The sequence below is a fragment of the Leeuwenhoekiella aequorea genome (genome assembly GCF_004104375.1).
Lineage (GTDB): Bacteria > Bacteroidota > Bacteroidia > Flavobacteriales > Flavobacteriaceae > Leeuwenhoekiella > Leeuwenhoekiella aequorea.
Map to the genome: position 1 here is coordinate 230,687 of NZ_QOVM01000003.1, position 230,686 is coordinate 461,372.

The window sequence follows — 230,686 nt, forward strand, 5'->3', positions numbered from 1 at the left end:
TTGAATTGGCTTTAGGGGTATTCTATATGAATTGAGACAGTCCCTTTGAACCTGTTTGGTTAATACCAGCGTAGGGAAAAGTAACCGATTATCTTCTCAGTTGAGCAGTTTTCTAAGGCCGTAACTTTATACATTACCTTATGAAAGAGAAGCTCTGGAATCATATTACTACCGTAAGAAAGCAATCGCCACTTGTGCATAATATCACAAATTATGTGGTTATGAATAACACAGCAAATGCGCTGTTAGCTATAGGTGCCTCCCCTATTATGTCGCACGCCCACGAGGAAATGGTGGCGATGCAGCAGATTTGTAATTCACTGGTAATAAATATTGGTACGCTCGATACATATTGGGTGAAATCGATGCATCTCGCTATTGAGGCTGCTAATAAAAATAAGAATCCTTGGGTACTTGATCCTGTAGGTGCCGGAGCAACACCTTTTAGAGACGAGGTGCTGAGCGAACTTCTCAATCTTAAACCTATTGCAATTCGTGGAAACGCATCAGAAATATTAGCTCTTGCTAAACACAATAAAACCCAAACAAAAGGTGTTGATAGTACCGCTTCAAGCTTAGATGCAATTGATGCTGCCAGATTTTTAAATAAACAATATAATGCTGTAGTGATAATCTCTGGAGAAACAGATGTGATTGTAAGCGACGAACTAGAAGTTAAACTGAATAATGGTAATTTATTAATGACAAAAATTACCGGTATGGGATGTTCTGCTTCGGCAATATTAGCCGCTTTTCTTGCCGTAATTCCAGAAAGTGCTGAAGCCGCAGTTGCAGCTACAGCATTAATAAGTATTGCTGGAGAAATTAGTGCCAAATCCTGTGATGGTCCCGGAAGCTTACAAGTTTCTATTTTAGACAAACTTCACAGCATCACAGAAAATGAGTTCTTAAAACACCTAAAAATAGAAAACTAAGATGACCCACAATTCGTTTCCTTATCGCCTGTACCTCGTAATTTCTGAGGAAGCTTGTGCTGGTAAAAAATTTTTAACCGTAGCTGAAGAGGCAATAAAAGGCGGCGTAGATATAATTCAATTACGAGAAAAAAATGATTCCAATGAAGAGTTTTTAGATAAGGCATTGCGGTTAAAAGAAGTGATATCCAGATATAATGTACCCCTTATTATAAATGATAATTTATTAGTGGCTAAGCAAGTAGAAGCGTTCGGAATTCATGTAGGCAATAATGATGTGAATCCTACGGAAATTAGAAAAAACTGGACGGCCTGCAAAAGCTTAGGATACTCTATAGAATATTTAGAACAACTTTATAATGAGCAAACCTATACCGCAGATTATCTAGGAATTAGTCCGGTTTTTAAAACAGATACAAAAACAGACACTGTTACAGCCTGGGGTTTAGATGGGATTAGACAAATAAGAAGCATTACTCAGAAACCTCTAGTGGCTATAGGCAATGTGTCTTCAATAAACACGCGTAATATTATAGAAGCAGGTGCTGACTGTGTAGCGGTAGTATCTGCAATATGTGCTGCTGAAAATCCGCAGAAAGCTGCACTTGTTCTTCGTAAAGAGATTGAGAAAGCCTCTGTAAGAGCTTCTTCTCACCATTAACAAAATTGTGTATGAAAAAAATGACCTATCCTTCAGTATTAAGTATTGCCGGTTTTGATGGAAGTGGTGGCGCAGGAATACAAGCAGATTTAAAAACAATTTCTGCTCTAGGCTGTTATGCTACAACAGTTTTAACCGCTTTACCTGTGCAAAATACTACAGGCGTAAAATCTATTTTTTCTATTCCTGTAACTGTTGTAGAAGAGCAACTCAAATCAATTTTTGATGACATTTTACCTTCAGCAATAAAAATAGGAATGGTGCATACCCCGCAACTTGTAGAAACCATTGCCAAATCATTAACTGAAAATCCTAACATACCTGTTGTTTTTGATCCTGTAATGGTAGCAACTAGTGGTCATAAACTTATTGAAGATCCCACCATAAAAAGTATTGTTACCCATCTTTTCCCATTGGCATCTGTTATTACACCTAATATGGATGAAGCCTCACTATTGGCCAAAATGGAAGTTAAATCTCTCGATGATATGCACACCGCAGGTAGAAAAATAATGCAACTGGGTTGTAAATCTGTTTTATTAAAAGGTGGTCACTTACAAACAGATATTCTTACCTCTTTATATTTTAAAGAAGATGGTAGTGTTATAGAATATGAGTACAAACGGTATGAAACTAATAATATGCACGGCTCCGGCTGCACATTGTCGTCAGCAATTAGTTCTTACATCGCTCAGGGAGAATCTTTAGAGAACTCAGTAAAAATGGGTCAGGATTATGTACATCAGGCAATATTTCATGCTAAAGATGTTGTCATAGGTAAAGGCAACGGACCACTTAATCATTTTTTCAATCCGCAGAAACTTATAAAATATGAAATGGAGTAACACGAGCTGGAATAATATTCAGTCTATTTACGATAAGATAATTGAAATGCCATTTATAAATCAACTAGCAAATGGTACGCTTCCACTCGATCAATTTCAATTTTACATTCAGCAAGACTCGATTTATCTGGAGAACTTTGGTAGAGCGCTTGCTCTCATCGCTGCGAGAGCTCACGAAGTAGATGATGTTCTAACTTATACCCGCTTTGCCGAAGGAGCAATTGTGGTTGAAAATGCCTTACATGAATCTTTTTTTAAGGAATTCAAAATTTCAAAAACACACGATGTAAATCCAGTTTGCCATCATTATATTCATTATTTAAAAAGTACAGCTGCGCTAGATCAGGTAGAAGTTGCAATGGCGGCTGTACTTCCTTGTTTTTGGATTTATAAAAAAGTAGGTGATTATATTTATGAGAACCAATCAGTGAAAAACAATCCGTATCAACAATGGATAGAAACATATGCCGGAGAAGAATTTGGTTTACTAGTGGACCAAGCGATAAACTGTTGTGATAGAGTAGCTGAAACCTGCTCAGACAACCAGAAAGAACTAATGCATAAAGCGTTTTATACAGCAAGCCAACTCGAATACAATTTTTGGGATAGTGCATCAAAATTAAAGCGATGGGAAATTGAATAAATTGTTAAATAATCAAAAATTGAATATTTTTTTGTCACATTGTGAATTGCCAAACGTCTTTTAGGTAATTAAGGTTGACAAACTGTTTTCTTTTATTTACTTGGATTAGCCGCCTATAATACAGAAATCAATTCGCGTTAATTATATATTTATAGATCCCTTAGCAATTGCTAAGGGATTTTTTTTGCGAAAAACTTTTAAATACAACAAATGGAGGAACCATTGTGACTATCAATCACAAAATATAGGGAGCCGGTAACTCTAATGATTAATTTTACAGATGTCGCTGATGTTGCTCAAGGTGAAATATGATTTTAGGAACACTTCGACGCAAAGAAGAAACATTGCTCCTTTCACAGATAACATATTAACAACTGGTGTTTCTATTAACTTATAAATAATTAAATACCATTTTAATATTAAACCTGCGCAAAAGACTTTTAATTAGGAGTTTATTTTGCTTTAAAAAAAGTTTTGGAAGAAATTAAATAGGAGAAGAAGCCAACCTATGGCTAATAACAGACCACCTAAGGGTGTAACAGGTCCTAAAAAACGCATCTTACTTCCCGAGGCACTACTTAAAACCAATCCGTAAATTGAAAACGAGAATAATAGTGTACCAACAATAAAACAGGTTAACAAAATGGTTTCCAGTCTCGAATTAAAATTTAAATTAAAGCTGATAACTAGTAGCACTATAGCGTGATACATTTGATATTTAACACCGGTTTCAAAACTGTGCAGCTGCTCTTCGGTTAATTTATTTTTAAGCGCGTGCGCTCCAAATGCTCCAAAAACTATGGCTAAAAAACCAAATAAAGCACCAAAAAATTGACTGAGTAAAATTTCCATAACTACAAGGTTGAATAAAAATTAAAGATAAATTTTGAGATTTATTTAATGATCAATTTGCTCCGAAAATTATATCTTCAAAAAATGAATTTGACAGATTATATAAAAGATATTCCAGACTTTCCAAAAGCAGGAATTGTATTTAAAGACATTAGTCCATTGCTTGCAAATGCCGCTGCAACAGATAAAGCAATAGAACTTTTAGCAATGGGTTTGCATAACTTTCAAGCTACTAAAGTAGTAGGGATTGAGAGTCGAGGTTTTTTACTTGGAATTCTACTTGCGCAACATTTAAAACTGGGATTTGTACCCGTTAGAAAACCCGGCAAATTACCTGGTGAGATAATTAGTCAAAATTATCAGTTAGAATATGGAGAAGACGCTTTAGAAATTCAAGCAAATAGTATTCAGCCCGGGGATTTAGTAATTATTCACGATGATGTACTTGCAACAGGTGGAACAGCAGAAGCTGCTTGCAAGCTTGTAGAAAAATGTGGAGGTGTTGTTGTACAATGTAATTTTTTAATGGAATTGGATTTCCTAGAAGGTAGGACTAAAATAGAAAAGTACCAGCTACATAGTTTAATTCACTATTAGTCTAAAGCATTTTTTGTTACCCACAATTTATATCCAAAAATAGCAAGTTGGAATTTTGTAGCCTTTGTTAAGTCAAGATTCTTTTTAGTATAACTGGGCAATATTTTCTTATTGATATTTGCCAGAGTTTTAAATATCTGTTTTTTCATAAACTCTATATTTTATAAGATCAAAATTCTAATTATATCAAATTTAGATTTTTATAAACAATCTGCGCGCGCTTTCAGAAAGTGTTAAGAGTTTAAAATGAACTACCCAAAGATAGTTTCGATTACTGTAAGAATAAGTGTGACCATAATTGTGATTTTTGATTAATAAAATAATTTATATTACAAATTATGCAAGTAAAAATCAGTCTCACAAGTATTTAGCCATTTATTAATGTAAGTGAATGCAGTATTGTAAGTAAAAAAATATTAATCACTCAAAACTGAAAGCGACTTATCTTAAGCTACCTTACATTTGACAATAAAATATTGGTTTAAAACCTTTAGGTGTAATTATCGTAGAGCATAAATTCATAGAATTTTATTTCTCAAGGTAAATTTATTCGATAAAGCAGGCAATTCTATCAATATCATTATTTGTAACTGCAATTTCACTGTTCTATGAAGTTAAGAAATCACTTATCCTTTTTAAGACTAATAAGGATTACTCCAGACTTACCTTTCAATTGATCTTTGTACGGTTTTATATTTTCTTCTCCTTTTAAAACATTTATAGACTCTATCGTATTTGGATCTATACTATTTAAATCTAAATCTTTTACCACTTTTCCATCAACCACTATTAAAGCCTTTTGAGAAATTGAAGATGGATTTTGTGACGGTTGAGAAGCATTTATTCTCTCAATTTTTACGTTCTCAAATACACTGTCTGCTTTTGTTCGCATTTGAATTCTACGAGTGCGTAGATCTTCTCTGCGGGCTGCCATATCTGCACGACGTGAATTCATATCTTTATTCATCGACTCAGACGCTTCATTTTTATCTTTATTAGATCGCTGTACTACTTTATTAGATCCCGATACAACCCCAAAGCTACCGTCTTCAGTTCTGTATATCACAATATCACCCACAGGTTTTGAGCTATCATAGGATGTCGTGGATTGACTCCCAGATTCACCATCCTTAACCTCAAGCTTTATAGAAATAATTAATCCTTCGCTATTGTAATTCAAATTTGAGTAGTTTAATGTAACGTTATACTCCGTTTTCAATTCATCAACAAGAGCATCTAACTCTTCTTTAGAAGCAGATTTTGATATAATTTTTTTGAAAGCTTTTGGATCTTGGTAAGAGTCTTTCTGATCAATTATTTGTTCCCCGGTATCAGTACTCATAGTAGTTTCTGTATTAAGTTGATTCTCCCTATTTTTTATAGAATGAGCTTTATCATTTTCGATAGCCGATAATTTAGAGGAATTTTTTTCAGTTTCCGAAGCATAACTCACCACCTCTTTAACATTAAAACTCCATACAAAAACAGCAATTACTGGTAGAATTATAAAAAGCTTTGCTCTTCGCTTGCTGTTAGATTCTTGTTTGTTTAACATAACTATTCGTTTTTTAATGAATGATTGGTAAAATGAATGTGTAAGATTTAGCATCGCCTTGCGTGGGGCGATAGATACTTGTATTAAAGTAAGCTGATACTTTTTCTGATCTGTTAATTGGTGAGCTGTTGTCGCGTCTGCCAGAAATTCAAGATTTTGGTCAATTGCCTTTTTATAGAACCACGCCAACGGATTAAACCAGTGTATAATTAATAAAACTTCTGCTATTAGCATATCAATACTATGCCTCTGATTGGCATGTGCTTGCTCGTGAAGTAGTACCATAGCCAACTCTTCATCACTATGGTTTTTCTTATCTATTATTATGTAATTAAAAAACGAAAAAGGAGACTTTAAACCATCAACTTGAATATAATGATATCCACATTCTGAGTACGTAGATTCTTGTTTAACATATCGGATTATTGCATAAAGCTTAATACTGAACAAAATAACCATTATACCCACTCCTATTGCATAAATCAGGCAAGCTAATTCCCAGCCGGTATAGCTAAACCAAGCGTCGTTAAAATCGTTATTTTGAAAGTTGTCATTTTGAGGGATTTCAAAATTGAGAAGTGGAGATTGTTTATAGATTATACGTGTAAAAGTAAGTGCAGGAGCTAGTGCTGATATTAAAATACCCATCAACAGAAAATATCTGTTTTCTTTAAAGAATGTCTCTCTTTCTAATAGTATCCTGTATGTAAAATAAAAAATACTTAAGACAGCAGCACTTTTCAGTAGATAGATAATCAGCTCCATATTCCTATTTTTTTTCTATTATTTCAAGAATCTCACGCAATTCTTTTGCTGAAATTTTTTCCTCCTTAGCAAAAAAAGAGACCATATTTTTATAAGAACTGTCAAAGAATTTTCGAGTGGCCTCATTCCAAAATTTACGTCCATATGTTTCTCTACTTATCACAGGATAATATTGATGTGTTTTGCCGTATGCTTTATAACCCACATATCCTTTATCTACCAGATTTCTAACTATGGTAGATACCGTATTATAATGAAGATTTTCATCTTCCAAACCCGCTTGAACTTCTTTTACAAATGCCTTTTCTAACTGCCATAAGACATGCATAATCTCTTCTTCCTTGTTTGTTAGTTTTTCCATTAATGATTTTTAGTAGGCTAATTAAGGGGTTAAAAAAATAATATTGAAAAATTCTCTAAGAGTTAATACATAACTCATTTGCAATCAATATTTAACCAAATCTATAACTAATTTTTTAATTATAAAACTACTTAACTAGTTTTATAACTATAAATTTAGTATTTATTTCAGTCGTTAAACGGTTTAAGCCAGCGTAGAATTTTTGCCTATTTTTACAAAAACCCAATGAGCCTTTGGATATTCTTGAGAATTTTAGAATACTCGATCTTGTCGACATTCTATTAGTTGCAACCCTACTCTATTACCTTTACAAATTAGTAAAAGGTACTGTTGCTATAAATATATTTTTAGGTATTTGTATTGTATGGGTAATCTGGAAGATTACGCAACTCTTACAAATGGAGATGCTAAGTACAATTTTAGGTCAGTTTATTGGAGCTGGGATGTTTGCCTTAATTGTAGTCTTTCAGCAAGAAATTAGAAAATTTCTATTAATGATAGGCTCTACTAATATAGGTCGTAAGAGTGGCTTTTTAAAGCATATCAAATTTTTACAGGATGAAGCTAAAGATTCTTCAAACACTAAAGTCGAAGAGATCATAGAAGCTTGTGAGAAAATGGGCAGCGACAATACAGGTGCGCTAATCGTTATTCAACGCACGACAAACTTAGATTTTGTAAAAAATACCGGGGATAGAATGAGTCTCGAAGTAAACAAGCCTATTCTACAAAGTATCTTTTTCAAAAATTCAACTTTACACGATGGTGCTGTAATTATAGAAGAGAATAAAATAACTGCCACACGAGCTATACTACCGGTTTCTAATGAGCGTAATATTCCTTTACGATTCGGGTTACGTCACCGAGCTGCAGTAGGAATAACAGAAAAAACAGATGCAGTTGCTCTTGTTGTAAGTGAGGAAACAGGCGCAATTAGCTATTTAAAAGACGGCGAGTTCGTTTTATTTAAAAGCACACAAGAGCTTATAGAAATTCTTAGAAAAGACCTCTCTTAAAAAAGTTAATTAGACCATCTCCTGGTTTGCAGCAAATTGCACTTCGTACAGATTGCGGTAATAACCACCCTCTTTTTGAAGCAGTTCTTTGTGGCTTCCTATTTCTACTATGAGACCTTTATCCATTACAATAATTTTGTCTGCTTTTTTAATTGTCGCTAAACGATGCGCAATTACTATTGAAGTACGACCTTTTGTAATTTTATTTATAGCTTTTTGAATAAGCTGCTCGCTATTAGAATCTACCGAAGAAGTAGCTTCATCTAGCACGAGAATACCCGGATTGCTTACATAGGCGCGCAAGAATGCAATAAGCTGTCGCTGTCCGCTAGATAGCATTGCACCACGTTCTTTTACATTATAGTGATACCCATTGGGTAAACTACTTATAAAAGAATCTACTCCTATCGCCTTTGCTGCTTCAATCACATCTGCTTCTGTAATAGAAGGATTGTTTAGGGTGATATTGTTTAAAATAGAATCTGCAAACAAAAATACATCTTGTAAAACAACAGCAATTTCTGAACGCAGCGAGTCTAATTTCACATCGGTTATATCTATACCGTCAATTTTAATTTTACCGCTATCAATCTCATAAAATCTACCTAAGAGATTTATGATAGTAGATTTTCCTGCTCCAGTAGAACCTACAATTGCAACCGTTTCGCCAGCATTGACTTCTAGATCTATTCCTTTTAAAACTTCCTCATCAGGAACATAACTAAACCGTACTTTTTCAAACGTAAGATTGCCTTGGATATTTTTGAGCGTATGTGTACCTGTATCAGCAATTCTAGAATCTGTATCAAGAATAGCAAATACCCTGTTTGCCGCAACCATTCCCATTTGTAATGTATTAAACTTATCTGCTATTTGCCTAAGTGGTGTAAATAACATTTGAGAAAACTGAATAAAAGCCGTTACGAGACCTATTGTAATTACATCACTTTGAGCAGCACGTAAACCACCGTACCAAACCAAAAGTCCGATAGTAATCGAGGTCACCATTTCAGCAACCGGGAAGAATATAGAGTTGTACCACACAGTCTTATTCCAGGCACGCATATGTTTTTTGTTGATCTCGTCAAACTTCTTTTGCTCAACCTTTTCGCGGGAGAATATTTGTACGATTTTCATACCCGTAACGCGCTCTTGAACAAAAGAATTTAGGTTCGCCACCTGCGTACGCACTTCTTCAAAAGCCACTTTCATTTTTTTCTGAAAAACGCGTGTAGCATATAAAATGAATGGTAAGATCACAAAAATTATCAGCGATAACTGCCAACTTTTATAAAGCATAACCCCAGCGATAACAGCCATTTTTAGTAGATCACTTATTATCATAAATAAACCTTCACTAAAAATACTAGCAATGGTTTCTATATCATTAACAGCACGTGTTACTAATCTACCTACAGCAGATTTATCGTAATACTGCATTTTAAAGCGAATCATATGCCCAAACAACTTCACCCGAATATCCCTTACCACTTGCTGCCCCAGCCAGTTAGCAAAATAAATAAACAGTAGTTGAAACAGCGACTCTCCAAGCAGTACAACCAGCGTAAGTTGTATATAGTAAATTAAGCTGTCTATATCTTTAGGCTGCATACCCTCATCGATAGCTAACTCTAGATAAATAGGTCGCAAAACAGCAAATACAGAAATTAGGATTGCCGCAAAGGCAACAAAATAAAGACGTACGCGGTAAGGCTTAGTATAACTAAGTAAACGCTTAAAAAGTCCAAAGTCAAACGCATTTCCTTTATTATCTTCTGCCATCTAAATTGAATATTTTTTGAGGATATTTAACTGCAGTTAAGTAAAGACCGTGAGCGGGTGCCGATGCTCCTGCTTCTGAACGGGATCTACTTGCAATTATTTCTTTTAAGTGCGCGGGAGCTATATTATGCATTCCTACGTCTAATAAAGTCCCTACTACTGCCCGAACCATATTACGTAAAAATCGATCTGCAGTAATGGTAAATAACAGCTCGGTATTATTGTGTTCCCAGCGCGCTTCAGTAATTTCGCAAAGGTAAGTTTTCACGTCTGTATTTGATCTGCTAAAACACTTAAAATCTTGCTTACCTAAGAGGTATTGAGAAGCCGCATTCATGCGTTCTACATCTAATTCTTTTTCAAAGAAATAAGAATGTTGGTTTAAAAACGGATTCTTAGCTTGGTGTATTTTATATTCATAACTACGGACCATTGCATCAAAACGTGCATGTGCCTCACTAGTAACCGGCACTATACGATTTACTGCAATGCTTGGAGGCATAAACCTATTTAAGCGGTGTTGTAAATTCTTTAAATCTTTTTCCGTAAATAGGTTTGAAAAATCAAAGTGCGCATATAATTGCTTAGCGTGCACACCGGCATCTGTACGTCCCGCACCAGTCACTACAATTACCACTCTTAATAAAGTAGATAATGCCTCCTCTAGCACCTCTTGTACACTTATACTTTGTGGTTGTCGCTGCCAGCCGTGGTATGGCTGCCCATCATATGCTATTTCAATAAAATACCGCAAACTGTAGGTTTGTAATTAAGCCTGCAAAGATACATCTTTGCAAATAGTCTGAATTCTCCTTAAATACTTTTGGTAAAACGTTTTTCAATGAAAAAAATACTCCTACTTAGTGATACGCATAGTTATATAGATAATCGTATACTCGCATACGCCGAAAAAGCAGATGAAGTATGGCATGCAGGAGATATAGGAAGCTTGCAGGTAACCGATGCCTTAAAAGAACTGAAACCTTTAAGAGCCGTATTTGGAAATATTGATGATCACGAAATACGAAAAGAATTCCCCTTAAATAATAGGTTTGTTTGCGAAGGTGTAGATGTATTAATCACACATATAGGAGGATATCCGGGAAAATATTCTCCGGCAATACGGGAAGAACTTAATAGTAACCCTCCAAAATTGTTTATCTGTGGCCATTCTCATATATTAAAGGTTATGCCAGATAAAAAACTTAATTTATTGCATATGAATCCTGGTGCGATAGGCATACATGGTTTTCATAAAGTACGTACGATGTTGCGATTTACAGTAGATCAGGGTAAAATTGATAATCTTGAAGTTATAGAAATTGAAAGAAAATAATTAACTATAAAAGAAAAACCCTGCAAGTTGGCATACTTACAGGGTTTTTGCACTAATTAACTAAGATAGTAGGTCTATCGCAACCGGTCAACAGATTTTACAAGATCCTCATCCCGCTTAATTGCTTTGTTGGCCAAAGCTATAAAAACGATAGAAATGATGGGGATTAGCATCCCAATACCCTTCTCAGGAGCCGCCGCTCCTCCAGATAAGATTTGCGACTGGTAAACCAATACACCTAGCAAAATAAAGTTCAATATTATATTAAGTCGCCCCAGTACAAACTGAAGCTTTCTGTTTTTAAAGAAAAAAATAGTAATCAAAGATAATAAAGCGCTCCCAAAGAACAAACCTACTAACTCTAATTTATCTACTGCATATACTAAATTTCCTTCAGCTGTAGTATAGACAGGAATAGCAAAAAGCAGCCCTGCTGAAACTAATGCTGCAAGAAACAGATAAATGCTTTGTATGCGCTGAATCATATATTTTATAAAGCTATTAAGGATGACAAAAATATAAACTTCTTTGAGACTAAGATCATTTAAATAAAAAATATTATCGTATAATTGCATTAGAAAGCCTAACCACTTCTATGTTGGTTACTTACTTGCCGAAAAATTTCTTAGACCTTCTTCAAATTTTTTGTTGGTTTTCAAATTCAATTACGATACAGAAATTCATACTTATATTTAATGTTTAATATTTCAGAATTAAAAGCTAAAAAACTTCCAGAACTTCAGGAGATAGCTAAAGGCCTAGATATCCCAAAATACAGGACCTTAAAAAAACTAGACTTAGTTTATAAAGTACTCGATCAGCAAGCTGCAGATCCTAAAGCAGTTGCCGAGGTATTAGAAGTATCTTCTACAGATAAATCTAAGGACAATAATGAAAAGTCAAATGCGCCAGACGTTAAAAAGACTCCTAAACCACGCACGCAAAATACAAATAGCAAGAATACGCGTCCAGAAAGAGATTCTTCTAAAAATAATTCTGAGTCTACATCAAAAAATACCGATGCTAAGCCAGAAAAAACGGAAGCAAGAGAAGAAAGACCGCGCAAACAAAGACCAGCTAAGCCAGATTCTGAAACTTCTAAACAAAACGACAACAAGCCACAAAAGGCAAGAACTCGTAATGAGAATTCGTCAAGTTCGAATAACCGTTCAAATACCAGAGACCGGGACACTAATGGCAACACTAATAATTCGAACAATAACAATTCTAATAATAGAAATAACAATCGCAATTCTAATTCTGGAAACAATGGTAATAAAGATACCAGAAACCGTTACAGAGAGCCAGATTATGAGTTTGAAGGTCTTATAGAAAGCGAAGGGGTATTAGATATCATGCAGGACGGTTATGGTTTTCTACGCTCATCAGACTATAACTATTTATCATCTCCAGATGATATTTATGTTTCACAATCGCAAATACGTTTATTCGGTCTAAAAACCGGAGATACCGTTCTTGGCGTAATTCGCCCTCCAAAAGAAGGAGAAAAATATTTTCCACTTATCAAGGTTTCTAAGATTAATGGATTAGATCCTAGTGTGGTTCGCGATCGCGTTTCTTTTGAGCATTTAACACCATTGTTCCCGAAAGAGAAATTTAATATCGCAGATCGTGAGAGTACTATTTCTACGCGCGTGATGGATTTGTTTGCACCTATAGGTAAAGGGCAACGTGGTATGATTGTATCACAACCTAAGACGGGTAAAACAATGCTTCTTAAGGATGTTGCAAATGCAATTGCTGCAAATCACCCTGAAGTTTATCAAATGATTTTACTTATTGACGAGCGCCCGGAAGAAGTAACAGATATGCAACGTAATGTAAAAGGTGAGGTTGTCGCTTCTACTTTTGATAAAGAAGCTCATGAACACGTGCGCGTTGCGAACATAGTATTAGAAAAAGCAAAACGTCTTGTAGAATGTGGTCACGATGTTGTGATTCTTTTAGATTCTATTACACGTCTAGCGAGAGCATACAATACAGTACAACCTGCGTCTGGTAAGATATTAAGTGGTGGTGTAGATGCAAATGCTTTACACAAACCAAAGCGTTTCTTTGGAGCTGCTAGAAATATAGAAAATGGTGGTTCATTAACTATCATTGCTACTGCCCTTACTGAAACAGGCTCTAAAATGGACGAAGTTATATTTGAAGAATTTAAAGGAACTGGTAATATGGAACTTCAGTTAGATCGTAAGATTGCAAACCGAAGAATATTCCCTGCCATCGACCTTACTTCTTCTAGCACAAGACGAGACGACTTATTATTAAGCGATAACGCAATACAAAGAATGTGGGTAATGCGTAAGTATCTTGCAGATATGAATCCTGTAGAAGCTATGGAATTTGTTAGTGAGCGCATCAAACAAACAAGAAATAATGAAGAATTTCTTATTTCTATGAATGGTTAATATTTGAAACCTTATGTATATCAAAAAGCCGATATCATTTGATATCGGCTTTTTTTTATTTCAAATATCCTATGACTCAATGAGACAATTTAAGAGTACTCAGCAGCTTAAATAGGCGCACAAACAAAACAATATATAAACTAAAAGACACACCTTAGACGTCTTCTATAAATAGGAATTCTAACAGAAATCCAAAAAGAGCTCTAGCAGTTCCCAGCAAACCGATTGTATAATTAACTAAACACTGCGCATAAAAAAACGCCTACAATTTCTTGTAGGCGTTTTCAATATTTTTAAAAACAAGTTACTATAAAGCGTTAACGTGCTTAGCAAGTTGAGACTTTAAGTTAGAAGCTTTGTTATCATGAATGATATTGTTCTTAGCTAACTTGTCGATCATAGAAATCACAGAAGGAAACAAAGTTGTTGCTTGCTCTTTGTCAGCTTCGCGCAATCTCTTCATTGCATTACGAGTAGTTCTACTCTGGTAACGGTTTCTTAAACGCTTTACTTCGCTATTTCTAATTCTCTTTAGAGATGACTTGTGATTTGCCATTATCTTGTTCTGTTTTTAAATTGTAGCCCGTAGGGGAATCGAACCCCTCTTACCAGGATGAAAACCTGGCGTCCTAACCGATAGACGAACGGGCCATTATGTCAAATATTTATGCTTAAGGTGCATAACCAACCTTACTGTAGTCCGTAGGGGACTCGAACCCCTGTTACCAGGATGAAAACCTGGCGTCCTAACCCCTAGACGAACGGACCAATCTTTCGCTTAATTGCGGATGCAAAAATACACATATATTTAGATCGTGCAATAGCAAAAGGAACTTTTTTTAAAAAAAATTCAATTAATATGCTTTAGCGAAAAGAACACGCATAGTTGCAGGCTTACCACTGTAAACACAAATACCATCTTCCTCCTTGACATCCAGCGGAATACAACGAATAGTCGCTTTGGTTTCTGACTTTATGCGTTCTTCACTTTCTTTTGTACCATCCCAAAATGCACTTACAAATCCTGTTTTATTTTCTAAAACATCTTTAAATTCATCGTAAGTTTCTACTTCGGTGATGTGACTATCTCTAAAGTTTTTCGCTTTATTGAAAAGTGCTTTCTGCATTTCGCTAAGCAACTCTTGTACGCGATCAACAATTAAATCTTTTGAGACCGTTTCTTTTGTTAGTGTATCTCTTCTTGCTAACTCAACTGTGCGTTTCTCAAGATCCCTAGGACCTATTGCAATACGCAATGGTACACCTTTAAGCTCATACTCGTTAAACTTCCAGCCTGGCTTGTGCGTATCTCTATCATCATATTTTACCGAAACACCTAGGAGTTTAAGCTCGCGTTGTAATTCTCTCGCCACTTGTGAGATCGAATCTAACTGATCTTCACCTTTATAAATAGGAACTATTACAACTTGTATAGGAGCAAGATTAGGCGGCAATACCAGACCATTATCATCACTATGCGTCATCACTAGAGCTCCCATAAGTCGAGTTGATACTCCCCAAGAAGTTGCCCATACATATTCTTGACCTCCTTCTTTAGTTGCAAACTTCACGTCAAAAGCCTTAGCAAAATTTTGACCTAGAAAATGGCTAGTCCCGGCTTGTAACGCCTTCCCATCTTGCATCAAAGCTTCAATACAATAGGTTTCTAATGCACCTGCAAAACGCTCACTCTCTGTTTTAGTTCCCTTAATAACTGGCATAGCCATAAAGTTCTCAGCAAAATCTGCATAAACACGCATCATTTGTTGCGCTTCAGCTATTGCTTCATTTTGTTTTGCGTGAGCTGTGTGACCTTCTTGCCACAGAAATTCTGCAGTACGTAAAAATAAACGCGTACGCATTTCCCAGCGTACTACGTTTGCCCATTGATTAACAAGTATAGGCAAATCACGATAAGACTGTATCCACTTTCGGTACGTATCCCAGATAATTGTTTCTGAAGTTGGTCGCACAATAAGCTCCTCTTCAAGTTTAGCTTCCGGATCAACAATGATGCTTCCATCTTCATCATTTTTTAATCTGTAATGCGTTACAACAGCACATTCTTTTGCAAAACCATCTACGTGAGATGCTTCTTTACTAAAGTAAGACTTCGGAATAAATAGCGGAAAATAAGCATTCTCGTGGCCGGTATCTTTAAACATTCTATCCAGCTCTGCCTGCATCTTTTCCCAGATTGCATAACCATATGGCTTTATCACCATACACCCTCTAACACCCGAATTTTCAGCTAAATCAGCCTTGACAACTAGCTCATTATACCATTTTGAATAATCCTCTGCCCTCGTAGTTAAATTCTTTCCCATAAATATTTATTTGGCACAAATATTGTGACTTAATCTGTAATTGAAAGTTTTGCAACATGTTTGTTAAATGCACAAAATTGACCGCAAAACTAACTAAATTTACAATGTACAACAATAAAATACGGATGATATGCGAGGCGTGAACTTAACTCTTAGAACTTTAATAAAACCAGCTATAGCTGCGGTTTTTTCTTTTATTGGATTAGTTTCCTGTGGTCCATCGCAATATGCAATGAATGATGGTATTTATGGAAGTAGTACGCGTGTTTATGATACGAATTCTCAAGAAGAGATTGCCAGCGACAATTCTGGTATTTACGCAAACTATTTTAACCAGGGTGCTTCAGAATTGCAAGATGCACAAGAAGCTGGAACAATTTTCACAGATGTTGACTCATATAGCTCTAACTCCCAATATAATGATGACGAAGCGATGCTTCAGGGGGATCTAGCTTATAATGCAAATGCTGGTTGGGGAGACACTTATGACGAGGTTGTAATTAATATCTATCCATCTCTTTATAATCAAATAGGTTTTGCCAGACCATTCTGGGGTGGTGGATTTGGATACGGTTATGGTAGATTTGGATATGGTGGCTTTGGCTATGGCGCATTTGGATTTAATGATCCTTTCTACTCTGGCTATGCGTGGGGCGGTTACCCTGCATTTGGTTACGGGTATGGTTATGGTTACGGATGGGGATCACCTTTCTATTATGGATATAACCCATACTTTGGGTACAACTATAGAGGATACCCCTATTATAGGAACAGGTATTACTCTAATTATAATAATGGAAATATAGCGTATTCTAATTCTCGTCGCTCAAACAATAATTACACCACAAGTAGAACCTTAAATTCTACAACTACAGCAACTTCAAGATCAAGAAGCTCCTCTAATGTCAATTATGCCCGTACTAGCAGAACTTACAGTCGTAATAATGTAGGCGTAAATCCTTCATCAAGAAGTAACAATTCAAGATCAGTAAATACAGCGTCAAGATCAAATTCTATATATAATACAACCGCTAGAAGAAGCAGCAACACGGTTAGTAGAAGTTCAGGAAATACTACGATAAATAGATCTACTTCTACTCCATCGAGAACGAGCACGTATTCTAGAAGTAATACTACTTCTAGAACTGTAACTCCATCTCGTACTGTGACACCTACAAGAACCTCGACTCCTACAAGAACTTCTGCGCCATCTCGATCTAGTAGCTCTAGTTCAAGAAGTAGCAGTTCAGGAAGTAGTCGAAGAGGCGGAGGACGCTAGTCTATAATTTTTAAATTTCTTTAAATGAAAAATATTGTCATACTCCTAATAGCAGGCCTAAGTATGCAGAGTTTTTATGCTCAAAATATTGCAGACGCAGTTAGATATAGCTCACAAGATATAACCGGCACAGCTCGTTATCGCGGTGCCAGTGGTGCATTTGGAGCTCTAGGCGGAGATGTTTCAGCTATTAATAATAACCCTGCGGGTTCTGCTATTTTCAATAGGAGTTTTATTTCTTTATCACTCTCGTCTGGAAATTACGATAATCAAACCTATTACAATGATGGTATAACAGTGTCTGATGAAACAGACATTGATTTAAACCAATTTGGTGGAGTGTTTGTTTCCCACAGAGGAGGAGCATTAAGAAAATTTGCCTTTAGCTTTAATTATGATCGCTCTACTGATTTTGACAATGGCTACGTTGCGGTAGGAAATAGCGGTAATTCTATTGGAGAATACTTTTCGGGTTACGCACAAGGAGTACCTTTAAATCTTCTTGAATTAAGAGATGATGAGAGTGTCTCTAGCCTTTATCAATTTTTAGGCGAAAATGAAAGCTTCGGAGCACAGCAAGCACTATTAGGTTATCAAGGTTATTTTATAAATCCAGATTCTGACGATTTAAATAATACCAGCTATACAAATGCTCAAAATGGTAATTCTTTTGACCAAGAATATCAGTATTTAAGTTCGGGAAATAATAGCAGATTTACGTTTAACGCAGCCGCCCAGGTTTCTAAAAATTTATATTTAGGAATAAACTTAAATGCCCATAGTTTCAAATTTAGGAAAGAGACTATCTTTTTTGAAAATGCGCAAAGCGCTGCAAATGCAGTTTCAAGTTCTCGTTTTAATAATGAATTACGATCGTATGGTACTGGAGCCTCCCTTCAATTAGGAGGTATTTATCACATGTCGCCCAATTTAAGACTCGGAGCAACTTATGATACTCCTACTTATTACACAATTTCTGAGGAAACAGAACAATATCTTTCTACAGAAGGAGCAAATGGAAATGTAGTTCTAGCTCCCAATATAACTAATATATATGAAGATTATGATCTGCAAACTCCCGGAAAAGCGACAGGAAGCATTGCTTATATATTTGGCTCAAACGGATTTATAAGTTTTGACTATTCTTATGAAGATTATACTACAATGAAATACAGACCTGATAATGATGTATATTTTCAGCAAGTGAACTCAGATATTGATAACACGTTAAAAGCAACCTCGACCTATAAAGTAGGTGGAGAATTTTTATCGGGTAACTGGAGTTTTAGAGGAGGATACAATTTTAAAGAAAGTCCTTATCAAGATGACTCTATCTTAAGTGATCGCAGCGGCTATACACTTGGTCTTGGATATGCATTAGGTAGCGCTCGCATAGATATTGCCTATGACTGGGCAAAACAAACAAGCAATCCACGTTTATTTGATGGCGCATTTACAAACACTGCATATGTCGATTCTATAAATACAAATATTATAGCAACCCTCTCTTTTCAGCTATAAACAGATATTAAAGTTATTTAAAACCCTCAAGAATTCTTGAGGGTTTTTAGTAATTATCAAGATTAGATTACCATAAAACAGGCTACCTGTTAGCAGCTTTAAATTGTTAAATTAACTATCTTTGCAAGCCTTTAGCCTAAGCAGCGACTAATAGCTTTATGAATATGAATTTTGAAAACGAAGAATTAAAAGCGATTGATGAAGCAGGTGATGATCACCATAGTGCTTCTGCAACTACACCTCTTAGAGAAGACGCTTTTGAAATGAGTGATGCAGAAAAAATTGCATTAATTAAAGAAGATGTAAGTCACATCATGCATACATTAGGTTTAGACTTAACAGACGATAGTCTAAAAGGCACACCTAATCGTGTGGCTAAAATGTTTGTAAATGAGCTATTTGCAGGCTTACACCCTCAGCGAAAACCAAAAGCCTCAACTTTTGAGAATAACTATAAGTATGGTGAAATGCTTGTGGAAAAAAACATCACTGTTTATTCTACTTGTGAGCACCATTTACTACCCATTATAGGGAGAGCTCACGTTGCCTATATCTCAAATGGTACGGTGGTAGGTCTTTCTAAAATGAACCGCATAGTTGATTATTACGCAAAAAGACCACAAGTACAAGAAAGGTTGACTATGCAGATTGTAGAAGAACTACAAATTGCCTTAGGGACTCAAGATGTTGCTTGTGTAATTGATGCAAAACATCTTTGTGTTAATAGTAGAGGAATTCGCGATATCGAAAGCAGCACAGTTACCAGTGAATTTGGAGGAAAATTTAAAGAAGAATCTGTACGCAGAGAATTTCTGGATTATATAAAACTTGATACTACTTTTTAAGTTTCTTGTAATCATTTACATATACAACTATACTTTATGACGTCATTGTATTCTAATCAATCCGTTACCCTTTATAATTCACTATCTGGTGAGAAAGAATTATTCAAACCTATTTTAGAGGGAAATGTGGGAATGTATGTATGTGGTCCTACAGTGTATAGCAATGTACATCTGGGAAATGTACGCACATTTATGTCTTTTGACATGATTTTTAGATACTTAAAGCATTTAGGTTATAAGGTACGATATGTTAGAAATATCACAGATGCCGGTCATTTAACCGATGATGCAGACGAAGGTGAAGACAAAATTTCTAAAAAAGCACGTCTTGAACAAATAGAGCCTATGGAAGTTGTACAGCAGTACACCATAGACTTTCATAATATACTTCAAAAATTTAATTGTCTCCCTCCCAGCATCGAGCCTACTGCTACTGGTCATATTATTGAGCAGATTGAAATTATCAAGGAAATTATTGACAATGGATATGCCTATTCAGAAAATGGATCGGTTTACTTTGATGTACTAAAATTTAATGAAAATCATAATTATGGTAAGCTTAGTGGCAGATTACTAGAAGATATGATTACCAATACGCGTGAACTCACTGCTCAAAGTGAGAAAAAAAATCCACAAGATTTTGCTCTTTGGAAAAAAGCCGAGCAGCAGCACATTATGCGCTGGCCGTCTCCTTGGGGCGATGGTTTCCCGGGATGGCATTTAGAGTGTACTGCAATGAGTACAAAATATCTTGGCGAAAAATTTGATATTCACGGTGGAGGAATGGATTTAAAGTTTCCGCATCACGAATGTGAGATTGCACAATCTGAAGCTTCTAACGGCCAAGATCCTGTGAATTATTGGCTACACGCAAATATGTTGACGCTTAATGGCAAAAAAATGTCTAAAAGCACCGGTAATAATATTTTTCCGGCTGAAATATTTAGTGGTGAGAGTCCGTTTTTAACTAAAGGATATTCCCCAAGTGTAGCACGCTTTTTTATTATGCAAGCGCATTACAGGAGTGTTCTTGACTTTAGCAACGACGCATTATTAGCAAGTGAAAAAGGTTTCAATCGCCTTATGGAAGCTATTAATTTACTCAGTGCTCTTCCTACTTCAGAAAAAAGTTCGATTGATATCAATTCTTGGATTCAATCGTGCTACGATGCTATGAATGACGATTTTAATTCGCCTATATTAATTGCTCAACTTTTTGAAGCGGCGAAATATATTTATCAAATAAAGGATGGCAAAGCCAGTATTACTCAAACGGATTTAGAGAAGTTTCAATCTTCGATACACGCTTTTGTTTTTGATATTCTGGGTTTAGAAGATTTAAATATTGCTGCAGAGTCTAATTCAGATAAACTTAATGGTGCAATAGAATTACTTATACAATTGCGCAAGGAAGCTAGATCAAATAAAGATTTTGCTACAAGTGATCAAATACGTGATCAACTTCTTGAACTTGGAATACAACTTAAGGACGGTAAAGAAGGAACAACATTTACTTTTTCTTAGATCTACTTACGGTGAGAAATTTTGCTAAAAACATATTAATTTTTCCCATAAGAGTTTATCAAAAATTTTTATCTCCTTTATTACCACCGGCCTGCAGATATTCTCCTACTTGTTCCCACTATAGTGTCACGGCTATTGAAAAACACGGAGTTTTTAAAGGGAGCTGGCTGGCAATTAAACGTATTGCAAGTTGCAATCCCTGGGGAGGCTCTGGATATGATCCCGTCCCAGAACCAAAAAAAGCTAACTCACATAATTAATACAAAAATTACTTAGAAGCTTCTTGGCTTTTATATATTTACGCACAAAATTTTTATATATGCTTCCTCTAAAAATGACTTGGAATCCCTCTACCGGCCTTGACTTAGGATTTTTGACAATTCACTATTACAGTTTAATGTTTGTCCTTGCTTTTTCATTGGGCTGGTATTTGATGAAGCGAGTGTACAAATATGAGGGAGTTGAAGAAGAAAAACTTGATCCGTTATTTATATACTCGGTTCTGGCAATTTTATTAGGAGCACGCTTAGGACACGTATTTTTCTATCAAACTGAATTACTTTGGGAAGATCCCCTTTCTGTGTTGCTTCCTTTTAGATTTGTACCTGAAATTGAATATACCGGTTTTCAGGGATTAGCTAGTCACGGAGCCGCTATAGGGATGATCTTTGCAATGTATTTATATAACAAGAAAATTCTTAAGAAAAGTGTTCTTTGGCTTTTAGACAGAGTAATACTTCCTGTTTCTTTGGGAGCTATATTTGTACGTATAGGTAACTTTTTTAATTCTGAAATGGTAGGTAAAATTACCGATTCAAATTTGGGAATAAAATTTGTTCAAGATCAATACAACAAATATGAGGTTCAGCGAATTACCGGAATAGCTGAAGAGCATAAAGCTTTTAGAGCCTTAACAGATGATCCACAGTTTGCAAATTATATTGCAGAAATTCCATTCCGTTTTCCAGGTCAACTTATGGAAGCAACAGGATATATTTTTGTATTCTTAATTCTAATGTTTGTTTACTGGAAAACTAATCTACGCAAAAAGGAAGGACTTATATTTGGTCTATTTCTAGTACTACTATGGACTGTTCGTTTTATAGTAGAATTCTTCAAAAGGGCTCAAGTAGAAGGTAGAGAAAATTGGGTATTTGGATTAAATACGGGTCAAATATTAAGCGTTCCATTTATACTAATTGGTATTTTCTTAATAGTACGCGGTCTAAATCAAAAGCAAAACCCTCAATATTAAGATTATGAAAGTCTATAAATTCTTATATATTTTATCTTTTCTATGCATCTTTTATTCGTGCAAAGAAGAAAGTAACTCAGAAGGAGAATCGCTAGATCAGGCTCCTATTACTTTCACTAAAGAAGGGGAGTTAAAAATAATTAAGAATGATAGTACTATTATAGATCTCGATATAGAATTTGCTGAGACAGAATATGAGACATCGACAGGTTTGATGTACAGAGAATCTATGGAAGGCAACCAAGCAATGCTTTTTATATTTGATGATGAGCGCCCTCATAATTTTTATATGAAGAATACGTACATACCTCTAGACTTATTCTTTATCACAAAAGAGAAATCTATTGCAACAATTATAGAAAATGCGATGCCTCTTGATGAATCTAACTTACCTTCTCAAGTCCCTGTGACTTATGTTCTGGAAACAAACGCAGGATTTGCAAAATTGTATAATATTAAAGAGGGAGATTCAATAAGCTGGACTCGTAACTAAATGGATTATCAAAAAGTTCTAGATGAAATAAGTGCTGAAATAGGATTAATTGAAGGCTCTGGAAAAGTCGCCACCTATATTCCTGAACTCGGAAATGTACAACCTGATAAGTTTGGAATTTATCTTCAGTGTACAGATGGTCAGGGTTACTCTGTGGGTGATGCATTAGAGGCATTTTCTATACAAAGTATATCAAAGGTACTTAGCCTTTCATTGGCTCTAAAGTTAATCGGAAATCATATGTGGACACGCATAGGTGTTGAACCTTCAGGAGATCCTTTTAATTCACTCGTACAGCTCGAATATGAAAAGGGAATTCCTCGCAATCCATTTATAAATGCCGGAGCGCTTGTTGTTGCAGATATTTTGATTTCTGAACTTAAAAATCCGAAAGTAGATTTTTTGCAATACGTTAGAGACCTTGCAGAAGATCAAACTATTCAATACAATACCAAAGTTGCCGAATCTGAGATGGAACATAAATTCCGCAATGCGTCTTTGACACATTTAATGAAAGATTTTGGCAATATAAAGAATGATGTAAATGAGGTTCTTGATTTCTATTTTCATCAATGCTCAATTGCTATGAATTGCAAGCAACTAGCGCAAACCTTCACCATATTTCTAAACTACGGGAAATATGATCTCAGTGCAGAAGCAGCTATTCTAGATCCTACTTTAGCAAAACGTATTAATGCTCTTATGCTCACTTGTGGGTTTTATGATGAGTCTGGCGAATTTGCATTTAGCGTAGGTTTACCGGGTAAAAGTGGCGTAGGCGGAGGCATTGTAGCCTTACACCCTAAATACTACAGCATCGCAGTCTGGAGTCCGCCATTAAATTCAAAAGGGAATTCAGAATTAGGTCTTAAAGCTCTTGAGCTTCTCACTACAAAAACGGAACAATCTGTATTTTAACTTTCCTCCAATTGTGAATTAAAGTTAGAATCAAAAAAAAAAGAGCCGATAGTTTTAAAACTATCGACTCTTTTTTTGATTAAGTTTAGGAGTTAAGCCACCGGCTCTTCCTCAACTTCCACTTCTTGCTTTAATGCTTTCTTCTGAATAGTATCATACATAACTGGAGTAGCAATAAAAATCGACGAATAAGTACCTACAACCACACCTACAATCAATGCAAACATGAAGCCCATAATACTAGCTCCTCCAAATATGAAGATCGCAAGTAATACGATTAATGTAGTCATCGAGGTATTTAACGTACGGCTTATAGTACTGTTGATTGCCTGATTTATTATAAGATCCATTTTACGTGTAGGACCATATTCCTTCATAAACTCTCTAATACGGTCAAATACTACCACCGTATCATTCAGCGAGTATCCAATTACCGTAAGAATCGCTGCGATAAATGACTGATCAACTTCCATGTTAAATGGCATAAACTTATAAGTTAAAGAGAATATACCAAGTACAATTAATACATCATGGAATACTGCAGCAACAGCTCCCAATGAGAACTGCCATCTTCTAAAACGTAGAAGAATATATAAGAATACAACTACTAAAGAACCTAAAACTGCCCAGAATGAATCTTTTTTAATATCATCTGCAATGGTAGGACCAACTTTGTTGTATTCAAGAATACCTATTTTAGCCTCACTAGACCCACCTTTTACAAATTGTGAATAAGTAAGATCTGATGGTAAATAACTACCTAATGCAGTAAATAATTTCTGCTGAATATCATCATCAACTTCTGATGCTTCTTCATTAATTCTATACTTAGTAGTAATTTTTAATTGGTTTGATTCACCGTAGGTTTTAGCTTGTGCGCTTTCTAATTCGGCTACTAATTTACTTTCTACTTCACTCGCATTTACTGGTTGCTCAAATCGCACCGTATAATTGCGACCACCTACAAAATCTACACCTTGATCTAAACCATTTGTAAATAAAGAAATTAAACTAACAATAATAAGAATACCACTTATCACGTAAGCAATTTTTCGCTTTGCTAGGAAATCCTTATTAAAGTTTGTAAATAAGTTACGTGTTGCAGCAGTAGAAAACATTAGTGATTTTCCATTTTTACCGTAACCATCTATGAACAGGCGTGTAACAAAAATCGCTGTAAATAAAGATGTAGCAATACCTATCATTAAGGTAGTTGCAAAACCTTGAATAGGTCCTGTACCAAATAAGAATAAAATTAATGCAGTAAGGAATGTTGTGATGTTTGCATCAAGAATAGAAGATAGTGCATTACTAAAACCATCCTTAATAGCATCTTTCTGAGATTTACCTTTAGCAAGCTCTTCTTTAATACGCTCAAAAATAAGCACGTTTGCATCTACAGACATACCTATAGTAAGTACAATACCTGCAATTCCAGGTAATGTAAGAACAGCACCTAAACCAGCTAATATTCCGAAGATAAATAGAATGTTAACTGCCAGTGCAATATCTGCAAATAGACCTGCTTTACCATAATAGAATACCATCCATAGAAGAACAAGTACTAATGCCAATACAAATGATATTAAACCGCTATTAATCGCTTCCTGACCTAGTGAAGGACCAACAACATCATAAGATATAATTTTTGCTGAAGCAGGTAATTTACCGGCCTTAAGTACGTTTGCTAAATCCTGAGCTTGAGTTACTGTAAAACTACCTGAAATCTCTGTAGCACCACCTGTAATTTCTGCTTTAGCAGTTGCCGCAGAATAAACAACGTCATCTAGGACAATCGCAATTGCACTACCTTCATTAGCAACTTCTCCTGTTAACTTTGCCCATTTACCAGGACCTTGACCTTCAAAATCAATCCCTACAGATGGCAATCCTGATTGTGTGTATTGTTGACGTGAATCCTGAACAACATCACCATCCATTGCCGGAGTTCCACTTCTATCTGACTGTAAAGCATATAAACCTACAACGCTCGATTCTTCTTCTGCAGTACCCCATCTAAATTTTGCATAACGCAAATCTTGTGGACGCAGTCTTACGATCTCGGGCTTTGATAGGTAGCTGTTAATGGTAGCTGTATCTTTTGCTTGCGCATAACCAATTACAGCAGCCTGACCATATTGCTGAATAGCAGGATTAAAACTAAACAGTTCAAATAATGGATTATTTTGACTTCCAGTGCTTACTGAATCATCTTCACTTGCCAATAATTCTTCAATTGAATCATCTTTAGTTTCCGTAGAATCTGCTGTAGTTTCCTCAACCTCTTCCGAAGTTGCAGGAGCTACAAGATCTTTAAGAACCGTGTTTACTTCAAATAAGTAAGGTGCAACATTTGCTGCATAATGTGTTTTATAAAACTCTAATTGTGCAGTACTTTCTAATTGAAACTTTACGCGCTCAATATCTGTAGCACCAGGTAATTCTATAAGTATTCTTGATTGATTATCTAAACGCTGAATATTAGGTTGAGTAACACCAAATTTATCAATACGATTACGCAGTACTTCAAAAGCTGACTTGATCGACTCATCAACCTCTTTCTTTATTACCGGCTCAACATCTGCATTACTCATATTGAAGTTTACCTTCTCACCTAGAGTAGTATTTGCAAATATATCTGGAGATGCTAATTTGTTATCTCCCGGCAACGCTTCAAAAGCATCAAAAAAGTCTTCTAAAAAGCTATTTTGACTATCCTTTTGTGCTTCTGCCGCTTGATCTAATGCTTGATTAAAAGCAGGATCAGTGCTATTATTACTTAAACCTCTTAAGATATCTGCTACAGAAATCTCAAGAATAGCATTCATACCTCCTTTAAGATCCAAACCTTTGTTTAGTTCTTTTGCTTTTGCATCGTTATAGGTAATACCTAATGCGATAGGATTGTTTCCTACAGAATCTAAATAACGGCGCTCAACTTCCCCCCGTCTATCTACATAATCTTCTACAGTATTAGATACTTGACGCTCTGCGTAAGCCGAAGCTTCATCTTCTGCCTTATTTGTAAAATACGTAAATGAAAGCTGGTACAAACTTACCAACCCAAATAAAATCGCAAATACTCGTATGAGTCCTTTATTCTGCATTATCCTATAAATATTTATTAATTCTACCCGAACTTTTTTCGGGCAATTTTTTAAAACGTGCAAATATAGGGTTTCAATGCAGAAATGCCAATAAATATATTTTAGATTCCTTTAACTTTTAGTTATTAAAATATAAAGAATAACGAATAATCAATCACCTGATTTTTAGAATTTTAAACAAATAATTATCGTTATGAAATTATGCGGCACATTTCATTACACGTAATGTACGCTCTCAAACTCTACTTTTTAGCTCTCAAAAAGATTTTCAAACTCCTGAGCCTAACACCTTAATTTATAGAATAAATGATTCAGTTTTTAAATTTAAATACTACTGCTCCTGTTTAGCTATAAACAAAAAAAGCCACCTGGTTAGGTGGCTTTCTATTTAAACTTTAAAGCTGTTTAAAATTCTAATAATCCATTAGTCTTACGTACAGCATCTGCACTCTCCTGGAGTTTTGCTTTTTCAGCATCACTCAATTCTATAGTCACAATTTTCTCAATACCATTTTTCCCTAAAAGTACAGGAACACCTATACATATATCTTCAAGACCATATTCACCATCCAACATTACAGAACAAGGGAACATTTTCTTTTGATCACAAGCGATAGCCTGTACCATTCCCGATACTGCTGCTCCTGGAGCATACCAAGCTGATGTACCTAATAATTTTGTAAGTGTAGCGCCTCCTACCTTTGTATCTTCAAGCACTTGATCTAAACGTTCTTCAGCTAAAAATTCTGAAGCTAAAACACTGTTACGAGTTGCTAATCGTGTAAGTGGAATCATACCAGTATCACTATGTCCACCTATTACCATACCATCTACATCAGAAATAGGACACTCTAATGCTTCAGCAAGACGGTATTTAAAACGTGCGCTATCAAGAGCACCACCCATTCCTATAATTTGATTTTTAGGAAGTCCTGTTGCTTTATGAACTAAATAGGCCATAGTATCCATAGGGTTACTAACTACTATAATTATAACATTTGGAGAATGCTTAATTAAATTAGTCGCAACATCTTTTACAATACCTGCATTTATTCCTATTAATTCTTCTCTTGTCATACCTGGTTTACGAGGTATTCCACTAGTAATTACCGCAACATCACTATTTGCAGTTTTAGAATAATCGCCAGTGGTACCTGTTATGCGGGTATCAAAAGCATTTAATGAAGCAGTTTGCATTAAATCCATTGCTTTTCCTTCAGCAAATCCTTCTTTAATATCTAAAAGAACTACATCTGAGGCAAAATTTTTCATTGCAATATATTCGGCACAACTTGCACCTACTGCTCCTGCTCCTACTACGGTAACTTTCATTCTATTTTATTTAAGTGAATAATTATTGATCGAACACAACCCTTAAAATTACACGTTAACGATTGCGCATTTCAAAAATACAATTTCTCAAAGAGTATAATAGCAACTAAGGTTTTAAAATTGACCCAAATAACAATGACTTTCATCTCTGAAAGTCATTGTTATAATTAATGATTCTTTTTTTACCTAAAACTAAATGCGATACCCGCAGTTATATTGCTATATTCTTGAACGGTATAATCTGCAAAGATCTTAAAAAATGCCAGATTCAAACGAGCACCCAATGAAGCTCTTACACTAGATGGGGTGTAAGATAGATTGATAGGATCAACGATTGTCGCATTATTAGTTGCACTACCATTAGTTGCATATTCATACGTACCTAAGACATTTAATTCAGACTTACCACCAGTAAATCCTAGACCTCCATAAACCGTTACAATAGGAAAATCTAAAGATGCTATACCCTGAACTGTATAGGAGTTTAATTTAAATTCTGCAGCTTGATTAGAACCATCTATACTTGATTCAGACTGAATATCATAATCTACATTCATAGTAGTAAATGCTCCTAACACTGAGATATTTAAAGGCAACCTATCTAAAGGGCCAAAATATTGCATAATATTATGTTTAAACCCAGCACCAAATAGCTTACCCTTAACGTGATCACTACCAACTTCAGGTACAAATCGCACCATAAGATCTGTGCTTTTAAACACACCTAAACTTGCTTGAATTGCCGGAGCCGGTACTGCATTTATAGGTAAATCGTCTTTCACCCCTTCCGGCATTGTAAAAGTGACATTTCCTTCGCTTGTATTAAATGTAATTTCAGACGGCGTTCCGTTACCTGCTACCGTAGGTGTAACATCTGAACTAGCTGTATAATTATTTTGAAAGTCAAGTTGACTCAACAATAAGATCTCTTTTTCTGAAGGTACAATTGCACCATTAAAACCTATTGTAATATCAAAACCTAATTGTTTATGTGTTTTTGCAGTATGATACCATCCACCAGACATACTATATACAAGTCCCTCCATCGCTGGTGCAATATATGCTCCCATAAGGGTGTTAGAGTCTGCGGCCCCTGCTTTTACAATTGATTCAAATCCGTCATCCTGGCTATACCCCGTAAAAGCGCAAAATGCGATTGAAAAAGTTAGTATTATTTTTTTCATTTTTTGATTGATTTGGTTCTTCTCAAAAATAGTAAAACGACTGTTAATCAAAACTTAATACATAAAAAAAAGCCTGCTTTAGTAAAAGCAGGCAAAATTATAATTTTAAGAGTAGAATGATTTACACATCAATATTTGCATAAATCGCATTTTTCTCAATAAATTCTCTCCTTGGCGGAACCTCATCTCCCATTAACATAGAAAATATACGATCTGCTTCTGTACCGTTATCAATTGTAACTTGGCGCAAAGTTCTAAATTCTGGATTCATAGTAGTATCCCACAATTGCTCTGCATTCATCTCTCCAAGACCCTTGTAACGCTGTATGCCTGCACTACCACCCATTGCATCATTGTACTCATCACGCTCCTTCTCAGACCATGCGTAACGCATTTTTTTACCTTTTTTCACAAGATATAACGGCGGAGTAGCAATATAAACGTGCCCACCCTCAACCAGTTCTCTCATATATCTAAAGAAAAAAGTAAGAATCAAAGTTGCAATATGGCTACCATCGACATCGGCATCACACATAATAACAATTTTATGATAACGCAGTTTTGACAAATTTAAAGCCTTGCTATCTTCTTCTGTACCTATCGTTACACCTAGCGCTGTAAAAATATTTTTGATCTCTTCATTCTCAAAAACCTTATGTTGCATCGCTTTCTCAACATTCAATATTTTACCACGCAGGGGTAAAATTGCTTGAAAATTACGATCACGCCCCATTTTTGCAGTACCACCTGCCGAATCTCCCTCGACAAGAAACACTTCACAAGCAGCAGGATCAGTTTCTGAACAGTCAGCTAATTTTCCAGGTAGACCACCTATACTCATAACAGTTTTACGCTGTACCATTTCACGCGCTTTCTTAGCGGCGTGACGAGCCTGAGCTGCAAGAATTACCTTCTGAACAATAGTTTTTGCATCGTCTGGATGCTCTTCAAGATAGATTTCAAGCATTTCTGAAACTGCTTGAGATACCGCTGAAGTCACTTCTCGGTTACCTAATTTTGTCTTTGTCTGACCCTCAAATTGTGGCTCTGCAACTTTTACAGAAATAATTGCTGTAAGACCTTCTCTAAAATCGTCTCCGGCAATATCAAACTTCAATTTGTCTAGCAATCCAGAAGCATCTGCATATTTCTTTAAAGAAGTAGTTAATCCTCGTCTAAAACCAGCTAAATGTGTACCACCCTCGTGAGTATTGATATTATTTACATATGAATGCAAATTTTCTGCATAGCTATCGTTATAAATCATAGCTACCTCAACAGGAATATCATTTTTCTCACCTTCCATTGAGATCACATGACCGATTATAGGCTGACGATTACCATCCATAAAACGCACAAACTCTTTCAAACCTTCTTCAGAATGAAAAGTTTCTACATCATATTCACCTTTGTCATTTTTACGACGCTTATCGATTAGCGTAATGGTAATCCCCTTATTTAAATAAGAAAGTTCACGCATACGACTAGCCAGCGTATCGTAATTAAATTCTATTGTTTGCTGAAATATCGTTGGATCTGGAAGAAATGTTACAGCTGTACCTCTATCTGTTGTATCTCCTATAGCTTTGACAGGGTACATCGCTTTCCCCTTCTCATATTCCTGTTCCCAGATTTTCCCATCTCGATAAACAGTCGCACGCAAATGATCTGAAAGAGCATTAACACAACTTACACCTACTCCGTGAAGACCTCCTGAAACTTTATAAGAATCCTTATCAAATTTACCTCCGGCACCTATTTTAGTCATTACAACCTGTAAGGCAGAGACTCCCTCTTTCTTATGGAGGTCAACAGGTATCCCCCGCCCATTATCTTTAACAGATATTGAGTTATTTTCATTTATAACAACATCTATGGCGTCACAGTGACCTGCCATAGCTTCATCTATCGAGTTGTCAACAACCTCATAAACCAAGTGGTGCAAACCACGCACTCCTACATCTCCAATATACATTGAGGGACGCATACGCACGTGCTCCATTCCCTCTAGCGCCTGAATGCTGTCTGCCGAATATTGCTTCTTATTGGCTTCTTCGCTCATATAAATTTATTTAATTAAGTGTTCTGTTTATTCTTAAAGCGGAAACTATGTGCTTTATAATTTTATTGCTCAAAATCAAAAAATAACCCGTAATAAGTCGTGTTTTTTGATAGCTAACAAATATAAAAAATCGCATCCCTATATATAGACAAAAGCCACGCCAAAGACGTTAAGTTATCAACAAAATGTGAAAAAAAGCCCAATAATAAGTTATTCCTAGATCTCAACTTAATTAAGAAAAAAAAAGCCGCTTTCTCATCGAGAAAGCGGCACAAAAAGTAAAACCTCAACTGTTAAGCCAGTTGTTTTTTAATATAAGCATCAGAATGAACATTAGCAACTGCACGTCCCGATGGGTCATTCATATTTTTAAATGCTTCATCCCACTCCAAAGCAATCTTGGTACTGCAGGCAACCGAAGCTTCCTGAGGAACTGACCAAGCTGCTGCGTCACTTGGGAAGTGATCTGTAAAAATACTTCTGTAATAGTATTCCTCTTTGTTTGTAGGTGTTTGAATAGGAAATTTATATTTCGCATTTGCAAGTTGCTCGTCAGACACCTTCTCATTAACCACCTCTTTAAGTGTATCTATCCAGCTGTAACCCACCCCGTCAGAAAATTGCTCTTTTTGTCTCCATGCAACGCTCTCTGGTAAATAAGATTCAAAAGCTTTACGAAGCACCCATTTTTCCATACGCTCACCATTAATCATTTTGTCTTGTGGGTTAATTCGCATAGCTACATCCATAAATTCTTTATCTAAGAATGGAACACGACCTTCAATTCCCCAAGCTGCTAGTGATTTATTCGCTCTTAGGCAGTCATACATATGCAGCTTACCTAATTTTCGCACAGTCTCTTCGTGAAATTCCTGAGCATTAGGCGCCTTATGAAAATATAAATATCCTCCAAAAACCTCATCTGCACCTTCGCCCGAAAGCACCATCTTAACACCCATTGATTTTATTACACGGGCCATAAGATACATCGGCGTAGATGCTCTAATCGTCGTAATATCATAAGTCTCTAAATTATAGATTACATCTTTTATTGCATCAAGACCTTCCTGTATAGTAAATTTTATTTCGTGATGTACAGTACCTATATGATCTGCAACTTTCTGAGCTGCTGCTAGATCTGGCGAACCTTCCAAACCTACAGAGAAGGAATGTAGTCTGGGCCACCAAGCACCGTCTGTATCACCAGATTCGATACGTTTTTCTGCATATTTTTTAGCGACAGCAGAGGTGATCGAAGAATCTAATCCTCCCGAAAGTAAAACTCCATAAGGCACGTCAGACATAAGTTGACGATGCACAGCTGCTTCAAGAGCATCTCTTAATTTTTCTATGCTTGTTTCATTCTCTTTTACTGCTTCATACTCCATCCAATCGCGCTTATACCACTGTCGCAATTCGCCATCAGCACTATACAAATAATGACCCGGAGGAAACAATTTAATTTTAGTACAAGTACCTTCTAATGCTTTAAGTTCTGAAGCTACGTAAAAAGTACCGTGCTCATCCCAACCCATATATAGTGGAATAATACCCATATGATCACGAGCTATAAAATACTCGTCCTTCTCTACATCGTATAATGAAAATGCAAAAATACCATTCAGCTCATCTAGAAAATCAGGTCCTTTTTCTTGATATAATGCAAGTATTACCTCACAATCTGATTCGGTTTGAAAGTTATAACTCCCCTCAAACTGCTTACGCAATTTCTGATGATTATAAATTTCGCCATTCGCTGCTAGTACAAGTTTACCATCGGGACTCAATAGCGGCTGCTTACCAGAAGCAGGATCAACTATAGATAAACGCTCATGAGCTAATATTGCATTTTCGTCTGCATAAACTCCATTCCAATCTGGACCACGATGACGTATTTTTTTTGACATCTCTAGCAACTGAGGTCTTAAGACTTCAGATGATTGCTTTAATTCATAGGCACATACTATCCCGCACATAATCGTATTGTTTTAATTTGATAGCTCAAAGATGCCTATTCAATTCTAATTCACAAACACAAAACTATATTATGCTTACATACATTAACTTTAATAGTTGATAAACTATTAATATGTAATTGTATTTTACTGAAAATTGCATTTAAAGTTAAAAATAGAAGTCTCACTTCTTTTAATAAACCATTAACAAACCTAATCTTATACCCATTGTACATTTGTGAGAATATATAAATCCAACATAAATAAAATTTTTAATGAAATCTCTTATAATTAGCAGCTTCCTGCTTACCTTTTTAGTAATGGGCAATTCACTTAATGCTCAAAAATTTAGTGAGTTAGATAAAAGTCCGTTAGACATCGCAATGTTTAGAGGGCAAGATAAAGCACCGCGTGTACGGGTTATTTATAGCAGACCGCAACGTAAAGGTCGTGATGTTTTTGCTGCTAAAGACGGAATACAGAAGTACGGAGAAATATGGCGAACCGGTGCTAATGAATCAACAGAAATAAAATTTTATAAAGATATGATGCTTGGAGATAAAAAAGTAACTGCAGGCACCTATACGTTGTTTACAATACCAGGAGAAAAAGAATGGACAGTAATATTAAATAAGGATCTTGACACTTGGGGAGCCTATGGCTACAAACCAGAACGCGATTTATTACGTATTACTACACCAGCCCGCAAAACTGCGGCGCCTATCGAGTCTTTTTCAATCTCATTTCAACCTACTGAAGCAGGATCTGATATGTTTTTAGGATGGGATGACTCTTATATACAAGTACCCGTAGAAGAAGTGGAATAATAGTATATATATACAGATTACAAAAGGCTTTCATAAACTGAAAGCCTTTTGTAATTAGGGTATATTTAAATATTTATGAGTCTGCAGACTTATTTTCCATTTAGGATTAGCCATTACATAATCAACAATGAGCGGTGTCATTTTATCTCTTACACTCCATTCTGACTGCAAGTATAATTCGCAGTCTTCGTTAATCATTGCTGCATGTTCTTCAGCAAAGGCAAAATCAGATTTATTAAAAATAATCACTTTAAGTTCGTGCGCTTCTTTATATATACGTGGTTTCGGAAGCATTCGCTTTTTTGGAGACAAACAGATCCAATCCCATTCTCCACTCAGCTCATAAGCTCCAGACGTTTCAATATGAACTTTTAAACCTTCAGCTTTAAGCAAACTGGTAAGATGTCGCATATCCCACATAAGTGGCTCTCCACCTGTTATTACAATCGTTTTACTATATTTTACAGCATTTGCAACAATCGCAGTTGCTTCTGTAGGTGGATGAATTGCAGCATCCCAGCTTTCTTTTACATCACACCAGTGACATCCTACATCACAACCACCTACACGTATAAAATATGCAGGCGTCCCAGTATGCGCTCCTTCACCTTGAATCGTATAAAATTCTTCCATCAGCGGAAGTAATTCTCCCAGCTTTACCCGGTTTGCTGTTGCTTCTTTTGTCATAAGCTGCAAAGATACGCCTCAATAAAATCGTTGCCAAAGCTTGACTGTCTTATTTTAATGTGCAAACAACTCAAAAATTAGAAGCTATTTTTATACATCTACACATCTCCTATTTCTTGTATTAATCCTTATTTTTAGCCAAATTTCAATTTATGGATACTGAAGCTTTTAGAGAGCATATCGTCACAGGCAATACGTTTAAAGGCGAATACATCACTGTAGGAGGCGCAATGCTTAATGGTCAAACCATTACAGATGCACATATTAAAATTCCTTTGCGTACTTTAAATCGACATGGCCTTATTGCAGGAGCAACTGGTACCGGTAAGACAAAGACCTTGCAGATTCTTGCAGAAAATCTTTCAGAAAAAGGTATTCCGGTTCTATTGATGGATATGAAAGGTGATTTAAGCGGGATTGCCAAAGCAGGTTCTAATCATCCTAAAATTAATGAACGACATCAAAAAATAGGCTTACCCTATACACCTAAAGATTTTCCAGTAGAATTACTTACGATTTCTGAGCAGAATGGCGTTCGGTTAAGAGCTACTGTAAGTGAGTTTGGACCTGTACTTTTTTCACGTATAATTGATGCATCTAATGCGCAATCAGGGATAATTGCAATTCTATTTAAATATTGTGACGACAAAAGTTTACCTCTATTAGACCTGAAAGATTTTAAAAAGGTTCTTCAATATGCTACAGATGAAGGCAAAGAAGAAATTCAAGATTTATACGGTAGAATTTCTACTGCTTCGGCAGGTGCCATATTGCGTAAGATTGTTCAACTAGAACAGCAAGGAGGAGACATCTTTTTTGGAGAGAAATCTTTTGAAGTTGATGATTTGCTGAAACTCGATGAGACCGGAAGAGGAAAAATTAATGTTATACGGCTTACAGATATTCAAGATCGTCCCCAACTTTTCTCAACTTTTATGTTGAGTTTACTTGCAGAGATTTATAGCACTTTTCCTGAGCGAGGAGATAGTGAACGTCCTGAACTTGTAATTTTTATTGATGAAGCTCATTTGATTTTTAGAGAAGCTTCTAAAGCGCTACATAGCCAAATTGAAAGTATTGTAAAACTAATACGCAGTAAAGGAGTTGGTCTTTATTTTGTTACTCAAAACCCCACCGATGTTCCAGAAGGTGTTTTAAGTCAGTTAGGCTTAAAAATACAACATGCGCTTCGGGCATTTACGGCTAAAGATCGTAAAGCTATTAAGCTTACTGCAGAGAACTATCCCGATTCTGAATATTACGATACTAAAGAAGTTTTAACTTCATTGGGAACCGGTGAAGCATTAGTTTCTGCTCTTGACGAGAAGGGGCGACCTACTCCACTCGCCGCAACAATGATGCGTGCACCTATGTCCCGGATGGATATTTTGACAAATCAAGAACTAGACGATCTCTACAAAAAATCTGTTTTGGCTCCAAAATATAATAACTCAATAGATCGAGAAAGTGCGTACGAAATGTTAACAGCAAAAATAAAAAAAGCTGAAAGTGAGGAGGTAAAAGAAAAAGCTAAAGAAGAGCGTGCAACAGTTAAAAGAAGCACACGTACTTCATCAAAAAGTAGCGCAACTGAAAAAGCAATCCTAAAGGTTCTTACTAGTGCCACTGTTATACGTGGTGTATTAGGTATCTTGGGAAAAATGATTAAATAACAACCTAACATTTAAATAATATATGAAACGTTTATTACTCTTAACTCTTATCGCAAATCTTGTTCTGGTATCGTGTGATTCAGACAAACCTTATGAAGTAACCCCAGATAGCGTGGGACCACTTACAAAGAATACAACTCTAGATGAACTCAAAACAATTTTTGAAAATGACAGTGTTGTAGATCAAAACTCAGGATTAAGCGAAGAGCTGAATGTAAATGCTATTGAAATTTATGAAAAAGGAGGTGCTCAATTATTAAGCTTGATGCCGGTAAAAGACAGCCAACCAAAAACTATAAGAACTGTACAAATATTTGATGAACGGTATACAACGCAAGAAGGCATTAATTTAAACAGTACGTTTAAAGATATATCTGATGCTTATGAGATATCGCGTATAGAAACTTTGATAAGCAGTGTAGTGGTATTTGTAGATGAGATAAATGCTTACTTTACCATCGACAGAAAAGAACTTGCCGGTGAATTACGCTTTGATATGGATGCCAAAGTATCTCAAGCAGAAATTCCCGATTCTGCAAAAATTAAATATTTTATGATTGGCTGGTAATAACCAATTAAAATAGACAAATGAAAAAAGAGCGTTATCTGGTACAAAAAAATCCTTTTGTAGTACCTACCACAGATGGTAAATATATAGGTGAGCATTTTGGTAATGCCAGCGATGGTAATACGGAAATAAGCATTGCTCATATGATTGCACCAGCAAATTGGAGCGAACCTTTTCAAACTCCAGAATTTGATGAGTACACCTTTATAATTTCAGGCAAGAAGATGTTTAAAATAGATGATGAAAGCATACTACTTGAGGCAGGTCAATCTATTAAAATAATTGCCGGTACACGCGTGCAATACAGTAATCCGTTTTCAGAACCTTGCACCTATCTATCAATCTGTAAACCAGCTTTTCACTTTAAAAAGGTTCACAGAGAAGAAGCATAGCTTTTTTATTAATATTTACTAATTCTTAGCTAAAGGAGCGTTAATCATTTATAGATCTAGTAATCATTCTATTAATTTTGATTCATAACTTAGATTATTTATTATGATTAAGATTTTAGCATTAGTAATGGTGATAGGAGGAGCAATTGCACTTGTGGTAGGAGTTCTAGGTATATTTGGAAGTTTAAGCACGGGTTTAAGTCCCTGGGCAATGGCTATATTAGGAGGAGTTTTCTTTTTATCTGGTATATCGTTACTAAAATATAGAAAAGACACCGATGTGATTGATACCGAAAACAAACGTTAGAAATCTCATAACCCGTATATTTGACCCTCTATTAAAGAGGGTTTTTTTATGAATAAATATTTAGTAAAAATGCTTCCTAAAATATTAGGAAACTACGTTAATACATTAGCAATTATTAGTCCTCAAGCTGCTGCTAAAAAGGCTTTTAAAATATTTAGTAAACCTAGACGCGGCAAAATAGGACCTCATCATGAAGGTTTTTTAAAACCTAATCTCGAGCCTGCAATAGAAATAAATAATCTAAAAATACAACCTTATAAATGGGAAGGCGGGGAGAAAACTATTTTACTTGTGCATGGTTGGGAAAGTCATTCGCATCGTTGGAAAGAAATGATAGGCAGACTTAAGGGTGAGAATTATACCATAATAGCTTTTGACGCTCCTGCCCACGGTTACAGCACGGGTAAATACTTATATGTTCCTATTTATCACGAAGTATTAAGTGAAGTTCTAGTGCGCTATCAACCCGATTATATGATAGGACACTCAATAGGCGCTATGACCGTTTTATTCAATCAGTCACAAACAGACACCTATAAACCTGAAAAGCTTGTTGTTCTAGGTGCTCCAGATCGATTAGATAGTATTCTTATTGATTATCAGCGAATTTTAAAACTGAATGACCGCGTTATGCAAGCGCTGGAAAATTACTTTCAAAAACGCTTTAACTTTAAGACTGCAGATTTTTCATCTTCGGTGTTCGCGAAAAATATTAAAACTCCGGCATTAATAATTCACGATAAGGATGATACTATCACTCCATTTTCAGGATCAAAATCTATTCACGCGACCTATAAAAATTCAGAATTTATAGAAACTAAAGGACTTAATCACTCACTTTATGACCCTAAAGTTAATGATCAAATTGTTGACTTTTTAAAACGCTAATCTTCATCGCAAACGCTTTACATTTACAATTATGGAAGAACCTATTAAAACAAGAATAAACAAATACCTCAGTGAGGTAGGTTTTTGTTCAAGACGTGAAGCAGATAAACTTATAGATGCCGGCCGTATAACGGTAAATGGTAGTGTTCCTGAGATGGGTACAAAAGTGAGTGCCGCTGATGAGATACGTGTAAATGGTAAACTGGTAGGTGAGAAACAAGATGCTCCTGTATATTTGATTTTTAATAAACCGGTAGGCATTGTTTGCACAACAGATACTCGCGTAGAAAAAGACAATATAATTGATTATATAAACTACCCTACACGTATTTTCCCTATAGGCAGATTAGATAAAGCTAGTGAAGGTCTTATATTCTTAACTAACGATGGGGATATCGTAAATAAAATTTTACGTGCACGTAATAATCACGATAAAGAATATATTGTTGAAGTAGATAAACCTGTTACCGCTTCATTTGTAAATAGTATGGCCGGCGGAGTTCCTATCCTTGATACCATTACGCGTAAGTGTGAAGTTACACAACTGGGAAAAAATAGATTCAAAATTATACTGACTCAAGGATTAAACAGACAGATTCGTCGTATGTGTGAGCACCTTGGTTATAATGTAACTCGGTTAAAAAGAGTGCGTATTATGAACATACATCTTGATGTAGGTGTAGGTAAGTATAGAGAATTTACTAAAACAGAACTCAGTGATTTAAATGAGCTACTCATTAATAGCTCTAAAGAATACATCGCAGGAGATGGCACTACTCCCAAGCCTAGTGGTCCCAGACGACGCATACAGTAAACCGCTGCTGCTAAAAATTAAACCTGTGTTAAGTATGCCTGCCAAATGAGATTTTCGACCTAATTTTAAATGAATCTTCAAAAACTCAAATTATGGCAGAAAAAATTCCATCTGTTAAAAATGAAAAACAGTACGAAGCATTACGAGATCAAGGTTACAGTAAAGAAAAATCTGCTCGCATAGCAAATACATCAAATTCTGGCGAGAAAGGTGGCAAATCTGAAAAATATGAAGAGCGTACCAAGAAAGATCTTTATGAGCAAGCTAAGAAAGTAGGCATTGATGGCAGATCTAAAATGAATAAGAAAGAACTCATCGAAGCGCTTCGAAATAACTAACCTTAAATACGACCCATAATGCCTTCTCCATTTCACTTAGCAATCCCTGTAGATGATGTACAAAAAGCCCGCTTATTTTATCGAGATGTTCTCGAACTTTCAGAAGGACGTAGTACTGATGAATGGGTTGATTTTGACTTCTTTGGACATCAATTAGTAATTCATTACAAACCTAAAGAACAGACAGGTGCTTCACACCATAACGAAGTTGATGGCAAGCATGTTCCAGTTCCTCATTTTGGAGTAGTATTAGACTGGAAGGTATTTGAAAAATTTGCTGACCAACTCAAAAACAAAAATATTTCATTTGCTATTGAACCTTATATACGCTTTGAAGGTCAAGTAGGTGAGCAAGCCACTATGTTTTTTTATGATCCATGTGGTAATGCTCTAGAATTTAAAAGCTTTAAAGATATGTCTCAACTTTTTGCAAAATGAATAAACTAAAACCAGAACTGGTAAGGCAGCTTTTTTTAATTCTGCTTATTCTATTTTTATTTGTGCTTATAATTGAGGAGATGACTCCTTATTTATCTGGTGTACTAGGAGCAATTACCCTTTACGTTTTAATGCGTAAACCGGTAAAAAAACTAATTAAACGTGGCTGGAAAAAGGGGCTTGCGGCCGGTCTTGCTATGCTAGCATCATTTATAATTATCCTTGTTCCCATAGGTCTAACTGTTTTAATGCTTACTAACAAAATAGGTAAAGCAGTAAAAAATTCTGAACGTGTAATTCAAGCCGTTAAAGATCAAGTAGGAGTTTGGGAAGATGATTTAGGTTATAAAGCAAGTGATTCTATTGACACGAACTCAATCACAACCTGGGTTTCGACTAATCTTCAAAATTTTGCCGGCGGGACATTCAATGTTTTTATAGCAATAGGTATTATGTATTTTATGCTATACTATATGCTTATTAACCGGAAAGAACTTAGGCACTCTTTATATGCATTTATACCGCTTGCTAAGCCTAATATAGAACGTATAGGAGAAGAATGCGTAGCTATGGTAAAAAGCAATGCTTTAGGAATTCCACTTGTTGCTCTGGCACAGGGAATTGTCGCTTTAATAGGCTTTTTAATTTTTGGTGTACCCGATCCTTTTTTCTGGTTTGTTATTACTGCGATAGGTAGTATGATTCCTTTTGTAGGGACGTTATTAGGGATTGTTCCTGTTGTTATACTTATGATTGCGAGTGGAGATAATCTTCAAGCTGTGGGCATCGCTATTTATGGTATTGTGGTGGTAGGTTCTACAGATAATATTATTCGATTATATGTTTTAGAGCGATTAGCAAATGTTCACCCACTTGTAACACTTATTGGTGTTATTGTAGGTGTACCGTTATTTGGTTTTATAGGATTAATTTTTGGTCCGCTTCTTATAAGTTTGTTCCTGCTAATTGTTAAAATTTACAAACAGGAATATGGAGATTCTGAAAGCGATATTGATGATGATGAGCTGATTATACAATCTTCGGAAGTTTAAAATTAATTAAACTGAGTTTCACTTTTCAATACTGAAGCTTAAAGTATATTTTATCCAAGTTATAAAGCAAAGTCAACTATCAATAAAATATAGTTGACTTTGCTTTATAATTTAATGTCATTCTACCTCGGTATATTCTTACTAGCATCAAAATTACTAGATGTGAAAAATTCTAACCGCAAATATATTTTCTGTATTCTCTTACTTCTTTTTATGCTTTTTCAATAAATTGCCTCTTCAAATTGCAAACAGCTTAAAAAGCATATAGCTTTTTAAACGATTTTATAATTAAGCATACAAATACATATGGAAATTCTGGGAGTTGATGTTGGAGGATCTGGGATAAAAGGTGTCCCTGTAGATCTCGAACAAGAAAAATACTTAGGCGATAGATTTAGACTAGATACTCCCTTCCCTCGTGAACCTATAGCGATGGTAAATACAATCGCTGAGGTTGTAAAATACTGGGACTGGAAAGGTGTGGTAGGTGTAGGGTTTCCTACGGTAATTCATAAAGGGAAAGCACTAGAACACGGAAATCTTGATAAGTCGTGGCTAGGTTTACAAGTTGATGATATGATCTCGCAGAAAATAGGATTACCTGTGAATGTCATCAATGATGCAGATGCAGCCGGTCTTGCAGAAATGGAGTTTGGAGTTGGGAAAGGTGTTAAAGGTCTTGTTATAACAGTAACTATAGGAACTGGAATAGGAAGTGGAGTTTTCTTCAATGGCGAACTTATTCCTAATTTTGAATTGGGTCAAATGCAGTATAAAAAGAATACCACAATTGAAAAGTTTTCGTCTCGTCGGGTACGCTTAGACAACGGAATGAGCTTCAAAAAATGGGGCAAACGTTTCAATAAATTTATTCAGTTAGTAAGTCAGATAAGTCAGCCCGAACTTATTATCATTGGTGGTGGAGCCAGTAAAAATCTTGATGAGTATATAAAATATCTTAAAACAGATATTCCTATAATGGCAGCCCATACGAGAAATCACGCCGGTATTATAGGTGCTGCTCTTGGCGCCAGACATTTATTAAAGTAGAAAATATTTAAGCATAAAAAAGAGGTCAAAATTGACCTCTTTTTTATGCTTAAAACTTCAGAACCTTAAGATTGAAGTTCTTTGTGTCTTGCTCTTGCAAGTAATGTATTTTTTAATAACATCGCAATAGTCATAGGTCCTACTCCACCAGGCACAGGAGTAATAAACTTTGCTTTTTTACTTACCGCTTCAAAATCTACGTCACCTGTAAGACGATAACCACGCTCTCTTGAAGCATCATCAACTCTTGTAATTCCCACATCTATCACGGTAACACCCTCTTTTACCATATCTGCTTTTAGAAATTCAGGAACTCCTAATGCCGTAATTATAATATCTGCCTGTAGTGTTATTTCTTTTAAATTTTGTGTGCGACTATGCGCTAAAGTCACGGTACTGTTTCCTGGATTCCCTTTTTGAGACATTAAAATACTCATAGGTCGTCCCACAATATGGCTACGTCCTATAACTACAGTATGTTTACCTTCGGTAGGAACATTGTACCGCTTTAATAATTCCATTATTCCAAAAGGAGTAGCAGGGATAAAAACCGGCATATCTTGAGCCATTTTCCCAAAATTTGTAGGATGAAAACCATCTACATCCTTATCGGGGTCTACAGCTAGTAAGACTTTTTGCTCATCAATATGTTTAGGTAATGGCAGCTGAACAATATAACCATCAATTTCAGGATTATTATTTAATGCCTCAATTTGATTTAATAACTCATCTTCGGTAGTTTCTTCCGGTAGTTTGATTAGAGTAGATTCAAAACCAATACGCTCACAAGAACGTACTTTGCTACCTACATAAGTGAGACTAGCTCCATCAGTACCTACTAAAACAGCGGCGAGGTGAGGAACTTTCTCTCCTCTTGCTTTCATAGCTTTAACATCAGCAGCAATTTCATTTTTTAAATCGTCGCTGGTTTTCTTTCCGTCTAAGATTGTCATGGTATAATTAAAATTTGGCATTTGAGCTAGTTACATTTTCACCCTATTGTAAGTAGAGCTGTAAACATTCTTAGCGCATATTATTCATCATTTGCATCATTTTGGCTCCGCCTCCACCTTGCATCATTTTCATCATTTTACTCATCTGAGTAAACTGTTTCAATAATTGATTTACTTCCTGTACAGATGTTCCAGAACCTTTACTTATACGTTTTTTACGACTACTATTAATTATTGAAGGTTGCGTACGTTCTTCTTGAGTCATACTATGAATGATCGCTTCTATTCCTTTAAAGGCGTCATCATCAATATCAAGACCTTTTAAAGCTTTACCAGCCCCGGGAATCATCCCAATAAGATCTTTCATATTACCCATTTTCTTAATCTGCTGTATTTGTTTTAAGAAATCGTCAAACCCAAATTGATTTTTAGCGATTTTCTTTTGAAGTTTACGCGCCTCGTCTTCATCAAACTGCTCTTGTGCACGTTCTACCAGAGAGATAACATCTCCCATTCCCAAAATACGATCTGCCATACGTGAAGGATAGAACACATCTATCGCTTCCATTTTTTCACCCGTACCTATAAATTTAATAGGCTTATCTACAACCGTTTTTATTGATAAGGCTGCACCACCTCTGGTATCACCATCTAATTTTGTTAGGATAACCCCATCAAAATTTAGAATATCATTAAATGCCTTAGCAGTATTCACAGCATCTTGCCCTGTCATAGAATCAACTACAAAAAGCGTCTCTTGCGGTTGTATGGCTTTATGAACGGCCTCAATCTCATTCATCATAGCTTGATCAACTGCCAGTCGACCTGCCGTATCTATAATCACCACATTAAAACCATTAGCCTTTGCGTGAGCAATACCAGCTTGCGAAATTTTAACAGGGTCTTTCTCTTCTCTATTAGAATAAACCTCAACGCCTATTTGATCACCTACTACGTGAAGCTGATCAATTGCCGCAGGACGATACACATCACAAGCAACTAGTAACGGTTTTTTAGTTTTTTTGGTTTTTAGATAATTCGCTAATTTCCCAGAAAATGTTGTCTTACCACTACCCTGCAAACCAGACATTAAAATAACAGATGGATTTCCAGAAAGATTAATTCCTTCAGCATCACCTCCCATTAACTGAGTTAACTCATCTTTTACCAACTTGGTCATTAATTGACCTGGCTTAAGAGCAGTCAAAACATCTTGACCTAATGCTTTCTCTTTTACGGTACTGGTAAAATCTTTGGCAATCTTATAGTTAACATCGGCATCTACGAGCGCACGACGAATTTCTTTTAGGGTTTCGGCTACGTTTACTTCCGTAATCTGACCGTGCCCCTTAAGCACGTGCATCGCCTTATCTAACTTATCACTTAAATTATCAAACATAGGTATTCAATTAAGACTGCAAATTTAATGATTTTACTCCTCAGAATAAAGGTTTATTTAGATCTGTGTCGACGATAACCTATCATTACTTTAAAAACAAAAAAAAGGCCGTATTCCCTTAATTAAATACGGCCAATTCACTGCTAAAATTATAAATTAAATCTTAGAAAATACCAGTTTGAAAGAGCTGTCTGTAGTACTTTGCAACTCTACTTTACTTGAAGTTTGATTTACTACTTCAAATGTGCCGTTAAGTGCAGAAAATTCAGAATTACTTTCAAAATCAAGTATTAAATAAACACTTGATTGTGATTGCGCGTCAAATTCTCCTTCTACATTTTCCAAAAAATTAGTTAGTCTATTACGTATTTCTAACTGTCCGTCGTTAGCAAACATAAATGTATAGTTGGCAAAATCTGTTGTGAAATCTGCTCCTGCTTTTACACCAGATTCCAATTTAAATGAAGTGTCAGTTAAAATAGTTTCAAGCTCTTTTTTTAATGTACTTGCTTCTGCTGCAGCTTCTTCATCCATATCATCACTCGCCTCACAAGACTGTAACTCAGTAGCTAACTCTGCATCAGAGTTTATTGTAATTGAGCCTGAATTTTCAGAAGTTAGTGTAATAGGATATTGCACACTAAAAAATTGATTATCTTCTAAACCATTTATAAATGCATAAGTATCTTTCTCACTAGTAAGCACCACGCTACCAGTTTGTTGTGCATTTGCATCAAATGTAAACATACTTACAGGAAAGTTTATATCTAGACATGTAATAGCATCATCTCTAGTTTCATCTGCATTATCGCAAGCTTCTTTTAAAGCATCTAATTCTTGCTGGTTTGCAATTGTTACTTGAGAATAATTGTTTAATTGTACTTGTATAGGGAATTGAAATGTAACAGTATCTGCATCATTCGTAAATTCTGCAAATAGTTCTGCAACTAGACTTAAGCTCGACTCATTAACTAATGTAACTTCCTGACCATTAATTTCTGCCACTACCGGAAATATCACAGAAGCACAGCTTATACCATCTAGCATATCGTCATCTGAACCATCTGCAGCCGTATTGCGCACTAGTAAGTCTGCGGTTTCAGAGTTTGCACTGTTGGTGTTTCCATTTTCATCTATTAGCACATCTTCTTCAGATTGACATGAAGTAAACATTGCTGCAGCAAGTGCTGCGGTACTCAAGATTGTTTTTAGATTTTTCATAATTGTAAAATTTTTATTTGCGTTTTATTTTTGTTCGCTTTCGGTAGTAAGACAATTATGAATCTATTTACCCTACCTTAAATTTACATAAGTTTACTTTTAATTTTCCTCAACCTTTTTAAAACGCATAAGATACCTACATTTTGAAAAGTTCAGATTTAAAAGATTTATGCAAAGAACCTGTATTTAAAGGTTTTTATGACAGCTTTTTACAAGGTGCCAAAAACTTTGCTTTATATAAATGTGGTGACGAGGCGCAGGCGCTAGATCTCACACAAGAAGCTTTTATTAAAATCTGGGAAAATTGCAGCTGTGTAGATTTTGCAAAAGCAAAAACCTATTTATTTACCACGATAAATAATATGTTTTTAAATACAGTAAAACATAACAAGGTGGTGCTTAATTATGAAAAAAACTCAAATACTGATGACAAGTCTTTTCAAGATCCAGTATATATTTTAGAAGAAAAAGAGTTTAAATTAAAACTGCAACAGGCTATTGCCAATCTAAATGAAGGTCAGCGAGAAGTTTTTTTAATGAATCGTATAGACGGAAAAAAATATAGAGAGATTGCAGAACTTCTGGACATCTCAGTAAAGGCAGTCGAAAAACGAATGAGCCTTGCTCTAAAATCATTACGAGAAGAAATACCTAATATTTAGTCTCTAAAAAGTAGGGTAAACTACTCTTTAATTGTCTTATGTATAGAACCCGGTATTAATGGAAGAAGAAAAAAACATATTAAAATGGCTCAATGGTGATATGAGCGACAGAGAGCTTGCTGCTTTTAAGCAAACTTCTGCGTATAAAAAATATGCGCAAATTGCTCAATACGCTAGTGATCTAAAACCTAACCAACTCAATACCGCTCAAGCTTACGCAGCATTTAAAAATAAAGCCGAAGCTAAAAATACCAAACCCAAGGTTATAAAACCCAACTTTAACTGGATAAGTGCAGCTGCAGCAGCTGTGGTTGCAGTATTGATAACTACCTATTTTATTTTTAGTAATCCTGCCACTACTACCGAAGCAAAACTTGCCCAACTTACACAAACACAACTTCCAGATCAATCTGAGGTACTGTTAAATTCGGGAAGTTTGTTAACTTATGTAAAGAATGATTGGGATAAAAATAAACGCGAAGTAAAATTAAAGGGAGAGGCTTATTTTAAGGTAACCAAAGGCAGTAATTTTATAGTAGAAACCAGTGCAGGAAAGGTACAAGTACTAGGAACGCAATTTAATGTTAAAGAGCGTAAAGATTATTTTGAAGTACATTGTTATGAAGGTCGAGTACGTGTAGATCACGGAGGTAAAAAATTGGTATTGACTCCCGGAGAACGCTACAGATTTATAAACGGTACAGGAAAAAAAATGACAGGACTTCCTGCTACTCAACCCAGCTGGACCTTAGATGAAAGCTCATTTGATGCAATACCGTTAAAGTATGTACTTAATGAACTGGAACGCAAATTTGACATCACTATTACCACCCAATCTATAGATGTAGACCAATTGTTTGCCGGAAGTTTTGGCAACAAAAATCTTGATAAAGCATTGCGTGCAGTAACTGTGCCGTTGGGTATAGAGTACGACGATACAAACCCAAAAAATATACGCTTATATGCAAATAACCAGTAGTAAGCTTTTATTTACAATTTTGTTTCTAATAGGTTTTACAAGTGTTGGTCAGGATACGTCAAACAATCTTGCACTAAGCGAGTTCTTAATAAATATAGAAGATAAATTTGATGTAAAATTTTCCTACAGTGTAAGTGCCGTAGCTCCTTATGACATTGAACAAAATGAAAATCTATCTACAATAACTGAAGTTATTGAGTATATAAATTTAAACACCCTTTTTATTGCTGAAGCTATCGATACACGTTATATCACTCTGGTACTCACCAATAAAAAACTGAGCGTTTGTGGTATCTTAAAAGATGCTATAACTCAAGAAGCTTTAGCAGATGCCAGTATTACAATCTCTACTACTAAAGGAACCATTAGCGCTGCAAATGGTAATTTTTCTTTTACCAACATTAATCCTACAGACAACATAACCATTTCTTATTTAGGATATCAAACTCGTAGTTTTCCGGCATCACTATTAATTAAAAAAGATGCTTCCTGTAAAACGATAACATTAGAAAAAGAAGATTTCGCTTTAAGCGAAATTGTAATCACTCAATTTTTAACCAGCGGATTACAGAAAACCATTGATGATAATTTAATTATAAATAGCGACCGTTTTGGGATACTTCCTGGCTTAACAGAACCAGATGTATTACAAACCATACAAGTATTACCAGGTGTGGAGAGTATAGATGAAAGCATTAATAATATTAATGTGCGTGGTGGTACTCAAGATGAAAATCTCATGTTATGGGATGATATTGTGATGTACCATTCCGGGCATTTTTTTGGACTTATTTCGGCCTATAATCCTAATCTTACTAAGCGTATAGAAGTGACAAAAAATGGCACCTCATCAGAATATGGAGGTGGTGTAAGCAGTACTATTATAATGTCTACAGATAATGAAGTTACAAACGAGCTAAAAGGAGGTGTAGGTTTAAACGGATTAAGTGCAGATGCCTTTTTACAAATTCCGCTTAGCAAAAATATTTCGGTACAATTATCTGGACGCAGGTCTATCTCAGATCAGTTACAAACCCCTACCTACCAATCCTATTTTAAACGAAGTTTTCAAGATTCAGAAATTAACAGCGCCGGTGAAAGTACTAACACATCGCTAGAGACTTCTTCAGATTTTAAGTTTTATGATTACTCTGCAAAATTACTTTATGATATTTCTAGCAGACATAAATTTCGCGTAAGCTTTATTAATATCAATAATGACCTGGCTTATCAAGAATTTAATAAGGATAGCGATCTGGCAATCAAAGAAAGTAAGCTAAAACAAAAAAACAGCGCAGTTGGTGCTAATTTAACTTCGGTGTGGAGCAATATTTATTCCACCTATATTAATACCTACTATACAAAGTACAATATTGATTCTGAAGAAGAAGAAGTATCGTCAGAGCAACAATTAAAACAGGAAAATGAGGTATTAGAAACCGGTATAAAATTTAAAGGAATTTTTAAATTAAATCCAGAAATCAATTGGGTACACGGCTATCAATTTACCGAAACCGGCATACACAATGCGACCAATGTAAACCAGCCTCTGTTTACGCAACGTAAAAAAGATGTATTGCGCAGCCACAGCTTGTTTAATGATTTTACTTATAAAAAAGGTTTTACGTTTATAAGAGCAGGCGCGCGTATCTCGTACTTTGAAAAGTTCAAAAAAACACGTGTAGAACCTCGTATAAATGCACGACAAAAGTTTGCCGATAAGTTTGCTTTTAAACTTCAAGGAGAATTAAAGTACCAGACTGCCACACAAATAATTGATTTTGAAGACGATTTTCTAGGCGTAGAAAACCGCAGATGGATTCTCGCAAATGATGCAGACATCCCGCTTATACGCAGTAAACAATTCTCTGGCGGGATTGACTATAAAAGTAATGGTTGGCTGATAGATTTAACAGGATTTAGTAAAACCGTAACGGGTATCACAGCTTCCAATCAGGGATTTCAAAATCAGTTTCAGTTTATTAAAACCTCTGGAAGATATACCACAAAGGGACTAGAAATTTTAATAAATAAAAGCACAAATAAGCTGAGCACCTGGCTTACTTATACCTTTTCTGAAAATAATTACACCTTCGATGAGTTAAGTCCAGATACCTTCCCAAATAATACAGACTTGAGACACTCGCTTACTTTTGCCAGTAACTATTCTATTTTAAACAACTTAAAAATTGCTGCCGGCGCTACTTACCACAGCGGAAGACCCTATACAAAACCTGTAGAAAATGCCGAAACCGTGTCTAGCGGATCTACAACGCGCATTGTAAATTATGGATTGCCTAACGGCGAAAATCTAGATGATTTTTTTAGGCTTGATGCTTCATTAGTTTATGATTTTGACTGGAATACAATTAGTTCAAAACTAAGCATTGGAGTTCTTAATGTTCTCAATACAACTAATACGATTCAACAATATTACCAGGTAAACCCTGAAGATAATTCTCAAGCAATTGCTATTAAGAATAAGTCGCTTGGTTTTACTCCTAATGCTTCATTGCGGATTAATTTTTAATTTACATACGCTCGGGAACTTCAATCCCAAGTAATCCAAAAGCAGCTGCAATTACATCACTCACCTTCTTAGAAAGTGCAACTCTAAAACTCTTTTCACTATCAGAGTCTGCTCCTAATATCGAAACTTGCTGGTAAAATGAATTAAATTCTTTTACTAAATCATAGGTATAGTTGGCTATAAGCGCCGGACTTTGATTTTCTGCAGCCAGTTGTATAGTTTCAGGATATAAAGCTATTTGCTTAATAAGTTCCTTTTCTTTTATATGTAGTTCTTTATGATCTACATCTACCGGAACTCCTGTATCTATAGCTTTTCGTAAAATAGATTGAATACGCGCATAGGTATATTGAATAAAAGGACCTGTATTCCCTTGAAAATCTACAGATTCTTCCGGGTTAAAAAGTATGCGTTTTTTAGGATCCACTTTCAAAATATAATATTTGAGTGCACCTAATCCTATCATTTTATAAAGCTCCTGCTTTTCATCATCACTATACCCATCTAACTTACCTAGCTCTTCTGCGATATTTCCAGCAGTGCTGGCCATTTCTTCAATTAAATCATCTGCATCAACAACGGTCCCTTCCCTGCTTTTCATTTTTCCGCTAGGTAAATCCACCATGCCATAGCTTAAATGGTATAGGTTTTCAGCCCATTCGTAACCTAGTTTTTTCAAAATTAAGAACAATACTTTAAAATGATAATCCTGTTCATTACCCACGGTATAAATCATACCACCTACATCGGGATGATCTTTTACACGTTGTATGGCAGTACCTATATCTTGAGTCATATAAACAGAAGTCCCGTCACTACGTAGTACGATTTTCTCATCAAGACCATCTTCAGTAAGATCACACCAAACTGAGCCATCTTCTTTTCTATAAAAAACACCTTTTTTTAGGCCTTCTTCAATATTGTCTTTTCCTAATAAATAGGTATTACTCTCAAAATAATAACTATCAAAATCAACCCCTAGATTTTTGTAGGTTTGCTCAAAACCTTCGTATACCCAGCCGTTCATCATTTTCCACAGTGAAACCACTTCGTCATCACCTGCCTCCCATTTACGGAGCATATCTTGAGCTTCTAAAAGTAACGGAGCTTGTTTCTCTGCTTCTTCTTGAGTTTTTCCTTGCGCTACTAGATACGACTGCTCTTCTTTATAAGCCTTATCAAATTTTACGTAGTAATTTCCTACAAGCTTATCTCCTTTTAGACCGCTGCTTTCTGGAGTTTCATTTGCTCCAAATTTTTTCCAGGCTAACATACTCTTACAAATATGAATTCCGCGATCATTAATAATTTGGGTTTTATAAACTTTCTTTCCTGAAGCTTTAATTATCTCAGCTACCGAATAACCTAGAAGATTATTACGTACGTGCCCTAAATGAAGTGGCTTATTTGTATTAGGAGATGAATACTCCACCATAACCGCATTGCCTGTAGCTGGTTTATGCCCATAGTTTTCTATAGATTTTATTCTATTGAAAAACTCAAGATAATAATCATCGGAAATAACCAGATTTAAAAAACCTTTAACCACATTAAAATCAGAAATTTCTGAAATATTTTCTTTCAAAAACTCTCCTATTTGCTCACCAATAATAACAGGATTGCCTTTTGCTACTCTTAAGATCGGAAATACAACTACCGTTAAATCGCCTTCAAAATCTTTACGAGTAGGCTGCAATTCTACCTCTAGTAATTCTGCGTTATATATATTCTTAACAGCATCTTTAACTGCCTGACTAATTTTTTGTGATAAATTCATGAGCTTTATTTCTGAACCCGCAAAGATAAGCAAATACAGCCTTTACCAAAGTAAAATGCTAATGTGGTGTTGTCTGGTTTCCGAAAAAAGCAATCCTAATAATTAGAGTAAATAATTCTTCACAAACCTGTATCTTTAAAAGAAAAGATGTTGCTCAATGTTTCTTATAACAATCCAGAAGTAAAAAGAAAAATCATTAATGAAGTAGGTCCGCCATTTACAATTCGTGAACGCTTAAGAATGCGTGGCATAGGTTCTTCAAAATTATTTATTACAAGCACAAGCATAGAAATTCATAACCTATTAATATTAGATAGTTACCTAAATACTTGTAATATAGAAATGCGACCAAAAGGTATAATCGTAGGTTTTCGATCGTTATTAGAATCCTATGCTCTAATCATACCGTATTATAAATTGCATTTATATAAGGGCAAAGCTGAAGAGTACAGCATTTATAGAGATAACTATTTTATAAAAATTAGGGCTCTCGCAACGGATAAAGCCACGCATAACTTTATTAAAAAAATACTTGATTATAAAGCAGAAAACCTTCCTCAACTTCCAGAAGGAATGTAATATCTTAGAATTATTCATATTAAAACATACCTATGAAAATCTTACTTACGGGCGCTAACGGCTATATAGGTATGCGTCTCTTACCGTTACTTTTAGAACAAGGTCACGAGATTGTCTGTGCTGTGAGAGACAAAAATAGACTTTCTGTAAATGCGCGTATTTTAAAGCGCATTACTATAATTGAAATCGATTTTTTACAAGAACCCGAGGTTTCAAAATTACCAAAAGATATTGATGCCGCCTATTATCTCATCCATTCTATGACATCTTCGACATCAGATTTTGATGAAAAAGAAGAACTTTCAGCACGTAATTTCAATACCTATTTAAAAAATACCAATTGTAAGCAGGTTATTTATTTAAGCGGTATTGTTAACGAAAAAAACTTAAGCAAGCATTTAAGGTCGAGAAAACAAGTTGAAGATATGCTCTATAATGGTAATTTTAAACTCACCGTACTTAGAGCTGCCATTATTGTGGGTTCTGGAAGCTCCTCTTTTGAGATTATACGTGATTTATGTGAGAAGTTACCCATTATGATAACACCAAAATGGGTGACTACACGCTGCCAGCCTATTGCTATTCGTAATGTCTTACAGTATCTGTCAGGTGTGCTGGGTAATGAAGCTTGTTACAATGAATCCTTTGATATTGGAGGTCCAGATATTCTTTCATATAAAGAAATGATGTTGCGCTACGCAGAAATAAGATCCCTATCTCTCACAATTTTAGATGTCCCGGTTATGAGTCCCAAGATCTCCTCGTACTGGCTTTATTTTGTCACATCTACAAGCTACAAACTCGCTTTAAATCTTGTAGACAGTATGCGTATAGAGGTTATCACAAGAGATACGCGTTTGCAGGAATTACTACAAATAACACCACTCACCTATATCGAAGCCATCAAACTAGCATTTGAAAAAATCGAGCAAAATCAAGTAGTCTCTAGTTGGAAAGATTCAATGATTAGCGGAAGGTTTAGAAAAGATGTAAGTGAGTATATAAAAGTGCCAGAATTTGGATGTCTCAAAGACCGACAGACTATTAAACTTGATAACCCAGAACAAGCTCTAGAAAACATATGGTCTATAGGCGGTAATCGCGGCTGGTATTACGCTAACAAACTCTGGAAAATACGCGGATTTGCAGATAAAATTTTTGGCGGCGTAGGTTTGCGTAGAGGACGTACACATACAAACCAACTTTATGAAGGGGACTCTCTGGATTTCTGGAGAGTGTTACTCGCAGACAAAAAAGAGAAGCGTTTACTCTTGTTTGCAGAAATGAAAGTTCCCGGAGAAGCATGGTTAGATTGGGAAATTGATGATGATAATATTTTACATCAAACAGCCACCTTTAGACCACGTGGTTTATGGGGAAGACTTTACTGGTTTAGTATGCTACCCTTTCATTATTTTATTTTTGAAGGTATGATTAGAAATATTGCTACATATAACCCAAATAATAATTTACCCTAAAAACTTTGCATAAAATTAAAGACAATTTACTCCTGTTTTCATCTATTGCTATTTTATTAATAGTATGCTTTTTCTTTTATAGATATACCACAGAAAGTTATAATTTAATTGAAAGCACCGCATTAAAAGTACGTGATATCTTCGGTCAATTTTATTTAGTGCTGGGTCTTGTAAGTGTATTTCTACTGCTTGGTATAGCACTTTCAAAGTGGGGAAACTACAAACTTGGAAAACCGACTGAGAAGCCAGCATTTTCTAGAATAGCCTGGATTTCTATGTTATACAGTGCCGGAATGGGAGCTGGAATTTTGTTGCGAGCTGTACAGGAACCTGTATATATGTTTGAAAATTCACCAATAAATACCGGCCAATCTAAGGAAGTTATAGCTCTAGAGTTTACATTTTATCAATGGGGATTTACTGCCTGGGCCTTTTATACACTATTTGCTTTAGCTATAGGTACAGCCGTATTTAAATTTAATAGACCCACGTTAACCAGTAGTACTGTTTTTCACTCAGAACAATTAATAAGCAAATCGTATATAAATGGAAAGTTCTTAATAGATCTCTTAACCATATTAACTACTGTTTTTGGCCTTGTAGCAGCTGTAGGACTGGGAGCTAGTCAAATTAAAGGAGGATTGGATCATCTTCTAGGAGACGTTTTGAACTACAATTTCATCATTTTACTCATAATTATAATTGGTATATTTTCATTACTATCTGCTTTGAGCGGTGTGGATAAGGGTATCAAGAGGCTATCATCGGCAAATATTTATCTTACTCTTGCTCTTCTGTTATTTGTCTTCGTTCAAGGAGATATATTCGAAATTGTAAAACAATTTGGTATAGCTTTTTACCAGTATATAATTGATTTTATTCCTTTAAGTCTTGCAGTAGGAATTTATAATCCAGGGAAACAATTCTTAACAGACTGGACTTATTATTACTGGGCATTCTGGATAGCCTGGGCTCCATTTACAGGGATTTTCATAGCTAGGATCAGTAAAGGAAGAACTATACGTGAGATTATAATTGGGGCTTTACTTATTCCCTCAATAGGAACTTTTTTCTGGTTTTCTGTGTTTGGAACTTCAGCTTTTAAACTTATTGAAGATTGGGGAAGTTATTCAGATGAGTTTGGGAATGTGTTCACCTCATTATTTATTTTTCTTTCTAACTATCCCTTGCAAACTATCGTAAATAGCTTAATCATTATACTACTTATAGGATTTCTAGTAACCTCCTTAGATTCTGCCATTTACGTGCTTAGCACCTTTACATCTAAAACAGAGAATCCTTCACGTAAACATCGCATTTTATGGAGCGTAATATTAACTATGAGCGCTATAGGACTCGTGATATTGGGTTTTGCCCGAGAAGGAAGTGATGTACTTGTAGCCGCCCAGATGCTGCTTATAATTACATCACTCCCTTTGAGCTTATTTATGGTATGGATGATCATCAAATGGATACTGAATCTCTACCGGTGGAAAATGTAGTATTAAGCCTTAGGAAGAAAAATTTCAGCCATCATACAACGTGCGCTTCCTCCTCCGCAAGTCTCTATAGTTTCTAGATCACTGCTTACAATTTCGCAATACTTAGTAATACTTTTTATTTGCCCATCATTTAAAGATAAATGAGCACTTTTACTCATTACAAGGATGTTAACCCCTTTATCATTAACCACCTGTAACATATTGCCTGCAAATTGATGCATTTGTTTTTCTGAAATAGCAATAATTTCCTTTCCGGATTCCTTTAACTGATTAATTACAAATTTTCGTTCCTTTTTGTCATCAATACTATCTAAACAAATAACGCAAAATTCTTCTGCCACACACATCATAACATTAGTGTGATATATAGGAAGTCGCTTTCCGTCTACAGTTTGATAGGCATTAAAGATTACAGGTAAATATTCAAAATCTTCACAAAATTCTATAAATAGATCCTCATCTGCTCTAGCTGAAAGCGCACAATAAGCTTTCTCATTAACTCGATCTAGAATTATACTACCGGTTCCTTCAAGAAAAATACTTTCCTCTTCGGCCTCTGTGTAATCAACGATATTATTAATTTGAAAACCTGAATCTTCTAAAACATTAAAAAATTCTTCTCTACGCTCTCGCCTTCTATTTTCGGCATACATAGGGTATAAAGCGACATTCCCATTTTTGTGAGTACTTACCCAATTATTTGGAAATATTGAATCTGGAGTGTCAAGCTCTTTATCATCATCTAGAACAAGCACATTCACACCAACAGACTTTAATTTTGAAACAAACTGATCAAATTCTTGCTGAGCCTTTTTATTTATTTCTTCATTTTTAAGAGCTAGATCTTCTTGAAAGTAGTTATTAATAGCAGTCTGTTCATTCATTCTAAATGCTACAGGACGTACCATCAATACCGTATTAGTAACTTGCTTCATTATAATTTTTTGCGCAAATGTAGAGTTTCACTTTTCAATTTTCATAGCCTTTTGCCAGTATTTTGTATTAGAATATTTTTATTCTCGTACTAGTGGAAGTGTACTGCATCGCAATAAACCTTCTTGCTTTGAAATTTCTGCATAGGGCACTTCTTCAACTGTGATTCCCTTGCTTCTTAACCATGTATTAAGTCGCGTAAAATTCTTTTCTGAAATAACGATGTCCGGAGCTATTGAAAAAATATTAGAGTTCATATTAAACATTTCTTCAGAATCTATTTCAAAAATATTTTCCTTTCCATAATGATTGACCAGCCATATATACTCCTCTTCATTTAAAAATCCGTTCTTATGAATTATTGCAAATTTATCACCTACTGGCTGAAAACAACAATCTAGATGTAGTGCATTTTCATACGGATTAGAATTAGATTTTCGAAGATTAAAAGACACTACCGTCTTATCGGGAAATGATTTTTGCAAGTGATTTACCGCCTCCATATTAGTACGTGCAATTATATAGTCTGGATAGTCTACCTCACGATAAACACCCACAAATATATAATCGCCCACTGGCATCACATCTCCTCCTTCGATGTGAGCTTCTTCAGGAAATCGTATAATTTTGCTTTGATCCATCTGAGCTAGTACGTGCTCAATCGCTTCAATTTCCTCTTCACGATCGGGGAGAATATTCGCTTTGATAAAAATATCATTAATAACAAAACCAATGTCTCTAGTAAATATTTGATTACAATTTTCAATCAATTTTGGCCTAAACACTTGTACGCCATATTTATTAAAGACTTCTTCAACTGCTTCAATTTCTCTAAGCATATCTTCCTCTTTCGGATAGGTATTGGCCTTTATATACAGCATAGATTTAGGATCGTATGCTTCCTTTAAAGTGGGAACAGGACCATTGCTTTTAGCAGTTCCGAGTATTACAGACCTAAGACGAGAGGTCTCATCGTTTACATTCAGTTTTATCATAAAATCTAATTGTCGTAATTATATAAATATAAAGCGGGTTCTTGAAGAGAATCAAAAACCCGCTTTTTATAATACAGAACCCGCAGATTCTAACGTTCTTCCATAGGTTTAAATGATCTCAACGTCTCACCTATGTACACTTGGCGAGGGCGTCCTATTGGCTCTTTGCGCAATCGCATTTCTCTCCATTGTGCAATCCATCCCGGTACACGCCCCATTGCAAACATAACCGTGAACATTTCTACAGGAATCCCAAGTGCCCGATAGATTATACCTGAATAAAAATCTACATTAGGATATAATTTACGCTTTACGAAATAGTCATCTTCAAGCGCTTCTTTTTCAAGACCTTTTGCAATCGCTAACACTTCATCATCAACACCTAATTTCTCAAGGACATCATCTGCTGCTTTCTTGATAATTTTAGCCCGAGGATCAAAATTCTTGTAAACTCTATGACCAAAGCCCATAAGACGAAACGGATCATCTTTGTCTTTAGCTTTTTGCATATATTTTTTAGTATCTCCACCATCTGCTTTAATGGCCTCAAGCATTTCAATAACTGCTTGATTTGCCCCACCATGCAATGGTCCCCATAATGCAGATATACCTGCAGAAATAGAAGCAAATAATCCCGCATGTGAAGATCCTACTATTCGTACAGTAGAAGTAGAGCAGTTTTGCTCGTGATCTGCATGAAGAATTAATAATTTATCTATGGCCTCAATAATAGAAGAATCTACCTTATACTCACTATTAGGTTTAGAGAACATCATTTTATGTAAATTCTCAACATAACCTAAACTATCATCCCCGTAATCAAGAGGTTTGCTCATTTTAGTACGCATAGTCCACGCTACTAAAACCGGGAATTTACCTAGTAATTTAACGATAGCTTTATACATATCCTCTTCAGAATCAACATTAACTGCCCCTGGGTTAAAAGCAGTAAGTGCCGAAGTTAAAGAAGCTAAAACGCCCATGGGATGAGCAGACTTAGGAAAACCGTTAAGAATTTTCTTTATATCTTCATCTACATGATTTTCTTCCTTGATATCTTTATGGAATTTATCTAATTGATTTTGGGTAGGTAATTCACCAAAAATCAGTAAATAAACAACTTCAAGAAATGATGCTTTTTCAGCTAATTCTTCAATTGAATATCCTCTATATCTTAAAATACCTTCTTCTCCATTCAGAAATGTTATTGCACTCTCACAACTTCCGGTATTTTTATATCCGGGATCTATAGTTGTATATCCTCCGGTAACTGCTCTTAAGCTAGCTATATCGATTGCATTCTCATTTTCAGTACCTGTAATTACAGGAAATTCATAGGATTTATCCCCAATTGTCAACGTAGCATTATCTGCCATTATATTATAAGTTTTAGCTGATTATCAAAAAATTCAAGTGTTGCTAAAATACAAAATTAAGAGAGATTATTAAAGAAAATAGCTGGCTTGCGTGGTTAAAAAAAACCAAATAATTTAATCCATAAATTTTAATGCTTCTATCAAAATTAAATTGGTGAATCATCATCCCTATCAAAGTAAAATTTTTGAAAAAAAAGAAAAAAAAAGCATCCAAAATGGATGCTTTTTATAATCACAGTATTGTGAAATTTATTTTATTTTAAATGCTTGCATTTTAGGGAAATATGCAACAGATCCTAACTCTTCTTCTATACGAAGTAGTTGATTGTACTTAGCCATACGATCACTACGCGAAGCTGAACCTGTTTTGATTTGTCCTGTATTTAATGCAACTGCAAGATCAGAGATTGTAGTATCTTCTGTTTCTCCAGAACGATGCGACATTACACTGGTATATCCTGCATTATGTGCCATATTTACGGCAGCAATAGTTTCTGTTAACGTACCTATTTGATTTACTTTAATAAGTATAGAATTTGCAATACCATTTTCAATACCTCTTGATAGGCGCTCAACATTTGTAACAAATAAATCATCACCTACAAGCTGAACTTTGTCACCTATTTTTTCAGTTAAAGATTTCCATCCTTCCCAGTCATTTTCATCCATTCCATCTTCGATAGAAATTATAGGATATTTAGCAGCTAATTCAGCAAGGTAAGTCGCTTGTTCCTCACTAGAGCGAATAACACCCTTATCTCCTTCAAATTTTGTATAATCGTACTTTCCATTAACGTAGAACTCAGCTGCAGCACAATCTAAAGCAATCATAACTTCATCACCAAATTTGTACCCGGCATTTTCAACAGCCTTTTGAATACTTTCAATCGCATCTTCAGTACCTTCTAATGTAGGTGCAAAACCACCTTCATCACCCACAGCAGTACTTAAACCTCTGTCGTGAAGTACTTTCTTTAAGTTATGAAAAATCTCAGTACCCATTTTCATAGCATGCGTAAAGCTTTCTGCTTTAACCGGCATAACCATAAATTCCTGAAATGCAATTGGCGCATCACTATGAGAACCACCATTTATAATATTCATCATAGGTACTGGAAGTGTCTTTGCACTAACACCACCTACATAACGATATAATGGCATATTAAGCTCATTTGCTGCAGCTTTTGCTACTGCCAAAGAAACTCCAAGAATTGCATTTGCTCCTAATTTTGATTTGTTAGGTGTCCCATCTAATTCGATCATTGTCTGATCTATTAAGTTTTGTTCAAAAACAGAAACTCCAAGTAATTCTTGTGCAATTATCGTATTAACATTATCAATTGCTTTTAAAACACCTTTCCCCATATAATCTTTACCCCCGTCACGTAACTCTACAGCTTCGTGTTCACCTGTAGAAGCACCTGAAGGTACAGCAGCTCTTCCTAGCACACCATTTTCAGTTAAAACATCTACCTCTACTGTAGGATTACCACGAGAATCTAAAATCTGACGTGCGTGGATATTGATAATTATACTCATATTATTTTAAAATTGATTAGTTATTTAAGCATTAGCAATATACTGAAAAAGCCAGTATTTATATGCGCTAATGGTTTCTTTAGAATTAATTTAATGATAATTTAAAACTTCGACTCACCTAATGAAATTAATGATGATCGTAGATTAAAAAACCGCATTTTTTAAAAATTAATGTATTCAAACAAAATATTTGAATACTATTTTAAGCAGTTTTCTTTTTCATAGAGCCTATAAACTCATCAAAAAGATAAGTAGCGTCATTAGGACCAGGTCCTGCTTCAGGATGATATTGTACGGAAAAGCAAGCCTTATCTTTCATTTTTAGACCCATTACCGTATTATCATTTAGATGCTGATGAGTAACTACGAGATTGGTGTTTGATATAGCCTCATCATAATTTACCGAAAATCCGTGGTTTTGAGATGTTATCTCACCCTTTCCTGAAGTATGATTCATTACAGGATGATTAATTCCTCTATGCCCGTGATGCATTTTAAAGGTACTTATACCATTTGCCAATGCAATGATTTGATGACCTAAACATATCCCGAAGAGCGGCTTATCTGCAGCCAGTATGTCTTGAGTTGTTTGAATAACTTGCTTCAAAGGATCTGGATCTCCAGGTCCGTTAGATAGAAAATAACCATCAGGATTCCAAGCATTCATCTCTTCAAAGGTAGTATCGTATGGAAACACTTTTACATAAATATCTCGGGAGGCCATGTTTCGCAATATATTCTTCTTGATTCCGAGATCAAGAGCTGCTACTTTATAAGACGCATTTTCATCACCAAAGTAATAAGCCTCTTTAGTAGAAACTTTAGAAGCAAGTTCAAGACCATTCATATCAGGCACTTCCGCTAATTGCTTCTTTAATCCATCTATATTCTCAACATCTGAAGAAATTACTGCATTCATCGCTCCATTATCTCTAATGTAAGCAACTAAAGCTCGAGTATCTACATCTGAAATCGCGAACAAATTATTTTTATCTAAAAATGATTGTAAAGATTCGTCAACTCGTGTGCGCGAATAGTTATAACTAAAATTTCTACAGATTAAACCTGAAATTTTTACTGTACCAGATTCTGTTTCTTCATTATTGCCTCCATAGTTCCCTATATGAGCATTGGTCGTCACCATCAATTGACCATAATAAGAAGGATCTGTGAAAATCTCTTGATATCCAGTCATTCCCGTGTTGAAACATACTTCTCCAAAGGCCGTACCCTCTTTATCCCCCACAGCCTTACCATAGAAAATGGTTCCGTCAGCGAGTAGTATTATTGCTTTACGATTGGTTTGATACTTCATGTTGTTAATTTAAATACGATTTGAATTATGGTAAAAATAATTATAAAAAAAAGGATAAACCTAAACGGCTTATCCTTTTTCAATTTATTCGATACAAATGAAAAGTCTATTCTTCTTCATCAGAACCTTTAGTCTCTTTTTTAGGAGCAGCTTCTTTCTTTGCAGCAGGAGCAACTACTTCTGACGTTGCAGCTTTCTTACCAGCTCTACGAGTAGATTTTTTCTTAGTCTTACCTAAGTTATAAATCTCGTTGTAGTCTACTAGTTCGATCATTGCCATATCAGCATTATCACCTAAACGATTACCTAATTTAATAATACGAGTGTATCCACCTGGACGATCTCCTACTTTTACAGCAACATCTCTAAATAATTCTGCAACTGCATCTTTTTGACGCAATTTACTCATTACGATACGACGATTATGAGTAGTATCTACTTTAGATTTTGTAACAATAGGTTCTACAAATTGCTTAAGCGCTTTAGCTTTAGCAACAGTAGTATTGATACGTTTGTGCTCTATAAGGGAACAAGCCATGTTTGCAAGCATAGATTTTCTATGTGCAGTTTGGCGTCCTAAATGGTTTATTTTTTTTCCGTGTCTCATGACATTTATTTTATGCAAACATCTTGCTCAACCCTTTTTGAGGAGCAAACTATGTTGCGTTACTAGTCTTTATCTAATTTGTACTTTGAAAGATCCATACCAAAGTTCAAACCTTTTACATTCACAAGCTCTTCTAGCTCTGTAAGAGATTTTTTACCAAAGTTACGGAACTTCATAAGGTCATTCTTATTGTAAGAAACTAAGTCTCCAAGAGTTTCTACTTCAGCAGCCTTTAAACAGTTCAAAGCGCGTACAGATAAATCCATATCCACTAGTTTTGTTTTAAGCAATTGACGCATATGCAGTGATTCCTCATCATATGTTTCAGTCTGCGCGATCTCATCTGCCTCAAGGGTGATACGCTCGTCAGAGAATAACATAAAATGGTGAATCAATGTTTTTGCAGCTTCAGTTAATGCATCTTTAGGATGTATAGAACCATCAGTAATGATTTCAAAAACTAATTTTTCATAATCAGTTTTTTGCTCTACACGATAATTTTCAATGCTATATTTAACATTCTTTATAGGAGTGTAAATAGAATCAGTAAATATTGTGCCTATAGGTGCATTCTGCTTTTTATTTTCTTCAGCAGGAACATAACCACGACCTTTTTCAACCGTGATTTCCATATTGATATTAACTTTCTTTTCCATATTGGCAATAACCAAATCTGGATTAAGAATTTGAAAACCAGAAATAAATTTCTGGAAATCTCCTGCAGTTAATTGTTCTTTATCAGATACAGAAATTGTTACAGTTTCATTGTCTATCTCATCGATCTGTCTTTTAAAACGTACTTGTTTTAAATTAAGAATGATTTCGGTAAAATCTTCTACAACTCCAGCTATAGTTGAAAACTCATGATCTACACCCTCTACGCGCACAGAAGTAATTGCAAAACCCTCTAAAGAAGAAAGTAATACTCTACGTAACGCGTTACCAACAGTCAAACCGTAACCTGGCTCTAAAGGTCTGAATTCGAACTTACCTTCAAAGTCGGTAGAGTCTATCATTATGACTTTATCGGGCTTCTGGAAATTTAGTAATGCCATATTATGTTTTCTAAGAGTTGTTATTATTATTTAGAGTACAATTCAACGATAAACTGTTCGTTGATATTTTCTGGAATCTGAATACGCTCAGGAACTGCTACGAAAGTACCTTGCTTTGTATCATTATTCCAAGTGATCCACTCATAAACGTGGCTTGCATTTGAAAGTGAATCCTGAATTGCTGTCAAGGATTTAGACTTTTCACGTACTGCAATATTGTCTCCTGGTTTTACTTGGTAAGAAGGAATGTTTACTAATTCACCATTTACTGTAATATGTCTGTGAGATACAAACTGACGTGCAGATCTTCTTGAAGGTGCAATACCCATTCTGTAAACGACGTTATCTAAACGAGACTCACACAATTGAAGTAATACAACCCCTGTAATACCAGTTGAACGTGTTGCTTTCTCAAACATATTACGAAATTGATTTTCTAAAATTCCGTAAGTGTATTTTGCTTTTTGCTTTTCTTGAAGCTGTATAGCATATTCAGACTTTTTACCACGGCGTCTGTTGTTTCCGTGTTGACCTGGAGGATAATTTCTTTTTTCAAAAGATTTGTCATCTCCAAAAATTGCTTCGCCAAATTTACGAGCGATCTTAGTTTTAGGACCGGTATATCTTGCCATTCTAATTGATAATTTGTGGGGTGATTAAGGAATTAAGGTCTAGTCCTTCGCAAAATCGTTGATCCCCGGTTGATATAAAAATAAATAATTAATTAAACTCTTCTACGCTTAGGAGGGCGACATCCATTATGTGGTAATGGAGTAACGTCTACGATTTCTGTAACCTCGATACCACTGTTGTGGATAGAACGAATTGCAGATTCACGACCATTACCTGGTCCTTTTACATAAACTTTTACTTTGCGTAAACCAGCTTCGTGAGCTACTTTACTTGCATCCTCTGCAGCTAATTGTGCAGCATAAGGAGTATTTTTCTTAGAACCTCTAAAGCCCATTTTACCAGCTGAAGACCAAGAAACTACATCACCTTTTTTATTTGTCAAAGAAATTAGGATGTTATTGAAAGATGCTGAAATATGAGCCTCACCTATCGATTCAACAATTACCTTGCGCTTTTTTGTACCTTTAGTAGCTTTTGCGCCTTTCCCTCCACCTTTAGTGTTTTGCTTTGCCATTGTTACTTATTATTTAGTTGCCTTTTTCTTGTTAGCAACCGTTTTACGCTTACCTTTTCTGGTTCTTGAGTTATTCTTAGTACGTTGACCACGTAATGGTAATCCAGAACGATGTCTAATACCTCTGTAACAACCAATGTCCATCAGACGCTTAATACTCATTGAAACTTCACTTCTAAGTTCACCTTCAATTTTATAAGAACCTACAGCATCACGAATGCGACCAATTTGATCATCATCCCACTCGTTTACTTTTAAATTCTCATCAACACCAGCCTCTGCTAATATTTTCTGAGCTCTACTATTTCCGATTCCAAAGATGTACGTCAAAGCGATTACACCTCTCTTTTGTTTTGGGATATCTACCCCTGCAATTCTAGCCATAATCCTTAACCTTGTCTTTGTTTGAACTTAGGGTTCTTTTTATTAATAACGTATAATCTTCCTTTGCGACGTACAATCTTGCAGTCTGCACTTCTTTTCTTTACTGATGCTCTTACTTTCATCTTGTCTAGTATCTATAAGTTATACGAGCCTTTGATAAATCGTATGGGCTCATTTCTAGTTTTACTTTATCTCCAGGTAATAGTTTAATATAATGCATACGCATCTTACCTGAGATATGCGCAGTCACAATGTGACCATTTTCTAATTCAACTCTAAACATTGCGTTTGACAATGCCTCAATAATTGAACCATCTTGTTCTATTGCTTGTTGTTTTGCCATTATGCTACTGCTTTTCTGTTTTTACCTGATTTCATAAGACCGTCATAGTGTCTATTAAGTAAATAAGAATTCACTTGTTGCATTGTATCAATTGCTACACCTACTAAAATAAGTAGAGAAGTACCACCATAAAAAAGTGCCCATCCTTGTTGCATACCCAACACACTTACAGCAACTGCTGGAAAAACAGCAATCAATGCTAAAAATATAGATCCTGGTAACGTAATTTGAGACATAATTCTATCTAAATATTCTGATGTCTCAGTACCTGGTCTAATACCTGCTATAAAACCACCACTTCTCTTCAAATCGTCTGCCATCTTGTTAGTAGGCACCGTTATCGCAGTATAGAAATAAGTGAAAATTATAATTAATAAAGCAAATACAAGGTTATACCAGAATCCAAAGATATTAGTAAATTCGGCTGCTATTGATTGGGCTGTCGTAGATTCAGACAAGCCAATTACAGCACCTGGTATAAACATAATTGCTTGTGCAAATATGATAGGCATAACTCCAGAAGCGTTAAGCTTTAAAGGAATATATTGTCTACTTCCAAATACATTACGCTCGTAGCTACCGCTAGCAGTACGACGCGCATATTGTACTGGTATTTGACGCACAGCCATAACAAGTAATACAGATAGTAGTATTATGACAAACCAAATTACTAATTCAATTAAAATCATAATTAATCCACCATTCGATTCAGATACCCTAGAAATCCATTCTTGAATAAATGATTGCGGTAATCTTGCTATAATACCCACCATAATTAATAGTGAAATACCATTCCCTATACCTTTATCTGTAATTTTCTCACCTAACCACATTGCAAATACACAACCAGTTGTAAGAATAATAACAGAAGAAACAATGAATGTTATATTGCTACCCATTACAAAAGCTTCAGGAGGTAGGATATTAAATAGGTTTGTTATATAACCCGGACCCTGTATAAGCGTAATAGCAATAGTTAACCAACGTGTAATTTGGTTAATTTTGCGACGACCACTTTCCCCTTCTTTCTGTAATTTTTGTAAATATGGTACTGCTATACCCATAAGCTGCACTACAATAGATGCAGAGATATAGGGCATAATACCCAATGCAAATACAGAGGCATTCGAAAATGCCCCACCTGTAAATGCGTTTAATAACCCAAGTAAACCTCCGTCTGTCTGAGCAGACAAGTTGGCTAATTGAGATGCATCAATACCTGGAAGTACTATCTGAGCTCCAAAACGGTATACTAAAAGCAAACCTAATGTTAAAAGAATGCGATTCTTTAGCTCTTCAATTTTCCAAATATTCTTAATCGTTTCTATAGCCTTCATACTAATAATGTTATAAAGTTACTGCTTCTCCGCCTGCTGCTTCTATAGCTTTTTGTGCTGAGGCTGTAAATTTATGAACACTAATTTTCAGTTTAGCTTTTAGCTCACCACGACCTAAAATCTTAACTAAGTCATTTTTACCTACTAATCTGTTTTGAACCAAAACATCAATAGTAACTTCATCCTGGATTCTTCCAGCATCAACGTATTCTTGTAAAGTATCAAGATTTACTCCTGAAAATTCCTTACGGTTTACATTTGTAAAACCAAATTTAGGAACACGTCTTTGAAGAGGCATTTGACCTCCTTCAAAACCTACTTTCTTAGAATAACCTGATCGTGACTTCGCACCTTTGTGCCCACGGCCTGCGGTTCCACCATTTCCTGTAGCTTCACCACGACCTCGCCTGCTGTCGTTCTTTTTTACCGAGCCTGCTGCCGGTTTTAGATTATTTAAACCCATTTTATTGTTTTGTTTAAGCTTCTTCAACAGAAACTAAATGACTCACTTTATTTATCATTCCCAAGATGTTTGAAGTATTTTCATGCTCCACAACCTGGTTCATCTTTGTAAGACCTAAAGCCTCAAGAGTTCTCTTCTGGTTTTGAGTACGATTAATCGCACTCTTAACCTTAGTTACTTTAATTTTTGCCATTGTCTTAAAATTATCCTTTAAAAACTTTATCAAGAGAAATTCCTCTTTGCTTAGCAACAGTCTCTGCACTTCTCAATTGTAAAAGTGCATCAAAGGTAGCCTTTACCACGTTATGTGGATTAGAAGATCCTTGATTTTTTGAAAGTACATCGTGAATACCTACAGCCTCTAATACAGAACGGATTGCACCACCTGCTATTACACCCGTACCAGGAGCAGCTGGCATAAGCAATACTCGCGCACCGCCATATTTACCTTTTTGCTCGTGAGGTATCGTACTTTTACTAAGCGGTATACGCACTAAGTTTTTCTTAGCATCCTCTACAGCTTTTGCAATAGCACTTGCAACATCCTTAGATTTACCAAGACCTTGACCTACAACACCACTCTCGTCACCTACAACAACAATTGCAGAAAAACCAAAAGCTCTACCACCCTTTGTTACTTTAGTAACACGTTGAACACCTACTAAACGGTCTTTAAGATCTAATCCGCTTGGTTTTACTAACTCTACGTTTTTATATTTTTGATACATAACTTCTTAGAATTTTAATCCGCCTTCTCGGGCTCCTTCTGCTAATTGTTTTACTCTCCCGTGATACAAGTAACCACCACGATCGAATGCAACCGCGTCAATTCCTGCTTCTTTAGCCTTCTCAGCTATCGCTTTTCCTACTCGCTTAGCAATATCAGCTTTATTTTCTTCAGATGAAGAAAAATCTTTATCGCGTGATGATGCAGCGGTTATCGTTTTACCCGTAGTATCGTCAATGATCTGCGCGTAAATTTCTTTATTACTTCTATATACAGAAAGTCTTGGACGTTCTGCAGTACCCACAAGAGCCTTACGGATTCTGAGACGTATTTTATTTCTTCTAGTGTATTTTGAAAATGCCATAACGCTATTTTATTATGCAGACTTACCTGCTTTTCTTCTTAATTGCTCACCTACAAACTTGATACCTTTTCCTTTGTAAGGCTCAGGCTTGCGGAAACCTCTAATTTTTGCTGCCACTTGACCTACTAACTGCTTGTCAAATGAAGTAAGTTTTACGATAGGGTTTTTACCTTTATCACTTACTGTTTCAACAGTAACTTCTGGCGCAACTTCCAAAACGATATTGTGTGAATAACCTAATGCCAAATCTAATTTTTGACCTTGGTTACTAGCTCTATAACCTACACCTACAAGCTCTAATGATTTAGTATAACCATTTGCTACACCTTCAATCATATTAGCTATTAAAGCACGGTAAAGACCGTGTTTTGCTTTATCTTCTTTTTTATCAGAAGAACGCTCTAAGGTAATTACACCTTCTTCAATTTTAATATCTATGTTAGAGTACTCTTGTTTAAGCTCTCCTAACTTTCCTTTTACAGTTATCATACCATCTGCTACATCAACAGTAACACCGGCTGGTATTGTAATTGGGTTTTTTCCTATTCTTGACATTGCTCTGTTCTTTTAACTGATTAATATACGTAGCAAAGTACTTCTCCTCCTACATTCTTTTGTTGAGCCTGCTTTCCTGTCATTACTCCTTTTGAAGTAGAAACAATAGAGATCCCTAAACCATTAAGAATACGAGGCACATCTTTAGAAGATGAATATTTACGTAAACCAGGCTTACTTATTCTTTGGATGTCCTTGATAACAGAGTCTTTTGTCTCTTTATCATATTTCAAAGCAATCTTAATTGAACCTTGAGCAGTTTTGTCTTCAAATTTGTAACTTAAAATATAACCTTGATCAAATAAGATCTTGGTTATTTCTTTTTTTAAGTTAGAAGCAGGGATCTCCACAACTCGGTGGTTTGCTGCTGCTGCGTTTCTAATCCTAGTTAGAAAATCTGCAATAGTATCTGTATACATTTATATTAAATTGCGGTCTTGGTTTTCTATTTTAACTATTTAAAATAAAACCTAAAACCAGTTTATTCTTAATTTACCAGCTTGCTTTTTTAACACCTGGTATAAGACCTTGGTTAGCCATTTCACGGAAAGTTACACGTGACAAACCAAAAGTTCTCATATATCCCTTAGGACGTCCTGTTATTTTACAACGGTTATGTTGACGTACAGGAGATGCATTCTTAGGCAGCTTTTGTAATGCCTCATAATCTCCAGCTTCTTTTAAAGCCTTTCTTTTATCAGCATATTTGGCTGCAAGTTTCTCGCGTTTTCTCTCACGAGCTTTCATTGATTCCTTTGCCATAATTACTTCTTTTTAAAGGGCATTCCCAATTGAGTTAATAATGCTTTCGCTTCTTTATCTGTTTCAGCAGATGTTTCAAAGGTAACATTCATACCTTCAATTTTACGAACTTTATCGATATCAATTTCAGGAAATATTATTTGTTCAGTAATACCTAGGCTATAGTTACCACGACCATCAAATCCTGTTGCATTAATACCATTAAAATCTCTTACACGAGGTAATGCTGATGTAATTAAACGATCAAGGAATTCATACATACGCTCACCACGTAATGTAACTTTTGCACCAATTGGCATTCCTTTACGTAATTTAAAAGCAGCGACATCTTTTTTAGACATAGTTGCAATAGCTCTTTGACCAGCAATTGTAGTTAATTCTTCTACAGAATAATCAATCAATTTTTTGTCTGCTACAGCCGCACCTACTCCTCTTGAGATAACGATCTTTTTTAATTTAGGAACCTGCATAACATTTGCATACCCAAATTCTTCCTTCAGAGCTGCGATTATGCGCTCATTATATTCGGTCTTTAGTCTTGAAATGTAAGCCATAACTAAATTACTTCATTTGATTTTTTAGAAAAACGCACTTTCTTATCCCCTTCCATACGGTATCCTACACGTGTAGCATCACCGTTACCATCTACTAGAGATAGATTAGAAATATGAAGAGCTGCCTCTTTCTTCGCAATACCACCTTGAGGATTAGAAGCACTAGGCTTCTCATGTTTAGATACTAAATTAACCCCTTCAACGATTGCTTTGTTCTTATCTTTAATAACACGCTGCACTTTACCTTCTTGACCTTTATGATCACCAGCAGTTACACGCACGGTATCTCCAACTTTTATTTTAAGCTTTGTCATCTTACTTCTGTATTAAAGCACCTCTGGTGCTAATGATACAATCTTCATGAATTGCTTATCACGAAGCTCTCTCGCTACAGGACCAAATACACGAGTACCGCGCATTTCTCCCTGAGCATTTAATAACACACAAGCATTATCATCAAAACGAATGTAAGATCCATCTTGACGACGTACTTCTTTACGTGTACGTACAACAACTGCAGTAGAAACAGCACCTTTCTTTACTTGGCCATTTGGAGTTGCATCTTTAACCGAAACAACTATTTTATCACCTACAGAAGCATATCTTCTTTTTGTACCACCTAACACTCTAATAGTCAAAACTTCTTTTGCACCAGTGTTATCAGCTACTCTTAATCTTGATTCTTGTTGTAACATAATTACTTAGCTCTTTCAATGATTTCTACAAGTCTCCAACTTTTAGATTTACTTAAAGGTCTTGTTTCCATGATCTTTACTGTATCTCCAATGTTGCAGTCGTTTTGCTCGTCGTGCGCTACGTACTTTTTCGTTTTTAAAACGAATTTACCATACATAGGGTGTTTTACCTTTTTTACTTCAGCAACCACAATTGATTTCTGCATTTTATTGCTGGTAACGACACCTATACGTTCTTTTCTTAAATTTCTTTTTTCCATCTTAAGCAGCATTATTGTAATTCGCGTTTTGTAAGCTCTGTAGCAATACGAGCTACTGATCTTCTTAGACCTCTAAGCTGAATGGGATTTTCCAAAGGAGAAATAGCGTGTGCCATTTTTAAATCGGTATAAGCTCTTTTCGCTTTTACTAACTCTTCCTGTAATTCTGCTACAGATAGTTCTTTTACTTCTGATTGTTTCATTTTTCTAGAATTTAGTCAGCTTGATAATCCCTAGCTACTACATATTTTGTTTTAACCGGAAGCTTCTGTGCTGCTAATCGCAATGCCTCACGAGCCACCGGCTCAGAAACACCACCTACTTCAAACAACATTCTACCTGGCTTAACTACAGCTGCCCAATACTCAACGGCACCTTTACCCTTACCCATACGTACTTCCAAAGGCTTCTTTGTAATTGGCTTATCTGGAAATATTCTGATCCATAAAGATCCTTCACGTTTCATAAAACGCGTTGCAGCAATACGTGCAGCTTCTATTTGTCTTGACGTAAGAAAGTTAGAGTCCAATGATTTGATACCAAATGTACCATTAGAAAGTAAATGCCCTCTTCCGGCATTACCCTTCATTCTTCCCTTCTGTTGCTTACGAAACTTTGTCTTTTTAGGCTGTAACATCTCTTTTTACTTTAAAAAATTACTTTCTACGACGTGGCTTTGGTGATCCAGCTCCACGACCGGCCTTTCCTCCTTGCTTCTTAGCAAGACCTACTAAAGGAGATAATTCTCTCTTTCCATAAACCTCACCTTTCATGATCCATACTTTGATGCCCAATCTACCATAAGTAGTATGTGCTTCAACTAAAGCATAGTCAATATCAGCTCTGAATGTTGATAATGGAATACGACCTTCTTTATAAGATTCTGAACGAGCCATTTCTGCACCATTTAAACGGCCAGAAATTTGTATTTTAATACCTTCTGCATTCATACGCATTGCAGCCGCAATAGCCATCTTCGTTGCACGACGGTAAGAAATACGATTCTCAATTTGACGGGCTACTGAGGAAGCAACCAAAAAAGCGTCAAGTTCAGGACGTTTAATCTCAAAAATATTGATCTGAACTTCCTTATCAGTAATTTGTTTAAGTTCTTCTTTCAACTTGTCTACCTCTTGACCACCTTTCCCAATAATTATACCAGGTCTTGCAGTAGTGATAGTAACGGTTACAAGCTTAAGCGTACGCTCAATAATTACTCTAGACACACTAGCTTTAGATAAACGAGCATGAATGTACTTTCTAATCTTATCGTCTTCGGCAAGTTTATCGCCGTAGTCGTTACCACCATACCAGTTAGATTCCCATCCTCTGATAATACCTAGGCGATTTCCGATTGGATTTGTCTTCTGTCCCATTATTATTTGCTTTGTGTGTTATCTTTAGCAGCTAAAACCACAGTAACGTGGTTGCTACGTTTTCTAATTCTGTGTGCGCGACCTTGTGGTGCTGGACGAAGTCTTTTTAGCATACTACCGCCATCCACTCGAATCTCTTTAACAATTAAATCTGCGTCCTCAAGACTTGCATCTTCGTTTTTCTCTTGCCAGTTTGCAATGGCAGAAAGAACTAACTTTTCTACACGACGAGAAGCTTCTTTGTTACTGAATTTCAATATTTGAAGCGCTTTCTCTACTTTCTGACCTCTCACTAAATCCACAACTAAGCGCATTTTTCGAGGTGAAGTAGGGCAGTTGTTCAGTTTTGCAAAGGCTACGTTCTTCTTAGCCTCTTTTATCTGCTCTGCTCTTTCTTTTTTACGAACTCCCATAGCTTCAATTATTTTTTACCTTTATTTTTTGACCCCGTATGACCTCTAAAAGATCTCGTAGGTGAAAATTCTCCTAACTTGTGACCAACCATATTCTCTGTTACATAAACAGGAACAAATTGACGACCGTTGTGAACTGCAATAGTTTGACCAACAAAATCTGGAGTAATCATCGAAGCTCTTGACCAAGTTTTGATTACTGTTTTCTTATTAGCTTCTACATTAGCAGCTACTTTCTGCTCTAATTTATAGTGAACGTAAGGTCCTTTTTTTAATGAACGTGCCATATCTTATTATTTCTTTCTACGTTCTACAATATATTTATTACTCGCTTTAGTCTTAGTACGCGTTCTGTAACCTTTAGCAGGTATACCATTTCTAGAACGAGGGTGACCACCAGAAGATTTACCTTCACCACCACCCATTGGGTGATCGACAGGGTTCATCACTACTGGTCTTGTACGTGGACGTCTACCTAACCAACGCTTTCTACCAGCTTTACCAGAAACGATAAGCTGATGATCACTGTTAGATACAGCACCTATTGTAGCCATACAATTAACAAGAATTAATCTAGTTTCACCAGATGGCAACTTAACTGTAGCAAACTTCCCATCACGAGCCATAAGCTGAGCAAATGCTCCAGCACTACGAGCCATAATAGCTCCTTGTCCCGGACGAAGTTCAATACAAGAAATAATTGTACCCAATGGAATATCAGATAATGGTAATGCATTTCCTATTTCAGGAGCAGAACCAGATCCAGATACAACATTTTGATCTACCTGAAGACCATTAGGAGCAACGATATAACGCTTCTCCCCATCTTGATAGTTCAATAAAGCTATAAAAGCAGTACGATTAGGATCATACTCAATTGTAGCTACGGTTGCAGGAACACCTACTTTATTTCTTTTAAAATCTATTACGCGATAGCGTCTTTTATGACCACCACCAGTATAGCGCATGGTCATTTTACCTTGACTGTTTCTCCCCCCAGATCTTTTCATCGGAGCCAATAGGCTTTTTTCCGGCTTATCAGTAGTGATGGCGTCAAACCCATTTACTACTCTAAATCGCTGTCCTGGGGTGATTGGTTTTAATTTTCTTACTGACATTTTTCTGTCTTAAATGTTATTATAAAAATCAATCACATCACCTTCCGCCACCTGTACAATAGCTTTCTTAAAGCCTTTTGTTTTACCAGTGATCATACCAGACTTTGTAAATTTGGTATTACGATCAGGGCGAACGTTCATTGTTCTAACTTTAATTACCGAAACTCCATAAGCTGCCTCAACGGCATTTTTCACTTGGATCTTATTAGCACCGGGATTTACTTCAAATGTATAACGGCTATTTAGCTCGCTATCCATTGTAGCTTTTTCGGTAATCACGGGTTTTATTAAAATACTCATGTTGTTTACTTACTTAAAGTTTGCTCAATTTCTTCTAGAGAACCTTCTAAAAACACTACATTATGAGCATTCATAATTTTGTAAGTGCTTAATTCTGAACTCGTTATAACCTCAGAGGTCTTCAAATTGCGTGACGACAAATATACATTATTATTTGACTCACCCAACACAAACAAAGACTTTTTATTATCTAGACCTAAAGCCTTTACAACATCAATAAAATCTTTTGTTTTTGGAGTTTCAAATTTAAAATCCTCAACGATTATGATAGCTTTATCATTTGCTTTAAGAGTTAAAGCTGAACGACGCGCTAAACGTTTAAGACCTTTGTTTAATTTGAATGAATAATTACGAGGTCTAGGTCCGAACATACGCCCACCACCTTTAAATACACCAGACTTGATACTACCAGCACGTGCCGTACCTGTACCTTTTTGTTTTTTAATCTTACGTGTACTACCTGCAATTTCTGCACGCTCCTTAGATTTATGCGTACCTTGTCTTTTATTAGCAAGGTGTTGCTTTACATCTAAGTAAATAGCGTGATCATTAGGCTCTATACCAAAAATAGCATCAGAAAGGTTTGCCTCTCTCCCTATTTCTTTTCCTTTAATATCAACTACTGCTACTTTCATTACCTTTCAATAATTACATAAGCGTTTTTGTGACCAGGCACACAACCTTTAACCACAAGTAGATTCTTTTCAGCAACTACTTTTAAAACTCTTAAATTTTGAACTTTAACTCGCTCATTTCCCATTTGACCAGCCATGCGCATACCTTTAAATACACGAGCAGGATAAGAAGCAGCACCAATAGAACCAGGAGCTCTTAATCGGTTATGCTGACCGTGAGTAGATTGACCTACACCACCAAAACCATGACGTTTTACAACCCCTTGGAATCCCTTACCTTTAGATGTACCTACTACATCTATAAACTGACCTTCTTTAAAGACATCTACAGTTACTGTATCGCCTAAATTGTACTCACCATCAAAACCTTGAAATTCAACGATTTTACGCTTAGCAACTGTACCAGCCTTTTTAGCGTGCCCTTGAGCAGCTTTGGTTGCAGTCTTTGCGTCATCGAAACCTAATTGAAGAGCACTATACCCATCAACTTCTTCAGTTCTGACTTGGGTAACAACGCAGGGACCTGCTTCTATAACAGTACAAGGAATATTTTTCCCGTTCTCGTCAAAGATGCTGGTCATACCCACTTTTTTTCCAATTAACCCAGACATATTAATTATTATTGATTATTACTATTTTACTTATTTTTTTGGCCTTAGCCTAAATAAAAACAGGGTCAAAATACTTTCAACCCTGAATGTATTTTTACCGTTTTTCCCTCGCACGCAGCTTAGGACATTTAAATAAATCGGGCTTTAAATTAAAAAGCCCGAAATAATTAGACTTTTATCTCTACTTCAACTCCACTAGGTAATTCTAACTTCATTAACGCATCTATCGTTTTTGAAGAAGAACTGTAGATATCAAGTAAACGTTTGTAAGAGCTAAGCTCAAACTGCTCACGAGATTTTTTATTAACGTGAGGTGAACGTAACACTGTAAAGATTTTTTTATGAGTAGGAAGTGGGATTGGCCCAGTCACTACAGCACCGGTACTTTTTACCGTTTTTACGATTTTTTCAGCAGACTTATCTACTAAGTTATGATCGTAAGATTTAAGTTTTATTCTGATTTTCTGACTCATTTCTTAGTAATTAAGCGTTAGCAATTCCTTTTGCCGCTGCAATAACTTCCTGCGATACGTTCGCTGGAGTTTCTGCATAGTGTGAAAATTCCATAGTAGAAGTTGCACGACCTGAAGATAAAGTACGTAATGTAGTTACATAACCAAACATCTCTGATAATGGCACTGTTGCTTTCACAACTTTTGCACCAGCACGGTCACCCATACTTGTCATTTGACCACGACGTCTGTTAAGATCTCCTACAATATCACCCATATTCTCTTCTGGAGTAATAACTTCAACCTTCATGATTGGCTCAAGAACTACAGCTCCAGCAGCTTTAGCAGAAGATTTAAATCCTAATTTAGCTGCAAGTTCAAAAGATAATGCATCTGAATCCACTGGATGGAAAGAACCATCCTTAAGTGTAACCTTCATCGCATCAACCTCAAATCCTGCTAAAGGACCATTAACCATAGCGGCTTTAAATCCTTTTTCTACTGAAGGAATATATTCTTTAGGAACGTTACCACCTTTAACAGCGTTAACAAACTCTAAACCAACTTTACCTTCTTCAGCAGGTTCCAATGTAAATACAATGTCAGCAAATTTACCACGACCACCAGATTGCTTTTTGTAAACCTCTCTATGATCAGCAGATCTTGTAATAGCCTCCTTATATTCAACTTGTGGTTGACCTTGATTAACCTCCACTTTAAATTCACGTCTAAGACGATCAACAATAATATCCAAGTGAAGCTCACCCATACCAGATATAATTGTTTGACCAGAAGCCTCATCAGTACGCACCTGGAAAGTTGGATCCTCTTCAGCAAGCTTAGATAAAGCCATACCTAATTTATCAACGTCTGCTTTAGTTTTAGGCTCCACAGCAATACCAATAACCGGATCTGGGAAGTCCATACTTTCTAAAACAATAGGATGCTTTTCTGATGTTAATGTATCACCAGTTTTAATATCCTTAAAACCAACAGCTGCACCTATATCTCCCGCTTCGATAAAATCAATTGCATTTTGCTTATTAGCATGCATTTGATAAATACGAGAAATACGCTCTTTATTTCCAGAACGATTATTCAACACATAAGAACCCGCGTCTAAGCGACCAGAATATGCACGGAAAAAAGCTAAACGCCCAACGAATGGATCTGTTGCAATTTTAAATGCTAATGCTGCAAACGGCTCAGTAACATCTGGCTTACGCCATTCTTCTTTTTCTGTATCTGGGTTTGTACCCTTAATACCTTCTTTATCAACTGGAGAAGGTAAATAACGACATACAGCATCTAATAAGAACTGAACACCTTTATTTTTAAAAGCAGAACCACAAATCATTGGAATGATAGACATATCCATTACAGCAGCACGAAGCGCAGCATGCACTTCATCTTCAGTAATAGAATCCTCATCCTCCATATATTTCTCAAGTAAGTTCTCATCATAAGCAGCAACCTCTTCGATTAGCATACCACGATACATTCTTACTTCTTCTTTCATTTCTTCAGGAATAGGCACAACATCAAATGTCGCTCCTTGAGTTTCATCATGCCATACTACAGCACGATTTTTAACAAGGTCTATAATCCCTCTAAAATCAGCTTCATCACCAATAGGTAAAACGATAGGCACAGCATTTGAACCTAACATTTCTTTTACTTGCTTACAAACTTCAAGAAAATTAGAACCTTGACGGTCCATTTTATTCACAAAGCCCATACGAGGCACCTTATAATTATCAGCAAGTCTCCAGTTAGTCTCAGATTGAGGCTCAACACCATCAACCGCGCTAAACAAGAATACTAGACCATCAAGAACACGCAATGAACGGTTAACCTCTACCGTAAAATCTACGTGGCCAGGAGTGTCAATAATATTAAAGTGATAATCTTTTGAATCTGGTAACGGCTGAGCGTTTTCCATTGGGAACTTCCAAGAACAAGTCGTTGCAGCAGATGTGATAGTAATACCACGCTCCTGCTCCTGCTCCATCCAGTCCATAGTCGCAGCACCATCATGCACCTCGCCTATTTTATGGCTAACACCAGTATAATAAAGTATACGCTCAGTTGTTGTAGTTTTACCCGCATCAATATGAGCCGCAATACCTATGTTTCTTGTATATTTTAAATCTCTTTGTGCCATTTTATTTTAGAATCTAAAGTGAGAGAATGCTTTATTTGCTTCCGCCATCTTATGAGTATCTGTACGCTTTTTAACAGCAGCACCTTCTTCTTTAGCAGCAGCTAATACTTCTGCAGCTAATTTAGAAGCCATCGATTTTTCGTTACGCTTACGCGAATAACTAATCAACCACTTCATCGCAGTAGATATCTTGCGATCTGGTCTAATTTGCATTGGTATTTGAAATGTAGCTCCACCTACTCTACGACTACGTACTTCTACGTGAGGCATAACGTTAGATAATGCATCTTTCCAAACTTCCAAAGCAGTTTTCTCTTCGTTGTTTTTCTTTTCTTCTACGATATCCATTGCATCGTAAAAGATTTTAAAAGCTACCGATTTCTTACCATCCCACATCATCATGTTTACAAAACGCGTAACAAGTTGATCGTTAAATCTTGGATCTGGTAAAAGAGGTCTCTTTTTGGCCTGTCTTTTTCTCATTTCTTCTCTTTAAAAGTGTTGATAATTACTTCTTCGGGCGTTTTGCACCATATTTAGAACGACGTTGTAGTCTACCCTGAACACCTGCTGTGTCCAATGCACCACGTACAATGTGATATCTAACTCCTGGCAAATCTTTCACCCTTCCACCTCTAACCAATACTATCGAGTGCTCTTGTAAATTGTGACCCTCACCACCAATGTATGCATTCACCTCTTTACCGTTAGTTAATCTAACACGCGCTACTTTACGCATTGCTGAGTTAGGTTTTTTAGGTGTAGTGGTATACACACGGGTACAAACCCCGCGGCGTTGTGGGCACGAATCTAAAGCAGCCGATTTACTCTTCTTAGTTATTTTGGCTCTTCCTTTTCGTACTAATTGTGAAATTGTTGGCATAATTTCCTTTACCTAATTATAGTTAATCTAATTGCCCCTCTTCTAAGGGCTTGCAAAGGTATAAAATAAATTGAGTAATTCAAGCTATAATTCATTAATTTTCAAAGGTATTTAGCTAATACACCAAAATCACTATTAAACAAACTATAGATTTTAATCTTAATCTAGATTCTTACTAATTGAATACTCAAAAAATACTCTTTAACTTTCTATTAATCATTTATTTGATTATCCCATCTCATAGCTTTAGTCAAAAGATAGTAGTTACTGTAGAAACATTGAATACAAACCAAGACAGCATTGCATCCATATATTTTCCACAGCGAATATTTGAATCGTTAGCTCAACTTGATATCGCCATTAGCAACACCACCACCAAAATGGAGGAATCCGGGTATTTCAGTCACATCATTAAATTAGATAAAGATTATTCAGCTTTCAGCAAAAGAAATTTAAATTTCAATAGCGGTCCACAATCAAAACAAATTACCATACATATTAATGACAGTATCGCAAAAGAGTTTCTACATCAAAAAAAAATTCCTATTAACAATGACCAGCTAATAATAAATACGGAAGATGCAAGAAAATTGCTTACAGATTTAAGCGAGCACGAAGCAAGACATGCTAGACCTACAACCGTATTTCAGTTGAGAAATCTAAAAATAGTAAACGATGAACTCTCAGCCATTTTAACTGTAATTCGCAATAGCAGGCCTAAAGCAACAAAAGTGAAAATTGTTGGCTATCCAAAATTTCCTATTTCCTACACTACTCACTACTTAAAAATTAATCAACGAGCAGACAAGAAATACCTGAACGACATATCTAAAAATTTTCAACAATTACCTTTTGTGGCAAAAACTAAAGATTCTGATATATTAATAACCGAAGAATCAAAAATACTCTATTTATATGGTCAAAAAGCCAAGTCTAATTCTTTTGAAGGATACTTAGGTTTTGGTAATATTAATAACAGTAGTAAATTCGGGATTAATGGAAATTTAGATTTACAATTATTAAATAACTTTAATTATGGGGAATCTCTAAACCTTCTTTACAGAGGAGATGGAAATGACCAGCAGAACCTAAACCTCTCCACACACTTACCTTATGTATTTAAATCCCCTATCACAATTGAAGCCTCGCTAAACTTATTTAGAAAAGATTCTACCTTTTCAACTTCAAGCCAGACGATCGCCTTGCAATATGGACTTAATAGCAAAACACAAATTAATATAACCGCCGGATTTGAAGAATCAACGCTTTTAAAGTTAACTGCAAACGATCTACTTTCTAACTACAATAAAAAGAAGATTGGATTTGGGATTAACTATAAAACCATCAGCGATTCAGAAAGCGTTTTTAAATCATCATTCAAATTAAGCGCCTTACAACGTAATTCTAGTGAACTAAACACAAAAGTTAATCAAATTAAATTTGCAATAGACGCATCAGTCGTCACCTCTAATCTGAAAACCCATCAATTCTATTTAAATGGTATAATAAGAGCATTAGAATCTCAAAATTATTTTGAAAATGAATTGTTCCGATTTGGAGGCAATAAAAGCATTAGAGGTTTTAAGGAAAATCAGCTATTTGCTTCAAGCTATTTTTTAATGCGTACAGAATACAGATTTAAGCCTGCACAAAACCTTTTTCTAAATACGATAACTGATGCAGCATATACCTTTTCTCCAAATCTAGAAAATCCGCTGTTTTTATATAGTTTCGGACTAGGCAGTGGCATACAGACCAAGTCAGGCTTATTATTAATTAATATAGCCAACGGTATTTCTAAAAATACCACCATTCAATTTTCTAACACTATAATTCATATAGGTATTTCAACAGAATTTTGAAAAAATACCCTCTCCTTCAAAATAAACTACATCGCTTAAAAAAATCTTAAAAATCTTAATTTTACAATCCCTAACATACAAACCACAATTAACAATATTGATAATTATGAATATTACTTAACATTAAATTTAAGGCATAATGTTTTTTAACAAATATTTCTCAGTAATATCACACAAAGGCTACACATATTTGATTTAACACCCAATTAATATTTATTAACTAAATTTTTTAATTTTTTTAACACAATAATTGTTTTCTATGTTTTTTTTGATGACATTTAGCTTGGCTAATTCAAATAAATATTAAATATGAAAACAAAATTACAAGGTTTTTTGACACTGCTAATTGTGTTAACGATGCAAATAACATTTGCACAATCCAAAACTGTTACAGGTACAGTTACTGACGATTCGGGAATACCCCTACCCGGTGTGAATGTGATAGTTAAAGGCACTACACAAGGAACACAGACAGATTTTGATGGTAAATACACTATCGCAGCTACAGATGGGAGTACAATTGTCTTTTCCTATGTAGGGTTTGCTAATAAATCTCAAATTGTTGGAAGTTCTAATATCGTTAATGTCACGTTAGAACAAGGAGAACAGTTAGACGAGATAATTCTTACAGCCTTGGGCTTAGAAAAAAAGAAAGATGAAGATTTAAGTTCTTCGACAACTATTAGTACCGAAGAAATATCAAAATCTGGAGAAACAGGCTTAATTCAAGGACTTTCAGGGAAAACATCTGGTGTTAATATTACGAGAAGCTCAGGTGATCCCGGAGCCGGCGCATATATACAAATTAGAGGTCAAAATACAGTTTTAGGTAGCGCCTCACCACTTATTGTATTGGATGGTGTGATTATTTCTAATACAAGCGTGGGGAGTGGAACAGATGGTGTTGTTCAACAATCAAGATTAAATGATATTAATCCTGAGGATATTGCAAATGTTACCGTCTTAAAAGGCGCTGCAGCAGCATCTATTTATGGTACAGGAGCAGCTAACGGAGTAATAATAATCAAAACTAAAAAAGGTAAAGGATCTGGAGGCAAGGATGTTTCTGTAAACTTTAGATCATCAGTTTCATTTGACAAGGTTAATGTTGAATTTGAAAAACAAGGACTTTATGGGCAAGGAAATAACGGTGTTTTTGCAAGAAATACGGGTAACTCATGGGGGGATAAAATAGCAGATCGAGTAGGCGGACCAGACTTAGTTGACACATCGGGGCGGTATTTTGAAGCAGACTCCGGTAATCTTTACTACCCAATTACAGAAAAAAGATCTCAGGAAGTTTTTAATAGCGCAAACAGAGATCAGATATTTGGAACAGGTGTAACTATTGATAATTCCTTAAGCTTAGGTTATGCTACAGACAACACAAATACACTTATTAGTGTATCTGACTTAGATCAAGAAGGTATCATCAAAGGTGGTTCATCTTATAACAGACAAACATTAAGATTTAATCATGAAGCACGTGTTTCTGATAAATTTATGGCAAGAATAAACTCTTCATACTCCAAAGTATCTTCAGAAAGAATTCAACAAGGATCTAATTTAAATGGTCTTTATCTTGGATATTTAAGAACGTCGCCAGATTTTGACAATACAGATTATAAAGGAACTTATTTTAATGATGCAGGTGTAAGTTTTTTAAATGCTCATAGAGGATATAGAAATGATTTAGGTTCTGCTGCTCCGGTTTATAACAATCCAGGCTGGACTATAAATGAACAAGAGAACCCTAATGAAGTAGAACGTTTTATCATTAATCCAGAAATTAACTGGAAAATACTTGATAATTTAAGTTTAACTGGGCGTTACGGTTTGGATTATTATACAGATACTAGAGAAACATTTTTTCCTGTTAACTCTGCAGCAGGATTGGCAACAGGGGCGTTTTTTAGAAATCAAATCCAAGAGAAACAACAAACCTATAACATCTTTTTAAACGGAAGCAATGTAATTACATCAGATATTAATCTTAGCTGGATTCTTGGTGCTCAGTTTGAAGAAAATGATTATCAAAATCTAGGCGGATCCTCAACAATTTTTACAAATCCCTTTGTGGACGACCTTAGGATATTCGGTAATGCAGAGGCAGCAAATGAATCTCCATCTTTGTTCAAATCTCTAACAAGAAAATCGGGAGGTTATGGTGTTTTAAATTTTGATTTGTTTAATCAAATTTTCTTAGAAGCAACAGGTAGAATAGAAAGAGCTTCATCTCTTAATGAAACTATCTTTTACCCGAGTTTTTCTGCGGGATGGGCATTTTCTGAAAATATAGAAGATAAATCAATACTTTCATTCGGTAAATTAAGAGCATCCTACGGAGAAGTAGGTATAGAGCCTATTGCATACGCAAGTTTAACTACTTTCGGCCCTGGTGGAATCGCATCTTCTTGGGGTGATGCTTTATCAGCATCTGTTTATGGAAACCCATTTACTAGAAGTACGACAAAAGGTAATCCAGACTTAACTGTCGAGCGAATAAAAGAATTTGAAATTGGTACCGATTTGAGATTTGCTAATAATAGAATCTCTTTAGGCGCAACCTACTACAATAGAACTACCGAGGATGCTTTATTACCAATTGATCTTCCATCATCTACAGGATTTTCGAGTGTTTTGCAGAATGCTGCAGAAATCTCAAACAAGGGTATAGAATTAGACTTAGGTCTCAATATAATTCGTAGTGAAAATATAAAATGGGATATAAATATTAACTACTCTAAAAATGACAATATCGTTGAAAGTCTTAGTGGCGTACAATCCTATTTCTTAAATGGCTTTACAGGAACCTCATCTCGAGTTGTTGAAGGAGAACCTTTTGGAGCTCTTTGGGGAGTATCTTTTGCTCGAGATGAAGCTGGCGATTTAATTCTTGACGCCAATGGCTTTCCTACACAAGCTAGTCAAGAAGGAGTAATTGGTGATCCTAACCCAGATTGGAGAGGTGGTATAAGCACTTCATTATCATTTAAAGGATTTACCGTAAGTGCACTAGTAGAAACTTCTCAAGGAGGTGATATTTGGGGAGGTTCGAATGGGGTACTTAATACGTTTGGTATATCTCCTATAACTGCAAACGAAAGCACTTCAACTGAGGCTCTAGTTAATTATAGCGGAGTTACAATTCCTGCTAATACTGCTTTTAGAGGTAATATTCAAGATTTCGGTGGCGGCCCAGTTGCTCTTGACCAAGCTTGGTACGGTAGCCTTGGTGGTGGTTTTGGAGCTGTTGGTGAGCAATTTATTGAAGATGGATCATGGACACGACTTAGAGAGCTATCTCTATTTTACGCTATCCCATCTACTTATGTTGAGAGAATAGGACTTCAAGCAATAGAATTTGGAGTGACAGGAAGAAACCTAATATTATGGACAGATATTGAAGGCTTTGATCCAGAAACGAATTTAACTGGAGCTTCTAAAGGTAGAGGTTTAGAATACTTTAATAACCCTGGAACAAAATCCTATTTATTTACCCTTAAAATTTCTTACTAATTAACTTTAGATAAATCAGACATGAAAAATATATTCAAAATATTTACTATCGGACTTTTAATCTCCACTGTTTCTTGTGAAGATTATTCTGAGGATCTAAATACAGATCCAAACAATTTTACAGATGCACCAGGATCTTTAGTGATTGGTCAAGCAGAATTAGAAGTAATAAAACTTTCAGAAAGTCAAGCCTCACGGTATGCTGGGCTCTTTACCGATCAATTTTCAGGATGTGACAGACAATATATTCCATATGAAACGTACGCTGTTACGACTGGAGATTTTGATGATACTTGGGATGATCTATATGCAGCAGGTGTAGCTCAATCTCAGTATGTACAGGATAAGGCCACAATAGATGGAGATAATGTTCTGCTAGGAGTAGCTCAAATAATGGAAGCTTTATTATTTGGAGAAGCAGCAGCACTATTTGGAGATGTTCCTTTTAGTGAGGCTGGTGACCCTTTATTATTTCCTAATCCTCAATATGACAAACAATCTGATGTTCTAGCAGGAGTACAGGAAATATTAAATGAGGCATTAACCAATGTTGGAAACACAAAAGTAAGTAATGCCTTTGGAGGAACAATATTTGTTCAAAATGATGCCACTTGGTCACAAATTGCTCATTCGCTTAAAGCACGATATTTCCTTATATCGAAAAATTATACTGGAGCGTATACAGAATCGCGACTTGGAATCACTTCTGCGAGCGGAGATCTTTTAGCGAGACATGGTGTAAATACAGGAGAAAAGAATCTTTATTTTCAATTCACTCAAGAGCAGAGAGGTGGTTATTTAGGATTATGTAATTCCCCATATCTATTAAGATTATTAGATGGTACTACTCCTAGATTATTAGCTACCCCTGGTGATAGTAATAGACTAGATGTTTATTTTGACACTGCTAATTCAGAAGTGAATACAAATGATGGAGGCTACTTTGCTATTGATGCGAGCTTTCCAATTATTAGTTTTGTTGAAACTAAACTAATCGAAGCTGAAGCTGCAGCACGAACTAATCAAGACGGAAACACTCCATTTAATACTGTAAGAAACTATTTAGCTTCAGAATATGGTGGGACTTTTCCTCCTAGTACCGCCACTGGAGACGTATTAATAAATCAAATTTTAGAAGAAAAATATATTTCATTAATTGGCTCATTACAAGTTTTTCATGATACAAGAAGAACAAACAATGCATTAAATATTCCAATTAAAGGAAGTACCAATTCGTCAGTCCCTCAACGCTTTTTATACCCACAAATTGAGATAAACGCAAATACTAGTTTTCCTGGACTTATAGAAATTTTTACTAAAACTGAGGTTAATAATTAAATTTTGAATTAGCCTGAATAGCCATTTTAGTGTAAAGCTAGAATGGCTATTTTTTTTAAATAATTTGGTCAAGCGTCGGAAGCGCTAAAAGTTTAATATTTCCAAAAGTTAAATTTTTATTAATTAAAATTATAACAAACTAAACATCAACAAGATATAGTTCCCATAAAAATAATTATGATATCAATAAAATTAAATACTTTAACACTTAAATAATAAGATATTCACAAGATAAATTTGATTTTATTGAAATTAATTGATGGTTATCGCAAGATTTAAGAGATAAAAATTGTTTTTTGAATATTATTTATACAAATTCGCTGCTGGCTAATTCAAATAAATAATAAACATGAAAACTAAATTTAGTGGATTGCTAACACTTTTACTGGTGTTAGTGGTGCAAATCTCGTTTGCACAAACAAAGGAAGTAACCGGAACGGTTACTGATGGAAGTGGGGTTCCCCTTCCAGGAGTAAACATCGTAATCCAGGGCACAACAACTGGTACTCAAACAGATTTTGATGGTAATTACACTATTGGGACTGAGCAAGGTGCAACTTTAGTATTCTCTTACATTGGTTTTGGGGAAGTTCAAAAAGTAGTTGGATCTTCAGCAACAATTAATGTTACCCTGCAAGCTGGAGAGGCATTGGAAGAAGTTGTTGTTACAGCTTTAGGTATTACGAGAGAGAAAAAATCTCTTGGTTATGCTACGCAAGAAGTTTCAAGCGAAGAATTGACTGAAACAAGAAATAGCAATGCATTAAATGCACTTTCAGGTAAAGTTGCTGGTGTTCAAATTTCTAATGCTAGTGGTAATTTAGGAGGTTCTTCTCGTATTGTTATACGTGGTATTGGATCTATTACTCAAGAAAACAGACCTCTTATTGTTGTAGATGGTATTCCATTAGACAACAGTAACTACAACTCTAGCTCAACCCAAACTGGTGGCGGTGGTCGTGATTTTGGTGATACAGGATTCGACATCAACCCTGATGATATTGCATCTATGAACGTACTAAAAGGTGGTGCAGCTGCAGCACTTTATGGTTCTCGTGCAAGTAATGGTGTTATTCAAATTACTACTAAATCTGGTAAAAAAGGTAAAGGTGAAGTAACCGTAAATTCAGGTATTACCTTTGAAGAGGTAAATATTTTACCTCAAACTCAAAAGTTATATGGTGGAGGTAGTGGAAATTTCACTATTGGTGAGCAAGGTGGCTTTAATCAAGGAACTATTAATGGTGTTACCTATGATGTAGTTGATTATGGAACTGATGAATCTTGGGGGCCACGTTACAGAGGACAACAAGTTCTTCACTGGGATGCATTTGACCCAGAATTCCCTGGTGATTACTTACAAACAAGACCTTGGTTAGCTCCAGAAAATGATGGAAGTACTTTATTTAAAACAGGTTATTCATATAATAATGGAGTAGCATTTTCTCAAGGTGGTGAAAATTCAAACATGCGTTTATCTATAAACAATACGCAAACTGAAGGTATTTTACCAAACACAAATCTTAAAAAGACTAGTATTAACTTTAATGGCTCTTCACAAATAGGAGACAAATTAAAAGTTGATGCTTCTGTAAACTTTACAGTAACAGATGGTTTTAATAGACCTGCTTCTGGTTACACTGGCGCTGGGGTAATACAGCAGTTATATCAATTTGGACAAACATCTTTAGATTACGAGCGCTTAAAAGCATATCAAACACCAGATGGTCGTCAAAGAACTTGGAATAGAACAGCATTTGACGATGCAACTCCAAGATATACAGATAACCCATATTGGATTTTAAATGAGAATACAGCTAGTGATAAGAGAACACGCTGGTATGGTTCTGTTGGAGCAACATATAACTTTACTGATGACTTTTATGCAGTAGCTAAAGTTTATGGTGATACTTATGATTTTAGAGTTAATGAAAGAACAGCCGTAGGCTCTCAAGCTCAAGCATATTACTCTGAAATAGATAGAGATTTTCAAGAGATTAACTATGAAGCAAGATTACATTATGATAAAAAAGTATTTGATGATAAGTTAAGTATCAATACATTCTTTGGAGGTAATCGTCGTGTTAATGAATATCATTCTTTAAGTAGTAATACTAATGGTGGTTTAGTTGTTCCAGGATTCTATAACTTAAGTAACTCTGCAGATAATGTATCTGTAGGTGAGTTTGATTCTCAACGTCAAATCAATAGTTTATTTGGTTCTGTATCTTTAGGATATGACAACTTCGCTTATTTAACTGTTACTGGTCGTAATGATTTTTCATCAACATTACCAGGTGATAACAATTCATACTTCTATCCTTCATTAAGTGGAAGTTTTATAGCATCTAAATTTATTCAAGCAGATTGGTTATCATTCTTAAAATTAAGAGCTGGTTATGCTGAAGTAGGTAGTGATACCGATCCTTATGCATTAATAAATGTTTACTCAGGGAGCAATCCGTTTCTAGGTTCAGTACCGTTTACATTAGGTAGTAGTAATAAGAATGCATTTCTTCTTCCAGAGGAAAAACGTACTTATGAATTTGGTATTGAAGCTTCATTTTTTAATAGTCGCTTAGGATTCGATGTAACTTACTACAACGAAACAACCAAAGATTTAATTACTCCAGTACAAGTTGATCCAGCAACAGGATTTACATCTACCGTACTTAACGCAGGTGAATTAGAAAACAAGGGTATTGAAGTTTTGTTTAATGCAACTCCAATAATGACAGATGATTTTACTTGGGATCTTACCTTCAACTTCTCTAAAAACGAGAACACTTTGTTAAGTCTTCCTCAAGGATTAGAGACGCTACAATTAGCATCATTCCCTTTTAATGGTGTTTCTTTAAATGCTGTTGTAGGTGAGCGTTATGGCCAGATTAGAGGTACTAACTACGTTTACGACGATGCAGGTAATAAAGTTGTGAATTCTGATGGTAGTTACGCAGAAACTCAGGATGTTGAGAATCTAGGTTCAATATTACCTGATTATAATGCAGGATTAAGAAACACATTTACATATAAAGGAATAAGCCTTGGTGTTCTTATTGACAGACAAAAAGGTGGTAAGTACCGTTCTCTTACAAATATATGGGGTAACTACTCAGGTATTTTAGAGCAAACTGCTGCTAATAATATTCGTGAAGAAGGTATTGTTTTACCTGGTGTTACTGGTGATATCGCTTACAACGATGACGGTTCTTATACGGTTTCAAATACTGCAACAAACACGCAAGTAATTTCTGCTCAACAGTACGGTACAGATTTCTACTTTGGTAATGATAATCAAAACGTTTTCGACGCGTCTTACTGGAAAGTTCGTGAAATTACATTAGGTTATAGTTTACCTAAAGATTGGTTAGGAAATGCATTTAGCGATGTTAGATTAACTGCTTTTGGTAGAAACTTATTTGTATGGGGATTAGATAACGACAACTTTGACCCTGAAGTAGCTACTTCTGGTAGTGGAAATATTCAAGGTTCAGAAGGTGGTTCACTTCCTTCTACTCGTTCATATGGATTGAATGTTCAATTAAAATTCTAAGAAAAAATGAAAAATAAATTTATAATCTTATTAATGCTCATCATCTCTGCAGGATTTAGTTCTTGTGAGGAGGGCTTAGAAGAAGTTAATATTAACCCAAACGATCCTGAGGTCGTTCCAACGGCTAACATATTTACTTCTGCGACAAAACAATTCACAGATTTTAGCCGTGATGCTTTTAACTCTGGTAGATTAACTCAAGTTTGGGTTCAGTATTGGGGTCAAACTGCTTACGCAGATGAAGATCGTTATTTGTATCGCGAAACTTCAGCACAAAGTATCTATCAAAATACATACTTAGTTGCAACAGATTTAAAATCAATCATTGATTTAAACTCAAATGAAGAGACTAGAGATGCTGCTGCAAGCTCTGGTAATAACAACAATCAGATAGCTGCTTCTAGAATTATGCTATCTTATATGTTCTATGAGTTGACAAATTTCTTCGGGGATGTACCTTACTATTCTTATGGTAATGATGATCCAGATTTTCAAGCCTTAAGCGTTGATACTAACTTAAGTCCGGTATTTGCTCCACAAGAGAAAATATACGCTGATATCTTAAATGAATTAAGAGAATCTGCTGATATGATTAATACTAATGAGCAAGTTTTTACAAGTGGTGATAATATCTTTAACGGTGATGCTACAAAATGGAAAAAATTTGCAAATTCTCTTATTTTAAGAGTAGCAAATAACTTGAGAAATGTGGATGCTGCGACTGCAAACGCTGCAATTACAACTGCTATTCAATCTGGAGTTATGACTTCAAATGCAGACAATGCTGTACAGAGTTATGAAACTACAGATTTAAATGCCTCTCCTATGTGGGTTGCTTTTATAGGTAGAACTGACTTTGCAGTAGCTGCACCATTCATTAATTTATTAAAAGGTGAAACAGGTAATTTTGGTTTAGACCCTAGACTTTTTGAAATGGCTGCTCCAATTAGTGCAAGCATTCAAGAAGTTAAAGATGGTACGTATACTAGAAGCGAAGATCCTGATGATTATTTTGGTGCACCTTATGCATTTAGAAATATGACTTCTCTTCCCTTTACTGCATACTCATTTATGAGTAGTAATGTTCTTAAGCCAGACTTCGGAGAAGTTCTTATGGAATATTCTGAAGTAGCTTTTATATTATCTGAGCAAAACGGATTTGATCAAGTTAATTACGAAAATGGTGTACGTGCTTCTATGCAAAAATGGGGCGTTGAAGAGGCTGATATCAATGCATATATAGCAACTTTACCAGCTGCTTCACAAGCAAATGTTTTGAATCAAAAATACATAGCGCTTTACATGCAGCCTAATACTGCCTACGCAACATATAGAAAGACTGGATTTCCAAATACGTTATTACTTCCAGGTGATACTGTAAGACTTCCTGAAAATCAAATTCAAGCGCAAGCACCAGCAAATCGTATTGAGACTTATACATTTGAATCTGGAGTAAATGGTGTAACAGATTTACCATTCCGTTTGAGATATCCTCAAATTCTACAAACCCTAAACAGAGAAAACCGTTCTGCAGCTGCTGCAGGCCTAGAAAATGGCGATACTGTTTTAAGCAAATTATTCTGGGACGTTAACTAAGTTAAAGTTCATATTATAATCTTTAAAACCACCCGTGCAAACGGGTGGTTTTTTTATTTCGCAAAACTTAAAACAAACCTATCTTTGCAGTATGTCAAAAAACAACCATATCTACGGTACAAGAGCGATTATTGAAGCGATAAACGCAGGTAAAGAAATAGGGAAAATCTATCTTCAAAAGGGACTAAATAATCCCTTGTCTAAACAATTAGAAGGATTAGTAAGAGAACATGGAATATCTGTTTCATATGTTCCACAAGAAAAGCTTTACAAATTATCAGATCAAAATCATCAGGGAGCTATTGCTACCATCTCCCCTATTCAATTTGCAGATTTTGAAGCTACAGCAGAAGCCGTATTGTCTTTAGAAAAACCGGCCTTGTTTCTTTTACTTGATCAACTTACCGATGTACGTAATTTTGGTGCTATTATTCGTACTGCTGTTTGTACAGGTGTTGATGCGATTATTGTACCTAAATCTGGTGGCGCTCCGGTTACTGATGATACAGTAAAAACTTCTGCAGGTGCTATTTTTAATATTCCTATTTGCAAAGTAGATCACATTAAGGATGCTTTATTTTACCTACAAGGTTCTGGCGTAAAAGTAGTAGCCGCGACTGAAAAAACAGAAGATTCTGTTTATGACATAGACTATAAACCATCTTTGGCTTTAGTAATGGGAAGTGAAGGTAAAGGGGTTACCCCCGGAGTTTTAAAACTAGTTGATCACAAAGCAAAGTTACCAATGGCGGGTACTATAAGTTCACTTAATGTTTCTGTAGCTTGTGGTGCTTTTTTATACGAGATCGTTAGGCAGAGAAGCTAATCTTCTTTAAAATTTTCTTCTTCAGTATCAGGTGCTGGAGGATCAATAAAATTTCCATTTTCGTCAAATTGTTGCAAAAAAGGATCATTATCAGAATTGTAAGACTCGGTCTCCCATATATATTTTGGAGCTTTTGCAATCTTATTCCGAAGCAAAAAAGCTAAAATTGCTCCTGTTAAAAAACCAGACAAATGACCTTCCCAACTCATACCATCTTGTAGGGGCAGAGTTCCCCAAATTAAACTTCCGTAAAGAAAAACGACGATTAATGAAAATGCTGTTAAACGGAAATTTTTAGACCATAAACCTTTAAAGAAAAGAAAAGAGGCTAGCCCATAGACAATACCACTTGCTCCTATATGATAAGCTTCTCGGCCTACAATCCAGGTTCCTAAGCCACTAAATATAATTAGAAATAAAAACACTTTTAGCGCTACAGGTCGATAAAAATAAATCAAACCGGCTAGAAGTATCAATGTAGGGATACTGTTATGCCAAAGATGACTGAGGTTTGAATGAATGAATGGCGAAAATAGTATTCCACGTAGTCCTGATAGTTCTCTAGGCAACACACCGTATTTTGTAAAATTAAAACTAAACCTTAATTCAAACCAAAATACAAGCCACATCAACAGAACAAATAATAGAGGATAAATAATAACCCGATTATTAAATTGAAAGGAATGATGATGTGTTTCTTTACCCATACTACAGCCTACTAGCAATTGTTTATCCAAAATCATAAATTAGGAAATACTGGCAGTTAATTTCAAGTAATTAAATAATTTTGAATTATGAATGCACCACTAGCAGAACGTTTGCGCCCTAAGAATCTTGATGATTATTTAAGTCAGGAACATCTTGTAGGTGATAAAGGAACACTTACTTCTTCTATAAAATCTGGTTTAATACCTTCACTAATTTTATGGGGACCTCCAGGAGTAGGTAAAACTACGCTAGCCACCATTATAGCAGAAGAATCAAAACGCCCTTTTTACACGTTGAGCGCAATAAATAGCGGGGTAAAAGATGTAAGAGAAGTAATAGATAAGGCAAAAACTGCCGGAGGTTTATTTACTCAAAAGAACCCTATACTTTTTATAGATGAAATCCATCGCTTTAGTAAATCTCAACAAGATTCATTGTTGGCAGCAGTCGAGAAAGGTTGGGTTACATTAATAGGTGCTACAACAGAAAATCCAAGTTTTGAAGTGATACCAGCTTTATTGTCGCGTTGTCAGGTATATGTTTTGAATCCTTTTTCAGCTGACGATCTTAGAGCGCTTCTAAAGCGTGCAATGACCCAAGACACTATATTATCTAAGAAAAGAATTATTCTTGAAGAAACGGAAGCCTTGTTGCGCATAAGCGGTGGTGATGCCCGTAAACTCTTAAATATTTTTGAATTACTCGTCACGACTGATACGGCAGATGAAGTCATAATTACCAATGCGATGGTGAAGAGTAAGGTTCAACAAAATACCGTTTTATATGACAAAACTGGCGAGCAGCACTATGATATAATATCTGCCTTTATAAAATCTATACGAGGCAGCGACCCCAATGCGGCAGTATATTATTTAGCCCGAATGATAGAAGGGGGTGAAGATTTAAAGTTTATAGCAAGAAGACTTATTATTCTAGCTTCAGAAGATATAGGCAATGCAAATCCAACCGCTCTCATTATGGCGACAAATTCATTTACTGCTGTAAATACCATAGGATATCCTGAAGCTCGTATTATTTTAAGTCAGTGTGTCACCTATCTCGCAACATCTCCCAAGAGCAATGCTTCCTACATGGCCATCAACAAAGCTCAGCAGCTGGTAAAACAGACCGGAGATTTACCTGTACCTATGGCATTACGTAATGCTCCAACAAAATTAATGAAGGAATTAGGTTACGGTGATGACTATAAATATTCACACAACGGTACGGGAAATTTTATAGCACAAGAATTTCTACCTGAACAAATAAGAAATCAAAAGTTATATGATCCCGGAGATAATGCTCGCGAAGACGGAATAAGAAAATTTCTTAAAAATCGCTGGGGCAATAAATATGATTACTAATTTATTTTTCAGTAAATATCATTTTTACTAATCCCGAAACACCTTTAATTTCACGTTCTATAGTAAATTGATTATTATCATAAAAACCAACCCCTGTGAACTCTGATGTACTTACCAAGTAAGAACCCGCAGATGTCTTTGTAGCTGTACCTATCTTAGTCGAACCTTCATAAACATCAAACCCACTTACTGAAGATTTTAAAGTAAAAGAGCCATCTCCACTTACAAGAACAAGCTCGGCATTACTTTGAGAAGATGGGTTTTGATTTGAAATAGACTTAGAATCTTTAACATCATTCGTTGTAAGCTCCTTTTCTTCCTGGACAGTTTCTTGTTTTGTATTAATCACACTAGAAACACGAACTTCTTTCTTTGCAACTTCTTCTTTCTTTGCCTGCATTTTACGTATCTCAGGAACTAAATTCTCAGCATTTTCCCCTTCAGTTATGGTTGCTTTGGTAACAATTTCATCAGAATAAGAATATCCCATATCTTCTAATTTTGCAAAAGCCTTTCTAAAAGCATCCTGATGCCCTTCTTTGAAAGATTTTATTTTGCTTTTACCTTCAGGTAATGCAAACACTTCTTTACCTCTACAATTTACAAGTGTTATTGATGCGTTTGTACTTAAGAATCCACTTACATCTGCGCGAGCATATAATGTGTTGCAACCAGATTCATTTAAGTCTGCAGGAAGCGCTTCATTTTCTAAGTAAGCATTGAAACCATACTTGATAAATAAGAATCGTGTTAACCCATTTAGCTCATATTCACCTTCTTCATCTTGAAATTCAAACTTCTGAGGTACAATAATATATTTATAATCTGCAAGTTCTTGAGCCATTAGTCCAGAAACACAGGTTATCATCAAAAAGAAAAAAACAATTTTAATTTTCATACTAAATATCTTTTAATCAAAATCGGAATGGAATTCCGCACGCTTTATAAATTTATCAACTTAAACTAGCAAATTAAGATTTAATTGAAGTACAATCTAATGCTATTACAAAAAGATTTTTACCGAATCTATTCGATCTATGACCAGCTGCTCGTTATGCGCTATTTCTTTATGGTAATTAAAAAAAATCGTGCGCATACCTACTCGTTGCGCTCCTAAAATATCGGCCTCATACGTATCTCCAATCATTACACTCTCAGCGACTCCTGCCCCAGCAGTACTTAAGGCGTGATGAAATATACGCATATCTGGTTTTTTTACACCTACAGATTCGCTACTGGTTACTGTCTTAAAGAAATGATCAATCTTTGACTTTTTTAATTTTAAAGTCTGCACTTCTTCAAACCCATTTGTAATTATATGCAGTTTATAATTTTTATATAACTCTTCTAATAATTCTAATGTTCCGTCAAACAAATTATTATGATCTGGCAAATGTGTGATATAGTCATCAGACAATTTGTTTATCAAATAATCATCAATATTCACTTTTAAACCTTCAAAACTCTTCTTCAGACGACCGTAACGCAACTGTTCTTTAGTGATTTTTGACTCTCTAAAATATTTCCAATATCTAAAGTTTATCGGACTGTAAACTGCTAGAAATTCCTCAACTGGCACCGCTATTTTATTCTTCTCAAAAATTGTCTCAAAAGCAAGTTTAGAATTTTTATCAAAATCCCAAAGTGTATGATCAAGGTCAAAAAATATATGATTTACTCCAGATAATTTACTCATGTACTAATTCTCTAAAAAATTGCTTCCACTGGCCTTCATCCTGCCCTTTACCCGTTACTGATTTATTTTTGAAGCTAAATATAAAAGTTCCGTTTACACGCTCAACTTCCGCTTTCATTTTAAAAAACACATCCAATACTTCATTTAAATCTTTTGCATCTAGTACTTCTGCTTCAAAAGTTTGCGCCTGAGAACATATGGGATGTAGAACTAACGGAGTAATACTCTCATAATCTAAATCATAAAAGAAAAACGGGGTGCAAGTGCCCGCTCTAAATCCTAAGGTATCGGGATAACCCATAGAATAATCATTGTTGACTTCCTGATTAATCATCTCTCTATAATGCACGGGAAGACTCACCATCTCACTACCACAGCGTATAGCGTTTAAAGGCTTATTCGTAATTCCTTCAATACGAATTTTCTCAAGCTTCATATTTTTTTGATAATCCAATGCTTCTTTTGAAAGCAAAAGACCTATCTCACTATAGTCACCAACCATTTTAATAAGCTCTCTGAAGGACTGTTTATTGTACCGAATATTACGCGTATAGGTCGACAAATCTCCCACCTGAAAGAAAAACAAGAACTTAAATTTAGATTTTTTCTGAACATTGATCAACCAGCTAAAGGTATCATAAGGATCTTTCCGCAAGCCTAGATTAATCTGAAGCCGCAGCCAAAGTCGAGAAAATTGTAGCCGCAATAAATCGCTTACAAAACTGGTAATTTCCCGTATAAACCCAATATCGTACATTTCATAAGCTTGCTCTACATCTACTAAAGCCTGAAATGCAAACTTTTTAGTTGAAAAATCATAGTCTGGATATTTCTCTTTAAGCAAATCTTTAAAGTGATATGCCCAGATATCGACCACCGGTTCTGTTAGAAAATCTTCCTGAAAGCCTAAACTTTCTGATGCCGGAAAACGCCCTTCAGCATCTTTAACGTGTGGTAAAAATTCTTCATATCTGCTTAATAAAATAAATGCTGCTGCAAATATGTCATAAGGCAGCGCACTTTTTGTTCCGGTTACAAAAAAACACTTGGTATCAAGCCAGGGTTGTACATTAATTTCCATATCAGAAATGCCCTGTTCAAAAAGCACATCCTGACTTTTTATATGTATTTCTTTCCCTAAAGGTTTGCTTGTGTAAGAAAGCTTAAGACTATCGTGTACAATAAATTCATCTACAGCGGTCGTAAATTTTACAGGGATTCCTAAAATCGCAGTACATATATGTTTGAATGTATAGCGTAGGCGTGGAGTTATTTTATGAGTATATACTAGAAGCATAAAATTTTTCTTGAAGGCAAGTTCTGTATTTTTCTTAAAAGGGCGAAAGAATTACAACAAACCTTCGTCAGCGAAGCTAAAATAGGCTTTTTCGGTAATGATTAAATGATCAAGAACCTTAATATCTAGAGATTTTGCAGCTTGCTGGAGTTTCTCTGTAATATTTTTATCGGCTTGACTTGGTTTAAGGGTGCCAGAAGGATGATTATGGGCTACTATTAATGCTACAGCACCAGTTTCTAAAGCTTTTTTTAAAACAAGTCTTACATCTACAAGTGTCCCGGTCATACCTCCTTTACTAAGTTGGTGCATTGTTAGAACCTTGTTTGCATTATTTAAATACAAGATCCAAAATTCTTCATGTGGAAGTTCGCCTAGTAGAGGCTGAAAAATTTCAAACACAATATTACTTCCCGTTATTTTATGAACTTCTGCGACATCCTCAATTCTTCTACGGCGCCCTAATTCTAAGGCAGCAGCAATAGAAACGGCTTTGGCCTCACCTATTCCCTTAAATTTTAATAATTGATTTATACTCAGTTTACCTATTGCGTTTAAGTTATTGTCTACCGAACTTAAAATACGTTTACTTAAAGCTACTGCACTTTCATCCCTATTTCCAGATCCTATAAGTATTGCAACTAATTCTGCGTTTGTCAATACATCTTTTCCTTTATTCAATAATTTCTCTCTGGGACGATCATCTAAAGACCATCTTTTAATTGAAAAAGAATCTGATTTTTTCACCATAGTATACATTTGAGTAAAATTTATTCAACTATAAATTACTAATTGCTAGATAATTAAATGATCTCTAAATATATAGAATGTATTTCAAGAAATTAAAAATTAAGACATTTTTAAACAATTGGATTGCATAGAACCGCAAAAATCGTATTCAGTAAACTTTTTCAAATACGCTTTAAAGTAACTTTACCTTTGAAAAATTGAAAATTATAAAATGGCTTATCCACCTTCGCATCATCAAGAATCAGAGTTTATAAATATCGTTGAGACTATAAAGACATTTCCTTTAGCATTGATTGTTACGGCTAAAGATGACAAACTATTATTAACTCATCTCCCCCTATTGTATAAGCCCGATGCAGATAGTGGATCACTGCTGGGACATATAGATAATGCTAATCCTCAGTTAAGTCATTTGCAGGAAGGCTCTAAAGTAACTCTAGTTTTTAATGGCCCGGATAGTTACATATCACCTAGCATATACACCACTCCACAACTTCCTACCTGGAATTATATTAAAATACATCTTGAGGGGATCCTTATAAAACTTCATTCTTCTGAAGAACTAAAGGAAACTATGGTAGAACTAACTCAGTATCTTGAAGGGGAGAATCAAAAATTTCAATTAGATAGTAATGATTCAAGAATGGAAGCTTTTGTAAAATATGTTACAGGATTTGAAATTAAAATAACATCCTGGGAAGGAAAGTTCAAACTATCTCAAGATAAAAATGAGAATGATATACAAAGCGCTAAAGGGGCACTAACCGAAAATTACTCATCTATTATGAATAACTATATAGAGGCCATTTATAAAAATCACAAATCCAAAAATAAATAATAAGCTTATATCAACGAGCTATAATAAATCCTGAATTTTACTGAAATCTAATCCGCCGTAATTTCCACTACTCATAAGTAAAAGTACTGTATCATTAAATGTAGTATTTTCGAGATAACTTTTAAATTCGGTGGGATCTGTATAAATAATTAAATCTTCTCTATCAAAGGCTGAAGCAATTTGCTCTTTAGTAATCGTTTCTAATTGTTTTATAGCTACCGCTTCTGGTGAATAAAAGACTACTGCATCTTCTGCCGCATCTAGCGCTCCTTTATAACCTTTTATAAATTCGGCATTTAAACTACTATAGGTGTGAAGTTCTAAACAAGCAACCAAGCGTTTGTTAGGATATTGATTTTTAACTGCATCTGTTGTTGCCTTTACTTTTGAAGGTGAATGCGCGAAATCTTTATAAGCAATATTTATCGCCGTTTCACCTATTTTTTCAAGACGTTTAGCAGCTCCCTCAAATCCTGCAATGGCCTCATAAAAATCATCTTCATCAATACTCATATGTTGGCAAATCCATTTTGCTCCTGCTAAATTGCTTAAATTATGTTCTCCAAATACGGATATTGGCATTGGTCCGTCTGGAGTATTTAGCAAAGTCTCCCCATTTTCTATACTATATTCAGGTAAAGTATAAGAGTGCTTTCTGGTTGGGGCCTGAGCCGCTTCAGCAATTCGTTTTACCTCAGCATCATCCTCGTTATAAACAAGAATTCCTCCTCTGGAAATTGATTCTGCGAAAGTTTCAAATTGCTCAACATAATTCTCATAAGTAGGAAAAACATTTACGTGATCCCAGGCTATACCGCTTATAAGTGCAATATTAGGCTGATATAAATGAAATTTAGGTCTTCTATCTATTGGAGATGATAAGTACTCATCACCTTCTAGTAAAATAAAGTCATTCTCATCGGTAAGGTGTACCATAGTCTCTAAGCCCGGAAGTTGTGCGCCTATCATATAATCTACTGTTCTACTGTGATAATGCAAAACGTGTAGGATCATAGAGGTTATTGTAGTTTTTCCATGAGATCCTCCTATAACTACACGTGTTTTCTCTTTAGATTGTTCATAGAGAAACTCTGGGTAACTATAAATTTTTAGTCCGATTTCTTGAGCTTTAACCAATTCCGGATTGTCTATTTTAGCATGCATACCTAAAATAACAGCATCAAGATCTGAGGTAATTTTATCTGGAAACCAACCCATTTCTACAGGAAGTAACTCATAATTTTGAAGTCGGGATTTTGACGGCTCAAAGATAGCGTCATCACTACCACTAACAGCAAAACCTTTATGATGAAGTGCCAATGCTAAGTTATGCATTGCGCTCCCACCTATAGCTATAAAATGTACTCTCATAATCGCTTGTAAATTGTCTAGGCAAGTTACAAAAAATCATATCACGTCAATTTTTAAAATATCGTGATTTAATAAATTACATAGCTATTATCTGCTTTTTCTCATCAAGGGCATCACTAAAATCTGGCAAGTCTGCCAAGCATAAATTTATATAATGAAGCGCTTTGGTTTTGTCTCCTTGGTTTTTATAGATCTGTGCCATTCTATACTGCGCCCACCCTACAGGAACCCCATCTTTGTAAGAGTAATTTGCAATGTACTGTTTGAGACTAGCTAAGCCTAGAATTGGCTCTAAATTAAATTCAGCAGCAATCTTACCTATTTGGTAATTAATTTGGTTGCGCTTATGTATTTTGAAACTTGTAGTTGCTGCGTCTAATGCTTTTTGAGGCTCATTATCCTTCTCATACAATGCGATAAGTTTTGCGTACGTTGTAGGTGATCCACCCACACGAATAGCATTTTTATAAAGGCCTTCAGCTTCTTTTAAATTATTTTGGTATTCTGCCACATAACCTCTGGCAAGATATCCATCCACTGGAGAAATCTTTTGCAATTCTAATGCGTAATCCTGGGCTTTGCTAGTACTGCCACCAATGATACCGGGCAGTTGTAAGTAAAGTTCGATAAGAGCCCATCTAACCTCAATATGTTTAGGATCTAATTTTGCTGCTTTATGAAAGTGCTCTTTTATGTCATCAATATAGGTAAGAGCTCGAATGCGGCTTATACTTAAAGCTTTCATACCTAAAGCCCCGCCATATTTAAAATGATAGTTAGCACTTGAGGATTGTTCTTCTACGAGATCTTTATAATACGATAAGGCAGAATCCCAATTTTTTGAGTAGGAAGCTATATCCCCTAAATATTCTCGAGTTAATTTATCTGAAGGATGTTTTTTTAAATAGGAAAGCAATAGAGGCTTCGCTTTATCAAATTTTTCAGCATTATAATAATTTTCTGCCATCACAAATTCAGACTGCTGTGAATAGCTGGGAAAAGCGAATAAGAAAATGAAAATTAATGATACAAACCGAAAAGACATATATAATTATTTTGCTCAAAGCTAAACAAAAAGCAGACCAGAAATATAACGTTCAATAAATTTAGTAAGCCGCTCTTTATTTCTCGGGAGGAAAATTCCTAAAAATTTTCTCACTCACTTTAGTATAGTAAGAAACTCGGTCTTGAGGATTTGTATTTAATGCAATATTACTATCGCTTACGGCTTGCCATACAAGAATATCTTCACTGCTATCTACAAGGTCTATAGTAATTGTTTGATGGTCTTTACTGCCTCCTAAAGGGATTCCGGCACCTATACTCACTCCTCCACCATAACCGCCACTACCTACTCCTACACCTACAGAATTCTGAGACGATTCTCTGTACTGATCAGACATTATATTAATTAGCAAATCAGGATTTTCAGATTTTGTAAAACCTTTTTCATCCATTACTAAATCGATCGCACTTATGAGCCTATTAGCATCTAACTGACTTAAACCAGTCTGCATATCAGGCAGGTAGTTATAAGTTTTATATTTAGAAAAACTTATTTGCTCATCGTAATCATAATTTACCTGTGTAGAACCACAAGAAATTAAAACAAAGGCAACCAGTATAATTGAAAAATACTTCATTATTATGCTTTTTTCTAAAAATAGGCATAATGATGAAGTATGTAAGTCAATAAAATCCTAAAAAATATTTGGATTAATCGTTAGATTCTGGCTTATTCAACATAGCCCAAAGCTTATCCTTTAATTCTACTAGCCCCTGTTGTGCTACAGAGGATATAAATAAATAGGGCACTTCAAGTGATTTATCTAATTCCTTTTTGAGCTCTGCTTTGAGCTCTGCATCAAGCATATCACATTTTGTAATGGCTATTAACTTGTCTTTATCCAACAGCTCAGGATTGTATTTCTCAAGTTCATTAAATAAAACGTGATACTGCTCTGCCACATCTGGAGCATCAGCAGGTATCATAAAGAGTAATGTTGAGTTGCGCTCAATGTGTCTTAAAAAACGGTGACCCAGACCTTTTCCTTCTGCTGCACCTTCTATGATTCCGGGGATATCAGCAATGACAAAAGTTTGAAAATCTCTGTATTGTACTATCCCAAGATTAGGTTTTAAAGTTGTAAATTCATAATTAGCAATTTTTGGTTTAGCTGCAGTAATTACCGATAATAAGGTAGACTTACCCGCATTAGGAAACCCTACTAATCCTACATCAGCAAGTACCTTAAGCTCTAGAGTAACATTAACCTCAACACCATCCATTCCGGGTTGTGCATAACGGGGAGTCTGGTTTGTTGCAGTTTTAAAATGAGCATTACCTAAACCGCCCATACCACCTTTGGCAATTATAAACTCTTCGTCTAGCTCGGTGAGCTCGCGTATAACCTCCTGCGTTTCTGTATCTCGTATAACTGTACCTAATGGCACATCAACATAAATATCTTCTCCATCTGCACCAGTACTCGTTTGCTTACTTCCGTTAGAACCGTGCCCCGCTCTAATATGCCTCTTAAATTTAAGATGAAGCAGCGTCCACAAATTTGGGTTTGTACGCACGATAATATGACCGCCACGACCACCGTCACCACCGTCAGGCCCACCTTTTGTCACAAACTTTTCACGGCGCAAGTGAGCAGAACCTCCCCCACCTTTACCAGATGAAACGTGCATCTTCACATAATCAACAAAATTACCTTCGGTCATAAAAATCTATAAATTAAAAATATAAGTACTTAATAGCACTTATACACTAGTTAAAGTGTGTCAATTGTTTTACTCAAACGGGCTGTAATCTCAGTAACCTCTCCTACTCCATCAACACCAAAATATTTATCTTGTTTTTGATAGTATCCTTTTAAAATAGCCGTCTCATCATAGTAAACTTTAATACGCTTACGTATAACAGTCTCATCTGCATCATCTTTTCTGCCACTTGTTTTACCACGCTCCAGAAGTCGTTGAACTAAAATCTCATCATCAACTTCTAATGCGATCATTGCAGATACTTGGGTGTTTTTATCACTCAAAAGCGTATCAAGTGCTTCAGCTTGGGCTATAGTTCTTGGAAAACCATCAAATATAAAACCATTTGCATCTGCATTCTTATCTACTTCAGCGCTCAACATATCTATGGTTACGGTGTCTGGAACTAGCTGTCCCTTATCCATATATGATTTAGCCAGCATACCTAGCTCGGTAGCATTCTTTATATTGTATCTAAAAACATCTCCGGTAGAAATGTGAATCAGATTGTATTTTTCTTTCAAAAAAGAGGCTTGTGTTCCCTTCCCGGCACCTGGAGGGCCAAACAATACCAAATTTGTCATTTTTGTGTTTTTAAGTTTATAAATAGCATTGAGGTTACGCCCCAAACCGTTATAATCAAGGCCATAGCCTACTATAAAATCGTTAGGTATTTCTAACCCAACGTAATGAATCTTATATTCCTTTGAATAGGCCTCAGGCTTAAAAAATAAACTAGCAAAGCGATAATTTTTCACTCCACCACTCACCATCATTTGGGTCAACTTCTCAACAGTGTTGCCACTATCAACAATATCTTCAATTATAATAACTTCACGATCCTCCAGATCTGCATCTATGGGAATATGCGTCATTACCTCACCGGTACTTGAAGTACCGTCATACGAGCTAAGCTTTAAAAATTCAATCTCACAATCGCCGTTAAATCGGCTTAATAACTCTGTTGCAAATTTAAATGCACCATTAAGAACGACCAGAAAAAGCGGCTCTTTACCATCATAATCTGCGTTAATTTTATTTGCTACTTCTTCTATTGCCTGTTTGAGCTTGTCTTCTGAGATAAACTCATCAAAATGGAGACCGTGTAGTTTAATCATGGTTAGTCTGGAAGTGGTTTAAACTAAACAGCAAAGATACATATTGTTAGTTAATATAAACCTTTAGAAATTTCAATATGAACTCGAGTCCTAAAAATGAAATAGAGCACTTCATCTTACAAAGGTTTTAAGATCATACACGCACAATTCTAGTGCTAAAATCTTACTTTTGCATTCGTAAATTTTTGATGCTAACAGACCTTATTTTAATGAATTCTTATTTCTCTTCAGATTTTAAACTTGCAATTTTAGGCGGTGGTCAACTCGGTAAAATGCTACTTTACGAGACTCGTAAGTTTGATATACAGACACTGGTATTAGACCCAAGCCCAGAAGCTCCATCAAAAATAGCTGCAAATCATTTTGTACAGGGAGATCTTATGGATTTTGAAACGGTTTATAACTTCGGAAAACAAGCTGATGTAGTTACTTTTGAAATTGAAGCTGTAAATATTGAGGCTTTAGAAAAATTACAAGCCGAGGGAATTACGGTTTATCCCAGTCCGCAAACTTTACGGAAAATTCAAGATAAGGGTGTGCAGAAAGATTTTTATACAGAACAAAATATTCCCACCGCAGCATATAAAAGATTCCCAAACTTAGAAGCTCTAAGACTAGACTTAACAGCAAATCAAATGAGCTTTCCTTTTGTATGGAAAAGTACTCAAGGTGGTTATGATGGCAAAGGTGTACAAGTCGTACGTAATGCAGAAGATCTAAATAAAATTATAGATGTTCCTTGTATTGCAGAAAGTATGATTCCCTTTAAAAATGAACTTGCGGTAATTGTGGTTCGCAATCCTAAAGGAGAGGTTAAAAGCTATCCCGTAGTAGAAATGGAATTTCATCCCGAAGCGAATCAAGTTGAATATGTGATTTGCCCGGCTCGTATAGATGAGCAAGTAGCACAAAAAGCACGTGAGGTTGCCACTAAAGTTTCCGAAGCATTTGGACACGTAGGACTTCTAGCTGTAGAATTGTTTCAAACGGAAGATGATGACATCATTGTAAATGAAGTAGCTCCCAGACCTCACAATAGTGGGCACTACACTATAGAAGGTAGTTACACAAATCAATTTGAACAACATTTACGAGCAATTTTAGATTTACCTCTAGGAGAAACTGAAAGTAAAACGGGTGCTGTTATGGTGAATCTAGTTGGAGAAGAAGGTTATACAGGAGATGTATTTTATGAGAAGATTGAGCATATTCTAGCCCTAAAAGGCGTTATTCCTCATATATATGGCAAACGGGAAACCAGACCATTCCGGAAAATGGGACACGTCACTATAATAAATAGTGATCTTAGTGAAGCTCGTAAAATTGCAGAGGAAGTAAAAAACACTATAAAAGTTATCACAAAGTAATTAGGTTAAAAACACATCATATGGTAGGAATTATTATGGGAAGTACCAGCGACATGCCAATCATGCAGGCTGCGATAGATATATTAAAACAATTTGAAATCGAAACAGAAATAGATATAGTTTCTGCACATCGTACTCCCGATAAATTATTCGATTATGGTAAAAATGCACACACGCGAGGTATAAAAGTTATTATAGCTGGTGCCGGTGGCGCTGCTCATTTACCGGGAATGATTGCATCATTATCACCTTTACCTGTTATTGGCGTTCCGGTTAAATCGCGTAACTCAATAGATGGTTGGGATTCTGTATTATCCATATTACAAATGCCGGGTGGTGTTCCTGTTGCTACAGTAGCACTTGACGGAGCTCAAAATGCCGGAATTCTTGCTGCTCAAATTTTAGGTGCCTCCGATATCGCTATCAGAGATAAAATAGTTGATTATAAAGATAGCCTCAAGACTAAAGTCATAGAAGGCGCCAAAACTATTAAAAAATAAAAAGAGCCGTCAAAGACGGCTCTCTATAGAAATGCTAGGCAATTAAATTTTATTTATTAACCATTCTAAATATTATTAATCAAACCTGTCTACAAATCTATTCCAGTAACTTATGGGGGTTTAACAAAATTAAACAATTTAACAAGATATCCCGTTAAAAATTATACAATACTAGATTAACGACATATTCTTAATAAAATACATTCAAATTGAAAAATTCTGAAAATATATTGCTCAATACTTTTGATATATCACCATTTGATAAAATTGATGATGTAGATTATAAACCTGCAATTGAAGCCGCTATAAAAGAAGCTCGTTTAGAAATTGATGCAATTTCTAATTCTATTGAAGAGCCTACATTTAAAAATACAATTGCTGCATTAGATTTTGCCGGTTATAAATTAGATCGGGTGACCAGCGTATTTTTTAATATCAATAGTGCAGAGACAAACGATAAAATTCAAAAGACTGCTCAGGAAATATCTCCCTTATTATCTGAATTTTCAAATGACATAACTTTAAATGAGTCCTTGTTTAAACGTGTTAAAGCAGTTTATGAATCACGACACCAATTAGATCTCACTAGAGAAGAATTTGTTTTACTCGAGAAAAAATATAAAGGTTTTGCTCGTAACGGTGCGAACCTCTCTGAAGATAAAAAAAGTCGTTTACGAAAAATTGATACTGAACTCTCTAAACTTGCTTTAACTTTTGGAGAAAATATATTAGCCGAGACTAATAAATACGAATTACATATTACAAATGAATCTGATTTAGCAGGTTTACCAGAAAGCGCTAAAGAAGCTGCTGCTCAAACTGCCGAGGAAAAAGGAAAAGATGGCTGGATTTTCACACTAGAATATCCAAGTTATATTCCTTTTATGAAGTATGCTGAAAACAGAGAACTTCGTAAAGAAATGGCTCTTGCTTTTGGCGCAAAAGGTTTTCACAATGACGAACTCGACAATCAAAAAAATGTTCTCGATATTGTAAATCTACGTCACGAGCGCGCAAATCTTTTAGGCTATAAAACTCATGCGCATTTTGTTTTAGAAGAGCGTATGGCCAAGACACCTGAGAATGTTACTCGTTTCCTAGAGGATCTGCTGGAAAAAGCTAAACCAGCGGCTGAACTTGAATTTAAACAACTAGAACGTTTTGCGAAAGAGCGTGACGATATAGACCAACTCCAAAAGTGGGATAGTGCTTTTTATTCAGAAAAACTAAAACAAGAACTTTTTGAACTAGATGACGAACTCCTAAAACCTTACTTTAAATTAGAAAATGTAATAGAGGGTGTATTTACGATTGCAACTAAACTGTATAATCTGAGATTTGTTGAGGTTTTTGGCATTCCTAAATATCATAGAGATGTCAAAACCTATCAAGTTTTTGACGAAAAAGATAATTTTATAGCACTCTTTTACGCAGATTTTCATCCGCGTGCAGGAAAACGCGGAGGTGCCTGGATGACGCAATTTAAGGGTCAGTTTATAAAAGATGGTATTAATGAACGTCCTCACGTTTCGAACGTTTGTAATTTCACTAAGCCTACAGCTTCAAAACCGTCTCTTCTAACCTTCAACGAGGTTACTACCTTATTTCACGAGTTTGGTCACGGTTTACATGGAATGCTGGCAAATACCACATATCCTAGTTTATCAGGACCTTCTGTGTTTTGGGATTTTGTAGAATTACCAAGTCAGATTTTAGAGAATTGGTGCTATGAACCAGAAGCTTTAGCGCTTTTTGCTAAGCATTATGAAACTGGAGAAACGATCCCTATGGTACTAATTGATAAAATTAAAAAAGCAGCTAATTTTCAAGAGGGTATGCAAACATTGCGTCAATTAAGCTTTGGTATTTTAGATATGTCTTGGCACGCAGCAGATCCTAGCGGAATAACTAATGTTAAAGCTCATGAGGAGGCTGCATTTGAAAATACGAAGCTATATCCTGAAGTCCCAGAAAACTGCATGAGCGTATCTTTCTCACACATCTTCCAAGGAGGTTACTCTAGCGGTTACTACTCTTATAAATGGGCAGAAGTGTTAGATGCTGATGCTTTTTCTTATTTTCAAGAAAATGGTATCTTTAATAAAGAAGTGGCAACAAAATTTAAAGATTCCATCTTATCACAAGGTGGTACTGAAGACCCAATGGTTTTGTACAAACGCTTCCGCGGAAAAGAACCTAATCCTGAAGCTTTATTAAAGAGAGCAGGTTTAATAAAGTAAAATTCATATGGCCAATTGCCCTAATTGCAATTCTAAATTAGCTACTCAGAAAATTGTAAAAAGTTTTCTGAGTTTAAAATCCTATCCTCCTATTGTGTGCAAGAGCTGTAAGATGATTTTATCTCACAAAATTAATAATAGATTATATGGTGGGCTGGCTGCTATCCTTGGAATAAGCGTGGGGTTGTTATATATTAATTTGAATAATCTAAATGTAGAAAATATACTTATCGGAATTATTTTAGCAGGTATTTCACTTGTTTTAAGTTCGATTTTTATAACTAATTTTCTTCATTTTGAGAAACAATAATGAGATCCTCAAGAGTTATGCTTTTGAGGATTTTATTTATTTTTTTCCGCTATCCATTTGCTCATAAATTTTGAAGCCTGTAACGATTGGTGCCAGAGCATAGATCCTGTAAAATTTGACTTTCGGTGTGATATTAAATTCTGTTTCAATGCGCTAAGTCTCGTTGCAAATTCAGGTTGCCCTTTACTGGCTAGAAAACGCTCATTTATAACCTCTATACCATTAGCTCTTGCTTGAAGCCAATTATCTTCATTGGTATACAGTTCAATTGCTGCTTGAGCAAATAGAGCCGAATCGTCAGTCACGATCCCGTTAAATGGTAATTCTCCGTGCATACCTTCAGCTCCAACAGTACTGGTAACTGCTGGAGTTCCACATTGCATTGCTTCCAATAATTTTCCTTTTAAACCCGCACCAGTAAGAAGCGGCGCCACTAGTACACGCGCATCTTCAATAACTTCAAAAGCACTTTCGGCTCTGCCTAAAACATAAAATTTCTCGTTAGCATTATGTAGTTGCGTATGCTTTTCAGCAGGATATGACCCATAAATTCGCATTTCCGCTTGAGGCAATTCTTTCCGAATTAAAGGCCAAATTCCTTTTTTTAATTGAAGTACAGATTGCCAATTAGGTTCATGTCTAAAATTGCCTATTGTAACAAAGTGAGCACGTTCTTCAAACCTTTTCCAATTAGAACTGGTAGAAGACGTCACTTCATCGACCATAAAAGGCAGGTAAAAAATTTGCTGTTTAGGAACTCTAAAGTATTTCTCTAAAAGTTGCATTTCAGCTTCAGAAATTACGAGGGTCAAATCACACCGATAGATACTTGCTATTTCTCGCTTAGCAAAATCATTATCTAAAAAATCTTCTGTAAAGGGAACACCTGCTTTTAATGCCGCTTCCCTACCCTTTCGTAGTCCGTGGAGATCTATAGTCTCCAGAATGCGTATTGCATCTGGACATTGTTCTTTTACACGCCACCCAAACTGCTCTTCGATAACAAATTTGTCAAAAAGAACTAAATCTGGATTAAGCGTTGCGATATACTGATCAAAGGATACGTCATTCAATTTTATTTCTTGAGTTGTTATATCAAGGTTTTCCAGATCTTCTGCATAATTTGTTTTCCCGGCTGCACATGCAAAATGTATTTTATATCCCAAATTTTGCATAGCTCTTAGCAATTGAAGTATGCGAGCTCCTGCTGCAGAAGAAACCGGCTCAGGCCAGACGTTACCTATAATTAATGCTTTCATCCTGCAAATATACTTCTCCCTAACTAATAAATAAGTTTCACTTATTACTGAAACTTTCAAATATTTAGTATATTTAGATATGGAATTTACTGAAGCAAAAGCACAATTTTTACAGACTTGGGGAGCTCTGGGCTCTCAATGGGGAATTAATAAAACGATGGCTCAGATTCACGCGCTTTTAATGATCTCACCAGAATCACTTTCTATGGAAGAGGTTATGGAAGAACTTAAAATTTCACGAGGAAATGCCAGTATGAATTTACGTGGACTTATCGATTGGGGGATTGTTTATAAAGAATATAAACCCGGGGAGCGTCGCGAATATTTTGTTGCAGATCAAGATGTAGATTCTTTAGCGCGTAAGATAGCGATTGAACGCAGCAAACGTGAGGTTAAACCAGCTTTACGCGTTCTTGAAGGGGTTAAAAACTTTGATGATGATTCGAGTAAAGAAGCACAAAAGTTTAAGAAAAAGACACAAGAGTTACACGACTTCGTAGAAAAAGCAGATACCATGCTTGAAAAAATCATTAATCAGAAAGAAAACTGGATTACAAAAACCATAATGAAGTTAATGACCTAAAAAGGGTTTAAGATTTGTTATCTCAACTACTTATGCTGAATTTAAATAAGATATAAAATAACAAAACCACCTGTTGATCAGGTGGTTTTGTTATTTAGGAAATATTAAATGGCTATTAAGCTTCTTCCATATATTCCTCAATTGGAGCGCAAGTACAAATTAAATTACGATCTCCGTAAGCATCATCTACACGACGCACAGTAGGCCAGAATTTATTATCTACAACATATTCCAACGGATAGGCTGCTTGCTCTCTGGTATATGGTAAATCCCATGTATCTGCGGTAAGCATATGCAAAGTGTGAGGAGCATTTTTGAGAACATTATTTTCATCTGTTATAGTAGCAGCATCAATCTCTTTTCTAATTGACTTCATTGCATCACAGAAACGATCTAGTTCTGCCTTACTTTCACTTTCAGTAGGCTCTATCATCATTGTTCCTGCTACAGGAAATGATACTGTAGGAGCATGAAAACCATAGTCTATAAGACGTTTAGCAATATCTACTACTTCTATACCATTATCTTTAAATGGGCGACAATCTATGATCATCTCGTGAGCCGCACGACCCATTTCTCCAGAATATAAAACCTCAAAAGATCCTTTAAGTCGCTCCTTTATATAATTTGCATTTAAAATTGCTGCCTCAGTAGATTCTTTGAGTCCGTCTGCGCCAAGCATTTTTATATAAGCATAACTAATTAAGCAAACAAGTGATGATCCCCAAGGCGCAGCAGATATTGCTGAAATCGCTTGAGATCCGCCTGTTTTAATTACCGGGTTTGTAGGTAAAAATGGTACGAGTTGTTCGGCAACACATATAGGCCCTACACCAGGTCCACCACCTCCATGAGGGATTGCAAATGTTTTATGTAAATTAAGGTGACATACGTCTGCACCTATTCTTCCAGGATTTGTTAATCCTACCTGTGCATTCATATTAGCGCCATCCATATAAACCTGACCACCATTCTCATGAATAATGCCGGTAATTTCCTGGATTGCACTTTCATAAACTCCGTGCGTAGAAGGGTAAGTAACCATTATGGCAGATAAATTATCTTTATACTTTTCTGCTTTCTGGCGTAAATCTTCAACATCAATATTTCCAGATTCAGTAGCCTTTGTAACAACTACCTTCATCCCCGCCATTACTGCACTTGCAGGATTCGTTCCGTGTGCAGATGATGGAATTAAACAGATATTACGGTGACTTTCACCTCTACTTTCATGGTACGCTCTAATTACCATTAAACCGGCATATTCTCCTTGTGCGCCAGAATTAGGTTGCAATGAAGTGCCTGCAAAACCAGTGATTTCATTTAACTGACTCTCTAGCTTAGTTAGAACTTCTTGATAACCTTGAGCTTGCTCTACCGGCACAAATGGATGAATTCCTCCCCATCGCGGATCACTTAACGGAAGCATTTCTGAAGCCGCATTTAATTTCATAGTACAAGAACCTAAAGAGATCATACTATGATTTAGAGACAAATCTTTACGCTCTAACCTTTTAATATAACGCATCAACTCTGTTTCAGAATGATAGCTATTAAATACAGGGTTAGTCATAAATTCAGTCTTGCGACGTAAATTATCAGGTAACGCATCAAGCTCTGGAAGTTCTTCTAAAGCAACAAATTTTTTATCTAAAGCCTGAGCAAAAACTGAAATTATAGTGTTTAAATCAGCTAAACTTGTAGTCTCATTTATAGAAACCGAAACTGTATTTTCATCTGGATAATAGAAGTTAATCTCATTAGCCTCTGCGATATTCTTAAGTTTAGACCCGTCAATTTTGACGCGAATAGTATCAAAATATCCTGTATTAAGTTGGTACAAACCTAATTTTTCTAAACTATCTGCTAATGCAGTTGTGGTACGATGAATTTTTGTAGCGATATATTTCAACCCTTGAGGGCCGTGATATACTGTATACATACCAGCCATAACAGCTAATAAAACTTGTGCTGTACAAATATTTGAAGTGGCTTTATCTCGTTTAATATGCTGTTCACGAGTTTGCAACGCCATACGCAAAGCACGGTTACCATTACGGTCTTTTGTAACACCAATTATACGTCCGGGAATATTACGTTTATATTCTTCGCGTGTTGCAAAATACGCTGCGTGAGGTCCGCCATATCCTAAAGGAATTCCGAACCGTTGAGTAGTACCCACTACAACATCTGCACCTAGATGACCCGGAGATTCTAACAAAACAAGACTCATAATATCTGCAGCAACTGCAACTTTTATATCAGCTTCTTTAGCTTTAGAAATAAAGCCTGCATAATCGTGGATTTCTCCACTTGCGGCAGGGTATTGTAATAATGCTCCAAAATAATCTGAACCAAATTCAAATTCTTGAGCATTTCCTATAACTAACTCTACACCTACAGGAATAGCTCGCGTTTGCAGTACAGAAAGTGTCTGTGGTAAAATTTCTTTATCAACAAAGAACTTAACTACGTCATTCTTTTTTTGATCACGACTACGTACAGCTGCAAGCAAGGTCATAGCCTCTGCTGCGGCCGTTGACTCGTCCAGTAAAGATGCATTTGCAAGCTCCATACCGGTAAGGTCTGCAATCATCGTTTGAAAATTAAGCAAAGCCTCTAGTCGACCTTGAGCAATTTCTGCCTGATAAGGAGTATAAGCAGTATACCAACCCGGATTTTCTAAAATATTGCGTTGTATAACTGCAGGAATTTTTGCCTCGTGGTACCCTAAACCTATATAGGTTTTAAACAATTTATTTTTACTTGCAAGCGAATTTATATGAGTTGCGTACTCATATTCACTTAACGCAGGTTCTAAGTTTAAGGGCTTCTTTAATTTTATACCATCAGGCAAAGTCTCAAAAATAAGCTGATCTATAGTATCTGCTCCTATCGCTTTCAACATCTCCTCTTTCTCTTCCGGTCTTGATCCAATATGCCTTAAAGCAAAAACATCTGTTCTCATATGCAATTTGTGTATTTTTAGATGCGGCAAAATTACGATTTCAGTTATGAATAAAACTGTATGAAACAATGACTTTTTCAACCACTTAATACACTTATTAACAGTTAAAGTATATTTACGAAATGAAGCTAGTAAGAGGTCTATTTGATTTTTATATCAATAGCAGTATGCACGTTGCATTTGCTGTACTTTGCTTGTCACTGGTAACTCAAAACCAATTGCATCTGGAGGTAGGTTTTTTATTTAATTGGTTTTTATTCTTCGGAACAATAACGGGCTATAATTTTGTGAAGTATGCTAGTCTGGCCGGGCTTCATCATAGAAATCTCACCGATAAATTAAAAATTATTCAGGCGTTTTCATTTCTATGCTTCCTAATACTATTGATAATTCTATTCCAATTTGAATTTCAGTTTTATATCTATTGCATTCCCTTAGTCCTATTGACGTTATTCTACGCATTACCAGTTATGCCGCAGAAAAGAAATCTGAGACACATACCTACTTTAAAAATTTTTATAATTGCAGCTGTCTGGTCTGGAGTGACCACCTATTTACCTGTAGTTTATAAGGAAGCTGTTTGGGATTGGGATGTTACTCTAATTTTAGTACAAAGATTTTTATTTGTACTCGCTTTAATCATTCCGTTTGAGATACGAGATGTAAAATATGATAGTGAGCTTTTAGGCACATTACCTCAACTATTGGGCATAAAAAAAACCAAACTTTTTGGCTTGGCTCTACTTGCAATCTGCGTGACTTTGGAGTTTTTTAAAGTATCGATAACTCCTTATTTAAGTGTAGTACACAATTTAATAATTGGACTTACGGGACTGGCAATATTACGAGCTTTAAAAAATCAATCTACGTACTACGCATCCTTTTTTATAGAGGGAATACCCATTCTCTGGTATTTATTTGTTTTGATCTTTAGCCAATTCCCGATCTAATTCCTGCTGAATACGCTTCTTACAATCTTCGGGCATCTTTTTGCACTTAGGATCGTTTATAAGCTTGGTCAACCGCAAATTGCGTTCTGAATAATCAGAGCAATGCTTACAAACCATATTGTGGACAACCACACTAAGTTTCTCAAATAAAGAAGCATCTTTATATTGAACCTTATCACAAAGGTGACCTGCCTTTTTACAATCTACAAATAGTTTCATCTCTTATAACCAGTTTTCTTCTAAGCAACTCGCCAGTGCTGTGCGAGCCCTGTGAATGATTACCCATAAATTAGACGGTGTAATATCAAATTCTTTACAAATAGTTTCAGTATCCTGACCTTCTATGGTTTTTTTTCTAAATATAGCAGCCTGTTTCTCTGGTAACTTATCTATACACGCATAGATCGCAACACCTAGTTCTGTATTTTCTAAATCATCTTCTGCAGTACGGTCAAAGGGATCTGCAACTCGCTCTTCTAGCCAGTCTCCGGCTTCTTCATCGCTAGCATAGTTCATACGAACTTCAGCCTTCCCCTTATTAGAATTTATTTTACGATAATGATCTATAATTTTACGCTTGAGAATAGATATTAACCAAGTACGTTCACTAGCTTCCCCTTTGAAATTCTTCATCGACTTTAACCCGGCAAGAAAAGTCTCAGAAATAATATCTTCAGCGATCTCTTTATCACTAACTTTTACAATCGTGTAATTATAAAGGTAATCTGAGTATTTATCAACCCATTTTTGGGGATTGAGCTGGTGGTCTGCCATAATTGTTAAATCTGTCGTATCAACATGATGCAAATCTACACAAATTATAGGTTGTAAGCTTCGTAGAATTTTGCATATGCACACGCCTTTTTATTATCCTTACAAATCTCTTTAACTAAATGCGAGCAATCACTTACTTTTACATTCGTTTTTAAAATAAATAAATCCGAAAATTCAAATATCCACGCTGTGGAAAACTATCAAAGCTGTGTACGAAAAAACTTTTCCCAATAAACGATATGCTATAACAGCACGGTTTCTCCAAGAAGTATTGCCCGAGGGTAGTTCTATTCTAGATTTAGGCGTAGAAAATCCGTTTTCTAAAATTATGAAAACCCAGGGTTACCACGTTCAAAATACAACGGGTGAAGATCTGGATGTTGACACAATAGTCGCTCAAAACACAACTGCAGACGCAGTAACTGCATTTGAAATATTTGAACATTTACTAGCCCCTTTTAATATTTTAAAGGATATAAAATCAGACAAACTTGTCGCAAGTATTCCTCTAAAACTTTGGTTTTCTCCCGCATATCAAAATAAAAATGATAAATGGGATAGGCACTATCACGAATTTGAGGATTGGCAATTTGATTGGTTATTAGAAAAATCAGGCTGGGTTATTAAGAAACGAGAAAAATTTACACATCCAGTCAAAAAAATTGGCTTTAGACCTTTATTACGCTTGTTTACACCCAGATATTATTTGATTTACGCAGAGCGAAAATGAAAATTGTAATAATTATACCTGCATATAACGAAGCATCATTAATCAGTTTGACACTAGATTCTTTACTGAATCAAACTTATGCAGCACATAAAATTGTAGTAGTTGATGACGGCAGCTCTGATGATACTGCTGCAGTTGTAAAGAGCTATGCAGCAATTCATTATACCATTCAGCTTATTCAAAAAAAATCTGAAGCACTTCATCTACCCGGCAGCAAAGTAGTACAAGCCTTTAATTATGGTTTAGCACACTTAACTACAGACTATGATCTGCTTTGTAAATTTGATGCAGACTTAATTTTTCCGGATAATTATTTAGAAGTATTGGTTTCAAATTTTCGAGCGAATCCCAAGTTGGGAATGTTTGGAGGGTTTTGCTATATCGAACAAAACGGCACTTGGCAGTTAGAAAACTTAACAAATAAAGATCACATACGTGGTGCGTTAAAATGCTATCGTAAAGCTTGTTTCGAATCAATTAATGGCTTGAAAACAGCGATGGGATGGGATACTATAGATGAATTACTTGCGCAATATCATCAATGGGAAGTAGCGACAGATCAAAATTTAAAAGTCAAGCATTTAAAACCTACGGGGCACACCTATACTTCTAAAGCAAGATATAAACAAGGTGAGGCTTTCTATGGTATGCGCTACGGCTTATTTCTCACAACAGTTGCTTCCGGAAAACTTGCCTTCAGGAAAAAGAGCGCTAAATTGTTTATAGATTATTTAAAAGGTTTTTTTCTGGCACAAAAAAAACACCTACCCTATTTAGTTACTAAACAGGAAGGTGCTTTTATACGTAATCTTCGCTGGAAGAAGATCAAACAGAAATTATTCTAGAGCTTCAGAAATTACGGTTCCAGATATCCCATTAGGAAATTCTATCCCAAGTAACACTGAAATCGTTGCGGCTATATCCGGAATTTCAGTTTTATTGGCTGTTTTGCCATTTTTAATTCCATTTCCATAAAATAATAAAGGAACGTGTGTATCATAACTAAATGCAGAACCGTGTGAAGAGCCCGTTCCGCCACCACTTAAATAACCGGGATCAAGCACGATAAATACGTCTCCGCTTCGTTTTTGATTAAATCCTTTCTGAATGAGAGAAGCTACACCAGTATTATAAGATCCTTGTTCCATCTGTGCACGAGTATATACCATAGCAACTGCCTCATATTGTAAAGCAAAGTGCTTAATATCCTTTTGTAATTCTTCAGCATTGATGCCCTCATCGGCAAGCACGTTGTAGCTAAAGAAAACCTGGTAATTTGAAATATCTTCTATAAGATCGTTTCGCCCATACTTTTTAGTCACAAAATCCTCTAATTCTTTATTAAATTGAGATCCTTTAAAATAACCAGAAGGAATTTTTAAACTCGTTAGGTAAGAGGGCACATCTACAGCCCCGTGATCTGCAGTAAGAAATAATGTGTAATTTCCTTCTCCTACTTGCTCATCAAGTGCTTTAAACAAACGTGCTATATCTTTATCTAGGCGCACATACGTGTCTTGAACTTCTTTAGAATTTACTCCAAAGTTATGCCCCACATAATCTGTAGAACTATAACTTACGGCTAAAAAGTCTGTATCCTTGTCTAATCCTAATTGCTCACCTTCTAACGCTGCAATAGCAAAATCTGTTGTTAATGAGTTTCCGTAGGGTGTGTTTTTTATGATATCAAAGTTTCCGTTCTGCGACCCTAATTTCTTAAGATCATAAGGGAATGATGCTGTTTCTTTTCCTCTAAACCCGCCTTCAAAATTATTTTCATCACTTCCACTTTCTATATATTCAGCTATAGGCTTGTAGGTATCCCAAACCTTCATATAAGATTGTGCCTTTTTCTTATTATTAAAATCTACTACCCATTTTGGAAGGGTTTCCATATAATACGTACTGGTAACAAAAATGCCTTCATCAGCACCGTGAAACCAGTATGCTCCGTTTGCCGTATGCCCAGCAGGAAGAATAGAGCCTCGATCTTTAATTGCAACTCCTATAGTTTTACCTCGCATCTGGGTATGCATTCTATTTTCATCTGTAACGGTACTTGTTTTCATTCTACGAGGAGACATTTGTCCTACCCCTACATGTGTCGTACCTACAGATTCAACGGTAGTATCTTCAACACAATACACCTCATTTTTTTCAAATTTATTGTACCAGTTATTTGAAATTATACCGTGGTTCTGGGGCGTAGTCCCTGTATAAACCGATGCGTGTCCAGGGCCTGTATAAGTAGGAGCGTAGTTAAAATGATTATTTTGACAATCAAAACCATCACGTTGTAAACGTTTAAAACCATCATTGCCATAATGATTGGCAAAACGAGTTAAATAATCATACCGCATTTGATCAACCACAACACCTACTACAAGTTTGGGTTTTTCATTGTTAGCTTGACTAAAACCATGTAAACCCGCTGCCATTAAAATACCCAGCGAGAAAGACTTTAAAAGAGTAAAATTCATTGTTTATTTAATTTGTTACACAAAACTAATCCTTTGGTTTAATAATAAGATTAAGTTAATCTTAAATAGGGGGCACACCAATTTTTGCTATTTTTAAGCCTGAAAATAGCAATATGGGATACCTTAAAGAGATTGGTCTTTATTTTATGATGTTAAAGGGTGTTTTTATTAAACCTACCAAAACCTCTGTACTACGTAATCTTGTTCTTAAAGAGATTGATGATTTAATAATAGGATCATTAGGTATTGTATGTTTTATATCCTTTTTCGTAGGTGGCGTTGTAGCAATACAGACAGCCCTAAATATGGATAACCCAATATTACCCAAGTCATTAATAGGGTTTGCATCCAGACAATCTATAATATTAGAATTTGCTCCTACATTCATCTCTATTATTATGGCAGGTAAAGTGGGTTCATTTATTACCTCTAGTATAGGAACAATGCGTGTAACAGAACAGATAGATGCATTAGAAGTTATGGGTATAAATTCCCTAAACTATTTAGTTTTTCCCAAAATAATTGCAATGTTATTTTATCCTTTCGTAATTGCTATCGCAATGTTTCTTGGGATACTTGGGGGCTATACTGCTGCTGTTTTTGGTGGTTTTGCAACAGGAGATCAATTTATAGTTGGATTACAGGATAATTTTATACCATTTCAATTGGTATATGCATTTTTAAAGACATTTGTATTTGCATTATTATTAGCTACAATTCCATCATTCTTCGGTTACTATATGAAAGGTGGAGCTCTTGAAGTTGGTAAAGCAAGTACTACATCGTTTGTATGGACTAGTGTGTTTATTATTTTAGCAAACTATGTATTAACTCAATTACTTTTAAGCTAATGATCGAAGTTAAGGATTTAAAGAAAGGATTTGGCGGAGATGAATTAGTCTTAAAAGGAATCTCTACAACCTTTGAAAAAGGAAAAACTAACCTGATTATAGGTCAAAGTGGATCTGGGAAAACGGTATTCTTAAAATGCCTTTTAGGTTTATTTAGACCTACGGAAGGAAGAATATTATATGATGGTGAGGCGTATTCTGAATTATCTCCAGAAAACCAAAGGACATTACGCGAGCAAATGGGAATGGTATTTCAAGGAAGCGCTCTATTTGATTCTATGACGGTGGAAGAAAATATCATGTTCCCTTTAAAAATGTTCACTAAACAACGTAAAGCTGAACGATTAGAGCGTGCAAATGAAGTAATTAAACGTGTTAATTTAATCGATGCTAATAAAAAGCTACCTTCTGAAATTTCTGGTGGTATGCAAAAAAGGGTAGCAATAGCTAGGGCTATTGTGAACAATCCAAAATATTTATTTTGCGACGAACCAAACTCAGGATTAGATCCACGTACTGCGACACTTATAGATAACCTTATTCAGGAGATTACCCACGAGTATGATATTACTACTATCATAAATACGCATGATATGAACTCTGTAATGGAGATAGGTGAGAAAATTGTATTCTTACAAAAGGGGCATTTAGCGTGGGAAGGATCTAAAGACACAATCTTTAGTACAGAAAATCAAGATGTAACTGATTTTGTTTATTCCTCAGATTTATTTAAAAAAGTAAGAGAGGCTGTTATAAAAGATCATCAATAACATACCCCTCTTTAAAATAATTCTTGATTGCTTAATTCTGTACTAGCGGATATCTGGCAACACTTAGTGTATCTAAATTGTATTTTAGTTTAATCCAATTTTTCAGTTTAGCTTCTTCTTTTCTTTTTGAACTTTCATTCAATTTTGAATTCCATTGAACAAAGAAAACGGGGATTGTATCTGCTTTTTTAAAGTCGGTATTAATAGTATTTGAAAATCCAAAACGCTCTATATTCTCATAATTTACGTGCACTTCTTCACTTAACCCTACAAAAGGAATTCCTGAGGATCGTAAGCGTGTAAGCTGCTCTTCTAATAAAAGTATCTGACTATTCTTATCTGTTAAAGCCTGTTGATTATTTACATACAGATCTTCTAAAATACCAGATTTTACTGCGCTTGATAATTGAGCAGCCATTTCAGAAGATTGATCAGATCCCTGATGAATTTTCAGATTCACATCTTTTAAATTTTCTTCCTCCCGAATACCTTTATACCACTCCGCAATTTTTTGTTTTGGGACCAATGCTCCGATTAAATAGACGTCAATATTTTTAGTCTTATAATCTTGAGAAAGCTTCACCACTTCGGCACCTTCATACTTTATTATTTCTTTTACATACTCCTCGGTAGCGCTATTAAATACTTGGGTTTTGTAAAGATTATAGAATAGGAACATACTGGGTATCATAACAACCAGCGCAACTAAAGATGCCATTTGAGCTACAAATCTTCTACGTTTACTATTAGCATATTTTACCATAGGAAAACCTAAAAGCTTTGACACTAGAAATGTCGAGAGCGCTATAAACACAGCATTGATTGAAAATAAGTAAAAAGCTCCTGTATAGTAGGAAGGCTCTCCCATAGCTATACCATATCCTACTGTACAGAGTGGCGGCATCAAGGCAGTGGCAATTGCTACACCAAATATTACACTTGCCATAGTACCTTTCTTTGTCTTTCCTACAATAAGCGCCAAACCACCAAAAATCGCTACCAATACATCTAAAATCGTTGGATAAGTACGTGCCTCAAGTTCTGGAGTAAGTTCGGTTATAGGAGATATTAAAAAGTAAATAGTAGCTGTAAGTACACTTAAAATGATCATTACAGCAAGATTAATTAAGGAGCGACGAAGCATCTCAATATCATTAATTGCTAATGAAAGCCCTATACCTACAATAGGTCCCATTAATGGAGAAATTAACATCGCCCCAATAACAACAGCAGTACTACTTACATTTAAACCAATAGAAGCAACAAAGATTGAGAAAATAAGAATCCATGCATTGTGGCCTTTAAAAGAAATATCTTTTTTTACAGCTTCAATTGTAGAATCCCTATCTGTATCTTCCCTTATGTCGAGTAATTCAGACATAAAGCTTCGCACATTTTTAAGTAGACTCTTCGCATCTTTCTTAACAGCTTCGTTTGAAACAACGTGCTCTTCTTTTGGTTTATTTTCTTCCTTCATAAAATATTAGACTAGATCTGCCCCAAATTTCTCTTTAACCTCATTACGCATAATTTTGACATCTTGCTCTTTTGCTTTAGGCATTATTACTAAAACATCAGAACTATCTACTACAATGAAATCATTTAAACCATCAATAATAACAACTTTACCTGCCCGAGTACGTATTAAGTTACCGGTAGCTTCTTTTGTAACTACTTTTGCATTAACAATAACGTTATCATCTTTATCCTTATCTAATTTGTCGTATAAAGAACCCCAAGCGCCCAAGTCACTCCAGTCAAATGTCGCTGGAATAACTCCGACATTTTTACTTTTTTCAAGTATTCCGTAATCAATGCTTATATCTTCTGCTTTGGCATAGTTATCTTCAATAAATTGAGCCTCATCGTCCGTATTTAACACATCGTATCCATCATTAAATAGTGAGAACATTTCTGGTAGATATTTCTCAAAAGCTTCTATTATAGCACGAGCACTCCATATAAAAATACCTGCATTCCAAGAATAATTACCTTCTGCCAAAAATTCTTTAGCTGTATTGTAGTCTGGTTTTTCTTTAAACGCTTTAACCGTTTTAACTTCTGTTGTATTATCTAAATATTGGATATAACCATATCCTGTGTGAGGAAATGTGGGTTCGATACCCAAAGTCACTAATAATTTTTCTTCAGAATTATCAGTTGCGCAAGCTTCAAAAGCTGTATTTAAATTTTTAAGAAATGAAGCTTCATCTTCTATCCAATGATCGCTAGGCGCAACAATCATTACTGCGTCTGGATTAGATTTATAGATCTTAAGTGCAGCTAGCAAAATACAAGGCGCTGTATTACGCATAGCTGGCTCTAGGATAATATTCTCATCCTTTACTTTTGGTAATTGTTCATTAACAAACGCTTTGTATCGCTCATTTGTTAAAACCAATACATTATCTGCAGGAACAGTCTGAGATAAACGACCAAATGTTCGTTCAATTAAAGTTTCACCAGCTCCAAGTATATCGTGAAATTGTTTTGGATAATTTGCTTTACTTAAAGGCCAAAAACGAGATCCTACTCCTCCAGCCATTATAACTGCATAATAATTTTTACTATCGATCATTATTTATTTTATTAATTCTACTTCAGCATTAGGCTGAAATAAATAGATTCTACCCGAAGCAGTTTCAATACATTCATATCTCTTTACCCGCCTAGCTCCTTTTTTAAAAATTTTGCCGTTGTAAATCTTGAAATAACTACCTTCTGGAATTTCAAATATATAGTTTTTATCATTGGAAGGATCAAATTCCTTAAGAGCTAACATTAACTTAGCATCAGTATCACTGCTCGCTTTAGGGTTCTTAAAATGATTTGCGATTACGGGCAATATCTGCTTCGGAAAAATTTCTGGTCTAATAAAAGGAAGCATTAAATTTTGAAATGTATATTTCCATTCCTTTCCGTGGGGTTTGATTCGTGCTCCATATTTTTGAAATGCCACTAAATGTGCAATTTCATGGATCAGGGTAATTAAGAAGCGGTAGGTATTTAGATTTGTATTTACTGTGATTTGATGACCTCCATCTGCTAATCTTCTGTAGTCTCCGTGCCTTGTAACCCGCTCATCAACAATTTTTAAGTGAACTCCTAAGGCTTTAATAAGTTCAAACACTGGCTCTACAGCCTGATCAGGTATGTATTTACCTAAAATTTCTTTCATTACTTAGGGAGTTGTTGCAGCTACTTGCAACACTTTACCATTATAAAATTTATTTCCTGTAAGCGAAAAGTTTGCAATATAGCTCGCCATTTCAGCGGCAGAGAGTGGCACCTCATATCCTGGAAACGCCTCTTCTAGCATTTCGGTTTGCACGGCTCCAAGAGCCAAAACATTAAAGGCAATTCCCTTATCTTTATATTCTTCTGCGAGTAATTCGCTTAAGGTTATTACTGCACCCTTACTTGAACTATAGGCAGCCAGCCCCGGAAACTTAGAACTTCCTTGAACTCCTCCCATACTGCTCACGGTAACTACGTGAGATCCAGATTTCATAAAAGGCAATACAGTTTGAGTTAATTCTGCCACTCCAAAAACATTGACTTCATATATGCTACGGAAAGATTGTCTACTAATCTCCTCAAAAGGACTATTTAATAAAGCTCCGGCATTATGAATAAGAATATCTACAGATTCCCAATTTTCAGTAATAAAAGATGCAACTCGCGTGAAGTCTGAAGCGTTAGTGATATCAAATGAGAAAGTATGTATTCCTTGGATATTTTTCTCACTTAACGGCTTTTCGTTGCGTGATAACGCTAATACTTGATGTCCTTGTGAGGCTAAGAGTTGCGCCATTTCAAACCCAATTCCCCTACTCGTTCCTGTAAGAACAATATTTTTACTCTTACTCATTCCAAATAATTTCGTGAGAATTACTATTAGTCATTCCTTCTACTCCGGGAATTAACTGATTAACAACATTCGCAATATGATTAAAATCCATTACAGTCGCCTCGTCATCTACATGATGATAAAAGTCAAAATTAGTAAAATCGAAGGTTGAAACAGTTTGCGCTGGTATTTTAAACTCTTCATAAAAGGCATAATTATCACTCCTCTTAAATAAGTTATACTGTTTAGCTTGTGGTAAAAACCCCATTACCTTAGAACCACTATAGCCATTAAATTTTTCTGCCATATTACTATTTTCAAAACCGGTCAGATAAACCGTATAATCCTTATCTGTCATAGGAACTCCTATCATTTCAATGTTAAACATAACATACGGATTAATAGAAGTAGTTTTTAAACGTTTAGCTAAATGAGCAGAACCCAATAAACCCATTTCTTCAGCTGCAAAAAGAGCGAATATAATACTACGCTTATTTGTTTTAGTTTTAGCAAAATATTTAGCCAATTCAATAACTGCCGATGTTCCTGAGGCATTGTCATTAGCTCCATTTGCGATAGAATCTCCATTAACTATTTTGGCACTACCTATATGATCATAATGAGCTCCAATAACAACATATTCATTTTTTAAATCAGGATCTGTACCTTCAACCATTCCTACTACATTAAAACCTGACACTCCTTTTGCATCAAATTTATCTCGGTAAGAACTAAAATAAGGCTTTACCCCAGCATCTTGAAATTGCTTTATGATATAAGTAGCAGCTTCATCAATACCAGCACTACCCGTATTTCGGCCCTTTAATAAATCTGAAGCTAAATATTCTACGTGCATTTTAATTGCATCAGGACTTACAAGCTCTTTAGCAGTAGTTAAAGAATTTGATGACGTATTAATATTAGCACTTATCGTGGTATTTTGATTATATCCTTTAGATGTATCAGCCGCTGCGGCTGCATCTACTTCGCGCACATTAGAATGACTTCCACAGGCCATCACCGTACACGCACTTAAAACAACTAAATATTTTCTCATAGGTTCAAGATAAAAAAATCCCGTCAAGTTCTGACGGGATTTTAAAATATAAATTATAAATGAGTATTAACCATTAGGTCAACATCAAAATAGGATTTTCAATATACATTTTTAATGTCTGTAAAAACTGTGCTCCGGTTGCCCCATCAACAGTGCGATGATCACAAGCCATAGACAACGTCATGGTATTGCCTACTACAATTTGACCATCTTTTACAACAGGCTTTTCTATAATTGCACCTACCGAAAGAATAGCTGAATTAGGCTGATTTATAATCGAAGTAAAGTTTGTAATACCAAACATTCCTAAGTTAGAAATCGTAAATGTGCTGCCTTGCATCTCTTCAGGCTTCAACTTTTTGTTACGAGCTTTCCCTGCTAGTTCTTTAACCTCTGCATTTATCTGCTGTAATGACTTTTCATTTGCAAATTCTACAACAGGAACAACTAGACCATCTGGCACAGCAACAGCAACACCTATATGAACATGATTGTTTAAACGCATTTTATCGTCAAACCACTGCGAGTTAACTTGAGGATGCTGTTTCAACGCAATTGCAACCGCTTTAATGATCATATCATTATAAGACACTTTTGTATCTGGTAACTGGTTAAATTGACTGCGGAATGCAATCATATTCTCCATATTAAACTCTACATTCAAGTAGTAATGCGGTGCAGTAAACTTTGATTTCCCAAGTGATTTTGCAATCGCTTTACGCATTTGAGAATTGTTTACATCCTCATAGCTTTCTTCACCAGTGGCAACAAATTGCCGAACATTTCTACCTGAAGAAGCAGGAGTATAATTCTCAACATCTTTACGTACTACTCTACCATTCTCTCCACTACCGGAAATCTTAGAAATATCAACCCCTTTATCTTCAGCTAGCTTCTTTGCTAATGGAGATGCAAATATGCGACCGTCTGCAGATGAACTAGATTCAGATTTAGTTTTTTCCTGTTTTCCAGAATCTTTTTTAGGCGCCTCTTTTTTAGGCTCCTCTTTTTTTGATTCCTCTTTCTTTGGAGTTTCTTTTTTAGGTTCTTCTTTTTTAGAAGTTTCCTTTTTAGAAGAGCTTGCTTGTTTTCCGTTTACAATACCAGAAACATCTGTACCTTCATCACCTATAATAGCAAGTAAGGCATCTACTTTCGCAGTTTCACCTTCTTGAATTCCTATATGAAGTAGAGTACCTTTATAAAAAGACTCAAACTCCATAGTAGCTTTGTCTGTCTCAATCTCAGCTAAGATATCTCCCTCTTCAACTTTATCACCTACTTTTTTTAACCAAGAGGCAACTGTACCTTCCTCCATGGTATCGCTCAAACGTGGCATTGAGATTACCTCAACTCCTTCAGGCACTTCACTAGTTTCAGATTCTTCATTAGATTCTTCATCTGAAGAAGTTGTGTCTTCAGTAGACTCTTCTTCCTTATCTTGATCATCGTCAGAACCTTCAGATTCTTCAGACTTTTCAGCCTTAGATTCAGAATCTGAAGATGATTCTGCACCTCCATCAAGTAATCCAGAAATATCTTCTCCTTCTTCACCTAAAATAGCTAGCAATGAATCTACATTGGCAGTTTCTCCTTCTTCGATACCAATATGAAGTAATGTCCCCTCGTAAAAGGATTCAAATTCCATAGTGGCTTTATCTGTCTCAATTTCGGCAAGGATATCACCTTCTTCTACTTTATCACCTACTTTTTTCAGCCAAGATGCAACGGTTCCTTCTTCCATTGTATCACTAAGGCGAGGCATTTTTATTACTTCTGCCATACTATTATACTGGTTTATGTGCTAAAAATGGATAATCTTCCTGCTCGTAAACAACGTCATACATAATTGATTTGTCTGGGAATTCACTTTCTTCAGCAAATTTCTCACACTCAGCAACTCGTTTCTTTACGCGCTTATCTATCTCTTTCAATTCTTCTTCAGTTGAATATTGCTTTTCTAACAAAATATCCTTTATCTGAGTAATAGGATCTATCTTTTGATATTCTGCAACCTCATCTTTAGTTCTATATTTCTGAGCATCACTCATTGAGTGACCTCTATAACGGTAAGTTTTCAGTTCTAAGAAGGTAGGACCATCTCCACGACGCGCTCTAGAAATAGCCTCGTCAAATGCTTCTGCAACCGCAACCGGGTTCATCGCATCTACGGGACCACAAGGCATCTCATAACCTAAACCTAACTTCCAAATATCTTCGTGATTGGCTGTTCGTTTTACCGAAGTACCCATTGCATACCCGTTGTTTTCAACACAGAATACAACTGGAAGCTTCCAATTCATCGCCATATTAAAAGTTTCGTGTAAAGAACCTTGACGTGCAGCTCCATCCCCAAAAAAGGTAAGAGTTACAGCATCTCTCTTAAAATACTTATCTCCAAAAGCAAGACCAGCACCCAAAGGAATCTGACCTCCTACGATACCGTGACCACCGTAAAAACGGTGTTCTTTAGAAAAAATGTGCATAGAGCCACCTAATCCCATTGAGGTTCCGGTTTTTTTACCATAAAGCTCTGCCATTACACGCTTAGGATCTTCTCCCATACCTATAGGCTGCACGTGATTACGATAAGCAGTAATCATTTTATCTTTAGTAAGGTCCATTGCATGTAAAGCACCTGCAAGGATTGCTTCTTGACCATTATATAAATGCAAGAACCCTCTTACTTTTTGTTGAATATAGACTTGAGCTAATTTATCTTCAAACTTGCGCCAGAAGGACATCTCTTCATACCAATTAAGGTATACTTCTTTTGTGATTTCTTTCATTAAATATGGGTTTATCTATACACCAGCTCGTCATAAATTGACGAATAACAAAAATAGTATATTCATAAGGAAGAGAGAAAGTCTTTCAATAAAAAAAACTATTCATCTTCAAGATTGAAAACCGGCATAGCTTTAATCAATTTCTAAGTTATACTAGGCTCGTTATAAATATTCTTGAGTAAACAATAAGGGGAGCAAATTCTGAAGAGAATCGCTTTTAATTACGCTTCCACGCTCTCCCATAAAGTATATAGCAATAGGTTGCTTTTGCTTTACTTCATATTCGGCAATTGCCTGTCTACACGATCCACAAGGAGGAATAGGAGTAAGTGTTTCTTTATTTTTAGCTCTAGCAGATATGGCCATCATTATAATTTTTGCATCAGGAAAGTTGGCTCCGGCGTAATAAATTGCCGTACGTTCTGCACATAACCCAGAAGGATAAGCAGCATTTTCTTGATTGCTTCCTTTTATAATCTCACCATTATCTAACAATATTGCAGCTCCCACATGGAAATGAGAATACGGAGCATAGGCATTATCCCTAGCGACAAAAGCTGCCTGCATTAGATTTTGTATATCCTGAGGTAACTCTGATAGCTCATCATAAACCTCAAGCTCAGATTGAATCTGTATTTTTTTCATCTGTAATTTTAAGATGCGGGATTAGGTTCTTCAATAGTTTTAATATTCTCTATAAGAATCTCCAAAACTAAATGTAAGCCCAAACCGCAATGTATTTTCTAATGGATTACGTACTTGTGTTGTAGAAAATAAATAAGAGACATCAATATCTACTGCAGAATACTGAAAACCTAATCCTAAAGTAGCAAATTTACGAGCTCCTTTTAAATCACTTTCATTAAAATATCCTGCCCTAAAGGCAAATACATTGTCATAATTATATTCTGCTCCCAGAGACCAAGTAACCTCTTTGACCTCTTCACTAATTCCATTAGGAGCATCCCCGAAAGATTGAAATACACCTTCCAAAAATCCGATGTTTTGATACTCTAAATTATCTGACCCATCAATGACTCCATCTCCATTAAAATCCTGAGGTGATGGCACCAGCAGTTTATTAAATTCTAAACCAATACCTATAGTATTATACGCATCTAAAATAAAATCAAAACCACCACCTAGCCTAAGATTTGTAGGTATAAAATTCTCTTGTCCCGCATCATCATATTTAATTTTAGGACCTATGTTTGAGATATTAAAACCACCTCTCCATCTCCCATCAAAATCGTTATACGCTATTTGTTCTGATTGATAGAATCCTGCAATATCTACTCCTAGGGAACTAGCAGCACTTGCGTCTTCATCCTGTACCTGAAGCTTTAAATTACTTCTTAAATAACGCCCTGCTACAGCCATCGAAAAACGATCACCCAGACGTAATGCGTATGATAGATCAAGTGTAAATTCGTTCGGACTTAATATAAGTGGGTTTTCAATTTGACTTTCGTTATCTACAGCTTCAATTTCACCAAGACTAAAATACCGCATACTCCCTGCAAAAGCACTACGCTCATTTATTCTATTATAGTAGGTTACCTGCCCTAAAAAAATGTCATTTACCAACTGACTCAAATACGGGGTGTAATTGAAACCAACTCCCTGTTGTCTTTCTATAAAAGCATATTTTGCAGGATTCCATTGTTGCGAGTAGGCATCAGGACTTGTAGCGACCCCTTGATCACCCATTCCGGCAGAACGCGCATCGGCAGCAATTGCTAAAAATGGAACACCTGTAGAAATAGGTCGTCCCTCTACTTCCTGCCCTACAGCAGGAAAAACACTTACAATAACAAGTAGAACGGGTAGTAATTTATTCATTTAAAGTAGCGCTTTTTGACAAATATATATTTAAATGCTTACAGGATGACTAATTTCTCAATTTTTTCAACCTTCTTATTCGTTAACGTAGATTTAACAGTAATCTTATACACATACACACCTTTTCCTATTTTTTGTCCAAAATCATCGAGTCCGTTCCATGTTATTTCTCTTGATAAAAACCCGGTTGTATTCACTAATTGATTTATAGTTTTTACCACTTTACCAGAAATTGTGAAAATTTGCACTTGCACTTCTAACGGTTCAAAAGGGCGGTTATGATTAAACCAAAACTCGGTATAATTTACAAATGGATTGGGATAATTTAAAACCCGATCTAGCTTCAGTTCATCATCTCCAGCAACGATAAACTGCAAATCGGCTGTGGAAGAGTTATTATAAGTATCCCATGCTGTAACAGTAACCACGTGCATTCCTGGCTCAAGATCTCTAAGTTTTCTTAATGCCTTCCCTATATTAAAATTATCAATATCGCTTTCGTAGAAATCATTTAGAATTATCGGGTTTTCCTCATCACCATCTACGATCGCAATAAGATCATGACCTATCCCACTGGCGGTATTTATACCATTTTCATCTTCTAACTTTACCAATAATGTAGGTGAGGTGTTTGTAATTCCTCCATTAACAAAACCCTCATCATTCATATACAAATTAATCAAAGGCCCTTCGTTGTCTTCTGGTGCATCTTCGTTTAGTCCACCTACTAGAATACGCTGATCCTCTCCAGCTTGATCTTCAAAAATACCGGTTCGCTTACTATAGAGGTTTACCCTTCCATTGCCTATGGGAATTGAAGCATCTTTAGGAACCACAAATTCAAAGTTAAAAACTCCATTTTGCACACTAGCTTGTCCTCTATACAAAACCGCACCCAAGGATTTGAAGTTGAGAATTAATAATTCTCCTGCTGCATTTCGGGTTCCATCGTTACCTAAAGTTTGTCGATTAACATATTTATCATATACAGTAGCAGATAGATCACCAGAGTATGAACTTAGTCGATTACCAGTGGCATCTACAATCTCACCGGCCATTCGCACACGACTTAAGGCTTTTAAAGTGTCTATTTTTTGAGTTAATGGAGTATCGTTAATTGATGTAAGTCTAATATCTGGTTTTGCAAAACCCAACTTCATAGCGGGATCTCCAATAAAGAAAATTACTCTGCGATTATCATCATTGATTTGATTTTTTGTTTCCCTAAGATTTTCAGCAACACTTTTAATCTCGTTTGTACCAAAAGAGAAAAGCTCTGAGGTTAACTGCTGATTAAAACTCACCCCTAATCGTACCGAAATTTCACGTGTGGTAGCGACTAAACCCACGGCTCCACCCTGAGGATTCCAGAATAATTCTTCTCCTGCTGCCGTACGGTTGGGATTATCAAATCGAGTAAACTCACAAGTTACTGTTACAATCAACGGAAGCCTATCTGGGTTATTTAATGCTTTTGCATTGTCTCTGGTAAATATGAATTCTGAAGCTAATGTATTTTCGCCACCGTGACCTAAATAAGCCATTACCAGCACACCTGCCTCAAGTTCGTTTACAATGCCTTCATTTACCTCAGGGTATCTATTACCGCCCGCAGATGCCTGCTGAACATAACTATCGCTATGAATCTTTTTTACATTTATAAAAGGCTTTTCTATTTGAATTTGATCCCCTAATGCATCAATTGTAGATTCTAGCTCCTCAAATTCCCAGGGTAAATCAACATCATCAGATACGAGTAAAAAGTTATTACGCCATCTCCCCAATGCAGTTTGCGAATCATAACTTATGATTTTATCGACTACACTATTTGCTAATTGCGGGGTATCTGCGAGTATTCTCCCTACTGCTACATCTAAACGATCTGCACCTCCATTACCTACCGGACTTCCATTCTCAATAATGCCCTCATCTGGATCTAATGATCCAAAATAATCATCAGTCATATAGGATTGTGACTGAGAAAAGCTAAAATAGGTATTGAATGTGGGAACAATATTATTGTTATTTGAAATTCTATCTTTATAATCAAACGAAGTATCACCAAACAAACAAACATACTTTAAGCGCTCTTCAGGAGATGATGCGCTTTCATAAACATAGCGTATTAAATTACGAATAGCTCCAATATCGGGATTGCCAGAACTAAATTCGTTATAGATTCCCTCTAGTGAAACTACTTTTACATTTAATCCTCTAAAATTTCTGTTGTGATTTGCCAATCGTTCTGCTTGTGGTCGCAGCAAATCTGAAGTAATCATTAAGTAATCTATAGCACCACGCTCTGCGAGAACAGAACCTTTAATATTTTGATTCTGAACTAATGCATTTTGACTTACCTGCTGCGGCACGTAGAAATCATTAGCATCTAGAGCCACAAATTTACGTGAGACGCCTAACCTTGACTTAAAACTGAAGATGGTCAAACTTTCTTTATTAGAAACCGAAGTTACTGCAGCTTTATTGGTCACTTCCCAAACTTCTGAAATTGTAGCAGCGTTCGCTATTTCATATTTGCCCACACCCGCCGCATTAATTCCACTATTATTTGAAAAGTTAAACTGCTCCCCAGTTCCTTCAAGTTTCCGTTCTGCGCCAATAGCAATAAAATCCAGAAAACCCGTACTGGAAGGATTTCCGTTATTTAAGTAATTTATTTGCACATTAAGCTGATCGCCATTTGCCCGAATTCTAGGATTAGTATCTGGAAATCTATAACTATCATATACAGCCCCGCGAGCAAGAATTGACTCATTGATAGTTAGTAGAGGAAGGCTTGCAAATTGATTTCCGTTAACCGATGCAGTAAAACCAGTAGGCGATTCTGAAATAGCTGCGACGTATAATCGAATATCAATGGGTTCAGAAACTACCCGATTAGGGAAATTAAATTCAAAATTCTGTTCATTTATAACATCAAAGCGTTCACCAAACCAGCGCCTGCCTAAGTTCAGCAAATTACGCTCATCAACTTCATAAAACTGATAGTCGTCAAAAGTATTTATAACAGTAGCTTCAGCTTCAATCGGTTGTTGCTGCTCTTGTACACGCAATCCAGCACCACCTGATGCGGTAATAAAATAATAGGACTTATCTGTATATGCATTAACATGGGTTAAACTTTCAGCATTAAACCCCAGCGAACCTTCGGCGTAAAATAAAATATAATCTTCATCATCAAAACGACCATCAGACTCTCCTACAACACGTATCGCATTCTCTTGAGGATCAAAAATTTGATTATCCTTATTCCGTAAGGGAAGCATTGCGCCACCATTTCCATAAATTTTTAAATTTTGTGGTTTAATGCTTCTCACATTCATTCCAAGCGATTCTAAAAATCGTTTATCTAACTTGAAAATCCCGGTCCTATCTACAGAAAATTTATAAATATCTCCGGAAGACAGTACAGAATTATCGGCAGCTTGAATTGTAGATATAAAATTACTTGAAGATCGCCCATCAATATATTCTATTCTAAATCGCTCAATTTTATATACCTGATTGTTTGCATAGTAAACAGGTGAAAAACTGAATTCAAAATTAGATTTTCCACGAGAGACAGAGACTCTAGAATCAAATTGAGGAGATGTAGGTAAAGCATCTAATGGTAGATCTTTTAAGTCTTGTATAGAAATAGTATTTGTAACGATCGGCGTAAATTTGACATTACTAGGTGACATTCCCAATTTTACTTCCCACCTATTAGAATATTTAATACCGTATACCGGAGAAAAGCTAAAATATTGATTATTAAAACCAGGCACATAATAAGTCTTATCTGAGGTAGAAACATTTACAGATTCTTCCCAATTAATACTAAACTCTTTTTGTTGTGCAAAAAAAACTGATGTTATAAATAAAAGAAAAGTAGTAAATATATAAGTCCTCATTTATTAAGTAAGAATAGCATGCAAAGTAAGTAAGAAATACTATAAAAATGTGAAAGATAATTAGATATACTAAAGCGTGGTATTTTTCGTTTAAAATAAGCTAACTCACTGTATTAATAGACTTAGTAATTTGCATAACTTATTATTTTATTGCAATTTGACTGCTTTATATTATATTGCAGTCCCAAATTTTGCTTAAAGAATTTACACCTATGAATAGGAATCTTGTGCTTAAATCGCTAAGCTTCAGCCTCATCGCAATGTTACTAACAAGTTGTGGAGGTAAAGGCAGAGACTACAAAAACAGCTCCAGAGCTACCGGCTGGAGTATTAATGACAGAGATGGAGGTTTCCAAGCTAATACAGACTACAAAGAGCAGGAAGCTGCACCGGGCTTAGTTTTTATAGAAGGCGGAACTTTTACAATGGGTCAGGTTCAGGATGATGTTATGCACGACTGGAATAATACTCCAAATCAGCAGCACGTTCAATCATTCTACATGGATGAAACTGAGGTTACTAACTTAATGTACTTAGAGTATCTCGATTATTTAAAAAAGGTTTTCCCTCCAGAAGAAGCTAATTACCGCAACATCTATTATGGTGCACTACCAGATACTTTGGTATGGCGTAACCGTCTTGGATTTAACGAGACAATGACTGAAAATTATTTACGTCATCCTGCATATGCCAGATACCCTGTAGTGGGTGTGAGCTGGATTCAGGCTGTTGAGTTTGGTAACTGGAGAACAAATAGATACAATGAATTTGTACTAGAAGAAGAAGGTTATACTCAAAAGGGAGCTAAATATAATGTAGATGCAGAATCTACTTTTGACACCTACACGTATTTGCAATCACCTAGCCTTACTTATGGTGGTCAAGATGATGTAATACGCGGAGGAAGAGCTTCTGCACAACGAGAAAAAGCAAACACTCCAAAATCTAATCCTAACAATCCGGGAGGTAGTGTTGAGGCTAAAGATATTTATGTACAAATGAAGGATGGTATTATTTCTACAACAAAATACCGCCTACCTACAGAAGCGGAGTGGGAATATGCTGCTTTAGGCCTTGTAGGAATAAGAGAATATAACGCTTATCGCGGAAGAAAAAAATACCCTTGGGATGGTGCATATACCAGATCTGGTAATCGTAAAACTCGAGGTGATCAGTTAGCAAACTTTAAGCAAGGTGATGGTGACTATGGTGGTATCGCAGGATGGTCTGATGACAATGCAGATATAACTGCAGAGATCAAATCGTATGAGCCTAATGATTACGGTCTTTATGATATGGCTGGTAATGTTTCTGAGTGGGTTGCTGATGTTTACAGACCTATAGTAGATGACGAGTATAACGACTTTAACTACTACCGTGGTAACGTTTATACTAAAAACGCTATAAATGAAGATGGAACCGTAAAAGTTCTTACAACTGCAGATATTGTTTTTGACACACTTGACAATGGTAAAATTGTTGCTCGTAACTTACCAGGAGAAATTCTTCAAGTTCCGGTAACAGAAGACGATACCTATCTTAGAACTCAGTTTTCTGATAGTGACAACCGTAATTTTAGAGATGGTGACAAACAATCATCTAGATATTATCAAAGTTTTTCTGATGCTTCTGCAAATGACAGAATGTATGATTCACCAATCAATAAAATTTCTGCCGGAGAAAACGGTATGAATAAAGAATATGACAAAGCAAATAATCGTACAACATTGATTGATGATGAAGTACGTGTTTATAAAGGTGGATCTTGGAGAGATAGAGAATACTGGTTAGATCCTGCACAACGCAGATATTTACCACAATCTATGGCTACAGATGATATAGGTTTTAGAAATGCAATGTCCCGCGTAGGTTCTAAAGCAACTAAAAATAAAACTCCTAGAAACTAATTAGTATCTACAGATATAAATCTTAATTTTAATGCCCATTGCGATTCGCTTTGGGCATTTTTTTTACCTGATAATTATGAGTACAACAGATCTATATACTTTATTCCTGGAAAGCACAGGAGTTACTACAGACACCCGTAAAATCGAAAAAGGTAAACTATTCTTTGCTTTAAAAGGAGAAAATTTTAATGGGAATAGTTTTGCACAAGAAGCCTTAAACTCAGGTGCTTCATATGCAGTAATTGATGAAGAAGAATTTCATACAAATGATGAACACATTATTCTTGTGAAGGACGTTCTTAAATCTCTACAGGATCTTGCACATACACATAGAAAGCATTTAGACATACCTATTTTAGCATTAACGGGAAGTAATGGTAAAACCACTACCAAAGAGTTAATTCATTCTGTATTATCAAAAAAATTCAAGACTGTTGCAACTGTAGGAAATTTAAATAATCATATAGGTGTACCACTCACCCTATTATCTATGACTGCCTCTACAGAATTTGGTATTATAGAAATGGGCGCTAATCACATTGGAGAGATTGAATTACTTACAGAAATTGTAGCTCCAGATTTTGGTTATATAACAAATTTTGGAAAAGCGCATCTTGAAGGCTTCGGAAGCATAGAAGGTGTGGTTAAAGGTAAAAGCGAACTCTACACCTATCTCATAGGTCATAAGGGCACCTTATTTTTAAATTTAGACGATCCTATTCAGAAAAGTAAAGTTGACGAGACCCACACATATTCCTTTAGTCAACATGCAGAAGCATCAATTCAATTTAACTACGGACCTGCTAATCCCTATGCAAATTTAATACTTGACGGTGAACAGCTACAGAGTAATCTAATTGGTCAATACAACACCGTAAATATTGCTGCGGCAGCGGCTATTGGTAAATACTTTAAAATTGAAACAAAAGATATTATTGACGCAATAGAATCTTACGTACCCGCTAACAACAGATCTCAAATAATTAACAGAGAAGAACAGACAATTATTCTCGATGCTTATAACGCAAACCCTTCAAGTATGGAAGCCGCTCTATATAATTTGGCAGGATTAGAAGCTACTCCAAAAGTTGCATTTTTAGGAGATATGTTTGAATTGGGAGAGCGAGCTGCAATAGAACATCAGACTATTATTGACTTAGCTAAAAACTTAGATTTAGCTCATATTATTTTTATAGGAGAAAATTTTCACAAAACGGAAACCACCTATTATAAATATAAAAATCTAAAAGACCTGAAACAAAAAGGAATTCCAGAACCTATAAATTACTTACTACCTAAAGCAACCATTTTAATCAAAGGTTCCCGAGGAATGCGCTTAGAAGGAATTTTAGATCTCCTAGCCCATTGATGAAAACATATAATATATAAATAAGGGCAATCTTTATCAAAAATAAAATCGCCCTTATTTGTGGGATATATTGGATTCGAACCAATGACTTCCACGTTGTCGACGTGACACTCTGAACCAACTGAGTTAATATCCCATTACAAACAAATGTATTTTAATCTGTGTTTATAATTGAGCTAATCTACATAAACTAAGTGTAAGTATGAATAAAATACTATTTCAAAGCTATGCTCATTATAAAAACTTAATTTTAAAATATAAATAAAACTATACCTATGAAAATACAGGCTTTTCAACTTAATTTAAAACTGGCAAGTATAGCACTTGTGTCGTTACTCTTATTTTCTTGCGGAGATCAAAAGAAAAAAGATTCTTTGACGGAAAATGAAAATATTCAAGACTCAACCGAAATAAATCAGTTTGGCGGTCTTGCTTTATATACACTACGCGATGCAATGACCGAAAATACAGAAAACACATTGCAAACAGTTGCTAGTGATGGCTATGCGTATATCGAAGCAGCAGGATATGAAAATGGTAAATTTTACAACCTAGCACCTCAAGATTTTAAATCACTTTGTGAAGATATTAATTTGAAACCTGTAAGTACGCATCAAGGATCTGTTACCTTAGAAAATGCAGCACAAATGATTGCTGATGTAAAAGCCGCCGGCTTTGAATATTTTGTAATCCCGGTACCTCCTATAGGTATGTTTACATTTGATCAAGAGACAATGACTATGGGAATGAATGGAACTGTAGAAGAACTGGCTACTATTCTAAACACGCTTGGAGAACAATGTACTGCTGCAGGACTGACCTTGTTATATCACAATCACGACTTTGAATTTAAAAAAAATGAGAACGGAATAGTGCCTATAGACTACTTGCTTGAAAACACCGACACTAAAAATGTTAACTTTCAAATGGATCTATATTGGGTAACTAAAGCTGGTGCAGATCCTGTCGCCTATTTTGAAAAGTATCCGGGTAGGTTTAAATTATGGCATGTAAAGGATATGGATGACGAAGGCAAATTTGCTCCTGTAGGTGCAGGAACAATTGATTTTAAGCGAATACTTGCCGAAAAAGAAAAATCTGGAATGCAGTATTATTTTGTAGAGCAAGATCAGACGTTTGATACTACTCCATTAGAAGCAATTAAAATAAGCCACAAAGGCTTAGAAGCTATTGGCTTTAATTAAAACTGAATAGTATTTCAACTTTAGAAAGGCTATCTATTTAGATAGCCTTTTCATTTTGCACTTTTAACCGACTGTTATTTTAAAGCATAGCATTTTTCAATGTATGAGGTCTTTAAAGTGAATATTATTTAAAAATTAACTAAGAATCTATAGAACATAAAGGCTTTGCAGCTGCAACCGTCATAAAATTAAATTCTGATTCTAATACAGTTCCAGTTAATCTTTGATTGATTTAAAGCCTTTAAAAATTATAAGATGAATAACTTTTATGCTGTATTAAATATGGTCATAAAAATTTGGAGATGATTTTCTATAATTTGTAAGAAACCTTCAAAATAAGCGTTCTGGGCTGAATGTAAGTACGTTGATCTGTAATTAGAAACTGACTGAAGGAATTGCTCGCTCGATAGCGAATGTCAAAAATATTCTGCCCTTCTATTTCAAAACCCCAGGCGCTTCCCTCCTTTTGGTAAAACAAACTCGCTCCCGCTTCCTGAAAGCGATTGATCTGACTTTGAGTTTGATTCTCGTAATATGTAAACTCATAACTCGCTTTTAAAATAAAGTCTTTTAAAAAGTCATAATCAAGGTAGGCAAAAGGCGTTATCCGCTGAAAATTACTATCAAAAGTATCTGAGCTAAAATCACTAAAACTGTGACGGACTCCGGCTTCTAAGTTAGGCCAATCGTTAAAAGAAGTTTCAGTTTTGAAATTGTAACTATAATTCACAGAATTATAAGCGAGAGTCTCATTATTCACGATTCTTAAGTAATCAGAAAGGTTTAAATTTCCACCCACAGTAAAGCGATAATCGCTTATTTTTTTGGAAAACGACGCATTTGCACTGTAGCTATTTTCAGGAAGATCTGTATAAATCAGGGTATTAATCTGGTCTATTCCTTCGATTTGAGTGGTGTTTCGTATCGCGTTTTCTGTATGTCGATAACTCAACCCAGCATTCATAAAAATGCCACGGTATAAACTAAATTTAGAATAGAACAGCGAGGCGCTGTGTGAGCTCATTTTCCAGATTTACATTCCCTGAAAACAAGCCATTAAAGCTACTTAAACGTAAGCGATTTGCCAACTGGGAGGCATTGCCAAACTGAGATTGTCTGTTGTATTTCAATCTTAGTTTTTCTCCGCTCTTCATTTCCCATTCTACAAGTAATTCTGGTCAAGACCATTATAAATTATAGCAAGGTTATTATATACAGCATATACATCTTTAATTTTATGGTCTGGCAAAAATTTAAGGGCATTAAAAGACGAGTTCTCACTTCCTATGTAATCTCTAGCCTTCTCTTGAGAAATAGCCATATTAAGCATCATTTTTCCTGAATGATAATCATCATCAATTGATCTAAAATTTTGGTAAGCCTTATAATAAGACGCGTAAGCACTGTCCAAATATGAATAGTTACTATAAAAGTATGCTAAGTCCCAATATGCATTTGCTAATATTTTACTATCACCCAATTGATCTGAAAGTGCAATAGTCTTGTAATTTGTATACCGAAAAACAGTTGAGTCTGCATACAGGAATTTAAGGGAAAGTTTAGATAGAAGAGAAAGTCTTAAACTATCATCCACTATTTTATTATCAAGATTCTCAACTTCTTCAATGCTTTCTTTAAAAGAGTCGAGCTCATACTTTGTTGTCGAGAAATTAGTATTTGATTTTTTTGAACAACCTAACAAAAAACAGACGCTATAAAAAAGTGCTAGCTTCCCTACGTTACGAGAAGAGAATATATTAATCATAGAGATTGTTTGAGTATATATAAGACTGACGAAAATTTAAACTTATAATAGTCTATAGCGTAATATAAAAATAAAATCCCTGAAATTCCATTTCAGGGATTTTATTACTAGAGCTAATAATCAATCTTCAGGCTCTCTCGGTTTCTCTTGATTATTTTCATTACCAGAATCACTAATGACATTGATGTCATTAGTGATTCTGTCCGGTTCACAACTTACATTTACTACGATTGTAGCTAATAAAAAAAGTAAAAGGGATAAATTTTTTAATTTCATATTGAAGTTTTTAAATAGTAATCTGAAACTTCAATTGGATCCAATCTCCCGTTTATCGGGGCTTCATTGTTGTTAACACTGTAATATTACTTGAATCCCGTATCTTATTATAGTTATTATGAAACTAGATTGTATCTCTCCCTTAACGGATGGTAAACTGCTTATTTTTAAGGGTAATTAACTGGATAAGGAGATGTCACCTTTACCTAAGATATCTTTTAAATCATCTACGCTATTTTTATAAGTTCGCGAGAAGGGTACTGAAAATGAATTCACCCCATCCTCAAAAAATAGTAAAGATTTATTATAGTTTATACGGCGGACAGCAGTCGCATTAATAATATAACTGTTATGAATTCGAAAAAAACATTTAGGTAGTTTCCTTTCAAAATACCCTAAAGACTTAAAGGCAGTTACCTCTTTTTCTTTTTTAAGAAAAATATCGGTAGTATTATTATCTGCCTTAAGAAATAATATCTCATTAATCTTTAAAAAGCGATAATCGGAATAAGACTTCAAGCAAATTATATTGCTTCTAGTTTTTTCATTTTTGATAATTCTCTCAAATCTTAAAAGACATTTTCTTATTTCTAGTTCTTTCATTGGAAAAAGTAAATAGTCCGTAAACCCTGCTTTTAAAGCATAATAGGCATAGGTTTTTTACTCTTGATCATCTAATCATAACTGGAGAGACTTCTAAGCAGGAGATAGCTTCTAGTAAAAATCCCCATCCAACCTGCAAAAGCATAGGATGATCAAAATCGACAATTAAAATTGATGGTGGGTGTTTTAATATACTATTTAGGGCTGAATCAAAATCAAACGAATAAAAATTAAATACAAAATCTGTTTCTTCAAAAGATTGAAAAAACCGTATTGTATCTATATTCTTTGTTATGATTGAACAATTCAATTGAGTAACAATATATAATATTAGTCACTTGAAAGTATTCAATAGTTTTGAGTAATTAAGTCCAAAATTCCTTACTTGAGGTAAGCACATGGCATAAATCATTAACCATCTGGTTATACTATCTGATTTTAGTTTAAAAAAAGAGCCAATTCAAAACTTCTTATTAAGCGAATAGTATCAAAACAAAAAAAGGCTTCACATTTCTGTGAAGCCTTGTCTTTGCTAGTAGCGGGAACTGGACTCGAACCAGTGACCTTCGGGTTATGAGTTTTTGATACTATACTATCAATTTAATATAAAAACACTATAAATCAATGATTTACATACTATTTAATATAGTTTGACAATATATAATATCAAACAAAACCAACAAATGTTGTACCTATGTTGTACCTAAAATGACTACCTTTATAATCCAAAAGTAATTATTATGGCAACAGTAAGAGTAGTTTTAAGAAAAAAGAAAAATAAAGCCGGACGGTTTCCTATTTCTATTCGCATAACTAAAGACCGTAAAAGTTCTTACTTAAATACAGGTCAATATATAGATATAAAATTTTGGGACGAGAAAAACCGCAATGTTAGGAAGTCGCACCCTAATTCAAAGGTGCTGAATAATTTTATTATAACTAAGGTAGCAGAAGCTAACGATAAGGTATTAAAATCTGAAATGAAAACTGAATATCAGACAGTTTCAGAAATCAAAAACAAAATTGTAGTTACTAAAGGACTTGACTTTTTCGCCGTAGCCGAAATGCATCTTCAAAATCTAAAAAATAGAAACAAACATCATCAATACGATACTGAACTTGGGCGACTAAAAAAATTCAAAGAATTTCTTTGCAAAGATTCACTTCCTTTCAATAGACTGAATGTCACAGTTCTAAAGAAATTTGAAACTCACTTACTGCATACTAAAAACCTTTCGCCGAGGACAGTTGTAAACTATTTAATTCTCATCCGTACAATCTTTAATTTGGCAATTTCTGAATCAATAACAGATAGAGGCCTCTATCCATTTGGCAAAGGAAAGATGACTATACGAATTCCCGAAGCTCAAAAAATTGGCTTTACGGCAGATGAAATTCAAATATTAGAAAATGCACAAGGGATAACTGAAGCTCAACAAAAGGCAATTCATATTTGGCTCGTCAGTTTTTACTTTGCAGGTATTCGAATTGGGGATGTATTACAACTAAAATGGTCAGATTTTAACGATGGACGCCTACTCTATCGGATGAACAAAAACAGTAAGCTTGTTTCTCTTAAAATTCCTGAAAAAGCTATAGAAATATTTGATTTTTACAAAGACAATTCATCTTACAATGAGCTTGTCTTTCCTCAATTAAAAGGCACCAACCTCAATGATACTGAAGAAATATCGAAAAGAACACAATCAATAACTCGAAATTTGAATAGAAGATTAAAGATTGCCACTAAGCAACTGGGGATAAAGAAAAATATAAGTATGCACATTGCCAGGCATAGTTTTGGTAATATTTCTGGGGATAAAATTCCTATTCAAATGCTGCAAAAATTGTATCGTCACTCATCTGTAACAACGACTATACGTTATCAAGCAAATTTCATCCATAAGGATGCTGATGATGCTTTGGATAGTGTAGTCAATTTTTGAACCATTCCAATTTTGCAACACAGTTGCACAAAAATTCTGTTATCTTTGTAACGTGGAATTTATTGTAATCATACTTTCGTTTTATTTCTTGGCACTTAATGCTGTGCCTTGCAATGATATGAATTATAGCGAAGATGATTCCCAAGTTGTTACGGTAATCGATGCTGATGGTGACCACAGTCAAGATTGCGAGTTATGCTCGCCTTTTTGCCAATGTCATTGTTGCCACGTTCACACCATAAATTTCGGGCTTGCTGTATTCGAGCCATTACAACCTGCAATTCTACACGAATTTTTCGCCAATTTTGATAACCTCGGCAAAGATATCCCACATTCCATTTTACTGCCAACGGTTATAATTCAGTTTCCTAGAAGAGGTTTTTTTGATTTTTAATAAACATACTCAAGGATTGTCAAAATTACTTTGCACAACCTGTGCATCGATTAATTCGTATATTTGTAAAACTTTATGAAAATATTCGTTTCCATATCGATGTCGTTTCTATTCTTTTTTCAAGGAATAGCGGCCAATATGGAAGTTTGTGAGCAGATAGAAGAAATATCCCATTTTATCGCGCATTATCAAGACCATAGAGAAAATGATGGACTTTCTTTTTTTGAATATGTTTATGAAGATTACATAAATGATGATGGAAAAGTGGATAACCACCATCCAGATTCAGACCACGACAATGAGCCTGTGCATATGAGCCACCAATGTTGTCAACATTTTGTATTCTTCGCACCTTTTCAACCTACGTTAATAAGTAAGGTTTCCCCCGAGGCTAAAAATCAGTATAATCATTACACATTCCAATTAAATTCCAGATATCTGGAATCGCTTTTCCAACCCCCTAAAGTATAATTCAGTTTTTTTTTAGGATAGCTATATCCTACCGTGATGCTTTTCAAAGTAAGTATCGCATCATAAACGTATTGCATCTCTTTGCATTGCGATGTTTAAACTGAATTAATACTTTTTCTATGATTAACAAAATCATTTCATTTTCCATTAATAACAAGTTTATTATTGGGCTCTTTATAGTGGCACTTGTAGGTACGGGCATTTGGTCTATGGCCACTATAAATCTGGGTTCTGTACCCGATATTACCAACAACCAAGTACAGGTTATTACAGTGGCCCCAAATTTAGGTACTGAAGATATTGAGCAATTTGTTACCTATCCGGTAGAATTGGCAATGGCAAATCTTCCTGACGTTATCGAGCTGCGTTCAGTATCCCGTTTTGGGCTGTCCGTGGTTACCATTGTATTTAAGGACGAGGCAGGCACTTATCTTCCCCGGCAATTGGTACAAGAGAAATTAACCGAAGTTGCTGGAGAAATCCCCGAAGGCTTCGGCACGCCATTTATGGCACCAATAACTACAGGTCTGGGCGAAATCTACCAATACACCTTAAAATTAAAAGAGGGCTACGAAGATAAATACGATGCAATGGAGCTTCGTACCATCCAAGATTGGATTGTAAAACGTCAAATGGCATTAGTCCCCGGAGTGGTCGAGGTCAATGCTTTTGGAGGTTATGTAAAACAGTATGAAGTTGCAATAAATCCTAATAAGCTGAAAAGTTTCGGTATTACAATGAATCAGGTCTTTGAAGCCTTGAAAGTCAACAATGCCAATACTGGTGGTGCTTACATTGAAAAAAACCACCAAGCAAATTTCATTCGTGGAGAAGGTTTGGCACGTAGCATTGAAGATTTGGAAAATACAGTTGTAACCACACAAAACGGAAGTCCTGTTTTAATCCGGGATGTCGCCGAAAAAGTAGGCTTTGGTAATCAGGTACGTTATGGTGCGTTTACCCAAGATGGACACGAAACTGTTGGTGGACAAATTTTAATGCTGAAAGGCGAAAGCCCAGGCAACGTAGTCGAAAATGTGGAGAAGCGCATTGTAGAAATACAAAAATCCCTACCCGAAGGCGTTTACATAGATACATTTTTAAGCCGAAGTGAACTCATTGGAAGAACCACAAGCACCGTTGAAAAAAACCTTATTGAAGGTTCATTGATTGTGATTTTTGTGCTTGTCTTGCTTTTGGGAAGTTTCCGTGGCGGCTTGATTACCGCTTCGGTAATTCCTTTGTCATTATTGTTCGCATTTATTTTGATGAAACAATTTGGAGTATGGGCAAACTTAATGTCCTTGGGTGCAATCGATTTTGGAATCATCGTGGATGGTGCTGTAATCATTGTGGAAGGAATGGTATTCCACATTCATCAACGGATGAAAAAAACCACAACCGCCATAGACCAGTCTGAAATGGATGAAATAGCCTATGAATCGGCAAGTACGATGATGAATTCGGCATTTTTCGGACAATTGATTATCCTTATTGTATTTACCCCCATTTTGTTCTTAACAGGTGTTGAAGGAAAAATGTTCCGTCCAATGGCATTTACCTTCGGATTTGCAGTTTTAGGAGCGATTATCCTTTGTCTTACTTATGTTCCAATGATTTCTGCAATGTTCCTAAAACCTGCTAAAAATCAGAATAGTTGGTTTGCCAAATTTGAAAACAAGATTGATAGGTTCAGTGATAAAATAATGTCCGGTTTAAACAGAGGGTATGTACCATTGCTCAATTTTGCACTTCGCTTTAGGGCTGGAGTCGTTATGGGCGCTGTTGCCCTGCTATTGATTGCGGGATTTATTTTCAGCAATATGGGTGGCGAATTTATTCCAAAATTTGATGAGGGCGATATTGCGTTTCAAGCGTTGATAAAACCGGGGAGCAGTCTAACAGAGTCCATTGAAGCTTCAAAAAAACTTCAAAATCTAATTAATGAATTTCCAGAAGTAAAAACGGTAGTTTCAAGGATTGGTGTGGCCGAAATACCAACAGACCCAATGCCTATGGACATTGCCGATAGTTACATTATTCTTGAAAAAGATAAGAGTAAATGGACTTCCGCAGATAGCAAAGAAGAACTCATAGAAAAAATACAGGAAAAAATTTCAGTCGTTCCCGGCGTAAATTTCGTATTTACCCAACCCGTAGAACTTCGTTTTAATGAATTGCTTACCGGTGTTCGTGAGGACGTGGCAATTAAATTGTACGGCGAGGATTTAGAAGTGTTAGCCGACAAGGTACAGGAAATCGCAGCGGTCATCAGAACCGTTCCCGGAGCGGCTGACCTCAATGTGGAAGCTACAAGCGGTTTACCTCAAATGACGGTGGAATATAACCGTGCAAAAATGGCACAATATGGTGTAACCGTTGACAAGTTGAACGATTATGTAAGTGCATCATTTGCAGGCGAACAGGCAAGTGTGATTTTTGAGGGCGAAAAACGATTCGATGTGGTCATTCGTTTGGCAAAGGAATTTAGACAGGACATCAACAGCCTTAAAAATCTTTATATCGATTTGCCAAACGGAGCGCAAGTGCCTTTAAAGGAAGTGGCAGATATCAGCTACAAACCCGGGCCAATGCAGATTTCAAGGGACAATACCTCTCGTCGTATTTCGGTTGGTGTAAATGTTCGTGGGCGCGATGTGAAATCGATGGTCGAGGAAATACAGCAAAAATTGGAAACGGACGTGAAACTACCGCCAGGTTATTTTGTAACCTACGGAGGTTCGTTTGAAAACCTTCAACGTGCTTCAGACCGATTGATGATTGTAGTGCCTATTGCACTTTTCCTAATATTCATATTGCTCTATTTTGCATTGAGTTCGTTCTCACAATCCCTAATGATTTATATGGCAGTGCCCTTGGCGGCCATTGGTGGCGTGTTTGCCCTTTGGATAAGGGGAATGCCATTCAGTATTTCGGCAGGAGTCGGTTTTATCGTGCTCTTTGGAGTCGCGGTTTTAAACGGATTGGTGCTGATAAACAAATTCAATGAACTAAAAGAAAGTGGAATGACAGACTTAAAAAAACGAATATACGAGGCAACGCACGAACGCTTACGCCCTATTTTGCTTACGGCAACGGCGGCCATTATGGGCTTTATCCCAATGGCGATTTCTACCTCTGGCGGTGCAGAAGTGCAGCGACCATTGGCAACGGTGGTTATTGGTGGATTGATAACAGCAACATTTTTAACGCTTGTTGTCCTTCCTGTACTATATTATTGGCTTGAATCGAGAAAGGAACGAAACAATACTGATGGAGGTGTAAGTTATGTCAACAAATCAACCAATATTGTAACCGTATTATTGATGGTTGGCGGTTTGATGGCTTCTGGAACTGCTTTTGCCCAAGACACCAATCAAGATGGCACAATTCCAAAAACCTTGACTGTAGATGAGGCCATTGCTATGGCAAAACAGAATTATCCATCGCTTAAGGAAAGTCAGGCATTTATTGAACGGGAAAAGGCACTAAAAGGTACAAGTTTTGACCTTGGTAGCACACAAGTTTTCACGGGCAAAGAAGAATATGGTAATAATCTTCCTGGAGTACAGACAACCGTTGGTGTGCAACAGGGCAATATTGACTTGCTTTCCGGATTTTCGAAATCCAAGTTTTACAAAGAGCGCATTGCCTTGGGAGAAAAGTTTTATGTGGCCAGTGAACAACAATTGGTGCGCAATGTGATGCAAGCCTATGACCAAATTAATTACTACAAGGCACAGTTGCGTTTTGCAGACCAATTGGACAGTATTTATGCCAATTTTAAGTCCGCTGCCCAACTTCGGTATGACACGGGAGAAACAGGCAAGTTGGAATTTATTTCAGCCTCTTCCGAGTTTCAACAGATTCAAGTGTTGAGGCAACAAGCTTTTGATGATATTGAAATTGCCAAACGTGCCTTAAAACAATATTTGGGAACGGATGAAACCATCGAGACGGTAGATAGTTTTTACGAGCCATTGGATTTTATGGCGACATTGGATTCAACTTCGGTTGCCAATAACCCAATGTTGCAATATGCCTTGCAAAATGCCGAAGTAAGTAAAGCAAACGTGGGCGTTGAGAAATCACAATTCCTACCGAAATTCAGCTTATCGTATGGCAGACAGGTTGTGGATGAAGTGTCAGGCTTCAACACCTATCAGGCAGGTATTAGCATTCCGTTATGGTTTTTTCCCCAGAAGTCGAGGGTCAAGGCAGCCAAGGCAGACGCAATGGTAGCAGAGAATCAATATTTGGAACAAAAGGCGGTCACGGAAAGTCGTGTGTCGCAATTGACCAAATCCCTTGAAAAAACAAAGAAGATTTTGCAATATTACGAAGAAGGCGCACTACTCTTGGCAGAAGAACAAATTACCACCGCACAATTGGCATCTAAAGAAGGCGAAATAGATTACGTCAATTACATCACGATTCTCAACAGTGCCATCCGCATTAAACAAAACCATTTACAATACATCAATCAGTTTAACCAGCAGACCATTGATATGCAATATCAATTGGGCAATTTATAACCTTAAAAAAAGAGAAATGAAGAATATACTATTAGTAAGTACCGTATTATTTACACTTATGTTTATGAGTTGTAATGATGCCCCAAAATCTGAACTTGGGCATAACGAAGCCGAAGGCGTATCAAAAACCAATGAAGCTGGAGAAGATGCACACGGCGAGGAAGGCCACAGTGAAGGAGAAGAAGAAGGTCACAGCGAGGAAGAAGGCGTTGTGGAACTCACAAAGCAACAGGCCGAAACCATAGGTTTGGAAATGAAACTTTTGGAGGAACGCAATTTAGGGAACAACATTAAGGTAACAGGAACGCTGGAACTTTTCCCACAGGACAAGGCGAACATAAGTCCTTTTGTTGGTGGAAATGTGAGTTCCATAAAAGTAATCCCTGGAGATAACGTAAAGAAAGGTCAGGTGTTGGCATATATAGAACACCCAGATATCATTGCTATGCAACAGGATTATCAGGAAAAAAATGACGAACTGGTCTTTTTGAAACAGGATTTTGAACGCAAGCAGACCCTTTATGATAAAGGTGTTTCTTCTGGCAAGGAATTTCAAATGGCACAGTCAAAATTTCGTTCTACAACATCCAGCGTCAATGGTTTGCGGTCCCAATTGAGACTGTTGGGCATTAACCCGGACAAAGTGGCGGAAGGACAGATATATTCCGCTGTTCCCATTACCTCGCCTATAAGTGGGTATGTGGATGAAGTAATGATTAGCCTTGGCGATTACGTGGCACAACAATCCAAAATGTTCTCGATAAGCGACAACTCAAAAATTTATGTCAACTTCAAAGTATATGAGAAGGACATAAAGCAAATCAAGCAAGGGCAACAGATATATTTTTCCACGGCCTCTCGTCCAGATGAACTGCTTAAAGCAACCGTTCGGTCTGTTGGTAAAACCTTCAATACAGACCCAAAAGCTTTGGAAGTTCTGGCAGATATTGAAAACAAGGATAAAAACCTATTGCCGGGTATGTATGTGGAAGGGCGCATAGTGCAGGGCGAGAAAAAGGGTTTTGCCGTACCGGAAGCTGCCATTATAAAAGAAGGCGAGCAATCCTTCATTTTCATTTTGGATGAAGATGAAGAAATGGAAGCGGGCAAAATGAAATTCAAAATGATACCCGTAACGGTCGGTATTACTGATTTAGGCTTTGTTGAAGTCAATTTGCCTGCCGAAGTTTCAAAGGATGCCAAAGTCGTGATAAACGGAGCTTATAACCTGTCTTCGGAAATGGTCAAGGGCGAACTGGAACACGGACATTAATTCAATAACAATCAAAGATTTTGATTCCGAGTTTGTTTATCGTCTTAATTAATTAGTTAAAAATTAAAAAACAGGCTCGGTTCAAAATCGATTAAAAATTTAAAAATATGAAATGAGCTATAACAATGTGGATACCAACCACAATGTTGATTGGGGAATTACATATGACCATTAAAAAACAAATAAATATCAACAGATGAAAGAAATAAAAGCATTTATAAAACCAAACCGAATCCAAAGAGTCATTGAAGCACTTTCTGACAATGGATTTGAAAGTATGACCCTTTCACAAGCAGAAGGCACGGGCGCATTCAAGGCAAAAGGTGCAAGACCGTCGCTAGATTTTCACGTAACAGATAGTCCTGTGGTAAAATTGGAATTGGTCTGTCAAAATGAGGAAGCCCAAGCGGCCATTGAAACAATTATAGCCAACGCCAAAACCGACGGGCCTGGAGATGGTATTATTTATATAGCAAATATTGAAGATGCCTTTCAGATTAAAACAGGAGATTCCTTAAAACGGCACGACCTGTAAATCTCTTTTTAAACAAATGGAAAAAATAGTTCAATTTTTAGAAAGCAAAGGAATACGACCTACAGCTATGCGCCTTATGACCTATAAGCGGTTGGCAGAGTTGAATGTGGCCATCAGCCTTGGCGACTTGGAAAAAGATTTTAAGGTTAGTGAAAGAAGTACCCTATTTAGGACTATGAAAGCGTTTGAAGAAAAAGGTATTGTGCATCAAATCGAGGATGGGACAGGAGTTATAAAATACGCCCTTTGCGAAGAGAATTGTGAGTGCGAGGTCGGCAACGACCTTCATTTGCACTTTCATTGCAACAATTGTAATGAAACGGTCTGTTTAACAGAGCATAAAATCCCTCACATCAACTTACCTGATGGTTATATTACCGAGGATATCAACTTGGTGGTAAAGGGCATTTGCGAAAAATGCAGTGGCAATTTGGATTAAACGTTTGGTTTTTAAATTCAATTATTATTTATAAATAGTGAGCAATGATATCAATCTATAAAAAAGAAGCTACTGTATATATGGTGGCAGAGAATAAGCTGGATGCCAAGGATTATGAAAACTTGATACCGGTCTTAACAGAACATATAACTGCATATCAGGAAGTTTCTTGGTATATTGAAATGAAAAATTTTGAAGGTTGGACGGCAGAGACATATTGGAAGGGAATTGAATTAGACCTTCCGAATGAAAAGCATTTAAAGCGTGTTGCTTTGGTGGGTAACGTTAAATGGCAAGAACAATTTACCGAGGTATTGCTTCCTTTTTCAGAAGCTCATATAAAATTTTATAAGACCGAAGAAAAAGACGATGCCAAAGAGTGGATAAAATAAAAATAAAAAATGGAAAAACTACAACTAAAAATACCGGTCATCCTTCCGCAAGTTCCTAACGAAAAAGATTCTTGTGTTGAAAGGCTTATTCAAAAACTACAGGCCAAAGAGGGCATCGAAAAAGTGCACATTGCCGATGAAAACGGAGATGATGTGCCACAGCTCTGTTTTCATTATGACCCAGATATCATTTCCATTGACCGCATCCAATCCCTCGCCGAAAGTACTGGTGCCGAGATTACCGAAAAATACGGGCATTTGCTCATTGAAGTTAAAGGAATCAGACACACAAGGCAGGCTCGTTCCATAGAGAAAAGCCTTTTGGCAATCAATGGAGTCTTGGAAGCTTCCGTTTCAGGCTCTGGAATGATACGACTTGAATTTGATAAAAAGCAAACAAATTTTGATGAAATAAGTAAACAAATTGAAAAAGAAGACCTTCAGATTCAGCGGAGTTCTTCAAACGAAAATGATTACACCGAAGCATCCAGAAAAAAACAGGAGCGTTCAAAGAAGGAAGAGACTAAAGAGCAAACTTCCACAGAGGGACACGAGCACAAAGAAGGCGAGACCCACGAGGAAGGAGAAGAGCACGCCCACGGTGGGGTTTTCGGTAAAAATACGGAGCTTATTTTTTCCATTATTTGCGGTACGCTGCTCGGTATTGGGTTCGGGCTTTCTTACGTAGCATCAATACCGGATTGGGTCAGCTTATCCCTATACATCGGTGCTTACTTTTTTGGAGGGTACTTTACGGCGAAAGAGGCTATACAGACCGTAGCCAAGGGCGGCTTTGAAATCGACTTCTTGATGTTGGTTGCCGCCATCGGTGCCGCAGCTCTGGGCGAATGGGCAGAAGGTGCCTTGTTGCTGTTCCTGTTTAGTTTGGGGCACGCCCTTGAACATTATGCAATGGAAAAGGCCCGAAAGTCCATAGCGGCACTGGCAGATTTAGCACCAAAAACGGCATCGCTCAAAAAAGATGGTAAGACCGAAGAAGTTGGAATTGAGGAATTGAATATTGGCGATATTATAGTGGTCAAGCCCAATAGTAAAATATCCGCAGATGGCGTCGTGGTCAATGGAAAAAGCAGCGTCAACCAGGCACCTATTACCGGGGAAAGTGTACCCGTGGACAAAATTCCCGTGGAAGATACGAGCAGGGACTATTCGGCAGACGATGATATCAAAGACGAAAATCGGGTATTCGCTGGAACTATCAACGGTAATAACACGCTGGAAATAAAGGTAATCAAAGAAGCCAAAGACTCTACACTATCCCGACTGGTCAAACTGGTTAACGAGGCGCAGACCCAGAAGTCCCCTACCCAGCTGTTGACCGATAAATTTGAAAGATATTTTGTGCCATCCGTACTGATACTGGTTGGCATCCTGCTCTTTGCCTTTCTGGTCATTGATGAACCGTTTAGTGCCAGCTTTTATCGTGCAATGGCGGTATTGGTAGCTGCAAGTCCCTGTGCACTGGCCATTTCAACACCAAGTGCCGTATTAAGCGGTGTGGCAAGGGCAGCACGTGGCGGCGTGCTTATCAAAGGTGGGCGACCACTTGAGGATTTAGGGGTCATTACTGCTTTGGCTTTTGATAAAACGGGCACGCTTACAGAAGGCAAGCCCAAACTTACCGAAGTAGTACCATTAGGGGATATTGAAGAAAATGAACTGTTAAAGATAGCTGTTGCTGTTGAAAATTTGAGCGACCACCCTTTGGCCAAAGCTGTCGTAAGGGATGGGAAAGAGCGTCTGAAAGGTACTGATATTACCGATGCGTCAGATTTAGAAGCGGTTCTCGGAAAAGGTATCAAAGCGTCCTTGGGCAAGGATAAAATCTATATTGGAAACCTTGACTTGTACGAAGACCTCGATGATGCAAAGCCATCCGAAGAAATATCCAACAAGGTAAGGGAACTTGAAGGGGGTGGAAATACCACAATGCTCATAAGAAGGAACAAAGAATATATCGGTATCATCGCCCTGATGGACACCCCACGGGAAGCGGCCAAAGAAACATTGAAAAAATTAAAGGAAATCGGTATCAAGCGGATGATAATGCTAACAGGGGATAATCAAAAGGTTGCCGACTCCGTTGCTAAAGAAATTGGATTGACCGATGCTTGGGGAAGCCTGTTGCCGGAGGAAAAAGTGGATGCGATAAAAGAGCTAAAGGAAAAGGAATCCAAGGTGGCAATGGTGGGAGATGGTGTAAACGATGCCCCCGCAATGGCAAACAGCACCGTGGGTATTGCAATGGGTGCAGCGGGAAGCGATGTGGCTTTGGAAACGGCGGATGTTGCCCTAATGGCCGATAAATTGGAAACCCTGCCCTTTGCCATAGGCTTGAGCAGGAAGGCAAAGGCCATAATCAAGCAGAACCTTTGGGTAAGCCTTGGGGTTGTGGCACTTCTGATACCGGCTACCATTTTGAGTTGGGCAAATATAGGGGTTGCAGTTGCGTTTCACGAGGGGTCTACCTTGGTAGTCGTGGCCAATGCTCTGCGCCTTTTGGCTTATAAAAAAGATTAGAAAAATTGGGACATAGAAGAACCTGGTTTTTTGAAAGAATATTAAATGACAAAGACGGAAAAAACATTATTGGCTAAAGGGATTCGACCTACTAAAATGAGGTCGAAGATATACAAGTTCCTGAAAAGGAAACAAAGTGCCGTGTCCTTTTCCGATTTGAAAAAGGCTTTTGTTCAAAAGAGCGAAACCAATAAAACAGCAAACAGAACTACCTTTTATCGCAACCTCAAAATTTTTGAGGATAAAGGGCTGATTCATCAGATTAATGATGGGGTCGGAGTGGTAAAATATGCGATTTCTGATGAAAACGCCAAAGGTAAATACGGTACAGATTTACATCTGCACTTTCATTGTACCGATTGTACGAAAACAATATGTTTACCAAATAAAATATCGGAAGAAAGCTTGCCAGACGATTATGAAGTGAATGATGTAAATCTGGTATTGAAAGGAATATGTGAAAAATGCAGAAAAAAATAACAGGTGGGAGTTCCAGAACTCTGAACCCTTGCGCCCAATGGTTTGGTTCAGGTTTCTTCCACCTTCTTTAACTTAAAAAAAATGTGCAAATATGGAAAAATTTGATGTAACTATTATAGGATCTGGCCCGGGCGGGTATGTAGGTGCCATCCGTTGTGCCCAATTAGGTTTAAAAGTGGCCATTATTGAAAGGTACAGCACGTTGGGCGGTACCTGCCTTAACGTGGGCTGTATCCCATCAAAAGCCTGGCTGGAAGCCTCTGAACATTATTATAAACTAAAACATCAATTTGAAAATTTTGGGATTGATGTTAAAGAGGCCAATGTCGATATTATAAAAATGAACCAAAGGGTTCAGGACGTCGTAAAGGAAATCATCAATGGCGTTGACTATCTGATGAAAAAAAACAAGGTTACCGTTTATGAAGGCCACGGCACTATCAAGGACAAAAACACGATTGAGATTAAGGGCGAAGATAAAACGGAAACCATAGAAACCGATAAAATCATTATTGCCACAGGGTCGAAACCCGCTTCATTGCCCAATATTAAAATCGACAAAAAGCGCATCATCTCTTCTACCGAAGCCCTTGCCCTACGGAAAATCCCCAAGCACTTAATGGTCGTTGGCGGTGGCGTTATCGGTGTTGAGATAGGTTCCGTTTTCGCCCGCTTGGGTTCAAAGGTTTCTATTGTAGAATATTTTGATAGTCTCATAGCCAGTATGGATAGCTCTTTGGGACATCAATTGCACCGTTCCTTAAGAAAACAGGGTATCGAATTTTATTTGGAACACAAGGTTACGGAAGCAACAACGATGGACAACAAAGTGGAATTGAAAGCAGAAAACCTTTCCAATAAAAAAGAAATGAGTTTAGAAGGCGATTTTTGCCTTATGGCCATTGGTCGTAACCCGTACACCGCCAATTTAGGACTTGAGAATATAGGAGTGGAAATCAATGAAAAAGGACAGATATCAGTAGACGAAAACCTTGAAACCAATGTCAAAGGGGTATATGCCATAGGAGACGTAATTCGGGGAGCAATGCTTGCCCATAAGGCCAGTGAAGAGGGTGTTTTTGTAGCCGAAAAAATTGTCGGCCAAAAGCCACATATCAATTATTCGCTGATACCCAATATTATTTACACCCAGCCAGAGGTTGCCGGCGTAGGCTTGACCGAAGAAGAACTAAAGAAGGACAATAGAAGTATAAAAACAGGCTCTTTTCCATTTAAGGCTAATGCAAGGGCAAAAATTAGTATGGATACCGATGGTTTTATCAAGGTAATCGCAGATAAGCAGACCGATGAGATATTGGGTGTACATATGATAGGGCCTCGCATTGCAGATAGTTATACCGAAGCGGTGGTAGCGATGGAATTTAGGGCATCTGCCGAAGATATTGCAAGGATGTCACACGGGCACCCCACTTTTTCAGAGACCTTTAAGGAGGCGTGTCTGGCTGCTACCGATGATAGGGCATTGCATATTTAATTTTTACAAAAACTGGCACAATAAAATTAAAAAGAATGAAGAAGCTTCAGCAATTGACCAAGGAAATTAACGAATTGACATTGAGGATTGAACAGGACTACCCTGAACTATACCAATATCTTGATGAAAACCCAATTACCATTTCCTATAGTGATCAATCCGAGCTTACCGTTAACTCATTCTCTGAATATCTAGATAGTTTAAAGTCAATCTTGGAAAGATATATAGAATCGCATAAATAAATGAAGAACAGATGGAAGATTTTAAAAAAAGGTTCAACAAGCTCCTGACCAATAAATTTGGAAGACATCCAAATTTGTTGAGACCAGAAGTAAATTTTAGTGAAGACCTCGGGGCGGATATTTTGGATATGGTGGAATTGATGCTAGAGTTTGAAAATGAGTTTAATATAGCCATTTCAGATGATGAAGCAGAAAAAATAACTACCCTAGGCGAAGCCGAGACATATATTAAAGAAAAAATTAAAAATAGTAGATCTTAACAAAAGTGGAGCAAACTTGAATATTTCAAATAGCAAGTAATCAGGCTTTAAATTAAATAACCCAGTAGCACATAATAATGAAGAAAAGCACTTTCATAATAAGTAAAATGGACTGTCCATCAGAAGAGCAGATGATTCGGATGAAATTAGAGACTTACACCCAAGTTAAATACTTGGATTTTGATATACCCAACAGAAAATTGGAAGTGTACCATTTAGATGCGATCGAGGAGATACGTTCATCAATTGCCGAATTAAAGTTCAATGAAACACTTCAGGGAACCGAAGAAGCCGAACCTCCTGTAATGGAAGACCAATCCAAACAAAAAAAGATTCTTTGGTGGGTCTTGGGAATCAATTTTGGCTTTTTCGTCATCGAAATGACCACGGGTTGGATTTCTTCTTCTATGGGTCTTATTGCAGATTCGTTGGATATGTTGGCAGACTCCATCGTGTATGCGTTGAGTCTTTTTGCGGTCGGCGGTGCTATTGCTAGAAAAAAGAAAGTGGCGAAATTCAGCGGATACTTTCAGATGGCCCTAGCGACACTTGGATTTATGGAAGTATTGAGAAGGTTTTTTACTGAAAGCGAAACACCTTTATTCCAATGGATGATCATTGTTTCCATATTTGCCTTACTTGGTAATCTTATTTCACTTTGGTTGATTAACAAAGCCAAAAGTAAGGAAGCGCATATGCAGGCGAGCGCAATTTTTACCTCCAACGATATTATAGTAAACGGAGGTGTCATATTAGCGGGAACCTTGGTGTATTTTTTAGATAGTAAATGGCCAGATTTGGTTATTGGAGCTATTGTTTTCACGTTTGTTATGCAGGGAGCGATTAAGATTTTAAAATTGTCCAAGTAATTTAAATGTGCGTTTTCGCAAAGCATTGGGTGACACCAAGACAATTATGAAGAAAAGAAATATAGTCTTATTGATTTTACTGTTGTTGGCTATAGACCAGGCAATAAAGATATATGTGAAGACCCATTTCTATTATGGAGAGGAATACTATGTATTTGGCCAGAATTGGTTTCGCTTACATTTCTTGGAAAACCCCGGGATGGCCTGGGGATTAAAGTTTGGTGAAGGATATCTAGCCAAGGTTGTTTTAATCTTATTCCGATTAGCCGCCATTGTTTGGGGAACTTTTTATATCAAAAAGATGATTAGCAAGGGATATGCCAAGATTTTTATAATCTGTGCAGCATTTATATACGCAGGTGCGCTGGGCAATTTGATTGATGGAGCTTTCTACGGGATTATTTTTGAAAAAAGCGATCCAGCGCTTCAGAACATTGCAAAAATATTCCCGTCAGGCGGTGGTTATTCTGGATTTTTAAATGGCAATGTAGTGGATATGTGGTTCTTTCCGATTATAGATACAAGGCTTCCGGATTGGTTGCCGCAATGGGGAGGTAACAAATTTACGTTTTTTGACCCGGTATTCAATACTGCGGATGTTTGGATCAGTACGGGCGTGATTTCACTCCTGATTTTTCAAAATAAACGGCGTAAAGACCTAAAAATATCGAATAAGAAAAAGTCGAAATATATTGAAGGTAACGGAACAGTTTTAAACAACGATCAATAATGAACGTATTTAAATCAGTTTGAGGCTATTTCATTGGATTCGGGCAAATAATAATACAGAAATATGAAAAAGAAAAAATTAAACTTAAGGGATCTCAAGGTCGATGATAGCGGCAAAAAGGAAAATTCTATGAATAACAAAGTTTCATCACAGCTGAGCATTAGGGAATATATACCTTCCATATTCAGTTTTGTAATGCTGATAGCAGGCATCCTTTTTGACTATTTTGAAACATTTCCCCAATTTTCAGGCTGGATCCGCATCCTCTGGTACGTGGTTGCGTATATCCCAGTTGGATTTCCTGTAATAAAAGAGGGTTGGGAAAGTATTAAACAGGGGGATTTCTTTACCGAATTTTTTTTGATGTCCATTGCAACCTTAGGAGCTTTTGCCATTGGCGAATATCCTGAAGGCGTTGCGGTAATGCTTTTTTATGCCGTAGGCGAACTGTTCCAAAACGCAGCCGTAAAAAGAGCTAAGGGCAACATAAAGGCACTATTGGATGTAAGACCCAATACGGCTTTGGTCTATCGGAACGGCGATTATGTTTCGGTTGACCCTGAAACTGTAGAAATTGGGGAAAAAGTTCAAATCCGGGTAGGGGAAAAAATTCCTTTGGATGGAGTGCTACTTTCTCAAAAGGCATCGGTAAACACTGCTGCCATTACGGGAGAAAGCAAGCCCGATGCAATTTCAAAGGGTGACAAGGTATTTGCAGGAAGCATAAATCTAGAAGGTGTTATCGAGATTCAGTCAACAAAAGAATTCAAGGACAGTTCCATAGCCCGGATCCTGGATATGGTGCAGAATGCGACCGCTCGTAAATCAAAGACCGAATTGTTCATTAGAAAATTCGCTCGCATTTACACCCCTATCGTAGTTTTTTTGGCTATTTGCTTAACGGTCCTGCCCTATTTTATTGTTGAAAATTATGTATTTAGTGATTGGTTGTACAGGGCATTGATTTTCCTTGTAATATCCTGTCCCTGTGCGTTGGTCATTTCCATTCCTCTGGGTTATTTCGGCGGATTGGGTGCTGCATCCCGAAATGGTATTCTCTTCAAAGGTGCGTCCTTTTTGGATACAATGACCCAAGTGAATACCGTGGTTATGGATAAAACCGGAACCGTAACCCACGGGGTTTTTAAAATCAAGCAAATTGTAAGTTCTGCTTTTGCAGAAAAAGAGTTTATGAACTATCTACTTGCAATGGAAGAGCAATCCACACACCCCATTGCCCGTGCCGTTATGCAGTACGAATTACCAATAAAAAAATTCAGCGCCACGAAAGTAACGGAAATAGCAGGCAAAGGCCTCAAGGGTACCGTTAACGGAAAAATGGTCTTGGCAGGAAATAAGGCTTTGATGACAGCCAATAAAATAGAAGTTCCTGCGGAAACCGATACAATAGTAGAATCAATCGTTATGGTCGCTATTGATGGCAATTTTGCCGGCTATATAACCATTGCGGATGAACTGAAAGAAGATGCCCACGAAGCAATAAAGCAGATTCGGGAATCGGGTATTTCCAAAATCATAATGCTATCTGGAGACAAGGATTCCATAACCCAACAAGTGGCAAAAGAAATGGGTGTTGATTGGGCAAAAGGCGGACTGCTTCCTGAAGATAAGTTAAACGAAGTAGAGGCCTTAAAAAAACAGGTTGGCACTAAAGTAGCCTTTATTGGTGATGGTATCAACGATGCCCCCGTATTGGCAGCGAGCGATGTTGGCATCGCAATGGGTGGCTTGGGCAGCGATGTGGCCATTGAAACGGCAGATGTTATCATCCAGACCGACCAACCTTCAAAAATTGCAAGAGCAATAAAAATCGGTCGTTCTACACGTCGTATCGTCTGGCAGAATATTGGTTTGGCCTTTGGTGTAAAAATCATTGTTATGATTTTGGGTGCAATGGGGATGGCTACAATGTGGGAGGCTGTTTTTGCAGATGTTGGAGTGGCCTTTCTGGCAATACTTAATGCCATTCGATTACAGAAAATGAATTGGAAATAATTTAAAATTTCAAGAAGCAAAAAAAATGAAAAAATGTCTCAAAATCGAAGAAAGAGAAGGCAGAGAAAAAAGGATGAAAGACCTGTAGAAAGTACCATAACGAAGAAAGACAGACTGTATGGCATCTTAGCACTTGCCGGAATCTTTACTGTAGTACTTATTTTTTATTTCTTTGAAGCCATTTTTTATTTCTTTTACCTGCTCTTTTCGAATAAATAAAGTTGAAATAATGAATAAAAGTTAAAGGCTTTTAATTTATCTAATAATAGTGGGAGTTGAAAATTTAATGTTTAACTAAATGATTTCTTTAGATGATATCGTATTCCATTTAAGGATAGAAAGTTTGCATTATTCAGGGGACTGTCTCTTTTGCAAGGTAAACCGTGTCTTGAAATGCTTGTAATTAAATTATGTCGTTAAACCGAAGGATAAGAAGAAGGGAGAAAAGGTCTAAGAGTAAAATAACCAAAAGAGATAAGTTATTGGCATCTATAGCCCTAATAGTAATTTTTATCGCAGCTATCCTCTTGTTCCATTTCTTTTTGAAAGATTTCGCACTAAAGTAACTCAGTGAGAATTTTTTAACCACTCTTTTTCGAATGGATCGATTTTTAAGTGTATTTTTGTTTTTATTTAGTCTAAATAAAAATAGTGATTATTATAAAAGATTTTTATGTTACAACACAAGCGTTATTTATACAATTTTATAGTGGGTCTCATTGCTCTATTGAGTTATTCAAACATCTATGCTACGACGATAAAAGACGAATCCAACATTCAGACTATAATCCATTTATTGGATTATCTCTCAAAAGATTATCCCGCAGCAGTTAAAAATGGGGTTATAATAGATGAAGGTGAATATCTTGAAATGAAAGAATTTAGTGAAACCATCCTCTCTCTAAGCAAGAAACTTGAGCTCACTAAAAAGCAGGCGAATCAAATACAGAGGAATTTGATGGATTTGAGAGCAAATGTACTAAACAAGGTTTCCCATCAAAAAATAAAAGCTGTCACTTCAAAAGTCAAGTGGGCTATTATCAATTTTACGGAATTTGAAATTAGCCCACTTAATTGGCCAAATATTGATAATGGACAGAAGCTATTCCTGAACAATTGCATACAATGTCACGGAGCAAGCGGCAATGGAAAGGGCAAACTGGCGGTGGGTTTAAATCCAGCACCCACAAATTTTTTGAACGATACCGTTATGCGTGAGGTGTCCCCGTTCCAGGCCTACAATACTATTAAACTTGGCGTAGAAGGTACTGCAATGCAAAGTTTCGGTATGTTGAGCGATAAAGAAGTATGGGATCTTTCCTTTTATATCAAATCCCTGAGGTTTAATGCCTCTTCTGCGGATTCGCTTGAGCTAAAGGAAATATTTGACAAAGTCTCTAATGAAGTTTCCTTAAAAGATGTGGCTACTCTATCCGATAAGGAATTGATTCAAAAGTTGGGTTACGAAGATTCCGTTACTTATAAAAAATTGAAAGCTATAAGAATTTTTTCTCTTCACGAGACCTCGACCGAAAATAGTCTTGTTGTTGCAAGAAATTACCTGAACACTGTTCTGTTAGATTATAAGGAGGGCAATAAAAAATCGGCACGTCAAAATGCCTTAAATGCGTATCTCGAAGGTATTGAACCAGTGGAGGTACGCTTGAAAGCCAACGACCCAGAATTTACCTCACAACTAGAGCAGCAAATGATGGCGGTTAGACAAGCTATAGAGAGCTCTAAAAGCATCTCCACCGTACAAGCTGAAATCGCTGATGCGCTATCAATGATAGACCGTGCAGACCAATTGATGAGGGATACGAAGCTCAACTATTGGCTTTCTTTTTTCTTGGCAGCATCTATTATGTTGCGCGAGGGGCTTGAAGCATTCCTTATCATTGCCCTGATTCTGGCTTTAATAAAAACTTCTGGCACAAAAAAAGCACTTCCGTACGTACACGGAGGGTGGATTATGGCCATTTTAACAGGTATTGCAGGATGGTTCCTTTCAGATTGGATAATAGGTATTAGTGGTAAGAACCGTGAGATTATGGAGGGATTAATTTCTTTAATAGCGGTAATAGTGTTGGCATTTGTTGGGTTTTGGTTGCATAATCATTCCCATTCAAAAAAGTGGAAAGAATTTATAGAAAAAAAGATAGGCAAACAACTAAGAGGGGAGAAAATGTTAGGATTGGCCGTATTTTCTTTTATGGTAGTATTTAGGGAAGCCTTTGAATCCATCCTTTTTTTACAGGCCATTAGCTTAGAGACCAAAACTGGCGATGGGTCTTCCATAGGTTTGGGCGTAATTGCTGCTTTTACACTGATAGCATTGCTTGCCGTTATTTTTGTAAAATATTCCAAAAGAATTCCAGTAAGGCAACTTTTTAGATACTCATCTTGGGTAATAACCTTACTTGCGATAATCTTGATTGGGAAAGGGGTTCACGCCGTCCAAGAGGCAGGCTGGGTATCAGTCACTAGTTTCCCTATTTCCCTTAAGATAGATTGGTTGGGCGTGTATCCTACAAATGAAACTCTAATGGCACAAGTGGTCTTGTTAGGGTTTCTTTTACTGTTGTATTATGTTAGCAATCATAGAAATAAGGCTATTCAAGTTAAATAAGAGATGCGTAGACTTGAGTTCCTCAAACTTTTACAGGCTTGAATATAATGTAATAATAAACCTAACGAATTAAAAAGCCTAATAATGGTAATAAAGTAACATTTATAGAGCGTGTATTTTAACTAGTCTCTCTTTATGACACCAAATGATTTAGGTGTTTTGTATTAAGTCGTATTGGAAACGATGTTAAGATGCAAAATGCGATTTCTTAAACCCCAAAATTACAGTTGTCAATAATGTGGGTTTTATTTTATTATCATTTAAACCCAGATTAAATTTGGAAAAAGATTTACTTAAAATAATAGAAGATTTCAAAAATGAAATATTAGAAATAGAGGAGTCCAACGTTAATGATTTCAATGTAGTTGAAAAGGGAATTACAATCTCAAGGAAATATTTACAAAAACTTCGGCTATGTATTAGAGATAATAATTTCAAAAATAAAGAAAATGAAATAACATTTTTCAAAAAGCACAAGCCGTATGTTTATAGCAGGTTGAAATTCTATGCTAAACTGTATAATTTTTTGATTAATCGCCCGGCGGGAACGATTCAATCTCAACAGATCTTTATAGACGAAGAAATTCAAAAACTTCAAGAAAGTAATCGCCGGAATATCGACTTTATTAAATATTACCGGGAGGAATCTACGGTTTTAGATGAATTTTACTTTATAAGAGGTAAAGATAAAATTAGTCTGGTTTCGGACACTTCCCATTTCTATACTGATGCTGAATTTTCTACAAGTCACGATAACGCAATTGCTAAAATTATGGCCTATGACCTCTTAATAAATCACTACGTTCAGGAATTAAGTTATTTAAGAGATCAGTCCTACGGTATTTCAAATAAACTAAACACTTTAGCCAATGGTGAGCGCCTTGGCTGGACGGCTTCAAAAACTGACCTGATTGAATTGATTTATGCCTTACAGGCTTCTGGAGCGATAAAAAGCGGTACAGCTGGTATTAAAGAAATGGCTTCAGCTTGTGAAGATATTTTTGAACTTAATCTTGGTAACGTTTATAGAACTTTTCTCGAAATAAGAGAACGGAAAATCGACCAAACCAAGTTTATTGATAGACTAAAAGCAACACTTTTAAGGCGAATGGAAGAAACGGACGGTTGATATTTTCATTTTTAAAAATGTTAAATTTCTTCCCAAGTTGGGTCTTACTTGTGAAAAAATAAAATTAATTTTATCTATTATCATTTGGCATAGATGATTTAAAGTGACACCTCTAAATCAAACCAATTTAAACCATTGAAAATGAGCAAATAAAAACACCCTACTTGGGTACAACTTGGGATTAAAATCCAATAAACCATCCCAAATTTGTAGAACGAAAGTCAAATCAGGTCAGGGACTATCAAATTAGTTGAAATCGATACGATAGTCCCTTTCTTTAAAACCGTTCTATTATGCCAGCAAATATTATTACCACCGACGACCTTCGAGAATTTAAAATGGAATTGCTCGATGACATCAAGAATCTTCTATCTAAACAAGCAACTGGAAAACTCAAGAAATATTTAAAATCTTCCGAGGTAATGGACTTGCTTCAAGTTAGTCCAGGCACTTTACAGAATCTTCGTATCAATGGTACGCTACCTTACACAAAAGTGGGTGGCATTATCTATTACGATACAGAGGAAATTCAAAAAGTAATGGACGCCAACCGTGTGGATCATAGTTTAAATTCTTAACGATGAACTATATAAAGCTACTTAATGCGGCTTTTGAAAAGTTCTATTTTGATGACCGCCTAAATCCTACCCATATAAGCTTATATATGGCGCTGTTCCAAGAATGGAACAGCTCAAGGTTTGCAGATGAACTATATGTAAACCGTAGGGATTTGATGCGTTGTGCCAAAATAGGTTCAAAATCTACCTATCATCGGTGCATAACGGAATTAGATTCTTGGCTCTATTTGAGCTATTTCCCTTCCAACAATCCGTACAAAGGCAGCAAAATAAAGATGGCCATTATCGGGACAAGTGATGAACCTGTTGTGGGACAGTACAATCCCACATTAGAACAACTTGCGGAACACTACCATCCCATACGTGAACCAGTTGTGGGACAGCACCGTCCCAATAACGGACAAGTAGTGAACCAACACCGTCCCATAGGTGGACAAGCATTGGTATCTACTATAAACAATAACAAACAAGAAAACAATATAAAACAGCCAAAGGGCTGGCAGGCCGTTTTCATTTTTTTTGAAGAAAAAGGTTTTGATGCTGATGAAGCAAAAAAATTCTTTGAGCATTACCAAACTCGTAATTGGCAAACCAGCGACGGAAAAGACATCCGAGATTGGCGTGCCGTAGCCATCAACTGGATGGACAGAACCGAAATATTCGACGAAGAAAAAAAACCAAACAAAAAACAAGCGTCCCAAATCAAGGACAACTTGCGAACCACTAAAAACAAAGATTATGGACAACCCCTCTAAAATAACCGAAGGTGGCGTGGAATATTCGCTCGGAAAATTTGATGGTAAAAGTGTGATCTATGATTTTCCAAAAATCTTGATTTACCTAAATGCCAAAGGCAAACTTTTGTTTGGCGAAAAGTTTAGGATATATGATGAAGACAAGGATATTTTGCTGAAGCTCTGTTCCTACTTCATCAAGGATAAAGACAACTGTGAGACTTATGGTATTGACATTGACAAAGGCATTCTACTTTCCGGACCCGTTGGCTGCGGCAAAACCAGTTTGATGAAATTGTTGCGCCATTTGGTTCCACTACAAAGACCTTACGAAATGATTCCCTGCCGGAATGTAACCTTCAGTTTCAACCATCTTGGGTTTAAAACGGTTGAAGAGTATGGTAATACCAAATTTTACTGTTTTGATGATTTAGGTGTGGAACCATCTGGTAGATTCTACGGAAAGGATTTGAACGTAATGGGCGAAGTGCTCTTATCCCGATACGAGCTTTACTTACAAACCAAACACAAAATCAAGACGCACGCCACAACCAATCTCAATGCTGAAGAACTGGAAGAACGCTATGGTAATCGTGTGCGTAGCCGAATGCGAGAACTTTTTAATTTGATTGCTTTTGATACTAAAGCTGGGGATAAACGGAAGTGAATTTAAGGTATGGCTTTTTAACAACAATTTTTATTTTCTTGAATCGGCGGACAAGCCACAGTACCATAAGAACAGAATACACAACAATCCCCTTCTTTTGGTTTCAGAACAGTTTTGCAATTCTCACATTCATAAAAGAATTGACAGGCGGTGGTTGGCATTTCTTCAGCCTTTTTGTGGCCGCATTCTGGACAGGTAATCGTAGATTTTAATTGAATCTTCATTATTCTATTATTTTGTACCCCGTGCTTTCTATAGCTTTTCGGATTGTGGGCAAATCGGTTTTGGTCTTGTCAAATTCCACTATGGTATTAGCATTTTCGTAGCTGGCTTTGATAGAAATAATTCCGTCCAATTTATTGACTTCGCTTTCTACGTGTGCCTCACAACCTGCACAGGTCATTCCAGCGACTTCAAAAGTCTGTTTTTTGATATTGGATTGAGAGACATAGACGATATCCTTGGCGGGCTGTGCATAAAATAGATTGGAATAGTACGGGAAGGCCAGCATCAATGCGGCGAATAGTGTTACTATCAATAAGAACCGTTTGGATTGCCAAAACGATGGTTTCGCATCATCTTCACAGGCGCAATCTATTTCTTCCTGTGTTTTCGGTCGTAGTTTCTGGTACCAGGCAAAGACCAAAACAATAATGGTCAAGCCGATAAGATAGGGTCTAAATGGCTCGACCCAAGAGAATGTAGATGCAATTCCGCTTGTTCCAGCAATTAATGCCAAGACAGGGGTTATACAACATATTGATGCTGCAACTGCGGTAAAAATGCCGGTATAGGCCGCGGTATTTGAAGTTTTATTCGGTGCCATAATGTAAACTTTCTAAGCTGTTTTCTTTCTTGCTGAAATTGAATTGAAAATTCCATTCAAAACATTGTCCTCACTCTTTACCAGCGAATAATACAATGTTTGCCCTTCACGTCTCGATGTAATAATTCCCGCATCCTTCATTTTACGGATATGTTGGGATACGGCAGGAACACTCATTTCAAGAATGTCAGCAATATCGCAAGGACACAGTTCATTCTCTATGTTCAATAGAAATAGAATTTTCAGTCGTACCTCGCTTCCCGCAAGAGACAAAATTTTGCTTATTGCTTCTAAGCTACCTGAAGAATTCTCTATGGTTTCCTTACATCTCGATATTTGCTTCTTGTCTGCTTCGTTCCGTGTACAGGTTATTTCCAAGCTCATCTTTTTTGATTTAAAGTGGCCACAAATATATCATTATTATATTATTTAAGCAAATACTTAAATACACTATTGAATAAATTGTTTTTTATAATGTGTAGATAATAAACTTAGGTAATCTAACTTCTAAAGGATTTATACAGCAAAATTATTTCTGAAATAAACTGCTCTACTATAGCCTTCAAGCTCTTTGTTAACTCTAAAAAAATATCTTTCATAATTTTATGGATTTTTTAATGGATATTAATATTGATAGTGCGATGCGTTCAATATTGTTGTTATCTAAAATATAGCTTCCCTCATCCCAATTGGATAAAAAGCCCAATTCCAATAGTATTGATGTGCAATACTCAACAGTTTCTCGAAGTACCTGAAAGTTCGCAAACTTCACACCTCTACTTTGATAGCCTATTGTTTCACAAAATACTTTTTCAATTTGATAACCAATGAAAACGGATTCTTTAGAATATTCCCCTTGTTTCTTTGAAGAATAAACCTCAATCCCGCTTGCTTCTGGATTATCAGAATGATTGCAATGCAAAGACACAAACAAATCAGCATTTAAGGCTTTGGCCAGCTTGGTTCTATCCTATAGCGAAATGAGCGTATCACTATACCTGGTCAAATAAATATCCAAAGGCTTATCCATTTCATTATTTAGATTCAAAATGGCATTTGCAACATCCAAAACCACATCCTTTTCTTGGATGCCATTTATTCCGATTGCACCAGAATCTTTTCCACCGTGTCCAACATCAATCACAATTCTTTTTTGAGCAGTCGTTTCCTGTCCAAAAATGATGCACATTTTTAAGAGCAAAATCACAAAACTGACGTTTTTGAGCACTTTTTTCATTTTCAATTTTTGGGTTATCAACAATTTACTTTCTAAAATCCATAGAATTTGATGCCAAATAATAACAAACGAATTCAAACTAAATCAAATAATATTTTATTCACAAATATTTGATAATCAGTTATTTATGAACAAATATATGTAAATTTCCAATAACGAAAACAACACAAAATTCTAAACTGTTACGCTATGAAAAAATCAATTTATTTGGCAACTTTTTTGTCGTTGCTCTCAACATCACTTTTTGCTCAAATTGGGGGAATTGAAGATTCGGTCGATGATGTTTCAAACACCATCCGAACCATTTTTCCCATCATTTTAGGGGTTATTTTCCTAGTTGGTTTCCTATTTAATGCAGGACATTTCTTTGGGGAAAATGCTGACCTCAAAAAAGGAATCACAAGGGTTCTCGTATTTGTTTTGATTGCAGGCGCAGTCGTAGGCATCTTCACTTACCTAATAGGAATCGTAGTATAAATGAAACGGTTCGAGGTCTATAAAAACATTAGGAAACGGGCGGTCATATTTGGGCTGCCCATTTCCCTGTTTGCCTTGATGATGGTTTCCATACTTGCATCGCTGTTAGTAATTATTTTCTCTTTCAGCTTTGGGATAATTATAGGGATATTGGTATTCAATGCTGCATTATATGTCGCCTTGACTCGAATAAACCACAATCCGCAGCTTTTCCAAATGGCGAAAGCCTTCCCAAAAATTATCAGTAACAAAAGAAATTCAGGCTTCGATTATGAACAAGATTAATCTTTCGGCATATCAACCCATTACGGATATTCAAGATAATATCGTATTTGCAAATAATGGCAATGTGGTATTGTGTTTTGAAGGAAACCTACCCGAAATCTATTCTTTGTCCGAAAAGGATTTTGAAGATATGCACGGTGCTTGGTTTCAGGCTTTAAAATCTTTGCCTGTTGGGACAGTGGTTCACAAACAGGATATCTACCTGAAGAAATCCTATTCTTCGGAACAGCTTCCCAATAAAACTTTTTTAGAGAAAGCAACACACGAGCATTTTAAGGGTCGGGGACATATTGAACATAAATGTTATCTGTTCTTCATCCTCACTAAAAACAAGGCGCTTAACAACCCAAAATATGTCAATCCGTTCCGAAAAGCTTCAAAGGGAATTGTACAAGAACTGGATGACAACATTAAAAGCTTCGTCAACTCGGTAAGCGACTCTGTTTCCTTTATAAACAATAGCCGAAAAATGGCGTTCCTTCCCCTTAAAACGGAAGATATTCAGAAGCTCACAAGTGGCTATTTTAATGGCTTCAACGAAGGCTTTGATACTGACATAATACTGGAAAAGAAAAGCGTCAATATTGGCGAAAACCATTTTGATGCCCTTGCCATCAATAGCGAACTGTGCTTTGGCGAAAGTGTACAGAGTAGCAAAACCAATGAGAAATTCACTTCAGATGATTTTGTGTTTCATCAAGGGTTTATTGATGGTCTTGGGCTTACGCTTAATGAAAATCATATCGTCAACCAGATAATCTATCTCGATGATAAACAAAAGTGGCGCAAGCTGCTCGACAAGAAGATTGAGGAACTCAACAAAAGTTCCAACTTCGGTTCGCAGAATAAAGTGGTTCTTGGCAAAATTCAGCACATTCTTGACCAAATCAATGCCGATGATAACGCACGGATTATTCGTGGTCATCTTAATATCGTGTATTGGGCAAAGGAAGCTAAAGAGCTCGACAAGATAACTTCAAAAATAAAGACTGAATTTAAGGAATTGGATATCATCCCGTATTACCCACGAGGCGAAGAACGTAAAAACTATATTCTAAATAGTTACTGCTGCTTTTCATCCAACTTTTCAAACAACGATTTATATGTAACCGATTTAAAACACGCGCTCTGCTTGTTCATCAATAACACCAACTATAAAAGCGATAATACCGGAATCATCTTTAATGACCGTGAACATAACATTCCTGTTCTAAAGGATGTTTGGGATGAAAAGAAGAAACGCATCAAGGCACGAAACTTTGCCATTTTCGCCCCAACTGGCGAAGGAAAATCCTTTTTAGCAAATAACATTCTGCGCCAGTATTTTGAAAGTGGCGTTCGCTTGGTCATTATCGACTTAGGTGGCTCGTACACCAAATTCGCAAAGCTCTATCCTGAAAAATATACGGTGCTTCGCTACGAAAGCGGAAAGAACTTGGGTATCAATCCATTTTACATCAGTCATCAAGATGACTTAACACCAGAGCGATTGGAAGACTTATCCGTTTTTCTATTTGAACTCTTTGCTTCAGATTTAAAAGTTACGAAAGCACAATCGGTTTCCGTTAAAAAGATACTGCGCCATTATTATGATAGTACTTCTGAAAATCACTCGTTAGATGGTTTTTACAGCTTTATAGAAAAAAGCCAAGAAAATCTACTTGACACTCTTAAAATCCATCCCGACTACTTCAATGTCACGAGCTTCTTGCACGTAATGTCCGAATATGTCGGCGATGGTCTATACAGCTTTCTATTTGAAGTCAGCGAAGACCAGACTTATAAAATCGAAGACAAACGATTGATTGTTTTTGAACTGGATGAAGTAAAGGATAACAAAGAAATCCTATCCGTGATGTTGAAGCTGATTAAGTCAGCCATCCAAAGAACCATTTGGAAAAATAGGGCTGAAAAAGGCATCATTCTTTTTGATGAGTTTGCCAAGCAACTGAAGTTTGAAAACGTATTGGAAAGCGTTGAGTTCTACTACCAAGCAATTCGTAAACAGAACGGTGCTATTGGGATTATTCTTCAATCCATTAATCAGCTTCCGAACAATTCAACTTCAGCGAGCATACTGGAAAACACACAGGTCATTTATAGTTTGAATAATGAAAAAGGCTATGACGAATTGGTCAAACGTCTCAATCTATCCAGCCACGATTTGAACCAATTAAAATCCATCAAGAACAATCTTTCTGGACCACGGAAGTACACCGAAATGTTCATCAAGATAGGCAGGGAAAGTAACATCTTCCGTCTTGAAGTTCCGAAGGAAGTGTACGCAGCTTATTTGACCGATGGTCAGGAAAACGAAGAAATAATGAAGCTCTACAATGAGCATCACGATATGCAAAAGGCAATAATTCAATTCACTTCTAAAACATAATATTATGAAGACAAAAATCAAAATTTTAGTAATGACCGCAGCCCTGACCTTGTTTATGTCAGGTAATGCTACCGCACAAGGAATGCCCACTTATGATAATACCAATTTTATCAGTTTGGTAAAACAACTATTGGAATCAGGTAAACAAACCGCTCAAATGATTAAGTCTGTAAAATTCCTAAAGGATGCTAAAGAAGCCATCGAGCAAGTATCAAGCGTAGTTCAACAACTCAACGCTGTCCAAGAAATTGCAGACAATAATCAGCGCCTTATCAATGTAATGCAAAATGATTTGCAGGATATTCTGAACTCGCCCTATATCAAACCAGAGGAAGTTACTCGGGTCACGGAATCATTTAGCGCTATAGTTCAAAACTCATTGGACACGGTGGATTTTATCGATGAAGTCCTATCCAGCGATTATCTCAAAATGAGTGATGCCGAACGTGCTGAAATTCTAAAAGCAAAAGAACTCGAATCAAAGCAAATGGTTTCCACCATCACTACAAAAACGAAACGCTATCGTGACATTATTTCTTTTAGAAAAATGCAGGATAAAGTCAATAACCGAGAAACCAATTATTAAAAATGACGGCGACCATCATTTTAGGGATTGGATTGGAATATATCGACACGGTTTTCCAGACCATACAGGCCAGCGACTTTTCGCAATACACTATTGCCGGAATGAAAACGCTCGCTGTCCTGTTTTTTCTGGTTAACATCCTGAAAAAATACAATGAAGGTGTTGCGGATAAAGATGGCTATACTTGGGGATTGAGTCCAGGGGACTTGATGAAGAATTTCGCCATTGTCATATTAGTAATTTTCTCAACGCAGGTGTTAGGGTTCTTTGATGGGATATTGGTAGCCATCGAGGGGCAATATAGGGGCACAGCACCTGCGTTATTACCATTGCAAATGCAGGATATTCCATTAGAGGAAGATGTAAGTCTCTTTGATGCCGCAAGTTCCGCAATGACGCTTCTATATGAAGCCTTAGTAACACCGTTATACGGTTTTAAAATATTGGCATTCATCCTAAGTACGATACTCTGGATATTGGATTTGTTCATTTATCCTCTATTCCTTGCAGAACGTTTCTTCCTTTTGGGAATAATGCAAGCCTTCTTTCCTCTGGTCATTAGCCTTGCAGTTTTTGAAAAGTTTCGTTCGCTCGCTTACACATTCTTCAAGTTGTATGCTGCTGTATATATGTTAGTGCCGGCATTCTTTTTAGTCAATGTATTTGTTAACGCTATTTATACGGAAATCAACACCAATTTCTGGGTCAACTTATTTGGTACCGATACAGGTCAAGGTTTTTTTGCGCCTGTGGTTCAATTAGGTTCAGTTGCATTTATTGTTTTCCTGAAATTCAAATTGTATAAACGTGCCACGTCCTTTACACTCAGATTATTTACCGCCTAAATCAGATTAATATGAAAACACCATATAAGAATATTTATAATGTCCTAAAACTGAATCGATTTATCGTTTTGGCAGTTGTTGCCTGTGCGTTTCTGTCCAGCACTTTTTCAGTTTGGATGGTGTTCAACACCAATCAAAAAGCACTCAATAGTACTTTTGCCATTAATACCGATGGTAGTATTATCCCGCTGAAGCTCGTGACCCAAAAGGAAAATTTTCGGGTTGAAGCTTTAGCACATTTGGATCTGTTCCATAACTACTTCTATAACATCGATGCCAGTAATTATGAACGTAATCTTGAAAAAGCATTGTGGTTGGGCAATAGTTCCGTGGACAATCTCTACCGCCAGAAAAAGGCCGATGGTGTTTACAACAGATTGCTTCAGTATTCCTTGGTTCAAAAAGTACTGAGCATCGATTCAAGAATATCTGAAAATGATGGCTCGTACAGTTTTGCGACGACAACGATTTTTGAAATCAATAGAGGTTCAATCATCGACACTTATGAATTGTTTTCTACCGGAAACCTGATTATGGTTGACCGAAATTTCCCAAACAATCCACACGGATTATTGATAACCAATTACTTCGAGAACACCTTAAAAAAATTAAACGATGAAAATTGAAAGCCGATAATCGGCATTTAAAAACTCACTCTTATGAAAGTAGAAAAGAATAAAATAGTATTTGCAGCGGTTTTGGCCGTGATTTTCATATTCCTCATTTCCTATTCCGTAATGGTTATGGGCGATGATGAAGCTGAAACTGAAAACCTAAAGCAGACCTTAGTTCCTGATTTGGAAGAGGACCAAAAAGAGTACGATTCCAAATTGGATGCAATTAACGACTTGAAGAAAGTACGTGAAAACAATGCGCCAAGCATCTATGATGAAAAACTAATCGATTCCTTGGGATTTTACGACCCAGATCTTCCAGAACGCGAAAAAGAGCGTATCGTAGATAGCATCTATGAGGCTGGCAAGATTCAATATTCAGATAAGCGATACCAGAATTTGGGACAGAAAAGAACTGTTCGCAAAGTGGTATCAACAATCGATTCTGCTGAAGTAAAGCGGGAACAAAAAATTGAAGCCAAAGAATTGGGATTGGAACACCAATTGTTCTTTGCTGCTTCGCCAAAACCGAACGAGGTTTCAATAATTGGTAATACCGATGAAACAATTTACGTGGTAGTAGATGGCGACCAGATAGTAAAAGCAAATACCAGATTACGAATGCGCCTTACCAAACCTGCAACAATAAACGGTAAGCAGATGCCTAAAAACACACCAATTTTTGGTTTTATAAGCTTTCAGCCCAACCGTGCATTGATAGATATTGAGAACATTAAACATCATCCTACTAAACTCAAAGCATTCGATTTGTCAGATGGTAGTGAGGGCATTTATGTCGAGAACAATTTTAGAGCTGAAGCCACCACCGAAGTCTTGGACGATATTATTGGCGACATCAACATACCTACCGTTCCACAAGTAGGTGGTGTTACAAAGGTACTTAGACGTAGCAACCGCAATGTAAAAGTTACGGTTTTGAACAATTACAGATTAATCTTAAAACCGAAATTATGAGCCCATAATGGGCATTTAAAACGCACTCTTATGAAAAATTATATCATTATTTCCGCTCTTATTATTTGTTCGACTTTCGCAAAAGTAAAAGCACAAACCACTCATTTACTCGACACCATTTATGCAAACGACACCAAGAACGTTGCGCTATTCTTCCCAGAACCAATACGGCAAGGTATAACTGGTTCTGACAATTTTGTATTTACCTATAATCGTGAAAAAGAACAGTATTTCGGACTACTTCAGGCAAAGCCTGGGAAGGAAAGTAATTTGCTGGTAGTCAACAGAAATGGTTCAATTTTTTCGTATATTGTAAGATATAAAAAGCAGCTCTCTAAGCTCAATTATTTCATTCCGCTATCAAATAGTATCGGTAATGAAAAACCGATTGTAACTGATTCGGCGCTTGTTGAATCTTCTGAAGAACTTGTAGATAATAAAACCTATTATTACCAAAAATTCTGCTCGTATCTACTCAAACGAAAACAGCGCATAGGTCGGATTAAGAAACGGAATGAAGGCATAATCTTGACCGTTGAAAATATTGTTTTTGATAAGGATGAATTGTATTTCGTTATCGAGATTGAAAATAATTCTTCGTTGGATTACGATTTAAATTTCTTGAACCTGTCGATTGAAACGAGACAAAAAGGAAAAAGAAAATCCTTGCAACGACTATATCAAAAGCCGATATATAAACATAATCTGCCGTCTAAAATCAAGGAAGGTAAAACGGTACGATTTGTTTATGTGATGCCTAAATTTTCATTGTCCAACGATCGTAGAGCGATTTTGGAATTGAATGAAAAGGATGGCGAACGAAACATAGAACTGAAACTATCACACAGATATATCAATAACCCAAATTAATACTGTTATGAAAAAAATTGTTGTTTTCTCGCTCATAGTACTGTTCCTTTCTTGTGCTGATTCTGAAACTAAAATCTCGGGACCAAGTGCCACAGCCCAAATTGTTATTGAAAGTTTTTACGAAAAGGATGAAGAGACTTTAAAAGCTAACTCAACACCACAGGCGTATTCCAACTATATGAATACTATAAATATGTTCAATGCTACACCAAAGGACGATTCCAACTTTACTGTTTTGCAGGATACGATTATGGGCGACGTGGCTTGGGTAAAATATACAACAGCTTACGATAAAACACCTGGTGTTTTTAAACTGGTCAAACAAAATGGCAAATGGTTAGCGGATGCGAGAGGCTCAAAGGATAAATCGCCTTTTTAAAGCTTCTGTCTCATTGCTAAGATTATTCCTTCCAGTTTTGAAGTCTATCGAGATACAAGTAACTTTCAACAAACTTTCTGTGTTCTTTACTTGTCATTATTTCGACCAATTCCAAGGCTGGGATGTAGCTTGCTAAATTTCCGTTTGAAGAAAGAAACTTTCCGTCTTTAACATACGTTACTAAACTATCGTTCTGAACTTTCAAGTTCGGATAGTCCTTTTGCAACTGTTCGCCACCACCAATCCACGTTACTATTTTATAGCCATCTGCAATCCCAGATTTTCCAATTAATTGTGCACCAGCGCAATTGCTCACGGTATAGTCTGTTTCCTTATTTTTTTCTTTAATAAAATTTACTATTATATCATTGTGAACCTGGGCATACATATCGTAAGCACTTGGAACGAATAGGGCTGTTAGCTTTGGGCAATTATCGAATGTATAATCAGGGACAAATTGCATTCCTTCTTCCGTGGTAATTGGATTTTTGGTTTCTGCTATGGTAACGACATTAAAAAGTTGCTTTCCATCTTCCGTAGGTTTTGTAAAAACATCAGATGTTGCGATGACTTCACTTTGTAAAATACCGTTGTAAATTAAAAGCCCGATTGTAGGCAATTCCGACTTGAAGGGTTTTAGGTGTTTGGTAAGCGTGTCTGATTTCTTTTCGATAGTAGTGAATTCTGGATTTTCTACTTTTGATTTTGATTTTTCGGTATTGCAACTCATCATTAATGCAGCGGCAATAAATACTATAATTCTAAAATATTTCATATAATCTTATTTTGATAATTTAACTTCCCAATAACCACGTGTACCGCCGACACGCTCTATAAAGCCAGCATCCTTCAAATTGTTTAGATGTTTCTGAATTGCAGATTCGTTTATATGTAGAATTTCTGCTATTCCTGAACGGCTGATTCGGTTATCTGAAGCAATTAATTTTAAAACTTCCTTTTGTCTATGTGTCAATTCTTTGATATCGTCAATTTCAGCATCTTTTTGACCACCTATTTGACCACCTTTTAGACCACCCATTACACCACCTATTTGACCACCTTCTTCAACAGCAGTTTCTTTAGCTGTAAAAGTCATTCTAAGGAAGTTATCTGAAAATTTAAAACTCTCTTTCCCATAGTGTTCCAAAATACGAGGGATGCCAGAGCCCAATTGCTCTACCAGTTCCAAATCCTTGAAAATCCGCATCAATTCCTTGTTGCGCGGGACTGAGAAGCCTTCGTAAAATTCCTGTTCGCTTAGTCCTTCTGGTAAACTACCGGCCGAAGTGATTTCAATTCTGTCGCTAAAAATTTCAAACTTTGGGGTTATTTCATTGGTGTAGTCATTATGCACAAAGGCATTAATAATGGCCTCGCGTAAGGCGATGGAATTCCAAAGGTTGGCTTGTTGTCTTTCCTTAGCCGTTATTTTTGTGTTGGTTCGGTTCTCGACAGCAATTTTATCTATCACTTGCTTGGTCGCTTTGACCAGGCATTCGTGACCATATTCGTTGCTTTCTATAAGGTCTGTTCGGGTTTTGCCCGAATACTTGGCCACTTTAATAGAAGTGTTATTCTTATCTGCCAAAAGATAGCCGGCATAATTGAATGCGCCATCTTCGGTAAGTAGTTCCAAGTTCTTTGCAAAAGCTTTACCAAGTGTGTGTCCCGATTCCTCGTAGTAGATTTTCAACTGACTAAAACTTAAATCCTGCCGACCCGCTTTAATTTTGCTGATGGAATTTCGGGTACGTTTGGCAAAAAGCTCGTCTATCATTTTTTGAGGCATCGGCTCAGCTGCTGAACCCAAGCGAATGAAACAACCCTTTTCGCTCATCCCATACTTTTTGAGATAATAGGGCTTTTCAGGACCACTCGCCACAATGATTTTTAAGATATTCTTGGCATCTCGTTCTTCACTCACAATATCAAACAGACCAAGGGCGGAAGGGCGGATGTTATTTTTTAACCTATCCTTAATCTTTAACTGGTCGCCATCTGCATCTGCCAATCCGTAAGTATTTCCATCCTTATCGATGCCGATATGAATAATGCCACCTTCACGGTAGTTCAAGAAAGCAATGACCTCTTTTTCGAGTCCATCGGACAATTCTCGTTTATATTCTATGCGGTTTGTTTCGGTCATTTACTTGAAAATATAGATTTATACGTGTTTAAGGCTAGGATTACTTTCGGTATAAAACTCTCCAACAGTATATTTATCAATATTTAATTCATCAGGAATAAATGAGGTTGTATATATCATTTGAAAATCATCTGACTCAAATTTTTCCGCTTCTTCAACTAATATTCTTTGAAAATTCTCGGCTCGAATTTTTTCGATTCCTTTATCTTCCATATTGTCACAGAAAATAAACCTCGGATATCGCATTTTGGGTATAGAAAGAGAAGCTAAAAAGATTGAAAAACGAGCTGCTATTTTTAAATAAAAGCTTGAACTGGCTGAGTATTTGGCATCTTTATCTGAAATATAAGCAATGTTATTTCTGAAATCAATGTGAAATTCTTTTGCTTCATAAAAATCCTCTTGTCTTTTTAAATCATTATTTAGAAGATATACGCCTTCTTGTTCAATTGTTTTTTTAGTGGATGCCTTTAGAATATCTTGAGCCGCAGTTAAGGCTCTAATACTAAAATTCAATGTGGAAATTTCCTGTTCCAAATCAGATTGAGTTTTTATCAATTTTTGATATATTTCTGCATTTTCATATAAAGTTCTTAATTGAGCAATTTCCCCTTCAACAAACCCTTTGTCAGTATATAGTTGGTCTAATTTTTCTTCTCTTACAGTCTTAACATCTTTTATACTGCTATTAACCTGCTGTTGAATATGAAAAAGTTTGAGTTTATTTGAATCTAATTCTGCTTCCCTGTCTAATAGTTGACGTTTTTTAATGACAATAAGATTCTTCGATTCTCGAATTTGAAAGTCTATTTCTTGCTCAATTTTTCTTGCTTGTGTAATTCCGAAACTATCATCAATATCAGTTTTACAAAGCTTACAAACTTTAGAATCTTCGATTGGCTTTATTGGCGAAAGACATTCAGGACAATTCTCTATTGGAAAATTACCTAAAAGGTCACGAGTTAAAATGGATTTATTAACTGCTTTAAGTTTATTTTTAAGTGCCTCTATAAAGTACTCCGTATCTTCAATTTCGTAACGAAAGGATTTAATATTTCTCTCTAAATTTGCGACTAATTGCCTTTGAATAATAGCTTCTTGATTTAACTTTTCGAACTCTAATTGTGTTTTTTTCGTATATCTTACTTTTTTTACAGCATCTTTAAATTCAATTATTGAATTCTCAATTTCTATTATCTCTTTTTCTTTTGCACCAATTCTTTCAGTTAAGCTTGACGGAATTAAATCATAAGGATTTTGGATAAAACGCTTTATTACCTTTATTTCTCTTTTTGTATCATCTAACTCTTTATCGGCATCTACTTTTCTTTGCTTTTTGTCATACAATTCTTGGTTATAAACACCTAAAAGTAAATCTGCTACAGTTTCTCTTGTAAGGGTCGTATCGAACTCCTCATAATAGAAAAGTGAATTCGTCGGCGAATCTTGGTCAACATAAAGTAACCTCAAGATTTGATGCATTGTAATATTATTCTCGCCTTTTACAATTGGAATGTCTAAATTCTCAAAAAGTACGTTGGAATAACTTTTTTTGCTTTGACTTAAACTAAAGTTGAATTTTTGCCAATTTTGGCTATCTGCCATCGCTGTATCAATTTCTCCCCAATAAATATATAACCCTTCAGTTCTATTTGCTTTCCCGTCTTTTAAATTGATTTCGCGTTTTAATGTTAATGTTGCACCATTAATTTCTATTTCTGCAATTACTTGTGAACACTTTTTAGCTTCTTTGACCCAATCATTAAATGCACCACCTAAAACATAGAAGATAAAGTGTGTGATTGTAGATTTACCGCTACTATTATTACCTCTAATGATATTAATTCCTTTATGGAAGTTTTCATCATAAGCAATTTTACCATCCCTGGTAAATACTATCATTCTATTTATAAATAAATTATTGTGCATCGTATTTGCTTTCTAATAAACCAGTTCTACTTTTTAAACCATCCACACCAAATAAGGGGACTTTATAAAAATGACTGGTCAGTAATTTTATAGCGTTTTCTTCTTGGACACTCAAGTTTTTAAAATCATCCTCGTATTCTGTCAAGATATTTGAAGAGATACTTGTAATTCTATTTTCGGATAAATAGTCTTTATTGATTATTCCATAAGACGCCAAGCATTTAATTGCAGTCATTTGATAAGGTTTGATTTTTTCAAACATTTTTCTATCATTTAGAACCCTTTCATAAGGGTTATCCTTTGAGCTAATAAAATTTCTAATTATTTTTCTAATATCATTTTCATTTTGTTTTAGTTTGATTTTCTGCATTTTATTAGGATAGAGTAAGTAATAATCCCAAATTCTCAATCTATCAATTTCTATCAATCCATCCTCTTTAAAATGAGCTAAAAGTTTAATCATCCGATAAACGGTATGATATAGGTCGAATGATTTTTGATATACAATCATATCGTCCAGTTGATATGGCAATTGCCAGTTAAATAATGAAACATTCCTTGAATTTCCGTCGATGATAAACCAATAATATCATTGCAACCTTCCGACTGTATTAACGAAAGTATCGGATTTACAATATCATTAGAAATTGTAGATAAAATCAACTTTTCACTTTCATTATGCCTAATCATAGGTTTTATAATATTAATGTGCTTTTCTAAAACAATTGCAAGAATATAAGCGAAGATTTCTTGTGCAGGTTCATAATTTTGATAGAGAACTAATTTTTTATAAAACTCTTGCTTTAACCAAGCAAAATCCTCATAGAGATAGCTTTTACCTGCCATCTCCAATTTTTTCTCAAGACCTATTGTATCTCTACGAGTAGTGTATCTTTTTAAGTCATTTGAAATTCGTTCAATCTCTTCACTGTTATCAAAACTGGATTTTAGTTTATCGAATAACGAAGCAAGTTTCCCATTGCTACCATAATTATTATTTACCTGCGAATTGTCATCTCCACCAACAATTTTATTTTGTTGTCCGCTGATATTGGCATTGTTTTGATTTGTTGAGTTGGCCATTAACTTTTCGAGTTATCGTCTCCACCAATAACTTTATTTTTCTTTCCTTTAATAGTTATGTTTTCTTGGTTGGTCTTTTGATTTCTTTTTTTTGATTTATTTATTGAAATCAGAGCACCACCTACAATAACGGTTAAAAGCCCAATAACAGCTATAATTATTTCAGTCATATATTCTTCCATATTGTTTTTGAGCTTGTTGCGATTTATTAGATTTTATAAATATAATTTTATCTTTAAACTTTACAAGGGTAAAACGAGGTTTTTAGTTTATTTGAAATATTAAACTATTTAAATATCGACTTAGCCTCATCATAAACCCGCTCAAAATTAGCCGCTAAATCCGCCTGAGAAAACTGCTTCGTTTCTTTGAGAAGTTCCCTTTTAATGTCGGTTAATTTGAATTGCACTTTTTTATCCCTTCCATCAGCGTAGGTAATAAATTCGCCCTGTTTTAATCTGAAGAAAACGTCTGCTCTAATCTTTGGAATTTCCTTTTCTCCAGTTGTAATTCGTGTATCAAAATCCAGATTATGACCACGACTTATACTCTTGGTTGGGTCTTTGATAATTTCAAAAAAACGCTCATAGTATTTCGCAGTATCTGGGTCGTTTACCTTTCCGAAAAACTGATAAGATAGATTACTCAATATTGCTTTGCTTGCCTTATCGCCATACATCATATCGTTTTGAATTTTATCCTGCATCACGTAAATTGTAGAGATATTATAGCTTCTCAATGTAGCTGGAATACGATGCATATTCAACAAACGAATGGTCGGTGCTTCTTCCATCAGCAAGAACGACGGTTTAGAATTCCGAACGCTCATTTGCTTTGTAATGGTGTGTATAATTGTAGCTATTACTGGCGAATAGGACGTTTCAAATTTTGGGTTGTTGACTATCGAAATTACCGCTGGATTTTCCTCGCTATTGATATTCAATGGCACTTCGTCTGCGGACAATGCCATAAAAATGCGCTGTGTACTAATTCGTTTCAGCGCATTTGCCAAGGTGCTTTTAACACCAGCAGTCTGTCTTTCAGAATCCTTGCCACTAATAAAAGCATCTGCCATCGCTCTTGATGTTGTGTTGGTTTCCAAAAACTGGATTAGGCTATCGGTATCGAGTATTTGATAAATGGCTATTAAATGCGGTAGCGTACAGTATTTGGGATAATCGCATTTCAGTTTCCAAATCAACCCACCAATTAAACCTTCCGCAGCATCATTAAAAAATTTGGTTGTTCCTGTTGTTCCACTTTCTCTTTGTTCCAAAAGGTTTTCAATCAATACTCTTGACACTTCGTTTACGCTTTCCTCGTTCTCTAAATAACGTGGCGCAATAGGATTTACCCTGTGGATGATTTTATCAAAGGAAATGACCTTAAACGGGATATTGCTATCCTTTAAAAGCGGATACGCCATTTCAGTCAGTTCAAAATCCTTGTAGTCGTGAATGATTCCGCAAAAGCGTTCTTTCCGGAAATGTTTTAAAAAGCCATACACGACACTTTCGGTCTTTCCACTTCCGGCAGAACCGATTATGGATGCGCCCCTTTTGATATTATCCAATTTGAAATTTCCTTTGGTCGTGGCGAAATTGACCTGATACTTTGTATCGCCATTTTGGACGGTTTCAGTTTTATGCAGAAAAACATAGAATCCTATATTAATTAGCATTAGAGGACAAACCAAATAAAGCAATATTGACACTAATTCATTTCCTTCAGTAATATAAAAAATGAAGACCGAAAGCATTGTGATATTTAACAGGAACGCATACTTACTTACCCGAAACATTGCATAGAAAACACAACTGGCCACACCAATAATTGAAAGTATCGTTATGAGATTGTTTATTTCCATACGCTAAATTCCTATTGAACTTGATTTGATGGCCACTTCAGCACCACGTCTTAACCTTTTGAAAATCCGAAGTGCGATTTGAGTTTGACTTACCGGAATACTTGGCACTATCGGCAATCCCGTTTTTGTAATCATTTTGAAAGCCAATGCCTTTTCATTTGCTGGTAATTTCATCAAGGCAGCGAAATATAGATTGGGATTTTTTACAAAATCCTTTCGTCCTTTGTAGGTCTCGGCAAAATTGCGTTTGTAGCCAAAAGTCTTGTCAAACGTCTTTTCAGCTTTCTCAAAAAACTTGTCTCTGTCAAAACCACGTTTTACGGTTTCCCCATTCAACTTCACATCGGAAGCTTTGTATTTACTTCCGGGTGACAAACTGAATCTGTTGGACGCATCCTTTCGGCTTACGATGATATGAATATGACTTTGGTTTCCATCTTTCGCCATTCCCTGGACAATCCGTTTTCCATTTTGTTGATGTGGTGCTTGGCGTTCCAGTTTGGCAATTTCATTTTTCATCTTTTTGATATTTCCTTCAGCTCGCCCTTCTTGAATATTTCGGATTTCAGTTTTTAGCTGAAGTATTTTTGTGGCAAAGGGTTGGTTCTCTTTAATCTGAAAATCCGTCCCCTTAAATGTGCGTTGGTTTTCGACTTTAGCATAATATTTTATGTCGTCGATACTGACAGGTCGCCCTTTAATTTCTCTATTAAATGAAGCCACATAATCTTTCATCAGCTCGCGAGTATATCTTTTTAAATCTTCGCTACTGTTCTGAAGTTTTCGCAGTTCATATTTTGAAGGACTCACGGTAATTGAATAGAACCTTGGTTCGTGTTTTTCCAGTTTTGCGGTATTTCCATCTATTTCTTTGACTACTTCATCAGCGGAAATCTCATCGCCATATTGATTGAAAAAATGTTCCATTTCGTGTTGTTCCAATCCTTGGTTTTCCTTCTCTAAATAGCCCACAAAATCTGCTGAACTTTTGGAAAAGTTACCGCCCATTTTTTGAGGTGTGATTGTGATGTACATAAGCTAAATTTTTAAAGTTCATTGTTGGTGTTTCGCTTTTCGCGAAAGCGTACTTCTTTCTTTTCCTCAGCATATTTTTTTTCCAAAATGAGCGGTTTCTTTTTGGGTTCGTCCATTACAAAAAGAGATTGCAACATTGCAACCGTAGGTTTGGTTTGGGTCTTTTCCACGTCTCGCATTATGGCGATAACTGCATTGATTCTTTTGAGTAACTTAGCTTCGATGGTACGTCCAGTTGGTCCCAATTTTTCCTTTGGTGATATCTCATTGTAAAAGAAAAAATCAAGGATATTTTCCATCGCTTCCGTATGCGTTTTGAAGTGCTTCTTGGAAAATTCCTGAAACCTTTTGGCAGTTTTCCGTTTGAACCTGATAGTGATGAATGAGTCCATTTCCTTTCGCTTTTTTAAAGATTTGACGTAAATCCATCCCTGTTTACTGGTGTTTCAAGACCATTTGACGCAAATCGATGGATTTTTTATATCTACTTTATTTTTAAGTACTTAAAAATCAATAGATTAAAATGAAAAAGGAATATGTAACGCGGCGCAGCCCGTTACCCTCTTGCTATTCCTTTTCGTCACGCGCAAGCGTGACAAAAATCCATACAATCCGGCTAAAAAGCCGATTGCCATTTTCAGGGAAAATGATTTTCCGATATGTTATTTTCGATGTGTACGGTTATCGGCGAAAGTCGAAATGTGGATAACCCTACTTAAATTTGAATGCTGAATTTCAGCGAAATAAAGATACGTTTTTTTCTTGACTATATATTAATTGCATAGAAAAACACCTCTAAAATTTAGAGGTGCTTGCTTTTAATTTCATAAAATTTATATGTTGAAAATGTATTTATACGAATACAAATTCCGAAGTGCTTCTTCATCAAGCATCTTATCCAAATTGGTATTATGCTTTGTGGCATAATCCATTATATCCTTGCCGTACTTTTCCTTTACTTCTTCTTTGGAATTGGCAATTAATCGCTCTTGTGTTTCCTCGTTCAAATCGGTAAAATTTAGATATATCATAACGTCCGATTTTTAATATTCGCTTGGTAACATCAGCGTATCATTTACAAAAAATAACCGCAGTTCATCGAGTGGAAAATCGGTTGCCCTGTAGCCGTGTTTTTCCAAAATATTGTCGTTGCCATCGCTGTAAATTATCTCGGCTTCATAACCAGAATAATCCTGTTTTTCTTTGGACAATCTTTTGAAATCGATGGTTACAAATTCGCTTCGGTTCATCAGACTTTTTGCAATTACGGACGTGTCCGTAATGAGCCAAAAACATTCAGCTACTTCCGATAAATATTTCAATCCGTCCGTAAAACGGGTTCGCAATAATGGGATTTGATAAAACATTTCTGTTCCACTAAAATATTGCAATCGCTCTTTTATTTCGTTAACTTGTGCTTTCATTGTACATATATTTAATGTGTGAATAATGAAAAGAGGGCGAAACTTTCGACAGGTGCGCCCTCTTTAATTTTGAAGATTACTTATCGCTTTTGCTTCCAAGTAATAGGATTTCATCGGCTATAACTTCGGTAACATAGCGTTGTTCGTTATCATCAGTTGTATAGCTTCGGGTTTTAAGTTTTCCCGATATTCCAACTTCTTTGCCTTTTTCGACAAATTTCTCAACGATTTCAGCGGTCTTGCCCCAAGCAACTACCGTATGCCAATTAGTGTCAGTTTGTTTTTCGCCTTTGGCATCTTTGTAATACTCATTTGTGGCGAGTGAAAAACGGGCTACTTTCTTACCGCTTTCAAGGTTCGTAATGGTTGGCTCTTGTCCAACGTTTCCAATTAACTGTACGTGATTTCTAATAGTACTCATAATAAAAAGATTTGTGTCTGCTTTGTTACAGACTGGTTTATATTTCCCCTGTTTGTTTTAAACTGAATTAAATTTTAAGGGGTGTTTGTTCTTTTCTTCTGTGCACCGCACAATGGATAGAGTGGGTTTTGTCCAGACTTTTAGGGTAAAATCAGGTGTGTTTGCGACGTAGTAAAATCCTTGGATTTTCAAGGAAGTAGATACCTTATTTTTCACTAAAACTTGTATAGTCTTGACAAGTTCCATAAGGGCATTAGCAATTCTTTTAAATCCAGTTGCGACCCGAGCGTACGGGAAGTTAAGCGAGGTGAGCAGTTGGGTTTAATTTAGAATTGGTTATGTCGTGCCTGTTTTTCGACGACCCGAAAAACAACAAAGGCTTTATCCATTATAAACCCCTTAAAATGTGTAAGGCAGCGGTTCGGTTTTTAAGTATTTTTGAGTGAGGGCTCAAGAAGACCGCGCCGAAAATCCTGTTAAAAAAACCGAAGTGATGACTTTCCGATGAAAAGCGGACTTGATTCACAATTTTAGCAAAGGAATGAAGTGTTCCTTCCCAGAGCATCGGGAAGGGTTAACGGAATGGAAAGCTAAAATTGGGGATTGTGTCCAAGATTTTTGTAGAGAAGCTCTTTTCCCGAAATGTAGCTTTTTGCGGAATGTAGGGGAATGTGCTGAACGGATTAAGAAAACTATTTATCCTTATTATGCAGGATTTAAAGCGGACTTGACTTTAAAGGTGAAGTTTGGAATATAGTTTGACCGCTTCCTGACTTTTCTCGGGAATGAGCGGGCAAGTGGAATGGAAAACGGAAGCTTTAAAGTCGTGTCCAAGACTTTCAGTAGTGAAGCGCTTTTGCCGTAATGAAGCTTTTCGCGGAATGTAGGGGAATGTGCTGAATGGGAATAAATCTAATGGCATAAAAAAAACCTCCCTACCAATGTAAGAAGGTGAATTTGTTTCCAATTTAAACCAATTATTTATTTAAAATATGTCTTTTAACGATTGTCCCTAAATCTTTTTCCGAAAACCATATATCCTCTGGATGAAGATGCATAACAGGTGCTTGTTCGCACTTGTTGTTGCAGTCCATATCGTCAACCTCAATTTTATTTTTTAACTTGTATTTCTTTATATAATAATCTAAAAGCTTTCCTTTTTTCTTTCGGCAATTAACGCCGTCACACCGATAAATAACGGGTTTATTATTTTTATATTCTTCCATAGTATTCTATTTATAATGAATGTTTTTTAGGTCTTAATAAAATAACCACTAACACCAATATTATTAATGTAATAATGCCTCCATAAAGGAAGCTTTGATTTGGGAATGTAGTACCCAAAAATCCTGCCAATGGATATGCAAATGCCCACCATAGATGTGAAAATGCAAAATGAGAACCGTAGACTTTACCTTGTTCTTCGATGGGTACTGTTTCTCCGATAAGTGTTTCGGATGGAATCTCCGCAAGGCTTTGACCAAGTCCGGCAACAATCCATACAATGAATAACATTGAAAAATCGAGGTAATTGGCAAAACTTATGGCAACTCCTAAAATCAGAGCTCCAATAATGAGAGATATGCGTCTTGATTTGGATTTATCAATTGCTCCAGAAACAAATGCCGCTACCATTGCACCAATAGCGAAAGCTGCCATAATGATTCCGTAATCTTTATCTGTAAGTTCCAATCCACCTTTGACCAATATGATGGTATTGACCAAGATAAGTGCGCCAGCAACCGCAGAAACAAATTCAATGAATAATGCGAAGCGCACGTATTGATTGGAAAATAGTAGTCTAATACCCTTTAAAACATCTTGCCAAGTGGTTGGCTTTATCTTACCCTCGATTTCGTCTGCAACAATATCCAGCTTACTTTTTGGAAGGCTCAACAATAAAATACCTGCGATAACAAATGTAACAGCATCGACAAAAAATATTTCCCTTGCACCTAACCAGATGGCTAAAATCCCTGCCAAGCCTGGACCCAATACTCCTAACAGCTGATACGTGGCTGCCGATAAACCTATCGCTTGTCTGTATATTGATTTATCTACAATCTGCGGAATGATAGACCGATAAGTCGGACTAAAAAATGCGTTAAATACATTCATCAGAAAAATGAGGACATAAATTTGCCATTCTTCAGTCACGAAAGGCAGACAACCTACTATAACCATTCTGATAAAATGTGTGGTATAGAGTATTTTCTTTCGGCTAATCCTATCTGCTAATACGCCTGCAAAAGGCGAAAATACAATGAATGCAGTAACTCGTAAAGTAAGAGCTGTTGCCAATATGACCGCAGCCCTTTCTTCGCCGAACTGATATGCCAAAAGAGCCAACCCGACCCACGTAAAGGCATCGCCCAATAAACTTATGGTCTGTGCCAAATAAAGTTTTGCGAATAAACGATTACGTAAAGCTTGGAAGGGCTCTAATAGTTTTGACAGTTTCATCTATTCTCTTAAATCATATTGTTTCGTTTGAATTCCGTTTTTTATTAACTAATAGCTGATACACACAAGGAATTACCACCAAGTTCAAAATAGTAGCTGAAAGCAAACCACCCAAAATCACAACTGCCATAGGGCTTTGTATTTCACTTCCGGGTTCGCCACCTTTTAAGGCTAATGGTATCAATGCCAGACCTGTGGTAAAGGCAGTCATTAAAATGGGATTTAATCTATCTAATGCACCTTTCTTTATCAATTGAAAGCCTTGGATTCCTTCCTTTCGTAAATCTTCATAACGTGATACCAATAAAATACCATTACGGGTTGCTATTCCAAAGAGACTGATAAATCCAATGGTCGCAGCGATACTGATGATTCCTGATGTGAAGTACACAATCAAAATACCACCAATCAACGCTAATGGTAGATTGATTAAGACTACGAACGCCAGTTTTACATCCTTGAACTCATAATATAATAGCAAGAAAATGATGGCTATTGCAATTATGGCTGTTATCAAAAGCAATTGTGATGCTTTGGATTCACTTTCAAATTGTCCGCCATATTGTACACGATAACCTTCTGGCATATTTACATTGCTGGCGACCACTTCCTTTATTTCGTTAACGGCACCACGTAAATCCCTGCCTTGAACATTGGCTGCTACCACAATCTTACGTTGCACATCTTCTCGATTGATAGTGTTTGGACTGCTTACAGATTGAATAGTTGCCAGTTCGCCCAAAGTGGTTTGACCACCATTTGGAAGACTTATTAACGTGTTACCGATATTCTCAATGTTGTCCCGAAACGGTTTTTCATAGCGAACTACCAAATCAAAGTATTGCTGTCCTTCGTAAATTTCGCCTGCTTCTTCGCCTGCAAAAGCGATATCTACCTGTTCCATTAAATTACCGACCGTCATTCCATAAGCCGAAAGAATCTGGCGTTTGGGTTTGATGCGTATTTGTGGTACTTCAATTTGTTGGTCAACTGCAACATCTGCCAATCCATCAATATCCTTGATGTTCTGTTCTACACTTTTCCCTACTTCAAATAGACGTTGTAAATCGGAACCAAATATCTTGATGGCAATATTGGCACGTGTACCCGAAAGCATATGGTCAATACGGTGTGCGATGGGTTGTCCCAATGTGATATTAACACCAGGTGCGATGCTCAATTTATTTCGGACTTCTTCAAAGAACTCTTCTTTGGTTTTGTCCTCGAGAACAAAGGGCACATCGATTTCCGAAGCATTAACACCTTGGGCGTGTTCGTCCAGTTCGGCACGTCCTTGTCTTCGAGTAACGACCTCTACTTCGGGCATATCCAATAAAATGGTCTCTATTAACTTTCCAGTCTTATTACTTTCTTCCAAAGACATTCCCGGTGGACCAACCACGCTAATTACCAATGAACCTTCATTAAATTCTGGAAGAAAACTTCTTCCCAATTGTGTGACAACTAAAAGACTCAATACAAATGCAATGACAGTTACGCCTATAATGGTTTTAGGTATTTTAGTCGCACGTTCCAGAAGGTTGCCATAATGTTTCTGCAACCAACGCTCTACTTTTGTACCATCAGCTTGTTTGTTTAGAAGCTTCTCATTGTCCAATAAATAAGAACACAAAATAGGCGTAACCGTTACGGCAACAACCAATGAGGTCAATACCGATGTTACAAAGGCTATGCCCAGCGGTTGCAATAATCGACCTTCCATTCCGCTTAAAAAGAACAAGGGAACAAATGATACGATGATAATTAAGGTCGCGATAATAATAGAGCTTCGTATTTCTACAGAAGCATCACGCACTACTTTTATAGTCGATTGACGTTCTGCTTTTGGTTTTCTGATATTTTTGCGCAAGCGTTTATACACATTTTCCACATCGATGATGGCATCATCTACCAACGCACCAATGGCGATTGCCATACCACCCAAACTCATTGTATTTATGGTGTAACCCAACCATTTTAATATGATGATGGAAACCAATAATGAAATAGGGATAGCCAGCAAGGAAATAACGGTAGTCCTCCAGTTCATTAAAAAGATGAACAGGATAATCATTACAAAAAACGCACCTTCTAAAAGAGTCATATTTAGATTACTAATAGAAGCATCTATGAAATCGGACTGTCTAAAGATTTGGCTTTTGATGTTGACACCTTTTGGCAAGGTTGTTTCCAAGTCTGCAATGGCTTCGTCCAAGCGGTCTGTCAACTCCAAGGTATTCACATCGGGTTGCTTTGAAATGGTCAGAATCACAGCGGGTTTTGCATTTAATGAACCGTCGCCAATTTTATCGGCAGCTCCGATTTGTACAGTTGCTACATCTTTTATTTTGATGGTTTGACCATTCACTTCCTTAAGAACCGCTTCTTGTAAATCTTCAAGCGCATACGCTCTACCGCTACCTTTAATGATATACTGGTTACCATATTGATTAATCACGCCACCAGGTGCATTTGTGTTTGCTTCCTTAACGTGTTCTACCAATTCGGTTAGACTTACATTATAATGTTTCATCTTTTCAGGATTGGCAAATACTTGGTATTGCTTATAATCGCCACCAATGACTACTACATTTGCAATACCACCAATCGCTTTTATGCGTGGTCTGATTGTCCAATCTGATAAGGTTCTTACTTCCATTGGCGATAAACTATCGGACGTTACGCCCAATAACATTATCTCGCCCATAATGGATGAAATAGGTGCCATTGTTGGCGCGCCAATGCCTTCTGGTAAATTTTCCCTTACCATCGGGATGCGTTCACTAACAATTTGGCGTGCTCGATAAATATCGGTTCCCCATTCAAATTCTATCCAAACAATTGAAATTCCTGCTGCCGATGATGAACGGATACGTCTCACATTGGGCGAACCGTTTAAGGCCGTTTCCAATTGATAGGTTACTAATTTTTCTACTTCTTCAGATTCCATTCCGTGCGCTTCGGTAAGAATTGTTACCGTTGGCGCTGTAAGGTCTGGGAATACATCGACGTTCATTGTACGTGCATAATACACGCCCAGTACACTCAATGCAACCGCTCCCAATAGAATGAGCAATCTGTTTTGAAGTGAAATTGATAATATTTTGTTTAACATTTCTCTTCGTTTTTAATGTTCGTGACCGTGTGCAGGTGTTGAACCAGACATTGAAGCCATTTTAACTTGGTATGCTCCTGTGGTTACTACCACTTCGCCAACTTGTAAGCCTTGAATAATTTCTACATTCTCGCCATTACGCTTTCCTATTTTCACAGGTCGTCTTTCAAAACTTTCCCCTGAAAGCTGTACGATGACGGAATAACTTCCATAATCTTCCAATAAAGCATTAACAGGAATCGTAGTATTTTGGGTAGCATTTCCCATTGCGATTTGAACAGGTGTTAAGCTTCCTTCTGGCATATCGACATCTGCATTCACTTGTGCAAAAACTGAAATCAATGGATTTTCACGCTCCACATCCTTACCAATAGAAAGAATTTTGCCTTCCGCATCTGTTACATCTGCCCATTGTCCGTTGCTCGTTTGATACCAGATTCCCTGTACGTTCTCCATTGTGAGTCCATAGTTAGGTGCTAACTGGGTTTTCAATACTTTGGATTGGTGTGTGCCAATAGCTACCAATGCCACGCCTTGCGCCACATAATCGCCATTAGAAACCGTAATGGATTTTATAAACCCATCAAAAGGTGCGCGAATTTGTTTGCTTCCACCTGAAACACCAGATACCAATGATTGATAGTTGGCTTTGGCGATTTCAAAACTGCTTTCCACTTTCTCAAATTCAGATTTGGGGACAATTTTAGAGTCGTATAACTCTTTCTTCCGTTCATATTCAGATTTGGCTTGTTGGAATGTCGCTTTCGCGGAAGCGATATCCGTACTTAAATTGTTGGATGCCAAACCTTGACTGTTCAAGCTCATCAAAAGCTGACCTTGTTTTACCGCTGTGCCTTCCGTAAGGTTATTCACTTTAAAATCTACCACACCATTAGATTTTGCTGCCAAGGACTTTGTTGAACCTGGCGATGGCATCCAAACACCGGATGTATTGATGACATCGTAAATTTTACCCGAAACTACAGGCGCGGTTTGAAAATCGATTTTCCAAGCTTGTTCCTTTAAAAACGAGATGCCCTCATCTTCTTCTTCCGTACCCAAAGCTTTTATGGCTTCATCTATATTAGCATAAACCGTAACATCGTCAATTGTTATTTTATCTGAATATTCAGGTGTAGTTAATTCAAAAACCAATTGATAGTTTCCTTCTTCTTTCGGTTGTATGGCAGGCGAAAAAATGCCTGGGGATGACGGTGCATCTACCGTATTTCTAATTCCTTTTCCATCTTTTATTAAGCTGACCGTTACAGAACCTTCTTGAACGGGCTGGTGTTTATCCAAAACCGTAAAATGGGCTGCAAATCTACTTCCGTTACCTACTATGAGCGCAGGAAACTCAACAAAGAGTTCTGTTTTATCCGTCCAGATAGTATGGCTCAATCGTGGAATTTCTTCGCCCACGTGACTACCATCTTCGTTGTGTGCGTGTGCGTCTTCTGACTTGTTATTGCAGGACATTGCCAAAAAGGCGAGCACTATTATTATATATTTCATCTTTCGTATGTTTTTGATTTTTAATGGTCGTGGTGTTCTGACTCATCATCGTGTTTGTGGGTGTCAGAATCATCATCTGTATGATTCCCTTCTGAATCGTGGTCGTGCCCGTGTTCCTCTGTTTTTGTTTCCATAGAATCAGTTCCTACTTTAAACTCTTCTAGCTCTATGGTTTCTTCCGTATGACTACCATCCTCATTATGCTCGTGACCGTGGTCGTCAGTATTTTCGGTTTTTGTTTCTCGACAAGAGGTTACTAAAAATGTTGATGCGATTGCTATTGCGAATATTGATTTTGAAATTTTACTCATTGCTAAATATTTGTTTTGGTATTCGTGAATCTTCGATTTCATAATTGTATGTTTAAAAATTTATAACTGATGTTTTAATAATTGTGCTTGAAGCAGTTGCAGTTCCTTTTCCATTTGCAGCATTTTATCTGATGCATTCCGATAAAACTGAAGCTCCACGTAATAATCCATAAACGAATACTCGCCCAACATATAAGCCTTAAAAAGCAGTTGCTCGCTATTTAAATTGCCCATAGTGGTTTGATACTCATTAAATTTTTCGAGTATCAATTCGTATCGATTATAGGTTTTTTGAAATTGTGTATAAAGCGAAGTGGTAACTACCTGCGTGTTGGACTGTTGATACTCATAATTCGCTTCGGCAGCTTTTACTTTGTTCTTGCTACTCCAAAGTGGAATTGAAACACCGCCATAAAACCCAGAATAATGACTACCGCTAACGCCTTGATAATTATAGCCAAGTGCCACGTTTGGCAGCACCTTGTTTTTTTCCAGTTTTACTTTTTGACGAGATGCAGATTCATTAGCCTTTAATTCTTGTAGTAAAGGGTCTTTCGCTAATTTTTCCTGCCAAAGATTATCTACCGTACCAACTTCGATAGGTAATGCAATACTTGACGAAATACCATCAATTGCATTGCCTCCGTTCAAGGTTTTGAGTTTGGATAACAAAATTTGGATTTCGCTTTCAATCTGTTCCACAACAAACTGCTCTTGAATCCAAGCAATTTTCGCTTTATTCAAATCTAAAATGCCTACTTGCTCGGTATCAAAAAGTTTTTGGATTTGGTCAAAAACCTGCTTGCTCTGGGTTTTTCTTTCTGCTTCAATAGTTTTTTGCTTTTGCAAGAAAGCAAGTTCCAAAAGCGTATTTTTTGCTTTCAATAAGACTTCCAGTCTTTTATTAGCATAGGCTGACGCTAACTGTTGCGATTTAGACTCGTTCCATTTGCTACGAGCAGCATATACCGTTGGGAATTCAAAAGATTGCGATAGTTGATATTCGGTATAATCTCCAGTTGTATTGTCGCCAAATGGCAAATAAAAGCCAGAAAGCTGTGGGTCAGGCAAATTATTGTTGCTCCTGTTTTCGAGTTGCTGACTTTCAATGAAAGATTGATAGCCTTTTAACTCTGTATTGTTCTGTTCTATTTCGTTAAGCAGTTCCCCAATATTTTTATCCTGTGAGAAACCATTAACATAGAACAGGCATCCGCAAATCGCGGACACGATGTATTTGTTCATTGTTTGAAATTTTAGGTTTAATCTTACCTGTCGGCTGACAGGTCTGCATTTATAAAAGGGAATAATACCATAGCGATACCATTCTCCTAAATGATTAACCTAAAGATGGTGGGCCTCGTGAGTCGAGGGAAGAGAGGTAGGGATTAAAATATGTATTGGGTGGATGATAGACAGGCGGTTTACTATTTTGCCTATAGTCAATCAAAAAGATTTTTTGAGTTTCAAAAGAACTTTTTACTATATCCTTATCAACATTGGTCTGCTGCTCAACTGTATTCCTTTTAAGTACAACAATATCGCTGGATACCGTTGAGTGGACGTGCATTTCCATAAAGAACCCAAAAAATCCGTATGGGGATTCTTCCTTTTCGTGCGAACTGTCATCGTGATGATGGTGTTCGTCAGTATGAGCAATATCTGAAAAGGAATGCGTTTCCTCGTGCTGATGGTGCAAATGCGGAAAAACCTGATGCAGCATCATAAGGCTAAACAAGCCTAAAAAGAAAAATGCCGCTATTTTATTTGGTTTTTGCATTAATTACAAAGATAGCAATATTTCTTGTCTGGGAAAATTGACACACTATCAAACTAAATTCTAAATTATTTTATAAGTATTGCAAAGGGGGAAAATCCAGTTTAAGGTACTGGATGAACCTTTTGGCTTTATGCCATTGCATAGACTTCGTCGAACAGTTTTTTATCCAACCGTTCTTGTTGGCCAAAGCTTTTCTTCAAAACATTATGAAGTACTGAATTAAACGCATTGTAACCTAACCACAGATTTGGTTCTTCATTGAGCAACAAGGCTTCATAGTTTAAGATTTCGATGACCTCACGAGATTTTTTCGACGGGTCGCTATTATTATCGCTACATTCATACCTAAACAGTTTTGTTTTGTCAAGAATCGCTTTTACAAATTCCTGTGTATCGATGATTTTAAATTCTTTCATCTTGTCGAATTTCTTTGTAATGGTATAGAATTCATTGTCGAGAAATTTATCGAATAGATTGTTCAGCCTCGGCATAATCAAGTGCGTATTGTTCTTACTGTGCTTGATGGAAAACTCGATTTCCGCTTGAGAAACGTGCAAGCCATTTGAACATACTTCCCTGTAAAACCCAAAGTGTCCAGAGGTCTTTTCACTTCCGTCATACGAGTTTTTGAACCGAAGCATCGGCAGTATCAAGTCCTTATGGTTCTTGACCGTAAACTGGCTTTTATCATCGATGATAAAGTCGGTAATAAACGACCTATCATTTTTGTTGATGGTGCGTTTGTGGAAATTCAGTTGTTCATCGGTCAGCATTTCTTCAGCTTTCTTGAAGAACAGTTGATTTGGAATGTGGCCATAGCTGTTCGATACCACATTGACGATTTTGCCATTAGAGATTATGGCATTTTCAAGCCCTCTTCGGGATTCCATCTGTGTCAGACTTTTTAAGGATTTCATTTCTGATGGAACAAAGATTTCATCCTGTTGTAGATTTTGTAAATACATTACTTTTGAATTTAGACCTGTCTGCCGACAGGCAGGTTAAACATTTTCTGATAATACTCGGTAATAGTTGGGATGCTTATCCCTGTAATAAGCCAAGTGACTTTCGCCACTATCAATGTCATAATTTTTACTACTTGACTGATAATGCTTTTCAGCTTCTTGTAGCGAAATTTTAGGTTTTTCAGATACTCTTTTCATAATGATATATTTTGATTAAACAATATTTGAGCAGTACCCAAACGGAAGATAAAATCTCAGCTCAAAAGGAAACGGATTAAATAAGCGTAGGATGTTGCGTTGGCTTTATGCCGTAGTCTTTTGATGGGTGTATTTTACGAGTTTACTTTTGCGCTAACTATTGATTGATAACCCCCTCTTTGTAAATACATTTTTTAAAAACTATCATAAAAAAGAAAAAGGGCCAGCACAAATGCCGACCCTTCCTCAAACAACAAAAGCTAATCGTTGAGTTCCTGAATTTGCTTTTCAAGAACTGTGATACGCTCTTTCAAACGTTCCTCACGTTTGCCTCTCTTTTCGGCATATTCGTTTTCAATGCCGGCAATCTTGGATTTGTAATATCCTTGCATTGCGTTGTAAAATGAAATGTTCGTCAGATTATTGACGTGATTGCTTTCGCCAAAATGCACTTGCTTTGTGAGCATATAGCGTATCAACTTGTGAAAGATTTCCTTTTTGAACTTCTTCTTGAAATTCTCGACCATTCCAACTTTGGTCATCTTTGAAGTGTCTCCCAAGAACTTTGAGAAATACTTTTGTTGGCTCATATAGTCCACATTATTCTCAAATAGCGATATCGAGAATGCCACCATTTCATCCATTGAAAGTGTCTTCTTTGTATCGATGTATTTCGTCTCGCGAATCATCTCAACCACTTCTTCAAATTGCTTGTTGTTCTCTATTTGCTTCTTCCGGATTTCCCTTTCGTTGATTTTTACGATTTGTTCTTCAGGCGTACAATCTGCCATTTTCCTGTCGGCCAATTGTGCGGAATAATCCGTAGAATCGTTCTTTAATTTTTCAACAATCTTTACAAAAATTTCCTTGTGCTGGAATGAATCGGGATGAAACACAATACCGTTTTTAAATGCATCTTCTTTTGCTGAATTGAATTTTTCCAATGCTTCTTTATAATTCTGCATTGCTTCATCCAATTCTGCCTTTAACTCATCTTCAGAATAATCGTAATGTTGATATTCTTTCTTGATGGCTTCTATTGTAGGTACAATTGGATTCTCTATAATTTCAACATCGTCCAGTAGATAGACCGTCAATCCGTTCTTTTCTAATTGCGATATAATGAGCTGATTGTTTTCGTCATCTGCCCAATATTGTCTTATTTCAGGAACCAATAGGATATTCTCTTTCTTGGATTTCTCAATCAGGTTCAAGAGCGATTTACTTTTCTTAGTTTCGAAACAGGCTGCTTTTGTACAAACCATTTTACCATCGCCAAACAGATTGCCTTGATTTGCAGCATTGAAAGGACATTCAACACAAGACCCAGCTTTCGGAACCAATTTTTTGTCATTTACATCAAAAGATGCTTTTTCTAAATCGTAGGTCTGGTCCTTAATCATCTTGTTTATCTGGTGCGCATTAAAATCCTCGCCCATTGTTTCCAGCATCATCTGCTGTTCCTCTGGTTCAAAGAGCGCTACACCTACACCTAAAGAAATGGTCATTTCGCCATTGCGGACAAAGTGCTTAAAACCGTCAATCAAGCCAGCCAATTTTAGTCGCTGTCTGATGAAGTTATCCGTTCTACCCAATCGCTTCGCAATTTCGGTAGGTGCATATTTCTCGCTTAGGTAAGCAATCGCCTGAGCTTCTTCGGTCGGTTCAACATCCTGCCTTTGCAAATTTTCGATGATTTGAATTTCAAGAACATCGTTGTCCTTATATTCCCTGACAATACACGGAATAGTTTTCTTGTCGGCCAGCTTACTTGCTCGATACCTACGTTCGCCCATCACGATGATAAATCCGTTTCCAGATTTTCGAACTGTAATAGGCTGTAGAACACCGTGCTTTTTGACGCTTTCGGAAAGCTGTTGCAGATGTGCTTCATTAAAAGTTTTTCTGGGCTGCATCGGGTCGGGAATGACCTTTGCAATTGATAGGTTCTCAATCTGAAGTCCAATCGCTTTTTGTGTCAATTTTTCTTTGACTTCTTTCTTGGCGGCCGTAATTTTTTTACCGCTCTTTCTTGTGGTACTCGCTTTTGTTGTCATAATACTCAAATTTTTGATTAAACAATATTTGAGCAGAAACCAAACGGAAGATAAAATCTTGGCTCAAAAGGAAACGGAATAAATTAGCGTAGGAAGAAGCGATGGCTTTATGCCGTAGTCTTTTGATGGAAGTATTTTACGAGTTTAAATTGCGGTTATATTGTATGATAATAAACTCCTCTTTTAGATAATTCTATTATCAATTTCCAAATAGTACTTCAGTATTTAGAAATAGATTATAAATTAGGGATTCTGTTGCAGACAATATCCCTTGATTTTTTTGAAAAAATATTAGATTGAGTGATTATAAAAACCTATTAGCTATGCTTCCCAAATAACACTTATAAGTGTTTTGTATTTTTTCGTAGGTAAGCAATATTCATTAAACTCAATATCTTCTTCCCAGTCATTTAATTTAAACCAGGTCGACTTTTCAATAGATTGAGTTTTCTCAGCTCCTTCATAGATAAACTCATAATTTGAATTTATATACTCTTTTGCAACTGAAAACTCTGGTGGCTGAATTTTAGTAATATCGTTTGTATAACATTTAAAATCTTCCGTTTTGCGCCAATAGCGTACAACACCGTCGGCCATAAAAACAACGAAAAAAGGTGCAATTTCCAAACTTAACATTCTAAATATTACAGAAGTTAAGCTGGTATTGAAACGCTCACTTAACTCTTTAATCAAATCTGGACCAAATGGCTTTCTTGCAATGAAGTCTCTAAAAACTTGTTCGGGCATTAAAAGCTCGCCTGCAAAATCGTTCGCTTCAATTTCTTGAATACCTCTTTTGTGAACTTCTTCTAATCTATTCCAGCTTAGAGTTTTCTCATCGTCCAAATGAAATTCCAATTTATCGTGAAGAAAGAAGTGTCCTAATTCGTGCGCAGCAACAAACCTTTTGCGCTGAAGGGTAGAAATATTTGTATCTACCTTAATGATTGTTTTTGACTTACCTCTAATGATGACACCGTCTGAACCATTTAATTCTTCTTCTATGTAGATAACATCAAAACCAGCCAATAAATCTTTCATAGAAAGTTCTGTGACTTCATCAAATCCGATTTGTTGTAATATTTCTTTGGCCTTGTTACTGCCCTTCTGATTCTTCCTCAAGCATTTCTAAAATTTCAATCAGGTTTTGGTCTTTAATAATGTCTTTAATTTGTTCTTCAGACATTTTTTCCAATCTACTGAATTGTGTTTGTAATTGATTTGTTTGAATTAAATTGTTCATATACGCAATAGGCTTATCTAGCCCTTTGGTTAAAGCATCTTTAAAATAATTTGATGCTTTGTCAAGCATACTATCATTCTTCAATACAATACTCTTTGACTTTAATCTAAATTTCAATTGCTTGATAAATTTATCTTGTAATAAAGATTGTTCATCTAAATCGACACCTTCCATCTCAAGCTGCTTCCTAACCAAATTATCAGGAATCGCTTTGTCAAAATTATCAAGACTTTCCTTTACTGTTTTTTTAAGCTTGTCCACTTCTCGTTGAATTTGATTTTTTTTCTTCTTAATCTTCTAGATATTGTATAAATCACATCGATTGGTTTATCGAGTAAATCCGCTATGTCTTTTGGTTTGTCAATTCCATTTGCCAAGCATTCGAACACTTCTACTTCCTCTTTGTCCGCCCCTTGGTCTTCCAACTGTTTTATCCATTGCTGCAATCTCACTTCATCATCAATCTTTTCATAATTAAAGTCTTCAGTAGGTTCTTCATCGGAATAATTTGGAATATTGATTATGTATTCTGATTGAGGGTTTTCATCAGAATCATCGCCTTTTCTTTTTAACTGTTTAAAAAAACTATCTAAATCACTATGTAAAGCCCAAAATATAAATTTCTCAAAAGAGCAATTATCTGGTTTCCATTTGCGTGTACCATCACAGGCTTTAGTTAATGTTTGATGACAAAAATCTTGAAACTGAAAGCCTTTTTTGTTTCTGTCACTCTTGTCATAAAAGCGATCACGAGTATAAAGTTCCATCCTGTTTAAGAGGCTCTTTATATCGATTGCGTTAAGCTGTTCTATTATTTCTGAAGTTGTAGCTACCCTCATTCATTAAGTATATGCTTCAATGTCGTAAAAATTTACCAAATGACGGTAAAAAAAATAAATTTAAAAGCATATGAAAGTGTAGCACCTATAAAACAATACAAATGGCAACAAATGGAAAAAGTGGTGATAATCGCAGACACGGTGCAATAAAAAGCAGAACACAAGTTAAAAACACTAAAACTGGGCTTTACGTTAAAAGAGATTCCGATTCAGGAAGATTTATGGATGTAAAGACCAGCGGTAGAAAATTTAAAGGTGTTACTGATAAAAGCAAGTAACACTTCAGCGAAACCCAAATGCTGTGAAATTGGGCTAATTTAAATTTTGACTATGAATTATTCATTTCAAAATGACAAGTTGAGTCTTTGCAAAATGGACACTTGTCTACATTTAAACGGGGATAACGCTAAAGTTATTTCTACCATTCTTACTGTGGTAACATTTGTGGCAGCTGTATCGGCTGTCGCAAAAGCTATCAAGTAATCAACTAGGCTGGATCTTAAGAATCAGCCTAGTTAATAAATTTAACTGTATGGAAAAAGAAAGATTAGAATATACTGTAAATCGCCTAGACCATTATTACGATAGCGTAAATAATAAAACAGCGGTATATATCGCCATCAATACATTTATAACAGGTGGTACTATCACGCTCATAACTCAAATACAAGAATTACTCAATCAAGAAAACTATTTATTGTTTTTTTTGGCGGCAATCATAACCCTCGGTGTGGGTAGTCTCATCCTATTGGCATTAGCTAGTATGCCATATTTTTCGGCAAAATCAGAGATAGAATCCTTGTATTATTTTGCTAGTATAGGACAGAAAGAGCCCGATGAATTTTTTGACCTTTCAAAAAACCAAACTAAAAAAGGCAATTTAAAAGATTTAAGAAATCAGGTTTATATCCTTTCAAAAGGGTTAAAATCAAAATTCAGAAAACTTAAATGGGCTTGTGTTCTATTAATCATACAATTTATGCTTTTAGCACCCTCAACCTACATATTAATTAAAATTACCTCATAAAATGAACTTATTTGAAGACTACAAAAATGTAATTAAAAAAGCGGTCGAGAACGACCCTACAAAATCAAACAAAATTTACGGGCTTAGTGAACCTATGTTGGAAAGCAACCGCGAGTATCTTAAATTACTAAGAAATGAACTTCCTGGACGTGAACTTTCCCGCGAAATGAAACTATTTGCTAAAGGAATGGGCGTTAAAGAAACTTTCGACTACCAACCATTGGGAAGTCATCCTGACTTTACTTATCTAAAAGCTACAGACTTGGTTGAAGAGCATTGGATAATATCCGGCTTTATAGATGTAAAGAAAAGCACCAAGCTCTTTAATAACTTTACAAAAGGTACCGTCCGATTGATAACGGAAAGTATCATTCGAGCTTCAATTTTTGCAGTTAATCTTTGTGGCGGCTATGTTCATCGTATTCAAGGTGATGGCTTAATGGTATATTTTGGCGGAAAGAATATTGAAAAATTGAAGGCAGTAGAAGATGCGCTAAAATCTTTTTCAATGATATCTTACTTTGTAAAAAACGACCTCAAAGACTTTTTTGAAGATAATGGCATACAAGATATCCACACAAGGGCCGGACTGGATTTAGGTCATTCAAAACAGGTAGATTGGTTCTATTCTGGTATTGGCGAATCTGGGGAAGTTACTACGTGTAGCTTGCATACTAGCCTTGCACCAAAAATGCAGAGTAATGCCAAAAACAGCGGAATTGTGGTAGGGCACAATGTAACAACCCAACTCAGGAAAGACAAGTATTTTGAGCAACGAAGTAAAGAAATACACGATTATGAGGATGGACGGAAATATTATCAATACAATTTCGATTGGGAACGCTACTTGGTAGATAACAACTTGGCTGTTCAAAACGATATGGGCGTTCTAGTATTAACAATAAATACCTTGCCTGACCCAAACAGGAACAGTAGAGACTTATACCCCATTGCATCCAAAAGCAAGCCTTATTTTAACTATGACTAAGACAAATCTCAATTGTGATATTGATAGCTTTTTGGGCAAGTATTATTCTTTTAAGGATGTGCATAGCCCTAAACCTGGTTATTTGGCTCTTGAAGGGAAAATTAGCGTACTCGATAAGAAAGGCAAACTTTGGGGGCAATTTGAAATTCTCATTTTAATTAATAAAGTTGAATACCCATACACTATTCCTATCGTAATAGAAAAAACTCAAATAATTGATAGAGATTGGGATTATCATATCTCAAAAGAAGGCGTTTGCTGTTTGGATATTCCACATAAACTTTTAAAGAGCAAAAAGCGAGGAATTACATTTGAAGAGTTTTACAGGAATGTCATATATCCCTTTTTTGCCAATTACCATTACAAGGAATCAACGGGTGAGTATGCAAATGGGGAATACAAACATCATTTTGAAGGAATCGCTCAATTTTATCAAGAGGAATTCGACCTCGAAAATTTTGAAGATATAATTGCACTTTTGGAAACTTCGATAGGTGGTATTAAGCATCAACCCAATATTGAATGTCCGTTATGTGGAAAACCTAAATACAAAAAATGTTGCCGTAAAAAAGTTTATAGCTTAAAAGGATATGGTATGCAGCAATTAAAAATAGATTTGGTTCTATTTAGGCAACAACTACTTAAAAGAAAGAAAGTATTAGGTTAACTGTCAGCTCAAAATAAAATACATACACAAATGATATCAATAATTATCAAAGCTAATTAGTCAATGAAAAAGCCCTAAATGTTGTACCTATGTTGTACCCAAGACATAAAAAAAGCCCTCACATTTCTGTGAAGGCTTGATTTCTCTAGTAGCGGGAACTGGACTCGAACCAGTGACCTTCGGGTTATGAGCCCGACGAGCTACCTACTGCTCTATCCCGCGATATTGGACGGCAAATATAGAACACTTCTTTTGTTCTCACAAGGCCTTTTTAAAAATATTTTACAGATTTTCTAAAATTATATTTTCACTAACATTAATGCGCTGAAATATAGATACCTTTAGTCCAAATGAAAAAACTACTACTTACCCTTTTCGCCCTATTTGCAATCTTAGGAGTTGCAGCTATTTTACTTAATACCTATTTAAAAAATCAACTTCAGGAAATCATAAAAAATGATCTACCTGCTTCAATTATTCTTGAATATGAAGATGTGGATATTGATAGTTGGGGTGGTAATGCGAGTATGACTAATGCAACTGTGCGCATAAAAGCAAACGACTCTATGCCAAGAAGTGAAGTAAGTAACGCAAGTGTGTCTTTGCGCGGCCTTGATCATTGGGATTATTTTAAAAATAAAAATATTCATTTTAAAAAAATTACTATTCACGCTGATAGTCTTTCTCACTATCAACAAGCCAAGAAAAAAAATAAAACAAAACAAGACAGCTCTGTAAGAAATCCTATAAAGTCTGAAAACTTAAATAGTACGTTTCAAATTGATGAATTTGAATTAGTGACAAATTATATCCAAATATTTAAACCGAAAACGGAAGAGCTCCTTCTTAAAACGGCTCATTTTAATCTAAAACTTGAGCATATAACCCCCACAATTACTGAAACAATCACAAGACCCTTCAATTACAAGCAGATAGACATTAGTTATGACTCGTTATTTTACCAAATGAATGAATTTGATAATCTTACCGTAGATCATGTTCATTGGGATGGTTCTTCTTTACAATTAACTAATACTCAATTAAAAACTTCGATCTCACGCAAGCAATTAAGCAATCGCATTGATAAAGAACGAGATCACGTTGATTTAAAAATCAAGGAAATTATAATCGATTCTTTAAAATATGGTGATCGCTCCGGAAGATTTTATATGAATGCACCCTCAATGATCTTAGTAGAACCTGCTTTAGACATTTATAGAGATAAATTACTCCCTGATGATCTTACTCCTAAACAGCTGTATTCACAAATGTTAAGAGAACTTAATTTTGATTTAATGATAGATTCCTTAAAAATCAAAAATGGTTCTATTATTTATACTGAAAAAGTAAATACTCAATCTAAACCTGGTTCAATAAATTTTAAAAACCTCAACGCTAATCTAACAAACATAGGAAATACCTATAGCCAGCAGGAGAAAAAAACCAAAATAGACATAAAAGCTATTTTTATGAAGCAAAGTCCGATGAGTTTAGAATGGGAATTTGACGTTCAAAACCCTCAGGATAAATTTTATCTTGTAGGTAGTGTAAGCAAGCTGCCGGTTACTAATCTTGACACTTTTACATCGCCTAATTTAGGGGTAGAATTGCAAGGAAATTTAGAACATACCTATTTTACTATTTATGGCGATAACTACAATTCACACATAGATATGCAAATGACTTATGATGACTTTAAAGTAAGTATTCTGAATAAAGAAAAGCAAAAGAAAAAATGGTTTGCTTCTACTGTTGCTAATATTTTTATAGCTAAGACAAGTAAAAACGAGGATTCAGGTTTTAAAGAAGGTTCAGGTGAAGTTACCAGAAATCAGACAAAGTCGTTCTTTAATTATTTGTGGATAAACTTAAAAGAAGGAATGCTTAAAACGGTTACTGCTTTAGATTAAGAAGAAATCCATTCTATCGCTTCTAAACGTCGATCTACTGTAAAGTTTTTAAAATCCTTACCCAAAATAGATTTATTAACGTTTGTAATTGCGTGAATCCATTTTCTATTAGTTACAATTGCTATCTTATTAAGCCTATGCTTGTGCTGCATAGGAAATATACCTGCAATAAAAACAGCGTCAAGCGTAAAACGGTGAATATTATTATCTTCTAGATATAAATTTATAGTCTCGTGCTCTTCAAACTTTTTTAAAATGGCGGCTTTTAATTCGTTTATAGCCGAATAGTTCATTGCTCCTTCAACAATGTAACCTATAGCATTATCAGATAAATTAAAATTTAAAAGCATTTGAGGGGGCGTTTCAGTAAATATAATAATTACGGAATATTTAATTAATACCTAACTTACAGGTTAAGGGTAAAACCTTTATTGCTCGATACTCTGGGCCGAAAACGTATTTAAAACACCATCTTCATAAGCTACAGTAAGTTCAATAGGATTACAACAAACTTCACAATCTTCAACATATACTTGATGAGAAACAGACACATCAAGCAACATAGATATCTCTTCCCAACAATACGGACATTGAAAAAAATGCTCTTCCACTAAAATTGAATATTTAACAACTGTCCTACTTGTTGTAGCAATTGTAATTCTGCTAGTTTCGCTTCGTATTTTGCAAGATTCTTATTTGTTTCGGCATTTATCAAGTTTATCTGTGCCTGTCTAAACTCAATAGAAGTTATCTGACCGAGATTAAATCGCTCTCTAGATCGTTCAAAATTGTTTTTATTAGTAACTACGTTTTGCTCTTGAATATTATAAACCGCTATTAAATTCTCATAATTACCCAGTGCATTTGCTATATCTCGCTGCACTTCAATCTCTATTTGCTGCTTAAGCAGAATTTGATTGTCTTTTAAAATTTTGGCATTTTTTAGCTGAGTAATACTTGATCCTCCATCAAATAGGTTCCATCGTAAGTTTAAACCACCCTGAAACCCCGTATTTTGTCGAGTACTACCGGTAAAAAATGCAGAAGCCGGACTTATAGATTCATTCCATCCATACGAACCAGTAAGCCCTACAGTAGGTAAAAATTGTGCTTTGGAGATGCGTATATCATATTCACTAAGGGCTATGTTAGAATTACTCTGCAATAATCTTACATTATTTTCCTTCGCCATTTCTAAAAAGGACTCAAGCTCTAATTTAGGAATAAACGATACCAGTGTATCCACATTAAAATTAAGCTTCAGATCACGAGCAAGTACTACATTGAGGTCTCGCTTAGTATTCAAAAGAGATTGACGTGTATTCATCAAGTTGATACTATCATTAGTCACATCAACTTCAGCATTAAGCACTTCTAACTTTGTATTTTGACCATAATCAAATTGATATCCAGCACGTTTCACCCTATTTTTAGATATTTCAAGAGTCTGTTCTAAAATTTCGACATTTTCAGTAAGCCTCGCAACCTCAAAATAAACCGAAAACAGTTGCAACATCGTATTCTCGATTGTTTCTCGCGCTTCAAGCTTAGAAAGATTATAGCTCTCTTTTAAACGCTTAAAATTATAAAGCCTTCCCAGTCCGTCAAAAAGGGTATAATCCAAATTTACAGAAGCGTTATAGCTTTCTGACTGCGCCCCTTCCAAAACAAATGACTCGCCGTCATCACGATCTGTACGTTGATCTTCTACTGTATAATTCATTCCTGCCAACCCAAATACGGTAGGCAAATAACCTGAGTTTAATAAATCTGCATTATTCTCAGATACGAGTACATTATTATCTGCAATAGCGATTCCGTAATTATTATTTAGGGTTAGCGCTATCGCTTCAGATCTCGAAAGAAATTCATCCTGACCAAAGCTCAAAAGGCTATTGGTAAAAATGAAGCAACTTATAACTACAACTTTCAGATTAATGCTCTTCATCTTCCTCTTTTAATTCTTTAATAGCGCGTTCAACATCCTCTTTGCTTGGCTCATTACCTGTACGCACCCAAATAGATTTTGTTTTGATCCAGTTTGACATTGATAACAAAAGCGGAAGCATTAGTAAGGTTAATACAGTTGCGATACCTATACCATAGGAAATTGAAATTGCCATGGGTTTTAAAAATTGAGCTTGTCTGCTTTTTTCAAGCAATAAAGGAGCAAGACCCGCAATTGTAGTTATACTGGTCAAGAAGATAGCTCTAAATCGTGAACGCCCCGCCTCAAATATTGCTTCCTCAAATTTCATCCCCTCTTTTAGATATCCGTTGAGCTTACCTATAAGAACAAGACCATCGTTTACCATAATTCCTATAAGCGCAATAATACCTAAGGCTGAAAGTACATTTATAGGGAACCCGTGTATGTAATGCCCCCAAGCTACTCCAATAATACTGAATGGAATCATAAATAATAATAGAAAAGGCTGACTATAACTACGGAAGGTAAACGCTATTGTCGCATAAATTAGGAACAATATCACCCAAATAACTTCGTTAGCAGAGCTGCTTAATTTTTCTGCCTCTCTGTTCTGACCTTCATAAGAAACTGATAGCGTAGGATATTTAGATAAAATATCAGGAATTACGGTCGCTTTAATTTCGGCTAAAATATCGGTGGTACTGCCATTAGGATCTGCCATGTCTGCATTTACCTGTATCTCGCGCTGTCCCTCGAGGTGGCTTATAGATTCATCTCCCCGGGAAATGGTATAAGTTGCAATCTCACTTAATGGAATGCGCTCTCCACCAGGTGTAATAATACGCATATCATCTAAGTCATTTAAACTACTACGGTCACTGCGATCATAACGTACCCACACACGTATCTCATCTTGACCCCGCTGAAACCGTTGTGCTTGTGTTCCAAAAAAACCACTACGCACTTGAGTCATCACACTACTTAGGTCTAAACCTAGTGTATATGCTGTTTCCTTTAATTCTATCTGTATTTCTTTTATTCCCTCAGGATCTGTATCTACTACATCACGTAACAGGGAATTATTTTCAAGATTTGCACGTAGCTCATCTTTGGCTGCCTCAAGTTCTTCTGTGTTGTTACCTAGTAAGGAAATAGATATAGGACTTCCTCCAAAGTTACCTCCAGACCCAAACGTCAACCGCTCCACACCATAAACCTCACCTACTTCATCACGTATTGAGTTTGTAATATCTGGTGAAGAAAAATCTCTAAATTCTCCAGGCAATAAATTTATGCGCAGAGAAGCTTTATTATTACCCGGCCCTACTCTTTTAATTATATTTTCTACCACCTGCATATTATCAGTTTGTCTGCTTGTGTAGTCTTCATTTACACGCCAGGCAGCTTCTTCTACCATCGTAATAATGCTATCGGTACGCTGCGGATTTGTTCCCTCGGGCATTAAAAGCTCTATAGAAACGGTATCACTGGCAATACTTGGAAATATGGTGACACCTATCACACTTCCCATTATAGATCCTATTGTAAGTATTAAAAATGCTGCTATAATACTGAAAGAGATAAGCTGGTTTCTTAGAGTAAATCGTAATGCCGGCGTATAAATTTTATCGCGCATATAACTCATAAACTGATCTCCCTTCCTATTGAAGTAACGCAGTTTATACATAAACTTTGCTATACCTTTTTTCTTAGATATATCCAGTTCTGATTCTCGTACCAAGGCCTTACTATGCGCAATATGTGCAGGCAATATGATTAAAGCTTCTACTAGAGAAACTACAAGGGTGAGAATTACAACTGTGGATACTTCTCCAAAGAATTCACCAATGCGGCTATCAAGAAATAGAAATGTGGAAAATGCCAGAACAGTAGTAATAATTGCTGAAATTATAGGTGGAATAACCTCTACTGTTCCATCTATTGCAGCACGTATAGGTGTTTTACCCATTTCATAATGCTGATAGATATTTTCAGAAATTACAATTCCGTCATCTACGAGAATACCTATAACGATAATCATCCCAAAGAGGGACAAAACGTTTATAGTAACTCCGAAGCTTCCTGCAAAAATGAACATCCCTAAAAAAGCTACCGGAATACCTGCAGCTACCCAAAAAGCAAGTCGTGTATTTAAAAAGAAAGATAGAAAAAGCATTACCAGTAAAATTCCTTCTGCACCATTGACTACTAGTAAATTTGTACGCTGCTCGAGACGTATTGAAGAGTCTGAGGTAATATCAATTTTTACAGCATCGTATTTCGCATTAAAATCTTCTATATATTCTTTAACCTGTTCTGCTGTAGTGAGTAAATCTTCATTATTAGTATTACTAATTTCAACATTTACAGCAAGGTTTCCATTAAAATAAGATGCACTGGGAGTTTCTGAAAACCGATCTCGTACTACTGCAACATCTCCTAACCTAACTAAAGAGCCATCTGGATTTGCACGTACAATTAAATTAGTAAGATCATCGCCGTAATAAGCTCGATTATTTGCTCGTATTAAATAGTCTTCTTTCTCTGTTTTAATATTACCCCCTGTTGTAAGAATATTTGCTCTGGATACGGCTTGAGAAACTTCAGTAAAACTTAATCCATAAGCGAGCAAATCATTTTCGCGAACAGCGATTTCTATTTCTTCATCTGGATATCCACTGATTTCAATTTGCGAGATTCCGTCCATAGCCCGCAAATCGTATTCTATCGATCTTGCTATTTGCTTTAGGGTTGCCAGATCTATAGTTTCTCCACTTACTGCAAATCCTATGGTTTGCCGTATAGCCTCTTCTTTTGCAACTACCAGAGGCTCCATTCCCGTAGGAAAACTAGGAACCCGATCTACCGCATTTTTAACTTCAGCAAGAATTACATTTATATCCTCGTCTTGATCAATTTCTATAGTTACACTACCTCCATTTTCGCGTGAAGTAGAAGTTACACGATCAATCCCAACTAATCCTTTTAAATTATCCTCGATCTTAAGTATTATCCCCTCTTCTATTTCTTGCGGAGAAGCTCCCGGATAGGTAACACTTATAGTTATAATCTGCGAGTCAATTAATGGAAAGAATGAAGACTTCATCCTCAACACTCCAATGATTCCAAAAATCACAAAAGCCATTATAACCACATTGACGGCTACACTGTATTTTATGAAATAACTTATTAAATTTTTCATAAAAACTATTCCGTATCTTCTGTGTTAGTAGTTTCATCATAGACTTTTACCCGCATACCGGCATATGCTCCAGGTACAGATTTAGCCAGATACTTAGTGCCGTCAGGAATACCTTTTATTACCACTTCTTTATCTGAAAAATAAACTGGATTGACTTTTATAAGATCAAGAAGGCCATCTTTAACAATATAGATTTGAGAGTTATCTACTAATAATTGTCTCGGAATACTTATAGCTTCCAGTTCGTCTCTTGCGTCTAAATTAGCCTGTAAAAACATTCCTTCTTTTAAAGAGTCTGAACCTTCAAGTTCAATAAATACTTTTATAGTCTGCGTAGTCTGGTCTACTCGACCATTAACACGCACAACTTTGCCAGTATATTCTTTTGTACCATCAACAGTCGTAAGATTGACTTTCTCTCCTATACTCAAAAGATCACTAAATTTTTTACCTATAGAAACTTCGAGTTCATATACGGACGTATCTATAAATTCTCCTAGTTTCTGTCCCGATCTTACAAGAGTTCCTTTGTTAACTAGCGCTTCGGTAAGGATTCCTGAAAACGGAGCTGTAATACGATACTTCCCTAATCGCTGTTCTAAATTTTTCACATTGTAATACGCCGAATACAATCCGCGACCTGTTATAAAGTAGCGCTCTTTTTGAGATGAAGTTTCGGGTAATTGTGGAGTAGATTTATTAATGTCAAAACCGTCAAGATAGGTTTGCCATTTCTGAAAAATTTCAGGATAATCCAGTCGTAAATCTGGCATTATAGAAGTTGCCAGATTATACAACTCGCTTTTTGCAGCTTGTACAGATGCGTAGTATTCTGATGAATCTAGATTGAGAAGAGTTTCCCCTCTATTATAGGCTTGACCAACTTTAAAATCGTGCGCACTGGATCTAAATATTCCTTGTACCTCTGCATATAATTCTAGTCGGTTTTTTGCAACTAGATTGCCATTTGCAGGAATTACAATAGAAACAGTATCGTTTTTAACTTCTTCAACAAAAACAGTTTTAACTACTTTGTCGATTTTAACAGGAATATCTTTATCTCTGTTAGCAATTGAATACCCGATCACAAGAGCGATTGCAAGTATTACTAAACCTATAATCAGTCGTACAGCTTTAAGCATTAAGTATTTTTTAAGAAACTACCATAAGTAGCAAAAATACCTGCACTGTACTATCTATTTTGTTAAATTTAATATAAATAAAGTGCTAATTATAAAGATCTAATTCTTCAGATACTTCCTCCCATTTAGCCATAAGTTGTTCAATCTTTTTCTTATTAGACTCATACTTAGCAAAGAAGTCTGGTTTTGCACTTGTTTTATCGTAATCTGCTGCTAGGTCAGCATCCATTTTCTTAATCTCACGTTCCAGCTTATTAACATCAGATTCAATATTACTAAGTTGGTTATTCAAAGATTTTACTTTTTTCTGGTCTTTGTATTCTACCTTGGGAGCCGCTTCCTTTACCTTAACCTTAGGATCTTTTTTCTCAATATCTCTAAGATTTTCAACCGCACGTTTTTCAAGATAATAGTCAATATCTCCAAGGTATTCCTTTATTTTATGATCTCTAAATTCGTAAACTGTAGATGTAAGACCTTGTAAAAAATCTCTATCGTGAGAAACTAGTAATAAAGTACCTTCAAAATTTTTAAGAGCTTCTTTTAAAACATTCTTGGATTTTATATCCAAGTGATTGGTAGGCTCATCCATCACAAGGACATTAAAGGGTTGTAACATAAGCTTAGCCAACGCTAAACGGTTACGCTCACCTCCTGAAAGTACACGCACATATTTTTCAGCTTCATCTCCTCTAAAAAGAAAAGATCCTAAAATATCACGAACTTTACTTCTGTTCTTTTCATTTGCAGCATCGATCATAGTATCTAAAACAGTTTTACTACCATCCAGGTGATCTGCCTGATTTTGCGCAAAATACCCTATTTGCACATTGTGTCCCAACTTAAGCTTTCCTTCATAGCTAATTTCATCAACGATGATTTTTGCCAGTGTGGATTTACCTTGACCGTTTTGACCTACAAATGCAGTTTTGCTATCGCGTTCTATAAGAAGATCAATACCATTTAAAACAGCCTTGTCTCCATAACTCTTTCTTATTCCTTCTGCTTCAACTACAACTTTACCAGGAACAACAGAAACCGGAAAATTAAGAGTCATTACACTATTGTCGTCTTCATCAACTTCAATTACATCCATTCGGTTAAGCTTCTTAACCAGAGACTGCGCCATTGTTGCTTTTGAAGCTTTTGCCTTAAATTTAGAAATTAACTTCTCGGTATGTTCTATTTCTTTCTGCTGATTCTTTTGGGCCGCCATCTGTTGCTCACGCATTTCCTGACGCAACACCAGATACGTTGAATAAGGTTTTGGATAATCATAAATTTTACCCAGTGATATTTCAATGGTTCTATTTGTAACATTGTCCAAGAACATCTTATCGTGAGATACAATTACGACAGCTCCTTGATAATTACGTAAAAATCCTTCTAACCATATTATTGATTCGATGTCCAAGTGGTTTGTTGGCTCATCTAATAATAAGACATCATTATTTTGAAGTAGTAATTTTGCTAATTCAATACGCATACGCCATCCTCCGGAGAAGGTATCGGTAATTTTATTGAAATCCTCACGGTTAAAACCAAGTCCCATAAGAATACGCTCGGTCTCTCCCTGATAGCTATATCCTCCATGAATCTCGTATTGATGTTGCACCTCATTAAGCTCTACCATTAAATCGTGGTAGTAATCACTCTCGTAATCTGTGCGTTCTGCTAATTCAATATTTATTTCTTCAAGACGTATTTCGAGTTTCTTAATGAGCTCAAATGCTTCATAAGATTCTTCTAAAACAGTACGCCCCTCAACAAAATCAATATCTTGTTTTAGAAAACCTATCTGTATGTCTTTATCTGTAGCTATCTGACCCGTATCATACTCTTGTTCACGTGAAATAATACGCAACATCGTAGATTTACCGGCTCCATTTTTACCCACTAATCCTACTCGATCTCCCTCACCAAGTCTAAATGTAACTTCCTCAAATAGGTATTCTCCCTGAAAAGATACAGAGAGGTTGTGAATGTTTAACATGCTCTAAATTTTAAGGCGCAAAGTTATTATTAAATGCCGGACTTTCATCACTTAAACATTATCGATTTTTGTAACTTTAGATACACAAAAAAGACGGCACGTACCGTACATTAATATTATGAAAAAACTTCTCCAAGGAAATCCGTTATATAGCATATTTACTGGCACTTGCCCAGTATGTCAACAAAAAAGTATGTATCAAAATTCCAATCCATACATACTCACAGACACTTTAAAAATGCACGAGCGCTGTCTTCATTGCAATACAAAGTTCAAAATAGAGCCCTCTTTTTTCTACGGCGCTATGTATGTAAGCTATGGTGTGGGCATTGCATTTGCAGTGGCTGCTTTTATTATCACACACTTCTTTATAGGCGCAGGATTAATAGCAGGTTTTATTTCTATAATTGCCACGCTCCTAGTATTTGCGCCGTTAATTATGCGATTAAGTCGCAATATCTGGATCAACTTTTTTTTCAATTACGACGAAAAGAAAGCTAAAGGAACTACACGAGCTTCTTAGGAAATCTAAGTATAGACACTTCATCATCAAGTGAAATACCATTCTCAAGATGGTCAAACAAAACCTGTGCAAGGTATGGAGACATCATAGTTCCACGCGTTCCAAGACCGTTGAGAAGTGCTAATTGAGGATATTTAGGATGCACGCCTATCAAAGGTCGACGATCACCTGTGGTAGGCCGCATACCTGCTACTTGTTTCTCAATGGTATAAGCGCAGGTAATTACCTTCTCTAACTTACTTTGTAATTCATCACGTGCTTCGGTAGTGGGTATAGTATCTTTTTCTTTCCAATTGAATGTGGCTCCTACTTTGTAATAGTCACCCCCTAAAGGAATAACGAAAAAGGATGCTTTTAATGCTTCCGATATGTTTAAATTAGGAGCTTTAATGATTAAGTATTCACCCTTATTTCCTACCAACGGCAGTTTATTGAAAAATGGATTATTTTTAATCCCGAATCCTTCTGCAAATACGATACGCTTCGCAATAAAATTTTTATAGGTCACTGTGGAATCTGTATTGAATGCAATCGCACTGTGATCAAAATTTTCAGAATAGTAAAGCGCTTTACTCTTTAAAGAATCGATGTAAGCATTTAGCAATTGCGGAATATTGATTCGTAATGATTCATTCACTTCACCTAACTGCAAAGGAGCTTCAACATACTCTGAAGTATTCTTAACTAATTTTTCATTTAAAAATCTTCTCAAAATAGGTTTATCACTTGCTTCAAACCAATTATTTTGATCTTCAATTGAAGAAAATATTTTAAGAACAGGCAAAATTTCAAAAGTTTCCTTGTCGTAGCTCGCTGCTAACCGTTGAAAATATTTAGATGCCAGATCAAACTGCTCTTCCCCTTTGTAGGGCATTGTATAGCGCTTAAGAGTAACAGGATTTATTAAACCTGCAGCAACTCTGCTTGCGGCATCCCGCTGCTCATCTATTACCACATACTTAAGTTTTGTGCGACTCAATTGATCACAAAAGGCCATCCCTGCCAGTCCAAAACCTACAATAATATAATCTACCTCTTTCATAATTGAAAATAAGACATAAAAAAACGCCTTTAATAAAGGCGTTTTTTTTATTTACTAGGAACATATAATTAGTAGTTCCACATATCACTTTCAAAGTTACGTATTTGTTCTTTGATACGTTGAGACTCTAACAACTGCATCATAGCATTATCTGCTATGTAATCCTTAACCTCTCGATCTCCTTGAATGTTATCTACTTGATAAATCACCCCATTAAATCTTCTGGAATTCAGCAAGTGATCAAATGATAAAGGCTGAGCTGAGTTTTGCGGATTAAATACCTTAGCCTCGTGTAAAATTTCGCGAGCTGTAGGATACCAAACCCAAAATAATGGAACCATTATAGGATCTTCATCATCTATAAAGTTTACATCTGGTGCAACAGGAGCTATACCAATAAGACGATACTTTAACTCCCCTTGTCTTTTATCAAAATACCAATATCCGCGGATCCAGTACTGCTCAATATCTGCTGAGCTAATATCACGTCTATCTATATATTGCTCATCTACTTCATAGCCTGCATTGATTTGCTCGATACCTAAATCTGTTGTGTCTACTCGTGACATAGCAGCTGCAATGTCATTCAGCTCAATTTTTTGATTGAAGTAAGAATCTGCATAAATATCTAATTTACCAGCTTTAACACTTGATACTAAAACATCATATAAAGATCTTCTATCAGAACCAATATTGTTTGTATCTACAGGGTAATAAAGAGGGAAGTTTATACGCTCATCAAGATCAACAATCTCCCAGGTATTTTTACCCCAAAGAACGTCCCTGCTATCTACATAACCATAAGGCAAGGGTTTATCATTATCTAACTGTATTTGCCCTTCTGTTTTTTCAAACATTTGAGCAGGCATTTTTGCATTCAAAATATTAGTCTGTGCAAATGATGCCAGACTAATCATCATACAAAAAGCACTTAAAGCTAGTTTTTGGGTGATCATAATAATAAAATTTTAATTTGTTAGCTCAATAAGAACTGGAGCAACTTTTTTAAGTCTGTAACCACTGTTTCCAGAAATCTGAGCAGTAATGTCAAAGATTTGCACTGTAGATCCACGTTGTGCTCTTCTTAGTACATCTTTAGCTCTAGAATCTAATTTATTTCCGTTAACCTGTACAGTAGGCTCACCAGGAACATTAAATTTAAAACCAGTAACATTAAGATCTAAATCAAAGTCAAAATCTAATAGTTTTGCACCTACTGTAGATATCTCTAACGCATTCCGTTGCATCTTTAGTATACCATCTTCCCCACGCAAAGTTCCTGTAGGGCTTGGAATATCTTTAATTCTGAATCTCTTAGAGTCACTCACTTTAGATCCATCAGCCATTGTACCAGAAACACTAATTGTTACTTCATTTCCTCCACCTGGATTCATAATATAACTACTCCCAGATTGTTTAGTTAAACCGGCTCCACTAGCACTTACACTATTATCTGGAACTCCGGCAAAACTAATAGTCATAGGGTTAGCAACACCACGATATACCACATTCATTTTATCTGCAGAAATAGTTGCAGAGTTAGGTCTATTTATAACCGCGTATTCACTTGAAATAGGAATCGATTTTGGCTCACCATCTTCAGTATATACTAATTCCCCGGTAATAGTACGTGTTCCCACATTTCCTGCTGGGAAATCTAATACGACCTGACCAGATTGTAAATTTTCTACTTCGCTTCCATTAATAACTACCTTATCAAAGTTTAGTGAATTATCAAATCGGCCTAATACTACTTTACCCTTAAAATTTTCACCAGAGAAAAATGCAGTTTTATCTGCAACTACAATGGCTTGATAATTACTTAAAGAAACATCTTTACTTAATTGACCTTGAAGTAAAGAAGAATATACTTCAGATTCTGCGGTTCTAATATCGTTCTGCATCTGTGTAAAACGCGTAATAGATGCCGCTAAAGGATAACCTTCAAAATTATAACGCAACCACGCAATTTCTTTACCATCCTTATTAGTCTGTGGTTCTACAGCAAATGTATTTTGAACAACTCTGTTAACATCGGCAAATTCTTCACCGAGAACAGCCTGCATCTGACTTTTATAACTTTCGATTTTAGCTAAGAAAGCATCTCCTTCTTTAGTATATCGATCTCCTGTAAACCAGCGTTCATCAAGAACTGCCGTCTTATCAAGATTTGCATAACTGCTTGTATCAATTCCGTCTGTCAATGTATCTTTAATACTAGCTAAATAGGTGTAAAAATCATCAGATATTTTCTTTATCTCTTCAGCTTTGCCTAATAGTGGTCTGTATTTAGCAGGTTGTTCTTCGGCCTTAGCCTCTAGACCTGCCATAGCTAATTGATTATCTTCTGCTAAACGAGCATTTGAGCTTGTAAATTTTACATCAAATATTTTAAACGCATTTAGAATCTCCTTATCCACATTCATTGCTATCATCGCAATAAATACCAGATACATAAGATTAATCATTTTCTGTCTTGGGGACTGTGTTCCTCCTGCCATAATGGTATATTTTCTACTGAATTAGTTTATATAAATAATTCAGTTATCTTTTATTCATAGCAGATAACATTCCACCATAAACTCCATTAAGAGATGAAAGGTTTGTCGCTAAACTCTCCATTTGCTCTTTTAATTTACCTGCATTATTAGCAACTTCGTTATTAATTTCTGCTTGACGCCCTGCTGTTTCAACCTGTACTTTATAGAGACTGTTTAGCGACTCCATTTGAGCAGCTGCTAATGCCATTTCCTGGCTGTATTTTTTTGTAGAATTCATCGCTTCAGCAGTAGGCGCCATATTCTTAGCTGCACCTTCAAAACTGCGTATGCTAGTGCTTAAACTTGTCATAAGCTCAGAATCGATACGAGCATCTTTAAGCATAGCGTCAAGCTTTTGAGATAAAAGACCTTTTTCCTCTACTACTTCAACAGTCTTTTTAGGACGAGCTGCAGGAGCATCACCCGCTAATTCAGGATAAACTAATGACCAATCTAAATCTTGAGCTGGCCTTTCAAATGCTGAATAAGCAAATACTAAAGCCTCGACTACCATCCCCAATGTAAGAATCTCTGACCCCAATGGCCAGTGTTGAATTTTAAATAAAGCTCCTACAATTACTATAGCAGCTCCCAAACCATAAATCATGTTTGTAACAGAAAGACTTCCTTTTTTTGCCATCTTATTTTTTTAGATTTTAAATTTTGAATTTAGGTTAAATGTATGGGGAAATTAAATATTGAATTAACGTCTTGAAGGGCCCTTTCTTGTATTTACATCTTGGTCAACTCCCAAATAATCCTGAACAGTTCTAAACCCGATATAACTACGCGCAGAATCTGCATACTCATAATCACGAGTACTTACTTGTATAATATAAGCCACATCTTTCCAAGATCCTCCTCTTACAACTTTACGTTGATTTTTTGAGTCACTTACATTTGGATTCATAGTTGAAATGTATTCGTAGGCATTGGGATCGTAAGATGAACCTACCCACTCCGAAACATTACCGGCCATATTGTACAAATCGTAGTCGTTAGGCTCATACGAATCTGCCTCTACAGTATATAAAGCCTGGTCTGCAGCATAATCCCCTCTTAAAGGTTTAAAATTAGCCATAAAACAACCTCTATCATTTTTAGTATAAGGACCACCCCAAGGGTAAGTAGCACCTTCTAAACCTCCACGGGCAGCATATTCCCATTCTGCTTCACTTGGCAAACGGAACCTATTAACTAATTCCTGACCTCTCTGTTTTTTATATGAGTTTTTATTATCTGTACGCCATTGACAAAAAGCTTTAGCCTGTTGCCAGCTAACCCCTACGACAGGATAATCATCATAAGCACTGTGCCAGAAATAATCATTATGCATGGGTTCGTTATATGAATATGCAAAATCCTTAATCCATACCGTAGTGTCAGGATATATTTTAGTTTCTTCTGTACGTATAAAATCCTTACGCTTCCCGCCCTTTTGACGAGCAGCAGCTTCCATATCAAGATATCTGTATTTATAGACTAATTTATCTACATCAATAGTACGCTGGCCATTGTAAGATTCCTCTAATGGAATATACATCGTATCCATTACCTCAACATAATATTCATCTGGATAATCCATAGGATCTGTAATTAGATCAATATCCCAGTTGAGTTTACGATCACTATAATCATCACTAAAGCTGTAATAATTATCATACATATATTGCTCATAAGGAGTCATGTTATCTGGATCATAATCCACAAATGCATAATCCCCTATACCATTATTTCCGGGAGTTTCTCCAAGTTCATCTGCTAAAATAGCCAGTCGTGCACGGGTAACAGAATCACGCACCCATTTTACAAACTGTCGGTATTCTGTGTTTGTGATTTCGGTCTCGTCCATGTAGAAAGAACGAACGGTAACCGTTTTTGTAGGAGCATTTTTGATAGCAGCAATATCATCATCACTTTTACCCATTATAAAGGCTCCTCCAGATACAAGAGTCATCCCGTATGGTTTTTCGGGATTCCATTTTTTTCCTTTGACTCCCACAAGTTCACCACGATCGTTACGACCACAACTAACTAATAAGCTTACAATCGCAATAAATGCAATAAACTTCTTCATAGGTAAATTAGGTTAAATCTAGATTTGAGACGGTAAACCTATCTATAAAATTGCTAAAAAACAATTTTTTGATAAAAATTACATTTCAAAACTAAAAGTTTTGTTAATTATATTTCATTCTTACGTTTTGCCTTGTACCAGCGCTCAGGTATTTCCTGATTACAGGCATTGATGTAGTCCTCTTCAGTGCAAGGTAATAACGTGTTACGCTTCAATTTATTATTAACGCCTTTTATAAATGGTATCTCAATCCACCAGCGCTCAGAAAATGTGCTCTTATAGAAGCTAAGCAGCTCATCATCAACAGGTACACTATAATGCAAAAAGTCTGTTTCCCTGTTTTCGAGACGCTCGTTCATTCTATAATTTACACCTTCAATAAAGTACCAAATTAACTGCGCAATTAAAGCGGCACCTGTTTCATTTTTTGCTTGTAAAATATACTCAAATATTCCAAAAACGCTAACGCGATCACTAAGTCCCGCATATCTAGCGATTGCACAAATTTCTCTTCCATTAAAGCCATTTACATGCGCCGGATGCATAAATCCTAAAGTTTCAGATTGTAATGCCGTAAGGTCTAAACTCACAACATCGGCATCTCTCATAACCGGCTCGACAGCCGTTAGCTCTGAAGTTAAGCTTCCAAGACGAAAAGAATCAAAGTACAACTTCTCCATCAGATCAATTTCTTCTTGAGAGTTGTAATAGGTTTGATAACCTATGTTTGAGTAGTTAAATAAGTTATACGGTTGATCGACAATAATTTTACCGACAAACGATTTATTAGTAATAGGTAAACTGCTATTTCCTAAATCAAAATGACCATCAATATTAACCAGATTCACCATCTGATCTAAACCATCATAAGCTCTATAAATCGCATAGGTAAGATCTTGACTTCCACCCAGAATTACAGGCACTACATTTTTCTTAACAAGCTCAGTAACAATCTCCTTTAAGGCGTAATAGGTATCAGAACTGCTTTCTCCAGGTTGGAGATCTCCCAGATCACTAATTACCGTATGCCAATTCCCAGGATATAAGCTATAAAATGCCCTTCTTATCGCTGAAAAATCTATGCTATTTTCAATGTGATTTACGCTGCCTCTGCTTTCTCTAACACCCAAAATAGCAATATTCACACCTTTTAATTCAGGCATTCCATTTTCGCGAGAATGAACATTAATCGCGTGTCCAAGACATTGCTCATTCAACAAATCTATTTGTGCAATCACCGAATCAGAAACCGGAGATAAATTCTCAAAAGCCATCTATTTTTTCTTTTTTGCTGGTGCTTTCTTTGCTGTACTTTTCTTTGCGGTAGTCTTCTTGGTAGTTGACTTTTTTGCAGTAGTTTTCTTTGCTGCTTTTTTCTTAGGCCCTTGTTTTTCTATTATATCTTTCACTTCTTCCAAAGTCAAGGCAGCTGCATCTACTGTTTTTGGCAATTCGATTTTAACCTTTCCTTTGATAATATTCGATCTTCCCCATCGTGCCTTTTCTACACGAATACCCTCATCTTTAAAATCGTGAAGTACTTTATCCTTTTCCTTTTGCTTCTTATCTTCAATTAATTCAACAATATCCTTGTCTGTCAAATTATCAAAGTCATACTTTTTGTTTACGTTGATAAAGATGCTATTCCATTTTAAATAAGGTCCAAAACGCCCTACTCCTTTTTGAACAGGTTTATCTTCATAAGTATAAATAGGAGCATCGGCTTTCTGTTTCTCTTTTATGTATTCTACCGCTTCGTCATACTCTACTTCTAAAGGATCTCTACCCTTTGGTAACGAAACATAAGTTTTACCAAATTTTATATAGGGTCCAAAACGCCCATTGTTTACCTCAACTGGCTCCCCTTCAAATTCACCTAAATCACGTGGAAGCTTAAAGAGATCCATCGCTTCTTCAAAAGTTATACTTTCAAGCTGCTGATCTGGTAATAAACCTGCGAATAATGGTTTTTCTTCATCTTCCACAGAACCTATTTGAACCATGGCACCATATTTACCAAGTCTCACACTTACCGGCTTGCCGCTTTTAGGATCTTTACCCAGCACACGCTCCCCTACTTCACGCTCTGCATTTTCGGCTACATGTTTCACTTGAGGATGAAAGTCTTTATAGAAGTCCTTCATCATTTTTGTCCACTCCTCATTGCCTTCAGCAATCTCATCAAAATCCTGTTCTACTTTTGCAGTGAAGTTATAATCCAGGATATTTTCAAAATGCATAACCAGAAAATCATTAACTACCATTCCCACATCTGTAGGAACAAGTTTACCCTTGTCTGATCCTACCTTCTCTGATAGTTTGCTTGCTTTAACAACGCCCTTTTTTAAAGTAATAAGATCATATTCACGCTCCACACCCTCAACATTTCCTTTTTCAATATATTTTCTATTCTGTATAGTTGTAATAGTAGGTGCGTATGTAGAAGGTCTTCCTATCCCCAGCTCTTCTAGCTTTTTAACTAAAGATGCTTCGGTATAACGGTAAGGTGCTCTTGTAAAACGTTCTGTCGCAGTAATCCAGTGGTTATCTAAAGATTCTCCTTCTTTTAATGGAGGTAAAATTCCACTTTCTTCTTGATCTTCATCATCTGTGCCTTCAAGATATACTTTTAGAAACCCATCAAATTTTATTACCTCTCCATTGGCTGTAAAATTAGATGGATGATTAGAAGATGCAATCTGTACGTTTGTACGCTCTAATTTTGCCTCACTCATCTGAGAGGCAATCGCGCGTTTCCATATTAATTCATAAAGACGCGCTTGATCTCTATCAATATTTACTGAATGTTTGCTAAAATCTGTAGGACGTATTGCTTCGTGAGCTTCTTGAGCCCCTTTACTCTTTCCTTTGTAGTTACGCTCTTTGTGATACTTAGTACCATAAGCTGAATTAATCTCCTGTGCAGCTGCCGCTTTAGCATCCTGTGAAAGATTAACACTATCTGTTCTCATATAGGTAATAAGACCTGCTTCATAAAGACGTTGCGCCATATTCATCGTCTTACTCACCGAAAAATACAATTTACGCGCAGCTTCCTGCTGTAGCGTTGATGTTGTAAATGGAGGTGCAGGAGATTTACTCGCGGGCTTTGTAGTAAGCGCATCTACCTTAAATGTTGCAGTAGCATTAGCTTCTAAAAAAGCTTCTGCTTCTTTCTTTGTATCTAAGTTTTTAGGAAGTTTAGCTTTTAGCGTTTTCCCATCTGCATTTGCAAACTCTGCATCAACTCTAAAGTAATCTTCAGTATTAAAAGCTTGTATCTCCCGTTCCCGTTCTACAATTAAACGTACAGACACAGATTGCACTCTTCCTGCAGACAAACCTCCTTTTACTTTGCGCCATAGTACCGGTGAAATCTCATATCCTACTAGACGATCCAAGACGCGCCTTGCCTGCTGCGCATTCACTAGATTATAATCAATATCTCTCGGGTTTTCTATTGCCTTAAGAATAGCCTTCTTTGTAATTTCAGAAAAAACGATACGCTTGGTTTTATTTTTATCTAGTTTCAGCTCCTCTGCGAGATGCCAGGCAATCGCTTCTCCTTCTCGATCCTCATCACTCGCTAACCAAACCATTTCTGCTTTGTCTGCCAAGTCTCGTAATTTTTTTACTACTGTTTTCTTATCTTTATTTACAGTATACTTTGGCGTAAAATCACCTTCAACATCTACTCCCAATTCTTTTGTTGGCAGATCTGCTATATGACCAAAACTACTTTCTACTTTATAATCTGTCCCCAGAAATTTCTCGATAGTTTTTGCCTTTGCGGGTGACTCAACAATTACAAGATTTTTTGCCATAATGCTCTTTTGAAAATTTTCTCATCAAAAATAAATAGCCTTTCTAGCTGAGTATATTTTTGACTTTAGAATCGCAAAAGTAGTAGAAAATTTATTATTGAGATCAGAAACCTAAGCTATACCTTAAATACATTACTTGAAATTCGAAAAATGAGAGGTTTAAAATAATCATGAACTTCAGTTTAATTGATTTGAAATTTCGTTGTAATGACACTTTGTCACAAGTTGAGTTAATCGTATCTTTGCCCACTATTTTTAGGAAGCAGACCGTATTATGGAGAAGATTATAGACGAAACAAAACAAGGAGAAACACTGGTATTAGAGCCTCAGAAAGCAAATACAAAAAAGCTTTTTATAGAAAGCTACGGATGCCAGATGAACTTTAGCGACAGTGAGATTGTAGCATCAATACTTGCGGATCAAGGGTACAATACCACTACTCAACTTGAAGATGCAGATCTTGTACTTGTCAACACCTGTTCTATTAGAGACCGAGCAGAACAAACGGTTCGCAAGCGTTTAGAGAAATACAATGCCGTAAAGAAAATAAATCCTACTATGAAAGTGGGAGTTCTAGGTTGTATGGCAGAACGTTTAAAAAGTAAGTTTCTTGAAGAAGAAAAAATTGTTGATCTTGTAGTAGGTCCTGATGCCTACAAAGATCTACCTAATCTTCTGGAAGAAGTAGAAGAAGGACGCGATGCTATAAATGTGATTCTTTCTAAAGAAGAAACCTATGGAGACATTGCACCTGTGCGCTTGCAAAGTAATGGTGTAACGGCATTCGTAAGTATTACAAGGGGTTGCGATAATATGTGTACTTTTTGTGTAGTACCATTCACCAGAGGTCGTGAACGTAGCCGAGATCCTCAAAGTATCATTGAAGAAGTTAATGACCTAGCGTCTAGGGGATATAAAGAAGTTACGTTATTAGGACAAAATGTGGATAGCTTTCTGTGGTATGGTGGTGGTCTCAAAAAAGACTTTGATAAAGCCAGCGAAATGGCAAAAGCGACCGCTGTAAATTTCTCAGATTTATTAGCTCTTGTCGCTGAAGCACAACCCAAAATGCGAATTCGCTTTTCTACATCAAATCCGCAGGATATGACTTTAGATGTAATACGCACAATGGCTAAGTATGATAACATCTGCAACTACATCCATTTACCCGTACAAAGTGGAAGCGATCGTATTTTAAAAGAGATGAATCGCCTTCATACCAGACAAGAATATTTTGATCTTATAGATAACATACGCAAGATTATACCAGATTGTGGTATTTCTCAAGATATAATAACTGGCTTCCCTACCGAAACTGAAGAAGATCATCAAGATACATTGAGTTTACTAGAATATGTAAAATATGACTTCGGTTTTATGTTTGCGTACAGTGAGCGCCCAGGAACAATGGCAGCTCGTAAACTTGAAGATGACATTCCGTTAGCGGTTAAAAAAAGACGCTTAGCAGAAGTTATAGCTTTACAATTAGAGCATTCTCATATTAACACATTAAAGCAAGTAGGCCGGATAGTTGAGGTCCTAATTGAAAAGGAATCTAAAAAGAGTGACGCAGAATGGTCTGGTCGCAATTCGCAAAATACGGTTGTTGTTTTCCCTAAAGAACATTATAAAGTAGGTGATTTTGTAAATGTTGAGATTACCAGCTGTACTACTTCAACACTTAAAGGTAAAGCAGTGGGTTATTCTTCAAATAATTAATTAGCTAATGGAATCAGTTCACGCTATAAAGCAACGTTTTGGTATTATTGGAGATGATCCAAAACTTAATCGCGCCATAGAAAAAGCGATACAGGTAGCTCCTACAGATATTTCAGTATTAGTAACCGGAGAAAGTGGTGTGGGTAAAGAAAGTATACCCCGCATTATTCACTCGTTATCTCATCGTAAGCATAATAAATATATAGCTGTGAACTGTGGTGCTATACCAGAAGGAACCATAGACAGTGAACTTTTTGGCCATGAGAAAGGCGCCTTTACCGGCGCATCCTCTACACGTAGTGGTTATTTTGAGGAGGCAGATGGTGGCACCATATTTCTCGATGAGGTAGGTGAATTACCACTCCCCACTCAAGTGCGCCTGTTACGTGTATTAGAAAATGGTGAATTTTTAAAAGTAGGTTCTTCAAAAACACAAAAAACCGATGTACGTATTGTAGCTGCTACAAACGTAAAGATGTTTGAAGCTATTAAGCAAGAGCGTTTTAGAGAAGATTTATACTATAGATTAAGTACAGTAGATATTAATCTACCTCCACTACGAGAACGTAAAGAGGACATTCATCTTTTATTTAGAAAATTTGCTTCAGATTTTGCAAACAAATACAAGATGCCCACAATTCGTCTTGATGATGATGCAATCAATAGCCTATTAAAATATCGCTGGAGTGGTAACATAAGACAACTGCGCAATGTAGCTGAGCAAATTTCGGTACTGGAGCAAAATCGTAGTATTTCCTTAGAAAAACTGCGTCATTATTTACCAGATACAGGATCAAACCTACCCGCTGTAGTAGGCTCAAAAAAGAGCGAGAGTGATTTTAGTAGTGAACGTGAGATACTTTATAAAGTGCTTTTTGATATGAAAAGTGATCTTAATGACCTTAAGAAGCTCACTTTGGAACTCATGGAAAAAGGAAATAATGCCAGTGTTCAAGAGGAGAATAAATCATTGATAAAGAAAATTTACAGCGAAGAAGAAACTGATGCATACGAGAGTGCAGAGGATATAACTGAAGTACTGCAATTACCTCAGGAATCTGCTGCAAAAACAACGATAGCAGACAAATATCATTTTGCTGAAGACGTTGAGGAAGAAGAAACCTTATCGCTTCAGGAAAAAGAATTAGAACTTATTGAAAAATCTCTTGAAAGACATAGCGGCAAACGTAAAGCAGCTGCAAAAGAACTGGGAATTAGCGAGCGTACTTTATATAGAAAAATTAAACAATACGATCTTTAAAGAGTTTATTAAACCACCTATGAGAAAACTTAAAATTGCTTTTCTTTTACTTAGCTGCCTCTGTTTAAACAGCTGCGGATTTTATTCGTTTACAGGAATTTCTATAGAACCCGGCACCGAAAGTTTTTATGTGAATTATTTTCAGAACAATGCTCCTATTGTAGAACCTGGAATTGATAGAGATTTCACATTTGCCTTATCAGATTTGATTCAAAACCAGACCAGTTTAAATTTAGCTACAAATGCAGCAAATGCAGATTTAATCTATGAAGGTGAGATTGTAGATTATTATATTGCGCCACAAACCGCAACCTCAGATAACCTTGCTGCACAAAACAGGTTAACTATCGTAGTCTTATGTAGATTTACCAATACTAAGAAGGAAGATGGCAGTGATGATTTTGAAAAACGCTTTTCATTTTTTGTTGACACGCCGGGAACAACTCAATTAGTAGGTGCTGCACTTGATAGTGCTATCGCAGAAATTTTTGAGCGTATAACACAAGATATATTTAATGAATCGCTGGCAAACTGGTAAATGAATACACACGATTTTACATACCTTCTAGAACACCCCGATGCAATTACAGCAGAACATGTAATTGAATTAAATGAGGTTGTAAAAAAGTATCCTTATTTTCAAGCAGCTCGTGCGCTCCATTTAAAAGGTTTAAAAAATCAAGATAGTTTCTTATACAATAATCAGCTAAAGAAAACAGCTGCATACACTCAGGACCGTACCGTTCTATTTGACTATATCACTTCAGAAAGTTTTAATCAATCTGCAATTAGTGAGCAAATAAAAGCACAGGAAGAACAACTTAGAGATATGCCGGTACATGATCTTATAGATGTTTCTTCAGATTTAGAAGTAGAAGAACTTGCTAAAGCGAATCAAGTGCTAGCAAATGACTTCTTTATCCCAAAAGAAGAGTCAGAAGAGGCGCAAAATAGTGATGATTCTGCTGATAGCTTAGAACTGGGAAAACCCTTAGAGTTTACTCAAAATGAAACTCATTCATTCAGCCAGTGGCTTAAAATAACTTCTTTCAATAAAATAGACCGCAATTCACCTGAAGACACTCAGCCTTTAGAAAATACTGAATCACGTACTGAAGAACCTAAATTAGCAGTAAAGTCCCAAAAACTCGTATCCTTTTCAGCAATAGAAGAAGAGGAAGAAGAAGATCCTGATCGTACCCGTCGCCTGGAGTTAATCGATAAATTTATTGAGACCAATCCTAAAATAAAAGTAAGAACTCCCGAAGAAGGCTTTAAGAAACCAGATCTATCTGGAGATTTTCAGCCTAATGAAAGCTTGATGACAGAGACTTTAGCTCGTGTTTACGTAGAGCAGAAGAATTATCAAAAAGCAAAGCAAGCATATAAAATTTTATGTTTGAAATATCCGGAAAAAAGTGGTTTCTTTGCAGACCAAATTCGGGCAATAGCAAAATTGCAAGAAAATAAATAATAAACTGCGGCACTTCTAAAATAGAAATCCGCCTTTGTAAAGCCTTAAACTATGTTTTTAATTTTTTTAGTTTTAATTGTAATTGTAGCATTTCTACTTATTGTAGTAATTATGGTACAAAACCCTAAAGGTGGTGGTTTATCTTCTTCTTTTGGAGGAGGCGGAACACAACAAATAGGTGGTGTTAAAAAAACCGGTGATTTCTTAGATAAAAGTACTTGGGGACTAGCTACAGTTTTATTGGTACTTATATTAATATCTAATGTAACTATTTTTGGCGGTGGCGATGCTTCAGAATCTAAAGTGATTCAAGGAGAAGATGTAGAAAACATTATGCCTGTTCCTGACGCTGCTGTTCCTGCAGAAGCTACTTCAGGAGACAACACAGAATCGAACTAAATGACATTTTAGTCATATATAAAATCTGAAGACCGCATTTATGCGGTCTTTTTTTTGCCTTTTTGTCAGCCAAAGTCTGCTGGCATAATTTCTGCCTTACAGGCATCATATCAAGAACTTTATTAACTAAAAAATTATATTAAAATGGGAGTAAACATTAAACCACTTTCAGACCGTGTTTTAGTAGAGCCTACAGCCGCTGAAACAAAAACAGCATCTGGACTATATATTCCAGATACAGCTAAAGAAAAACCTCAACAAGGGAAAGTAATAGCGGTAGGGAATGGAAAAAAAGATCACGATATGACCGTTAAGGTTGGTGATACAGTTCTTTACGGAAAATATTCTGGAACCGAATTAAAATTAGACGGCACAGATTATTTAATTATGCGTGAAGAAGATATCCTTGCAGTTATCTAATAACTTTAAGTTCTTCTATTAATTATTATAATAACATTTTACTTTTCGCATAAGCGAGAAATTTAAAAAAATATATACAATGGCAAAAGAGATAACATTTGACATCTCAGCAAGAGATGGTATTAAACGCGGTGTAGATGCATTAGCAAATGCTGTAAAAGTTACTTTAGGTCCTAAAGGACGTAATGTGATAATCAATAAATCTTTTGGTGCTCCTCAAGTAACCAAAGATGGTGTAACTGTTGCAAAAGAAATTGAGCTTAAAGATCCTTTAGAGAATATGGGAGCTCAGATGGTTAAAGAAGTTGCTTCTAAAACTAATGATCTTGCCGGTGACGGTACTACAACTGCAACTGTACTTGCTCAAGCTATCGTACAAGAAGGTCTTAAGAACGTTGCTGCAGGGGCAAATCCTATGGATTTAAAACGCGGTATTGACAAGGCTGTTGAAGCAATCACAAAAGATCTTGCAGCTCAAACAAAAGAAGTAGGAAACTCTTCAGAAAAAATTAAGCAGATTGCTGCTATTTCAGCAAATAACGATGATGTTATTGGTGAATTAATTGCTGAAGCTTTTGGTAAAGTTGGTAAAGAAGGTGTAATTACTGTTGAAGAAGCAAAAGGTACTGAAACTTACGTTGACGTTGTTGAAGGTATGCAATTTGACCGTGGATACTTATCTCCATATTTTGTGACTGACAGTGAAAAAATGCAAACTGAATTAGAGAATCCTTATATCTTATTATTTGATAAAAAGATTTCTTCTATGAAAGATTTGTTACCAGTACTTGAGCCAGTGGCTCAATCAGGTAAGCCTTTATTAATCATTGCAGAAGATGTAGACGGTGAAGCTCTTGCTACTTTAGTAGTAAACAAATTAAGAGGTGCTCTTAAAATTGCTGCTGTAAAAGCTCCAGGTTTTGGAGATCGTAGAAAAGCAATGTTAGAAGATATCGCAATTTTAACTGGAGGTACAGTTATAAGCGAAGAGCGTGGCTTTACGTTAGAGAATGCTACAATCGATATGCTAGGTACAGCAGAGAATGTAACAATCGATAAAGACAACACTACAATCGTAAATGGTTCTGGTGATAAAGACGGAATTAAAGGTCGTATCAATCAGATAAAAGCTCAAATTGAGTCTACTACCAGCGATTATGACAAAGAAAAACTTCAAGAGCGTCTTGCTAAATTAGCAGGTGGTGTAGCTGTACTATATGTAGGTGCTGCATCTGAAGTGGAAATGAAAGAGAAAAAAGATCGCGTTGATGATGCTTTACACGCTACACGTGCTGCTGTAGAAGAAGGTATTGTAGCAGGTGGTGGTGTTGCTCTTGTACGTGCAAAACGTGCTTTAGAAAGCTTAGAAGCTTTAAATGCTGATGAAGCAACAGGTATTAAAATCGTTGCAAAAGCAATCGAAGCTCCATTACGCACAATTGTTGCAAATGCCGGAGGTGAAGGTTCTGTAGTTATTGCAAAAGTTATTGAAGGTGAAGAAGATTACGGCTATGACGCTAAGACAGATACCTATGTAAATATGCTTGCTGCAGGTATTATAGATCCTAAGAAAGTAACTCGAGTAGCTCTTGAAAATGCTGCTTCTGTTTCTGGAATGATCTTAACTACCGAATGTGCATTAACTGACATCCCAGAAGAAAATGCTGGTGGTGCGATGCCAGGAGGTATGGGCGGCGGTATGCCAGGAATGATGTAATCATTCCCATTTACTTATCATAAGAAAAGCCCTTCAGATGAATTTCTGAAGGGCTTTTATATTAAGGATCGTTTGCTATCTATTTAATCTCTTCGCTTACAGTTCCACAATTTAGCATTACATCACCAAAATAAGGATTAAATATTTTCTTCTCATTAGAAATCCAGTAGGCGCCTTTACCGTCAAATGCCATTGGGCAATATTGATAATAAAGTGTTCCGTCAGAAATATTCTCTTCTACAAAAGTTTTTATTCCTGCAGTTAATTTTTCAAAGTTTGCTCGTTGCTTGTTAATATCTTTAGTACTCGCAATTGATTGAGCCACCTGTTTTAAATCTGCCTCCACTTCTACTGCTTCCATTTTTGAGATCATATCTTCAGCGGCATCTTGAGCAGCTTCAGCATCTGTATTTACAAGAGCAATTTTAAGTTTGTTATAAGCATCATAAACACTGGTTACCTCCTCATTTTTAAACTGAGCTTCCCGTTTTGCTCCGTTGTAAACCAGTTCGTGTTTTTCTGAATCACCTTCTGAAACAGTTACAGTTTTCTCTCCAGATTTGTTTTCGCCACAGGCTAATAAAAGTGCCGAAATAAAAATTATAGTAATATTTCTCATACGTTAATCTTAAGTTTCAATCAAATATACAAATAGCCTATTTGTTGCGTAGCTTTTGATAATAAAATGCAGGCAATAAAAGTAAAAGCATTACAGGCTGAATTAAAAATCTTCTAATATAAAATAAAGCGAGATTGTAGTTTTGCTCATAGTCCGCAATCAAGTAAGTAAAGGCTATGATCAAGAGGACAAAAAGTGCCCCGTATATCAAAATGGAAATTTTTAAGATTTCAGCTTTTTCGAATACTATTTTTAGTATCAATAAAGAAATTGAAGAGTTTAACCAAAATCTTCCGCCGGTAGCCAAAAGCAACTTCCCCAGATTTATTTCAGGTAGGCTTTCTGCGGTTAGATAATCACCGTAAAAAAAGTCAATCAAAGGATCGTAGAAAAATTCTTCTTGAAAAAATCGTAGAACCGCTAATAGTATAAGCAGTAGGAAAACCAAAATAATTACTCCTACCCTTTTCAAACTTTATACTTTTTGAAGCCGTTTACCCAAATGAGCCAAAGAATAACTACTGTCCCATAAATTGCACCAGGAAATACAATATCATGCAATACCTTAGTGTACTGCGGGGTTTCATAGAGTGCTATACTTATAATTGCTATACGTACAATATTTATAATATATATAAGTATCCCGCCCATAACTAAAAAAAGAAGTGTCCTTTTCCAGCCTTGAAAAAATGAAAACACAAAGGCAGTAAAGAGTACTAGAACGCTTACTCCGTTACATCCCTCTACTACCCGCACAACAAAATTATTTTCTACCATTAATTTAACAGAGGCTTCATCTGGATGAGGTTCTGTAGTGCAGTTATACCCTATTGCATTCACAAGCCATTTACTTTGATTTGCAACTTTATGGGTCACGTAGTCCGGGTAAAATGCGTTTGAAAATTCAAAATTTAAATAAAATGAATACGCAAAGCTTAATATCACATACACTCCTAAAAATGTAAGGATAAATAGAAGTACCGACTTATATTTGCTTATTAAATCTAACAATCAGCTAACGGTTATTTGCCGGACTAAAATACAAGAAAAATGACTTTTGATGTACTAAAAATACAAGTATCGCAAATATTAGATACCGCAACTCTATCTGTGGAAGAACGCCTGCAGGGTGTATGTGATTTACTCAAAGAAACGATCGAATATTATGACTGGGTTGGTTTCTACTTTAAAAATGGTGATAAAGACGAACTTAAATTAAGTTCGTACGCAGGTGCGCATACAGACCATACTATTATTCCATTTGGTAAAGGTATATGTGGTCAGGTTGCTGTTTCAAATCAAAATTTTGTAGTGCCAGATGTGAATGCTCAAGATAATTATATTGCTTGTAGTATTACCGTTAAGGCAGAAATAGTAGTTCCACTTTTTGTAGATGGAAAAAATATAGGACAGATCGATATTGACTCTAATACTCCCGATCCTTTTACTGAAGCAGACGAGCGCTTTTTAGAATGGGTTAATCAACAAGTTGCTGTTATACTATAATTTGTAAAACAAATCGAATTTTAAATAAAAACACCGCTCTGCTTTAAAGCAGAGCGGTGTTTTTTTTGCGTTGCACTTGGCTTTTACATTCCGGTACGTATCGCCTCCACAGGATCTAATCTTGATGCCATAAATGCAGGTACAATACCTGCTATCAATCCTATTATTACAGAACTGGATAATCCTGCAAAAATATTAAATGCAGAGAGCACAAACTCAAAGCTACCCGTAAACTGCGATGCCACAACGGTAATAAGCCAAACAAGAGCCAGACCTATAAGTCCGCCTATTGTAGCAAGAATAACAGATTCAAACAAGAATTGTAATAATATAAATCTGTTTTTTGCTCCTAAAGCTTTTTGAATACCTATTAGGTTTGTACGTTCTTTCACACTTACAAACATAATATTTGCAATTCCAAAACCACCCACCAGTAGTGAGAACAGCCCAATAAAA

Annotated in this window: 225 protein-coding genes, 4 tRNA genes, 1 pseudogene and 1 riboswitch (1 of these 231 only partly in view); of the genes and pseudogenes, 95 read left to right on the plus strand and 135 right to left on the minus strand. The window is 36.1% G+C overall.

Features of this window, described 5'->3' with window-relative positions; genetic code table 11:
* Positions 1 to 3 precede the first annotated feature (3 nt).
* Positions 4 to 94: riboswitch (TPP riboswitch) on the plus strand.
* Positions 95 to 140: 46 nt separating this feature from the next.
* From thiM to tenA, 4 genes are read left to right on the plus strand one after another with little or no spacing between them, the layout of a single operon-like run.
* Positions 141 to 935 carry a hydroxyethylthiazole kinase gene (thiM, locus tag DSM00_RS08395; RefSeq protein ID WP_128757592.1) on the plus strand — a complete coding sequence of 265 codons (795 nt, stop codon included), beginning with the start codon at positions 141 to 143 and terminating at the stop codon, positions 933 to 935.
* A 1-nt stretch (position 936) separates the two neighbouring features.
* Positions 937 to 1,596, plus strand: a complete 660-nt coding sequence (gene thiE, locus DSM00_RS08400; RefSeq protein ID WP_128757593.1) for a thiamine phosphate synthase — start codon at positions 937 to 939, stop codon at positions 1,594 to 1,596.
* A gap of 11 nt (positions 1,597 to 1,607) precedes the next feature.
* The gene (gene thiD, locus DSM00_RS08405) at positions 1,608 to 2,441 is read left to right on the plus strand and encodes a bifunctional hydroxymethylpyrimidine kinase/phosphomethylpyrimidine kinase (protein WP_128757594.1); all 834 of its coding nucleotides are present in this window, start codon (positions 1,608 to 1,610) and stop codon (positions 2,439 to 2,441) included.
* Complete coding sequence (gene tenA / locus DSM00_RS08410; protein ID WP_128757595.1) at positions 2,428 to 3,084, plus strand: thiaminase II; 657 nt, start codon at positions 2,428 to 2,430, stop codon at positions 3,082 to 3,084. The genes thiD and tenA overlap by 14 nt, the downstream gene beginning before the upstream one ends.
* Before the next feature lie 462 nt (positions 3,085 to 3,546).
* On the opposite strand, the gene DSM00_RS08415 is transcribed toward tenA, so the two are convergent.
* Complete coding sequence (locus DSM00_RS08415; protein WP_128757596.1) at positions 3,547 to 3,936, minus strand: DUF423 domain-containing protein; 390 nt, start codon at positions 3,934 to 3,936, stop codon at positions 3,547 to 3,549.
* A gap of 84 nt (positions 3,937 to 4,020) precedes the next feature.
* Here DSM00_RS08415 and DSM00_RS08420 point away from each other — a divergent pair, with 84 nt between their 5' ends.
* Entirely contained in the window at positions 4,021 to 4,533 is a 513-nt protein-coding gene (locus tag DSM00_RS08420) for an adenine phosphoribosyltransferase (RefSeq protein WP_128757597.1), read from the plus strand.
* Here DSM00_RS08420 and DSM00_RS08425 read toward each other — a convergent pair.
* The 3 genes from DSM00_RS08425 to DSM00_RS08435 all read right to left on the minus strand — a co-directional run bounded on the left by DSM00_RS08425 (position 4,530) and on the right by DSM00_RS08435 (position 7,214).
* Positions 4,530 to 4,682: an SsrA-binding protein gene (locus DSM00_RS08425; protein ID WP_128757598.1), complete on the minus strand. Its 153-nt coding sequence runs from the start codon at positions 4,680 to 4,682 to the stop codon at positions 4,530 to 4,532. The genes DSM00_RS08420 and DSM00_RS08425 overlap by 4 nt on opposite strands.
* 473 nt (positions 4,683 to 5,155) lie before the next feature.
* Positions 5,156 to 6,853, minus strand: a complete 1,698-nt coding sequence (locus tag DSM00_RS08430) for a M56 family metallopeptidase (protein ID WP_128757599.1) — start codon at positions 6,851 to 6,853, stop codon at positions 5,156 to 5,158.
* Positions 6,854 to 6,857: 4 nt separating this feature from the next.
* A complete protein-coding gene (locus tag DSM00_RS08435; RefSeq protein ID WP_128757600.1) occupies positions 6,858 to 7,214 on the minus strand; it encodes a BlaI/MecI/CopY family transcriptional regulator in 357 nt (118 codons plus the stop codon).
* Positions 7,215 to 7,447: 233 nt separating this feature from the next.
* On the opposite strand from DSM00_RS08435, the gene cdaA reads away from it, so the two are divergent.
* Positions 7,448 to 8,230 carry a diadenylate cyclase CdaA gene (cdaA, locus tag DSM00_RS08440; RefSeq protein WP_128757601.1) on the plus strand — a complete coding sequence of 261 codons (783 nt, stop codon included), beginning with the start codon at positions 7,448 to 7,450 and terminating at the stop codon, positions 8,228 to 8,230.
* Between the two features lie 9 nt (positions 8,231 to 8,239).
* Here the strand turns inward: cdaA and DSM00_RS08445 are convergent, their stop codons facing one another.
* Both DSM00_RS08445 and truA read right to left on the minus strand, forming a co-directional pair.
* Positions 8,240 to 10,012 (minus strand): ABC transporter ATP-binding protein, encoded by a 1,773-nt coding sequence (locus tag DSM00_RS08445; RefSeq protein WP_128757602.1) that lies wholly within the window; start codon positions 10,010 to 10,012, stop codon positions 8,240 to 8,242.
* On the minus strand, positions 9,999 to 10,766 hold the full coding sequence (truA, locus tag DSM00_RS08450) for a tRNA pseudouridine(38-40) synthase TruA (protein ID WP_128757603.1): 768 nt from the start codon (positions 10,764 to 10,766) through the stop codon (positions 9,999 to 10,001). Before truA ends, DSM00_RS08445 begins: the two co-directional genes overlap by 14 nt.
* Positions 10,767 to 10,853: 87 nt before the next feature.
* Between truA and DSM00_RS08455 the strand changes: the two genes are divergently transcribed.
* Complete coding sequence (locus DSM00_RS08455; protein WP_128757604.1) at positions 10,854 to 11,348, plus strand: metallophosphoesterase family protein; 495 nt, start codon at positions 10,854 to 10,856, stop codon at positions 11,346 to 11,348.
* Between the two features lie 74 nt (positions 11,349 to 11,422).
* Here DSM00_RS08455 and DSM00_RS08460 read toward each other — a convergent pair whose 3' ends face one another.
* Positions 11,423 to 11,833, minus strand: coding sequence for a DUF4293 domain-containing protein (locus tag DSM00_RS08460; RefSeq protein WP_128757605.1), 411 nt, complete (start codon positions 11,831 to 11,833; stop codon positions 11,423 to 11,425).
* A 210-nt stretch (positions 11,834 to 12,043) separates the two neighbouring features.
* Between DSM00_RS08460 and rho the strand changes: the two genes are divergently transcribed.
* Positions 12,044 to 13,780, plus strand: coding sequence for a transcription termination factor Rho (gene rho, locus DSM00_RS08465; protein WP_128757606.1), 1,737 nt, complete (start codon positions 12,044 to 12,046; stop codon positions 13,778 to 13,780).
* Positions 13,781 to 14,087: 307 nt separating this feature from the next.
* Here the strand turns inward: rho and rpsT are convergent, their stop codons facing one another.
* The 4 genes from rpsT to proS all read right to left on the minus strand — a co-directional run bounded on the left by rpsT (position 14,088) and on the right by proS (position 16,107).
* Positions 14,088 to 14,336, minus strand: a complete 249-nt coding sequence (gene rpsT, locus DSM00_RS08470) for a 30S ribosomal protein S20 (RefSeq protein ID WP_128757607.1) — start codon at positions 14,334 to 14,336, stop codon at positions 14,088 to 14,090.
* 23 nt (positions 14,337 to 14,359) lie between these two features.
* Positions 14,360 to 14,431: transfer RNA gene (locus DSM00_RS08475), tRNA-Glu, on the minus strand.
* A 45-nt stretch (positions 14,432 to 14,476) separates the two neighbouring features.
* A tRNA-Glu gene (locus DSM00_RS08480) sits at positions 14,477 to 14,548 on the minus strand.
* A gap of 86 nt (positions 14,549 to 14,634) precedes the next feature.
* Positions 14,635 to 16,107, minus strand: a complete 1,473-nt coding sequence (proS, locus tag DSM00_RS08485; protein WP_128757608.1) for a proline--tRNA ligase — start codon at positions 16,105 to 16,107, stop codon at positions 14,635 to 14,637.
* Between the two features lie 130 nt (positions 16,108 to 16,237).
* Here proS and DSM00_RS08490 point away from each other — a divergent pair, with 130 nt between their 5' ends.
* The 8 genes from DSM00_RS08490 to DSM00_RS08525 all read left to right on the plus strand — a co-directional run bounded on the left by DSM00_RS08490 (position 16,238) and on the right by DSM00_RS08525 (position 23,942).
* Positions 16,238 to 17,386: a hypothetical protein gene (locus tag DSM00_RS08490; protein WP_128757609.1), complete on the plus strand. Its 1,149-nt coding sequence runs from the start codon at positions 16,238 to 16,240 to the stop codon at positions 17,384 to 17,386.
* A gap of 24 nt (positions 17,387 to 17,410) precedes the next feature.
* Positions 17,411 to 18,907 (plus strand): OmpP1/FadL family transporter, encoded by a 1,497-nt coding sequence (locus DSM00_RS08495; RefSeq protein ID WP_128757610.1) that lies wholly within the window; start codon positions 17,411 to 17,413, stop codon positions 18,905 to 18,907.
* A 164-nt stretch (positions 18,908 to 19,071) separates the two neighbouring features.
* The gene (folE, locus tag DSM00_RS08500; protein ID WP_128757611.1) at positions 19,072 to 19,752 is read left to right on the plus strand and encodes a GTP cyclohydrolase I FolE; all 681 of its coding nucleotides are present in this window, start codon (positions 19,072 to 19,074) and stop codon (positions 19,750 to 19,752) included.
* A gap of 36 nt (positions 19,753 to 19,788) precedes the next feature.
* Positions 19,789 to 21,276 carry a cysteine--tRNA ligase gene (cysS, locus tag DSM00_RS08505; protein ID WP_128757612.1) on the plus strand — a complete coding sequence of 496 codons (1,488 nt, stop codon included), beginning with the start codon at positions 19,789 to 19,791 and terminating at the stop codon, positions 21,274 to 21,276.
* Positions 21,277 to 21,287: 11 nt separating this feature from the next.
* The gene (gene yidD / locus DSM00_RS08510; protein ID WP_128757613.1) at positions 21,288 to 21,536 is read left to right on the plus strand and encodes a membrane protein insertion efficiency factor YidD; all 249 of its coding nucleotides are present in this window, start codon (positions 21,288 to 21,290) and stop codon (positions 21,534 to 21,536) included.
* Positions 21,537 to 21,595: 59 nt separating this feature from the next.
* Positions 21,596 to 22,531: a prolipoprotein diacylglyceryl transferase gene (lgt, locus tag DSM00_RS08515; protein ID WP_128757614.1), complete on the plus strand. Its 936-nt coding sequence runs from the start codon at positions 21,596 to 21,598 to the stop codon at positions 22,529 to 22,531.
* A gap of 4 nt (positions 22,532 to 22,535) precedes the next feature.
* Complete coding sequence (locus tag DSM00_RS08520; protein ID WP_128757615.1) at positions 22,536 to 23,024, plus strand: DUF192 domain-containing protein; 489 nt, start codon at positions 22,536 to 22,538, stop codon at positions 23,022 to 23,024.
* Positions 23,025 to 23,942: a glutaminase gene (locus DSM00_RS08525; RefSeq protein ID WP_128757616.1), complete on the plus strand. Its 918-nt coding sequence runs from the start codon at positions 23,025 to 23,027 to the stop codon at positions 23,940 to 23,942.
* A 92-nt stretch (positions 23,943 to 24,034) separates the two neighbouring features.
* On the opposite strand, the gene secDF is transcribed toward DSM00_RS08525, so the two are convergent.
* The 5 genes from secDF to asnB all read right to left on the minus strand — a co-directional run bounded on the left by secDF (position 24,035) and on the right by asnB (position 33,603).
* Positions 24,035 to 27,049: a protein translocase subunit SecDF gene (gene secDF / locus DSM00_RS08530; RefSeq protein ID WP_128757617.1), complete on the minus strand. Its 3,015-nt coding sequence runs from the start codon at positions 27,047 to 27,049 to the stop codon at positions 24,035 to 24,037.
* A 405-nt stretch (positions 27,050 to 27,454) separates the two neighbouring features.
* On the minus strand, positions 27,455 to 28,381 hold the full coding sequence (mdh, locus tag DSM00_RS08535; protein ID WP_128757618.1) for a malate dehydrogenase: 927 nt from the start codon (positions 28,379 to 28,381) through the stop codon (positions 27,455 to 27,457).
* A 182-nt stretch (positions 28,382 to 28,563) separates the two neighbouring features.
* Positions 28,564 to 29,565 (minus strand): DUF6588 family protein, encoded by a 1,002-nt coding sequence (locus DSM00_RS08540; RefSeq protein ID WP_128757619.1) that lies wholly within the window; start codon positions 29,563 to 29,565, stop codon positions 28,564 to 28,566.
* Positions 29,566 to 29,686: 121 nt separating this feature from the next.
* Complete coding sequence (gene gyrB / locus DSM00_RS08545; RefSeq protein ID WP_128757620.1) at positions 29,687 to 31,627, minus strand: DNA topoisomerase (ATP-hydrolyzing) subunit B; 1,941 nt, start codon at positions 31,625 to 31,627, stop codon at positions 29,687 to 29,689.
* Positions 31,628 to 31,920: 293 nt separating this feature from the next.
* Positions 31,921 to 33,603 carry an asparagine synthase B gene (asnB, locus tag DSM00_RS08550; RefSeq protein WP_128757621.1) on the minus strand — a complete coding sequence of 561 codons (1,683 nt, stop codon included), beginning with the start codon at positions 33,601 to 33,603 and terminating at the stop codon, positions 31,921 to 31,923.
* Positions 33,604 to 33,857: 254 nt separating this feature from the next.
* Here asnB and DSM00_RS08555 point away from each other — a divergent pair, with 254 nt between their 5' ends.
* Complete coding sequence (locus tag DSM00_RS08555) at positions 33,858 to 34,409, plus strand: DUF2911 domain-containing protein (protein ID WP_128757622.1); 552 nt, start codon at positions 33,858 to 33,860, stop codon at positions 34,407 to 34,409.
* A 54-nt stretch (positions 34,410 to 34,463) separates the two neighbouring features.
* On the opposite strand, the gene DSM00_RS08560 is transcribed toward DSM00_RS08555, so the two are convergent.
* Positions 34,464 to 35,096, minus strand: coding sequence for a 7-carboxy-7-deazaguanine synthase QueE (locus tag DSM00_RS08560; RefSeq protein WP_128757623.1), 633 nt, complete (start codon positions 35,094 to 35,096; stop codon positions 34,464 to 34,466).
* 152 nt (positions 35,097 to 35,248) lie between these two features.
* Between DSM00_RS08560 and DSM00_RS08565 the strand changes: the two genes are divergently transcribed.
* The 10 genes from DSM00_RS08565 (at position 35,249) to ppgK (ending at position 42,616) form a co-directional block, all read left to right on the plus strand.
* Positions 35,249 to 36,769 (plus strand): helicase HerA-like domain-containing protein, encoded by a 1,521-nt coding sequence (locus DSM00_RS08565; RefSeq protein ID WP_128757624.1) that lies wholly within the window; start codon positions 35,249 to 35,251, stop codon positions 36,767 to 36,769.
* 22 nt (positions 36,770 to 36,791) lie between these two features.
* Positions 36,792 to 37,337, plus strand: a complete 546-nt coding sequence (locus DSM00_RS08570; RefSeq protein ID WP_128757625.1) for a hypothetical protein — start codon at positions 36,792 to 36,794, stop codon at positions 37,335 to 37,337.
* Between the two features lie 20 nt (positions 37,338 to 37,357).
* Positions 37,358 to 37,729: a cupin domain-containing protein gene (locus tag DSM00_RS08575; RefSeq protein ID WP_128757626.1), complete on the plus strand. Its 372-nt coding sequence runs from the start codon at positions 37,358 to 37,360 to the stop codon at positions 37,727 to 37,729.
* A 103-nt stretch (positions 37,730 to 37,832) separates the two neighbouring features.
* Complete coding sequence (locus DSM00_RS08580) at positions 37,833 to 38,036, plus strand: hypothetical protein (RefSeq protein WP_128757627.1); 204 nt, start codon at positions 37,833 to 37,835, stop codon at positions 38,034 to 38,036.
* A gap of 48 nt (positions 38,037 to 38,084) precedes the next feature.
* Positions 38,085 to 38,924 (plus strand): alpha/beta hydrolase, encoded by an 840-nt coding sequence (locus tag DSM00_RS08585; protein WP_128757628.1) that lies wholly within the window; start codon positions 38,085 to 38,087, stop codon positions 38,922 to 38,924.
* 31 nt (positions 38,925 to 38,955) lie between these two features.
* Positions 38,956 to 39,738, plus strand: a complete 783-nt coding sequence (gene rluF, locus DSM00_RS08590) for a 23S rRNA pseudouridine(2604) synthase RluF (RefSeq protein WP_128757629.1) — start codon at positions 38,956 to 38,958, stop codon at positions 39,736 to 39,738.
* Positions 39,739 to 39,830: 92 nt separating this feature from the next.
* On the plus strand, positions 39,831 to 40,076 hold the full coding sequence (locus DSM00_RS08595) for a Rho termination factor N-terminal domain-containing protein (protein ID WP_128757630.1): 246 nt from the start codon (positions 39,831 to 39,833) through the stop codon (positions 40,074 to 40,076).
* Between the two features lie 18 nt (positions 40,077 to 40,094).
* Positions 40,095 to 40,514 carry a VOC family protein gene (locus DSM00_RS08600; RefSeq protein WP_128757631.1) on the plus strand — a complete coding sequence of 140 codons (420 nt, stop codon included), beginning with the start codon at positions 40,095 to 40,097 and terminating at the stop codon, positions 40,512 to 40,514.
* On the plus strand, positions 40,511 to 41,566 hold the full coding sequence (locus DSM00_RS08605; RefSeq protein WP_128757632.1) for an AI-2E family transporter: 1,056 nt from the start codon (positions 40,511 to 40,513) through the stop codon (positions 41,564 to 41,566). Before DSM00_RS08600 ends, DSM00_RS08605 begins: the two co-directional genes overlap by 4 nt.
* 306 nt (positions 41,567 to 41,872) lie before the next feature.
* A complete protein-coding gene (gene ppgK / locus DSM00_RS08610; protein ID WP_128757633.1) occupies positions 41,873 to 42,616 on the plus strand; it encodes a polyphosphate--glucose phosphotransferase in 744 nt (247 codons plus the stop codon).
* Positions 42,617 to 42,681: 65 nt separating this feature from the next.
* On the opposite strand, the gene DSM00_RS08615 is transcribed toward ppgK, so the two are convergent.
* The 3 genes from DSM00_RS08615 to DSM00_RS08625 all read right to left on the minus strand — a co-directional run bounded on the left by DSM00_RS08615 (position 42,682) and on the right by DSM00_RS08625 (position 46,189).
* Positions 42,682 to 43,569: a bifunctional 5,10-methylenetetrahydrofolate dehydrogenase/5,10-methenyltetrahydrofolate cyclohydrolase gene (locus DSM00_RS08615; RefSeq protein ID WP_128757813.1), complete on the minus strand. Its 888-nt coding sequence runs from the start codon at positions 43,567 to 43,569 to the stop codon at positions 42,682 to 42,684.
* A gap of 70 nt (positions 43,570 to 43,639) precedes the next feature.
* A complete protein-coding gene (gene ffh / locus DSM00_RS08620) occupies positions 43,640 to 44,968 on the minus strand; it encodes a signal recognition particle protein (protein ID WP_128757634.1) in 1,329 nt (442 codons plus the stop codon).
* Between the two features lie 156 nt (positions 44,969 to 45,124).
* Positions 45,125 to 46,189: a hypothetical protein gene (locus tag DSM00_RS08625; RefSeq protein WP_128757635.1), complete on the minus strand. Its 1,065-nt coding sequence runs from the start codon at positions 46,187 to 46,189 to the stop codon at positions 45,125 to 45,127.
* A 143-nt stretch (positions 46,190 to 46,332) separates the two neighbouring features.
* Here DSM00_RS08625 and DSM00_RS08630 point away from each other — a divergent pair, with 143 nt between their 5' ends.
* Genes DSM00_RS08630 through DSM00_RS08640 form a run of 3 tightly spaced genes read left to right on the plus strand, consistent with a single transcriptional unit; the run spans position 46,333 to position 50,360 of the window.
* Positions 46,333 to 46,851: an RNA polymerase sigma factor gene (locus tag DSM00_RS08630; RefSeq protein WP_128757636.1), complete on the plus strand. Its 519-nt coding sequence runs from the start codon at positions 46,333 to 46,335 to the stop codon at positions 46,849 to 46,851.
* 58 nt (positions 46,852 to 46,909) lie between these two features.
* The gene (locus DSM00_RS08635; RefSeq protein ID WP_128757637.1) at positions 46,910 to 47,830 is read left to right on the plus strand and encodes a FecR family protein; all 921 of its coding nucleotides are present in this window, start codon (positions 46,910 to 46,912) and stop codon (positions 47,828 to 47,830) included.
* On the plus strand, positions 47,814 to 50,360 hold the full coding sequence (locus DSM00_RS08640; protein ID WP_128757638.1) for a TonB-dependent receptor: 2,547 nt from the start codon (positions 47,814 to 47,816) through the stop codon (positions 50,358 to 50,360). Before DSM00_RS08635 ends, DSM00_RS08640 begins: the two co-directional genes overlap by 17 nt.
* Position 50,361: 1 nt before the next feature.
* Here the strand turns inward: DSM00_RS08640 and argS are convergent, their stop codons facing one another.
* Positions 50,362 to 52,137 carry an arginine--tRNA ligase gene (argS, locus tag DSM00_RS08645; protein WP_128757639.1) on the minus strand — a complete coding sequence of 592 codons (1,776 nt, stop codon included), beginning with the start codon at positions 52,135 to 52,137 and terminating at the stop codon, positions 50,362 to 50,364.
* Positions 52,138 to 52,284: 147 nt separating this feature from the next.
* Here argS and DSM00_RS08650 point away from each other — a divergent pair, with 147 nt between their 5' ends.
* The 3 genes from DSM00_RS08650 to DSM00_RS08660 are packed head-to-tail and all read left to right on the plus strand — an operon-like array spanning position 52,285 to position 55,696.
* Complete coding sequence (locus DSM00_RS08650; protein ID WP_128757640.1) at positions 52,285 to 52,716, plus strand: hypothetical protein; 432 nt, start codon at positions 52,285 to 52,287, stop codon at positions 52,714 to 52,716.
* A 32-nt stretch (positions 52,717 to 52,748) separates the two neighbouring features.
* Entirely contained in the window at positions 52,749 to 54,194 is a 1,446-nt protein-coding gene (locus tag DSM00_RS08655; RefSeq protein ID WP_128757641.1) for an SDR family oxidoreductase, read from the plus strand.
* Positions 54,195 to 54,199: 5 nt separating this feature from the next.
* Positions 54,200 to 55,696 carry a BCCT family transporter gene (locus tag DSM00_RS08660; RefSeq protein ID WP_128757642.1) on the plus strand — a complete coding sequence of 499 codons (1,497 nt, stop codon included), beginning with the start codon at positions 54,200 to 54,202 and terminating at the stop codon, positions 55,694 to 55,696.
* Between the two features lie 2 nt (positions 55,697 to 55,698).
* On the opposite strand, the gene ctlX is transcribed toward DSM00_RS08660, so the two are convergent.
* From ctlX to rpsL, 37 genes are all read right to left on the minus strand, one after another.
* Positions 55,699 to 56,631, minus strand: a complete 933-nt coding sequence (ctlX, locus tag DSM00_RS08665; protein WP_128757643.1) for a citrulline utilization hydrolase CtlX — start codon at positions 56,629 to 56,631, stop codon at positions 55,699 to 55,701.
* A 78-nt stretch (positions 56,632 to 56,709) separates the two neighbouring features.
* On the minus strand, positions 56,710 to 57,624 hold the full coding sequence (locus tag DSM00_RS08670) for a dimethylarginine dimethylaminohydrolase family protein (RefSeq protein WP_128757644.1): 915 nt from the start codon (positions 57,622 to 57,624) through the stop codon (positions 56,710 to 56,712).
* Positions 57,625 to 57,713: 89 nt separating this feature from the next.
* The gene (locus tag DSM00_RS08675; RefSeq protein ID WP_128757645.1) at positions 57,714 to 59,000 is read right to left on the minus strand and encodes a citrate synthase; all 1,287 of its coding nucleotides are present in this window, start codon (positions 58,998 to 59,000) and stop codon (positions 57,714 to 57,716) included.
* Positions 59,001 to 59,249: 249 nt separating this feature from the next.
* Positions 59,250 to 60,539, minus strand: a complete 1,290-nt coding sequence (gene eno, locus DSM00_RS08680; protein ID WP_128757646.1) for a phosphopyruvate hydratase — start codon at positions 60,537 to 60,539, stop codon at positions 59,250 to 59,252.
* A 202-nt stretch (positions 60,540 to 60,741) separates the two neighbouring features.
* Positions 60,742 to 61,854: a glutamine-hydrolyzing carbamoyl-phosphate synthase small subunit gene (gene carA / locus DSM00_RS08685; RefSeq protein WP_128757647.1), complete on the minus strand. Its 1,113-nt coding sequence runs from the start codon at positions 61,852 to 61,854 to the stop codon at positions 60,742 to 60,744.
* A gap of 106 nt (positions 61,855 to 61,960) precedes the next feature.
* Positions 61,961 to 62,461: a 50S ribosomal protein L17 gene (gene rplQ, locus DSM00_RS08690; RefSeq protein WP_128757648.1), complete on the minus strand. Its 501-nt coding sequence runs from the start codon at positions 62,459 to 62,461 to the stop codon at positions 61,961 to 61,963.
* 62 nt (positions 62,462 to 62,523) lie between these two features.
* Positions 62,524 to 63,516 (minus strand): DNA-directed RNA polymerase subunit alpha, encoded by a 993-nt coding sequence (locus DSM00_RS08695; RefSeq protein WP_128757649.1) that lies wholly within the window; start codon positions 63,514 to 63,516, stop codon positions 62,524 to 62,526.
* A 26-nt stretch (positions 63,517 to 63,542) separates the two neighbouring features.
* Positions 63,543 to 64,148 carry a 30S ribosomal protein S4 gene (rpsD, locus tag DSM00_RS08700; RefSeq protein WP_128757650.1) on the minus strand — a complete coding sequence of 202 codons (606 nt, stop codon included), beginning with the start codon at positions 64,146 to 64,148 and terminating at the stop codon, positions 63,543 to 63,545.
* A 92-nt stretch (positions 64,149 to 64,240) separates the two neighbouring features.
* The gene (rpsK, locus tag DSM00_RS08705) at positions 64,241 to 64,663 is read right to left on the minus strand and encodes a 30S ribosomal protein S11 (protein WP_035899755.1); all 423 of its coding nucleotides are present in this window, start codon (positions 64,661 to 64,663) and stop codon (positions 64,241 to 64,243) included.
* 9 nt (positions 64,664 to 64,672) lie between these two features.
* On the minus strand, positions 64,673 to 65,047 hold the full coding sequence (rpsM, locus tag DSM00_RS08710; protein ID WP_128757651.1) for a 30S ribosomal protein S13: 375 nt from the start codon (positions 65,045 to 65,047) through the stop codon (positions 64,673 to 64,675).
* A gap of 5 nt (positions 65,048 to 65,052) precedes the next feature.
* Complete coding sequence (gene ykgO / locus DSM00_RS08715; RefSeq protein WP_009779203.1) at positions 65,053 to 65,169, minus strand: type B 50S ribosomal protein L36; 117 nt, start codon at positions 65,167 to 65,169, stop codon at positions 65,053 to 65,055.
* Between the two features lie 5 nt (positions 65,170 to 65,174).
* Positions 65,175 to 65,390, minus strand: a complete 216-nt coding sequence (infA, locus tag DSM00_RS08720) for a translation initiation factor IF-1 (RefSeq protein WP_028376332.1) — start codon at positions 65,388 to 65,390, stop codon at positions 65,175 to 65,177.
* Complete coding sequence (gene secY / locus DSM00_RS08725; protein ID WP_128757652.1) at positions 65,390 to 66,727, minus strand: preprotein translocase subunit SecY; 1,338 nt, start codon at positions 66,725 to 66,727, stop codon at positions 65,390 to 65,392. The genes infA and secY overlap by 1 nt, the downstream gene beginning before the upstream one ends.
* A 10-nt stretch (positions 66,728 to 66,737) precedes the next feature.
* Entirely contained in the window at positions 66,738 to 67,190 is a 453-nt protein-coding gene (gene rplO, locus DSM00_RS08730; protein ID WP_028376334.1) for a 50S ribosomal protein L15, read from the minus strand.
* A gap of 13 nt (positions 67,191 to 67,203) precedes the next feature.
* Positions 67,204 to 67,383, minus strand: coding sequence for a 50S ribosomal protein L30 (rpmD, locus tag DSM00_RS08735; protein WP_128757653.1), 180 nt, complete (start codon positions 67,381 to 67,383; stop codon positions 67,204 to 67,206).
* Positions 67,384 to 67,393: 10 nt separating this feature from the next.
* Positions 67,394 to 67,918, minus strand: coding sequence for a 30S ribosomal protein S5 (rpsE, locus tag DSM00_RS08740; RefSeq protein ID WP_028376336.1), 525 nt, complete (start codon positions 67,916 to 67,918; stop codon positions 67,394 to 67,396).
* A gap of 6 nt (positions 67,919 to 67,924) precedes the next feature.
* The gene (rplR, locus tag DSM00_RS08745; protein WP_128757654.1) at positions 67,925 to 68,281 is read right to left on the minus strand and encodes a 50S ribosomal protein L18; all 357 of its coding nucleotides are present in this window, start codon (positions 68,279 to 68,281) and stop codon (positions 67,925 to 67,927) included.
* Between the two features lie 12 nt (positions 68,282 to 68,293).
* Entirely contained in the window at positions 68,294 to 68,836 is a 543-nt protein-coding gene (gene rplF / locus DSM00_RS08750; RefSeq protein WP_128757655.1) for a 50S ribosomal protein L6, read from the minus strand.
* 20 nt (positions 68,837 to 68,856) lie between these two features.
* Complete coding sequence (gene rpsH, locus DSM00_RS08755) at positions 68,857 to 69,255, minus strand: 30S ribosomal protein S8 (RefSeq protein ID WP_128757656.1); 399 nt, start codon at positions 69,253 to 69,255, stop codon at positions 68,857 to 68,859.
* Between the two features lie 73 nt (positions 69,256 to 69,328).
* Positions 69,329 to 69,598, minus strand: coding sequence for a 30S ribosomal protein S14 (gene rpsN, locus DSM00_RS08760; protein WP_128757657.1), 270 nt, complete (start codon positions 69,596 to 69,598; stop codon positions 69,329 to 69,331).
* 2 nt (positions 69,599 to 69,600) lie between these two features.
* Positions 69,601 to 70,152: a 50S ribosomal protein L5 gene (gene rplE, locus DSM00_RS08765; RefSeq protein ID WP_128757658.1), complete on the minus strand. Its 552-nt coding sequence runs from the start codon at positions 70,150 to 70,152 to the stop codon at positions 69,601 to 69,603.
* A gap of 2 nt (positions 70,153 to 70,154) precedes the next feature.
* The gene (gene rplX, locus DSM00_RS08770; protein WP_128757659.1) at positions 70,155 to 70,466 is read right to left on the minus strand and encodes a 50S ribosomal protein L24; all 312 of its coding nucleotides are present in this window, start codon (positions 70,464 to 70,466) and stop codon (positions 70,155 to 70,157) included.
* A gap of 12 nt (positions 70,467 to 70,478) precedes the next feature.
* The gene (rplN, locus tag DSM00_RS08775) at positions 70,479 to 70,847 is read right to left on the minus strand and encodes a 50S ribosomal protein L14 (protein ID WP_128757660.1); all 369 of its coding nucleotides are present in this window, start codon (positions 70,845 to 70,847) and stop codon (positions 70,479 to 70,481) included.
* Between the two features lie 2 nt (positions 70,848 to 70,849).
* Entirely contained in the window at positions 70,850 to 71,107 is a 258-nt protein-coding gene (gene rpsQ / locus DSM00_RS08780) for a 30S ribosomal protein S17 (RefSeq protein WP_128757814.1), read from the minus strand.
* Between the two features lie 11 nt (positions 71,108 to 71,118).
* Positions 71,119 to 71,310 carry a 50S ribosomal protein L29 gene (gene rpmC / locus DSM00_RS08785; RefSeq protein ID WP_028376345.1) on the minus strand — a complete coding sequence of 64 codons (192 nt, stop codon included), beginning with the start codon at positions 71,308 to 71,310 and terminating at the stop codon, positions 71,119 to 71,121.
* A gap of 11 nt (positions 71,311 to 71,321) precedes the next feature.
* Positions 71,322 to 71,744, minus strand: a complete 423-nt coding sequence (gene rplP / locus DSM00_RS08790) for a 50S ribosomal protein L16 (protein ID WP_128757661.1) — start codon at positions 71,742 to 71,744, stop codon at positions 71,322 to 71,324.
* A gap of 19 nt (positions 71,745 to 71,763) precedes the next feature.
* The gene (rpsC, locus tag DSM00_RS08795; protein WP_128757662.1) at positions 71,764 to 72,483 is read right to left on the minus strand and encodes a 30S ribosomal protein S3; all 720 of its coding nucleotides are present in this window, start codon (positions 72,481 to 72,483) and stop codon (positions 71,764 to 71,766) included.
* Positions 72,484 to 72,485: 2 nt separating this feature from the next.
* Complete coding sequence (gene rplV / locus DSM00_RS08800; RefSeq protein ID WP_128757663.1) at positions 72,486 to 72,896, minus strand: 50S ribosomal protein L22; 411 nt, start codon at positions 72,894 to 72,896, stop codon at positions 72,486 to 72,488.
* An 8-nt stretch (positions 72,897 to 72,904) separates the two neighbouring features.
* Positions 72,905 to 73,183, minus strand: a complete 279-nt coding sequence (gene rpsS, locus DSM00_RS08805) for a 30S ribosomal protein S19 (protein WP_128757664.1) — start codon at positions 73,181 to 73,183, stop codon at positions 72,905 to 72,907.
* Between the two features lie 6 nt (positions 73,184 to 73,189).
* Complete coding sequence (gene rplB, locus DSM00_RS08810) at positions 73,190 to 74,014, minus strand: 50S ribosomal protein L2 (protein ID WP_128757665.1); 825 nt, start codon at positions 74,012 to 74,014, stop codon at positions 73,190 to 73,192.
* 9 nt (positions 74,015 to 74,023) lie between these two features.
* Positions 74,024 to 74,314 carry a 50S ribosomal protein L23 gene (gene rplW, locus DSM00_RS08815; protein ID WP_028376351.1) on the minus strand — a complete coding sequence of 97 codons (291 nt, stop codon included), beginning with the start codon at positions 74,312 to 74,314 and terminating at the stop codon, positions 74,024 to 74,026.
* Positions 74,315 to 74,319: 5 nt separating this feature from the next.
* Positions 74,320 to 74,949: a 50S ribosomal protein L4 gene (rplD, locus tag DSM00_RS08820; protein WP_128757666.1), complete on the minus strand. Its 630-nt coding sequence runs from the start codon at positions 74,947 to 74,949 to the stop codon at positions 74,320 to 74,322.
* Entirely contained in the window at positions 74,949 to 75,560 is a 612-nt protein-coding gene (gene rplC / locus DSM00_RS08825) for a 50S ribosomal protein L3 (protein WP_128757667.1), read from the minus strand. The genes rplD and rplC overlap by 1 nt, the downstream gene beginning before the upstream one ends.
* 167 nt (positions 75,561 to 75,727) lie before the next feature.
* Positions 75,728 to 76,033 (minus strand): 30S ribosomal protein S10, encoded by a 306-nt coding sequence (gene rpsJ, locus DSM00_RS08830; RefSeq protein ID WP_009779180.1) that lies wholly within the window; start codon positions 76,031 to 76,033, stop codon positions 75,728 to 75,730.
* Positions 76,034 to 76,043: 10 nt separating this feature from the next.
* Positions 76,044 to 78,176, minus strand: a complete 2,133-nt coding sequence (gene fusA / locus DSM00_RS08835) for an elongation factor G (RefSeq protein WP_128757668.1) — start codon at positions 78,174 to 78,176, stop codon at positions 76,044 to 76,046.
* Positions 78,177 to 78,182: 6 nt separating this feature from the next.
* Positions 78,183 to 78,659, minus strand: a complete 477-nt coding sequence (gene rpsG, locus DSM00_RS08840) for a 30S ribosomal protein S7 (RefSeq protein ID WP_028376355.1) — start codon at positions 78,657 to 78,659, stop codon at positions 78,183 to 78,185.
* Between the two features lie 25 nt (positions 78,660 to 78,684).
* Positions 78,685 to 79,059 carry a 30S ribosomal protein S12 gene (rpsL, locus tag DSM00_RS08845; protein WP_009779177.1) on the minus strand — a complete coding sequence of 125 codons (375 nt, stop codon included), beginning with the start codon at positions 79,057 to 79,059 and terminating at the stop codon, positions 78,685 to 78,687.
* Between the two features lie 224 nt (positions 79,060 to 79,283).
* Here rpsL and DSM00_RS08850 point away from each other — a divergent pair, with 224 nt between their 5' ends.
* The 6 genes from DSM00_RS08850 (at position 79,284) to rlmB (ending at position 91,753) form a co-directional block, all read left to right on the plus strand.
* Positions 79,284 to 80,921, plus strand: coding sequence for a BamA/TamA family outer membrane protein (locus tag DSM00_RS08850; protein ID WP_128757669.1), 1,638 nt, complete (start codon positions 79,284 to 79,286; stop codon positions 80,919 to 80,921).
* Between the two features lie 309 nt (positions 80,922 to 81,230).
* Complete coding sequence (locus DSM00_RS08855; protein ID WP_128757670.1) at positions 81,231 to 84,440, plus strand: SusC/RagA family TonB-linked outer membrane protein; 3,210 nt, start codon at positions 81,231 to 81,233, stop codon at positions 84,438 to 84,440.
* 21 nt (positions 84,441 to 84,461) lie between these two features.
* Positions 84,462 to 85,778: a SusD/RagB family nutrient-binding outer membrane lipoprotein gene (locus DSM00_RS08860; RefSeq protein WP_128757671.1), complete on the plus strand. Its 1,317-nt coding sequence runs from the start codon at positions 84,462 to 84,464 to the stop codon at positions 85,776 to 85,778.
* A 349-nt stretch (positions 85,779 to 86,127) separates the two neighbouring features.
* Positions 86,128 to 89,331 carry a SusC/RagA family TonB-linked outer membrane protein gene (locus tag DSM00_RS08865; RefSeq protein WP_128757672.1) on the plus strand — a complete coding sequence of 1,068 codons (3,204 nt, stop codon included), beginning with the start codon at positions 86,128 to 86,130 and terminating at the stop codon, positions 89,329 to 89,331.
* A 6-nt stretch (positions 89,332 to 89,337) separates the two neighbouring features.
* The gene (locus tag DSM00_RS08870) at positions 89,338 to 90,927 is read left to right on the plus strand and encodes a SusD/RagB family nutrient-binding outer membrane lipoprotein (protein ID WP_128757673.1); all 1,590 of its coding nucleotides are present in this window, start codon (positions 89,338 to 89,340) and stop codon (positions 90,925 to 90,927) included.
* 91 nt (positions 90,928 to 91,018) lie between these two features.
* Positions 91,019 to 91,753 (plus strand): 23S rRNA (guanosine(2251)-2'-O)-methyltransferase RlmB, encoded by a 735-nt coding sequence (gene rlmB, locus DSM00_RS08875; RefSeq protein WP_128757674.1) that lies wholly within the window; start codon positions 91,019 to 91,021, stop codon positions 91,751 to 91,753.
* On the opposite strand, the gene DSM00_RS08880 is transcribed toward rlmB, so the two are convergent.
* Positions 91,750 to 92,496, minus strand: coding sequence for a rhomboid family intramembrane serine protease (locus DSM00_RS08880; protein WP_241652380.1), 747 nt, complete (start codon positions 92,494 to 92,496; stop codon positions 91,750 to 91,752). The two genes, rlmB and DSM00_RS08880, sit on opposite strands and share 4 nt — an antisense overlap.
* A 51-nt stretch (positions 92,497 to 92,547) precedes the next feature.
* Between DSM00_RS08880 and DSM00_RS08885 the strand changes: the two genes are divergently transcribed.
* Positions 92,548 to 93,825, plus strand: coding sequence for a replication-associated recombination protein A (locus DSM00_RS08885; protein ID WP_128757675.1), 1,278 nt, complete (start codon positions 92,548 to 92,550; stop codon positions 93,823 to 93,825).
* A 1-nt stretch (position 93,826) separates the two neighbouring features.
* Here DSM00_RS08885 and DSM00_RS08890 read toward each other — a convergent pair whose 3' ends face one another.
* The 4 genes from DSM00_RS08890 to radC form a co-directional block, all read right to left on the minus strand.
* Positions 93,827 to 94,723 (minus strand): hypothetical protein, encoded by an 897-nt coding sequence (locus DSM00_RS08890; RefSeq protein WP_128757676.1) that lies wholly within the window; start codon positions 94,721 to 94,723, stop codon positions 93,827 to 93,829.
* Positions 94,724 to 94,828: 105 nt separating this feature from the next.
* Complete coding sequence (locus DSM00_RS08895; protein ID WP_128757677.1) at positions 94,829 to 95,521, minus strand: YjjG family noncanonical pyrimidine nucleotidase; 693 nt, start codon at positions 95,519 to 95,521, stop codon at positions 94,829 to 94,831.
* Complete coding sequence (locus tag DSM00_RS08900; protein WP_128757678.1) at positions 95,514 to 96,818, minus strand: polysaccharide deacetylase family protein; 1,305 nt, start codon at positions 96,816 to 96,818, stop codon at positions 95,514 to 95,516. Before DSM00_RS08900 ends, DSM00_RS08895 begins: the two co-directional genes overlap by 8 nt.
* Positions 96,819 to 96,869: 51 nt before the next feature.
* Positions 96,870 to 97,568 (minus strand): RadC family protein, encoded by a 699-nt coding sequence (gene radC, locus DSM00_RS08905; protein ID WP_128757679.1) that lies wholly within the window; start codon positions 97,566 to 97,568, stop codon positions 96,870 to 96,872.
* 211 nt (positions 97,569 to 97,779) lie between these two features.
* On the opposite strand from radC, the gene DSM00_RS08910 reads away from it, so the two are divergent.
* Positions 97,780 to 98,406 (plus strand): FMN-binding negative transcriptional regulator, encoded by a 627-nt coding sequence (locus DSM00_RS08910; RefSeq protein WP_128757680.1) that lies wholly within the window; start codon positions 97,780 to 97,782, stop codon positions 98,404 to 98,406.
* 18 nt (positions 98,407 to 98,424) lie between these two features.
* Here DSM00_RS08910 and DSM00_RS08915 read toward each other — a convergent pair whose 3' ends face one another.
* From DSM00_RS08915 to DSM00_RS08935, 5 genes are all read right to left on the minus strand, one after another.
* Positions 98,425 to 99,777, minus strand: a complete 1,353-nt coding sequence (locus DSM00_RS08915) for a UDP-N-acetylmuramate--L-alanine ligase (RefSeq protein ID WP_128757681.1) — start codon at positions 99,775 to 99,777, stop codon at positions 98,425 to 98,427.
* Between the two features lie 76 nt (positions 99,778 to 99,853).
* On the minus strand, positions 99,854 to 100,822 hold the full coding sequence (locus DSM00_RS08920; RefSeq protein ID WP_128757682.1) for a tetratricopeptide repeat protein: 969 nt from the start codon (positions 100,820 to 100,822) through the stop codon (positions 99,854 to 99,856).
* A gap of 76 nt (positions 100,823 to 100,898) precedes the next feature.
* Positions 100,899 to 101,420, minus strand: a complete 522-nt coding sequence (locus DSM00_RS08925; protein ID WP_128757683.1) for a DUF4136 domain-containing protein — start codon at positions 101,418 to 101,420, stop codon at positions 100,899 to 100,901.
* A 73-nt stretch (positions 101,421 to 101,493) separates the two neighbouring features.
* The gene (gene obgE, locus DSM00_RS08930; protein ID WP_128757684.1) at positions 101,494 to 102,507 is read right to left on the minus strand and encodes a GTPase ObgE; all 1,014 of its coding nucleotides are present in this window, start codon (positions 102,505 to 102,507) and stop codon (positions 101,494 to 101,496) included.
* A 50-nt stretch (positions 102,508 to 102,557) separates the two neighbouring features.
* The gene (locus DSM00_RS08935) at positions 102,558 to 103,664 is read right to left on the minus strand and encodes an adenylate kinase (RefSeq protein WP_128757685.1); all 1,107 of its coding nucleotides are present in this window, start codon (positions 103,662 to 103,664) and stop codon (positions 102,558 to 102,560) included.
* A gap of 209 nt (positions 103,665 to 103,873) precedes the next feature.
* Here DSM00_RS08935 and DSM00_RS08940 point away from each other — a divergent pair, with 209 nt between their 5' ends.
* From DSM00_RS08940 to DSM00_RS08950, 3 genes are all read left to right on the plus strand, one after another.
* Positions 103,874 to 105,031 (plus strand): 5-(carboxyamino)imidazole ribonucleotide synthase, encoded by a 1,158-nt coding sequence (locus DSM00_RS08940; protein ID WP_128757686.1) that lies wholly within the window; start codon positions 103,874 to 103,876, stop codon positions 105,029 to 105,031.
* Positions 105,032 to 105,051: 20 nt separating this feature from the next.
* A complete protein-coding gene (gene purE, locus DSM00_RS08945) occupies positions 105,052 to 105,531 on the plus strand; it encodes a 5-(carboxyamino)imidazole ribonucleotide mutase (protein ID WP_128757687.1) in 480 nt (159 codons plus the stop codon).
* Between the two features lie 209 nt (positions 105,532 to 105,740).
* The gene (locus DSM00_RS08950; protein WP_128757688.1) at positions 105,741 to 107,771 is read left to right on the plus strand and encodes a M3 family metallopeptidase; all 2,031 of its coding nucleotides are present in this window, start codon (positions 105,741 to 105,743) and stop codon (positions 107,769 to 107,771) included.
* A 342-nt stretch (positions 107,772 to 108,113) separates the two neighbouring features.
* Here DSM00_RS08950 and DSM00_RS08955 read toward each other — a convergent pair whose 3' ends face one another.
* Positions 108,114 to 109,340 (minus strand): glycosyltransferase family 4 protein, encoded by a 1,227-nt coding sequence (locus DSM00_RS08955; RefSeq protein ID WP_128757689.1) that lies wholly within the window; start codon positions 109,338 to 109,340, stop codon positions 108,114 to 108,116.
* 79 nt (positions 109,341 to 109,419) lie between these two features.
* On the opposite strand from DSM00_RS08955, the gene DSM00_RS08960 reads away from it, so the two are divergent.
* Complete coding sequence (locus tag DSM00_RS08960) at positions 109,420 to 109,923, plus strand: GbsR/MarR family transcriptional regulator (protein WP_128757690.1); 504 nt, start codon at positions 109,420 to 109,422, stop codon at positions 109,921 to 109,923.
* A 115-nt stretch (positions 109,924 to 110,038) separates the two neighbouring features.
* On the opposite strand, the gene gcvP is transcribed toward DSM00_RS08960, so the two are convergent.
* Entirely contained in the window at positions 110,039 to 112,891 is a 2,853-nt protein-coding gene (gene gcvP, locus DSM00_RS08965) for an aminomethyl-transferring glycine dehydrogenase (RefSeq protein WP_128757691.1), read from the minus strand.
* Positions 112,892 to 113,013: 122 nt separating this feature from the next.
* Here gcvP and DSM00_RS08970 point away from each other — a divergent pair, with 122 nt between their 5' ends.
* Positions 113,014 to 113,841, plus strand: a complete 828-nt coding sequence (locus DSM00_RS08970; protein ID WP_128757692.1) for a UbiA prenyltransferase family protein — start codon at positions 113,014 to 113,016, stop codon at positions 113,839 to 113,841.
* Here the strand turns inward: DSM00_RS08970 and DSM00_RS08975 are convergent.
* Positions 113,806 to 114,060 carry a hypothetical protein gene (locus DSM00_RS08975; RefSeq protein ID WP_128757693.1) on the minus strand — a complete coding sequence of 85 codons (255 nt, stop codon included), beginning with the start codon at positions 114,058 to 114,060 and terminating at the stop codon, positions 113,806 to 113,808. The genes DSM00_RS08970 and DSM00_RS08975 overlap by 36 nt on opposite strands.
* 3 nt (positions 114,061 to 114,063) lie before the next feature.
* Positions 114,064 to 114,615: a sigma-70 family RNA polymerase sigma factor gene (locus tag DSM00_RS08980; RefSeq protein WP_128757694.1), complete on the minus strand. Its 552-nt coding sequence runs from the start codon at positions 114,613 to 114,615 to the stop codon at positions 114,064 to 114,066.
* 208 nt (positions 114,616 to 114,823) lie between these two features.
* Between DSM00_RS08980 and DSM00_RS08985 the strand changes: the two genes are divergently transcribed.
* Entirely contained in the window at positions 114,824 to 115,345 is a 522-nt protein-coding gene (locus DSM00_RS08985) for a methyltransferase domain-containing protein (RefSeq protein WP_128757695.1), read from the plus strand.
* On the plus strand, positions 115,342 to 116,190 hold the full coding sequence (locus DSM00_RS08990) for a glycosyltransferase family 2 protein (RefSeq protein ID WP_128757696.1): 849 nt from the start codon (positions 115,342 to 115,344) through the stop codon (positions 116,188 to 116,190). The genes DSM00_RS08985 and DSM00_RS08990 overlap by 4 nt, the downstream gene beginning before the upstream one ends.
* Here DSM00_RS08990 and pafA read toward each other — a convergent pair.
* Complete coding sequence (gene pafA, locus DSM00_RS08995) at positions 116,182 to 117,825, minus strand: alkaline phosphatase PafA (RefSeq protein ID WP_128757697.1); 1,644 nt, start codon at positions 117,823 to 117,825, stop codon at positions 116,182 to 116,184. The two genes, DSM00_RS08990 and pafA, sit on opposite strands and share 9 nt — an antisense overlap.
* A 113-nt stretch (positions 117,826 to 117,938) precedes the next feature.
* On the opposite strand from pafA, the gene DSM00_RS09000 reads away from it, so the two are divergent.
* Both DSM00_RS09000 and DSM00_RS09005 read left to right on the plus strand, forming a co-directional pair.
* Complete coding sequence (locus DSM00_RS09000) at positions 117,939 to 118,676, plus strand: MlaE family ABC transporter permease (RefSeq protein ID WP_128757698.1); 738 nt, start codon at positions 117,939 to 117,941, stop codon at positions 118,674 to 118,676.
* Entirely contained in the window at positions 118,676 to 119,446 is a 771-nt protein-coding gene (locus DSM00_RS09005) for an ABC transporter ATP-binding protein (protein WP_128757699.1), read from the plus strand. The genes DSM00_RS09000 and DSM00_RS09005 overlap by 1 nt, the downstream gene beginning before the upstream one ends.
* A gap of 31 nt (positions 119,447 to 119,477) precedes the next feature.
* On the opposite strand, the gene DSM00_RS09010 is transcribed toward DSM00_RS09005, so the two are convergent.
* The 10 genes from DSM00_RS09010 to porU form a co-directional block, all read right to left on the minus strand.
* Entirely contained in the window at positions 119,478 to 120,923 is a 1,446-nt protein-coding gene (locus DSM00_RS09010; RefSeq protein ID WP_128757700.1) for a DUF389 domain-containing protein, read from the minus strand.
* 6 nt (positions 120,924 to 120,929) lie between these two features.
* Positions 120,930 to 122,024, minus strand: coding sequence for a mannose-1-phosphate guanylyltransferase (locus DSM00_RS09015; RefSeq protein WP_241652381.1), 1,095 nt, complete (start codon positions 122,022 to 122,024; stop codon positions 120,930 to 120,932).
* Positions 122,025 to 122,027: 3 nt separating this feature from the next.
* Positions 122,028 to 122,624: a SprT-like domain-containing protein gene (locus DSM00_RS09020; RefSeq protein WP_128757701.1), complete on the minus strand. Its 597-nt coding sequence runs from the start codon at positions 122,622 to 122,624 to the stop codon at positions 122,028 to 122,030.
* A gap of 3 nt (positions 122,625 to 122,627) precedes the next feature.
* Complete coding sequence (locus tag DSM00_RS09025; protein WP_128757702.1) at positions 122,628 to 123,317, minus strand: SDR family NAD(P)-dependent oxidoreductase; 690 nt, start codon at positions 123,315 to 123,317, stop codon at positions 122,628 to 122,630.
* Complete coding sequence (locus tag DSM00_RS09030; RefSeq protein WP_128757703.1) at positions 123,310 to 124,353, minus strand: M28 family metallopeptidase; 1,044 nt, start codon at positions 124,351 to 124,353, stop codon at positions 123,310 to 123,312. The genes DSM00_RS09025 and DSM00_RS09030 overlap by 8 nt, the downstream gene beginning before the upstream one ends.
* A gap of 73 nt (positions 124,354 to 124,426) precedes the next feature.
* Positions 124,427 to 126,136, minus strand: coding sequence for a pyruvate dehydrogenase complex dihydrolipoamide acetyltransferase (locus DSM00_RS09035; protein WP_128757704.1), 1,710 nt, complete (start codon positions 126,134 to 126,136; stop codon positions 124,427 to 124,429).
* Positions 126,137 to 126,140: 4 nt separating this feature from the next.
* A complete protein-coding gene (gene pdhA / locus DSM00_RS09040; RefSeq protein WP_128757705.1) occupies positions 126,141 to 127,142 on the minus strand; it encodes a pyruvate dehydrogenase (acetyl-transferring) E1 component subunit alpha in 1,002 nt (333 codons plus the stop codon).
* A gap of 162 nt (positions 127,143 to 127,304) precedes the next feature.
* The gene (cdd, locus tag DSM00_RS09045; RefSeq protein WP_128757706.1) at positions 127,305 to 127,787 is read right to left on the minus strand and encodes a cytidine deaminase; all 483 of its coding nucleotides are present in this window, start codon (positions 127,785 to 127,787) and stop codon (positions 127,305 to 127,307) included.
* A gap of 39 nt (positions 127,788 to 127,826) precedes the next feature.
* Positions 127,827 to 128,984: a type IX secretion system outer membrane channel protein PorV gene (porV, locus tag DSM00_RS09050; protein WP_128757707.1), complete on the minus strand. Its 1,158-nt coding sequence runs from the start codon at positions 128,982 to 128,984 to the stop codon at positions 127,827 to 127,829.
* Positions 128,985 to 129,022: 38 nt separating this feature from the next.
* Positions 129,023 to 132,895, minus strand: a complete 3,873-nt coding sequence (gene porU, locus DSM00_RS09055) for a type IX secretion system sortase PorU (RefSeq protein WP_128757708.1) — start codon at positions 132,893 to 132,895, stop codon at positions 129,023 to 129,025.
* A 212-nt stretch (positions 132,896 to 133,107) separates the two neighbouring features.
* Between porU and gldJ the strand changes: the two genes are divergently transcribed.
* Both gldJ and DSM00_RS09065 read left to right on the plus strand, forming a co-directional pair.
* A complete protein-coding gene (gene gldJ, locus DSM00_RS09060) occupies positions 133,108 to 134,802 on the plus strand; it encodes a gliding motility lipoprotein GldJ (RefSeq protein ID WP_128757709.1) in 1,695 nt (564 codons plus the stop codon).
* A 76-nt stretch (positions 134,803 to 134,878) separates the two neighbouring features.
* Positions 134,879 to 136,171, plus strand: a complete 1,293-nt coding sequence (locus DSM00_RS09065; RefSeq protein WP_128757710.1) for a UDP-N-acetylmuramoyl-tripeptide--D-alanyl-D-alanine ligase — start codon at positions 134,879 to 134,881, stop codon at positions 136,169 to 136,171.
* Positions 136,172 to 136,232: 61 nt separating this feature from the next.
* Here the strand turns inward: DSM00_RS09065 and DSM00_RS09070 are convergent.
* Positions 136,233 to 136,307: transfer RNA gene (locus DSM00_RS09070), tRNA-Val, on the minus strand.
* 139 nt (positions 136,308 to 136,446) lie between these two features.
* Between DSM00_RS09070 and DSM00_RS09075 the strand changes: the two genes are divergently transcribed.
* Positions 136,447 to 137,376: a sugar phosphate isomerase/epimerase family protein gene (locus DSM00_RS09075; RefSeq protein ID WP_128757711.1), complete on the plus strand. Its 930-nt coding sequence runs from the start codon at positions 136,447 to 136,449 to the stop codon at positions 137,374 to 137,376.
* A 310-nt stretch (positions 137,377 to 137,686) separates the two neighbouring features.
* Here DSM00_RS09075 and DSM00_RS09080 read toward each other — a convergent pair whose 3' ends face one another.
* From DSM00_RS09080 to DSM00_RS09090, 4 genes are all read right to left on the minus strand, one after another.
* Positions 137,687 to 138,400, minus strand: coding sequence for a TonB-dependent receptor (locus DSM00_RS09080; protein WP_128757712.1), 714 nt, complete (start codon positions 138,398 to 138,400; stop codon positions 137,687 to 137,689).
* Complete coding sequence (locus DSM00_RS15535) at positions 138,366 to 138,530, minus strand: hypothetical protein (RefSeq protein ID WP_164916314.1); 165 nt, start codon at positions 138,528 to 138,530, stop codon at positions 138,366 to 138,368. The genes DSM00_RS09080 and DSM00_RS15535 overlap by 35 nt, the downstream gene beginning before the upstream one ends.
* An 8-nt stretch (positions 138,531 to 138,538) precedes the next feature.
* Positions 138,539 to 139,141: a hypothetical protein gene (locus DSM00_RS09085; RefSeq protein ID WP_128757713.1), complete on the minus strand. Its 603-nt coding sequence runs from the start codon at positions 139,139 to 139,141 to the stop codon at positions 138,539 to 138,541.
* 453 nt (positions 139,142 to 139,594) lie between these two features.
* A complete protein-coding gene (locus DSM00_RS09090; protein WP_128757714.1) occupies positions 139,595 to 140,020 on the minus strand; it encodes a LytR/AlgR family response regulator transcription factor in 426 nt (141 codons plus the stop codon).
* A 740-nt stretch (positions 140,021 to 140,760) separates the two neighbouring features.
* Here DSM00_RS09090 and DSM00_RS09095 point away from each other — a divergent pair.
* The 20 genes from DSM00_RS09095 (at position 140,761) to DSM00_RS09195 (ending at position 164,375) form a co-directional block, all read left to right on the plus strand.
* Complete coding sequence (locus tag DSM00_RS09095; protein ID WP_026753614.1) at positions 140,761 to 141,966, plus strand: site-specific integrase; 1,206 nt, start codon at positions 140,761 to 140,763, stop codon at positions 141,964 to 141,966.
* A 118-nt stretch (positions 141,967 to 142,084) separates the two neighbouring features.
* Positions 142,085 to 142,360, plus strand: coding sequence for a DUF6660 family protein (locus tag DSM00_RS15750; RefSeq protein ID WP_317127835.1), 276 nt, complete (start codon positions 142,085 to 142,087; stop codon positions 142,358 to 142,360).
* A gap of 75 nt (positions 142,361 to 142,435) precedes the next feature.
* Complete coding sequence (locus DSM00_RS09105; RefSeq protein WP_231481190.1) at positions 142,436 to 142,831, plus strand: hypothetical protein; 396 nt, start codon at positions 142,436 to 142,438, stop codon at positions 142,829 to 142,831.
* Positions 142,832 to 142,950: 119 nt separating this feature from the next.
* On the plus strand, positions 142,951 to 147,366 hold the full coding sequence (locus DSM00_RS09110; protein ID WP_128757715.1) for a CusA/CzcA family heavy metal efflux RND transporter: 4,416 nt from the start codon (positions 142,951 to 142,953) through the stop codon (positions 147,364 to 147,366).
* A 16-nt stretch (positions 147,367 to 147,382) separates the two neighbouring features.
* Positions 147,383 to 148,639 carry an efflux RND transporter periplasmic adaptor subunit gene (locus DSM00_RS09115; RefSeq protein WP_128757716.1) on the plus strand — a complete coding sequence of 419 codons (1,257 nt, stop codon included), beginning with the start codon at positions 147,383 to 147,385 and terminating at the stop codon, positions 148,637 to 148,639.
* A 196-nt stretch (positions 148,640 to 148,835) separates the two neighbouring features.
* On the plus strand, positions 148,836 to 149,174 hold the full coding sequence (locus DSM00_RS09120) for a P-II family nitrogen regulator (protein WP_026775392.1): 339 nt from the start codon (positions 148,836 to 148,838) through the stop codon (positions 149,172 to 149,174).
* A gap of 16 nt (positions 149,175 to 149,190) precedes the next feature.
* Positions 149,191 to 149,613 carry a Fur family transcriptional regulator gene (locus tag DSM00_RS09125; RefSeq protein ID WP_128757717.1) on the plus strand — a complete coding sequence of 141 codons (423 nt, stop codon included), beginning with the start codon at positions 149,191 to 149,193 and terminating at the stop codon, positions 149,611 to 149,613.
* Positions 149,614 to 149,657: 44 nt separating this feature from the next.
* A complete protein-coding gene (locus tag DSM00_RS09130; RefSeq protein WP_128757718.1) occupies positions 149,658 to 150,005 on the plus strand; it encodes a SpoIIAA family protein in 348 nt (115 codons plus the stop codon).
* 9 nt (positions 150,006 to 150,014) lie between these two features.
* Positions 150,015 to 152,546 (plus strand): heavy metal translocating P-type ATPase, encoded by a 2,532-nt coding sequence (locus tag DSM00_RS09135; RefSeq protein ID WP_128757719.1) that lies wholly within the window; start codon positions 150,015 to 150,017, stop codon positions 152,544 to 152,546.
* A gap of 45 nt (positions 152,547 to 152,591) precedes the next feature.
* Entirely contained in the window at positions 152,592 to 153,026 is a 435-nt protein-coding gene (locus tag DSM00_RS09140) for a Fur family transcriptional regulator (protein WP_128757720.1), read from the plus strand.
* A gap of 91 nt (positions 153,027 to 153,117) precedes the next feature.
* Positions 153,118 to 154,521: a dihydrolipoyl dehydrogenase gene (lpdA, locus tag DSM00_RS09145; protein ID WP_128757721.1), complete on the plus strand. Its 1,404-nt coding sequence runs from the start codon at positions 153,118 to 153,120 to the stop codon at positions 154,519 to 154,521.
* 253 nt (positions 154,522 to 154,774) lie between these two features.
* Positions 154,775 to 155,023, plus strand: a complete 249-nt coding sequence (gene acpP, locus DSM00_RS09155; RefSeq protein ID WP_121344411.1) for an acyl carrier protein — start codon at positions 154,775 to 154,777, stop codon at positions 155,021 to 155,023.
* A gap of 77 nt (positions 155,024 to 155,100) precedes the next feature.
* Positions 155,101 to 155,892: a cation transporter gene (locus tag DSM00_RS09160; protein WP_183075433.1), complete on the plus strand. Its 792-nt coding sequence runs from the start codon at positions 155,101 to 155,103 to the stop codon at positions 155,890 to 155,892.
* Positions 155,893 to 155,938: 46 nt separating this feature from the next.
* Positions 155,939 to 156,622, plus strand: a complete 684-nt coding sequence (locus DSM00_RS09165; protein ID WP_121344929.1) for a lipoprotein signal peptidase — start codon at positions 155,939 to 155,941, stop codon at positions 156,620 to 156,622.
* A 63-nt stretch (positions 156,623 to 156,685) separates the two neighbouring features.
* Positions 156,686 to 158,638: a heavy metal translocating P-type ATPase gene (locus tag DSM00_RS09170; RefSeq protein ID WP_121344410.1), complete on the plus strand. Its 1,953-nt coding sequence runs from the start codon at positions 156,686 to 156,688 to the stop codon at positions 158,636 to 158,638.
* A gap of 673 nt (positions 158,639 to 159,311) precedes the next feature.
* Positions 159,312 to 161,267: an FTR1 family protein gene (locus DSM00_RS09175; protein ID WP_128757722.1), complete on the plus strand. Its 1,956-nt coding sequence runs from the start codon at positions 159,312 to 159,314 to the stop codon at positions 161,265 to 161,267.
* A gap of 277 nt (positions 161,268 to 161,544) precedes the next feature.
* Positions 161,545 to 162,396: an RteC domain-containing protein gene (locus DSM00_RS09180; RefSeq protein WP_128757723.1), complete on the plus strand. Its 852-nt coding sequence runs from the start codon at positions 161,545 to 161,547 to the stop codon at positions 162,394 to 162,396.
* 293 nt (positions 162,397 to 162,689) lie between these two features.
* On the plus strand, positions 162,690 to 162,974 hold the full coding sequence (locus tag DSM00_RS09185) for a helix-turn-helix domain-containing protein (protein WP_073099366.1): 285 nt from the start codon (positions 162,690 to 162,692) through the stop codon (positions 162,972 to 162,974).
* A gap of 2 nt (positions 162,975 to 162,976) precedes the next feature.
* Entirely contained in the window at positions 162,977 to 163,729 is a 753-nt protein-coding gene (locus tag DSM00_RS09190; RefSeq protein WP_128757724.1) for a hypothetical protein, read from the plus strand.
* The gene (locus DSM00_RS09195; protein ID WP_008610942.1) at positions 163,713 to 164,375 is read left to right on the plus strand and encodes an ATPase; all 663 of its coding nucleotides are present in this window, start codon (positions 163,713 to 163,715) and stop codon (positions 164,373 to 164,375) included. The genes DSM00_RS09190 and DSM00_RS09195 overlap by 17 nt, the downstream gene beginning before the upstream one ends.
* A 17-nt stretch (positions 164,376 to 164,392) precedes the next feature.
* Here DSM00_RS09195 and DSM00_RS15660 read toward each other — a convergent pair whose 3' ends face one another.
* The 4 genes and pseudogenes from DSM00_RS15660 to DSM00_RS09215 form a co-directional block, all read right to left on the minus strand.
* Entirely contained in the window at positions 164,393 to 164,599 is a 207-nt protein-coding gene (locus tag DSM00_RS15660; RefSeq protein ID WP_008610941.1) for a GDCCVxC domain-containing (seleno)protein, read from the minus strand.
* Positions 164,599 to 165,201, minus strand: a complete 603-nt coding sequence (gene merTP, locus DSM00_RS09205; protein ID WP_008610940.1) for a mercuric transport protein MerTP — start codon at positions 165,199 to 165,201, stop codon at positions 164,599 to 164,601. Before merTP ends, DSM00_RS15660 begins: the two co-directional genes overlap by 1 nt.
* Before the next feature lie 12 nt (positions 165,202 to 165,213).
* Positions 165,214 to 165,585 carry an ArsR/SmtB family transcription factor gene (locus DSM00_RS09210; RefSeq protein ID WP_008610939.1) on the minus strand — a complete coding sequence of 124 codons (372 nt, stop codon included), beginning with the start codon at positions 165,583 to 165,585 and terminating at the stop codon, positions 165,214 to 165,216.
* A 211-nt stretch (positions 165,586 to 165,796) separates the two neighbouring features.
* Positions 165,797 to 166,438: pseudogene (locus DSM00_RS09215) on the minus strand (N-acetylmuramoyl-L-alanine amidase family protein).
* Between the two features lie 189 nt (positions 166,439 to 166,627).
* Here DSM00_RS09215 and DSM00_RS09220 point away from each other — a divergent pair.
* The 8 genes from DSM00_RS09220 (at position 166,628) to DSM00_RS09260 (ending at position 173,858) form a co-directional block, all read left to right on the plus strand.
* Positions 166,628 to 166,915, plus strand: coding sequence for a hypothetical protein (locus DSM00_RS09220; RefSeq protein ID WP_121344404.1), 288 nt, complete (start codon positions 166,628 to 166,630; stop codon positions 166,913 to 166,915).
* Positions 166,916 to 167,186: 271 nt separating this feature from the next.
* Positions 167,187 to 169,589, plus strand: a complete 2,403-nt coding sequence (locus DSM00_RS09230; protein WP_121344402.1) for a TraG family conjugative transposon ATPase — start codon at positions 167,187 to 167,189, stop codon at positions 169,587 to 169,589.
* Between the two features lie 4 nt (positions 169,590 to 169,593).
* Positions 169,594 to 170,175 carry a conjugal transfer protein gene (locus tag DSM00_RS09235; RefSeq protein ID WP_128757725.1) on the plus strand — a complete coding sequence of 194 codons (582 nt, stop codon included), beginning with the start codon at positions 169,594 to 169,596 and terminating at the stop codon, positions 170,173 to 170,175.
* A 2-nt stretch (positions 170,176 to 170,177) separates the two neighbouring features.
* Positions 170,178 to 171,020, plus strand: coding sequence for a hypothetical protein (locus tag DSM00_RS09240; protein ID WP_128757726.1), 843 nt, complete (start codon positions 170,178 to 170,180; stop codon positions 171,018 to 171,020).
* A gap of 11 nt (positions 171,021 to 171,031) precedes the next feature.
* Positions 171,032 to 171,646 (plus strand): conjugal transfer protein TraK, encoded by a 615-nt coding sequence (locus DSM00_RS09245; protein ID WP_128757727.1) that lies wholly within the window; start codon positions 171,032 to 171,034, stop codon positions 171,644 to 171,646.
* Between the two features lie 33 nt (positions 171,647 to 171,679).
* Positions 171,680 to 172,609 (plus strand): conjugative transposon protein TraM, encoded by a 930-nt coding sequence (gene traM / locus DSM00_RS09250; RefSeq protein WP_128757728.1) that lies wholly within the window; start codon positions 171,680 to 171,682, stop codon positions 172,607 to 172,609.
* Positions 172,610 to 172,639: 30 nt separating this feature from the next.
* Positions 172,640 to 173,479: a DUF4138 domain-containing protein gene (locus DSM00_RS09255; protein ID WP_128757729.1), complete on the plus strand. Its 840-nt coding sequence runs from the start codon at positions 172,640 to 172,642 to the stop codon at positions 173,477 to 173,479.
* Between the two features lie 7 nt (positions 173,480 to 173,486).
* Positions 173,487 to 173,858: a hypothetical protein gene (locus DSM00_RS09260; RefSeq protein WP_128757730.1), complete on the plus strand. Its 372-nt coding sequence runs from the start codon at positions 173,487 to 173,489 to the stop codon at positions 173,856 to 173,858.
* 22 nt (positions 173,859 to 173,880) lie between these two features.
* On the opposite strand, the gene DSM00_RS09265 is transcribed toward DSM00_RS09260, so the two are convergent.
* The 25 genes from DSM00_RS09265 to DSM00_RS09380 form a co-directional block, all read right to left on the minus strand.
* The gene (locus DSM00_RS09265) at positions 173,881 to 174,633 is read right to left on the minus strand and encodes a DJ-1/PfpI family protein (RefSeq protein WP_128757731.1); all 753 of its coding nucleotides are present in this window, start codon (positions 174,631 to 174,633) and stop codon (positions 173,881 to 173,883) included.
* A gap of 6 nt (positions 174,634 to 174,639) precedes the next feature.
* Entirely contained in the window at positions 174,640 to 176,004 is a 1,365-nt protein-coding gene (locus DSM00_RS09270; RefSeq protein ID WP_128757732.1) for an RNA-binding domain-containing protein, read from the minus strand.
* Between the two features lie 18 nt (positions 176,005 to 176,022).
* Positions 176,023 to 177,933: an ATP-binding protein gene (locus DSM00_RS09275; RefSeq protein WP_128757733.1), complete on the minus strand. Its 1,911-nt coding sequence runs from the start codon at positions 177,931 to 177,933 to the stop codon at positions 176,023 to 176,025.
* Complete coding sequence (locus DSM00_RS09280) at positions 177,923 to 178,396, minus strand: ABC-three component system middle component 5 (RefSeq protein WP_241652382.1); 474 nt, start codon at positions 178,394 to 178,396, stop codon at positions 177,923 to 177,925. Before DSM00_RS09280 ends, DSM00_RS09275 begins: the two co-directional genes overlap by 11 nt.
* Positions 178,397 to 178,440: 44 nt before the next feature.
* Positions 178,441 to 179,016 carry an ABC-three component system protein gene (locus DSM00_RS09285; RefSeq protein ID WP_128757735.1) on the minus strand — a complete coding sequence of 192 codons (576 nt, stop codon included), beginning with the start codon at positions 179,014 to 179,016 and terminating at the stop codon, positions 178,441 to 178,443.
* A complete protein-coding gene (locus DSM00_RS09290) occupies positions 179,016 to 179,198 on the minus strand; it encodes a hypothetical protein (protein WP_128757736.1) in 183 nt (60 codons plus the stop codon). The genes DSM00_RS09285 and DSM00_RS09290 overlap by 1 nt, the downstream gene beginning before the upstream one ends.
* Positions 179,199 to 179,302: 104 nt before the next feature.
* Positions 179,303 to 180,883 carry a type IV secretory system conjugative DNA transfer family protein gene (locus DSM00_RS09295; protein ID WP_128757737.1) on the minus strand — a complete coding sequence of 527 codons (1,581 nt, stop codon included), beginning with the start codon at positions 180,881 to 180,883 and terminating at the stop codon, positions 179,303 to 179,305.
* Between the two features lie 3 nt (positions 180,884 to 180,886).
* A complete protein-coding gene (mobB, locus tag DSM00_RS09300; protein WP_128757738.1) occupies positions 180,887 to 181,918 on the minus strand; it encodes a MobB family relaxase in 1,032 nt (343 codons plus the stop codon).
* 11 nt (positions 181,919 to 181,929) lie between these two features.
* Positions 181,930 to 182,310 carry a BfmA/BtgA family mobilization protein gene (locus DSM00_RS09305; protein WP_128757739.1) on the minus strand — a complete coding sequence of 127 codons (381 nt, stop codon included), beginning with the start codon at positions 182,308 to 182,310 and terminating at the stop codon, positions 181,930 to 181,932.
* Positions 182,311 to 182,751: 441 nt separating this feature from the next.
* Complete coding sequence (locus DSM00_RS09310; RefSeq protein WP_047550397.1) at positions 182,752 to 182,949, minus strand: hypothetical protein; 198 nt, start codon at positions 182,947 to 182,949, stop codon at positions 182,752 to 182,754.
* A gap of 12 nt (positions 182,950 to 182,961) precedes the next feature.
* A complete protein-coding gene (locus DSM00_RS09315; protein WP_128757740.1) occupies positions 182,962 to 183,342 on the minus strand; it encodes a DUF6876 family protein in 381 nt (126 codons plus the stop codon).
* A 76-nt stretch (positions 183,343 to 183,418) separates the two neighbouring features.
* A complete protein-coding gene (locus tag DSM00_RS09320; RefSeq protein ID WP_128757741.1) occupies positions 183,419 to 183,763 on the minus strand; it encodes a single-stranded DNA-binding protein in 345 nt (114 codons plus the stop codon).
* Positions 183,764 to 184,740: 977 nt separating this feature from the next.
* Positions 184,741 to 184,989, minus strand: a complete 249-nt coding sequence (locus DSM00_RS09325) for a (2Fe-2S) ferredoxin domain-containing protein (protein WP_128757742.1) — start codon at positions 184,987 to 184,989, stop codon at positions 184,741 to 184,743.
* 10 nt (positions 184,990 to 184,999) lie between these two features.
* Complete coding sequence (locus DSM00_RS09330) at positions 185,000 to 186,226, minus strand: MFS transporter (protein ID WP_128757743.1); 1,227 nt, start codon at positions 186,224 to 186,226, stop codon at positions 185,000 to 185,002.
* A gap of 13 nt (positions 186,227 to 186,239) precedes the next feature.
* Entirely contained in the window at positions 186,240 to 189,341 is a 3,102-nt protein-coding gene (locus tag DSM00_RS09335; protein ID WP_128757744.1) for an efflux RND transporter permease subunit, read from the minus strand.
* Positions 189,342 to 189,353: 12 nt separating this feature from the next.
* Positions 189,354 to 190,856, minus strand: coding sequence for an efflux RND transporter periplasmic adaptor subunit (locus DSM00_RS09340; protein WP_128757745.1), 1,503 nt, complete (start codon positions 190,854 to 190,856; stop codon positions 189,354 to 189,356).
* A gap of 20 nt (positions 190,857 to 190,876) precedes the next feature.
* Positions 190,877 to 191,209, minus strand: coding sequence for a hypothetical protein (locus tag DSM00_RS09345; protein WP_047550351.1), 333 nt, complete (start codon positions 191,207 to 191,209; stop codon positions 190,877 to 190,879).
* Between the two features lie 18 nt (positions 191,210 to 191,227).
* Positions 191,228 to 192,412, minus strand: coding sequence for a TolC family protein (locus DSM00_RS09350; RefSeq protein ID WP_047550348.1), 1,185 nt, complete (start codon positions 192,410 to 192,412; stop codon positions 191,228 to 191,230).
* A gap of 94 nt (positions 192,413 to 192,506) precedes the next feature.
* Positions 192,507 to 192,947, minus strand: a complete 441-nt coding sequence (locus DSM00_RS09355; protein WP_128757746.1) for a hypothetical protein — start codon at positions 192,945 to 192,947, stop codon at positions 192,507 to 192,509.
* Between the two features lie 128 nt (positions 192,948 to 193,075).
* The gene (locus DSM00_RS09360) at positions 193,076 to 193,912 is read right to left on the minus strand and encodes a DUF932 domain-containing protein (RefSeq protein ID WP_026753664.1); all 837 of its coding nucleotides are present in this window, start codon (positions 193,910 to 193,912) and stop codon (positions 193,076 to 193,078) included.
* A 36-nt stretch (positions 193,913 to 193,948) separates the two neighbouring features.
* Positions 193,949 to 194,110 (minus strand): hypothetical protein, encoded by a 162-nt coding sequence (locus DSM00_RS15545; RefSeq protein ID WP_156032956.1) that lies wholly within the window; start codon positions 194,108 to 194,110, stop codon positions 193,949 to 193,951.
* A gap of 260 nt (positions 194,111 to 194,370) precedes the next feature.
* Positions 194,371 to 196,167: a ParB/RepB/Spo0J family partition protein gene (locus DSM00_RS09365; RefSeq protein WP_128757747.1), complete on the minus strand. Its 1,797-nt coding sequence runs from the start codon at positions 196,165 to 196,167 to the stop codon at positions 194,371 to 194,373.
* 321 nt (positions 196,168 to 196,488) lie between these two features.
* Complete coding sequence (locus DSM00_RS09370) at positions 196,489 to 197,208, minus strand: ImmA/IrrE family metallo-endopeptidase (RefSeq protein ID WP_128757748.1); 720 nt, start codon at positions 197,206 to 197,208, stop codon at positions 196,489 to 196,491.
* Positions 197,209 to 197,263: 55 nt separating this feature from the next.
* Entirely contained in the window at positions 197,264 to 197,671 is a 408-nt protein-coding gene (locus tag DSM00_RS09375) for a hypothetical protein (protein WP_128757749.1), read from the minus strand.
* On the minus strand, positions 197,647 to 198,249 hold the full coding sequence (locus DSM00_RS09380) for a hypothetical protein (protein ID WP_026753668.1): 603 nt from the start codon (positions 198,247 to 198,249) through the stop codon (positions 197,647 to 197,649). The genes DSM00_RS09375 and DSM00_RS09380 overlap by 25 nt, the downstream gene beginning before the upstream one ends.
* Before the next feature lie 101 nt (positions 198,250 to 198,350).
* Here DSM00_RS09380 and DSM00_RS15550 point away from each other — a divergent pair, with 101 nt between their 5' ends.
* The 4 genes from DSM00_RS15550 to DSM00_RS09395 all read left to right on the plus strand — a co-directional run bounded on the left by DSM00_RS15550 (position 198,351) and on the right by DSM00_RS09395 (position 200,931).
* On the plus strand, positions 198,351 to 198,527 hold the full coding sequence (locus DSM00_RS15550) for a hypothetical protein (RefSeq protein WP_164916316.1): 177 nt from the start codon (positions 198,351 to 198,353) through the stop codon (positions 198,525 to 198,527).
* 254 nt (positions 198,528 to 198,781) lie between these two features.
* A complete protein-coding gene (locus tag DSM00_RS09385; RefSeq protein WP_128757750.1) occupies positions 198,782 to 199,276 on the plus strand; it encodes a Pycsar system effector family protein in 495 nt (164 codons plus the stop codon).
* Positions 199,277 to 199,442: 166 nt separating this feature from the next.
* On the plus strand, positions 199,443 to 200,264 hold the full coding sequence (locus DSM00_RS09390) for an adenylate/guanylate cyclase domain-containing protein (protein ID WP_128757751.1): 822 nt from the start codon (positions 199,443 to 199,445) through the stop codon (positions 200,262 to 200,264).
* Complete coding sequence (locus DSM00_RS09395; protein WP_026753671.1) at positions 200,257 to 200,931, plus strand: hypothetical protein; 675 nt, start codon at positions 200,257 to 200,259, stop codon at positions 200,929 to 200,931. Before DSM00_RS09390 ends, DSM00_RS09395 begins: the two co-directional genes overlap by 8 nt.
* Before the next feature lie 149 nt (positions 200,932 to 201,080).
* On the opposite strand, the gene DSM00_RS09400 is transcribed toward DSM00_RS09395, so the two are convergent.
* A tRNA-Met gene (locus tag DSM00_RS09400) sits at positions 201,081 to 201,153 on the minus strand.
* Positions 201,154 to 201,281: 128 nt separating this feature from the next.
* Here DSM00_RS09400 and DSM00_RS09405 point away from each other — a divergent pair.
* On the plus strand, positions 201,282 to 202,841 hold the full coding sequence (locus DSM00_RS09405) for a hypothetical protein (protein ID WP_128757752.1): 1,560 nt from the start codon (positions 201,282 to 201,284) through the stop codon (positions 202,839 to 202,841).
* Here the strand turns inward: DSM00_RS09405 and DSM00_RS09410 are convergent.
* From DSM00_RS09410 to DSM00_RS09435, 6 genes are all read right to left on the minus strand, one after another.
* A complete protein-coding gene (locus DSM00_RS09410; protein ID WP_128757753.1) occupies positions 202,838 to 203,191 on the minus strand; it encodes a SpoIIAA family protein in 354 nt (117 codons plus the stop codon). The two genes, DSM00_RS09405 and DSM00_RS09410, sit on opposite strands and share 4 nt — an antisense overlap.
* Positions 203,192 to 203,269: 78 nt before the next feature.
* Positions 203,270 to 203,452, minus strand: coding sequence for a CPXCG motif-containing cysteine-rich protein (locus DSM00_RS09415; protein WP_128757754.1), 183 nt, complete (start codon positions 203,450 to 203,452; stop codon positions 203,270 to 203,272).
* Positions 203,452 to 204,789, minus strand: a complete 1,338-nt coding sequence (locus DSM00_RS09420) for a TolC family protein (RefSeq protein ID WP_128757755.1) — start codon at positions 204,787 to 204,789, stop codon at positions 203,452 to 203,454. Before DSM00_RS09420 ends, DSM00_RS09415 begins: the two co-directional genes overlap by 1 nt.
* Complete coding sequence (locus DSM00_RS09425; RefSeq protein WP_128757756.1) at positions 204,776 to 207,973, minus strand: efflux RND transporter permease subunit; 3,198 nt, start codon at positions 207,971 to 207,973, stop codon at positions 204,776 to 204,778. The genes DSM00_RS09420 and DSM00_RS09425 overlap by 14 nt, the downstream gene beginning before the upstream one ends.
* Before the next feature lie 5 nt (positions 207,974 to 207,978).
* Positions 207,979 to 209,115, minus strand: coding sequence for an efflux RND transporter periplasmic adaptor subunit (locus tag DSM00_RS09430; protein WP_128757757.1), 1,137 nt, complete (start codon positions 209,113 to 209,115; stop codon positions 207,979 to 207,981).
* Between the two features lie 85 nt (positions 209,116 to 209,200).
* Positions 209,201 to 211,108 carry an ABC-F family ATP-binding cassette domain-containing protein gene (locus DSM00_RS09435; RefSeq protein ID WP_128757758.1) on the minus strand — a complete coding sequence of 636 codons (1,908 nt, stop codon included), beginning with the start codon at positions 211,106 to 211,108 and terminating at the stop codon, positions 209,201 to 209,203.
* A gap of 118 nt (positions 211,109 to 211,226) precedes the next feature.
* On the opposite strand from DSM00_RS09435, the gene DSM00_RS09440 reads away from it, so the two are divergent.
* Positions 211,227 to 211,631: a DUF983 domain-containing protein gene (locus tag DSM00_RS09440; RefSeq protein WP_128757759.1), complete on the plus strand. Its 405-nt coding sequence runs from the start codon at positions 211,227 to 211,229 to the stop codon at positions 211,629 to 211,631.
* On the opposite strand, the gene DSM00_RS09445 is transcribed toward DSM00_RS09440, so the two are convergent.
* The 7 genes from DSM00_RS09445 to topA all read right to left on the minus strand — a co-directional run bounded on the left by DSM00_RS09445 (position 211,615) and on the right by topA (position 221,114).
* A complete protein-coding gene (locus DSM00_RS09445) occupies positions 211,615 to 212,673 on the minus strand; it encodes an NAD(P)/FAD-dependent oxidoreductase (protein WP_128757760.1) in 1,059 nt (352 codons plus the stop codon). The genes DSM00_RS09440 and DSM00_RS09445 overlap by 17 nt on opposite strands.
* Before the next feature lie 68 nt (positions 212,674 to 212,741).
* A complete protein-coding gene (gene porN / locus DSM00_RS09450; protein WP_128757761.1) occupies positions 212,742 to 213,629 on the minus strand; it encodes a type IX secretion system ring subunit PorN/GldN in 888 nt (295 codons plus the stop codon).
* A gap of 12 nt (positions 213,630 to 213,641) precedes the next feature.
* Positions 213,642 to 215,174, minus strand: coding sequence for a type IX secretion system motor protein PorM/GldM (porM, locus tag DSM00_RS09455; protein WP_128757762.1), 1,533 nt, complete (start codon positions 215,172 to 215,174; stop codon positions 213,642 to 213,644).
* A gap of 43 nt (positions 215,175 to 215,217) precedes the next feature.
* Positions 215,218 to 215,853 carry a type IX secretion system motor protein PorL/GldL gene (gene porL, locus DSM00_RS09460; RefSeq protein ID WP_128757763.1) on the minus strand — a complete coding sequence of 212 codons (636 nt, stop codon included), beginning with the start codon at positions 215,851 to 215,853 and terminating at the stop codon, positions 215,218 to 215,220.
* A gap of 63 nt (positions 215,854 to 215,916) precedes the next feature.
* Positions 215,917 to 217,290, minus strand: a complete 1,374-nt coding sequence (porK, locus tag DSM00_RS09465; protein ID WP_128757764.1) for a T9SS ring complex lipoprotein PorK/GldK — start codon at positions 217,288 to 217,290, stop codon at positions 215,917 to 215,919.
* Between the two features lie 107 nt (positions 217,291 to 217,397).
* Positions 217,398 to 218,564: a formimidoylglutamase gene (locus tag DSM00_RS09470; protein ID WP_128757765.1), complete on the minus strand. Its 1,167-nt coding sequence runs from the start codon at positions 218,562 to 218,564 to the stop codon at positions 217,398 to 217,400.
* Positions 218,565 to 221,114, minus strand: coding sequence for a type I DNA topoisomerase (gene topA / locus DSM00_RS09475; RefSeq protein ID WP_128757766.1), 2,550 nt, complete (start codon positions 221,112 to 221,114; stop codon positions 218,565 to 218,567).
* A 274-nt stretch (positions 221,115 to 221,388) separates the two neighbouring features.
* Here topA and miaB point away from each other — a divergent pair, with 274 nt between their 5' ends.
* The 7 genes from miaB (at position 221,389) to groL (ending at position 228,105) form a co-directional block, all read left to right on the plus strand.
* Positions 221,389 to 222,834 (plus strand): tRNA (N6-isopentenyl adenosine(37)-C2)-methylthiotransferase MiaB, encoded by a 1,446-nt coding sequence (gene miaB / locus DSM00_RS09480; protein ID WP_128757767.1) that lies wholly within the window; start codon positions 221,389 to 221,391, stop codon positions 222,832 to 222,834.
* 7 nt (positions 222,835 to 222,841) lie between these two features.
* Entirely contained in the window at positions 222,842 to 224,095 is a 1,254-nt protein-coding gene (locus tag DSM00_RS09485) for a sigma-54 interaction domain-containing protein (RefSeq protein ID WP_128757768.1), read from the plus strand.
* 19 nt (positions 224,096 to 224,114) lie between these two features.
* A complete protein-coding gene (locus tag DSM00_RS09490) occupies positions 224,115 to 224,633 on the plus strand; it encodes an LptE family protein (protein WP_128757769.1) in 519 nt (172 codons plus the stop codon).
* Complete coding sequence (locus DSM00_RS09495) at positions 224,634 to 225,569, plus strand: hypothetical protein (protein ID WP_128757770.1); 936 nt, start codon at positions 224,634 to 224,636, stop codon at positions 225,567 to 225,569. It abuts the gene before it with no gap.
* Positions 225,570 to 225,620: 51 nt separating this feature from the next.
* Positions 225,621 to 225,968: a preprotein translocase subunit SecG gene (secG, locus tag DSM00_RS09500; RefSeq protein ID WP_128757771.1), complete on the plus strand. Its 348-nt coding sequence runs from the start codon at positions 225,621 to 225,623 to the stop codon at positions 225,966 to 225,968.
* A 144-nt stretch (positions 225,969 to 226,112) separates the two neighbouring features.
* On the plus strand, positions 226,113 to 226,388 hold the full coding sequence (locus DSM00_RS09505; RefSeq protein WP_128757772.1) for a co-chaperone GroES: 276 nt from the start codon (positions 226,113 to 226,115) through the stop codon (positions 226,386 to 226,388).
* A gap of 79 nt (positions 226,389 to 226,467) precedes the next feature.
* The gene (gene groL, locus DSM00_RS09510; RefSeq protein ID WP_128757773.1) at positions 226,468 to 228,105 is read left to right on the plus strand and encodes a chaperonin GroEL; all 1,638 of its coding nucleotides are present in this window, start codon (positions 226,468 to 226,470) and stop codon (positions 228,103 to 228,105) included.
* A gap of 79 nt (positions 228,106 to 228,184) precedes the next feature.
* Here groL and DSM00_RS09515 read toward each other — a convergent pair whose 3' ends face one another.
* From DSM00_RS09515 to xrtF, 3 genes are read right to left on the minus strand one after another with little or no spacing between them, the layout of a single operon-like run.
* Entirely contained in the window at positions 228,185 to 228,724 is a 540-nt protein-coding gene (locus DSM00_RS09515) for a DUF3347 domain-containing protein (protein ID WP_128757774.1), read from the minus strand.
* Between the two features lie 37 nt (positions 228,725 to 228,761).
* Positions 228,762 to 229,196 carry an exosortase F system-associated membrane protein gene (locus tag DSM00_RS09520; protein ID WP_128757775.1) on the minus strand — a complete coding sequence of 145 codons (435 nt, stop codon included), beginning with the start codon at positions 229,194 to 229,196 and terminating at the stop codon, positions 228,762 to 228,764.
* On the minus strand, positions 229,193 to 229,735 hold the full coding sequence (xrtF, locus tag DSM00_RS09525) for an exosortase family protein XrtF (RefSeq protein ID WP_128757776.1): 543 nt from the start codon (positions 229,733 to 229,735) through the stop codon (positions 229,193 to 229,195). Before xrtF ends, DSM00_RS09520 begins: the two co-directional genes overlap by 4 nt.
* Positions 229,736 to 229,774: 39 nt before the next feature.
* Here xrtF and DSM00_RS09530 point away from each other — a divergent pair, with 39 nt between their 5' ends.
* Entirely contained in the window at positions 229,775 to 230,230 is a 456-nt protein-coding gene (locus DSM00_RS09530) for a GAF domain-containing protein (protein ID WP_128757777.1), read from the plus strand.
* Positions 230,231 to 230,313: 83 nt separating this feature from the next.
* Here DSM00_RS09530 and DSM00_RS09535 read toward each other — a convergent pair whose 3' ends face one another.
* Positions 230,314 to 230,686, minus strand: partial view of an ABC transporter permease gene (locus DSM00_RS09535; protein WP_128757778.1) — the 3' portion only. It continues 881 nt past the right edge of the window; only the last 373 of its 1,254 coding nucleotides appear in the window; the start codon falls outside the window, past its right edge — the gene reads right to left on this strand; the stop codon is at positions 230,314 to 230,316.

What these genes read in the sequence shown, in the direction of transcription:
- thiM (WP_128757592.1), top strand. Translation starts at nt 141, where the DNA reads ATGAAAGAGAAGCTCTGGAATCATATTACTACCGTAAGAAAGCAATCG.
- thiE (WP_128757593.1), top strand. Translation starts at nt 937, where the DNA reads ATGACCCACAATTCGTTTCCTTATCGCCTGTACCTCGTAATTTCTGAG.
- thiD (WP_128757594.1), top strand. Translation starts at nt 1,608, where the DNA reads ATGAAAAAAATGACCTATCCTTCAGTATTAAGTATTGCCGGTTTTGAT.
- tenA (WP_128757595.1), top strand. Translation starts at nt 2,428, where the DNA reads ATGAAATGGAGTAACACGAGCTGGAATAATATTCAGTCTATTTACGAT.
- DSM00_RS08415 (WP_128757596.1), bottom strand. Translation starts at nt 3,936, where the DNA reads ATGGAAATTTTACTCAGTCAATTTTTTGGTGCTTTATTTGGTTTTTTA.
- DSM00_RS08420 (WP_128757597.1), top strand. Translation starts at nt 4,021, where the DNA reads ATGAATTTGACAGATTATATAAAAGATATTCCAGACTTTCCAAAAGCA.
- DSM00_RS08425 (WP_128757598.1), bottom strand. Translation starts at nt 4,682, where the DNA reads ATGAAAAAACAGATATTTAAAACTCTGGCAAATATCAATAAGAAAATA.
- DSM00_RS08430 (WP_128757599.1), bottom strand. Translation starts at nt 6,853, where the DNA reads ATGGAGCTGATTATCTATCTACTGAAAAGTGCTGCTGTCTTAAGTATT.
- DSM00_RS08435 (WP_128757600.1), bottom strand. Translation starts at nt 7,214, where the DNA reads ATGGAAAAACTAACAAACAAGGAAGAAGAGATTATGCATGTCTTATGG.
- DSM00_RS08445 (WP_128757602.1), bottom strand. Translation starts at nt 10,012, where the DNA reads ATGGCAGAAGATAATAAAGGAAATGCGTTTGACTTTGGACTTTTTAAG.
- DSM00_RS08455 (WP_128757604.1), top strand. Translation starts at nt 10,854, where the DNA reads ATGAAAAAAATACTCCTACTTAGTGATACGCATAGTTATATAGATAAT.
- DSM00_RS08460 (WP_128757605.1), bottom strand. Translation starts at nt 11,833, where the DNA reads ATGATTCAGCGCATACAAAGCATTTATCTGTTTCTTGCAGCATTAGTT.
- rho (WP_128757606.1), top strand. Translation starts at nt 12,044, where the DNA reads ATGTTTAATATTTCAGAATTAAAAGCTAAAAAACTTCCAGAACTTCAG.
- rpsT (WP_128757607.1), bottom strand. Translation starts at nt 14,336, where the DNA reads ATGGCAAATCACAAGTCATCTCTAAAGAGAATTAGAAATAGCGAAGTA.
- proS (WP_128757608.1), bottom strand. Translation starts at nt 16,107, where the DNA reads ATGGGAAAGAATTTAACTACGAGGGCAGAGGATTATTCAAAATGGTAT.
- DSM00_RS08490 (WP_128757609.1), top strand. Translation starts at nt 16,238, where the DNA reads ATGCGAGGCGTGAACTTAACTCTTAGAACTTTAATAAAACCAGCTATA.
- DSM00_RS08495 (WP_128757610.1), top strand. Translation starts at nt 17,411, where the DNA reads ATGAAAAATATTGTCATACTCCTAATAGCAGGCCTAAGTATGCAGAGT.
- folE (WP_128757611.1), top strand. Translation starts at nt 19,072, where the DNA reads ATGAATTTTGAAAACGAAGAATTAAAAGCGATTGATGAAGCAGGTGAT.
- cysS (WP_128757612.1), top strand. Translation starts at nt 19,789, where the DNA reads ATGACGTCATTGTATTCTAATCAATCCGTTACCCTTTATAATTCACTA.
- lgt (WP_128757614.1), top strand. Translation starts at nt 21,596, where the DNA reads ATGCTTCCTCTAAAAATGACTTGGAATCCCTCTACCGGCCTTGACTTA.
- DSM00_RS08520 (WP_128757615.1), top strand. Translation starts at nt 22,536, where the DNA reads ATGAAAGTCTATAAATTCTTATATATTTTATCTTTTCTATGCATCTTT.
- DSM00_RS08525 (WP_128757616.1), top strand. Translation starts at nt 23,025, where the DNA reads ATGGATTATCAAAAAGTTCTAGATGAAATAAGTGCTGAAATAGGATTA.
- secDF (WP_128757617.1), bottom strand. Translation starts at nt 27,049, where the DNA reads ATGCAGAATAAAGGACTCATACGAGTATTTGCGATTTTATTTGGGTTG.
- mdh (WP_128757618.1), bottom strand. Translation starts at nt 28,381, where the DNA reads ATGAAAGTTACCGTAGTAGGAGCAGGAGCAGTAGGTGCAAGTTGTGCC.
- DSM00_RS08540 (WP_128757619.1), bottom strand. Translation starts at nt 29,565, where the DNA reads ATGAAAAAAATAATACTAACTTTTTCAATCGCATTTTGCGCTTTTACG.
- gyrB (WP_128757620.1), bottom strand. Translation starts at nt 31,627, where the DNA reads ATGAGCGAAGAAGCCAATAAGAAGCAATATTCGGCAGACAGCATTCAG.
- asnB (WP_128757621.1), bottom strand. Translation starts at nt 33,603, where the DNA reads ATGTGCGGGATAGTATGTGCCTATGAATTAAAGCAATCATCTGAAGTC.
- DSM00_RS08555 (WP_128757622.1), top strand. Translation starts at nt 33,858, where the DNA reads ATGAAATCTCTTATAATTAGCAGCTTCCTGCTTACCTTTTTAGTAATG.
- DSM00_RS08560 (WP_128757623.1), bottom strand. Translation starts at nt 35,096, where the DNA reads ATGACAAAAGAAGCAACAGCAAACCGGGTAAAGCTGGGAGAATTACTT.
- DSM00_RS08565 (WP_128757624.1), top strand. Translation starts at nt 35,249, where the DNA reads ATGGATACTGAAGCTTTTAGAGAGCATATCGTCACAGGCAATACGTTT.
- DSM00_RS08570 (WP_128757625.1), top strand. Translation starts at nt 36,792, where the DNA reads ATGAAACGTTTATTACTCTTAACTCTTATCGCAAATCTTGTTCTGGTA.
- DSM00_RS08575 (WP_128757626.1), top strand. Translation starts at nt 37,358, where the DNA reads ATGAAAAAAGAGCGTTATCTGGTACAAAAAAATCCTTTTGTAGTACCT.
- DSM00_RS08580 (WP_128757627.1), top strand. Translation starts at nt 37,833, where the DNA reads ATGATTAAGATTTTAGCATTAGTAATGGTGATAGGAGGAGCAATTGCA.
- DSM00_RS08585 (WP_128757628.1), top strand. Translation starts at nt 38,085, where the DNA reads ATGAATAAATATTTAGTAAAAATGCTTCCTAAAATATTAGGAAACTAC.
- rluF (WP_128757629.1), top strand. Translation starts at nt 38,956, where the DNA reads ATGGAAGAACCTATTAAAACAAGAATAAACAAATACCTCAGTGAGGTA.
- DSM00_RS08595 (WP_128757630.1), top strand. Translation starts at nt 39,831, where the DNA reads ATGGCAGAAAAAATTCCATCTGTTAAAAATGAAAAACAGTACGAAGCA.
- DSM00_RS08600 (WP_128757631.1), top strand. Translation starts at nt 40,095, where the DNA reads ATGCCTTCTCCATTTCACTTAGCAATCCCTGTAGATGATGTACAAAAA.
- DSM00_RS08605 (WP_128757632.1), top strand. Translation starts at nt 40,511, where the DNA reads ATGAATAAACTAAAACCAGAACTGGTAAGGCAGCTTTTTTTAATTCTG.
- ppgK (WP_128757633.1), top strand. Translation starts at nt 41,873, where the DNA reads ATGGAAATTCTGGGAGTTGATGTTGGAGGATCTGGGATAAAAGGTGTC.
- DSM00_RS08615 (WP_128757813.1), bottom strand. Translation starts at nt 43,569, where the DNA reads ATGACAATCTTAGACGGAAAGAAAACCAGCGACGATTTAAAAAATGAA.
- ffh (WP_128757634.1), bottom strand. Translation starts at nt 44,968, where the DNA reads ATGTTTGATAATTTAAGTGATAAGTTAGATAAGGCGATGCACGTGCTT.
- DSM00_RS08625 (WP_128757635.1), bottom strand. Translation starts at nt 46,189, where the DNA reads ATGAAAAATCTAAAAACAATCTTGAGTACCGCAGCACTTGCTGCAGCA.
- DSM00_RS08635 (WP_128757637.1), top strand. Translation starts at nt 46,910, where the DNA reads ATGGAAGAAGAAAAAAACATATTAAAATGGCTCAATGGTGATATGAGC.
- DSM00_RS08640 (WP_128757638.1), top strand. Translation starts at nt 47,814, where the DNA reads ATGCAAATAACCAGTAGTAAGCTTTTATTTACAATTTTGTTTCTAATA.
- argS (WP_128757639.1), bottom strand. Translation starts at nt 52,137, where the DNA reads ATGAATTTATCACAAAAAATTAGTCAGGCAGTTAAAGATGCTGTTAAG.
- DSM00_RS08650 (WP_128757640.1), top strand. Translation starts at nt 52,285, where the DNA reads ATGTTGCTCAATGTTTCTTATAACAATCCAGAAGTAAAAAGAAAAATC.
- DSM00_RS08655 (WP_128757641.1), top strand. Translation starts at nt 52,749, where the DNA reads ATGAAAATCTTACTTACGGGCGCTAACGGCTATATAGGTATGCGTCTC.
- ctlX (WP_128757643.1), bottom strand. Translation starts at nt 56,631, where the DNA reads ATGAAGCAAGTTACTAATACGGTATTGATGGTACGTCCTGTAGCATTT.
- DSM00_RS08670 (WP_128757644.1), bottom strand. Translation starts at nt 57,624, where the DNA reads ATGATAAAACTGAATGTAAACGATGAGACCTCTCGTCTTAGGTCTGTA.
- DSM00_RS08675 (WP_128757645.1), bottom strand. Translation starts at nt 59,000, where the DNA reads ATGGCAGATAATGCTACGTTGACAATTGGGGATAAATCCTATGAATTT.
- eno (WP_128757646.1), bottom strand. Translation starts at nt 60,539, where the DNA reads ATGAGTATAATTATCAATATCCACGCACGTCAGATTTTAGATTCTCGT.
- carA (WP_128757647.1), bottom strand. Translation starts at nt 61,854, where the DNA reads ATGAAGTATCAAACCAATCGTAAAGCAATAATACTACTCGCTGACGGA.
- rplQ (WP_128757648.1), bottom strand. Translation starts at nt 62,461, where the DNA reads ATGAGACACGGAAAAAAAATAAACCATTTAGGACGCCAAACTGCACAT.
- DSM00_RS08695 (WP_128757649.1), bottom strand. Translation starts at nt 63,516, where the DNA reads ATGGCATTACTAAATTTCCAGAAGCCCGATAAAGTCATAATGATAGAC.
- rpsD (WP_128757650.1), bottom strand. Translation starts at nt 64,148, where the DNA reads ATGGCAAGATATACCGGTCCTAAAACTAAGATCGCTCGTAAATTTGGC.
- rpsK (WP_035899755.1), bottom strand. Translation starts at nt 64,663, where the DNA reads ATGGCAAAGCAAAACACTAAAGGTGGAGGGAAAGGCGCAAAAGCTACT.
- rpsM (WP_128757651.1), bottom strand. Translation starts at nt 65,047, where the DNA reads ATGGCTAGAATTGCAGGGGTAGATATCCCAAAACAAAAGAGAGGTGTA.
- ykgO (WP_009779203.1), bottom strand. Translation starts at nt 65,169, where the DNA reads ATGAAAGTAAGAGCATCAGTAAAGAAAAGAAGTGCAGACTGCAAGATT.
- infA (WP_028376332.1), bottom strand. Translation starts at nt 65,390, where the DNA reads ATGGCAAAACAACAAGCAATAGAACAAGATGGTTCAATTATTGAGGCA.
- secY (WP_128757652.1), bottom strand. Translation starts at nt 66,727, where the DNA reads ATGAAGGCTATAGAAACGATTAAGAATATTTGGAAAATTGAAGAGCTA.
- rplO (WP_028376334.1), bottom strand. Translation starts at nt 67,190, where the DNA reads ATGGGTTTAAATAATCTAAAACCGGCAGCAGGCTCGGTAAAAAAGAAC.
- rpmD (WP_128757653.1), bottom strand. Translation starts at nt 67,383, where the DNA reads ATGGCAAAAATTAAAGTAACTAAGGTTAAGAGTGCGATTAATCGTACT.
- rpsE (WP_028376336.1), bottom strand. Translation starts at nt 67,918, where the DNA reads ATGTATCAAAAATATAAAAACGTAGAGTTAGTAAAACCAAGCGGATTA.
- rplR (WP_128757654.1), bottom strand. Translation starts at nt 68,281, where the DNA reads ATGGCATTTTCAAAATACACTAGAAGAAATAAAATACGTCTCAGAATC.
- rplF (WP_128757655.1), bottom strand. Translation starts at nt 68,836, where the DNA reads ATGTCAAGAATAGGAAAAAACCCAATTACAATACCAGCCGGTGTTACT.
- rpsH (WP_128757656.1), bottom strand. Translation starts at nt 69,255, where the DNA reads ATGTATACAGATACTATTGCAGATTTTCTAACTAGGATTAGAAACGCA.
- rpsN (WP_128757657.1), bottom strand. Translation starts at nt 69,598, where the DNA reads ATGGCAAAGGAATCAATGAAAGCTCGTGAGAGAAAACGCGAGAAACTT.
- rplE (WP_128757658.1), bottom strand. Translation starts at nt 70,152, where the DNA reads ATGGCTTACATTTCAAGACTAAAGACCGAATATAATGAGCGCATAATC.
- rplX (WP_128757659.1), bottom strand. Translation starts at nt 70,466, where the DNA reads ATGACAAAGCTTAAAATAAAAGTTGGAGATACCGTGCGTGTAACTGCT.
- rplN (WP_128757660.1), bottom strand. Translation starts at nt 70,847, where the DNA reads ATGTTACAACAAGAATCAAGATTAAGAGTAGCTGATAACACTGGTGCA.
- rpsQ (WP_128757814.1), bottom strand. Translation starts at nt 71,107, where the DNA reads ATGGAAAAAAGAAATTTAAGAAAAGAACGTATAGGTGTCGTTACCAGC.
- rpmC (WP_028376345.1), bottom strand. Translation starts at nt 71,310, where the DNA reads ATGAAACAATCAGAAGTAAAAGAACTATCTGTAGCAGAATTACAGGAA.
- rplP (WP_128757661.1), bottom strand. Translation starts at nt 71,744, where the DNA reads ATGTTACAGCCTAAAAAGACAAAGTTTCGTAAGCAACAGAAGGGAAGA.
- rpsC (WP_128757662.1), bottom strand. Translation starts at nt 72,483, where the DNA reads ATGGGACAGAAGACAAATCCAATCGGAAATCGCCTAGGTATTATCAGA.
- rplV (WP_128757663.1), bottom strand. Translation starts at nt 72,896, where the DNA reads ATGGGAGTTCGTAAAAAAGAAAGAGCAGAGCAGATAAAAGAGGCTAAG.
- rpsS (WP_128757664.1), bottom strand. Translation starts at nt 73,183, where the DNA reads ATGGCACGTTCATTAAAAAAAGGACCTTACGTTCACTATAAATTAGAG.
- rplB (WP_128757665.1), bottom strand. Translation starts at nt 74,014, where the DNA reads ATGTCAGTAAGAAAATTAAAACCAATCACCCCAGGACAGCGATTTAGA.
- rplW (WP_028376351.1), bottom strand. Translation starts at nt 74,314, where the DNA reads ATGAGTATTTTAATAAAACCCGTGATTACCGAAAAAGCTACAATGGAT.
- rplD (WP_128757666.1), bottom strand. Translation starts at nt 74,949, where the DNA reads ATGAAAGTAGCAGTAGTTGATATTAAAGGAAAAGAAATAGGGAGAGAG.
- rplC (WP_128757667.1), bottom strand. Translation starts at nt 75,560, where the DNA reads ATGTCTGGGTTAATTGGAAAAAAAGTGGGTATGACCAGCATCTTTGAC.
- rpsJ (WP_009779180.1), bottom strand. Translation starts at nt 76,033, where the DNA reads ATGAGTCAGAAAATCAGAATAAAACTTAAATCTTACGATCATAACTTA.
- fusA (WP_128757668.1), bottom strand. Translation starts at nt 78,176, where the DNA reads ATGGCACAAAGAGATTTAAAATATACAAGAAACATAGGTATTGCGGCT.
- rpsG (WP_028376355.1), bottom strand. Translation starts at nt 78,659, where the DNA reads ATGAGAAAAAGACAGGCCAAAAAGAGACCTCTTTTACCAGATCCAAGA.
- rpsL (WP_009779177.1), bottom strand. Translation starts at nt 79,059, where the DNA reads ATGCCAACAATTTCACAATTAGTACGAAAAGGAAGAGCCAAAATAACT.
- DSM00_RS08855 (WP_128757670.1), top strand. Translation starts at nt 81,231, where the DNA reads ATGAAAACAAAATTACAAGGTTTTTTGACACTGCTAATTGTGTTAACG.
- DSM00_RS08860 (WP_128757671.1), top strand. Translation starts at nt 84,462, where the DNA reads ATGAAAAATATATTCAAAATATTTACTATCGGACTTTTAATCTCCACT.
- DSM00_RS08865 (WP_128757672.1), top strand. Translation starts at nt 86,128, where the DNA reads ATGAAAACTAAATTTAGTGGATTGCTAACACTTTTACTGGTGTTAGTG.
- DSM00_RS08870 (WP_128757673.1), top strand. Translation starts at nt 89,338, where the DNA reads ATGAAAAATAAATTTATAATCTTATTAATGCTCATCATCTCTGCAGGA.
- rlmB (WP_128757674.1), top strand. Translation starts at nt 91,019, where the DNA reads ATGTCAAAAAACAACCATATCTACGGTACAAGAGCGATTATTGAAGCG.
- DSM00_RS08880 (WP_241652380.1), bottom strand. Translation starts at nt 92,496, where the DNA reads ATGATTTTGGATAAACAATTGCTAGTAGGCTGTAGTATGGGTAAAGAA.
- DSM00_RS08885 (WP_128757675.1), top strand. Translation starts at nt 92,548, where the DNA reads ATGAATGCACCACTAGCAGAACGTTTGCGCCCTAAGAATCTTGATGAT.
- DSM00_RS08890 (WP_128757676.1), bottom strand. Translation starts at nt 94,723, where the DNA reads ATGAAAATTAAAATTGTTTTTTTCTTTTTGATGATAACCTGTGTTTCT.
- DSM00_RS08895 (WP_128757677.1), bottom strand. Translation starts at nt 95,521, where the DNA reads ATGAGTAAATTATCTGGAGTAAATCATATATTTTTTGACCTTGATCAT.
- DSM00_RS08900 (WP_128757678.1), bottom strand. Translation starts at nt 96,818, where the DNA reads ATGCTTCTAGTATATACTCATAAAATAACTCCACGCCTACGCTATACA.
- radC (WP_128757679.1), bottom strand. Translation starts at nt 97,568, where the DNA reads ATGGTGAAAAAATCAGATTCTTTTTCAATTAAAAGATGGTCTTTAGAT.
- DSM00_RS08910 (WP_128757680.1), top strand. Translation starts at nt 97,780, where the DNA reads ATGGCTTATCCACCTTCGCATCATCAAGAATCAGAGTTTATAAATATC.
- DSM00_RS08915 (WP_128757681.1), bottom strand. Translation starts at nt 99,777, where the DNA reads ATGAGAGTACATTTTATAGCTATAGGTGGGAGCGCAATGCATAACTTA.
- DSM00_RS08920 (WP_128757682.1), bottom strand. Translation starts at nt 100,822, where the DNA reads ATGTCTTTTCGGTTTGTATCATTAATTTTCATTTTCTTATTCGCTTTT.
- DSM00_RS08925 (WP_128757683.1), bottom strand. Translation starts at nt 101,420, where the DNA reads ATGAAGTATTTTTCAATTATACTGGTTGCCTTTGTTTTAATTTCTTGT.
- obgE (WP_128757684.1), bottom strand. Translation starts at nt 102,507, where the DNA reads ATGACCGAAGGTAATTTTGTTGATTATGTGAAGATGCACGTTTCATCT.
- DSM00_RS08935 (WP_128757685.1), bottom strand. Translation starts at nt 103,664, where the DNA reads ATGATTAAACTACACGGTCTCCATTTTGATGAGTTTATCTCAGAAGAC.
- DSM00_RS08940 (WP_128757686.1), top strand. Translation starts at nt 103,874, where the DNA reads ATGAATTCTTATTTCTCTTCAGATTTTAAACTTGCAATTTTAGGCGGT.
- purE (WP_128757687.1), top strand. Translation starts at nt 105,052, where the DNA reads ATGGTAGGAATTATTATGGGAAGTACCAGCGACATGCCAATCATGCAG.
- DSM00_RS08955 (WP_128757689.1), bottom strand. Translation starts at nt 109,340, where the DNA reads ATGAAAGCATTAATTATAGGTAACGTCTGGCCTGAGCCGGTTTCTTCT.
- DSM00_RS08960 (WP_128757690.1), top strand. Translation starts at nt 109,420, where the DNA reads ATGGAATTTACTGAAGCAAAAGCACAATTTTTACAGACTTGGGGAGCT.
- gcvP (WP_128757691.1), bottom strand. Translation starts at nt 112,891, where the DNA reads ATGAGAACAGATGTTTTTGCTTTAAGGCATATTGGATCAAGACCGGAA.
- DSM00_RS08970 (WP_128757692.1), top strand. Translation starts at nt 113,014, where the DNA reads ATGAAGCTAGTAAGAGGTCTATTTGATTTTTATATCAATAGCAGTATG.
- DSM00_RS08975 (WP_128757693.1), bottom strand. Translation starts at nt 114,060, where the DNA reads ATGAAACTATTTGTAGATTGTAAAAAGGCAGGTCACCTTTGTGATAAG.
- DSM00_RS08980 (WP_128757694.1), bottom strand. Translation starts at nt 114,615, where the DNA reads ATGGCAGACCACCAGCTCAATCCCCAAAAATGGGTTGATAAATACTCA.
- DSM00_RS08990 (WP_128757696.1), top strand. Translation starts at nt 115,342, where the DNA reads ATGAAAATTGTAATAATTATACCTGCATATAACGAAGCATCATTAATC.
- pafA (WP_128757697.1), bottom strand. Translation starts at nt 117,825, where the DNA reads ATGAATTTTACTCTTTTAAAGTCTTTCTCGCTGGGTATTTTAATGGCA.
- DSM00_RS09000 (WP_128757698.1), top strand. Translation starts at nt 117,939, where the DNA reads ATGGGATACCTTAAAGAGATTGGTCTTTATTTTATGATGTTAAAGGGT.
- DSM00_RS09005 (WP_128757699.1), top strand. Translation starts at nt 118,676, where the DNA reads ATGATCGAAGTTAAGGATTTAAAGAAAGGATTTGGCGGAGATGAATTA.
- DSM00_RS09010 (WP_128757700.1), bottom strand. Translation starts at nt 120,923, where the DNA reads ATGAAGGAAGAAAATAAACCAAAAGAAGAGCACGTTGTTTCAAACGAA.
- DSM00_RS09015 (WP_241652381.1), bottom strand. Translation starts at nt 122,024, where the DNA reads ATGATCGATAGTAAAAATTATTATGCAGTTATAATGGCTGGAGGAGTA.
- DSM00_RS09020 (WP_128757701.1), bottom strand. Translation starts at nt 122,624, where the DNA reads ATGAAAGAAATTTTAGGTAAATACATACCTGATCAGGCTGTAGAGCCA.
- DSM00_RS09025 (WP_128757702.1), bottom strand. Translation starts at nt 123,317, where the DNA reads ATGAGTAAGAGTAAAAATATTGTTCTTACAGGAACGAGTAGGGGAATT.
- DSM00_RS09030 (WP_128757703.1), bottom strand. Translation starts at nt 124,353, where the DNA reads ATGAGAAAATATTTAGTTGTTTTAAGTGCGTGTACGGTGATGGCCTGT.
- DSM00_RS09035 (WP_128757704.1), bottom strand. Translation starts at nt 126,136, where the DNA reads ATGGCAGAAGTAATAAAAATGCCTCGCCTTAGTGATACAATGGAAGAA.
- pdhA (WP_128757705.1), bottom strand. Translation starts at nt 127,142, where the DNA reads ATGAAAGAAATCACAAAAGAAGTATACCTTAATTGGTATGAAGAGATG.
- cdd (WP_128757706.1), bottom strand. Translation starts at nt 127,787, where the DNA reads ATGAAAAAAATACAGATTCAATCTGAGCTTGAGGTTTATGATGAGCTA.
- porV (WP_128757707.1), bottom strand. Translation starts at nt 128,984, where the DNA reads ATGAATAAATTACTACCCGTTCTACTTGTTATTGTAAGTGTTTTTCCT.
- porU (WP_128757708.1), bottom strand. Translation starts at nt 132,895, where the DNA reads ATGAGGACTTATATATTTACTACTTTTCTTTTATTTATAACATCAGTT.
- gldJ (WP_128757709.1), top strand. Translation starts at nt 133,108, where the DNA reads ATGAATAGGAATCTTGTGCTTAAATCGCTAAGCTTCAGCCTCATCGCA.
- DSM00_RS09065 (WP_128757710.1), top strand. Translation starts at nt 134,879, where the DNA reads ATGAGTACAACAGATCTATATACTTTATTCCTGGAAAGCACAGGAGTT.
- DSM00_RS09075 (WP_128757711.1), top strand. Translation starts at nt 136,447, where the DNA reads ATGAAAATACAGGCTTTTCAACTTAATTTAAAACTGGCAAGTATAGCA.
- DSM00_RS09080 (WP_128757712.1), bottom strand. Translation starts at nt 138,400, where the DNA reads ATGAGCTCACACAGCGCCTCGCTGTTCTATTCTAAATTTAGTTTATAC.
- DSM00_RS15535 (WP_164916314.1), bottom strand. Translation starts at nt 138,530, where the DNA reads ATGAAGAGCGGAGAAAAACTAAGATTGAAATACAACAGACAATCTCAG.
- DSM00_RS09085 (WP_128757713.1), bottom strand. Translation starts at nt 139,141, where the DNA reads ATGATTAATATATTCTCTTCTCGTAACGTAGGGAAGCTAGCACTTTTT.
- DSM00_RS09090 (WP_128757714.1), bottom strand. Translation starts at nt 140,020, where the DNA reads ATGAAAGAACTAGAAATAAGAAAATGTCTTTTAAGATTTGAGAGAATT.
- DSM00_RS09095 (WP_026753614.1), top strand. Translation starts at nt 140,761, where the DNA reads ATGGCAACAGTAAGAGTAGTTTTAAGAAAAAAGAAAAATAAAGCCGGA.
- DSM00_RS15750 (WP_317127835.1), top strand. Translation starts at nt 142,085, where the DNA reads ATGAATTATAGCGAAGATGATTCCCAAGTTGTTACGGTAATCGATGCT.
- DSM00_RS09105 (WP_231481190.1), top strand. Translation starts at nt 142,436, where the DNA reads ATGAAAATATTCGTTTCCATATCGATGTCGTTTCTATTCTTTTTTCAA.
- DSM00_RS09110 (WP_128757715.1), top strand. Translation starts at nt 142,951, where the DNA reads ATGATTAACAAAATCATTTCATTTTCCATTAATAACAAGTTTATTATT.
- DSM00_RS09115 (WP_128757716.1), top strand. Translation starts at nt 147,383, where the DNA reads ATGAAGAATATACTATTAGTAAGTACCGTATTATTTACACTTATGTTT.
- DSM00_RS09120 (WP_026775392.1), top strand. Translation starts at nt 148,836, where the DNA reads ATGAAAGAAATAAAAGCATTTATAAAACCAAACCGAATCCAAAGAGTC.
- DSM00_RS09125 (WP_128757717.1), top strand. Translation starts at nt 149,191, where the DNA reads ATGGAAAAAATAGTTCAATTTTTAGAAAGCAAAGGAATACGACCTACA.
- DSM00_RS09130 (WP_128757718.1), top strand. Translation starts at nt 149,658, where the DNA reads ATGATATCAATCTATAAAAAAGAAGCTACTGTATATATGGTGGCAGAG.
- DSM00_RS09135 (WP_128757719.1), top strand. Translation starts at nt 150,015, where the DNA reads ATGGAAAAACTACAACTAAAAATACCGGTCATCCTTCCGCAAGTTCCT.
- DSM00_RS09140 (WP_128757720.1), top strand. Translation starts at nt 152,592, where the DNA reads ATGACAAAGACGGAAAAAACATTATTGGCTAAAGGGATTCGACCTACT.
- lpdA (WP_128757721.1), top strand. Translation starts at nt 153,118, where the DNA reads ATGGAAAAATTTGATGTAACTATTATAGGATCTGGCCCGGGCGGGTAT.
- acpP (WP_121344411.1), top strand. Translation starts at nt 154,775, where the DNA reads ATGGAAGATTTTAAAAAAAGGTTCAACAAGCTCCTGACCAATAAATTT.
- DSM00_RS09160 (WP_183075433.1), top strand. Translation starts at nt 155,101, where the DNA reads ATGAAGAAAAGCACTTTCATAATAAGTAAAATGGACTGTCCATCAGAA.
- DSM00_RS09165 (WP_121344929.1), top strand. Translation starts at nt 155,939, where the DNA reads ATGAAGAAAAGAAATATAGTCTTATTGATTTTACTGTTGTTGGCTATA.
- DSM00_RS09170 (WP_121344410.1), top strand. Translation starts at nt 156,686, where the DNA reads ATGAAAAAGAAAAAATTAAACTTAAGGGATCTCAAGGTCGATGATAGC.
- DSM00_RS09175 (WP_128757722.1), top strand. Translation starts at nt 159,312, where the DNA reads ATGTTACAACACAAGCGTTATTTATACAATTTTATAGTGGGTCTCATT.
- DSM00_RS09185 (WP_073099366.1), top strand. Translation starts at nt 162,690, where the DNA reads ATGCCAGCAAATATTATTACCACCGACGACCTTCGAGAATTTAAAATG.
- DSM00_RS09190 (WP_128757724.1), top strand. Translation starts at nt 162,977, where the DNA reads ATGAACTATATAAAGCTACTTAATGCGGCTTTTGAAAAGTTCTATTTT.
- DSM00_RS09195 (WP_008610942.1), top strand. Translation starts at nt 163,713, where the DNA reads ATGGACAACCCCTCTAAAATAACCGAAGGTGGCGTGGAATATTCGCTC.
- DSM00_RS15660 (WP_008610941.1), bottom strand. Translation starts at nt 164,599, where the DNA reads ATGAAGATTCAATTAAAATCTACGATTACCTGTCCAGAATGCGGCCAC.
- merTP (WP_008610940.1), bottom strand. Translation starts at nt 165,201, where the DNA reads ATGGCACCGAATAAAACTTCAAATACCGCGGCCTATACCGGCATTTTT.
- DSM00_RS09210 (WP_008610939.1), bottom strand. Translation starts at nt 165,585, where the DNA reads ATGAGCTTGGAAATAACCTGTACACGGAACGAAGCAGACAAGAAGCAA.
- DSM00_RS09220 (WP_121344404.1), top strand. Translation starts at nt 166,628, where the DNA reads ATGAAAAAATCAATTTATTTGGCAACTTTTTTGTCGTTGCTCTCAACA.
- DSM00_RS09230 (WP_121344402.1), top strand. Translation starts at nt 167,187, where the DNA reads ATGAACAAGATTAATCTTTCGGCATATCAACCCATTACGGATATTCAA.
- DSM00_RS09235 (WP_128757725.1), top strand. Translation starts at nt 169,594, where the DNA reads ATGAAGACAAAAATCAAAATTTTAGTAATGACCGCAGCCCTGACCTTG.
- DSM00_RS09240 (WP_128757726.1), top strand. Translation starts at nt 170,178, where the DNA reads ATGACGGCGACCATCATTTTAGGGATTGGATTGGAATATATCGACACG.
- DSM00_RS09245 (WP_128757727.1), top strand. Translation starts at nt 171,032, where the DNA reads ATGAAAACACCATATAAGAATATTTATAATGTCCTAAAACTGAATCGA.
- traM (WP_128757728.1), top strand. Translation starts at nt 171,680, where the DNA reads ATGAAAGTAGAAAAGAATAAAATAGTATTTGCAGCGGTTTTGGCCGTG.
- DSM00_RS09255 (WP_128757729.1), top strand. Translation starts at nt 172,640, where the DNA reads ATGAAAAATTATATCATTATTTCCGCTCTTATTATTTGTTCGACTTTC.
- DSM00_RS09260 (WP_128757730.1), top strand. Translation starts at nt 173,487, where the DNA reads ATGAAAAAAATTGTTGTTTTCTCGCTCATAGTACTGTTCCTTTCTTGT.
- DSM00_RS09265 (WP_128757731.1), bottom strand. Translation starts at nt 174,633, where the DNA reads ATGAAATATTTTAGAATTATAGTATTTATTGCCGCTGCATTAATGATG.
- DSM00_RS09270 (WP_128757732.1), bottom strand. Translation starts at nt 176,004, where the DNA reads ATGACCGAAACAAACCGCATAGAATATAAACGAGAATTGTCCGATGGA.
- DSM00_RS09275 (WP_128757733.1), bottom strand. Translation starts at nt 177,933, where the DNA reads ATGCACAATAATTTATTTATAAATAGAATGATAGTATTTACCAGGGAT.
- DSM00_RS09280 (WP_241652382.1), bottom strand. Translation starts at nt 178,396, where the DNA reads ATGATTAAACTTTTAGCTCATTTTAAAGAGGATGGATTGATAGAAATT.
- DSM00_RS09285 (WP_128757735.1), bottom strand. Translation starts at nt 179,016, where the DNA reads ATGGCCAACTCAACAAATCAAAACAATGCCAATATCAGCGGACAACAA.
- DSM00_RS09290 (WP_128757736.1), bottom strand. Translation starts at nt 179,198, where the DNA reads ATGGAAGAATATATGACTGAAATAATTATAGCTGTTATTGGGCTTTTA.
- DSM00_RS09295 (WP_128757737.1), bottom strand. Translation starts at nt 180,883, where the DNA reads ATGGAAATAAACAATCTCATAACGATACTTTCAATTATTGGTGTGGCC.
- mobB (WP_128757738.1), bottom strand. Translation starts at nt 181,918, where the DNA reads ATGTACATCACAATCACACCTCAAAAAATGGGCGGTAACTTTTCCAAA.
- DSM00_RS09305 (WP_128757739.1), bottom strand. Translation starts at nt 182,310, where the DNA reads ATGGACTCATTCATCACTATCAGGTTCAAACGGAAAACTGCCAAAAGG.
- DSM00_RS09310 (WP_047550397.1), bottom strand. Translation starts at nt 182,949, where the DNA reads ATGATATATCTAAATTTTACCGATTTGAACGAGGAAACACAAGAGCGA.
- DSM00_RS09315 (WP_128757740.1), bottom strand. Translation starts at nt 183,342, where the DNA reads ATGAAAGCACAAGTTAACGAAATAAAAGAGCGATTGCAATATTTTAGT.
- DSM00_RS09320 (WP_128757741.1), bottom strand. Translation starts at nt 183,763, where the DNA reads ATGAGTACTATTAGAAATCACGTACAGTTAATTGGAAACGTTGGACAA.
- DSM00_RS09325 (WP_128757742.1), bottom strand. Translation starts at nt 184,989, where the DNA reads ATGGAAGAATATAAAAATAATAAACCCGTTATTTATCGGTGTGACGGC.
- DSM00_RS09330 (WP_128757743.1), bottom strand. Translation starts at nt 186,226, where the DNA reads ATGAAACTGTCAAAACTATTAGAGCCCTTCCAAGCTTTACGTAATCGT.
- DSM00_RS09335 (WP_128757744.1), bottom strand. Translation starts at nt 189,341, where the DNA reads ATGTTAAACAAAATATTATCAATTTCACTTCAAAACAGATTGCTCATT.
- DSM00_RS09340 (WP_128757745.1), bottom strand. Translation starts at nt 190,856, where the DNA reads ATGAAATATATAATAATAGTGCTCGCCTTTTTGGCAATGTCCTGCAAT.
- DSM00_RS09345 (WP_047550351.1), bottom strand. Translation starts at nt 191,209, where the DNA reads ATGAAATCGAAGATTCACGAATACCAAAACAAATATTTAGCAATGAGT.
- DSM00_RS09350 (WP_047550348.1), bottom strand. Translation starts at nt 192,412, where the DNA reads ATGAACAAATACATCGTGTCCGCGATTTGCGGATGCCTGTTCTATGTT.
- DSM00_RS09355 (WP_128757746.1), bottom strand. Translation starts at nt 192,947, where the DNA reads ATGCAAAAACCAAATAAAATAGCGGCATTTTTCTTTTTAGGCTTGTTT.
- DSM00_RS09360 (WP_026753664.1), bottom strand. Translation starts at nt 193,912, where the DNA reads ATGTATTTACAAAATCTACAACAGGATGAAATCTTTGTTCCATCAGAA.
- DSM00_RS15545 (WP_156032956.1), bottom strand. Translation starts at nt 194,110, where the DNA reads ATGAAAAGAGTATCTGAAAAACCTAAAATTTCGCTACAAGAAGCTGAA.
- DSM00_RS09365 (WP_128757747.1), bottom strand. Translation starts at nt 196,167, where the DNA reads ATGACAACAAAAGCGAGTACCACAAGAAAGAGCGGTAAAAAAATTACG.
- DSM00_RS09370 (WP_128757748.1), bottom strand. Translation starts at nt 197,208, where the DNA reads ATGAAAGATTTATTGGCTGGTTTTGATGTTATCTACATAGAAGAAGAA.
- DSM00_RS09380 (WP_026753668.1), bottom strand. Translation starts at nt 198,249, where the DNA reads ATGAGGGTAGCTACAACTTCAGAAATAATAGAACAGCTTAACGCAATC.
- DSM00_RS15550 (WP_164916316.1), top strand. Translation starts at nt 198,351, where the DNA reads ATGGCAACAAATGGAAAAAGTGGTGATAATCGCAGACACGGTGCAATA.
- DSM00_RS09385 (WP_128757750.1), top strand. Translation starts at nt 198,782, where the DNA reads ATGGAAAAAGAAAGATTAGAATATACTGTAAATCGCCTAGACCATTAT.
- DSM00_RS09390 (WP_128757751.1), top strand. Translation starts at nt 199,443, where the DNA reads ATGAAACTATTTGCTAAAGGAATGGGCGTTAAAGAAACTTTCGACTAC.
- DSM00_RS09395 (WP_026753671.1), top strand. Translation starts at nt 200,257, where the DNA reads ATGACTAAGACAAATCTCAATTGTGATATTGATAGCTTTTTGGGCAAG.
- DSM00_RS09405 (WP_128757752.1), top strand. Translation starts at nt 201,282, where the DNA reads ATGAAAAAACTACTACTTACCCTTTTCGCCCTATTTGCAATCTTAGGA.
- DSM00_RS09410 (WP_128757753.1), bottom strand. Translation starts at nt 203,191, where the DNA reads ATGCTTTTAAATTTTAATTTATCTGATAATGCTATAGGTTACATTGTT.
- DSM00_RS09420 (WP_128757755.1), bottom strand. Translation starts at nt 204,789, where the DNA reads ATGAAGAGCATTAATCTGAAAGTTGTAGTTATAAGTTGCTTCATTTTT.
- DSM00_RS09425 (WP_128757756.1), bottom strand. Translation starts at nt 207,973, where the DNA reads ATGAAAAATTTAATAAGTTATTTCATAAAATACAGTGTAGCCGTCAAT.
- DSM00_RS09430 (WP_128757757.1), bottom strand. Translation starts at nt 209,115, where the DNA reads ATGCTTAAAGCTGTACGACTGATTATAGGTTTAGTAATACTTGCAATC.
- DSM00_RS09435 (WP_128757758.1), bottom strand. Translation starts at nt 211,108, where the DNA reads ATGTTAAACATTCACAACCTCTCTGTATCTTTTCAGGGAGAATACCTA.
- DSM00_RS09440 (WP_128757759.1), top strand. Translation starts at nt 211,227, where the DNA reads ATGAAAAAACTTCTCCAAGGAAATCCGTTATATAGCATATTTACTGGC.
- DSM00_RS09445 (WP_128757760.1), bottom strand. Translation starts at nt 212,673, where the DNA reads ATGAAAGAGGTAGATTATATTATTGTAGGTTTTGGACTGGCAGGGATG.
- porN (WP_128757761.1), bottom strand. Translation starts at nt 213,629, where the DNA reads ATGATCACCCAAAAACTAGCTTTAAGTGCTTTTTGTATGATGATTAGT.
- porM (WP_128757762.1), bottom strand. Translation starts at nt 215,174, where the DNA reads ATGGCAGGAGGAACACAGTCCCCAAGACAGAAAATGATTAATCTTATG.
- porL (WP_128757763.1), bottom strand. Translation starts at nt 215,853, where the DNA reads ATGGCAAAAAAAGGAAGTCTTTCTGTTACAAACATGATTTATGGTTTG.
- porK (WP_128757764.1), bottom strand. Translation starts at nt 217,290, where the DNA reads ATGAAGAAGTTTATTGCATTTATTGCGATTGTAAGCTTATTAGTTAGT.
- DSM00_RS09470 (WP_128757765.1), bottom strand. Translation starts at nt 218,564, where the DNA reads ATGGCTTTTGAGAATTTATCTCCGGTTTCTGATTCGGTGATTGCACAA.
- topA (WP_128757766.1), bottom strand. Translation starts at nt 221,114, where the DNA reads ATGGCAAAAAATCTTGTAATTGTTGAGTCACCCGCAAAGGCAAAAACT.
- miaB (WP_128757767.1), top strand. Translation starts at nt 221,389, where the DNA reads ATGGAGAAGATTATAGACGAAACAAAACAAGGAGAAACACTGGTATTA.
- DSM00_RS09485 (WP_128757768.1), top strand. Translation starts at nt 222,842, where the DNA reads ATGGAATCAGTTCACGCTATAAAGCAACGTTTTGGTATTATTGGAGAT.
- DSM00_RS09490 (WP_128757769.1), top strand. Translation starts at nt 224,115, where the DNA reads ATGAGAAAACTTAAAATTGCTTTTCTTTTACTTAGCTGCCTCTGTTTA.
- DSM00_RS09495 (WP_128757770.1), top strand. Translation starts at nt 224,634, where the DNA reads ATGAATACACACGATTTTACATACCTTCTAGAACACCCCGATGCAATT.
- secG (WP_128757771.1), top strand. Translation starts at nt 225,621, where the DNA reads ATGTTTTTAATTTTTTTAGTTTTAATTGTAATTGTAGCATTTCTACTT.
- DSM00_RS09505 (WP_128757772.1), top strand. Translation starts at nt 226,113, where the DNA reads ATGGGAGTAAACATTAAACCACTTTCAGACCGTGTTTTAGTAGAGCCT.
- groL (WP_128757773.1), top strand. Translation starts at nt 226,468, where the DNA reads ATGGCAAAAGAGATAACATTTGACATCTCAGCAAGAGATGGTATTAAA.
- DSM00_RS09515 (WP_128757774.1), bottom strand. Translation starts at nt 228,724, where the DNA reads ATGAGAAATATTACTATAATTTTTATTTCGGCACTTTTATTAGCCTGT.
- DSM00_RS09530 (WP_128757777.1), top strand. Translation starts at nt 229,775, where the DNA reads ATGACTTTTGATGTACTAAAAATACAAGTATCGCAAATATTAGATACC.